219 protein-coding genes, 2 tRNA genes and 1 pseudogene (2 of these 222 running past the window's edge) are annotated in these 230,686 nt (G+C 36.6%); 111 read left to right on the top strand and 111 right to left on the bottom strand.

The annotated features are described in order from the left end of the window. The 11 genes from mraY to NOV28_RS08810 all read left to right on the top strand — a co-directional run. On the top strand, positions 1-759 hold the 3' portion of the coding sequence (mraY, locus tag NOV28_RS08860; RefSeq protein ID WP_255929885.1) for a phospho-N-acetylmuramoyl-pentapeptide-transferase. The gene continues 483 nt to the left of window position 1, outside the view; 759 of the gene's 1,242 nt are visible here — the last part of the coding sequence; its start codon lies off the left edge, out of view; its stop codon occupies positions 757-759. Positions 760-804: 45 nt separating this feature from the next. Beyond that, entirely contained in the window at positions 805-2,130 is a 1,326-nt protein-coding gene (gene murD / locus NOV28_RS08855) for a UDP-N-acetylmuramoyl-L-alanine--D-glutamate ligase (protein WP_255929883.1), read from the top strand. A gap of 23 nt (positions 2,131-2,153) precedes the next feature. Next, complete coding sequence (locus NOV28_RS08850) at positions 2,154-3,383, top strand: FtsW/RodA/SpoVE family cell cycle protein (protein WP_255929874.1); 1,230 nt, start codon at positions 2,154-2,156, stop codon at positions 3,381-3,383. 9 nt (positions 3,384-3,392) lie between these two features. Further along, positions 3,393-4,505, top strand: a complete 1,113-nt coding sequence (gene murG / locus NOV28_RS08845; RefSeq protein WP_255929872.1) for an undecaprenyldiphospho-muramoylpentapeptide beta-N-acetylglucosaminyltransferase — start codon at positions 3,393-3,395, stop codon at positions 4,503-4,505. A gap of 7 nt (positions 4,506-4,512) precedes the next feature. Continuing rightward, the gene (murC, locus tag NOV28_RS08840) at positions 4,513-5,871 is read left to right on the top strand and encodes a UDP-N-acetylmuramate--L-alanine ligase (RefSeq protein WP_255929870.1); all 1,359 of its coding nucleotides are present in this window, start codon (positions 4,513-4,515) and stop codon (positions 5,869-5,871) included. A gap of 3 nt (positions 5,872-5,874) precedes the next feature. Then, complete coding sequence (locus tag NOV28_RS08835; protein ID WP_255929868.1) at positions 5,875-6,837, top strand: cell division protein FtsQ/DivIB; 963 nt, start codon at positions 5,875-5,877, stop codon at positions 6,835-6,837. A gap of 59 nt (positions 6,838-6,896) precedes the next feature. Next, positions 6,897-8,264, top strand: a complete 1,368-nt coding sequence (gene ftsA / locus NOV28_RS08830) for a cell division protein FtsA (protein ID WP_255929866.1) — start codon at positions 6,897-6,899, stop codon at positions 8,262-8,264. Positions 8,265-8,281: 17 nt separating this feature from the next. Then, positions 8,282-10,120: a cell division protein FtsZ gene (gene ftsZ / locus NOV28_RS08825; protein ID WP_255929864.1), complete on the top strand. Its 1,839-nt coding sequence runs from the start codon at positions 8,282-8,284 to the stop codon at positions 10,118-10,120. A gap of 81 nt (positions 10,121-10,201) precedes the next feature. Beyond that, complete coding sequence (locus NOV28_RS08820; protein ID WP_255929862.1) at positions 10,202-10,648, top strand: GatB/YqeY domain-containing protein; 447 nt, start codon at positions 10,202-10,204, stop codon at positions 10,646-10,648. Between the two features lie 211 nt (positions 10,649-10,859). Beyond that, positions 10,860-11,270, top strand: coding sequence for a BrxA/BrxB family bacilliredoxin (locus NOV28_RS08815; RefSeq protein ID WP_255929860.1), 411 nt, complete (start codon positions 10,860-10,862; stop codon positions 11,268-11,270). Positions 11,271-11,373: 103 nt separating this feature from the next. Continuing rightward, positions 11,374-12,888, top strand: a complete 1,515-nt coding sequence (locus tag NOV28_RS08810) for a GH3 auxin-responsive promoter family protein (RefSeq protein ID WP_255929858.1) — start codon at positions 11,374-11,376, stop codon at positions 12,886-12,888. A gap of 35 nt (positions 12,889-12,923) precedes the next feature. Here NOV28_RS08810 and NOV28_RS08805 read toward each other — a convergent pair whose 3' ends face one another. The 6 genes from NOV28_RS08805 to NOV28_RS08780 form a co-directional block, all read right to left on the bottom strand. Further along, complete coding sequence (locus NOV28_RS08805) at positions 12,924-13,268, bottom strand: hypothetical protein (RefSeq protein ID WP_255929856.1); 345 nt, start codon at positions 13,266-13,268, stop codon at positions 12,924-12,926. Positions 13,269-13,305: 37 nt separating this feature from the next. Then, on the bottom strand, positions 13,306-13,671 hold the full coding sequence (locus NOV28_RS08800; protein ID WP_255929854.1) for a hypothetical protein: 366 nt from the start codon (positions 13,669-13,671) through the stop codon (positions 13,306-13,308). 3 nt (positions 13,672-13,674) lie between these two features. Continuing rightward, positions 13,675-14,655, bottom strand: coding sequence for an endonuclease/exonuclease/phosphatase family protein (locus tag NOV28_RS08795; RefSeq protein ID WP_255929852.1), 981 nt, complete (start codon positions 14,653-14,655; stop codon positions 13,675-13,677). A 2-nt stretch (positions 14,656-14,657) separates the two neighbouring features. Then, positions 14,658-15,389 carry a rhomboid family intramembrane serine protease gene (locus tag NOV28_RS08790; RefSeq protein ID WP_255929850.1) on the bottom strand — a complete coding sequence of 244 codons (732 nt, stop codon included), beginning with the start codon at positions 15,387-15,389 and terminating at the stop codon, positions 14,658-14,660. A gap of 6 nt (positions 15,390-15,395) precedes the next feature. Beyond that, entirely contained in the window at positions 15,396-17,159 is a 1,764-nt protein-coding gene (gene mutL / locus NOV28_RS08785) for a DNA mismatch repair endonuclease MutL (RefSeq protein WP_255929848.1), read from the bottom strand. Positions 17,160-17,262: 103 nt separating this feature from the next. After that, positions 17,263-19,377, bottom strand: a complete 2,115-nt coding sequence (locus NOV28_RS08780; RefSeq protein WP_255929846.1) for a prolyl oligopeptidase family serine peptidase — start codon at positions 19,375-19,377, stop codon at positions 17,263-17,265. Between the two features lie 137 nt (positions 19,378-19,514). On the opposite strand from NOV28_RS08780, the gene NOV28_RS08775 reads away from it, so the two are divergent. The 7 genes from NOV28_RS08775 (at position 19,515) to NOV28_RS08745 (ending at position 25,891) form a co-directional block, all read left to right on the top strand. Continuing rightward, positions 19,515-19,709 carry a hypothetical protein gene (locus NOV28_RS08775; RefSeq protein ID WP_255929844.1) on the top strand — a complete coding sequence of 65 codons (195 nt, stop codon included), beginning with the start codon at positions 19,515-19,517 and terminating at the stop codon, positions 19,707-19,709. 123 nt (positions 19,710-19,832) lie between these two features. Next, entirely contained in the window at positions 19,833-20,876 is a 1,044-nt protein-coding gene (locus NOV28_RS08770; RefSeq protein WP_255929842.1) for a PA0069 family radical SAM protein, read from the top strand. Between the two features lie 97 nt (positions 20,877-20,973). After that, on the top strand, positions 20,974-22,377 hold the full coding sequence (locus tag NOV28_RS08765) for a nucleoside recognition domain-containing protein (RefSeq protein ID WP_255929840.1): 1,404 nt from the start codon (positions 20,974-20,976) through the stop codon (positions 22,375-22,377). A 20-nt stretch (positions 22,378-22,397) separates the two neighbouring features. Further along, entirely contained in the window at positions 22,398-22,790 is a 393-nt protein-coding gene (locus NOV28_RS08760; protein ID WP_255929838.1) for a hypothetical protein, read from the top strand. A gap of 40 nt (positions 22,791-22,830) precedes the next feature. Then, positions 22,831-24,171: a TolC family protein gene (locus tag NOV28_RS08755; RefSeq protein WP_255929836.1), complete on the top strand. Its 1,341-nt coding sequence runs from the start codon at positions 22,831-22,833 to the stop codon at positions 24,169-24,171. Positions 24,172-24,215: 44 nt separating this feature from the next. After that, the gene (locus tag NOV28_RS08750; protein WP_255929834.1) at positions 24,216-24,806 is read left to right on the top strand and encodes a SprT-like domain-containing protein; all 591 of its coding nucleotides are present in this window, start codon (positions 24,216-24,218) and stop codon (positions 24,804-24,806) included. 2 nt (positions 24,807-24,808) lie between these two features. Then, positions 24,809-25,891: a mannose-1-phosphate guanylyltransferase gene (locus NOV28_RS08745; RefSeq protein WP_255929832.1), complete on the top strand. Its 1,083-nt coding sequence runs from the start codon at positions 24,809-24,811 to the stop codon at positions 25,889-25,891. A 56-nt stretch (positions 25,892-25,947) separates the two neighbouring features. On the opposite strand, the gene NOV28_RS08740 is transcribed toward NOV28_RS08745, so the two are convergent. Genes NOV28_RS08740 through NOV28_RS08725 form a run of 4 tightly spaced genes read right to left on the bottom strand, consistent with a single transcriptional unit; the run spans position 25,948 to position 28,694 of the window. After that, positions 25,948-26,910, bottom strand: coding sequence for a glycosyltransferase family 9 protein (locus NOV28_RS08740; RefSeq protein ID WP_255930392.1), 963 nt, complete (start codon positions 26,908-26,910; stop codon positions 25,948-25,950). Then, complete coding sequence (locus tag NOV28_RS08735; protein ID WP_255929830.1) at positions 26,910-27,329, bottom strand: SufE family protein; 420 nt, start codon at positions 27,327-27,329, stop codon at positions 26,910-26,912. The genes NOV28_RS08740 and NOV28_RS08735 overlap by 1 nt, the downstream gene beginning before the upstream one ends. 39 nt (positions 27,330-27,368) lie before the next feature. Next, positions 27,369-28,466 carry a glycosyltransferase gene (locus tag NOV28_RS08730; RefSeq protein ID WP_255929828.1) on the bottom strand — a complete coding sequence of 366 codons (1,098 nt, stop codon included), beginning with the start codon at positions 28,464-28,466 and terminating at the stop codon, positions 27,369-27,371. Between the two features lie 9 nt (positions 28,467-28,475). Beyond that, positions 28,476-28,694, bottom strand: coding sequence for a uroporphyrinogen decarboxylase (locus NOV28_RS08725; protein WP_255929826.1), 219 nt, complete (start codon positions 28,692-28,694; stop codon positions 28,476-28,478). Between the two features lie 157 nt (positions 28,695-28,851). Here NOV28_RS08725 and NOV28_RS08720 point away from each other — a divergent pair, with 157 nt between their 5' ends. Beyond that, positions 28,852-31,371: an ATP-dependent Clp protease ATP-binding subunit gene (locus tag NOV28_RS08720; RefSeq protein ID WP_255929825.1), complete on the top strand. Its 2,520-nt coding sequence runs from the start codon at positions 28,852-28,854 to the stop codon at positions 31,369-31,371. A 73-nt stretch (positions 31,372-31,444) separates the two neighbouring features. Here the strand turns inward: NOV28_RS08720 and NOV28_RS08715 are convergent, their stop codons facing one another. Both NOV28_RS08715 and NOV28_RS08710 read right to left on the bottom strand, forming a co-directional pair. After that, positions 31,445-31,876 (bottom strand): nucleoside deaminase, encoded by a 432-nt coding sequence (locus tag NOV28_RS08715; protein WP_255929823.1) that lies wholly within the window; start codon positions 31,874-31,876, stop codon positions 31,445-31,447. A gap of 34 nt (positions 31,877-31,910) precedes the next feature. Continuing rightward, on the bottom strand, positions 31,911-32,540 hold the full coding sequence (locus NOV28_RS08710) for a hypothetical protein (RefSeq protein WP_255929821.1): 630 nt from the start codon (positions 32,538-32,540) through the stop codon (positions 31,911-31,913). Between the two features lie 143 nt (positions 32,541-32,683). On the opposite strand from NOV28_RS08710, the gene NOV28_RS08705 reads away from it, so the two are divergent. Next, the gene (locus tag NOV28_RS08705) at positions 32,684-33,961 is read left to right on the top strand and encodes a Y-family DNA polymerase (protein WP_255929819.1); all 1,278 of its coding nucleotides are present in this window, start codon (positions 32,684-32,686) and stop codon (positions 33,959-33,961) included. A 69-nt stretch (positions 33,962-34,030) separates the two neighbouring features. Here NOV28_RS08705 and NOV28_RS08700 read toward each other — a convergent pair whose 3' ends face one another. From NOV28_RS08700 to NOV28_RS08685, 4 genes are all read right to left on the bottom strand, one after another. After that, positions 34,031-34,672, bottom strand: a complete 642-nt coding sequence (locus NOV28_RS08700; protein ID WP_255929817.1) for a 50S ribosomal protein L25/general stress protein Ctc — start codon at positions 34,670-34,672, stop codon at positions 34,031-34,033. A 47-nt stretch (positions 34,673-34,719) separates the two neighbouring features. Beyond that, positions 34,720-35,658 carry a ribose-phosphate pyrophosphokinase gene (locus NOV28_RS08695; protein WP_255929815.1) on the bottom strand — a complete coding sequence of 313 codons (939 nt, stop codon included), beginning with the start codon at positions 35,656-35,658 and terminating at the stop codon, positions 34,720-34,722. 91 nt (positions 35,659-35,749) lie between these two features. Then, positions 35,750-37,237: an SGNH/GDSL hydrolase family protein gene (locus NOV28_RS08690; protein WP_255929813.1), complete on the bottom strand. Its 1,488-nt coding sequence runs from the start codon at positions 37,235-37,237 to the stop codon at positions 35,750-35,752. Positions 37,238-37,251: 14 nt separating this feature from the next. Beyond that, a complete protein-coding gene (locus NOV28_RS08685; RefSeq protein WP_255929811.1) occupies positions 37,252-38,490 on the bottom strand; it encodes an OmpP1/FadL family transporter in 1,239 nt (412 codons plus the stop codon). A gap of 386 nt (positions 38,491-38,876) precedes the next feature. Here NOV28_RS08685 and NOV28_RS08680 point away from each other — a divergent pair, with 386 nt between their 5' ends. The 5 genes from NOV28_RS08680 to NOV28_RS08660 all read left to right on the top strand — a co-directional run bounded on the left by NOV28_RS08680 (position 38,877) and on the right by NOV28_RS08660 (position 45,957). After that, positions 38,877-40,187, top strand: a complete 1,311-nt coding sequence (locus NOV28_RS08680) for a PSP1 domain-containing protein (protein WP_255929809.1) — start codon at positions 38,877-38,879, stop codon at positions 40,185-40,187. Then, on the top strand, positions 40,174-40,644 hold the full coding sequence (locus NOV28_RS08675; RefSeq protein WP_255929807.1) for a gliding motility lipoprotein GldH: 471 nt from the start codon (positions 40,174-40,176) through the stop codon (positions 40,642-40,644). Before NOV28_RS08680 ends, NOV28_RS08675 begins: the two co-directional genes overlap by 14 nt. A gap of 8 nt (positions 40,645-40,652) precedes the next feature. Next, entirely contained in the window at positions 40,653-43,034 is a 2,382-nt protein-coding gene (locus NOV28_RS08670) for a penicillin-binding protein 1A (protein WP_255929805.1), read from the top strand. A 73-nt stretch (positions 43,035-43,107) separates the two neighbouring features. Further along, positions 43,108-44,652 carry a protein adenylyltransferase SelO gene (locus NOV28_RS08665; RefSeq protein WP_255929799.1) on the top strand — a complete coding sequence of 515 codons (1,545 nt, stop codon included), beginning with the start codon at positions 43,108-43,110 and terminating at the stop codon, positions 44,650-44,652. Positions 44,653-44,682: 30 nt separating this feature from the next. Further along, complete coding sequence (locus NOV28_RS08660) at positions 44,683-45,957, top strand: DUF6080 domain-containing protein (protein ID WP_255929798.1); 1,275 nt, start codon at positions 44,683-44,685, stop codon at positions 45,955-45,957. Between the two features lie 52 nt (positions 45,958-46,009). On the opposite strand, the gene NOV28_RS08655 is transcribed toward NOV28_RS08660, so the two are convergent. Next, complete coding sequence (locus NOV28_RS08655) at positions 46,010-46,513, bottom strand: superoxide dismutase family protein (protein WP_255929796.1); 504 nt, start codon at positions 46,511-46,513, stop codon at positions 46,010-46,012. 146 nt (positions 46,514-46,659) lie between these two features. Here NOV28_RS08655 and NOV28_RS08650 point away from each other — a divergent pair, with 146 nt between their 5' ends. From NOV28_RS08650 to mnmA, 3 genes are all read left to right on the top strand, one after another. Next, complete coding sequence (locus NOV28_RS08650; RefSeq protein WP_255929794.1) at positions 46,660-48,864, top strand: TonB-dependent receptor; 2,205 nt, start codon at positions 46,660-46,662, stop codon at positions 48,862-48,864. 116 nt (positions 48,865-48,980) lie between these two features. Beyond that, positions 48,981-49,622 (top strand): hypothetical protein, encoded by a 642-nt coding sequence (locus NOV28_RS08645; RefSeq protein WP_255929792.1) that lies wholly within the window; start codon positions 48,981-48,983, stop codon positions 49,620-49,622. Between the two features lie 179 nt (positions 49,623-49,801). Beyond that, the gene (gene mnmA, locus NOV28_RS08640) at positions 49,802-50,989 is read left to right on the top strand and encodes a tRNA 2-thiouridine(34) synthase MnmA (RefSeq protein ID WP_255929790.1); all 1,188 of its coding nucleotides are present in this window, start codon (positions 49,802-49,804) and stop codon (positions 50,987-50,989) included. Between the two features lies 1 nt (position 50,990). Here mnmA and NOV28_RS08635 read toward each other — a convergent pair whose 3' ends face one another. The 6 genes from NOV28_RS08635 to NOV28_RS08615 form a co-directional block, all read right to left on the bottom strand. After that, positions 50,991-51,731, bottom strand: coding sequence for a LytR/AlgR family response regulator transcription factor (locus NOV28_RS08635; RefSeq protein ID WP_255929788.1), 741 nt, complete (start codon positions 51,729-51,731; stop codon positions 50,991-50,993). Then, positions 51,728-52,045 (bottom strand): 2TM domain-containing protein, encoded by a 318-nt coding sequence (locus NOV28_RS08630; RefSeq protein ID WP_255929786.1) that lies wholly within the window; start codon positions 52,043-52,045, stop codon positions 51,728-51,730. The genes NOV28_RS08635 and NOV28_RS08630 overlap by 4 nt, the downstream gene beginning before the upstream one ends. Before the next feature lie 11 nt (positions 52,046-52,056). Further along, positions 52,057-52,347 (bottom strand): 2TM domain-containing protein, encoded by a 291-nt coding sequence (locus tag NOV28_RS08625; protein ID WP_255929784.1) that lies wholly within the window; start codon positions 52,345-52,347, stop codon positions 52,057-52,059. A 59-nt stretch (positions 52,348-52,406) separates the two neighbouring features. After that, complete coding sequence (locus NOV28_RS11265) at positions 52,407-52,673, bottom strand: 2TM domain-containing protein (protein WP_369413224.1); 267 nt, start codon at positions 52,671-52,673, stop codon at positions 52,407-52,409. A gap of 224 nt (positions 52,674-52,897) precedes the next feature. Beyond that, a complete protein-coding gene (locus NOV28_RS08620) occupies positions 52,898-54,226 on the bottom strand; it encodes a 2TM domain-containing protein (protein WP_255929782.1) in 1,329 nt (442 codons plus the stop codon). Between the two features lie 141 nt (positions 54,227-54,367). Beyond that, on the bottom strand, positions 54,368-56,488 hold the full coding sequence (locus NOV28_RS08615) for a carboxy terminal-processing peptidase (RefSeq protein WP_255929780.1): 2,121 nt from the start codon (positions 56,486-56,488) through the stop codon (positions 54,368-54,370). Between the two features lie 136 nt (positions 56,489-56,624). Here NOV28_RS08615 and surE point away from each other — a divergent pair, with 136 nt between their 5' ends. The 6 genes from surE to NOV28_RS08585 all read left to right on the top strand — a co-directional run bounded on the left by surE (position 56,625) and on the right by NOV28_RS08585 (position 64,011). Continuing rightward, positions 56,625-57,389, top strand: a complete 765-nt coding sequence (surE, locus tag NOV28_RS08610; RefSeq protein WP_255929778.1) for a 5'/3'-nucleotidase SurE — start codon at positions 56,625-56,627, stop codon at positions 57,387-57,389. Positions 57,390-57,909: 520 nt separating this feature from the next. Continuing rightward, on the top strand, positions 57,910-60,423 hold the full coding sequence (locus tag NOV28_RS08605) for an McrB family protein (protein ID WP_255929776.1): 2,514 nt from the start codon (positions 57,910-57,912) through the stop codon (positions 60,421-60,423). Between the two features lie 3 nt (positions 60,424-60,426). Beyond that, positions 60,427-61,641, top strand: coding sequence for an McrC family protein (locus tag NOV28_RS08600; RefSeq protein ID WP_255929774.1), 1,215 nt, complete (start codon positions 60,427-60,429; stop codon positions 61,639-61,641). A gap of 186 nt (positions 61,642-61,827) precedes the next feature. Then, positions 61,828-62,871 carry a GMP reductase gene (locus tag NOV28_RS08595; RefSeq protein ID WP_255929772.1) on the top strand — a complete coding sequence of 348 codons (1,044 nt, stop codon included), beginning with the start codon at positions 61,828-61,830 and terminating at the stop codon, positions 62,869-62,871. Between the two features lie 9 nt (positions 62,872-62,880). Then, a complete protein-coding gene (locus NOV28_RS08590; protein ID WP_255929770.1) occupies positions 62,881-63,537 on the top strand; it encodes a hypothetical protein in 657 nt (218 codons plus the stop codon). A 30-nt stretch (positions 63,538-63,567) separates the two neighbouring features. Next, positions 63,568-64,011 (top strand): GNAT family N-acetyltransferase, encoded by a 444-nt coding sequence (locus NOV28_RS08585; RefSeq protein WP_255929768.1) that lies wholly within the window; start codon positions 63,568-63,570, stop codon positions 64,009-64,011. Between the two features lie 44 nt (positions 64,012-64,055). On the opposite strand, the gene fabG is transcribed toward NOV28_RS08585, so the two are convergent. From fabG to NOV28_RS08565, 4 genes are read right to left on the bottom strand one after another with little or no spacing between them, the layout of a single operon-like run. Further along, entirely contained in the window at positions 64,056-64,799 is a 744-nt protein-coding gene (gene fabG / locus NOV28_RS08580) for a 3-oxoacyl-[acyl-carrier-protein] reductase (RefSeq protein ID WP_255929766.1), read from the bottom strand. A gap of 8 nt (positions 64,800-64,807) precedes the next feature. Next, entirely contained in the window at positions 64,808-65,542 is a 735-nt protein-coding gene (gene rsmI, locus NOV28_RS08575) for a 16S rRNA (cytidine(1402)-2'-O)-methyltransferase (RefSeq protein ID WP_255929764.1), read from the bottom strand. A gap of 48 nt (positions 65,543-65,590) precedes the next feature. Beyond that, complete coding sequence (locus tag NOV28_RS08570) at positions 65,591-66,967, bottom strand: UDP-N-acetylmuramate--L-alanine ligase (protein WP_255929762.1); 1,377 nt, start codon at positions 66,965-66,967, stop codon at positions 65,591-65,593. Positions 66,968-66,985: 18 nt separating this feature from the next. Continuing rightward, positions 66,986-67,963 (bottom strand): DUF8457 domain-containing protein, encoded by a 978-nt coding sequence (locus tag NOV28_RS08565; protein WP_255929760.1) that lies wholly within the window; start codon positions 67,961-67,963, stop codon positions 66,986-66,988. A 58-nt stretch (positions 67,964-68,021) separates the two neighbouring features. Here NOV28_RS08565 and NOV28_RS08560 point away from each other — a divergent pair, with 58 nt between their 5' ends. The 6 genes from NOV28_RS08560 (at position 68,022) to NOV28_RS08535 (ending at position 76,543) form a co-directional block, all read left to right on the top strand. After that, on the top strand, positions 68,022-68,618 hold the full coding sequence (locus tag NOV28_RS08560; RefSeq protein WP_255929758.1) for a thymidine kinase: 597 nt from the start codon (positions 68,022-68,024) through the stop codon (positions 68,616-68,618). Then, on the top strand, positions 68,608-71,052 hold the full coding sequence (locus NOV28_RS08555; protein ID WP_255929756.1) for a bifunctional UDP-N-acetylmuramoyl-tripeptide:D-alanyl-D-alanine ligase/alanine racemase: 2,445 nt from the start codon (positions 68,608-68,610) through the stop codon (positions 71,050-71,052). Before NOV28_RS08560 ends, NOV28_RS08555 begins: the two co-directional genes overlap by 11 nt. Beyond that, complete coding sequence (locus tag NOV28_RS08550; RefSeq protein WP_255929754.1) at positions 71,053-73,218, top strand: patatin-like phospholipase family protein; 2,166 nt, start codon at positions 71,053-71,055, stop codon at positions 73,216-73,218. It abuts the gene before it with no gap. Between the two features lie 3 nt (positions 73,219-73,221). Continuing rightward, positions 73,222-73,629 carry an rRNA maturation RNase YbeY gene (gene ybeY, locus NOV28_RS08545; RefSeq protein ID WP_255929752.1) on the top strand — a complete coding sequence of 136 codons (408 nt, stop codon included), beginning with the start codon at positions 73,222-73,224 and terminating at the stop codon, positions 73,627-73,629. A gap of 139 nt (positions 73,630-73,768) precedes the next feature. Beyond that, complete coding sequence (mnmG, locus tag NOV28_RS08540; protein WP_255929744.1) at positions 73,769-75,631, top strand: tRNA uridine-5-carboxymethylaminomethyl(34) synthesis enzyme MnmG; 1,863 nt, start codon at positions 73,769-73,771, stop codon at positions 75,629-75,631. A 93-nt stretch (positions 75,632-75,724) separates the two neighbouring features. Next, positions 75,725-76,543, top strand: coding sequence for a class I SAM-dependent methyltransferase (locus NOV28_RS08535; RefSeq protein WP_255929742.1), 819 nt, complete (start codon positions 75,725-75,727; stop codon positions 76,541-76,543). Between the two features lie 134 nt (positions 76,544-76,677). Here the strand turns inward: NOV28_RS08535 and NOV28_RS08530 are convergent, their stop codons facing one another. Next, positions 76,678-77,868, bottom strand: a complete 1,191-nt coding sequence (locus tag NOV28_RS08530; RefSeq protein WP_255929740.1) for a phosphoglycerate kinase — start codon at positions 77,866-77,868, stop codon at positions 76,678-76,680. Between the two features lie 639 nt (positions 77,869-78,507). Here NOV28_RS08530 and rpiB point away from each other — a divergent pair. From rpiB to tsaB, 7 genes are read left to right on the top strand one after another with little or no spacing between them, the layout of a single operon-like run. Further along, the gene (gene rpiB, locus NOV28_RS08525; RefSeq protein WP_255929738.1) at positions 78,508-78,939 is read left to right on the top strand and encodes a ribose 5-phosphate isomerase B; all 432 of its coding nucleotides are present in this window, start codon (positions 78,508-78,510) and stop codon (positions 78,937-78,939) included. A 25-nt stretch (positions 78,940-78,964) separates the two neighbouring features. Beyond that, entirely contained in the window at positions 78,965-81,121 is a 2,157-nt protein-coding gene (gene rnr / locus NOV28_RS08520) for a ribonuclease R (RefSeq protein ID WP_255929736.1), read from the top strand. 41 nt (positions 81,122-81,162) lie between these two features. Beyond that, positions 81,163-81,843 (top strand): LysE family translocator, encoded by a 681-nt coding sequence (locus NOV28_RS08515; protein ID WP_255929735.1) that lies wholly within the window; start codon positions 81,163-81,165, stop codon positions 81,841-81,843. Continuing rightward, positions 81,843-82,772, top strand: a complete 930-nt coding sequence (locus NOV28_RS08510; protein WP_255929733.1) for a S66 peptidase family protein — start codon at positions 81,843-81,845, stop codon at positions 82,770-82,772. Before NOV28_RS08515 ends, NOV28_RS08510 begins: the two co-directional genes overlap by 1 nt. 4 nt (positions 82,773-82,776) lie before the next feature. Beyond that, positions 82,777-83,148 (top strand): YraN family protein, encoded by a 372-nt coding sequence (locus NOV28_RS08505; RefSeq protein WP_255929731.1) that lies wholly within the window; start codon positions 82,777-82,779, stop codon positions 83,146-83,148. 24 nt (positions 83,149-83,172) lie between these two features. Continuing rightward, positions 83,173-83,925, top strand: coding sequence for an SDR family NAD(P)-dependent oxidoreductase (locus NOV28_RS08500; RefSeq protein WP_255929729.1), 753 nt, complete (start codon positions 83,173-83,175; stop codon positions 83,923-83,925). Positions 83,926-83,976: 51 nt separating this feature from the next. Beyond that, on the top strand, positions 83,977-84,654 hold the full coding sequence (tsaB, locus tag NOV28_RS08495) for a tRNA (adenosine(37)-N6)-threonylcarbamoyltransferase complex dimerization subunit type 1 TsaB (protein WP_255929722.1): 678 nt from the start codon (positions 83,977-83,979) through the stop codon (positions 84,652-84,654). Positions 84,655-84,697: 43 nt separating this feature from the next. Here the strand turns inward: tsaB and porW are convergent, their stop codons facing one another. The 4 genes from porW to NOV28_RS08475 all read right to left on the bottom strand — a co-directional run bounded on the left by porW (position 84,698) and on the right by NOV28_RS08475 (position 89,123). Further along, positions 84,698-87,205, bottom strand: coding sequence for a type IX secretion system periplasmic lipoprotein PorW/SprE (gene porW / locus NOV28_RS08490; protein ID WP_255929720.1), 2,508 nt, complete (start codon positions 87,203-87,205; stop codon positions 84,698-84,700). Positions 87,206-87,295: 90 nt separating this feature from the next. Further along, positions 87,296-87,853, bottom strand: a complete 558-nt coding sequence (locus NOV28_RS08485; RefSeq protein WP_255930390.1) for a Maf family protein — start codon at positions 87,851-87,853, stop codon at positions 87,296-87,298. Between the two features lie 9 nt (positions 87,854-87,862). Continuing rightward, positions 87,863-88,381 carry a KdsC family phosphatase gene (locus NOV28_RS08480; protein ID WP_255929718.1) on the bottom strand — a complete coding sequence of 173 codons (519 nt, stop codon included), beginning with the start codon at positions 88,379-88,381 and terminating at the stop codon, positions 87,863-87,865. Continuing rightward, positions 88,371-89,123: a Rossmann-like and DUF2520 domain-containing protein gene (locus NOV28_RS08475; protein ID WP_255929716.1), complete on the bottom strand. Its 753-nt coding sequence runs from the start codon at positions 89,121-89,123 to the stop codon at positions 88,371-88,373. Before NOV28_RS08475 ends, NOV28_RS08480 begins: the two co-directional genes overlap by 11 nt. A gap of 106 nt (positions 89,124-89,229) precedes the next feature. Here NOV28_RS08475 and NOV28_RS08470 point away from each other — a divergent pair, with 106 nt between their 5' ends. The 5 genes from NOV28_RS08470 (at position 89,230) to NOV28_RS08450 (ending at position 94,689) form a co-directional block, all read left to right on the top strand. Beyond that, complete coding sequence (locus tag NOV28_RS08470; RefSeq protein ID WP_255929714.1) at positions 89,230-89,781, top strand: RNA polymerase sigma factor; 552 nt, start codon at positions 89,230-89,232, stop codon at positions 89,779-89,781. Positions 89,782-89,817: 36 nt separating this feature from the next. Beyond that, a complete protein-coding gene (locus NOV28_RS08465; RefSeq protein WP_255929712.1) occupies positions 89,818-90,372 on the top strand; it encodes a hypothetical protein in 555 nt (184 codons plus the stop codon). A gap of 13 nt (positions 90,373-90,385) precedes the next feature. Continuing rightward, positions 90,386-90,901 carry a hypothetical protein gene (locus NOV28_RS08460; RefSeq protein WP_255929710.1) on the top strand — a complete coding sequence of 172 codons (516 nt, stop codon included), beginning with the start codon at positions 90,386-90,388 and terminating at the stop codon, positions 90,899-90,901. Between the two features lie 181 nt (positions 90,902-91,082). Next, positions 91,083-92,879, top strand: coding sequence for a translation elongation factor 4 (lepA, locus tag NOV28_RS08455; protein WP_255929708.1), 1,797 nt, complete (start codon positions 91,083-91,085; stop codon positions 92,877-92,879). 115 nt (positions 92,880-92,994) lie between these two features. Beyond that, positions 92,995-94,689 (top strand): M14 family zinc carboxypeptidase, encoded by a 1,695-nt coding sequence (locus tag NOV28_RS08450; RefSeq protein WP_255929700.1) that lies wholly within the window; start codon positions 92,995-92,997, stop codon positions 94,687-94,689. Positions 94,690-94,868: 179 nt separating this feature from the next. Here NOV28_RS08450 and NOV28_RS08445 read toward each other — a convergent pair whose 3' ends face one another. Continuing rightward, on the bottom strand, positions 94,869-95,750 hold the full coding sequence (locus NOV28_RS08445; protein ID WP_255929698.1) for a cupin-like domain-containing protein: 882 nt from the start codon (positions 95,748-95,750) through the stop codon (positions 94,869-94,871). Positions 95,751-95,918: 168 nt separating this feature from the next. Here NOV28_RS08445 and NOV28_RS08440 point away from each other — a divergent pair, with 168 nt between their 5' ends. Further along, the gene (locus tag NOV28_RS08440; protein WP_255929696.1) at positions 95,919-98,645 is read left to right on the top strand and encodes a carboxypeptidase regulatory-like domain-containing protein; all 2,727 of its coding nucleotides are present in this window, start codon (positions 95,919-95,921) and stop codon (positions 98,643-98,645) included. 3 nt (positions 98,646-98,648) lie between these two features. Next, on the top strand, positions 98,649-99,521 hold the full coding sequence (locus tag NOV28_RS08435) for a GLPGLI family protein (protein WP_255929694.1): 873 nt from the start codon (positions 98,649-98,651) through the stop codon (positions 99,519-99,521). Between the two features lie 61 nt (positions 99,522-99,582). Here the strand turns inward: NOV28_RS08435 and NOV28_RS08430 are convergent, their stop codons facing one another. Continuing rightward, positions 99,583-100,080, bottom strand: a complete 498-nt coding sequence (locus tag NOV28_RS08430) for a DinB family protein (RefSeq protein ID WP_255929692.1) — start codon at positions 100,078-100,080, stop codon at positions 99,583-99,585. Positions 100,081-100,207: 127 nt separating this feature from the next. Here NOV28_RS08430 and NOV28_RS08425 point away from each other — a divergent pair, with 127 nt between their 5' ends. The 3 genes from NOV28_RS08425 to feoB all read left to right on the top strand — a co-directional run bounded on the left by NOV28_RS08425 (position 100,208) and on the right by feoB (position 103,534). After that, positions 100,208-101,104, top strand: a complete 897-nt coding sequence (locus NOV28_RS08425) for a GLPGLI family protein (protein WP_255929691.1) — start codon at positions 100,208-100,210, stop codon at positions 101,102-101,104. 142 nt (positions 101,105-101,246) lie between these two features. After that, a complete protein-coding gene (locus NOV28_RS08420; RefSeq protein ID WP_255929689.1) occupies positions 101,247-101,498 on the top strand; it encodes a FeoA family protein in 252 nt (83 codons plus the stop codon). Next, positions 101,498-103,534 carry a ferrous iron transport protein B gene (gene feoB, locus NOV28_RS08415; protein ID WP_255929687.1) on the top strand — a complete coding sequence of 679 codons (2,037 nt, stop codon included), beginning with the start codon at positions 101,498-101,500 and terminating at the stop codon, positions 103,532-103,534. The genes NOV28_RS08420 and feoB overlap by 1 nt, the downstream gene beginning before the upstream one ends. 148 nt (positions 103,535-103,682) lie before the next feature. Here the strand turns inward: feoB and NOV28_RS08410 are convergent, their stop codons facing one another. After that, positions 103,683-104,732: a DUF389 domain-containing protein gene (locus NOV28_RS08410; RefSeq protein ID WP_255929685.1), complete on the bottom strand. Its 1,050-nt coding sequence runs from the start codon at positions 104,730-104,732 to the stop codon at positions 103,683-103,685. Between the two features lie 112 nt (positions 104,733-104,844). Here NOV28_RS08410 and glmM point away from each other — a divergent pair, with 112 nt between their 5' ends. Together glmM and NOV28_RS08400 are read left to right on the top strand one after the other, a co-directional pair. Beyond that, the gene (gene glmM, locus NOV28_RS08405; protein WP_255929683.1) at positions 104,845-106,227 is read left to right on the top strand and encodes a phosphoglucosamine mutase; all 1,383 of its coding nucleotides are present in this window, start codon (positions 104,845-104,847) and stop codon (positions 106,225-106,227) included. 99 nt (positions 106,228-106,326) lie between these two features. Beyond that, complete coding sequence (locus NOV28_RS08400) at positions 106,327-107,697, top strand: tetratricopeptide repeat protein (RefSeq protein WP_255929681.1); 1,371 nt, start codon at positions 106,327-106,329, stop codon at positions 107,695-107,697. A 66-nt stretch (positions 107,698-107,763) separates the two neighbouring features. Here NOV28_RS08400 and NOV28_RS08395 read toward each other — a convergent pair whose 3' ends face one another. From NOV28_RS08395 to NOV28_RS08385, 3 genes are all read right to left on the bottom strand, one after another. Next, positions 107,764-108,522, bottom strand: coding sequence for a type III pantothenate kinase (locus NOV28_RS08395; RefSeq protein ID WP_255929680.1), 759 nt, complete (start codon positions 108,520-108,522; stop codon positions 107,764-107,766). A 17-nt stretch (positions 108,523-108,539) separates the two neighbouring features. Beyond that, positions 108,540-110,384, bottom strand: coding sequence for a M1 family metallopeptidase (locus tag NOV28_RS08390; protein ID WP_255929678.1), 1,845 nt, complete (start codon positions 110,382-110,384; stop codon positions 108,540-108,542). 98 nt (positions 110,385-110,482) lie between these two features. Next, positions 110,483-112,168, bottom strand: a complete 1,686-nt coding sequence (locus tag NOV28_RS08385; protein ID WP_255929676.1) for a DUF6909 family protein — start codon at positions 112,166-112,168, stop codon at positions 110,483-110,485. A gap of 204 nt (positions 112,169-112,372) precedes the next feature. On the opposite strand from NOV28_RS08385, the gene NOV28_RS08380 reads away from it, so the two are divergent. Both NOV28_RS08380 and NOV28_RS08375 read left to right on the top strand, forming a co-directional pair. Next, complete coding sequence (locus NOV28_RS08380; protein WP_255929674.1) at positions 112,373-114,574, top strand: glutamine synthetase III family protein; 2,202 nt, start codon at positions 112,373-112,375, stop codon at positions 114,572-114,574. Between the two features lie 322 nt (positions 114,575-114,896). Continuing rightward, positions 114,897-115,583 carry a C40 family peptidase gene (locus NOV28_RS08375; protein ID WP_255929672.1) on the top strand — a complete coding sequence of 229 codons (687 nt, stop codon included), beginning with the start codon at positions 114,897-114,899 and terminating at the stop codon, positions 115,581-115,583. Between the two features lie 603 nt (positions 115,584-116,186). Here the strand turns inward: NOV28_RS08375 and rodA are convergent. The 5 genes from rodA to NOV28_RS08350 all read right to left on the bottom strand — a co-directional run bounded on the left by rodA (position 116,187) and on the right by NOV28_RS08350 (position 121,915). Next, positions 116,187-117,416 carry a rod shape-determining protein RodA gene (gene rodA, locus NOV28_RS08370; protein ID WP_255929670.1) on the bottom strand — a complete coding sequence of 410 codons (1,230 nt, stop codon included), beginning with the start codon at positions 117,414-117,416 and terminating at the stop codon, positions 116,187-116,189. After that, positions 117,413-119,428 carry a peptidoglycan D,D-transpeptidase FtsI family protein gene (locus tag NOV28_RS08365; protein ID WP_255929668.1) on the bottom strand — a complete coding sequence of 672 codons (2,016 nt, stop codon included), beginning with the start codon at positions 119,426-119,428 and terminating at the stop codon, positions 117,413-117,415. Before NOV28_RS08365 ends, rodA begins: the two co-directional genes overlap by 4 nt. Positions 119,429-119,506: 78 nt before the next feature. Then, positions 119,507-120,013 carry a rod shape-determining protein MreD gene (locus tag NOV28_RS08360; protein ID WP_255929666.1) on the bottom strand — a complete coding sequence of 169 codons (507 nt, stop codon included), beginning with the start codon at positions 120,011-120,013 and terminating at the stop codon, positions 119,507-119,509. Continuing rightward, the gene (gene mreC, locus NOV28_RS08355) at positions 120,010-120,861 is read right to left on the bottom strand and encodes a rod shape-determining protein MreC (protein WP_255929664.1); all 852 of its coding nucleotides are present in this window, start codon (positions 120,859-120,861) and stop codon (positions 120,010-120,012) included. The genes NOV28_RS08360 and mreC overlap by 4 nt, the downstream gene beginning before the upstream one ends. 28 nt (positions 120,862-120,889) lie before the next feature. Next, positions 120,890-121,915, bottom strand: coding sequence for a rod shape-determining protein (locus NOV28_RS08350; RefSeq protein ID WP_255929662.1), 1,026 nt, complete (start codon positions 121,913-121,915; stop codon positions 120,890-120,892). A 254-nt stretch (positions 121,916-122,169) separates the two neighbouring features. On the opposite strand from NOV28_RS08350, the gene hemA reads away from it, so the two are divergent. From hemA to hemE, 4 genes are read left to right on the top strand one after another with little or no spacing between them, the layout of a single operon-like run. Then, entirely contained in the window at positions 122,170-123,444 is a 1,275-nt protein-coding gene (gene hemA, locus NOV28_RS08345) for a glutamyl-tRNA reductase (protein ID WP_255929660.1), read from the top strand. Then, positions 123,431-124,345 (top strand): hydroxymethylbilane synthase, encoded by a 915-nt coding sequence (hemC, locus tag NOV28_RS08340; RefSeq protein WP_255929658.1) that lies wholly within the window; start codon positions 123,431-123,433, stop codon positions 124,343-124,345. Before hemA ends, hemC begins: the two co-directional genes overlap by 14 nt. 42 nt (positions 124,346-124,387) lie before the next feature. Beyond that, positions 124,388-125,095: a uroporphyrinogen-III synthase gene (locus tag NOV28_RS08335; protein WP_255929649.1), complete on the top strand. Its 708-nt coding sequence runs from the start codon at positions 124,388-124,390 to the stop codon at positions 125,093-125,095. After that, complete coding sequence (hemE, locus tag NOV28_RS08330) at positions 125,092-126,123, top strand: uroporphyrinogen decarboxylase (protein ID WP_255929648.1); 1,032 nt, start codon at positions 125,092-125,094, stop codon at positions 126,121-126,123. Before NOV28_RS08335 ends, hemE begins: the two co-directional genes overlap by 4 nt. 78 nt (positions 126,124-126,201) lie before the next feature. Here hemE and NOV28_RS08325 read toward each other — a convergent pair whose 3' ends face one another. Continuing rightward, the gene (locus NOV28_RS08325) at positions 126,202-126,729 is read right to left on the bottom strand and encodes a GNAT family N-acetyltransferase (protein ID WP_255929646.1); all 528 of its coding nucleotides are present in this window, start codon (positions 126,727-126,729) and stop codon (positions 126,202-126,204) included. Next, entirely contained in the window at positions 126,729-127,205 is a 477-nt protein-coding gene (locus tag NOV28_RS08320) for a YdeI/OmpD-associated family protein (protein ID WP_255929645.1), read from the bottom strand. Before NOV28_RS08320 ends, NOV28_RS08325 begins: the two co-directional genes overlap by 1 nt. A 120-nt stretch (positions 127,206-127,325) precedes the next feature. Here NOV28_RS08320 and NOV28_RS08315 point away from each other — a divergent pair, with 120 nt between their 5' ends. The 6 genes from NOV28_RS08315 to NOV28_RS08290 all read left to right on the top strand — a co-directional run bounded on the left by NOV28_RS08315 (position 127,326) and on the right by NOV28_RS08290 (position 131,447). Next, the gene (locus tag NOV28_RS08315) at positions 127,326-127,700 is read left to right on the top strand and encodes an META domain-containing protein (RefSeq protein WP_255929643.1); all 375 of its coding nucleotides are present in this window, start codon (positions 127,326-127,328) and stop codon (positions 127,698-127,700) included. 15 nt (positions 127,701-127,715) lie between these two features. Continuing rightward, positions 127,716-127,988 carry a SemiSWEET family sugar transporter gene (locus NOV28_RS08310; RefSeq protein ID WP_255929641.1) on the top strand — a complete coding sequence of 91 codons (273 nt, stop codon included), beginning with the start codon at positions 127,716-127,718 and terminating at the stop codon, positions 127,986-127,988. A 32-nt stretch (positions 127,989-128,020) separates the two neighbouring features. Next, complete coding sequence (hflX, locus tag NOV28_RS08305) at positions 128,021-129,238, top strand: GTPase HflX (RefSeq protein WP_255929630.1); 1,218 nt, start codon at positions 128,021-128,023, stop codon at positions 129,236-129,238. A gap of 2 nt (positions 129,239-129,240) precedes the next feature. After that, entirely contained in the window at positions 129,241-129,963 is a 723-nt protein-coding gene (locus NOV28_RS08300) for a DNA alkylation repair protein (RefSeq protein WP_255929628.1), read from the top strand. Beyond that, a complete protein-coding gene (locus tag NOV28_RS08295; protein WP_255929626.1) occupies positions 129,963-130,307 on the top strand; it encodes a DUF6122 family protein in 345 nt (114 codons plus the stop codon). Before NOV28_RS08300 ends, NOV28_RS08295 begins: the two co-directional genes overlap by 1 nt. Before the next feature lie 63 nt (positions 130,308-130,370). Beyond that, complete coding sequence (locus NOV28_RS08290) at positions 130,371-131,447, top strand: calcium:cation antiporter (protein ID WP_255929624.1); 1,077 nt, start codon at positions 130,371-130,373, stop codon at positions 131,445-131,447. A gap of 42 nt (positions 131,448-131,489) precedes the next feature. Here the strand turns inward: NOV28_RS08290 and NOV28_RS08285 are convergent, their stop codons facing one another. After that, positions 131,490-131,867: a group III truncated hemoglobin gene (locus NOV28_RS08285; protein WP_255929622.1), complete on the bottom strand. Its 378-nt coding sequence runs from the start codon at positions 131,865-131,867 to the stop codon at positions 131,490-131,492. A 207-nt stretch (positions 131,868-132,074) separates the two neighbouring features. Here NOV28_RS08285 and NOV28_RS08280 point away from each other — a divergent pair, with 207 nt between their 5' ends. Both NOV28_RS08280 and NOV28_RS08275 read left to right on the top strand, forming a co-directional pair. Beyond that, on the top strand, positions 132,075-132,566 hold the full coding sequence (locus NOV28_RS08280) for a YkgJ family cysteine cluster protein (protein ID WP_255929620.1): 492 nt from the start codon (positions 132,075-132,077) through the stop codon (positions 132,564-132,566). 111 nt (positions 132,567-132,677) lie between these two features. After that, positions 132,678-132,953 (top strand): hypothetical protein, encoded by a 276-nt coding sequence (locus tag NOV28_RS08275; protein WP_255929618.1) that lies wholly within the window; start codon positions 132,678-132,680, stop codon positions 132,951-132,953. 189 nt (positions 132,954-133,142) lie between these two features. Here NOV28_RS08275 and gdhA read toward each other — a convergent pair whose 3' ends face one another. The 3 genes from gdhA to NOV28_RS08260 form a co-directional block, all read right to left on the bottom strand. Beyond that, complete coding sequence (gene gdhA / locus NOV28_RS08270) at positions 133,143-134,501, bottom strand: NADP-specific glutamate dehydrogenase (protein WP_255929616.1); 1,359 nt, start codon at positions 134,499-134,501, stop codon at positions 133,143-133,145. Between the two features lie 185 nt (positions 134,502-134,686). After that, entirely contained in the window at positions 134,687-135,796 is a 1,110-nt protein-coding gene (gene dprA, locus NOV28_RS08265; protein WP_255929614.1) for a DNA-processing protein DprA, read from the bottom strand. Between the two features lie 27 nt (positions 135,797-135,823). Beyond that, positions 135,824-136,594: a rhomboid family intramembrane serine protease gene (locus NOV28_RS08260; protein WP_255929604.1), complete on the bottom strand. Its 771-nt coding sequence runs from the start codon at positions 136,592-136,594 to the stop codon at positions 135,824-135,826. A 150-nt stretch (positions 136,595-136,744) separates the two neighbouring features. On the opposite strand from NOV28_RS08260, the gene NOV28_RS08255 reads away from it, so the two are divergent. Then, on the top strand, positions 136,745-137,854 hold the full coding sequence (locus tag NOV28_RS08255; protein ID WP_255929602.1) for a DUF3078 domain-containing protein: 1,110 nt from the start codon (positions 136,745-136,747) through the stop codon (positions 137,852-137,854). 10 nt (positions 137,855-137,864) lie between these two features. Here NOV28_RS08255 and NOV28_RS08250 read toward each other — a convergent pair whose 3' ends face one another. The 4 genes from NOV28_RS08250 to NOV28_RS08235 all read right to left on the bottom strand — a co-directional run bounded on the left by NOV28_RS08250 (position 137,865) and on the right by NOV28_RS08235 (position 141,408). Beyond that, entirely contained in the window at positions 137,865-139,400 is a 1,536-nt protein-coding gene (locus NOV28_RS08250; protein ID WP_255929600.1) for a YifB family Mg chelatase-like AAA ATPase, read from the bottom strand. Positions 139,401-139,708: 308 nt separating this feature from the next. Then, complete coding sequence (locus NOV28_RS08245; RefSeq protein WP_255929598.1) at positions 139,709-140,146, bottom strand: JAB domain-containing protein; 438 nt, start codon at positions 140,144-140,146, stop codon at positions 139,709-139,711. A gap of 36 nt (positions 140,147-140,182) precedes the next feature. Next, the gene (locus NOV28_RS08240; RefSeq protein WP_255929596.1) at positions 140,183-140,671 is read right to left on the bottom strand and encodes a hypothetical protein; all 489 of its coding nucleotides are present in this window, start codon (positions 140,669-140,671) and stop codon (positions 140,183-140,185) included. 101 nt (positions 140,672-140,772) lie between these two features. After that, on the bottom strand, positions 140,773-141,408 hold the full coding sequence (locus tag NOV28_RS08235; protein ID WP_255929594.1) for a tetratricopeptide repeat protein: 636 nt from the start codon (positions 141,406-141,408) through the stop codon (positions 140,773-140,775). Between the two features lie 136 nt (positions 141,409-141,544). Between NOV28_RS08235 and NOV28_RS08230 the strand changes: the two genes are divergently transcribed. Beyond that, positions 141,545-141,787: a helix-turn-helix domain-containing protein gene (locus NOV28_RS08230; RefSeq protein ID WP_255929592.1), complete on the top strand. Its 243-nt coding sequence runs from the start codon at positions 141,545-141,547 to the stop codon at positions 141,785-141,787. Between the two features lie 281 nt (positions 141,788-142,068). On the opposite strand, the gene NOV28_RS08225 is transcribed toward NOV28_RS08230, so the two are convergent. From NOV28_RS08225 to NOV28_RS08210, 4 genes and pseudogenes are all read right to left on the bottom strand, one after another. Beyond that, the gene (locus tag NOV28_RS08225) at positions 142,069-142,407 is read right to left on the bottom strand and encodes a hypothetical protein (RefSeq protein WP_255929590.1); all 339 of its coding nucleotides are present in this window, start codon (positions 142,405-142,407) and stop codon (positions 142,069-142,071) included. A gap of 458 nt (positions 142,408-142,865) precedes the next feature. Beyond that, the gene (locus NOV28_RS08220) at positions 142,866-143,153 is read right to left on the bottom strand and encodes a KTSC domain-containing protein (RefSeq protein ID WP_255929588.1); all 288 of its coding nucleotides are present in this window, start codon (positions 143,151-143,153) and stop codon (positions 142,866-142,868) included. A 136-nt stretch (positions 143,154-143,289) separates the two neighbouring features. Next, positions 143,290-143,547, bottom strand: a pseudogene (locus NOV28_RS08215) (type I restriction-modification enzyme R subunit C-terminal domain-containing protein); the annotation flags it as partial. A gap of 247 nt (positions 143,548-143,794) precedes the next feature. Then, entirely contained in the window at positions 143,795-143,989 is a 195-nt protein-coding gene (locus tag NOV28_RS08210) for a hypothetical protein (RefSeq protein ID WP_255929586.1), read from the bottom strand. Between the two features lie 156 nt (positions 143,990-144,145). Here NOV28_RS08210 and NOV28_RS08205 point away from each other — a divergent pair, with 156 nt between their 5' ends. From NOV28_RS08205 to NOV28_RS08195, 3 genes are all read left to right on the top strand, one after another. Continuing rightward, positions 144,146-144,664: a hypothetical protein gene (locus NOV28_RS08205; protein ID WP_255929584.1), complete on the top strand. Its 519-nt coding sequence runs from the start codon at positions 144,146-144,148 to the stop codon at positions 144,662-144,664. 266 nt (positions 144,665-144,930) lie between these two features. Further along, a complete protein-coding gene (locus tag NOV28_RS08200; RefSeq protein ID WP_255929582.1) occupies positions 144,931-145,239 on the top strand; it encodes a hypothetical protein in 309 nt (102 codons plus the stop codon). 251 nt (positions 145,240-145,490) lie between these two features. Then, a complete protein-coding gene (locus tag NOV28_RS08195; protein WP_255929580.1) occupies positions 145,491-145,955 on the top strand; it encodes a DUF4265 domain-containing protein in 465 nt (154 codons plus the stop codon). 122 nt (positions 145,956-146,077) lie between these two features. Here the strand turns inward: NOV28_RS08195 and NOV28_RS08190 are convergent, their stop codons facing one another. After that, positions 146,078-147,142: a DUF3871 family protein gene (locus NOV28_RS08190; protein ID WP_255929578.1), complete on the bottom strand. Its 1,065-nt coding sequence runs from the start codon at positions 147,140-147,142 to the stop codon at positions 146,078-146,080. Further along, positions 147,126-148,022, bottom strand: coding sequence for an AAA family ATPase (locus NOV28_RS08185; protein ID WP_255929576.1), 897 nt, complete (start codon positions 148,020-148,022; stop codon positions 147,126-147,128). The genes NOV28_RS08190 and NOV28_RS08185 overlap by 17 nt, the downstream gene beginning before the upstream one ends. An 81-nt stretch (positions 148,023-148,103) precedes the next feature. Between NOV28_RS08185 and NOV28_RS08180 the strand changes: the two genes are divergently transcribed. Together NOV28_RS08180 and NOV28_RS08175 are read left to right on the top strand one after the other, a co-directional pair. Further along, positions 148,104-148,922: a hypothetical protein gene (locus tag NOV28_RS08180; RefSeq protein ID WP_255929574.1), complete on the top strand. Its 819-nt coding sequence runs from the start codon at positions 148,104-148,106 to the stop codon at positions 148,920-148,922. A 90-nt stretch (positions 148,923-149,012) separates the two neighbouring features. Beyond that, the gene (locus NOV28_RS08175; RefSeq protein WP_255929572.1) at positions 149,013-150,476 is read left to right on the top strand and encodes a hypothetical protein; all 1,464 of its coding nucleotides are present in this window, start codon (positions 149,013-149,015) and stop codon (positions 150,474-150,476) included. A gap of 92 nt (positions 150,477-150,568) precedes the next feature. Here NOV28_RS08175 and NOV28_RS08170 read toward each other — a convergent pair whose 3' ends face one another. The 7 genes from NOV28_RS08170 to NOV28_RS08140 all read right to left on the bottom strand — a co-directional run bounded on the left by NOV28_RS08170 (position 150,569) and on the right by NOV28_RS08140 (position 156,018). Continuing rightward, complete coding sequence (locus tag NOV28_RS08170; protein ID WP_255929571.1) at positions 150,569-151,768, bottom strand: site-specific integrase; 1,200 nt, start codon at positions 151,766-151,768, stop codon at positions 150,569-150,571. Between the two features lie 220 nt (positions 151,769-151,988). After that, positions 151,989-152,063: transfer RNA gene (locus NOV28_RS08165), tRNA-Val, on the bottom strand. A gap of 33 nt (positions 152,064-152,096) precedes the next feature. Next, on the bottom strand, positions 152,097-153,335 hold the full coding sequence (locus NOV28_RS08160; RefSeq protein WP_255929570.1) for a bifunctional folylpolyglutamate synthase/dihydrofolate synthase: 1,239 nt from the start codon (positions 153,333-153,335) through the stop codon (positions 152,097-152,099). A 74-nt stretch (positions 153,336-153,409) separates the two neighbouring features. Next, entirely contained in the window at positions 153,410-154,297 is an 888-nt protein-coding gene (locus NOV28_RS08155; protein WP_255929569.1) for a ferric siderophore ABC transporter substrate-binding protein, read from the bottom strand. Between the two features lie 9 nt (positions 154,298-154,306). Next, on the bottom strand, positions 154,307-154,705 hold the full coding sequence (locus tag NOV28_RS08150; RefSeq protein ID WP_255929568.1) for an ExbD/TolR family protein: 399 nt from the start codon (positions 154,703-154,705) through the stop codon (positions 154,307-154,309). 3 nt (positions 154,706-154,708) lie between these two features. Continuing rightward, positions 154,709-155,392: a MotA/TolQ/ExbB proton channel family protein gene (locus NOV28_RS08145; protein WP_255929567.1), complete on the bottom strand. Its 684-nt coding sequence runs from the start codon at positions 155,390-155,392 to the stop codon at positions 154,709-154,711. A gap of 167 nt (positions 155,393-155,559) precedes the next feature. After that, positions 155,560-156,018, bottom strand: a complete 459-nt coding sequence (locus NOV28_RS08140; protein WP_255929566.1) for a hypothetical protein — start codon at positions 156,016-156,018, stop codon at positions 155,560-155,562. 242 nt (positions 156,019-156,260) lie between these two features. Here NOV28_RS08140 and NOV28_RS08135 point away from each other — a divergent pair, with 242 nt between their 5' ends. Beyond that, a complete protein-coding gene (locus tag NOV28_RS08135; RefSeq protein WP_255929565.1) occupies positions 156,261-158,054 on the top strand; it encodes a DUF885 domain-containing protein in 1,794 nt (597 codons plus the stop codon). 241 nt (positions 158,055-158,295) lie between these two features. After that, positions 158,296-158,649 carry a response regulator gene (locus NOV28_RS08130; protein ID WP_255929564.1) on the top strand — a complete coding sequence of 118 codons (354 nt, stop codon included), beginning with the start codon at positions 158,296-158,298 and terminating at the stop codon, positions 158,647-158,649. 8 nt (positions 158,650-158,657) lie between these two features. Here NOV28_RS08130 and nth read toward each other — a convergent pair whose 3' ends face one another. Beyond that, complete coding sequence (gene nth / locus NOV28_RS08125; RefSeq protein WP_255929563.1) at positions 158,658-159,278, bottom strand: endonuclease III; 621 nt, start codon at positions 159,276-159,278, stop codon at positions 158,658-158,660. 32 nt (positions 159,279-159,310) lie between these two features. On the opposite strand from nth, the gene bcp reads away from it, so the two are divergent. Beyond that, a complete protein-coding gene (gene bcp, locus NOV28_RS08120; RefSeq protein WP_255929562.1) occupies positions 159,311-159,760 on the top strand; it encodes a thioredoxin-dependent thiol peroxidase in 450 nt (149 codons plus the stop codon). Between the two features lie 3 nt (positions 159,761-159,763). On the opposite strand, the gene NOV28_RS08115 is transcribed toward bcp, so the two are convergent. The 3 genes from NOV28_RS08115 to NOV28_RS08105 all read right to left on the bottom strand — a co-directional run bounded on the left by NOV28_RS08115 (position 159,764) and on the right by NOV28_RS08105 (position 163,800). Beyond that, positions 159,764-160,984, bottom strand: coding sequence for an aminotransferase class V-fold PLP-dependent enzyme (locus NOV28_RS08115; protein WP_255929561.1), 1,221 nt, complete (start codon positions 160,982-160,984; stop codon positions 159,764-159,766). Positions 160,985-161,039: 55 nt separating this feature from the next. After that, positions 161,040-162,179, bottom strand: a complete 1,140-nt coding sequence (locus NOV28_RS08110; protein ID WP_255929560.1) for a serine hydrolase domain-containing protein — start codon at positions 162,177-162,179, stop codon at positions 161,040-161,042. A 79-nt stretch (positions 162,180-162,258) separates the two neighbouring features. Continuing rightward, positions 162,259-163,800 (bottom strand): glycine--tRNA ligase, encoded by a 1,542-nt coding sequence (locus NOV28_RS08105; RefSeq protein ID WP_255929559.1) that lies wholly within the window; start codon positions 163,798-163,800, stop codon positions 162,259-162,261. A 187-nt stretch (positions 163,801-163,987) separates the two neighbouring features. Here NOV28_RS08105 and NOV28_RS08100 point away from each other — a divergent pair, with 187 nt between their 5' ends. Next, entirely contained in the window at positions 163,988-164,995 is a 1,008-nt protein-coding gene (locus tag NOV28_RS08100; protein ID WP_255929558.1) for a quinone-dependent dihydroorotate dehydrogenase, read from the top strand. A 4-nt stretch (positions 164,996-164,999) separates the two neighbouring features. Here NOV28_RS08100 and NOV28_RS08095 read toward each other — a convergent pair whose 3' ends face one another. Then, positions 165,000-166,244 (bottom strand): DUF445 domain-containing protein, encoded by a 1,245-nt coding sequence (locus NOV28_RS08095; protein ID WP_255929557.1) that lies wholly within the window; start codon positions 166,242-166,244, stop codon positions 165,000-165,002. Positions 166,245-166,320: 76 nt separating this feature from the next. On the opposite strand from NOV28_RS08095, the gene msrB reads away from it, so the two are divergent. After that, complete coding sequence (gene msrB, locus NOV28_RS08090) at positions 166,321-166,851, top strand: peptide-methionine (R)-S-oxide reductase MsrB (protein WP_255929556.1); 531 nt, start codon at positions 166,321-166,323, stop codon at positions 166,849-166,851. Positions 166,852-166,903: 52 nt separating this feature from the next. Here msrB and NOV28_RS08085 read toward each other — a convergent pair whose 3' ends face one another. Continuing rightward, a complete protein-coding gene (locus NOV28_RS08085) occupies positions 166,904-167,326 on the bottom strand; it encodes a hypothetical protein (protein ID WP_255929554.1) in 423 nt (140 codons plus the stop codon). 15 nt (positions 167,327-167,341) lie between these two features. Next, positions 167,342-170,011 (bottom strand): TonB-dependent receptor domain-containing protein, encoded by a 2,670-nt coding sequence (locus tag NOV28_RS08080; RefSeq protein ID WP_255929552.1) that lies wholly within the window; start codon positions 170,009-170,011, stop codon positions 167,342-167,344. A gap of 590 nt (positions 170,012-170,601) precedes the next feature. On the opposite strand from NOV28_RS08080, the gene NOV28_RS08075 reads away from it, so the two are divergent. Further along, a complete protein-coding gene (locus NOV28_RS08075) occupies positions 170,602-171,366 on the top strand; it encodes a murein L,D-transpeptidase catalytic domain family protein (RefSeq protein ID WP_255929550.1) in 765 nt (254 codons plus the stop codon). A gap of 36 nt (positions 171,367-171,402) precedes the next feature. Here NOV28_RS08075 and NOV28_RS08070 read toward each other — a convergent pair whose 3' ends face one another. Continuing rightward, a complete protein-coding gene (locus NOV28_RS08070; protein WP_255929548.1) occupies positions 171,403-172,227 on the bottom strand; it encodes a GLPGLI family protein in 825 nt (274 codons plus the stop codon). 150 nt (positions 172,228-172,377) lie between these two features. Here NOV28_RS08070 and NOV28_RS08065 point away from each other — a divergent pair, with 150 nt between their 5' ends. The 5 genes from NOV28_RS08065 (at position 172,378) to NOV28_RS08045 (ending at position 176,993) form a co-directional block, all read left to right on the top strand. After that, positions 172,378-172,707: a HesB/IscA family protein gene (locus NOV28_RS08065; RefSeq protein ID WP_255929546.1), complete on the top strand. Its 330-nt coding sequence runs from the start codon at positions 172,378-172,380 to the stop codon at positions 172,705-172,707. A 5-nt stretch (positions 172,708-172,712) separates the two neighbouring features. Further along, on the top strand, positions 172,713-174,161 hold the full coding sequence (sufB, locus tag NOV28_RS08060; protein ID WP_255929544.1) for a Fe-S cluster assembly protein SufB: 1,449 nt from the start codon (positions 172,713-172,715) through the stop codon (positions 174,159-174,161). 57 nt (positions 174,162-174,218) lie between these two features. Further along, on the top strand, positions 174,219-174,962 hold the full coding sequence (sufC, locus tag NOV28_RS08055) for a Fe-S cluster assembly ATPase SufC (protein ID WP_031501242.1): 744 nt from the start codon (positions 174,219-174,221) through the stop codon (positions 174,960-174,962). A 47-nt stretch (positions 174,963-175,009) separates the two neighbouring features. Continuing rightward, a complete protein-coding gene (gene sufD / locus NOV28_RS08050; protein WP_255929541.1) occupies positions 175,010-176,317 on the top strand; it encodes a Fe-S cluster assembly protein SufD in 1,308 nt (435 codons plus the stop codon). A 169-nt stretch (positions 176,318-176,486) separates the two neighbouring features. Then, positions 176,487-176,993, top strand: a complete 507-nt coding sequence (locus NOV28_RS08045) for a hypothetical protein (RefSeq protein WP_255929539.1) — start codon at positions 176,487-176,489, stop codon at positions 176,991-176,993. On the opposite strand, the gene scpA is transcribed toward NOV28_RS08045, so the two are convergent. From scpA to NOV28_RS08020, 5 genes are all read right to left on the bottom strand, one after another. Further along, on the bottom strand, positions 176,990-179,107 hold the full coding sequence (scpA, locus tag NOV28_RS08040) for a methylmalonyl-CoA mutase (RefSeq protein WP_255929537.1): 2,118 nt from the start codon (positions 179,105-179,107) through the stop codon (positions 176,990-176,992). The two genes, NOV28_RS08045 and scpA, sit on opposite strands and share 4 nt — an antisense overlap. 184 nt (positions 179,108-179,291) lie before the next feature. Then, the gene (gene prfA / locus NOV28_RS08035) at positions 179,292-180,377 is read right to left on the bottom strand and encodes a peptide chain release factor 1 (RefSeq protein WP_255929535.1); all 1,086 of its coding nucleotides are present in this window, start codon (positions 180,375-180,377) and stop codon (positions 179,292-179,294) included. Between the two features lie 176 nt (positions 180,378-180,553). Beyond that, positions 180,554-180,838, bottom strand: coding sequence for a hypothetical protein (locus tag NOV28_RS08030; protein WP_255929534.1), 285 nt, complete (start codon positions 180,836-180,838; stop codon positions 180,554-180,556). Between the two features lie 96 nt (positions 180,839-180,934). Beyond that, entirely contained in the window at positions 180,935-182,542 is a 1,608-nt protein-coding gene (locus tag NOV28_RS08025) for a fumarate hydratase (RefSeq protein ID WP_255929532.1), read from the bottom strand. Positions 182,543-182,704: 162 nt separating this feature from the next. Next, complete coding sequence (locus NOV28_RS08020; RefSeq protein ID WP_255929530.1) at positions 182,705-183,781, bottom strand: helix-turn-helix transcriptional regulator; 1,077 nt, start codon at positions 183,779-183,781, stop codon at positions 182,705-182,707. 113 nt (positions 183,782-183,894) lie between these two features. Between NOV28_RS08020 and fumC the strand changes: the two genes are divergently transcribed. Then, positions 183,895-185,277, top strand: a complete 1,383-nt coding sequence (gene fumC / locus NOV28_RS08015; protein WP_255929528.1) for a class II fumarate hydratase — start codon at positions 183,895-183,897, stop codon at positions 185,275-185,277. 113 nt (positions 185,278-185,390) lie between these two features. Here the strand turns inward: fumC and NOV28_RS08010 are convergent, their stop codons facing one another. The 6 genes from NOV28_RS08010 to NOV28_RS07985 all read right to left on the bottom strand — a co-directional run bounded on the left by NOV28_RS08010 (position 185,391) and on the right by NOV28_RS07985 (position 191,539). Then, the gene (locus NOV28_RS08010) at positions 185,391-187,040 is read right to left on the bottom strand and encodes a DNA repair protein RecN (protein WP_255929526.1); all 1,650 of its coding nucleotides are present in this window, start codon (positions 187,038-187,040) and stop codon (positions 185,391-185,393) included. A 121-nt stretch (positions 187,041-187,161) separates the two neighbouring features. Next, positions 187,162-188,067 carry a type IX secretion system protein PorD gene (gene porD, locus NOV28_RS08005; protein WP_255929524.1) on the bottom strand — a complete coding sequence of 302 codons (906 nt, stop codon included), beginning with the start codon at positions 188,065-188,067 and terminating at the stop codon, positions 187,162-187,164. Positions 188,068-188,103: 36 nt separating this feature from the next. Beyond that, positions 188,104-189,309: a bifunctional phosphopantothenoylcysteine decarboxylase/phosphopantothenate--cysteine ligase CoaBC gene (coaBC, locus tag NOV28_RS08000; RefSeq protein WP_255929522.1), complete on the bottom strand. Its 1,206-nt coding sequence runs from the start codon at positions 189,307-189,309 to the stop codon at positions 188,104-188,106. A gap of 120 nt (positions 189,310-189,429) precedes the next feature. After that, on the bottom strand, positions 189,430-189,753 hold the full coding sequence (locus NOV28_RS07995; RefSeq protein ID WP_255929520.1) for a DNA-directed RNA polymerase subunit omega: 324 nt from the start codon (positions 189,751-189,753) through the stop codon (positions 189,430-189,432). Between the two features lie 110 nt (positions 189,754-189,863). Then, positions 189,864-190,769 carry an outer membrane protein assembly factor BamD gene (locus tag NOV28_RS07990; protein ID WP_369413220.1) on the bottom strand — a complete coding sequence of 302 codons (906 nt, stop codon included), beginning with the start codon at positions 190,767-190,769 and terminating at the stop codon, positions 189,864-189,866. 143 nt (positions 190,770-190,912) lie between these two features. Continuing rightward, a complete protein-coding gene (locus NOV28_RS07985) occupies positions 190,913-191,539 on the bottom strand; it encodes a TetR/AcrR family transcriptional regulator (RefSeq protein ID WP_255929518.1) in 627 nt (208 codons plus the stop codon). 88 nt (positions 191,540-191,627) lie between these two features. Between NOV28_RS07985 and NOV28_RS07980 the strand changes: the two genes are divergently transcribed. The 4 genes from NOV28_RS07980 (at position 191,628) to NOV28_RS07965 (ending at position 194,103) form a co-directional block, all read left to right on the top strand. Further along, positions 191,628-192,260: a TatD family hydrolase gene (locus NOV28_RS07980; RefSeq protein WP_255929517.1), complete on the top strand. Its 633-nt coding sequence runs from the start codon at positions 191,628-191,630 to the stop codon at positions 192,258-192,260. A 1-nt stretch (position 192,261) separates the two neighbouring features. Further along, positions 192,262-192,990 (top strand): tRNA threonylcarbamoyladenosine dehydratase, encoded by a 729-nt coding sequence (locus NOV28_RS07975; protein WP_255929516.1) that lies wholly within the window; start codon positions 192,262-192,264, stop codon positions 192,988-192,990. Positions 192,991-193,014: 24 nt separating this feature from the next. Beyond that, positions 193,015-193,392, top strand: a complete 378-nt coding sequence (gene rnpA, locus NOV28_RS07970) for a ribonuclease P protein component (RefSeq protein ID WP_255929514.1) — start codon at positions 193,015-193,017, stop codon at positions 193,390-193,392. Positions 193,393-193,455: 63 nt separating this feature from the next. Continuing rightward, positions 193,456-194,103 (top strand): DUF4126 domain-containing protein, encoded by a 648-nt coding sequence (locus NOV28_RS07965; RefSeq protein ID WP_255929512.1) that lies wholly within the window; start codon positions 193,456-193,458, stop codon positions 194,101-194,103. A gap of 6 nt (positions 194,104-194,109) precedes the next feature. On the opposite strand, the gene NOV28_RS07960 is transcribed toward NOV28_RS07965, so the two are convergent. The 10 genes from NOV28_RS07960 to NOV28_RS07915 form a co-directional block, all read right to left on the bottom strand. Further along, a complete protein-coding gene (locus tag NOV28_RS07960) occupies positions 194,110-195,777 on the bottom strand; it encodes a DUF8458 domain-containing protein (RefSeq protein WP_255929511.1) in 1,668 nt (555 codons plus the stop codon). A gap of 1 nt (position 195,778) precedes the next feature. Next, complete coding sequence (locus NOV28_RS07955; RefSeq protein WP_255929508.1) at positions 195,779-196,330, bottom strand: LptE family protein; 552 nt, start codon at positions 196,328-196,330, stop codon at positions 195,779-195,781. Position 196,331: 1 nt separating this feature from the next. Beyond that, the gene (locus NOV28_RS07950; protein WP_255929506.1) at positions 196,332-197,615 is read right to left on the bottom strand and encodes a sigma-54 interaction domain-containing protein; all 1,284 of its coding nucleotides are present in this window, start codon (positions 197,613-197,615) and stop codon (positions 196,332-196,334) included. A gap of 52 nt (positions 197,616-197,667) precedes the next feature. Continuing rightward, positions 197,668-199,116 carry a tRNA (N6-isopentenyl adenosine(37)-C2)-methylthiotransferase MiaB gene (gene miaB / locus NOV28_RS07945; RefSeq protein ID WP_255929504.1) on the bottom strand — a complete coding sequence of 483 codons (1,449 nt, stop codon included), beginning with the start codon at positions 199,114-199,116 and terminating at the stop codon, positions 197,668-197,670. Positions 199,117-199,222: 106 nt separating this feature from the next. After that, positions 199,223-199,942, bottom strand: coding sequence for an energy transducer TonB (locus NOV28_RS07940; protein WP_255929496.1), 720 nt, complete (start codon positions 199,940-199,942; stop codon positions 199,223-199,225). A gap of 109 nt (positions 199,943-200,051) precedes the next feature. Beyond that, positions 200,052-200,579 (bottom strand): energy transducer TonB, encoded by a 528-nt coding sequence (locus tag NOV28_RS07935; RefSeq protein WP_255929494.1) that lies wholly within the window; start codon positions 200,577-200,579, stop codon positions 200,052-200,054. A gap of 24 nt (positions 200,580-200,603) precedes the next feature. Beyond that, the gene (locus NOV28_RS07930) at positions 200,604-201,008 is read right to left on the bottom strand and encodes a hypothetical protein (protein WP_255929492.1); all 405 of its coding nucleotides are present in this window, start codon (positions 201,006-201,008) and stop codon (positions 200,604-200,606) included. Positions 201,009-201,046: 38 nt separating this feature from the next. Continuing rightward, complete coding sequence (gene lysA, locus NOV28_RS07925; RefSeq protein WP_255929490.1) at positions 201,047-202,246, bottom strand: diaminopimelate decarboxylase; 1,200 nt, start codon at positions 202,244-202,246, stop codon at positions 201,047-201,049. 214 nt (positions 202,247-202,460) lie between these two features. Continuing rightward, positions 202,461-203,687, bottom strand: a complete 1,227-nt coding sequence (locus NOV28_RS07920; RefSeq protein WP_255929488.1) for a 3'-5' exonuclease — start codon at positions 203,685-203,687, stop codon at positions 202,461-202,463. A 35-nt stretch (positions 203,688-203,722) separates the two neighbouring features. Next, the gene (locus NOV28_RS07915) at positions 203,723-205,249 is read right to left on the bottom strand and encodes a helicase HerA-like domain-containing protein (RefSeq protein ID WP_255929486.1); all 1,527 of its coding nucleotides are present in this window, start codon (positions 205,247-205,249) and stop codon (positions 203,723-203,725) included. Positions 205,250-205,826: 577 nt separating this feature from the next. On the opposite strand from NOV28_RS07915, the gene NOV28_RS07910 reads away from it, so the two are divergent. The 6 genes from NOV28_RS07910 (at position 205,827) to NOV28_RS07885 (ending at position 211,371) form a co-directional block, all read left to right on the top strand. Next, positions 205,827-207,851 (top strand): TonB-dependent receptor domain-containing protein, encoded by a 2,025-nt coding sequence (locus NOV28_RS07910; RefSeq protein ID WP_255929484.1) that lies wholly within the window; start codon positions 205,827-205,829, stop codon positions 207,849-207,851. Positions 207,852-207,943: 92 nt separating this feature from the next. After that, the gene (locus NOV28_RS07905) at positions 207,944-208,387 is read left to right on the top strand and encodes a hypothetical protein (protein WP_255929482.1); all 444 of its coding nucleotides are present in this window, start codon (positions 207,944-207,946) and stop codon (positions 208,385-208,387) included. Between the two features lie 6 nt (positions 208,388-208,393). After that, on the top strand, positions 208,394-209,194 hold the full coding sequence (locus NOV28_RS07900) for a sulfite exporter TauE/SafE family protein (RefSeq protein ID WP_255929480.1): 801 nt from the start codon (positions 208,394-208,396) through the stop codon (positions 209,192-209,194). 76 nt (positions 209,195-209,270) lie between these two features. Next, the gene (locus tag NOV28_RS07895; RefSeq protein WP_255929478.1) at positions 209,271-210,677 is read left to right on the top strand and encodes an MBL fold metallo-hydrolase; all 1,407 of its coding nucleotides are present in this window, start codon (positions 209,271-209,273) and stop codon (positions 210,675-210,677) included. A 40-nt stretch (positions 210,678-210,717) separates the two neighbouring features. Next, the gene (locus NOV28_RS07890; protein WP_255929476.1) at positions 210,718-211,029 is read left to right on the top strand and encodes a rhodanese-like domain-containing protein; all 312 of its coding nucleotides are present in this window, start codon (positions 210,718-210,720) and stop codon (positions 211,027-211,029) included. A 30-nt stretch (positions 211,030-211,059) separates the two neighbouring features. Next, the gene (locus NOV28_RS07885; protein ID WP_255929474.1) at positions 211,060-211,371 is read left to right on the top strand and encodes a thioredoxin family protein; all 312 of its coding nucleotides are present in this window, start codon (positions 211,060-211,062) and stop codon (positions 211,369-211,371) included. Here NOV28_RS07885 and NOV28_RS07880 read toward each other — a convergent pair. After that, positions 211,368-212,126 (bottom strand): amidohydrolase, encoded by a 759-nt coding sequence (locus NOV28_RS07880; protein WP_255929472.1) that lies wholly within the window; start codon positions 212,124-212,126, stop codon positions 211,368-211,370. The two genes, NOV28_RS07885 and NOV28_RS07880, sit on opposite strands and share 4 nt — an antisense overlap. A gap of 123 nt (positions 212,127-212,249) precedes the next feature. Between NOV28_RS07880 and NOV28_RS07875 the strand changes: the two genes are divergently transcribed. The 3 genes from NOV28_RS07875 (at position 212,250) to NOV28_RS07865 (ending at position 214,295) form a co-directional block, all read left to right on the top strand. Continuing rightward, a complete protein-coding gene (locus NOV28_RS07875; RefSeq protein WP_255929470.1) occupies positions 212,250-212,693 on the top strand; it encodes a DUF6646 family protein in 444 nt (147 codons plus the stop codon). A 113-nt stretch (positions 212,694-212,806) separates the two neighbouring features. Further along, a complete protein-coding gene (gene rseP, locus NOV28_RS07870; protein WP_255929468.1) occupies positions 212,807-214,144 on the top strand; it encodes an RIP metalloprotease RseP in 1,338 nt (445 codons plus the stop codon). A 77-nt stretch (positions 214,145-214,221) separates the two neighbouring features. Beyond that, positions 214,222-214,295: transfer RNA gene (locus NOV28_RS07865), tRNA-Asn, on the top strand. A 142-nt stretch (positions 214,296-214,437) separates the two neighbouring features. Here the strand turns inward: NOV28_RS07865 and pepT are convergent. Further along, positions 214,438-215,697, bottom strand: a complete 1,260-nt coding sequence (pepT, locus tag NOV28_RS07860) for a peptidase T (protein ID WP_255929466.1) — start codon at positions 215,695-215,697, stop codon at positions 214,438-214,440. A gap of 151 nt (positions 215,698-215,848) precedes the next feature. On the opposite strand from pepT, the gene NOV28_RS07855 reads away from it, so the two are divergent. Continuing rightward, on the top strand, positions 215,849-216,697 hold the full coding sequence (locus NOV28_RS07855; protein WP_255929464.1) for a hydroxymethylglutaryl-CoA lyase: 849 nt from the start codon (positions 215,849-215,851) through the stop codon (positions 216,695-216,697). A 14-nt stretch (positions 216,698-216,711) separates the two neighbouring features. Then, entirely contained in the window at positions 216,712-217,116 is a 405-nt protein-coding gene (locus NOV28_RS07850) for an OsmC family protein (RefSeq protein WP_255929452.1), read from the top strand. An 8-nt stretch (positions 217,117-217,124) separates the two neighbouring features. On the opposite strand, the gene NOV28_RS07845 is transcribed toward NOV28_RS07850, so the two are convergent. From NOV28_RS07845 to NOV28_RS07830, 4 genes are all read right to left on the bottom strand, one after another. After that, the gene (locus tag NOV28_RS07845; RefSeq protein ID WP_055043332.1) at positions 217,125-217,451 is read right to left on the bottom strand and encodes an SUF system Fe-S cluster assembly protein; all 327 of its coding nucleotides are present in this window, start codon (positions 217,449-217,451) and stop codon (positions 217,125-217,127) included. 40 nt (positions 217,452-217,491) lie between these two features. Next, positions 217,492-218,190 (bottom strand): 3'-5' exonuclease, encoded by a 699-nt coding sequence (locus NOV28_RS07840; RefSeq protein ID WP_255929447.1) that lies wholly within the window; start codon positions 218,188-218,190, stop codon positions 217,492-217,494. Positions 218,191-218,251: 61 nt separating this feature from the next. Further along, positions 218,252-218,596 (bottom strand): tRNA-binding protein, encoded by a 345-nt coding sequence (locus NOV28_RS07835; RefSeq protein ID WP_255929437.1) that lies wholly within the window; start codon positions 218,594-218,596, stop codon positions 218,252-218,254. 4 nt (positions 218,597-218,600) lie between these two features. After that, the gene (locus tag NOV28_RS07830) at positions 218,601-218,918 is read right to left on the bottom strand and encodes a c-type cytochrome (RefSeq protein WP_255929435.1); all 318 of its coding nucleotides are present in this window, start codon (positions 218,916-218,918) and stop codon (positions 218,601-218,603) included. An 87-nt stretch (positions 218,919-219,005) separates the two neighbouring features. Here NOV28_RS07830 and NOV28_RS07825 point away from each other — a divergent pair, with 87 nt between their 5' ends. After that, complete coding sequence (locus NOV28_RS07825) at positions 219,006-220,001, top strand: enolase C-terminal domain-like protein (RefSeq protein WP_255929433.1); 996 nt, start codon at positions 219,006-219,008, stop codon at positions 219,999-220,001. A 21-nt stretch (positions 220,002-220,022) separates the two neighbouring features. Then, positions 220,023-221,006 carry a methylmalonyl Co-A mutase-associated GTPase MeaB gene (gene meaB / locus NOV28_RS07820; RefSeq protein WP_255929431.1) on the top strand — a complete coding sequence of 328 codons (984 nt, stop codon included), beginning with the start codon at positions 220,023-220,025 and terminating at the stop codon, positions 221,004-221,006. Positions 221,007-221,010: 4 nt separating this feature from the next. Here meaB and NOV28_RS07815 read toward each other — a convergent pair whose 3' ends face one another. Then, positions 221,011-221,535, bottom strand: coding sequence for a DUF4251 domain-containing protein (locus tag NOV28_RS07815; protein ID WP_255929429.1), 525 nt, complete (start codon positions 221,533-221,535; stop codon positions 221,011-221,013). A 119-nt stretch (positions 221,536-221,654) separates the two neighbouring features. On the opposite strand from NOV28_RS07815, the gene NOV28_RS07810 reads away from it, so the two are divergent. After that, entirely contained in the window at positions 221,655-222,461 is an 807-nt protein-coding gene (locus NOV28_RS07810) for a M48 family metallopeptidase (protein WP_255929427.1), read from the top strand. 75 nt (positions 222,462-222,536) lie between these two features. Then, positions 222,537-222,854: a LapA family protein gene (locus NOV28_RS07805; RefSeq protein ID WP_255929425.1), complete on the top strand. Its 318-nt coding sequence runs from the start codon at positions 222,537-222,539 to the stop codon at positions 222,852-222,854. A 32-nt stretch (positions 222,855-222,886) separates the two neighbouring features. Here the strand turns inward: NOV28_RS07805 and NOV28_RS07800 are convergent, their stop codons facing one another. The 9 genes from NOV28_RS07800 to lon all read right to left on the bottom strand — a co-directional run. Beyond that, positions 222,887-223,510, bottom strand: a complete 624-nt coding sequence (locus NOV28_RS07800) for an outer membrane beta-barrel protein (protein WP_255929423.1) — start codon at positions 223,508-223,510, stop codon at positions 222,887-222,889. Further along, positions 223,503-224,312, bottom strand: coding sequence for an ABC transporter ATP-binding protein (locus NOV28_RS07795; RefSeq protein ID WP_255929421.1), 810 nt, complete (start codon positions 224,310-224,312; stop codon positions 223,503-223,505). Before NOV28_RS07795 ends, NOV28_RS07800 begins: the two co-directional genes overlap by 8 nt. Continuing rightward, complete coding sequence (locus NOV28_RS07790; protein ID WP_255929419.1) at positions 224,312-225,064, bottom strand: MlaE family ABC transporter permease; 753 nt, start codon at positions 225,062-225,064, stop codon at positions 224,312-224,314. The genes NOV28_RS07795 and NOV28_RS07790 overlap by 1 nt, the downstream gene beginning before the upstream one ends. A 36-nt stretch (positions 225,065-225,100) precedes the next feature. Beyond that, the gene (locus NOV28_RS07785; protein WP_255929417.1) at positions 225,101-226,468 is read right to left on the bottom strand and encodes an exopolysaccharide biosynthesis polyprenyl glycosylphosphotransferase; all 1,368 of its coding nucleotides are present in this window, start codon (positions 226,466-226,468) and stop codon (positions 225,101-225,103) included. 34 nt (positions 226,469-226,502) lie between these two features. Continuing rightward, complete coding sequence (locus NOV28_RS07780) at positions 226,503-227,135, bottom strand: 7-carboxy-7-deazaguanine synthase QueE (protein ID WP_255929408.1); 633 nt, start codon at positions 227,133-227,135, stop codon at positions 226,503-226,505. After that, complete coding sequence (locus NOV28_RS07775) at positions 227,128-228,012, bottom strand: bifunctional 5,10-methylenetetrahydrofolate dehydrogenase/5,10-methenyltetrahydrofolate cyclohydrolase (protein WP_255929406.1); 885 nt, start codon at positions 228,010-228,012, stop codon at positions 227,128-227,130. The genes NOV28_RS07780 and NOV28_RS07775 overlap by 8 nt, the downstream gene beginning before the upstream one ends. A 28-nt stretch (positions 228,013-228,040) precedes the next feature. Next, entirely contained in the window at positions 228,041-229,681 is a 1,641-nt protein-coding gene (gene pgi / locus NOV28_RS07770; protein WP_255929404.1) for a glucose-6-phosphate isomerase, read from the bottom strand. A 105-nt stretch (positions 229,682-229,786) separates the two neighbouring features. Next, positions 229,787-230,167 carry a DoxX family membrane protein gene (locus NOV28_RS07765; protein ID WP_255929402.1) on the bottom strand — a complete coding sequence of 127 codons (381 nt, stop codon included), beginning with the start codon at positions 230,165-230,167 and terminating at the stop codon, positions 229,787-229,789. Positions 230,168-230,221: 54 nt separating this feature from the next. Next, positions 230,222-230,686, bottom strand: the final stretch of a protein-coding gene (gene lon, locus NOV28_RS07760; RefSeq protein ID WP_255929400.1) for an endopeptidase La. Its footprint extends 1,941 nt past the window's final position; the window shows 465 of its 2,406 coding nt (coding positions 1,942-2,406); the start codon falls outside the window, past its right edge — the gene reads right to left on this strand; it ends in the stop codon at positions 230,222-230,224.

Genomic DNA, 230,686 nt, shown 5'->3' with positions numbered 1-230,686 from the left:
AAATATGCAGACGCATCGGAAGTAAGCAGAAATAATGTTGAGAAAAACTTTATGCCTACCGAAAAAGCAACTGTTTCCACCGTTCCTTTCGTAAAAAACAATGAGTTTGACTACAGTGGAATTCTTTTCTGGATGTCGCCCGAAGAAGCTCACGAATGGGCTTGGATTGTTTTCATCCCAATCGTTATTTTCATCGTAACGGCAGTTTCTAATGGGGCAAATATCACCGATGGAATCGATGGGCTTGCCGCGGGAACCAGCGTCGTCATACTGCTGACACTTTCCTTTTTTGCCTACATTTCTGGGAACATTATTTTCGCAGATTACCTCAACATTATGTTTTTACCGAACATGGGTGAAACTACGATTTTTGCGCTCGCATTGGTGGGTGCTGTTATCGGATTTTTCTGGTACAATACTTATCCGGCGCAAGTTTTCATGGGAGATACCGGAAGTTTGATGTTGGGTGGAGTGATCGCGGTTTTGGCGATCATTTTAAGAAAAGAATTGATGATTCCTGTGCTTTGCGGAATTTTCTTGATCGAGAATGTTTCGGTAATGCTTCAGGTGGCAGTTTTTAAATATAGAAAAAGAAAATTCGGGTTAGAATATGCCCAAAACAATCGATTGTTCAAGATGTCTCCCCTTCATCATCATTATCAAAAAGAAGGATATCATGAAAGCAAAATCGTGAACCGAATGATTATTATGGGAGTATTATTTGCCATCATTTGTTTAATCACTTTGAAAGTTAGATAAAAAGAAAAATCAATGGTTTTTTCCATTGAAAATAAAAGTTCAAAAATGAAAATAGTTGTTTTAGGCGGCGGAGAAAGCGGATTTGGTGCAGCATATTTAGCTAAGAAAAAAGGGATGAATGTTTTTCTTTCAGACAAAGGTTTGATCAAAGAAGAATACAAATCGCTCTTGATCGATGCGGGTATTGAGTACGAAGAAGGAAACCACGATGAAGAGCGGATTCTGGCTGCAGACTGGATTATCAAATCGCCCGGAATTCCTAAAAAGGCAGACATCATTTTCAAAATCAATCAAAAAGGAATCAGATTGTCTTCGGAGATTGAATTTGCTGCTGAGTTTACTGATGCCAAGATCATCGCGATTACCGGAAGTAACGGAAAAACCACGACGACTTCGCTCATTTATCACATCCTGAAAAATGATGATTTGAAAGTTGGATTGGGAGGAAATATCGGAAAAAGTTTCGCAAAACAAGTTGCTGACGAAAATTTCGACTATTATGTTTTGGAGGTAAGTTCTTTCCAACTAGATGACATTCAGAACTTTAGACCTCATATTTCTTTGTTGTTGAACTTGAGCCAGGATCATTTGGATCAGTACAATTACAACTACGAAGAATATGCTTTAGCGAAATTCCGGATTACCGAAAACCAAGAAAATGATAATTTCTTTATCTACAACAAAGATGATGAAATGAGCATGAAACTCCTTGAAAAGCTGGAAATTAAAGCTAAAATAATTCCTTTTTCATTACAGGAGAAATTGAAAGAAGGTGGTTTTGTAATGGATGATAAAATGGTGGTGAAAATCGGCGATGAGTTTTCAATGAAAATCGAGGAACTTTCTCTTCTTGGGAACCACAATATCGCAAATAGTTTGGCCGCTTCCATTGCTGGTAAACTTTTGAACATCAAAAATGAAAGCATCAGAAACTCATTGATGACTTTTCAGGCGGTTGAACATCGATTGGAACAAGTTGCAGAAATTGGCGGGGTGAAATTCATCAACGACAGTAAAGCAACCAACGTAAACGCCACTTACTACGCCTTGGAAAGCATGAAACAACCAACCATCTGGATTGTTGGTGGAAAAGATAAAGGAAACGACTATACCGAAATTGAAGATTTGGTAAAGAGAAAAGTGAAAGCGATCGTATGCTTAGGAATTGATAACCAAAAGATTATTGATTTCTTTCAGGATAAAAAAGAACTCATTTACAGCACTTCAAGTATGGAAGAAGCAGTGAGCATCTCGAAATCATTAGCGCAATCGGGCGATGCGGTATTGCTCTCTCCATGTTGTGCAAGCTTCGATTTATTCGATAATTACGAAGATCGTGGCAATAAGTTTAAAAAAGAAGTTTTAAAATAAAAACCTACGCGGTTCTACAAAAAATGCAGGAAACAGAAAACAAATTCGAACTTTTAAAAGGCGACAAAGTCCTTTGGAGCGTAATCTTATTGATTTCGTTCTTCTCTGTATTCCCGGTATATTCCGCGAGTTCCAATTTGGAATTTATTGTTAATAATGGTACTACAACTACCCATTTGATGAAGCACATGTTTTTTGTATTCATGGGATTAGCCATTATGAGATCCGTGGGAATGGTAAAATATGAGCACATCGGCAAACTCAGCAGCATCCTTTTGGGAATACTCGTGATATTGTTGGCTCTCACATCATTTACCGGACAACAAATCGATGGAGCTTCCGCTTCACGATGGCTGAAAATTCCAGGAACCCCAATTTCTTTCCAGCCTTCTTCGTTTGCGTATTTATTTCTGATTATTTATCTCTGCCGATATCTTACCAAAACCATTAAAAGAGAGCGACTTCCATTAGAAAACATCTTGTATGTATTCGGGCCGGTTCTTCTGGTTTTCGTATTGGTAGCGAAAGATAATGGTTCCACAGCGTTGATGATTCTCATTGTTTCATTGGCGGTAATGCTGATTGGCCAGCTTCCAAAAACTTACATTTTCGGATTTATGGGTATATCTAGTATTGCAATTGGGATTTTTATGTTTGTTGCACTAAAAACCGATTTGATACAAAACAACCGTGTTCACACTTGGATGAGCCGTATCGAAACATTTTCCAATTCAAAGAAAACAACCGATGTTGAAGATGAAACTCTGAAAGCCAAAAATTATCAGGTAATGCAGGCAAAAGCTGCCATCGTACACGGTGGAATAACCGGAATGGGACCAGGAAAAAGCGCGTTGAAACAAATGCTTCCTCAATCTGCTTCCGATTTTATTTTCGCCATCATTGTGGAAGAATATGGTTTTTTTGGTGCGTTATTTTTAATTGCACTTTATCTAATCATGATCATCAGAATCGTGATGATTGCCAGTAAAATGCCCGCATTTTTCGGCAGTTTATTGGTGCTCAGTTTAGGAATAATGATTTTCGTGCAACTCTCGGTGAATATTGCCGTTGCAGTTAACCTGATTCCGGTTACAGGACAGCCGTTACCACTGATTAGTTATGGAGGAACATCGATGTTGGTCACTTATTTTCAATTAGGAATTATACTAAATATAAGCTCCAGAATACAAGTTTATGATGAAGAAGGAATGGGCAAAAAACAAAATATTGAAGAAATAAACGATATCGCATAACAAGAGATCATGAGCAAAAAATTAAAAATATTAATGAGCGGCGGCGGAACTGGTGGACACATCTTCCCGGCGATTGCTATTGCAGACGAAATCCGAAAAAGATTTCCGGATGCCGAATTTTTGTTCATTGGAGCCAACGGAAAAATGGAGATGGAAAAAGTTCCGCAAGCTGGTTACAATATTGTTGGTTTAAATATCGCGGGATTCGATCGTGGAAATCTATTGAAAAATCTTGGTTTGCCGTTCAAATTAGTTTCCAGCTGGGCAAAAGCTAGAAAAACTATTAAAGAATTCAAGCCCGATTTCGCAGTCGGTACCGGAGGTTTTGCGAGCGGACCAGCTTTGTTTGTCGCTTCAAATCTTGGCGTTCCCATTTTTGTGCAGGAACAAAACTCACTTCCTGGGAAAACCAATATTTTCTTATCGAAAAAAGCAAAAACCGTATTCACTGCTTATCCGAATATGGAAAAGTTTTTCAATGGCACAAAAACCTTGTTCCTTGGAAATCCAATTCGTGAAAATATTATAACAGATTTAATAGATCCTGCATCAGCAAAGAAACAGTTGGCTTTAGATCCCAATAAACTCACCGTTTTATCTGTCGGTGGTTCTTTAGGTTCCAGAACTTTAAATAATGCTTGGAAAGAAAATCTCGATCCGTTTTTGGCAAAAGATTATCAACTGATTTGGCAAACCGGAAAAACCGATTATAAAAATATATTAACAGAAACTGAAGATCAAAAAAGCAGAAATCTACAAATTGTAGAATTCATCAAAAACATGGTGGTGGCTTATTCAGCAGCAGATGTAATCGTTTCCAGAGCAGGTGCTATCGCAATTTCAGAGTTGGCTGTTGCGCAAAAACCAGTTTTACTGGTTCCGTTTCCGTTTGCGGCAGAAGATCATCAAACCAAAAACGCATTGACTTTGGTAGAAAAAAACGCCGCCAGAATGGTGAAAGACACCGAAATGAGAGACAAATTCTGGAATACTTTAATGGAAATTTGCGAAAATGAAGTGGTGAGAAAAGAAATGAGTGAAAACCTCAACTTCTTCGCAAAACCCAATGCTGCAGAAGAAATTGTAAACGAAATATTATCCGCGGTAAACATCAAATCATAAACAAAAAATGAAACCATTATCAACCTATCAAAACTTCTACTTCGTAGGAATCGGCGGCATCGGAATGAGTGCTTTGGCGCGCTATTTCCATGCTTCGGGCAAAAATGTTTTGGGTTATGATAAAACCGAAACCAAACTTACCACCGCTTTGAAATCGGAGGGAATTGATATTGTTTTTGAAGATGTTTTAGACGATAAAATACTCAATTTAAGTTCAGAAAATACTTTGGTAATTTTCACTCCTGCAATCAAAAAATTGGAGATTTTAAATCATTTTAATGATGAAAAATTCACGGTGCTAAAAAGAGCAAAAGTTCTCGGAATGATCACCGAAAACACCGCATGCATCGCCATTGCAGGAACTCATGGAAAGACGACAACCTCATCTTTGGTGGCCCATCTTTCGAAAGAAGCAAATCTTCCGTTTTCAGCTTTTTTAGGTGGAATTGCTGAGAATTTCAAATCGAATTTCCTTTTCAACGGAAGCGAAATTTCGGTAGTAGAAGCCGATGAATACGACAGAAGTTTCCTCAACCTTTCTCCGGATTGGGCAGCAATTACTTCTATCGATGCGGATCATCTTGATATTTACGGAGACAAAGCGACCATCGAACAAAGTTTCAGAGATTTTGCCAATTTGGTTCCGTCGGATCAGCAACTTTTTGTGCGAAAAGGTATCAACATTGGTCGTCCTGCAAAAACTTATGCGGTAAACGAAGAAGCAGATTATTATTCGGACAATATTCGGGAAATCGGCGACAAAATTTCTTTCGATTTTCACACTCCAAAAGAAGAAATCAGCGATTTTGTTTGGGAAATTCCGGGAATTCACAATGTGGAAAATGCTACAGTTGCTATCGCAATCCTCAACAATTTAGGAGTTGATTTTGAAACTTTAAAACGTGGAATTGCCAATTTTAAAGGCATTAAAAGAAGATATACCAAACATCAATTCGAGAATGGGAAAATTTATATCGACGATTACGCGCATCATCCGACAGAATTGAATGCCGTAATGGGATCCATCAAAACGTTCTATCCGAACAAAAAACTGTTGGTCGTTTTCCAGCCACATTTGTTTAGCAGAACGCGTGATTTTGCTGATGGTTTCGCGGAAAGTTTAAACAATGCCGACGAACTGATTTTGCTCGATATCTATCCGGCTCGCGAATTACAAGAAAATTTCGAAGGCGTAACTTCAAAATGGCTTTCAGAAAAAATTAAATTAGAAAATAAAGAAGTTTCAACCTTAGATGAAGCTTTTCATAAAATAAAAGAAAAAGATTTCGATGTGTTGCTAACAGTTGGTGCAGGAAATATCGATACGTTATACGACCCAATCTTAGCTTGGCTTTCAGAAAAATAAAGAATGAAAAACAAATTCAGAATATTAAAAATTTTAATCACAGTAATCATCTTCGGGTTTCTGCTGAGTTTTTCATTGAAAAGATTCAACAATAAACCGATGGAAAAAGTTTCGGTAAATATGACCCAAACGAAACATCCTGTCTATTTTATTGATGAAAAAGATGTGAAAAATATTGTGAAAAAAGCCAATCCCACCAAAAAAGTAGGAGACATCAATATTCCTGATTTGGAGAAAAAACTCAATAGTCTTCCGGCGGTTGACAGCGCAAATGTTTATTTGAATTTAAATGGAAACCTTAATCTCGACATCAAACAGCGCGTTCCGGCTTTCCGCTTGAATACGGGCGATAGAGATTTTTATGTGGACGAAAAAGGGACTGAATTTCCTATTTCTGCCAATTATTCGTTTCCGTGTATGTTGGTGACGGGCGATGTGAAACCTTCGGATTATGAAAAACTTGCCGAACTGGTCGATAAAATTGATAAAGACAGCTTCAGCAAAAAATATTTTATAGGAATTGCTAAGGAAAAAGGAGGTTATAATTTATTGACAAGTCAAGGAAATTATAAAGTAGAAATAGGTGATTTGGATAAAATAGACTTAAAAGTAAAGGGTTTTAAAACTTTTGTTGAAAAATATCTGATTTATCAGCAGCCGGAAAAATATCGCAAAATATCGGTGAAGTATGACAACCAGATTGTAACCACCCTGAATCCATATTTTAAAGAAAACGATAGTCTTCTTAATTTAGGAAATAAGGAAATGGCAAAAGCCCCAAACCTTGCTCAGAAAAAGACAGAAACGAAACCAGTCGTGAAGTCAGAGAAAAAGGAAACCCCAAAACCTACAGCAAAGAAAGCAGAAAGCAAACCTAAACCGAAAGAAAAGGTTTCTTCGACCAAAAAAAGCACAGATAAATCGAAAACGGACAAAAAACCAAAAGCTAAAGTGAAAATAGAATAAAAGGCAAAATATTCAATATCATTTTAAAAAATTAGTAAAAAATCAAATCGACATACACAATGGAAAATCACGAGTATTCAGTAGGGCTCGACATCGGAACCACAAAGATTGTGGCGATCGTCGGTAGAAGAAATGCCCACGGCAAAATTGAAATTCTCGGCGTTGGAAAGGCAAAAAGCCTGGGAGTTCACAAAGGTATTGTGAACAACATTTCCCAGACCATCCAATCCATCAAAGCCGCAGTAGCAGAAGCACAAAGCAGTGCGGGAGTTCCTATCCACAAGGTTACGGTAGGAATTGCAGGTAAACACATCCGCTCTCTTCAGCATTCCGATTATATCATGAGAGATAATCCGGATCAATACATCACTGAAGATGACATCGAGAAACTGAAAGAACAAGTAAAAAAATTAGTAATGTTACCCGGCGAAGAAATCATCCACGTTCTTCCGCAGGAATATAAAGTAGATTCCGAAGGCGAAATTCAGGAACCTATCGGAATGCACGGGAAAAGATTAGAAGCTAATTTCCACGTTGTAGTAGGACAAATGGGAAGCATCAGAAACATCGCAAGATGCGTACGTGAAGCTGGTTTGGAAATGGAAGCTTTAACCTTGGAACCTCTCGCTTCTTCCGAATCGGTATTAACAAAAGAAGAAAAAGAAGCCGGTGTAGCAATCGTTGACATCGGTGGCGGAACTACCGATATTGCGATTTTTAAAGACAATATCATTCGTCACACTTGCGTCATTCCTTACGGTGGCGGAATCATTACAGACGATATCAAAGAAGGCTGCTCTATCATCGAAAAACACGCAGAACAACTGAAAGTAAAATTTGGATCAGCCGTTCCTGAACTCGAAAAAGATAGCACATTTGTTACCATTCCAGGTTTACATGGAAGACCTGATAAAGAAATTTCCTTAAAAACTTTGGCACAAGTGGTTAATGCAAGAGTTGAAGAAATCCTGGAAATGGTCAATACTGAATTGAAAGCATACGGTGCGTTCGAGCAAAAGAAAAAATTGATCGCAGGAATTGTATTAACCGGAGGAGGTTCTAATCTTCGACACCTTCGTCAACTGGCAAATTATACTACCGGTTTCGACAGCAGAATCGGATTCGCCAACGAATATGTTGCCAATGATAAAAACCAATTTTTAAAAGGACCAGAATTCGCAACTTCCATCGGATTATTAATGGAAAGTTTAAAAATTAGGGATAAGAAAAATACTCCAAACCCTGTAGAAGAAACCATTGCTTCAGCTGTTCCGGAAAACAAAGAAACTGAGACTGCAGAAGAAACTCCAGAATTTAGAACAGAAGAAATAATCTTAGCAAATACCCAAGAAGGAAGACGTAGCAAGCTTACCATCGGACAGAAAATCATGGAAAGCGTGAAAAAATTCTTTGAAGAAGTTGAATAATAAAAAAAATACATACTATGGAAAATATGAACACACAAGGATTTTCATTTGATTTGCCAAAAGGAAATTCATCAATTATAAAAGTGATCGGTGTAGGTGGCGGCGGAAACAACGCACTAAAACACATGTACGAAAGAGGAATCCACGGAGTAGATTTCGTTATCTGTAATACCGATGCACAAACGTTAGATAATAATCCTGTTTCCAACAAAGTACAACTAGGCGTTACCATTACTGAAGGTTTAGGTGCGGGTGCGGATCCTGAAGTAGGTGAAAAAGCTGCAATCGAAAGCATCGAAGATATCAAAGCTGCAATGGGGCAAAATACCAAAATGGTCTTCATCACTGCAGGAATGGGCGGCGGAACCGGAACTGGAGCAGCTCCCGTTATCGCAAAAGTAGCCAAAGATATGGGAATTCTTACCGTAGGTATCGTTACTGTGCCTTTCAGTTTTGAAGGAAAAAGAAGATTGGAACAAGCCGACCTCGGTCTCGATAAATTGAGAAATAATGTTGACTCTTTAATCGTTATTAATAATGACAAACTGCGTCAGCAATACGGAAACCTAGGTTTCAAATCTGGTTTTTCAAAAGCGGATGAAGTGTTAACTAATGCTGCAAAAGGAATGGCAGAAGTAATCACAGGTTATTTTGATGTCAACATCGATTTCCGTGATGCGAAATCTGTTTTAGCTAATTCCGGAACAGCATTGATGTCCAACGGTATTGCTTCAGGCGAAAATAAAGCCGAAGAAGCTGTGAAAAAAGCATTGGATTCCCCATTATTAAATGACAACAAAATCACCGGTGCTAAAAATGTTCTTCTCCTTATCAGAAGTGGTTCTGAAGAAGTAACAATGGATGAAATCGGAGTGATTATGGATCATATCCAAAAAGAAGCCGGTAACACTGCAGATATTATTTTCGGGGTTGGAACCGATGAAGAATTGGGTGATGCAGTAAGCGTTTTGGTTATCGCAACGGGCTTTGCCAAAGATCATCAAAAACATTCCGGAACTACTGAAAAAGTGAGATTCACTTTAAATGATAGTTTAGCAACTCCTGCAAAACCAGAATCTCCATTTAAACAAAAATCTGAAAGAGAAGACATCACCAAAGAAGATTTTTCCACAAAAAGTCTTTTCGTTTTAGATGATGAAGAAGATTTGCCAACTCCAGAGTTCAAAGTAAAAACCGTAGAACGAAAAGTAGTTGTTGAAAAAGAAGCTCCAGTAGAAATTAAGTTTTTTGATTTAGATGACGAAGAAACTCCTGAACAAAAATTCCGTGAAAACGAACCTCAGGAAATCGATCTTTTCTCTTTTGAAGACCTACAATATGAAGCTCCGGAATCTCAATCTTTCAAATTTGAAGTAGAAGAAAAAAACGAGAAAAAACCAGTAGAATCAAAAACCACTTTCTCGGAAGAAAAACCATTGGAATTCAGTTTTTTCGTAAACGAACCGATTGATGAGCCGACCGTTGAGACACCACAACCCAAAGCTGAGATCAAACCTGAACCGGTTCAAATCATCGAACAAAAGGTGCAAAACGAAACTGTAGAAACGCCTGAGGTTGCCGAAAAATTTGTTATTGAAGACGATTTCACTTTCATCAGCAAACCTACTTCCAGCGATAAAGTAATGGAACGAAGAAACAAGTTGAAAGAATTCAATTCAAGATATCAAACAACAGATTTCGAGAGCGAATTTGAAACCGTTCCAGCTTTCAGAAGAAAAAACATCAGCATCGACGGTAGCAACGCTTCTGAAAATACCATCAATAGTTTTTTAGCTGATCAAAACGGGAGAATGCAGATTCGCGAAAACAGATTCTTGAACAAAGATGTAGATTAATATTAGTGCGACGATGTATTAAAATGATAATACTCAATCAATTATCAAATTAGCGCATCATCAAATTATCAAATTAAAAAAATGAGTTTAGAAAATACTATCAGCGACGCGATAAAAACCGCTATGAGAGAGAAAGATAAAGTAGCTCTCGATGCTTTGCGCGCTGTAAAATCACAAATTCTTCTTTTGAAAACAGAAGCCAAAGGAGCTGAAGTTTCTCCTGAACAAGAAATCGCCATTTTGCAAAGAATGATCAAACAAAGAAAAGATTCTTATGATCAATTCACCGCTCAAAATCGCAGCGATTTGGCAGAAGTAGAAAGCGCTCAGATGAAAGTAATTGAAAAATTCTTACCTGCACAGCTTTCAGCAGAAGAATTAGAAACGGAAATGAAGAAAATCATTGTCGAAACAGGTGCCGAAAGCGCCAAAGATTTAGGAAAAGTAATGGGAATTGCCAGCAAAGCTCTCGCCGGAAAAAGCGATGGCAAAAGCATTTCTGAAATGGCGAAAAAACTACTTTCCTAATGTTTTAATACGGATATTCAACCTTTGCATATCGATTTGATTGAAACCCGGAACATTTGATGTTTCGGGTTTTTTCTGCCAAAAAGACCATTATAGAAATTTGGAATGATTTTGATTACTAATTTGGATGAGCTTAATCTTCCAAAAAAAATTAAATTTGCACTAATTAAGTTTCAAAACTCGAATTTTTTTAAACCTAAATAATATAAATATGTATCCAGAAGAATTAGTAATGCCGATGAAGGCAGAACTTACCGATAAAGGTTTCCAAGACCTAAGAACTCCAGAAGAAGTAGCCAACGCATTAAAAAAAGAAGGAACTACCCTATTAATGGTAAATTCCGTTTGTGGATGTGCAGCAGGAGCAGCAAGACCGGGTGTGATTTTTTCTTTAACAGGTGACAAAAAACCTGACAACTTAACCACTGTCTTTGCTGGCTTTGATACCGATGCTGTAGCAGAAGCTCGTAGATTTTTAGCGCCATTTCCGCCAAGTTCTCCTTGTGTAGCACTTTTCAAAGATGGTGAATTGGTTCACATGCTCGAAAGACATCATATCGAAGGAAATCCTGCAGGAGCTATCGCAGCAAACCTACAGGCTGCTTACGACGAATATTGCTAAACGAAAATTTTAGTTTGAATTAAAATTCCGCTCTTTTCAGAGCGGAATTTTTTGTTTTCTAAAGCATATCGGACTTTGGCTGAAATATATTATATTTGTCCTAATGGCAACAAAAGCGCTTTTCAATACGGTCGTCAATTGGTTTATCCGGCAAAGGATTGATCAGATTCAGAATTTCATGAATCATCCTTCTGAAACGCAACACGGCGTTTTGTTTTCCCAGCTTTATCATGCGGAAAATACCGACTACGGAAAAATCCACGGCTTTAGTTCTATTTCAAGCTATGAAGATTTTCAAAGAAATGTTCCCATCGTCACTTATGAAGATTTCGAACCGTTTATTGAAAAAGCTAGACAAGGAAATCCTGATGTTTTCTGGCCCGGTTATATTCGAAAATTTGCAAAATCATCCGGAACAACCAATGCCAAAAGCAAATTCATCCCTATTTCCGAAGAATGTTTGGAAGATTGTCATTTCAAAGCTGGAAAGGATTTGCTTTCGATCTACGCCAACAATCATCCTGAAAACAATCTTTTCTCTAATAAAAATTTAAGACTGGGCGGAAGTTCAGAATTATATGAAGATTTCAACACCAAATTCGGCGATTTATCCGCCATTATGATTGAAAATCTTCCGTTTTGGGTAGAAATTACCACAACTCCGAGCAAAAAAGTTTCGCTGATGTCGGAATGGGAAAGCAAACTGAAAGCAATTGTTTCGGAAGTAAAAAATGAAGATGTAGGCAGCATAACCGGCGTTCCGAGCTGGATGATGGTTTTGTTGCAGAGAACTTTAACCGAAACCGGAAAAGAAAATATTGCTGAACTTTGGCCGAATATTGAAGTGTTTTTTCATGGTGGAATTAGCTTTAAACCTTACAAAGAGCAATACCATAAAATCATCGGAAAAGAGATTAATTACTACGAAATTTACAATGCTTCTGAAGGGTTTTTCGCCATTCAGGATCAGCACGGTAGCGATGAAATGCTGCTGATGTTGGATTACGGTATTTTCTATGAATTCATTCCGATGGACCAATTTGACCCAAAAAATTTGCAGGCAATTCCTTTGGAAGAAGTGGAAATCGGGAAAAACTACGCGATGGTAATTACCACCAACAGTGGATTGTGGCGTTATTTAATCGGTGATACGGTGAAATTTACTTCACTTCATCCTTATCGAATTAAAATTTCCGGAAGAACTAAACATTACATCAATGCATTTGGCGAAGAACTGATGATTGATAATGTGGAAACTGCGCTGACAAAGGCTTGCGAAGCAACAGATTCTGCAATTACAGATTTCACCGGTGCTCCAGTTTTTATGAAAGATGGCGAAAGCGGCGCACATGAATGGATTTTTGAATTTACTAAAGAACCCGAAGATTTAGAACGATTTACAGAAGTTTTTGATAACAATCTAAAATCCGTAAACTCCGACTACGAAGCAAAACGCTACAATAATATGACTCTGAAAAAGCCAATTGTACATGTGGCAAAACCTCAACTATTCTATCAATGGATGTCGGAACGCGGGAAACTCGGCGGACAAAATAAAGTTCCGCGTTTGAGCAACGACCGTGAATACATCGATCCGTTGCTGAAATTAAACGAATAAAAAAACTCCGCTGGAAATTTTCAGCGGAGTTTTTTTTATTTTTCTTTTAAATCTTCTTTTACTTTTTCGGCTCCTTTTTCAACTTTTTCGGCACCTTTTGCTGCTACATCTTTCAAATCCTCACCAGCTTTTTTCAACTCGTGGCCGGCTTTATCCGTAGCATCGTCTATTTTTTCTCCGGCTGAATTTAATCTTTCTTTAGCTTCTTCCACGGTTTCGTTAATTCTCGCAGAATCCAGTGAAGTTGTTTTTTCTGTTTCGATGGTTGTGGTGGTTACGCTTCCGTCGGGATTTTCTACGGTTTCGGTCTTTTTTTCAGCTTTCTTGCAGCTCATTAAACTTAAAGAAACTGCAGCAGCGATAATGATATAATTTTTCATATTGTTGAATTTTTGTGTTATTCAAATATATAAAAAATTAAGGATTTGTAGTGCTTTCTGGAGCAGGAACTTCAGCAGGTTTTTTCTTGGTTTCTTCCGCTTTTTTATTCTCTTCAGTTATTTTTTTATCGGCTTTCTCTTTTTCTTCGTTCATTTTATTGAGCAATTTCTCTTCTTCCAATTTTTGCTGAACTTTCTTTAAAGAATCCTGATATTGCAAGGAAGAAATTCTAATCTGACGTGCCACATCCATCGAAGTCGCTCCAGCTGAAAAAGAATCCACCGCAACCGTATCATAAGGTGGAACCGCTGAAACAACGGGATCAGAATGCTGATTTTTTTGATTCTCTTTGCTGCAAGAAATCATTGAAATCAAGAAAGATAAAGCAATCAGTTTTTTCATTTTTTAATCGATATAAAATTCGGTAATCACCGGAAAATGGTCGGATAATTTTTCACTTCGGTCAACTCTGTAAGCGACAGGTTGAATACTTTCTGAACAAAAAACATGATCAATCCTGATCGGAAATTTGTAATCATGAAAACTCGTTGCACTTCCTCGACCTACCTCTACGAAAGCATCTTTTAGATTTTTAATTAAGTGATAATACTCATAAGAATTCGGAACTGCATTAAAATCTCCCGCCAAAATCACCGGATATGGCGACGCGGAAACTGCATTTTGCAACTCCTGAACTTCCGTTTGATGGTTTTTGAAAGTAGGGACCAATTTTCCCAGAATATATCTCAGTTTGTATTCGTTTTGGTCTAAATCTTCGCTGGGTTTTACTTTTTGTTTTTCAAAGGAAAAAGGACTTAAATAAAGGTTGATAAAGCGAATTCTTTTGCCATTAATTTCGATATCGGCAAAGAAAGAATTTCCGTTTCCGCTGGTTGCAATTTTACCTTGATCAAGAATTTTCGTTTTAGAATTCAAAGCGACAATCTCGTATTTTCCGACACTATAATCATATCCTGAAACTTGGTACTCAGAACCATATTCTTGAAGCAGAATCACATCTGCACCACTATTTTTCAGATAATTAAATACTTTTTCCTTACCACCAACTCTTCCTCCTTTGATGTTGAAAGTAATCATTTTAAGGTTGGGTTTTATGGATTTTTTCTCTCTATAATTAATCCATCTTGAAGTAGGAACAATTAAAAATAAAGAAAAAGCGAAAAAGAAAATCGCTCTTTTTTTCCATAAAATGGTCCAAAAAAGACAGAACAACACATTTAAAATCATCAAAATGGGAAATAAAAGCGAAATCATATTCAGCCACGGAAAAACTCTTGGTGGAACATAGGCATTCAGCGCTGTTCCCAAAAGTAGCATTAAAATACCTAAATGAAATATCGTTAAGAGCAAACGGAATAATTTCATTTTTAATTAATTCTGAATCGGTTTTTCTTCCAATACCAAGCCAATAAACCTCCTACAAGAGCGCCTCCAACGTGCGCCAAATGGGCAATTCCTCCAACATTTCCAGTAACACCAAGTATCACCGAACCGATTACTACTACCGGAAGTACATATTTCACTTTCACCGGAACCGGGATAAACATGATCATAATTTCAGCATCTGGAAAAAGTACTGCAAAAGCAGCAATAACGCCAAAAATTGCTCCCGACGCACCAACCATCGGAACTGAAATAATTGATTGTAACTCACTTACCAATGTTTTTTGCTCCAAAACTGCTTGCGCATTCCCTTTAAATGCAACACTTTCTCCTGACATATAACCATTCAAATCGAAACTAAAGCCTTGAAGACTTGTTTTAATCTGTTCAACCTCAACAAAATTCCATAAATTAAATAGGAAAAAAGCTCCCAAACCGCTCACAAAATAAAGAATCAAATATTTTCGATCGCCCAAAATTCTTTCCAATATTGGCCCGAAACTGTACAAAGTGAGCATATTGAACAAAATATGCATAAAACTCCCATGCATAAACATGTGCGTGAGGATTTGCCATGAATGGAAAAAGGGTGAAAAGGGATAAAATGCCGCTAAATATTGGTACATCATCTCGCTATTCAGCAAGTAAGTGAGGATAAAAACCACAACATTAATGATGATGATATTGCGCGTTATGGGTGGGATTTGGTTGATCATTTGGTTCTAAAATTTATTTTTTAATTCATCAAGCGGAATTTCAATGAAACATCTTTTTCCGGAAGGCAAAAAATCCGGGAAACCGAGCTCTGTGAAATCTCTGATGACTTGTTCAGCATCTATTTTATAAAGAAAATCGAAGCGTGATTTGCTTTGGATTTTGTTCCATTGATTATGGTAAAACTCCAGAAATTCTTCTTCAGATTTATACTCCAAAATTTCAAAAAGATTCTCCATGAATTTCATCACTTGGGTTTCTTTTAAACCTTCCGGAACGGCATCAATCCTCAAAACATTATCATTTGCGATCACCATTTCAAAACCCAATTCAGGCAAATATTTTTTGATGGATCGAAATTTATTTTTCTCGGTTTCGTTCATGTGATATTCCAGTGAAAACAGCAAAGTATGCTTGTCGCTCGTGCGTTTTTTCTTAGCATTTCTTTCACTTACAACCAAGCGGTGCATTCTGCCCAAATCGAGCATTAAAGTTTTTCCATTTTTGTTGAAAAGCCAATAACCGTTGGGCAAACGCATTAAATCCTCATCAAAATCTTCATCTTCAAAAAGGTTGATTTTCGAAGGTTCAGCGGGAATATTCTGCTGATACATTTCCGTAATCGCTCTGGTTTCACCGGCAGAAACTCGCTCTTCCAGAAAAGGATTATAATCGCGGTCTACTGTAATTTCGGGAGCTCTAAAACTTCCGTTGCTATTTGTTTTTTGATGAACAAATGCATCAATACTCGTATCTCGATCAAAATCTAAACTTGGCGCCACATTATAAATTCCCAAAGATTTCTTGATCGTGGAGCGCACTAAAGCGAAAATTAAATTCTCATCTTCGAATTTTACTTCCGTTTTTTGAGGATGAATATTGACATCTACTTTTTCCGGATCGAGTTCTAAAAACAAGAAAAATGTAGGAATATATCCCGGTAAAAGCAACCCTTCGAAAGCTTCCTGAACCGCTTTGTTGAAATAAGCACTTCGGAAATATCTGCCATTAACAAAGAAAAATTGCTCGCCACGAACTTTTTTGGCGCCTTCCGGTTTTGCGACAAATCCGTTCAGTTTGATCCAGCCCAAATCTTCTTTAATCGGAACCAAAAGCTGATGCAATTTTCTACCGAAAATTTCCACAATTCTTTGCAGTAAACTCGATTTTCTTAAACGGAAAACAACATCATCATTATGAAAAAGCTCAAAATCAATATTTTCATGAGCCAACGCAACACGTTGAAATTCATCAATAATATGGCGAAATTCAACATTATTATTTTTAAGAAATTTTCGTCTCGCCGGAACATTATAAAACAGATTTTTCACTAAGAAATTAGAACCTTCAGCTGTTTGAATCGGCTCTTGAAACTGAAAACCGCCACCTTCAATATAAATATTGGTTCCTGCTTTTGCATCTTTGGTTTTGGTACGCAACTCGACTTGAGCCACCGCAGCAATCGACGCCAAAGCTTCTCCACGAAAACCTTTGGTAGAAATTTTAAAAATATCTTCCGTTGTGCTGATTTTGGAAGTTGCATGTCTTTCGAAAGCCAATCGCGCGTCGGTATCGCTCATTCCGCTACCATTATCAACAACTTGAATTAGATTTTTCCCTGCATCTCGAATGATGAGTTCCACTTTCGTAGCGCCTGCATCAATCGCGTTTTCCATAAGTTCTTTTACGATAGAAGCAGGTCTTTGTACCACTTCGCCGGCAGCGATTTGGTTGGCAACATGATCCGGTAAAAGTTTTATAATATCTGACATTTCCTATAATAATCGTGCAAAAATACTGATTTTATTTGTTCTTTTTAAATAAAGAAACTCCCAGTAAACGACCGGAAGTTTCTTCTTTTTGATTATTTTTCTCTTACTTTTTCAAAGTTTTGAATCCCATTTCATACAATGCAAAACTCAGTAAATCAGCATTTTCTCCAATAACTTGATCGGTACTTCTACCCGCTCCATGCCCTGCATTGGTTTCAATTCTTACCAAGACCGGATTATTACAAGATTGCTTTTCCTGCAATTCAGCTCCGAATTTGAAAGAGTGAGCCGGAACCACGCGATCGTCGTGATCACTCGTAATAATCATGGTTGAAGGATAGCAAGTTCCTTTTTTTACGTTGTGTACCGGCGAATAAGATTTTAAGTATTCAAACATTTCTTTATTGTCTTCCGCAGTTCCGTAATCGTAGCTCCAACCTGCTCCTGCAGTGAATTTATTGTATCTCAACATATCCAAAACTCCAACTCCCGGGAAAGCCACTTTTGCCAAATCCGGACGCATCGTCATCGTTGCTCCAACTAAAAGTCCACCGTTTGATCGTCCAGAAAGCGCCATAAATTCCTTGGAAGTGTAGCCTTTACTTTGTAAATATTCTCCGGCCGCGATGAAATCTTCAAACACATTTTTCTTTTGCATTTTGGTTCCAGCATCGTGCCATTTTTTCCCATATTCGCCACCACCACGGATGTTTGGAACGGCATAAATTCCGCCATTTTCCATCCAAATTGCATTCACTACAGAAAACGCAGGCTGCAAACTGATGTTGAAACCACCGTAAGAATAAAGAATCGTAGGGTTTTTACCATCGAGTTTAGTTCCTTTTTTATAATTAATCATCATCGGAATTTTGGTTCCGTCTTTTGAGGTGTAGAAAACCTGCTCGGAAACATAATCTTCTGGGTTAAATTTCACATTCGGTTTCTGGTAAACTTCTGATTTTCCTGTTTCTACATTAAATTTATATGTTGTTCCCGGCGTGATATAATTGGTGAATGAAAAATAAAGATCTTTCTCTTTTTCCTTTCCTCCGAATCCGGAAGCAGTTCCAATTCCTGGCAATCCGATGGTTCGGATGAGTTTTCCGTCATAATCGAATTGTTTCACCGAAGTTACCGCATCTTTCATGTATTTTGCGAAAATATAGCCACCTCCCGTTGAAACGCTCAACACATTTTCGGTTTCCGGAATCACATCGATCCAAACATCCGGCTGATTGATATTAAATTTCACCAAACGCATATTGGGAGCGTCTTTATCCGTTAAAGCATAAATAAAATCACCTTTAGAATCCACAAAATCCGTGTTGAAATCATAACCTTTCTGAACTGGAATAAAATCGTATTTTTTCTTTAAATCTTTGATATAAAGTTCATTTCCGCTGGTTGCGTCGGAAGCGCTTAATATTTCGAAACGTTCATCATCAGAAACTCCGACTCCCATATATCTTCGCTTGAAATTTTCGCCACCTATGATCAATTTGTCTTCAGATTGCTTCGTTCCCAATTTGTGAAAATATACTTTATGCGTATCGGTTTTTGCAGAAAGTTCGCTTCCTTTCGGCTTGTCGTAACTTGAGTAGAAAAAACCTTCATCGCCTAACCAAGAAGCTCCGGAAAACTTCACATCAATAATAGTTTCATCAATTTTTTCTTTGGTATTGGCGTTCAGAATGATGATTTTATTCCAGTCGCTACCACCTTCGGAAATTGAATAAGCTACCAAATTTCCTTTTTTATTGAAAGAAACTCCAGCCAAAGAAGTAGTTCCTTTTTCCGAAAATTTATTTGGATCAAGAAAAACTTCAGTTTTCCCAGATTTATCGGTTCTGTATAGTACAGTTTGTGCTTGGAGACCATCGTTTTTATAGAAATAAGTATAATCTCCTTCTTTGAAAGGCGCACCAATTTTTTCGTAATTCCATATGTCTTTCAATTGATTACGAATTTCTTCCCGAAAAGGGATTTGTGCCAAATAATTATTGGTAAATGCCACTTCTCGTTGCACCCAATCTTTGGTATCATCCGCACGGTCATCTTCAAGCCAGCGGTAAGGGTCTGGAAGTTTATTGCCGAAATATTCATCGGTGTGGGAAATCTTTTTGGTTTCGGGATATTTCAAATTAGAATTGAGGTTTTGGGCATTCATCATATTCACTGCTAAGACAGCAACAGAAGCTGTAAGAATCGTTATTTTCATTAATTTTTCAGTTTTACCAAATTTATAAATTTTATCTTATTTTAAAGTTAGTGAAAGAAACATTAACAAACTTTACGATAATTTAATATTTGAAAGGTATGCAATTTGCTTAATTTTATGCTCATAACAAAAGTAATATGAAAAAAGAAACAGGAATTTTATTGGCAGGAAGTGTGGGAGTAATCCTTGGCTTGGGAATCTTCGGGATAAAGAAATTTTTTTCTAGAAAACACCAAGAATACTATGATTATTATTCAGATTTTCATCGCCATTTCGAGAAAAAGAAAAAAGACGAAGGAAACCATGGCGTAGAATATTTGGCCATGCTTTAAAAGATTATTATAAACGATGATAAATCCTGATTTCCACGAATTCAGGATTTTTTTGTGGAGAAATGTCGTCTTAAAACTCATTATTTTTCTCCCAGAAACCTATAAATTTACCCCATTATTCTCATGAAAAACGAAAACTTCATCAAAGGTCAAGGCGCGCAACGAAACGAAAACAACCGTTTCGATCGCTATACTTTTGAACCGGAAGAAGAAGATTTTCAACAAATAAAAACCAATTTCACCGAAGTTTACCCAAAAACAATTGTAAACGCTGTGAAAAGTCCGGATTTGCGGATGGAATACTCGATGAATCCTTACCAAGGTTGCGAACACGGCTGTTCTTATTGTTTTGCGCGACCAACTCATGAATATTGGGGATTTTCCGCCGGCGTCGATTTTGAGAGAAAAATTATGGTCAAGAAAAACGCGCCCGAACTATTGGAGCAATTTTTCCAAAAGAGAAATTATATCCCGAAAACCATCATGCTTTCAGGAAACACCGATTGTTATCAACCTGCGGAAAGAACTTTTGAAATCACGCGAAAACTCCTCCAACTTTGTTTGGAATATCGACATCCGATTTCTATTTTAACTAAAAACACTTTGGTTTTAAGAGACTTGGATATTCTGAAACCTCTAGCAGAACAGAATTTGGTTTCCGTTTCGCTAAGCATTCCGACGATGAACGAAGAAATCCGTCGAAAAATGGAACCGCGAACATCTTCCACCAAAAACAAGCTCAAAGCCATTGAAATCCTCAGTGAAAACGGAATTCCGACCGGAGTGATGGTCGCACCGGTAATTCCGGGATTAACGAGCGATGAAAGTTTGAACATTCTAAAAACCGTTTCCGAAGCCGGCGCACAAACTTTTGGTTACGTTTTGGTTCGTTTGAATGATACGGTGGAACCAGTTTTTGTCAATTGGATTCAAGCAAATTTTCCCGACAGAGCACAAAAAGTTCTGAATTTAATTCGTTCGATGCGTGGCGGAAAACTCGGTGAGAAACGCTACCATGAAAGATATCAAGGCGAAGGAAACATCGCTGAAATGATTCACCACACTTTTGCTTTAGGAAAAAGAAAATATTTTGCCGACAAAGCATTTCCAAAACTTTCAACCGATAATTTTACCGGAAGCAAAACGCAACAACTCAAACTTTTTTAGTTCAAATTTTTCCAGAAATGTTCAAAAAACCATAAAAATTATCTCAAAAAAGACATTAGTTGAAGTTTTTGGTTAATTTTATCAAAATTTTCAGGAAATGGTTTTAAGCAGAATTTGGAGCGCATTTATCATTATTGCAATTGTTGTCGCGAGTGCAAAATATTTATTTTCAGATCATTACAAAGCGATTTACAACGACATGGTTGTCGGAAAAAGCGGCGACACCGTACAAATTGCAACCAAAAATATCAACGAATTATCGCCCGATTTGAAAGTAGCATTGCTTTCGAAACCCGAATTTGATGAAAATCGAATTCATTACAAAGCCGATTCTACAAAAACAAATGTTGCGGTTTATCGTGTTCAGGAAACCGACGGTGTGATCGGAACTTCAGAAACCGCGGTGAAAATTTGTCTGGGTTTGGTGGGAATTATGACACTTTTTATGGGTTTTATGAGCATCGCCGAAAAAGCCGGCGGAATCAATTTGTTATCCAGATTAATTCAACCATTTTTCTCCAAATTATTTCCCGAAATCCCGAAAAACCACCCTTCTTTTGGGCACATGTTACTTAATTTTTCGGCCAATTTATTAGGCTTAGATAATGCTGCTACTCCTTTTGGACTAAAAGCGATGGAAAGTTTGCAAACCTTAAACCCTGATAAAGAAAAAGCCAGCAATTCGCAGATTATGTTTCTTTGTCTTCACGCGGGAGGTTTAACGCTAATTCCTGTTTCCATTATCGCAATTCGTGCGTCGATGGGTTCGCAAACGCCGACCGATATTTTTCTTCCGTGCATGATCGCCACTTTTTCTGCCACAATGGCGGCAATGATTGTGGTTTCACTTTATCAGAAAATCAATTTACTTCAACCCATAGTAATTGCTTACGTCGGAGGAATCTCCGCAATTATCGGATTATTAGTTGTTTATCTATTAAATTTAACTAAAGAAGGACTCGATAATTTCAGTATGTTATTGAGCAACGGAATTATTTTGCTCATCTTTTTTGCGATTGTTTTGGGAGGAGTTTACAAAAAAATCAATGTTTTCGATGCGTTTATTGATGGAGCAAAAGAAGGTTTCTGGACTTGCGTAAAAATTATTCCTTACTTGGTGGGAATGCTCATCGCCATTTCACTTCTCCGAACTTCCGGCGTTTTCGATGTATTAATCGATGGAATGAAATGGGTTGCAGCGGTAGTTGGCTTTGACACTCGATTTGTAGATGGTTTACCTACTGCATTGATCAAACCACTTTCCGGTTCCGGAGCTCGAGGAATGATGGTCGATACGATGCAAACCTTTGGTGCAGACAGTTTTCAAGGAAGACTTGCGGCGGTTTTGCAGGGAAGTTCTGACACGACTTTCTATGTAATTGCGGTTTATTTCGGAGCAGTTGGAATCAAAAATACGCGCTATACCGTTACTGCAATGCTTTTGGCAGATTTGGTCGGCATCATCACTTCAGTGATTTTGGCATATCTTTTCTTTGCTTAAAATTTTTAAAAAAACTTGAAATGATACACGATAAAGATTACATTATCAGAATTGTAAAGCAATTTTCAGAATTTCTTTCAAAAATGATTTTGGGAAGCAAAAATGAAGGCGAACTTTCAGAATGGGAAAGAATTTTCGATACCAATATGAATGATACTTTCAAGATGAGTTTTGAAGCACTTGCTTCTAAATCTTCAGATGAAATTATTAATTTAATTAATGAAAAAGACAAAGCGCACCACATTCCGTATTTTGAGCTTTTAGGGCATTTATTTTACTTTAAAAATAGAGAAAATCCAAACGTCGATTTTGCCGAAAAAGCCAAAACCTTTTATGAAATGTATTTGCAGCAAAGCGGAATATTTTCCATGCCAGTCGTTTCAAGAATTAATGAATTGAAAGCTCAGCTGTAACATTTAAGCAAAAATTTCGTCTTATTCTGTAAAATTCCCCATGAAAAAAATTGCAGTTCTTTTGATGAGTTTTGTAAGCATTTATTCCTTTTCTCAGAAAAAGTGGTCGCTACAGGAATGCGTAAATTATGCTTTGGAAAACAACCTGCAAGTTCTTCAAAACCAATTAAATACAAAAACACAAGATAATTCCTTGCAAATTGCAAAAAGACAGTATTTGCCATCGGTTTCAGGAAATATCAATAATACAGCCTCTTTCGGACAAGGAAGAGATGTTTTCGGAACCACAAATAGAAACGACAACTTCAGCAATAGTGCGAATGTAGGAGCTGATATTTTGGTCTATAATAACGGAAGATTAGAAAAAAACATCCGAAAAACTCAATTTGAAGTTGAAGCCAGCAAATTTGATCTGGAAAGAATTAAAAATGACATTTCGCTGCAAATTGCACAACAATATTTATCCGTTCTGCTCAATCGGGAAATTACTAAAATATCCGAAAGCGCCCTCGAAAACGCTGATAAACTCTACAAAAGAGCGAAAATTACTACTGAAGTAGGAACAACACCTCAAACTATTTTAGCTGAAGCCGAAGCCGCGCTCGCAAGAGAAAAACAAAATGTAAAAACTGCGGAAATCAATACCAACAGAAGTTTGTTTGCTTTGGCGATGCTTCTTCAACTTTCTGATTATAAAAATTTTGATATTCAAGAAGTTACGATTGAAAACATGTTAGACGCACCGCTTTTTTCTGAGGAAAATATCATCGATAAAGCCTACGAAAACCAACCTCAGATAAAAGCAGCAGAAAGTCGCATCAAATCATCGGAAGCACAAACCGAAGTGGCGGAAACTGCTTTCTGGCCGACGGTAACCGCGAATGCAGGATTGGGAACTTCTTATTTTTATTCGATGAACGCCGGAAAAGATATTAATGGAAATAAAATTCAACAGACTGGCTTTTTCAAACAATATAAAGACAATTTCGGGCAGCAATTAGGTTTATCTGCCAACATTCCTATTTTCAATAAAGGAATTACCAAACTTCAGGTAGAACAATCAAAAATCAATGAAGATATTGCCAAAAACTCTTTGCTACAACAAAAGCAAGAGGTTTTGCAGAATGTTCAGAAAGCACAATTTGATGCAGAAAGCAACTATGAAAATTATCTCGCTGCCGTGGAAGCCGAGAGAAGTTCGAAACTTGCGGTAGATTTCGCAGAAAGAAGTTTTGCAGCTGGAAAAACCACAATTTATGATTTGAATATTGCCAGAAATAATTATGCAAATGCGCAAGGAGCCGTTGCACAGGCAAAATATAATTATCTTTTCAGCATGAAACTTCTGAATTTCTATGCGGGAATTCCTTTGAGTCTTTAAATTTTTAAAAGGAATTCTGTTTATTCATTTCCGATTTCATTAAAATGTCCATTAAAAATTTAGAGAAATATTTACCTGAGAACACACTTCCGCATCTGAAACAATGGTTTGGTGATCATTATATCCACATTAAAATTACGCGTGGTAGAAAATCAAAATTAGGAGATTACCGAAAATTGCCGGATAAATCTCATGAAATTAGCATTAATTCTACGCTTCAACCCCAACTTTTTTTCTTTGTTCTCACGCACGAATTGGCTCATTTAATTGCTTTTGAGAAATATGGCGGTCGAATTTCCCCGCATGGAGCTGAATGGAAAAACACTTTCCGGTTGATGCTTTTGGAAAGCATTTCGGTATATTCGGAAGATTTAAAACCGATTATTCTTCAGTTTTCAAAATCTCCGAAAGCCAATTTTATGTCGAGTCCGGATTTGGTAAAATACTTTCATATCGAAAATTATGAGGATGAAAGTTCTTATGTTGAAGACTTAAATATAGGCGACCGATTTATTTACCGTCAACAAACTTATATCATTGAAGAGCTCCGTAAAAAAAACTATCTTTGTAGCAATCTCAGCAATGGGAAAAAGTATATTTTCAAACCCTTAGCAAGAGTAAAAAAAACAAGTTAAACATGTCACAATCAAATAATTACTGCGTCATAATGGCAGGAGGAATCGGTAGCAGATTCTGGCCAATGAGCACTCAAAAATATCCAAAACAATTTCAAGATATTCTGGGAACTGGCAGAACGATGATTCAACAAACCTACGACCGAATCAGCCAAATTGTTCCAAAAGAAAACATCTATGTAATTACCAATAAAGAATACGTTTCCCTCACCGAGCAACAATTGCCCGAACTACAACCAGAAAACATTGTTGGAGAACCGATGATGAAGAATACAGCAGCTTGCAACCTTTATATGGCAAAAAAAATTGCTGATAAAAACGCGGAAGCCAATATGATTGTTTTGCCTGCGGATCATTTGATTTTAAAGGAAACTGTTTTTCTAAAAAAAGTTGAATTGGCTTTTGAACTAGCTTCCAAAAATGATTATCTAATCACATTAGGAATCACTCCGACACGTCCAGATACCGGATATGGCTATATTCAATTTGAAGAAAATAAAAATTCTGACTATTATAAAGTAAAAACATTCACCGAAAAGCCCAATTTAGAAATTGCAAAAACCTTCCTCGAAAGTGGAGATTTTCTGTGGAATGCGGGGATTTTCATCTGGAACGTAAAATCAATTTTGACGGCTTTTGACCAACATCTTGAGGAAATGTCCCAACAGTTTCTCAGCTGCGAATACAACAGCAATGCCGAGGAACAGTGCATCGAACTGATTTACCCAAAAGTGAACAAAATTTCGATCGACAATGGCATTTTAGAAAAAGCAAAAAATGTCTATGTAATTCCCGCTGATTTGGGCTGGAGCGACCTTGGAACTTGGACATCTGTGTATGAAAATGCACAAAAAGACGAGAACAAAAATGCCATCAAATCCAAACATATTCTTACTTACAATTCTAATGGGAATATCATTCGACTTAAAAACAACAATAAAGCTGCAATTATCGATGGCTTGAACGACTATATTATCGTCGATACCGATAAAGCGCTTCTCATTTGCCCAAGAGACAACGACCACCTCATCAAAGAGTACATTCAGGATTTAAAAACTGAAAAGAAAGGCGAAAAATTTCTTTAAAAAGAAATAAAAGATTCATAAAAAAATCCCGGAAGCAATTTCGGGATTTTTTATTTTTAAATTTTATCGTTAATTATTTGAATATCAATTTCTTGCAAGCACGCCCAATCGCCACGATAACACGGTTTATCTCCAAAAACAGAACAAGGTCGGCATGTTAAATCTTTCACTTCCACAACATCATCGACGCTTTGTCCGTAACCTAAAAATCCGGCGAAATGATGCGTTGACCCCCAAACCGAAACACATCGCGTTCCCACCAAACTCGCCAAATGCATATTGGCAGAATCCATGGAAATCATGGTTTTTAGTTGTGAAATTCTTTGAAGCTCTTCGCTCATGGAAAGTTTTCCGGCAAGATTTTCAGTATTGGGAATTTGATTTACCCATTGTTCAAGGATTTCAGTTTCTTTTTTTCCTCCACCAAAAAAATAAAGTTTATCTTTTTTGGCGATGAGTTTTGCCAATTCAAAAGATTTCTCAAGCGGCAACATTTTTCCTTGATGTTGTGCAAATGGGGCAAATCCAATTCCTGATTTTTCAGAAGAAATCGTACGATATTGATGAGATAGATTCACCGAAAAACCCATTGCCCGGAAAACATCAGCATACCGCTCTGTTGTTTGTTTTAATGGAAATTTATCGAGATTTTGGATGTCAGTAAGTTTTTCTTTTTCTTCTTTTCCTTTGTCGAGGATAAAAACTTTATATCCTTTTATTTTGAAAAAAATATTAAGCATTTTGGTTCGGATAACATCATGTAAATCAGCAATGTAATCGGGAACAAACTCTTTTCTCAGTTCCTTTGCCAATTTATTGATTCCAAAAATTCCGTTGTAATCATCAATATTAATTCCCTTGAACATAAGATTCGGAATTCCTTCAAATAAATCCTTGAAATTGTTTCGGGAAACCATCACCACTTCCACTCCCGGATTTTGCTCGAGGAATTCGGTGATCACGGGAACAGTCATCGCTACATCACCAAAAGCTGAAAACCGATAAGCTAAAATTCTGATCACTTTTTCAATTGGTATGCGACTGCGTAAAACTTAATTTGTTTGGTCATCGCCATCAATCCATTGGCTCGTGAAGGTGAAAGAAACTCCTGCAACCCAATATCGCTGATAAATTGGAAATCGGAATCTAAAATTTCCTGAGTGGAATGTCCGCTGTAAATGGAAACCAAAAGCGAAACGATTCCTTTTGGCAAAATACCATCGGAATCGGCATTGAAAAACAATTTTCCATCAGAAAACTCAGCGTCAATCCAAACTTTTGATTGGCAACCTTTAATTAAATTGGAATCCGTTTTTTTTTCATCGGGAAGTCCTTTCAATTCTTTACCCAAATCAATTATATATTCGTATTTCTGTTCCCAATCGTCAAGAAAGGCAAATTCTTCGACTATTTCCTGCTGTTTTTCTTTGATGGTCATTTCTCAAAATCTATTTGTGCAAAGATAAGGAAATGTGATTTAGAAATTTTCATTTACCACTTTTTTGAAAAGATGGATGATTTTGGGCTCTTCTTTTTCCCAACAAAGTTCGTTTGATGCTTTATTTAAAGAACTTTCATAGTAAGATTTCCCATTTTCAAGAACTATTTTTACTTTTTCAGCCAGTTCATTATAATTACAAATCTTTTCGCCTGCATGAAAATAATCAACCACTTTTCGCATTTCGGGAAAATCTGAAACCACTACCGGAATTCGTGCTTGAATATAATCTGAAACTTTATTCGGCATCGAAAAATAGTAGCTCAAGCCGTTATTTTCTTCGATACTGAGGCCTAAATCTGCTTTTCTGGTGATTTCCCGAAGCTTTTCCGGAAGCAATTTTCCGATAAATTTCACTTTATTTTCAAGTTTTAAATCTTTAGTTAAAGCTAAATATTCTGCTTTTTTCGGTCCATCTCCGGCAATCCAAAGTTCTGCATTTTCGATGGATTTCATTGCGGGAATTATTTTATCCAAACCTCGTGAAGGATTGATGACACCTTGGTAAAGAATAATTTTTGGAGAATTATTTTGGGAATAATCTTGTGGATTTGTAGTTTTTCTTGGGAAATTTTGCACCACAACTGGCCTTTCGATTTCGTAGGTTTTCGCAAACCAATCTGCATAACTTTCGCTCGCCGTCATCATGTATTGGATTTTCGGCACGATAAAACGCTCCAACGAACGCCAAATCTTCTGGGTGAATCTTCCGTTTATTGCCGGCATTTCGGTGAAAATTTCATGACTATCAAATACTAATGGAATATTTAATTTTTTTGAAATCAAATAATTCGGCAAAAGCGTATCGAGATCATTGGAAAGGAGAATCGTGTTTTTATCGGCTTTTCGGAGCAGTTCTTGATAAAGTTTTCTTTGAAATTCAACATAAGCAAACCGGAGAACTTTGGATTTCAGTTCAATTCTAGAGAAAGAATAATCTCTTTCCATTTCGGGCAATCCGCCCCAATTGTTGCCAATAAGTTCAGGTTGAAAACCATTTTCAGATAGCGATCTGCAAACCTTTTCTACGCGTTGGTCTGTAAATAAATTATTGAAAACGCTTACCAGAACTTTCATTTCGGCAAATTAGTCCTTTTTTACCAGATGATAAAGCTGAATGAAGCAAAGAATGGCATTCGGAATGATAATCGGCCAAAGATAATCACTGAAAACCCCATAGATTACGAACAAAATGCATCCAAGCAAATTGACAATCCTAATTTTTTTGATGTCTTTCAGGATAAAACTTAGCACAACGAAAAAAGATGCGCCATAGCCAATAAAGTTAGTAATTTCAGGGTTCATAGTAAATTTTTAGGGAAACAAACCTAATCATTTTCAATGAAATGAGAAAGTTTTTTCTGCCATAAAGTCATTATTTACATTTGGTAAAGTATTTGTAACTTTGATAGAGCAATTAAAAACTCAGGAATGTTTTTAATGATAATATTGAACAAATACTATGGATTATAAATTTTCAAATGGTTTGGATCAGGTTTTCCAACACAGCAAAAACGAAGCGAGACGTTTGCAAAGCGAGTTTCTCAACACCGAACATTTCCTTCTGGGAATTATGAAAACTGAAAACTCAGCTAAAGAAATCTTGCAGAATCTAGGAGCAGATCTCACACAGATCAGAAGAAAAATCGAAACCCTTTCAACAACTGGGCTTCATAACTTTTCGAGCGACAACGACAGAATCTCATTTACAAAAATGGCTGATCAGGCGGTAAAACGTTCTGAATTGGAATGTCGTCAATATCAAAGCTCAGAAATCAATACGGTGCATTTGCTTTTAGGAATTTTGTATAAATCAGATGATCCCACGACGAACATCTTGGGCTCTTATGATATAGATTATGAAAGAGTGACCAAAGAATACAGAACGATTCTTAAAAATTCCGGGCAAAACCCGAAGATGAGCGCATACGATGACGATGAAGAAAGAGAAGAATATAGCCAAATGCGCAAACCTACAGGAAACATCGGAACCGGAAAAAGCAAAACGCCAACTTTAGATAACTTCGGAAGAGATTTAACTTCGCTCGCAAAAGACGGAAAACTCGATCCCGTAATCGGCCGTGAAAAAGAAATCGAAAGAGTTTCGCAAATTTTATCGAGAAGAAAGAAAAACAATCCGCTTTTGATTGGTGAACCTGGAGTGGGTAAATCTGCCATTGCGGAAGGTTTGGCATTAAGAATTCAACAGAAAAAAGTTTCCCGCGTACTTTTCGGAAAACGTGTGATCACTTTGGATCTTGCGAGTTTAGTTGCCGGAACCAAATACCGTGGTCAATTCGAAGAACGAATGAAAGCCATCATGACCGAACTCGAGAAAAACCGCGACGTGATTCTCTTTATTGATGAACTTCACACCATCGTCGGAGCCGGAAGTTCTACCGGAAGTTTGGATGCTTCAAACATGTTTAAACCTGCTTTGGCGAGAGGTGAAATTCAATGCATCGGAGCTACAACCCTCGATGAATACCGCCAATACATCGAAAAAGACGGTGCGTTGGAAAGACGTTTCCAAAAAGTAATGGTGGAGCCTACATCTGTAGAAGAAACCGTACAGATTTTAAATCAAATTAAAGACAAATATGAAGATCATCACAATGTAACTTACACCGATGAAGCCATTCTCGCTTGTGTGAATTTGACTTCAAGATACATTACCGATCGTTTCTTGCCGGATAAAGCTATTGATGCGATGGATGAAGCGGGCTCTCGCGTTTACATTAAAAACATGAAAGTTCCCAATGAAATCATCGATCATGAGAAAAAAATTGAGGAAATAAAAGACCAAAAACAACAAGCCGTAAAAAGACAAGATTATCTAGAAGCTCGAAAGCTAAAAGATGAAGAAGAAAGATTACAAATCGAGCTGAACATTGCTCAAGAAACTTGGGACAAAAATGTGAAAGAAAAGAAAGAACTTGTTACTGAAGAAAGCGTAGCAGAAGTTGTTTCAATGATGAGCGGAATTCCGGTAACCAAAGTCGGCAAAAACGAGCTCGATAAACTTTCGCAAATGGATGCAATGCTGAACGGAAAAGTAATCGGCCAGGAAGACGCGGTGAAAAAAGTGGTGAAAGCCATCCAAAGAAACCGTGCAGGGTTGAAAGATCCTAACCGACCAATCGGGACCTTTATTTTCCTCGGAACCACTGGTGTTGGTAAAACCGAACTTGCAAAGGTAATGGCCCGTGAACTCTTCGATTCTGATGAAGCGTTGATCCGTATCGACATGAGCGAATACATGGAAAAATTCGCAGTTTCTCGACTAGTAGGAGCGCCTCCGGGATACGTTGGTTACGAAGAAGGTGGTCAATTAACTGAAGCTGTAAGAAGAAAACCTTATGCGGTAGTACTTTTAGACGAAATCGAAAAAGCGCATCCGGATGTATTCAATATCTTGCTTCAGATTTTGGACGAAGGTTTCGTTACCGATTCTTTAGGAAGAAAAATTGATTTTAGAAATACCATCATCATCCTCACTTCCAATATCGGAACGCGTGATCTTAAAGATTTCGGCGACGGCGTAGGATTCGGAACTTCAGCTAAAAAATCAAATACTGATGCAAGAGCAAGAAGTACGATTGAAAATGCACTTAAAAAAGCATTTGCACCAGAATTCCTCAATAGAATCGACGATATCGTAATCTTCAACTCATTAGCGAAAGAAGACATCACAAAAATCATCGATTTGGAATTAGGCAAACTTTACCAACGTCTTGAAAAACTGAATTATCACGTTGAGCTTACCCAAGAAGCGAAAGAATTTATCGCTGAAAAAGGTTGGGACAAAGATTTCGGAGCAAGACCACTGAAGAGAGCCATCCAAAAATACATCGAAGATTTATTGGCGGAAATGCTCGTAAACAAGCAGCTTGCGGAGGGAGAAACCATTGTTTTAAACATTAACGAAGCAAAAGACGGACTCACCAAAGAAGCCGTAAAAAAGAAACAAAACGCAAAATAATTTTGCCAACTTGAACCATAAAAAAACCTTGTCAATTCATTTTGACAAGGTTTTTGTTTTTATAAAAAAGTGGCTACCTTTTTCTTTTAAAGAAATTTCTCACCAAATCCGAACATTCATTTTCCATCACGCCGGTTACCAATTCGGTTTTCGGATGAAGCGATAAATTTTTATTAATAAAACCTCGTTGTTCATCTCTTGCGCCGATAACCACCTTGGAAATTTGCGACCAACTCAGCGCGCCACAACACATTACACACGGTTCGAGGGTAACATAAAGTGTACAATTTTGTAGATATTTTCCTCCCAAATAATTCGCTGCAGAAGTAATTGCCTGCATTTCCGCATGTGCTGTAACATCATTTAAAGCTTCGGTAAGGTTATGCGCTTTTGCAATCACCCGATTGTTGGAAACAACGACGCAACCGATCGGAACCTCATCTTTTTCGAAAGCAATTTGGGCTTCCTGAAGCGCCATTTTCATATAATATTCGTCTGTAAACATTCCTTATTGATGATTTTAATTAAAAATAAAACCTTTACTCAAAATTCATAGCTAAAGGCAAACGAAATCGGTAGCGAACCGCAGTTCCGTTCATCATCGCTGGAGAAAATTTTTCGGGCAAAAGATACAATGCGATTTCCGCCTGTCGGTTGAAGGTAAAATTCTCACCTTCCGCATGCACACTGCTGATGCTTCCGTCTTTTTCAACCACAAAAACGACGTTGGTTTTCATCAATTTTTGGTCAGGTAAAACCGAGTCAGCATAAAACAAATGCGCGACTTGTTTTCTCAATGTTTCAAAACCTCCGGGATAGGTTGCTTCTTCATTCAGCGTTTGCTTTTCCGGGTTTTCAGCATGATCAATCATTGTTCTTTTGGAAGTTATTCTTTCCAAATCTTCTCGGTTTTTCACTTTAATTAAAGTGGCAATAAAGGCGGTATTTTGTATGCTGTCGAGCTTTACCATAAACTCCGAAAAATTTTCTTTGATGTTTCTTTTTTCTTCCCAACTGCTTTCGGCATCAAACTTTTTCTTAAATTCACTATTCAACATAAAACGTTGATAATCAAAATAATCTTTGGTAATTTTAAACTCTTGATTTTGCTGTGCATGTGAAAAAAACAAGCTCAACAAGAAAATCAGATAAAGTAATTTTTTGGTCACTGGTGTTAATATATTGATGTAAAAATAGTTAAAAATTCCGACAAAATGATGTGCATAAGTTTTGCTTTATTTCATGAAATTAATGTCTAATTTTGAACTAAGTTTTCACGAAAAAATTCCTCTTCAATCCAAAATTTAAGAAAATGTACGCGCTGGTCGATTGCAACAACTTCTTTGTTTCCTGCGAAAGAACTCTTGACAAAAGTCTTGAGAATAAACCAGTTGTGGTACTTTCAAACAACGATGGTTGCGTAATTTCAAGAAGTAATGAGGCCAAAGCATTGGGAATTCCGATGGGCGCACCGGCGTTTAAATACAAAGATCTTTTTGCTGAAAATAATGTACAGGTGTTCTCGGCAAAATTTGAACTATACAACTATTTAAGTCAACAGATTTCTGCGATTGCCAAAAACTACGCTCCGGAATATGAAATTTATAGTATTGATGAGCTTTTCCTGGATTTTCATGGTTTTAAATATTTCAATCTGCAAACTTATTGCGAGGAACTTCGAAAACGAATTATCGATGAGCAAAAAATTCCCGTAAGCATCGGAATTGCACCGACCAAAACGCTGTGCAAAGTCGCGAATCGAATTGTAAAAAAATATCCGGATCAATTTGCAACAGGCGTTTATATTATGGATACTCCGGAAAAAATCGAAAAAGCGCTGAAATGGCTTCCGATTGAAGATGTTTGGGGAATCGGGCGTCGCCTTTCTGCAAAAATGCATGAAAATGGCGTATACAAAGCTTGGGATTTGCTCCAGAAACCTGAAATTTGGGTAAGAAAAATCATGGGAATCCACGGAACCCGAATGATAAATGAACTCAAAGGAATTCCGCAACTAGTTTTGGAAGAGCCATCCAGAAAGAAAACAATTTGCGTAAGCCGCAGCTTTATGGAAATGATTACGGAAAAAGAAGAACTTCGGGAGCGTGTTGAAACTTTTGCCATGTATTGTGCTGAAAAACTTCGCAAACAGAATTCATGCTGCAAAGTAATCACTGTATTTATTTATACCAACCGTTTCCGAAAAGATTTGGGCGAGTATAAGAACGGTTTTTCGATGATTTTGCCCAATCCCAGCAGCTCCTCTATTGTACTTGCCAAAATGGCCAATAAAATCTTTGAAGCCATCTATATAGAAGGATTTCATTATAAAAAAGCGGGCGTTATCGTTTCAGAATTTGTGCCTGATAACGAGCGACTCACCAGTCTATTTGAAAAAGATGTGGATGCGAAACATATTCCGGTGATGAAAGCGATGGATTTTTTGAACAGAAAATACGGTAAAGACAAGATTCGCCTCGGAAGCATGAGTGGAAAAAACACTTTCGGTCGGAAAATTATCTCCGATGACTATGAAAAGCTTTTGAAAAACAATACTTTACCGGAAGCCAATTACCGATTCTTTAGTTAAAATTAGTTTTTTAAGACAAAAAAATCCCGCCAAATAATTGACGGGATTTATTAATGTATTACGAGAATATTATTCTGCGCTTGTTGCTTCAGTTGCAGGAGCTTCTCCTTCTGGTGCTTCAGTTTCTTCTTCATCATCATCTTCTACTACTGCGCCACCTTTCATTGCAGTTCTAGACATCTTCACAGCAACTACTACTGCGTTATCAGGATGCATGAATGTGTAATTATTAGTTTTGATGTCTCCAACATAAAGTTTGTTACCAATTCTAAGTGGAGTAACATCTACCACGATTTCGTCCGGTAAGTTAGCAGGAAGTGCTTTCAACTTCAATTTTCTGAAAGACTGACGAAGTGCACCACCGGAAACAACCCCTTTTGCACGACCGGTAAGTCTTACAGGAACTTCCATCACTACTGGTTTGTCATCAGATAATTGATAGAAATCTGCGTGAAGAATTTTGTCGGTGATTGGGTGGAATTGAATGTCCTGAAGTACTGCAGGAATAGTTTGTCCGTCAACCTCAATAGATACCGTGTGTGCGTCGGGAGTATAAACCAAACCTTTGAAAGATCTTTCTTCAGCAGAAAAATTTAAAGTTTCGGCTCCTCCGTAAACAACACAAGGAACTAATTCAGCATCACGTAAAGCTTTAGTAGACTTTTTGCCCACGCTTTCTCTTTTTGTACCTTGAATTGTAATTGATTTCATTATAATGTATTAAAAAATTTTAAGGGTGCAAAGATAAAGATTATTTTTTAAATAATAAATTTATCACTGATAGATTTGTGTTCGTGTACCATTTTCATTACATCAGCGAAAAGCTCTGCGCAAGAAAGTACTTTTATTTTAGAGGAAACCTCTTCTTTTACAGGAATCGTATCGGTTACGATAACTTCGGAAATCTTAGATTTTTCAATATTTCCATAAGCTTTTCCGGAAAGCACTCCATGGGTTGCCATTGCTCTTACGCTTTTTGCTCCTTTTTCGATGAGGATATCTGCAGCTTTACAAAGAGTTCCTGCGGTATCAATCATATCATCGATAAGGATAACGTTTTTCCCATCCACATCTCCAATAAGGAACATTTCTTCCACTACATTGGCCTTTTTTCTCTCTTTGTAACAAATTACTACTTCTGCTCCTAAGTGTCCTGCGTAGTTTTTAGCTCTTTTTGCACCTCCCATGTCCGGTGAAGCAATGGTAAGATTATCTAAATTCAATTGCTGGATATAATCGATGAAAATCGTAGAAGCGTAAAGATGGTCTACAGGAATTTCAAAGAAACCTTGAATTTGGTCCGCATGAAGATCCATGGTCATGATTCTTGTAGCGCCTGCTGCTGTGAGAAGGTTTGCAACGAGTTTTGCTCCGATTGGCGCACGAGGCTTGTCTTTTCTGTCTTGTCTTGCCAATCCGTAGTAAGGTAGCACTACGGTAATGCTTTTTGCAGATGCTCTCTTTGCGGCATCTATCATCAGCAAAAGTTCTAGGAGATTGTCTGCGGGAGGAAATGTGGAGCCTATTAAGAAAACCCTTCCTCCTCTGACAGATTGATCCAAAACCGGTTCAAATTCTCCGTCGCTAAATTCCTGGAAATTGATTTTTCCCATTTCTTGCCCATAGTGTTGAGCAATTTTTTCCGCCAAGACTTTGCTGGTTCTTGTGGAAAAAAGATAACTTGCCTGATCAGCCATTTTTACTTTTTTAGATGTGCAAATTTAAAAAAAATAAAACCACTGGAAAGAATTCCGGTGGTTTTAAAGTGTATCCTATTATAATTATCTTTTATGGGAAGGTAACGCCTGAGTAGCTATTTACATTCACCATAGGTAATGTAGAATGGTATTTCTTATTAATTGCCTTTAAAAATTCATTCGCAATCAACGCATAACCTCTTCCTGTAAGGTGAACTCCATCCAAAGAGAAAGTACCTCCGGTAACGAATGTTGCGGTGTATTTCACCCCATCAAACTGGATTCCTGAAGTTCTTGCTAGCTCGAGCATTTTAGCATTTGCATCTACAAAAGCAAGACCTTTAGCCGTTGCTGCAGCTTGAATCACATTATTGAAAGTAGCAGTCGCTGCCAACACTTCGTTTTTCTCGGTGCTGGTAAGTACATGTTTATCATCCAATGGGAAAGTTACTCCATATTTATTGAACGGTGCAACTGCGTAAGGTGAAGTTGGAGCCGTACCAATTACTGAACTTGTTGTTAATGGCACCAAATCAGCAGAAGTTGCATGTCTAGCCTGTCCAAATATTGCTCCCATTAAACCAGCCTGTTGAGCAGGTATATTATTAGCTATTAAAGCTGCGGTAATTTGAGCAGAAAGATTAGTTAATGATTCGTCTTTTAACAAAACAGGGTTTTGCGTAGCTTTCATTAAATTAATACGATCACCTTGTCCATAAGCAGTAAGAATTTGCTTCAAAGGACCGAAAACCTGTTGGTTAAGCGCAGTAACCGAAGCTGCATCCAATGGAACCGGGTTGTAAGGAACCGTCGTAAAGAACGGAATTGCCGTTACATTCGGGATATTAGCAACTACACCTTTTGCTCCACCAGAAGTAAGGGTAGCAATCAATCCGTTATAAGCTTGAGTAAATAACGCTTCAGAAGTGATTGGGTTAGAACCGTCTCCTCCAGAAGTTGCATATCCTAAAACATCGTTATTTCCAATCCATAGTGAGAAGAAAGTAGGATTTTGAGCCATCGCATCTGCAACAACAGTTGTAGTAGCAGAAGAAGCAAATCTCACGAAATAAGGATTCGCTGTTCCAGCTTGTAACCCTGCTGCACTACCATATCCTGGAGCTAGCAAATGATAAGATTTAGCTCCCGGAACTCCCATGTTTTGATAAGGTCCAGCAGAAAAAATACTCGCAATGGTATTGGTTGCAGTTCCTGACGCAACAACTGGTCCTAAAGCACCAGTAGTAGGATTTACTGCCAAAACTAATTTATTTCCTATTCCGACAGCAGGGATTCCTCCCAAATTATCAGACATTAAAGGTTGCTTAAATGCTCCTCCACCTGCTAATTGCATTTTTTCAGCAATCATACTTGGGTAAGATTCGTTTTGCCCATCGAGATATAAAGCATTATCACGGTAACCAGAGGTAAGTGAGTTTCCTAAAGCTACATATCTGGTAAAATCTGCATCGCCTTTGGAAACAACAACGTCGTTTACATCCTGGTCGAAATTGGTGTCACAGCTTACATTAAATAGTAAAGCGGAAACAGCTATTGTTGAAATTAATATTCTTTTCATAATTAAAATAATTCTTAAAATGCGTTATAAGATAGACCTAAACCGAAATAGTAAGCTTTCGCTTTTGCCTGTCCGTAGAAATTGTTATAAGCGTTGTTCACATTTCTACTTTTCGGTAGTGCAAGCCCACCCGCTATATCAACTCCAAAACTTTTAGCAAACTTAAATCCTAAACCTGCAGTAATAACATTGGAGTCAAAAGATGGTGTTTCAGCTTGGAAATTTTCATCACTATAAGGCGATTGATCGTAATAGTAACCAGCACGAGCTGCAATCATATCATTAATTTGATATTGGGTACCTACTCTCCAAGTCTGGGTAGATTTAAAGTTCTTTGGACTTACCAAAACAGTTGGATCACTTGGTTGATTCCCAATAGGTGCATTGGCGAAATCTAAAGTCAATTGATTGTATTGATCCCATCCGCTATAATTAAAATCTCCAGAAATTAACCATTTCGGAGTCACCTTATAAGTAACACCAATGGTATATTCATCAACCAAAGGTAAAGTTGCTTTAAAAGAATCTTGACCAGATGCATCCAAACCTAGCGCAGGATACAGTGCTGAAGAAACATCAAAACTTACTACTCCATTTTTTGCTTCCATGTCAATTGGGGAACGGTAAGCGACACTTACATCCAATTTGTCAGTGGGTTGAAAATAAAATCCAATCCCAAATCCGCTTCCTGATGCTTTATCATCTTTTAGATTAAGCGATCCGCCTAATTGTGTTACAGCTTTATCCCAGTTTACACTTCCTTTTGCGTAGATATAGCTACCTCCCACAGATGCCCAAGGTGCCAATTTAAATGAAACCATTGGTTGGAAATAATAAGCTTTCAGTTCCAAACGCTGCACGATTTCTCTTCCAGCCCAATCAGAAGGCCACTCAATAGTGCTTCCAAATGGTGTAGAAAAATTAAATCCTACTGAAACATTATCTAATACCTTATATGCTACAGCGGCATATACCGGAGTTCCAATTGGACTATTTGTTTCATAAGAATCTAGTGTAGACAAATTTTGGTAGGTTACAGTAGATTTTGCACCGAACCCTCCTGCTGCTACACTTAATTTAGCTGGAATAAAAGACATTCCTGCAGGATTGAAGAAAGTAACACTCGCATCTTCTGCATGAGCGCTGGTATGAGCCATTGCCAATTGCTTAACCCCTTGTAAAGAAACTCTAAAGCCTCCAGCGTGAGCAAGAATACCGGCTAACAATGCTGTTGTTAAAATTATTTTTTTCATAAAATCATTATTAATGTTCCAAATATAAAATTATTTTTTAAACAAATGTTAACAAATCATAAATATTTTTAAACAAATGGCAACTTTGATCTATTGTTTAATAAAAATGAAGTAGTTATAACTCAAAAAACACATTATTTAAAGGCATTTACAAAGAACAGAAAAAAAATTTATTTCTTTTATTTAAATTAAATAATTGAATGAAAACCATAACAATTTTAATATTTCAAATTGTATGATTTACATAATAATAACGATATTTATGAATTATCTTTAATAATATTGAAAGAATCATGAAAATTAAAAATCTTTAGATGAAAATGAAACGCATTGATATCTGCAAAATAAATTTATACTAAATTTGCAAGAGATAATTATATATAAATATGAGTTGTGGATGCAAAACATCCGGCGATTCGTCCCATTCATGCGGAACAAAATCCGCGAATGGCTGTGAAAATGTAAATACCTGTGGAAACAGCTATAAATTAAGTGTTTTCGATTGGCTTTCGAATGTCAGCAATCCTTCAAAATCTGCAACCGATTTTGTAGAAGTGAGATTCAAGAATGATCGTAAATCTTTTTATAAAAATACCAACAATTTACCGCTTCATATAGGAAGCGTTGTCACAGTAGAATCCAGCCCGGGTCACGATATAGGTGTAGTAAGCCTTACAGGGGAATTGGTAAAAATTCAGATGAAAAAGAAAAATTTTCCTGAAGAAAACCCTCTAAAAATCTACCGATTAGCCAACCAAAAAGATATTGAAGTTTGGCAAGAAGTACGCACCAAAGAAGAATCTGTGAAAATTCAGGCAAGGAAAATTTCTTATGCCTTGAATCTTGACATGAAGATTACCGATGTTGAATACCAAGGAGACGGCGCGAAAGTCACCTTCTATTACACTGCTGATAACCGTGTGGATTTCAGACAATTAATTAAAGAATTCGCCTCTGCATTTCGCACCAAAATCGACATGAAACAAATCGGTTTCCGACAGGAAGCTGCGAAAGTTGGAGGAATTGGTTCTTGTGGAAGAGAGTTGTGTTGTTCCACTTGGCTTACCGATTTCCGGTCGGTGAATACCAATGCGGCGCGTTACCAGCAACTTTCCATCAATCCTCAAAAACTTGCCGGACAATGTGGAAAACTTAAATGTTGTCTCAACTATGAACTCGACAGCTATTTGGATGCGTTGAGCGATTTCCCATCCTCTTCAACAACGATTGATACGGTAAATGGAAAAGCGTTTTGTATTAAAATTGATGTTTTCAAAAAACAAATGTGGTTTGCGTACGCAGATCGTTCAATGGCTTGGTATGATTTGGATGTTCAAGAGGTGAAAAAACTTATCGCTCAAAACAAAAAAGGAGAAAAAACTCCACCGTTGGAAGAACTGAAAACAAACGATATCCCAGTAAAATCGGTTGATTTGATTCAGGAAAACAATATGGATCGTTTTGAAAGAAAAAACCGAAATTCCGGCAAAAATCAAAACAGAAAAAAGCCGAACAACGGACAAAAACCCAATAATCCAAATTCTCCGAAGCCAAAAACTGAAAATAAAGTTGCTGCTAAACCGAACGAGAAACGCACAAATGCTGTTGAAAGCCAGCCTCAAAATGCGAAATCACCAAACCAGCAACCGAAAAAATTTAAAAAGAAATTTCCTCCAAAACGTGATGATAAAGCATAAAATACTGGGCATTTTTTCCATTTTAATTGTGCTAATGGGCTGCAACAGTTCTTCGGAAAACGTTGATATAAGATCCATTAACGGAAATTGGAACAAAAAAACCGAACAAAAATTCGGCTTTAAGGTACACGATGCGCAACATCCAAAAAATATTATATTTGTTGTAAGAAACAATAATGATTATCCTTACAGCAACATCCGCTTCATTGTGAATTTTGGTGAAACAAAATCAAGCAAAAAAATGACCGATACTTTAAATTACGTATTGGCAAAACCCAACGGAGAATGGATAGGCAAAGGATTTGGAGATACGAAAGAAACCTTGTTTCAGTATAAACTCAACTATAAATTCCCTAAAAACGGAGATTATTCGATTGGAATCATCCAAGCTATGAGAACCGATAATCTAAAGGGAATTGAAGATATAGGCGTAAAAATAGAATCTGTAAAACCGTAATATCATTTATGGAAAACAAACCAAATATGGGAAGCAAACCAAAACAGACGTTTCCGCTCCCTCCTAAAAAACAAAAAAACACTGGCTGGAAAAAGTGGGTAAAATTCGTTTGGATGGCGCTCATTGCTGTAGTTCTTGGTATTTCAGCTGTATTTTTTGCTGTTTCACAAGGTTTCTTAGGCAGCATGCCCGATGTGAAAGAATTGGAAAATCCTGATATTTATGTCGCTTCGGAAATCTATTCTTCCGACGGAAAACTTCTTGGAAAATTCGAAAAAGAGAAAACACAGCCGGTAACTTATAAAGAATTGCCACCTTACTTGATTTACGCGCTTCAGGCTAAAGAAGATGAGCGTTTCAAAGAACACTCAGGTATTGATTTACAATCAGTTGCAAGAGCGGTTGTCTATGGGGGAAGCCGTGGTGGTGGTTCTACGATTACCCAACAATTGGCGAAACTTTTGTTTACCGACAACGTTTCCCAAAATAAAATTCAAAGAGCTTTTCAAAAGCTTAAAGAATGGGTTGTGGCAGTAAGTTTAGAGAAAAGATACACCAAAGAAGAAATTATTACGCTTTATTTCAACAAGTTCGATTTCCTTTACAACGCGAACGGAATTGAAATGGCTTCCCGAATTTATTTTGACAAAACAACTTCACAATTGACGCTTCCCGAAGCTGCAATGTTTGTTGCAATGCTCGAAAATCCGGTGAAGAACAACCCGATGCGAAACGAAACCCGAGCAAGAACTAGAAGAGATGTTGTTTTAGATCAAATGTTGAAAACCGGTTATCTCGATCAGCAAACCTATCAAAAAGCAGTAGAAACACCGATTGTTTTGGATTATCATCCCGTGAAATCGATTGATGAAGGTTATTCGGCTTACTATAAATTCTATTTAAGAAAAGAAATTGAAGGTTATCTGAAAGATTACGAAAAGCAAACCGGCAAAACTTTAAACCTTTTCAAAGACGGTCTTAAAATTTATGTAACCCTAGATTCCAAAATGCAAAATTATGCCGAGGAAGCTATAAGAGAACACTTAACAGATCTGCAAAAACGTTTCGATGCAGAACAAAGAGGAAGAAAACAAAGACCTTTCTATCTCATTAATGACAAAGAAATCAATTCGATTATGATGAGCGCGGTGAAAAGAACCGGAAGATATAAACAGCTGAAAAATGCAGGCGTATCGGAAGATTCCATCATGCTTGATTTCAAAAAACCTGTAAAAACTTCTCGATTCACTTGGAATGGTGAAGAAGAAGTAGAAATGTCTCCATGGGATTCAATTCGTTATCATAAACAAATTGCTCAAGCCGGCTTGATGTCGATGGTTCCAGGAACTGGAGAAATTAAAGCTTGGGTTGGAGGTATCAACTGGCAACATTTCCAATATGACCACATTAAACAAGGAAAAAGACAAGTAGGATCTACCTTTAAACCTTTTGTTTATGCCACTGCTATTATGAAACTAGGAATGACTCCTTGTTCAACCGTATCCAATGCAACTTATAGAAAAGGAACTTGGACGGTAGAAGGATCTGGCGGAAATCTTACTTTAAAAGAAGCTCTTGCTCATTCGAAAAACCCTGTTGCAGTACGTTTGATCGAAATGACTACTCCAAAAAGTGTAATTCAAACCGCTCGTGATCTTGGGGTAACTGAAGAAATCCCTAATGAATACGCAGTAGCTCTAGGTTCTTCAGATATTACCATTTATGAAATGTTGGGAGCCTATAGTACTTTTGCCAATTACGGAAATTACATAAAACCTGAAATGATTTGGCGTATCGAAGATGCCAACGGAAGAGTTATTAAAGAAGTAAAACCATTACTGAAAGAAGTGATGAACGAACTTTATGCTTACACAATGATTGATCTGATGAAAGGTGTTGCAGAATTCGGTACAGCTTCTGGCGAACTCAGCAGAAGAGGTGTTGACAAAGGCATAGAAATCGCTGCTAAAACAGGTACTACACAGAACAATTCCGACGGTTGGTTTATGGGAATTACTCCAAATCTTGCCACCGGAGTTTGGGTAGGTTGGGAAGACCGGGCGACTCACTTCTGGGGAACCGGCGAAGGACAAGGAGCAAAAATGGCACTCCCAATATGGGCTATTTTCATGAAAAAAGTTTGGGCTGATAAAACGCTTGGCGTTCTGCCTGAAGATAAGTTTATAAAACCTTCCAACTGGACAGGAAGTTGCTCCGATCTTCAGGGACTTGGCGGTTATGGCGACGAAGGTGGCCTGCAAACCATCGATGAGCTAAAAGCTCCGAAAGTAGAAGAAAATCCAAATCCTACACCACGATCTTCCGATAAAAAAGAAGAAAATGTCAATGAAACTATTAACACCGGTGAAGAAATCGATTTCAATAAATAATTCCCGGTAATATCCATAGAAAATATCCTTTCAAAAATTCTTGAAAGGATATTTTTTTCTCGAACTTTGAATCATGAATTTAGATCAAATCTCCCAACCCTTTCTCAGTTTGTTTCCCGGCGATTTCTCCGGAAATCCCATGCAGCGACAAACTCCGCGATTCCTTTTTGCGACCGTCGATTTGGCCGAATTTAAAAATCCTGAGCTTCTTATTTTTAATGAAAAACTTTCAAAAGAAATCGGTTTGGGGATTATTGAAAATGAAAAAGATTTGCAATTTCTCAATGCATCTTCAGTTCCAGAATCAGTGAAAACTTACGCTACTGCTTATGCAGGACATCAATTCGGGAATTGGGTCGGGCAACTCGGTGACGGAAGAGCAATTCTCGCAGGAGAAATCACAAATTCTCAAGGAAAAAAACACGAAATCCAATGGAAAGGAGCCGGTGCCACTCCTTATTCCCGCCATGCAGATGGTAGAGCGGTGCTTCGTTCTTCGGTGAGAGAATATCTCATGAGCGAAGCAATGCATCATTTGGGAATTCCTACGACTAGAGCGCTTTCGCTTTCTTTAACTGGTGAAAACGTTCTAAGAGACGTGATGTACGACGGAAATCCCGAATATGAAAAAGGCGCCGTAATGGTAAGAATTGCCGAAAGTTTTCTCCGTTTTGGACATTTTGAGCTGATTTCTGCACAAAATGACACTGAAAATTTAAAAAAACTGGCAGATTTTGCCATTGAAAATTACTTCCCGGAAATCAATCCTGAAAGTCCGGAAAAATATGCTGAGTTTTTCGAAAATATCGCTTTCCGAACTGCCGAATTGATGGTGGAATGGTATCGCGTAGGTTTTGTTCATGGCGTGATGAATACCGATAACATGTCAGTTTTGGGACTGACTATCGATTACGGGCCGTATTCTTTTTTGGATGAATACGATCTCAGTTTTACCCCAAATACTACCGATCTTCCCGGCAGAAGATACGCTTTCGGAAGCCAAGCAAAAATGGCTCAGTGGAATCTTTGGCAACTCGCGAATGCCTTATTTCCGTTAATTAAAGATGAAAAAAGACTCGAAAAAATCCTCAATGATTTCAGTGAAACTTTCTGGAAAAAACACGATGAAATGATGGCAAGAAAGTTCGGTTTCAATGGAGTTCTAGAAGGTGACGATCAATTTTTTTCCGATTTTCAACAAGTGATGCAAGATGCGAAAGCGGATTACACGATCTTGTTCAATCAACTAGAAAAACTTCAGCAAGATTCTGATATTCAGGAACATTTCAAAGATATTTTTTATGTTCCGTTATCTGAAAACCATTTATTTTCCTTTGAAAATTTCATCAAAAACTACCAAATTCGTCTTACTAAAAATACGATTTCTAGAGAAGAATCTTTGGCGTTGATGCAAGCTAATAATCCGAAGTTTATCCTCAGAAATTACCTTCTTTTTGAATGCATTAAAGAAATAAACGAAGGCAAAAAAGAGCTGCTGAACCAACTGATTTCCGCACTTGAAAATCCATACGAAGAACGCTATCCGAAATTTTCCAAAAAACGCCCTCCTATTTATGATGGACAAACCGGAAGTTCTACGCTCTCCTGCAGTTCGTAATTTTTCATACTTTTGCCGAAAATTTTCACCTTGGTTTATCAACAAAAATTCAAAGATTTTCTGAAAACAGTTTTCCCGTCTACCCAATTCGAGGTACTGTTATTCATTATTTTCATCACTGTTTATGGTGCTTTAGGAAGTTTTATTGCCCTAAATTACCGAATTATTTTTGATGATAGAATTCCGTGGGACGCTTATTTCAGTTTTGATAATCGTGCGATTGTGATGACCGGAGGCGGTTTCGAAAGACATCCGCTTGCGAATTATTATTTCGATTGGATTAGGGAATTTGCCTATCTCTTTTCTGATGGTAAAAAAAATGAGACTTTCCGACTTGTTTTGGCGTGGTGCAGCAACTTTGCGATAAGTTTGAGCTTGATTCAAATCTATAAATATTTGAAAAACATTATCCGATTGCCCAAGAAAATTTCTTTGCTTATCCTCACATTTTTCGCGTTCTTTTCAACGAATATTCTGCTTTCCTTCACTCCGGAAACTTATACTTACACGCTTTTTTTCTTGGCTTTATTTAATTATTACGCTGCTTTGAAAATGCGGAAGGATGAGAAAATTCCGGCTCCTGCGCTTATTTTAGCAGGTGTTTCGGTGGGCGGATTAACGGTGACGAATATTGTGAAAGTATATATTCCTTTACTTTTTGAGAAAAATATTTTCACGCAATGGAAAAAATTCGGGAATGGTGTACTGCGAATTTTGGCTTCTGTTGCGGTGTTTTTATTGCTTTTTCTTTACCGTTTAGACTTTAAATTTCTGAATTTCCTCAATAAAACTGAAGAACAATATGAGAAATTTTCAACGCCTAAATTCACGCCGATTTGGGACATGATCGCCTCGTGGTTTTTTGGTGGGAATATGCTATTTTCAGGGTTTGAAGTTCGGGATTATCACAACAAAAAAGGATTCGAGTACAAGGCCCTTTTCATGGAGGTTTATACTTCATGGATTCCTTATATTTTTGTGGCAGCAGTGCTTATTTTGGTGTTCTGGAGTTACATTAAGAACTTCAAAAACAAATTTGTTCAGGTGTTGATGATTTCATTTTTCGTAGATATTATCATTCATTGTATCCTAAAATTTGGGCTTCACACTTCTTATATTTATGGTGGCCATTTTATTTTCGTGGTTCCGTTGCTTATCGGATGTCTTTTTTATACTTATCAAAATTCACCAAAGATTCTTTCTTTTCTTTATTCGACCGTTTGGATTTTATTCATTTATCTGGTTTTGAATAATCTTTTCAGGATGGAAGAATTCTTTGTTTTTCTGGATAAGTTTTATCAATAAAAAAAGGCAACTCAGTGCGAGTTGCCTTTCTATTTTATGAAGTTGATCTTTTTTATTTAATTTCCACACAACCTACTCTACCACCTGCATTTCCGGTTGGTTGGGTATGAAAATCGTCTTTACCGGCATGGATAACTAAGGATTTTCCTACGATATTTTTAGATTCGTCTTTGCAGCCGATGCACCATTTATCAGTTTCAAAATTTAAACGGGCGGTTCCATCTTTATCGGCCGTCAAATTTCCAATGTCACCCATGTGGAAATGCTCTGCTCCCCATTTTCCGTGATCGTTTTTCGAAGGATTCCAATGTCCACCAGCAGAACTTGCGTCTGTTGCTGAGCAATCTCCTTTTTCGTGAATGTGAACCGCATGAATTCCCGGAGTAAGTTTATAAACATTCAAATCCATAGTCACTTTTTTTCCGGTTTGGGTAAACTTGGCAGTTCCTTGAGTTTCGGTTCCGCTTTTTGGATAAACGACTAAATCTTTGGTAACGGTACATGAAACCGCAAGCGCTGCACCACCGATTAGCATTGAAAGTACTTTGATTTTCATAATGATTTATTTTATTGTTTTTCGAAGTTTAAAGTTAAGGAAATTCCGGAGAACACAATTCAGTCGTCATTTTCTTCCATTCAGTCAAAAATATTTTCAGCAAAAGCCATTCCGCAATAGCTTTGGCACATAAAAAAATTAAAACCATGCCGACATTTATTTTATCAAAAGTTTTAACATTCATTCTCCTCGTTGTCGCTTTTTTCACGAACGCACAAATTACCATCTCGGGGAAAGTAAATTTCAAAAACAAAGGAGTGAAAGACGTTTCCGTAACTTTAAAAAACACTTATGACGGTGCAACGACCGATGAAAACGGAAACTACACTTTTCAAACTTCTGAAAAAGGAAACCAGATTCTCGTATTTTCAAATCCGAAATTTGTTGAAATAGAAAAAACTATTCTTCTCGAAAACGAAAATTTAACGGTAAATGCAGACTTAAAAGAGCAGATTTCCGAAATTGATGCAGTAGTTATTTCAGCCGGATCTATAGAAGCAAGCGATAAAAAACGCGCAACAGCACTTCTCACTCCGCGTGATATTTATACTACAGCCGGTGCAGATGGACAAATATCTTCGGCTTTAACTTTCCTTCCTGGTGTGCAAAAAGTAGGCGAAAATGAAGGTCTTTTTGTACGAGGCGGAACTGGCGCCGAAACCAAAATCTTTATGGACGGAAGTTTAATTAACAATTATTTCACCAATTCGGTTCCGGGAATTGCGGGCAGAGACCGTTTCAACACATCACTTTTCAAAGGAAACATATTTTCCAGCGGAGGTTATTCTGCTGTTTACGGACAGGCGCTTTCGGGAGCTTTAATTTTAGAAAGTGTGGATTTGCCCGATACCTCCTCCTTCGATTTTGGGATTTCTCCGATCTTTTTAAGTGGAAGTTTCCAAAAGCTTTCAGAGGATAAAACCTATTCTTTTGGGACCAGTTTGTCTTATTTTAATTTAGCTTTAATGCAGAAACTCATGAATTATAACACCGATTTCTCGAAACCGGCGCAAGGTTTCGGTGGCGATGCGAATTTCAGAATCCGTACAAAATCGGGTGGAATGTTTAAATATTACGGAAGTTTCGATACCAATTCTTTGGCGGTAAAAAGTGAAAGTTTGGAGTCGGAATATGATGAAAATAAAGTCGATTTAAAATCCTCAAACACTTATCACAACTTGTCTTTCCGACAAAAATTTGGGAAATATCTTTTGAATGCCGGAAGTTCATATTCTTACAACGCTACAGATTTGAAATTTTCTACATTAAGAAATAATCTGGAAACGCCAGAATTTAATTTTGATAATATTGGCAATTATTTCAATTTTAAAACAGTTTTAGAAAGAAAAATTAATAAAATCAGTGCGGTTCGTGGTGGTTTTGAATTCAACAATGCCAAAGAAAACAATAATTTCGGGAAGAATTATAAAGATTTAATTTCGTCAGCATTTGTGGAAACAGATTTGGGTTTCAGCAATAATTTCTCCACAAAAATCGGATTTCGAGGAGAACATTCTTCTTATCTGAACAAAACCAATTTCGCTCCAAGGCTGGCTTTGGCTTACCGGCTTTCAAAGGAATGGACGTCTTCTTTAGCCTACGGAATTTTCTACCAAAACCCAGAAAGCAAGTATTTGAATGACAATACTCCATTGAATTTTCAAAGAGCAGAACATTATATTTTCCAATTGATAAGATCGTCCGAAGGTAGAAGTTTGCGCTTCGAAGCATTTTACAAAGATTATAAAAAGCTGATAAAAACATTCGGCGAAACCAATTATCAAACAGCAGCAAACAACGATGGGAAAGGCTATGCAAAAGGACTGGAAGTTTTCTGGCGCGATAAAAAATCTTTAAAAAATATCGATTACTGGATTTCTTACTCTTACCTGGATTCTAAAAGAGATTTTATGAATTATCCGATAAGTTTGGCACCAAGTTTCGCAGCGGAACATACGCTTTCTGCAATTGCCAAAAAATTTGTTGTGAAATGGAAAACGGGCTTTAATCTCTCATACACTTATGCTTCTGGAAGGCCTTATTATGACATCGTTTCAGAAAATCAGCAAAATATAATTCGGCATGAAGGCAAACTAAAAGATTATAAAGGGTTAAATTTCAGTGTGAATTACCTCCCGAATTTAGGCAAAAAAGATTCAGAAGCATTTACCGTTTTGGTGTTAAGCATCTCCAATATTTTAGGAAGCAAAAATGTTTATGGTTACAATTTCTCGAATGACGGATTAAGAAGTTCCGCAGTGGTTCCGCCGGTTAACACTTTCGTATTCATCGGCGCATTCATCAGTTTTGGTATTGATAAAACAAATGATGCCATTAATAATAATCTGTAAAACTGCACAACGGATTTATTGACTGTTCGGAAAGCAAAATCAACCTTTCAGATAAAAATAATTTCAACCTTATCCTTTTCAAAATACCTTTGATTCAACAATTAAAAATAACAGAAATGAAAAACGTATTCTTCATGCTTTTCTTATTCGTAGGATTCACAGCATTCTCTCAAACCGCTTATGAAAAAGCAATGACCGAAAAAATAGCAACCGTTCAACAACACAAAACTCCGGATGAGTTCACTGCTTTAACCAATGATTTCAAAAGAATTGGAGACAAAGAAAAAACCCAATGGCTTCCGTATTATTACGCTGCTTTTGCCTCCATTCAAAAAGGAAGATTGGCGATGCGTGAAGGTAAAAAAGAAGAACTGGATCCCATTGCTGATGAAGCGCAGAAATATTTAGATTTAGCGATGGAATTAAATAAAGACTCTGCAGAAAATCTGGTTCTACAGAAGATGATTCACAGCCTTAAAATGATGGTTAATCCTCAACAAAGGTTTATGAGCGAAGGAATGTTGGCTGCAGACGCCTTATCAAAAGCCGAAAAAATAGATGCCGAAAACCCACGAATTACTTTGATGAAAGCAGAAGATACCTATTATACTCCAGAACAATTCGGAGGAAGCAAAACCAAAGGTTTGGAATTGTTTCAAAAAGCGCTGGATCAGTTTAAAGTGTACCAACCAAAATCTTCTTTAGATCCAAATTGGGGAAAAGCTGAAGCGGAATATTTCTTAGCAAACAAACCTTAAAACATTAATTATCAATTTCATACAAAGCTTTCAGAAAGGGAAGCGTTTTTATTTTACGTTCCATAACTTTTTCTCAATCATTCAGATTTATAGCATTTATATTGAGTTTGAGATAATTTAGTTTATTGTTGTAAATTTGCACCCGTAAAACTTTCCCTTAACGAAAGCGTAACAATAATATGAAAATAGTAGTAGGTTTATCCGGTGGTGTAGATTCGAGTGTAGCAGCGTATTTGTTGCAAAAACAAGGGCATGAAGTGGTGGCACTTTTCATGAGAAACTGGAACGATGCTTCCGTTACTTTGGAAGACGAATGTCCTTGGATCGAAGACAGTAATGATGCATTAATGGTTGCCCAAAAGTTAGGAATCCCGTATCAGGTAATCGATATGAGCGAACTTTATAAAGAAAAGATCGTGGATTATATGTTTGCTGAATACGAAAAAGGAAGAACCCCAAACCCCGATGTTCTCTGTAATCGCGAGGTGAAATTCGATGTTTTTATGAAAACCGCATTGTCTTTGGGAGCCGATAAAGTAGCAACCGGACATTACGCTCGTTTGGAATCCACTTTTGATGAAAACGGAAAAGAAATCTATCATCTTCTTGCCGGAAAAGACAATAATAAAGATCAATCCTATTTCTTGTGTCAGCTCAATCAGGATCAGCTTTCCAAAGCATTATTTCCGATTGGTGAATTGACCAAACCTGAAGTGCGAGAAATCGCGAAAGAAATCGGTTTGGTGACTGCTGATAAGAAAGATTCTCAAGGTTTATGTTTCATTGGGAAAGTAAGTTTGCCTACTTTCCTTCAACAACAATTGAAACCAAAAGAAGGCGAAATTGTTGAAATATTTAATGATTTTGAAGGTTTTCGCACTGAAAAACCTGAATTTTCATCAAAATTGGAAGAATTAGAGTTTCTTTCCAGAAAAATAAAATACCAAAAAACCGACGGAAAAGTCATCGGAAAACACCAAGGTGCGCACTATTTCACGATCGGACAAAGCAAAGGTTTAGGAATTGGTGGACACAAAGAATCTTGTTTCATCATCTCTAGAGACATGGAAACCAACACCATTTTTGTGGGTGAAGGAAGAAACTTCCCTGGACTTTTCCGTTCCGCATTGAAAATAGAACCATCAGAAATTCATTGGGTTCGTGAAGATTTGCGTTTGAAAAATGGTGAATCGAAGAAAGTTCAGGCGAGAATTCGTTATCGTCAAGCTTTGGAAAATGCTACTTTATATCAGTTTGAAGAAGGTCTTTTCATCGAGTTTGAAAATCCACAATCCGCGATTGCTGAAGGGCAATTTGCAGCGTGGTATCTCGATGAAGAATTGATCGGAAGCGGCGTGATTTCTTAAATTATTTACTCAACCAATCTTTAAAATCCTTTACTCTGTCGCGGCTCACTGTGATTTCATCTGAAGGTTGAAACTCTATTTCCACTTTGTAATAAGGCGAAGTGTGGATGTTTTTGATATAATTTGAATTGATGATAAACTGCCGATTCACGCGGAAAAAGCATTTCTCATCGAGAACTTCTTGCAATTCATCCAAGGTAAAATCGGTAGGGAAAACCCTCTCTTTGGTTTGAAGATAAACGATTTTGTTTTCACTGTAAAAACAAGAAACCTCATCGGTTTGAACAATTTTCAAGTTGTATCCGATTTTAACCAATATTCTTGAAAGTTTTTGTTTCTCCTCTTTAATTAAAGATTTGATTTCGTGAATATTACGAACACCTTCGGAAGGCAAGAAACTCTTGAATTTATCAATCGCTTTTTGCAAATCTTCTTCCATAATCGGTTTCAAAAGATAATCGATGGAATTGAGTTTAAAAGCCTTCAAAGTATATTGATCAAAGGCGGTGGTGTAAATGATGAAACTTTTGGTCGGAATTTTTTCAAAGATGTCAAAAGACAAACCATCGCCCAAAACAATGTCGGAAAATATCAAATCCGGATGTGGATTATCAGAAAACCACTGTATTCCTTCTTCCACAGAATTTATCGTTGCAACTAATTCTAAATCAGGAAATAAACTCAATAACCGAGTTAATTTTCTTGCTGCTGGTTTTTCGTCTTCGATAATTACTACATTCATATTTTCAAATTTCTGTTTCTTTCCATCAATTCACGGATTTTCTTTTCTTCCCAGTTCTTTCCAAAGATAAAATTAGGTAGGAATACAGACAATCCATGTGCTAATAAACCAACTCCCCAAAGAATTATGGTAAGGAATTGACTTATTTTTATCTGCGGTTCTCCAACAACATGTTCCCCGTAAATAACTTTCATTATTATCAATAATATATTTACCAAAACAAAAAACAAAGCATGAATATAGAACCCTTTGATTTCTTTCATTCTTTTTCTAGCTCGTTCGTACTTAATATTTTTATTGTTTATAGGTTCCATTTTTTATATTTTTATCTATACTTATCCATTAATTCTTTGGTTTTTCTTTCTTCCCAATCTTTACCAAGAAAAAGGTTCGGCAAAAAGATGCTTGAAGCATGTCCCAAAAGTCCGATTCCCCAGAACAATGCCGTCCAGTAATTATCCAAACTCAAAATAGATTCGCCTTGCTGAACATTTCTTGCGATGAGAAACAAATTCACCAACACATAAACTGTCGCATGAATATAAAACCCTTTGAGTTTCTTCACTCTTTTCTGAGCTTCTAAATACTTGATATTGTTTTCGTTAAAGTTTTCCATGGTTATTTAAGTTTTATTTTTCTAAACTCTTATTTCTTGATTGTTCAAGGCTTCTTTTTTTAATTATTTTGCTTGTATTTCTCCATCAGTTCCTTGGTCTTTCTTTGTTCCCAATTTTTAAGAGGATTTAAAACTACTATTCCGTGTAACAAAATTATAGCAAACCAGAATAAGAAACTTGAATAATCTTCAAAAATGTCCTTATTATAAACGGTTCTGTTTAGGTCAATTAACAACTTCATTATGAAGAATATTATGAAATGTGAGACGTGTGAAAAGAAAAAGATTTCCTTTTTTTCTAAAGTGAAGTTTTTGTTAGAATTCATAAAGAAACTTATCAACACATATTTCAAAATATGATAAGCCAAATACATTGCTGAAAAAAATAAGAAATATAAGCTTACATGATTCATCATTTCTCCTTTTCTAAAATATAAGAAACAAGAATATGATATGTTGAAAATAATTACAATTGCCAGCTTTAAGTAGAATTTTTTTAAAAAATTCCATTTATTGAGCGCTCTTTTATATAAGTTGATATTTTCCATAATTATTTTAATTTTTTTGCGTTTTCTTCTTCTCTTTCCATGTATTTTTTGATTTGGCGTTCTTCCCAATCTGTACCGATACCAAAAGTCTTAATTCCGTGAGAAATCAAACCAATTCCCCAACCTAACATCGGCCACCAAAACCAATAATATTGAGGCGAAGTGTGGAAATTGATAAAAATTAAAAATGGAATAAAAATACAGTAAGAAATTAAGTTTCCGTAGAAACCTTTGAGTTCTTCTACGCGTTTTGAGGCTTTTTCGTAAGCCATTTGTTCGTGTGAAAGTTGTGTAGTCATGGCTGTAATTTTCTGAGTAAGAATAGGGATTTTCACGCGGAAGAAATCCTTTGATTTTTCTATGAAAACATTTTGCTTGGTTAATAACGAATACCGCTGAACGATGTTGGAAAGTCCAATTCCTGCGCTTTCTTTTACTTGTTCTCTCGCCATTAAATTATTTTCAATTAACAGGAATCCGTCTTCCGAATAGATTTTAATGTTCAACGGTTTTTGTGAAGTTGCGAAATTATGTTTTATGCAATTTTCCAATAACAATTGTAAGGAAAGTGGTACTACAAAAGATTTTTTCACATTTTCATCCACTTGGAATTCGAAATTTACACTGTCTTCGAAACGGGTTTTCAGGAGGTCACAATATGTTTTCGCAAAATCCAGTTCCTCCTCCACGGTGACCAATTCTTTATCTTTTTGCTCGAGAACATAGCGGTAAATCTTCGACATCGATGCCGTAAAACGTTGCGCCTGATCAGGATTTTCATCAATTAATGCACTTAAAACATTTAAAGAATTAAAAAGAAAATGCGGATCGAGTTGGTTTTTCAGACTTTCAAATTGTGCGTTGGCGGATTTGGCGATGAGTTTCTGTTCTACGACTTCCTTTCTTGTTGATTTTTTCCATTCTTCCATGAAGCTTTTGGCGTGGAGAATTGCGGAGATCAAAAGTGCAATATTAATCGTAAACCAATTGTTGAAACCCATATTTCCTTCGAAAAATCCCGAAAAATCTTGCTTTTGGAAGATGATGAAGTTCACATAATTGCAGAAGAATACCAAAACTACATTCACCAAAACCGTAGCGATAATGCCAAAAATAACGCGTTTTCTGGTTTCTTCTACCCAAGAAAATCTTTTCGAAAGCGTATCATTCACCCAACCGTTTCCCAAGGAAAGCACGAAAGTGTAAAGCCCAGCGATGAAAATATTGAGAAAGAACATTTCCGGTGTTTTCTCTTTGCTAAAAAACACGAAGATGAAAATCCCTATAAAAAGGGTAATCCAGGAGATCGTGATAAGGCTTTTTCTGTTCATGGCTAAAATTCTTGTACAAAAGTATCCGAATCTAAAGATAATTAAAAGTTTTTCTTACCGAATGCCCATTTTCCTGTTCCGAACGGTAAAAAACAAAACCACCGGAAATCCGATGGTTTTGAGAGGCGTTTATTTTGTTGGTTATTTTATTTCTCCGATTACCGAAACGGCTTCCTGAAGATAAAGGTCCTTTTGCAAGTTTTTCACCCAATTCTCGGACTTTTTAGCGAAGGCTTCATCTTTCTTTTCTCTGATGACCTCATCAGGATTTAAGGCGAATTTAAGACCGTTGCTGAACTTATCCAAAGCTTTGAACTTTTCAATCTGGGCTTTTCGGGTTTTCATCACTTCATTGAACTTGGTTTGGTTCAAGGAAATGGTTTCTTCTTTATCGAGATTTTCTTTCCATTGAGCAGATTCCTGCACCAATTGATAGGTTTTGTTATTGAGCAATCGGTTTTCAATTCCTTTTTGCAACGCAGCTACTGAGAAATAATTTACGGGTTGATAAGCCGCTGCAGGAATTTTGTCCCAAGCCAAAGCATAATCGTCGTAACGCTCACCAATCTCTGCGTAAGTGAAGAAATCTTTCATTTTAATGTCGGATTCAATTCCTTTTCTTTGGGTAGATTCTCCGGTAATTCTGTAGAATTTCTGAATTGTCAGTTTCAAAGAACCGAAATCATCATTGGTATTCAAAAATCTGTTTAAATCCACAAAAGTTTGTACCGTACCTTTCCCGAAAGACTGTGGAGAACCGATCACCACGGCTCTTCCGTAATCCTGCATTGCTCCTGCCAAAATTTCGGATGCTGATGCGGAAAGTTCGTTTTGCATAATCACTAGCGGACCTGTCCAAAGTGGCGCGTTGGTTTTATTTTTCAAGGTTTGAATTTTACCGTTTCCGTCTTTTACTTGAACATAAGGACCAGCGTTCATGAACAATCCCATGATATCGCCCACTTCAGTTAAACTTCCACCACCGTTATTTCTAAGATCGAGGATGATTCCTTGAACGTTTTGAGCTTTCAGTTTGATCAATTCATTTTTAATGTCATCGGAAGCGTTTCTGCCTTTTGCATCTTCGAAATCGGCATTAAAGCTCGGTAAATTGATGAATCCGTATTTTTTTCCATCCGGAGAATTCACGATGATGCTTCGGGCAAAAGTGTCTTCGATCGCAACTTCCTCACGAATCATCGTCACTTCCTTGATGCTCTTGTCTTTTTTCTCAACGGTTAAGGTGACTTTCGTTCCTTTTTCCCCACGAATCAGTCGTACGGCTTCATCAGAAAGCATTCCTACAACGTTTACTGGATCTTGATCTGGTTTCGAGCGTACTTTCAAGATTTTATCACCTTCAGATAGCTGTTTCGATTTCCATGCAGGAGCTCCGATCGTAAGTGCACCCAAGTACAAATAACCTTTTTTCTCCTGAATAATCGCGCCAATTCCAATCACTTTTCCGGTAAATTGGGTGTCAAAATCTTCTTTATTTTTCGGAGAATAATAGTTCGTGTGCGGATCGAAAACCTCGGTATAAGCATTCATATAAACTGTAAACCAATCCATTTTATTTCTCTTTTTGAATCTTCGGAAAGTATCGGTCACCAAATCTTTCACTTCTGCAGTTGCTTTAATCCTTTTTTGCTCTGGCGTGAGGATTTCGAGTTTGATCGTATCTTTCAAATTGAATTTCTGTACAGAATCTTTCTTCTCTTTCTGCATTTCCTCTTTCGCAGTAAGCGATTCCATTTCCTGAAGGATGTTGTACTTGATGTATTTTTTCCATTCAGCGGAAAGTTCCTTTGCGTTCGCCGGATATTTCTTCAGTTTAGGTTCCAAAACCAAAGTTTCGTCTTCATCTAAATTAATCGGTTTGCTAAGAATATCCTGAGTGATTTTATCGATTTCATCAACTCTTTGGTAAAGTCGATCCACCGTGAGTTTATAGAAAGTAAGATCGCCTTGATTCAAGTAATCGTCTAATTTCGTTCTGTGTTTTCCAAATTCATCCATATCCGATTGCAGGAAATATCTTTTGGAAGCATCCACGGTTTCGAAATAGTGCTTAAATACTTCCTCGGAATAGGCGTCATTAATAGGTTTTGGCGAATAATGCAAATAGCTGAGCGTGTTCTTCACACTCACCATAATGGTCGACATCTTTTCGTCATCATTTTTAGGAGAATTAAAGCAGAACACCAAGCTGGTAAGCGGGATGAAAAGCAATAAAGTATTGAGTTTTAATTTCTTGAACATAGAATTGATATAAATAACTTAATTTGTTAAGGATTTTAGGGTTTTGTTACAGGGTTTTACAAAGTATCAAAATTAATACCTTATTATTATTTGAACACTATTTTTTTAAGTAAATTTGTTGAAACCCTATAATTATATGCAAAGACCTTTGATATTAGTGACCAATGACGATGGAATCACCGCGCCGGGAATCCGAAACCTGGTGGAATTTATGAATGAAATTGGCGAAGTAGTGGTGGTAGCACCCAACTCGCCACAAAGCGGAAAAGGCCACGCGATTACGATCAATTCTACCCTAACCTTCGAAGAAATCAACTTGGAAGGACCACAAAAAGATTATTCACTGAGCGGAACTCCCGTTGACTGTGTGAAATTCGCCCTCGATAAAATCCTCACCAGAAAGCCCGATCTTGTAGTTTCAGGAATCAACCATGGAGCTAATTCCTCCATCAATGTGATTTATTCCGGAACGATGAGTGCTGCGGTGGAAGCCGGTGTAGAAGGACTTCAGGCGATTGGTTTCTCTCTTTTAGATTTCTCTTGGGATGCCGATTTCAAGGAAGCAAAAGCTCATATTCAGGATATTGTAAAGAAAGTTTTGGCCAATCCGCTTCCAAAAGGAATTGTACTGAATGTGAATATTCCGAAATTAAAATCATCCGAGATTAAAGGAATCCGCGTTTGCAAACAAGCCAATGCAAAATGGGAAGAAAGTTTCGACGAACGCATCAACCCACACGGGAAAAAATACTATTGGCTTTCCGGCTATTTCAACAATATGGACACGAGCGAAAATGCGGATGAAGTAGCACTATCAGAAGGATACGTATCAGTAGTTCCCGTAAAATTCGATTTAACCGCTTACGAATACCTCGATCATTTAAAAGGAATTATGGAATAAACAACTTTGGTTTTCTCTGTGAAGCCAAAGGATTTTAAATCTCTTTACAAAATATCATAAAACCTCCTGTTTTCCATAAAAAATACAGGAGGTTTTTGTATATTGCTATTCCATTTTTCACTTCTATCGCACTTCCTAATCATTCCCTTCCGCACCGAAAATAAAAGCAGCATCACAAAGGTTCTGTAACGCTTAATATCGAATCAAGTAGGAATTAAGTTCGGAGTATCCGTAATAAAAGACATTATAACTCCATTTTTTCTCCAATATTTTATTAGACTTACATTGGATTTACTATGGACTTAGTATGGACTTACCTCGAAGTATCCTAGGAGAACACTGGGAGAAAACCTGGAGATGACTCGTCCTAAAATAACTATACAAGTTAAGCTTAGATTTTCTACAGTATTTGTCCTGCGACGCTTTATTTAAAGGTGTTTTTATGTTTCTGAAAAGATATGTATATTTGATAGATGCAAGCTTTTTAGAGTGAAGTGTAATAAATCGAATTAAAAAACAAATGACAGAAAACCTAAAAAATGTAACTCCTCAACTCATTGAAAAGTATCTCGGAATTTTAGAAGAACGTGGAGATCCCAACGAAGCGTACAAATATTTAGCAATAAACACTTTTCAAAAACATTGGAATATCGAGGTAGCTGATTTTCATCAAATGTTTCGGGATTCTTTCAGCAAGGTAGCTAATTTACTATACCAAAACTCTTGGGGATTTATCATAAAATCTGCGGAACTTTTTCCCGATGAAGTCCGAGAGATGTTTCGAAATCTCTTTGACGAATCGGTTGATATTTCCCAAAGAATTAAAAATTTTCAGACCGAATCGGAGCAATTATTGCCCAAAGTTAGACAAGCATTAAACCGAACCAACATTAATGCTCAGCAGGACGAAAGAACAATCTCTGTTTATTTGGCTTTCCGTTTTCCTGGAAAATACATGTTGTACAAAGCTGATTATTATAAAAAGTTCTGTGACTTACTCCACATTAAAACCAAAAAAGCTGGCGAACGATTTTTACATTTACAAGAATTAGCCCATCACATCATTCAGGAAGGATTGTTGGATGATGGTAATTTCATCAACACCTATCGAAAATTTTATTCAGCACCTGATTGGGAAGATCAATATCTGATGATTCAGAATATCTTGTATGTAGTTTTCCGAGAGGATTCACAAGAAACTGATTTAGTCAAGTTATTAAAAGATTTTAACAAAAGAGATTTAGAAGAATATTATGAGTTTTTAGATCAAATCATCGAGTATTTCAATTTGCAGGCGAATGACCAAAGGCTGGTTTTTAATTTTCGTGATAAATGGATTGTCTTCACTATAGGACAGAGATATATTTGGAGAATAACCAATAACAAAAGTAGTGAGTTAAGGTTCGGTGTGATTTCCGATGAAAAAATCTCCAATAACTTCTCTTATTTCGAAGGCCTTCCTTCCGCATATTGGAATGTAACCAATAATTCAAAAGAATTAAATAAGAGCAAACAATCCGTTTTAAATGCCATTGAAAAAGAACTCGATCGCACACAAATCTCAAGTTATTCCAAATTTAATAAGAAAGAACTGGAGCAAATGGCTTTTGACATTGATTTCCGAAATGAAATATTGAGCCAATTGGAATATCAACCCATTACAGAAAAACCCATGGAAAGTATAAATACCAATAAGAAAATGCCTTTAAATCAAATATTGTTTGGTGCGCCGGGAACAGGGAAAACGTATAATACCAAAAGAATTGCGGTGGAAATCATCAATGGGCAAAAGGTAAGATCTCGAGAAGAAATCAATGCGGAATATGAAAATCTAGTAAATGCAAAACAAATTGTATTTACAACTTTTCATCAAAGTTTAAGTTACGAGGATTTTATTGAGGGAATAAAGCCGGAAACAGAAGACGGAAATGTTACATATGAAGTAAGAAATGGTATTTTCAAACAGTTATGTAAAAGTGCACAAACTAATCATAATACAATAAAAAACACAAAAGAAATATATGATTTTGACAGCGCATGGAATGATTTAATCGAAAATATTAATGAGTCTATTCAAAATGAAAAGACATTTGAATTACCAATCTTAACAACCAACATGGGTTTGAATGTTACAGAAGTCACTAATCAAGGGAATATAAAATTAAAGCCTAAAAGTAGTGATATAGCATTAGAATACACTGTTTCTTATAATAGGGCAAAAAAACTGCAAGATGCTTTTCCTGTATTATCAATTGTAAAAAATATTGATAAAGAGTTTCGATCTGTAATAGGTGGTTCAAACTCTACAGCGTATTGGGCGGTGCTTAATTACATTAATAATAAAATAGATTCCCATAAAAAAAATAAAACCATTGAATCTCTGCTTCCTCCAAATAATTATGTTCTCATCATCGATGAAATCAACCGCGGAAATGTTTCGTCTATTTTTGGAGAACTCATTACACTTTTGGAAGATGACAAAAGAAAAGGTAATAAAGAACAAACGGAAGTAACGCTTCCCTATTCCAATGATAAATTTTCTGTTCCTAACAATGTTTACCTTATCGGAACAATGAACACCGCCGACCGAAGTGTAGAAGCTTTGGATACGGCTCTGAGAAGACGTTTTTCTTTTATTGAAATGCAACCTGACCCAGAAATTTTATCAAATGCCGAATATCAGGATGTAGATTTGAAACAACTATTAGAAACCATTAACCAACGAATCGAGGTTTTGATTGACAAAGACCACCAAATTGGCCATTCTTACTTTATTGGAATCAAAAATTTGGACGACTTAAAATTGGTTTTCAAAGACAAAATAATTCCACTTTTGGAAGAATATTTTTACGGCGATTTCGGGAAAATTGGTTTGGTTTTAGGCGGAAGTTTTATCTATCAGGAAGAAAACTCAGCTAAATTTCCTAAAAACTTTATGTATGAGAACGACTTTTTAGAAGATAAAAAAGTATATCGATTTACACCGTTTGAAAATTGGAATGAAAGCTCTTTTATTTCGGTTTATGAAGATTAGGAGATGAATAAGAAAAAATTCATACAGGTTTTCGAATATCAAAAATTGCGTTACGATGATTCCGGAGATTTCCGGAATCATCACTTTGATGCGATGGTGAAATTCAACGAACTGCACCAAAACAAATACTTTACGATTATTCATAAAGGAATACAGTTTGGCAGTTATGTTGGGGTAATCCAAATTGGTGGTTTAACCATTGAAATTCTCCCAAAAGCTGACAACAACGAAAATGCAGACAAAAACTTGTGGCAAAATGTGTTGCTAAATATGTTGAAAGTCTGCAAACACATTCAAGTAGAATCCATTTCTGAAACTCAGCTCAAGAAAAGATACCATTCGATTCTAGATGTTTATTTTGAAATGTATTTAATCGAAATCGAAAGGTTAGTAAAGAAAGGTTTAATAAAGAAATACCGAAAAAACCAATCCAATCAGAATGCCTTAAAAGGGAAATTGCTTTTTGCTCAAAACATTCAGCAGAATTTGATACATAAAGAGCGTTTTTATTGTGAACATCAGGTTTACGATAAAAATTATTTACTCCATCAGATTTTATTTAAAGGGTTATTGATTTTGAAAAGTTTTATAAATGATTCTTTAAAAGATAAATTAAATCGTTTGCTTTTTGAGTTTCAGGAGTTTGAAAATATCAATATTCAGAAAATCCATTTCGATAAAATTATTCTGGACTGTAAAAATCAGGATTACCAAAAAGCTTTAGAAATTGCCAAAATCATTATCCTGAACTATTCGCCAAGTCTCAATTACGGAGACGAAAATTTACTCACGCTTTTATTTGATATGAATACTTTGTGGGAAGAATATATTTTCCGTGTTCTTCAAAAACACAAAACAGAAGAAGTAGAAGTATCGTTTCAAAATTCCGACAAATTTTGGGAAAATAAGCGCATTCGACCAGACATTGTTTTGAAAACAAAAGATGAAACATTCGTCATTGACACGAAATGGAAAATAGTTAAAGCCAACAATCCTGCAGACGATGATTTGAAACAGATGTTTGTATATAATCTACATTGGAAAGCTGAAAAAACACTATTGCTTTACCCTAAAACCAATCAAGCAGACAGTGATTTTGGAACATTTCATTTTGATGATTTAGGTAAGAAATGTAAACTTGGTTTTGTGGACATTACCAATGAATTCATGATTAAAAACAGTGGAATGGTAGCTAAAGAAATATTCTCTAAACTATAAGTCAATCTTAGAATTACACTTTCCTAATTTAACCATCTTTGTTTTTGGCAAGACAGAAAAGATAAAACCTCAATATTTTGATTAAATTTCATCATTGAAATTCTATTTTTTTTTTCACAGCGATTCTAAGATCTTCGAAAACACAATTATTTCCCTTAACTTCGTTTTGTAAAAAAAATAAGCAAAATGCGTATAGAAAACGAAATAAAACTGGGTTTTAAGGATGTAATGATCCGCCCAAAAAGATCGACCTTGAAAAGCCGATCACAAGTAAGTTTAGAAAGAAATTTCACCTTTGTGAATTCCAAGAAAAAATGGAGCGGCGTACCGATTATCGCTGCGAATATGGATACGGTAGGAACTTTTGAAATGGCAGAAGCGCTTGCCAAAGATCAAATCATGACTGCTGTTCACAAACATTACAGTCCGGAAGAATGGGCAGAATTTCTCAACAATCAACCCGATTCTATTTACGAATATATTGCCTTAAGCACCGGAACCGGAAAAGCAGACGAAGAGAAAATAAAAAAAATTATCGATCAACATCCGAAAATTCAGTTCCTCTGTATTGACGTTGCCAACGGATATTCCGAACATTTCGTGGAGTTTGTGAAAACCGCAAGAAAGAACTTTCCCGCGCAAACGATTATTGCCGGAAATGTAGTCACCGGAGAAATGGTAGAAGAGCTGATTCTTGCCGGAGCCGACATTATCAAAGTAGGAATTGGTCCTGGTTCGGTTTGTACAACAAGAATAAAAACCGGTGTCGGTTACCCGCAACTTTCCGCGATTATCGAATGTGCTGATGCTGCGCACGGATTGGGCGGCCATATTATTTCCGATGGAGGGTGCAAAATTCCGGGTGATGTAGCGAAAGCATTTGGTGGCGGTGCTGATTTTGTGATGCTCGGCGGAATGTTTGCCGGACACGACGAAAGCGGTGGCGAAATCATCGAAGAAAATGGAAAGAAATTCAGACTTTTCTACGGAATGAGCTCTCAAACCGCGATGGACAAACATTCCGGAGGTGTTGCAGAATATCGCGCTTCCGAAGGAAAAACCGTGAAAGTGCCTTACAAAGGTCCAGTTGCCGAAACCGTTAAGGATATTTTGGGCGGCGTCCGTTCTACTTGCACTTATGTTGGTGCAGCCGAATTGCGAGAACTGACGAAAAGAACCACTTTCATCCGCGTTCAGGAGCAACACAACGAAGTTTTTGGAAATTCATAAATATTTAAGATGAAAAAATACGCATTGCTCCTGCTCTTTTTCTGTGGAATTTTGAGTTTTTCACAAGAGAAAACCCAGACAGACCGCATGATTGAAGAAATTCAACAAGTCAAGCAAAACCAAACCGACATGAAACTGGTTTGGTGGATTCCAACGGAGTATTGGGAAGTTGCTTTGCAAGAAAACGGAAGTATTACCCAAAAACAACTGGATTATTTGAAGGAACTTTTGAATGATTACACCATCGTTGCAGCGGGTGATTACGACTTAGATTCCAAAAGCGGAGCGATTAATTTCACTGTGAATGATTCGAGCAAAAAGGTGATTTTTTACGGACTTCAAGGTCAAAAAGTAACGCCTTTGAAAGAATCGGAAATCGATGATAAAGTGCTCATTATCGTGAACCAAACCCTGAAACCGCTCTTTGCTCAAATGCTCGGAAAAATGGGCTCTGGCGTTAATTTTTTCATTTATAACAATGTAGAAAATGGAAAAAGGATTATCGATCCTACCCAACCCGGAAGTTTTAAAATTGATCTCAACGGAGAAATCTTTCAATGGAAATTGCCTTTGGTTTCTTTAATGGATGAAAAAACCTGTCCTGTCGATCAACAAAAGATGAGCGGCAATTGGAATTTCTGTCCTTTTCATGGAAATAAATTGTAAAAAATTGACCTTTAAAGTTTAAAAACAATCATGAAACTCCTCAAAACCACTTCGGAAAACCCGGATTTCATACAATTGGTGAAAATGTTGGATGAATATCTTGCTTTTATGGATGGCGAAGATCACGCTTTCTATGATCAATTCAATAAAATTGACTTGCTGAATCACTGTGTTGTGCTCTACGAGGCAGAAAATCCGGTTGGTTGCGGTGCGATAAAAGCTTATGATGAGGAATCTGCAGAACTGAAAAGAATGTTTGTCATTCCGGAATTTCGGGGAAAAGGTTATGCTTCGAAAATCATGGAAACCCTTGAATCTTGGGCAAAAGATTTAGGTTTTGAAAGCCTAATTCTGGAAACCGGCATCCAACAAACCGATGCCATTAAATTGTATCAAAAAACCTATCAACCCATCGAAAACTACGGCCCATACAAAGGTATAGCAACTTCGGTTTGCTTTAAAAAAGTTTTATAAAAATAAAAAACCTTCAAGGAAATTAATCCCTGAAGGTTTTTTTATTAAGTTAACATTCCTCCATCAACATTCAGAACCTGTCCGGTGATGTACGCTGACATTTCGCTACCGAGGAAAACGCAGGCATTTGCCACATCTTCAGGCTGTCCACCGCGTTTCAAAGGAATACCTTCTCTCCAACCTTGTACTGTTTTTTCATCCAAAGCTGCAGTCATTTCAGTTTCGATAAAACCAGGAGCAATCGCATTGCAACGGATATTTCGGGAACCTAATTCCAAAGCAATTGATTTTGAAAAACCAATCACTCCCGCTTTTGAAGCCGCATAATTGGCTTGTCCGGCATTTCCTTTCACTCCAACTACGGAAGTCATGTTGATAATAGAACCGCTTTTCGCCTTCATCATCGGTTTAATCACCGCTTTGGTAAGGTTGAATACCGAATCTAAATTCACTTTAATGATGGTATCCCAATCGTCTTTCGACATTCTGAGCATCAAATTATCGCGGGTAATTCCGGCATTATTGACCAAAATATCAATTTTCCCGAATTCTGCCATCACATCATCAACCAATTTCTGAGCAGCGTCATAATCGGAAGCATCTGATTGATATCCTTTTGTCGTTGTAATTTTTGAAAGTTCATCTTCCAAAACTTTAGCTTTATCTACTGAACCGGCGTAAGTGAACGCTACTTTCGCACCTTCTTTGGCGAAAACTTCAGCAATTCCCTTTCCGATTCCGCGTGTTGCGCCTGTAATAAGGGCAACTTTTCCTTCTAATAATCCCATATTTTAGTTTAATTAGTTAAATTTTTATACTTGTTTTTAGATGCAGGTTTCTCGGTTTCCTGCTCTTCTTTTTCAGAATTGTTGATGACGAGTACGATTTCTCCTTTTAAAGTTTTGCTTTTAGAGAATTCAATTAACTCATTGATTGTTCCGCGTTTGGTTTCTTCAAACTTTTTAGAAATTTCGCGGCTTAAACTCACTTTGGTTTCTTCTCCAAAAAACTCTTTGATCTGTTCCAAAGTCGTATTGATTTTGTGTGGACTTTCATAAAGAATAATGGTTTTCTTCTCTTCAGCGAGTTGTTTCAGTTTCGTTTGTCTTCCTTTTTTTTGAGGTAAAAATCCAGCAAAATAAAAATCGTGATTCGGTAATCCGGAAACCACCAAAGCCGGAACAAATGCGGTCGCGCCGGGTAAACATTGCATATCGAGGTTTTGATCAACAACGGCTTTTGCCAAAAGATAACCAGGATCCGAAATTCCCGGAGTTCCTGCGTCGGTAATAATCGCAATATTTTGTCCGATTTTCAGGTCTTCAATTACCTTTTGCGTCGATTGATGTTCGTTGTGTAAATGATACGCTTTCAGTGGTTTAGCTATTTCATAATGCTTTAAAAGCACCCCAGAAGTTCGGGTATCTTCGCACAAAATATAGTCCACTTCTTTCAGCACTCTTATCGCTCTGAAAGTCATATCTTCAAGATTTCCAATCGGTGTTGGAACAAAATATAGAATCCCCGACATTTTTTTAAAGTTAATCCTTCATGATTTTTAAAATCTTGAAGGATTGAATTATAATTTTTCAAATAAATCTTTGCAAAACTCCTCCAAACTTGGATCTCTCGCGCCCATCAAAAGAAGAACGGTTCCTTCTTTCAATTCGGGTTTTAAAGCTTCCAACAAATTGTTTCTATCTTCCACAAAATGGGCATTTTTGCCTTTCGCTTTGATGTCTTCAATTAAATCGTTCGCCGAAATATCTTTCACGGCAGTTCCACCTGCGTAGAAAATTTCACTCATCCAGATTTCATCTTGTGGTCGCAAAGCATCAGAAATTTCTTCCACAAAATCTTTTCTCAAAAACCGTGTTGGTCCGTAACCGTGAGGTTGAAACCACGCAATTACTTTATCCGCCAAAGGTTGACAAGCTTTGATACTCGCTGCACATTTCGCTGGATTGTGCGCATAATCGTCAATGACCCAAACTCCGTTTTTCTGTCCGAGAATTTGGTGACGGCGATAAATTCCTTCATATTTTGACAAACTTTCCGCACAAATTTTCAGATCTACACCAATTTGGTGCGCCACAGCGATGGCTGCAGTTGAGTTTTCCGCGGAATGTCTTCCGATGGAATTCATTTCAAATTTTTGGTTTAAGACTTCGAAACTTAAATGAAATCCATTTTGTTGAAAGTTTTCAGCAGAATATCCAGCATTTTCGTTTTCAAATCCGAAATCGTTTTTAGGATTTGCAGACAAAGATTTCGCCAATGTATTCGATTGATTTACAACAAATAAACTCTTTGTATTGTTTTTAAAAATGGTGAATAATTCAATCAATTCATCAATTTCCTGATGGTCTTTATCGATATTTAAAAGCAAACCGATTTCCGGCTCATATTGAACCACCGAACCATCACTTTCATCGGCTTCGATAATCAACCAATCGCCTTTTCCAACTGCTGCATTTCCGATTTTCCCTTGCTTGATAATTGAAGTTAAACCCGCTCCGGAAATAATACTTGGTTCCAATTGAGCATCCAACAAAATTTGGAATAACATCGCGGAAGTAGTTGATTTTCCGGAAGTTCCGGCAACAGCAATTGTTTTTTTGCTTTTGGCGATAATGGACAAAAGTTCACTTCTTTTAATAATCGGAATTCCGAGTTCTTTGGCTTTTTGAACTTCGAAAACCGTATCTTCAATGGCGGTGGAAACCACTACCAAATCTGTATTTTCGGTAATTCCGCTTCCATCCTGAAGAAAACAATGAATTCCTTCGTTTTCTAATTGAGATTTTGTTTTGTTGTAAGTTTCGGGTAAAAAATAGCGATCGCTTCCCGAAACATTTTTCCCGATTCCTTTCAGATATTGTGCAATTGCACTCATTCCAACGCCTGCAACTCCGATGAAGAATACATTCTGGAAATCGTTAATATTTTTAATCATTCGTTGATTTTCAGTAAGTTATATAAATTTATTTTCAACAAGACCCCAAAGTCTTTGCGCATATTCATCTACTTTAGTCCAGTTTTTGGAGTAATAAACATCGCTTAAATATTGTTTTGCATCTTCCAGATTATTGTAAGAATTCAGCTGGTCAATTGTTTTTTTCAGTTCATCGGGATCACCGTTGAAGAGGTATTTGGTGAAAGCTACTCTATCGTTCAAATCGAGTCGGAATTCAGGTTTTCTTTTTTCCGCCTCCATAAAATCAGTCGGAATATTGCTTTTCGCGATGCTCCCAGAAACGATATTTTCCGGTTTATGCTCTGCAGATTTTTCCTCTAAATCTTCCAAAGGATCTTGATCGAAAAGATTTTGAACGGCTTTTAATCCTTTGATATGAGCAAGTTTGAATTTTTTTTCCTGTGAATGCTGCTCCATTTTTACTTCTTGATGGACCTCTGTAACAGGATTTTTTAAATCTTCTTTATTGAAATCCACAATTTTTCTTCTGCGTTCTTCCATTTCGAGGAATTCTTTTTCTTTTTCAGCTACTCTTTCCTCGTAATTTGTTGGTTCTTCTGGTTGCTGAATTTCTTCAGTGATTTCTGCATGAATGGGCGGCGTTTCCTCTTCTGGAACTACCTCTTCCGGTTGTTCGATGCTTTCAATTTCATTAAGTTCGTTGGTAAAAATCACTTCTTCTTCGATGGTATCTTCTTCAAATAAAGCAGCATCGACATCGATTTCTTGATGCAAAGCGGCGCGATCAGAAGTGATTTCCATTTCCTGATGTTGAATTTCCGGAGCTGGAGAAGGCTGAATTAATAACTCTTTATTTTTCTCCAAAATCCTCAAAAAGGCAATACGGTCGGTAATTTCAGCAAACAAATCCTGCTTTGCGAGCAGTTCTTCTTTGGAATTTATTTTGGAAAGCGTTTCGAGAATGCTTTTGGATTCAAAAAAAATTTTTTCCTGTATATCTTGAAGGTTTTGCATAGTTAAGCTATTAAATTTCCTTAATTTTGGTCTTTAAATATTACGGCTAAATTAACAAATGTTTTTAGAAAATACAATTAATCACGCAAAACAAAGCGGATGGATGGAAGTTATCTGTGGATCGATGTTTTCGGGGAAAACCGAAGAGCTGATTCGCAGGCTTCGTCGAGCAGAAATGGCAGGACAAAATGTGGAAATTTTCAAACCCAAACTCGATACTCGATATGCCGAGGAAGAGGTAGTTTCCCACAATCAAAACAAGATCAGAAGTACTCCGGTAGAAAGTCCGAACGAGATTTTACTTCTCGGATCGACCTGCGATGTGGTAGGAATTGACGAAGCTCAATTTTTCGATGAAAGCATTGTAGAGGTAGCCAATAAATTGGCCAATAATGGAATACGAGTGGTAATTGCCGGATTGGATATGGATTTTATGGGTCGTCCATTTGGTCCAATGCCCAACCTGATGGCGACTGCTGAATACGTTACCAAAGTCCATGCAATTTGCAAGAGAACGGGAAATTTGGCCAACCATTCGATGCGGATCTCGACCAGCCAAGACTTGGTACAACTCGGAGAAACCGAAAGTTACGAAGCGGTAAGCCGCAAAGTTTTCAACGAAGAATATCTGAACAGAACTAAAAATGAATTATAGCACCCAACAACTTGCTGAAATTACAGGTTCCAAACTTATTGGTGATGGTGAACTTTTGGTAAAAAATATCGATTTTGATAGTCGAAATATTTATTCCCCTGCGAATACGGCTTTCCTTGCGATTAATACTTCTAAGAATTCGGGTGAAAAATACATTCATTCCGCGATTGAGAAGGGAATAAAAATCATTATCTCTGAACATCAAGTTCCTGAAATAGAAAATATTACATGGATTTTGGTGGAAAATTCAGTGCAATTTATTCAGAAACTGGCAAAATATCATTTGTCCCAATATTCTTTAAAAACGGTTGGAATTACCGGTAGCAATGGGAAAACCATCGTCAAAGAATGGCTTTATCAAAGTCTTTTTAATGATTACAAAACGGTAAAGAGTCCGAAAAGTTTTAATTCGCAAATTGGACTTCCTCTTTCTTTATTGCAGATCGGAAAGTGTGACGAAATCGGGATTTTTGAAGTTGGTATTTCCAAGCCTGGAGAAATGGCAACGATGGAAGACATTTTCTCTCCTGAAATCGGCGTTTTGACACATATCGGAGCGGCTCATGCTTCGAATTTTGTGGATGAGGAACAACTTATCGAAGAAAAACTAAAGCTGTTTAAAAACGCTAAAATCATTATTTTTAATGGAGATAACGAACTCGTTTACCGAAAAATAAATGAAGTTTATTCAAGCAAAAGATTAATTTCTTACGGTCTTCAAGATCACAACTCTTTATTCATTAAAAATGATTGGACAGATCGCAGTTCTTCATTAGAAATACAATATTTTGAAGAAGAATTTTTGCTAACTGCACATCAAAGAGATGAAGCGACGCTCAGCAATGCACTTTGCATTATTGCAATTTTGAAAGAATTCAATTTTGAAACCCCACAAATTATCGACAAAATCAACACTTTAAAAGCCATTGAAATGCGGCTCGAAAGTGTAAATGGTGTGCGTAATAATTTGATTATCAACGATTCTTATAATCTGGATTTGGATTCACTAAAAATCGCTTATCAGTTTATCAAAGAATACAATAAACCTAAAAAAACACTGATACTGACGGATTTTGTGGAAGGAAAAGATTCAGAACAGCTTTATCACGAAGTTGCGGAGCTTACCAATCAGCAGCATTTTAGTAAAATATTCCTGATTGGTGAAGAAATTGCTCAATACGAGAAACTTTTCACTGCAGAAACTTATACTTTTGATAACACTAATAAACTTACTGAAAGTCAACAACTTAATCAAATAGAAAACGAACTGATTCTTTTAAAAGGAGCCAGAAAATTCGAAATTGAGAAAGTAAAAAACCATCTTGAACTTCAGAAACACGATACGGTTTTGGAGGTGAATTTAAATGCAATACTCCACAACATCAATATCCATAAAGGTTTGCTAAAGCCTGAAACCAAAATGATGGCGATGGTAAAAGCCTATTCTTACGGTTTGGGTGGATACGAAATTGCGGAATTTCTTCAACATCATCATATCGATTATCTCGGAGTTGCCTACGCAGATGAAGGGGTAGATTTAAGGAAAAACGGGATTACGACGCCGATTATGGTGATGAATCCTGAACAACACAGCTACAATATCATTATCGATTATAATCTAGAACCGGAAATTTATAGCTTCCGAGTTCTCGAACTGTTTAATCAACAGCTTATTCAAAAAGGAATTCAAAAAAAGTATCCTATCCACATCAAACTGGAAACCGGAATGCATCGTCTTGGTTTTAAGAAAGATGAGTTGGATGATCTTATTGAAAAGTTGAAGACGATGAATGTGAAAGTGGAGTCCGTTTTCAGTCATTTATCGTCATCCGATGTTCCGGATGGAGAAGATTATACCTTAGAACAAATTGAAATATTCACGAAAAACTCAGAATATTTGATCAAAGGTCTCCAATATCAGCCGATTCGGCATATCCTCAATACCTCTGGGATTGTGAGTTATGCAGACTATCAATTTGATATGGTAAGAATCGGGATTGGAATGGTAGGAATCTCTTCTAATCCTGCGATAAAACGACAATTGAAAAATGCGGTAACTTTTAAAACCGTTATTTCCCAGATTTCCCATGTGAAAAAAGGCGAATCTGTAGGTTATAACCGCAAATATCAGCCAGAAAAAGATACACAGATTGCTACAATTCCTGTAGGTTATGCCGATGGAATTCCAAGATTGATCGGGAATAAAGTCGGAAATATTGGGATTCATAAAAGATTATTTCCCATTGTAGGAAATGTTTGTATGGATATGATGATGGTCGATATTGAAGATACCCCTGCAAAAGAGGGCGATGAAGTGATTATTTTTAATTCTAATCCTAGTTTAGAAGAATTTGCATATTATTGTCATACAATTCCTTACGAAGTTCTCACTTCGATTTCGAGAAGGGTAAAAAGAATTTATATAAAAGATTAAATGAAAAAGCTCCTCCTACTGATCCTTGCACTGGTTTTTTCGATTCCTTTTAATGCACAAGTAAAGGAAGGATTTACAGTTCCTCCCAATCCTAAGATCGGATTATCATTATCCGGTGGTGGCGCCAAAGGTTTTGCACATATTGGTGTTTTAAAAATTCTGGATTCATTGGGCGTGAAAGTAGATTATATCTCCGGAACCAGCATGGGAGCGATTGTAGGTGGGCTTTACGCATCCGGATATACGGGTAAAGAGATTGAAAAGATCGTTCTCGATACTGATTTTTATAATATTATCGCCAACGAGAAAAACAGAAAGGAAACCACTTTCTTTAATAAATCTGTCGATAAATACATCTTGAATTTGCCCGTAAAGAACGGAAAAATCAATGTAGTTCCTAAAGCGATATCAACGGGTCAGAAAAATATTTATCTGCTCAAAGAACTCTTTAAAAACGTTTCTACTATTGATGATTTCTCCAAATTGCCAATTCCTTTTATGTGCGTTGGAACCAATCTGGAAAGTGGAAAGATGGAAATCTTTGAAAAAGGAGATTTAGTAAGTTCTATTATGGCGAGTTCGGCATTTCCATCGTTGATGGATCCCGTAAAAATAGGAGATTCGCTGTACATTGATGGCGCGATGACGGTGAATTATCCCTCCAAACCTTTAAAAGATAAGGGAATTGATATCGTCATTGGAGTAGATTTAAGTCAAGGGCTTACCAACAGAGAAAAATTACAATCTGCTATCGATATTTTAAATCAGGTTATTGATTTTGGAATTCAGAAAGAAACCAAAAACCAATATCAATATACTGACATTAATATTCATCCTAATTTGGAGGGAATGAGTGCTACGAGTTATGATGCAAAAAAGGCGATTCTGGACTCAGGATATGTAGAAGCGAAGAAATACATTCAACCGCTTTCTTTGCTCCCTAAAAAAGAAGAAATATTGCTTCGTGCGCCTTTAAACTCCGTTTATTCCAACGTTTATAAAATCGATAGTTTAATCCTTGAAAACAATCATATTTTTAAGAAGAATTATGTTCAGGGAAAAATGAATCTACGTGTACCTTCCCTACAGACTTATGGAGGTATCAATAAAATGATTGATAAGTTGTATGCGACCAATAACTATACGCTTATTAATTATGATATTTTGCAAAAAGGAGATTATAATTCTTTAAAATTAACAGTAACAGAAGATGACACCCGGTTTTTCTTAAAATTTGGTTTGCATTATGATGAAGTATTCAAAACCGGATTATTGCTTAATGCTACCGCAAAGCGACTTTTATTCCGAAACTCTATTATTTCATTAGATGTAGTGGTGGGCGATAAACCTCGATATTATTTTAATTATTTCATCGATAATGGATATATCCCGGGATTTGGCGCTTATGCTTCTGGGATGACTCTCGATCTTAATGATATCAATTCCAACGTGTATGAGAAATGGAATTGGCTGCGAAATGAAGTATTTATACAGTCCATTTGGCGCGACAAATATGCAGTAGGTGGTGGAATAAGTCATGATTATTATGAATCCAAAATCCCTGGGGATACCTCTTATACCAATTCTCACAATTTTATCAATGCTTATGTTTTTATTAAAACAGATACCCAAGATGATAAAAGTTTTCCTACCAAAGGATTATTGCTCAATGCTGAAGGAAAAGCCTTGGATTTATTGAATAAAGATCAGGAAGGACGTACCCTACAGATGAAGATTACTTCACAACTCAATTTCCCTCTCTCATCATGGCTTACTTACCGATTAGGTTTGTTTGGAGGAATTACATTAGGAGATCATCTCTCCCCTTATTATCATTATAGAGTGGGTGGAATTTTCGAACAAAACTTGGGGAATTTCGTAAGACTACAAGGATATGAATTCGGTCAAATGGATTCACAAAATATGTTCGTTGCTTCGAATAGCTTACAATTTAATGTATATAAAAACTATTATCTGACTGCTAATTTCAGTATGGCAAATCTGTTTAATGACATCAAAGTAGATGATATTGTACATATTTCTGAATCTTCAGCCGGACTCACTGCTGGTTATAAATCGCCATTCGGACAGATAAAATTCAATTATAGTCATTCATTCACCAATAAAAATAATGTGTTCAGTGTGATACTTGGGCATTGGTTTTAAATTATGATACAATTCTTTTTTGAAAATATTGATACCATTCCACTTTCAGATGCAACAAAAAATTGGCTGATTAATCTTATCACCAATGAACAAAAGAAAGCCGGAGAAATCAACTATGTTTTTTGCGATGATGAATATCTGCTGAAAGTGAACCAAGACTTTCTTCAACACGATTATTATACCGACATCATCACATTCGACTACGTAAAGGGGAAAACGATAGCAGGAGATATTTTCGTATCTTTGCCCCGCATTTCTGAAAATGCTGAATCCCATTCAAAAGATTTTAATTTAGAATTACATCGGGTCTTGGCACATGGAATCCTCCATCTTTGCGGTTATAAAGACAAAACCGAAGAAGAGATTAAAGAAATGCGCAATAAAGAAGACTATTATTTAAATATTCTGTAGGATATTTCAAGTTAAAAAGGCTCTTTTTTTCGTTAAATTTAAAATGATAAAAAGCCTATTAACAATCAATAATTCTACAAAATTTAGGTAATGTTTCACGTGAAACAATCAAAACAAATCACTTCTTATCAAAGATAAAATGATCAACGAAATATACGACGTAATAGTTGTTGGTGCGGGACACGCCGGTTGTGAAGCCGCAGCCGCAGCTGCTAATATGGGCTCGAAAACGCTGCTTGTAACCATGAATATGCAAACCATCGGACAAATGTCTTGTAACCCAGCAATGGGAGGTATTGCAAAAGGACAAATTGTAAGAGAAATCGATGCAATGGGTGGTTATTCCGGAATTGTAGCGGATAAATCTGCTATTCAATTTAAGATGCTCAACCTCTCCAAAGGTCCAGCAATGTGGTCTCCGAGAACCCAAAATGATAGAATGCAATTCGCTGAAGAATGGCGTTTAGCTTTAGAAAACACCCCAAATCTTGACTTTTTCCAAGATATGGTGAAAAGCCTTATTATTGAGAATAACAAGGTTGTAGGGGTAGTCACTTCACTTGGAATTTCAATTAAAGGAAGATCAGTTGTTCTAACAAACGGTACTTTCCTTAATGGACTAATCCATGTTGGTGATAAACAACTCGGAGGCGGTAGAATGGGCGAACCTAGAGCTTTTGGCATCACTGAGCAGTTGGTTTCTTTAGGTTTCGAAGCAGGAAGAATGAAGACAGGAACACCACCAAGAGTAGATGGAAGAAGTTTAGATTATTCTAAAATGGAAGAGCAAAAGGGAGATGAAAATCCGCAGAAATTCTCTTACACAGATACTCCAAAACTTACCAAACAACTCAGTTGTCACATCGTATATACTAACGAAACCGTACATGATATTTTAAGAGAAGGATTCGACAGAAGCCCTATGTTTAACGGTACCATTCAAAGTATCGGTCCGAGATATTGCCCAAGTATTGAAGATAAAATCAACCGTTTTGCAGAAAGAAACCGTCATCAATTGTTTGTAGAACCAGAAGGTTGGAGAACTGTAGAAATCTATGTTAATGGTTTCAGCTCCTCTTTGCCTGAAGATATCCAGATAAAAGCGATGAGACATATTCCAGGATTTGAAAATGTAAAAGTTTTCCGTCCAGGTTATGCGATTGAATATGATTACTTCCCTCCTACTCAACTCTACCATACCTTGGAAACTAAATTGATTGAAAACCTTTATTTTGCGGGGCAAATCAATGGTACAACCGGTTATGAAGAAGCTGCAGGACAAGGTTTAATTGCAGGGATTAACGCTCATAATAAAGTTCACGATAAAGGTGAATTCATCCTCAACAGAGACGAAGCTTATATCGGTGTTTTGATCGATGATTTAATCACCAAAGGAACCGAAGAACCTTACCGAATGTTCACATCCAGAGCTGAATATCGCTTGCTTTTAAGACAAGATAACGCAGATATTCGTTTGACAGAAAAAGCTTACGATTTAGGTTTAGCAAAAGAAGATCGACTTAAAAAAGTTCATGAAAAAGTAGAAAAAAGTAATGAATTAGAACACTTTTTAAAGGAAACTTCGCTAAAACCAGGAATAATCAATCCCATTTTAGCTTCTATAGAATCCTCCCCTGTTGATCAGGCTTATCGTGCTGCGCAAATCCTTACTCGTCCTAATATGACCCTTCATAAATTAGAAGAAATTGACTTTATTAAAGAAGTTTCTGAACAATATGAAGAAGAAATCAAGGAACAAGCAGAAATCAATATCAAATACAAAGGATATATTGAAAAGGAGAAAGAAAACGTAGCAAAACTCAATCGTTTGGAAACCATTAAAATTCCTGAAGATTTTGATTTTACTAAAATAAGTTCTCTTTCTTCTGAAGCCAAACAAAAACTAACAAAAGTACAGCCAAAAACCATTGCTCAAGCAGGAAGAATCAGTGGCGTTTCTCCCGCAGATATCAATGTTTTATTGGTTTATTTAGGTAGATAATTAATCCATTTCAGATAAATGTTTCACGTGAAACCAATCTTTAAAAACTTCAATATTCAACTATTGAAGTTTTCATTTTAAATAGGTTATTTTATGAAAATCAAAGATCATTTCTTGTCTCAGGAAACTTTCGAAATAAAAGAAACTTCAATAAAAGGAGTTTTCAAAACCCACCCTATTCCCGAAAATATAGCTTCCTATTACGAGAGTGAAAATTATATTTCCCATCATCAAGATTCGGGAAGTTTAAAAGAAAAACTATATAAATTTCTACAGAGATTTAATTTAAATTATAAAAGAAATATTCTTGCAAAAGAACTCTATCGAAATGCAAATGTATTGGATTATGGTTGCGGTGCCGGAGAATTTCTGAAATTTATAGAAGAAGATTTCACCACTTTCGGATTCGAACCCAGTGAAGCAGCAAGAAATTTTGCACAGAAAAAACTTCAAAAAACAAAACTTTTGACCGAGATCGATTCATTAGAAAATGGAAGTTTGGATGCCATTACATTATGGCATGTTTTCGAACACATCGAAGATCAGGAAAATATACTGAAGAAATTTCATGATAAATTGAAAGATCATGGTTTATTAATTATCGCCGTTCCGAATCCGAGTTCTTATGATGCAAAAAAATATAAAGAATTCTGGGCAGCTTATGATGTGCCGAGACATATATTTCATTTCACAAAATCGGGAATGGAAAATTTAATGAACAATGAAAATTGGAAAATTAAAAAAATTAAACCACTCCTACTCGATTCATTTTATATCTCGATGTTGAGTGAAAAATATAAAAAATCACCCCTATTTTGGATTAAAGGAATGATTTACGGATCGATTTCTAATTTTAAAGGGTTAAAAAACTACGAATTTTCGAGTTTGATATATGTTATCGAAAAAAAATAGTTTTTCGATTTTTGATAGGTTTCTGAAGGTCAATTTTTAGCCAAATTCGATGTTTTTTTAGAATTTTGGGCTAATGTTTAAAAAAAAAGTTTCCAATGATTTTGGAAACTTTTTTTTTATAATTAAAAATAAATTTAATTGTTGATTGCTTTCACTCCTGGAAGTTCAAGACCTTCCAAACTTTCAAGCATCGCACCTCCACCTGTGGAAACGTAGCTTACTTTATCTGCATAATCGAACTGTTTCACAAATGCAACACTATCTCCTCCTCCAACAAGAGAAAAAGCACCTAACTTGGTAGATTCTGCAATGCTATCTCCTAATGCAACTGTACCTTCAGAGAAATTAGGCATTTCGAAAACTCCGATTGGTCCGTTCCATAAAATGGTTCTGGAATTCATTAAAACATCATGGAATAAATCTCTGGTTTTTGGACCTGCATCCATTCCCATCCATCCATCAGGAATATCATAGATATCGACTACTTTTCTTTCAGCATCATTGTTAAATTCGTCTGCAATCATTGTATCTACAGGTAAACATACTTTTACTTTCAAAGCTTTTGCTTTTTCTAAGATTTCCAACGCAAGACCCATTCTATCTTCTTCAAGCAAAGAATTTCCAATATTTCCACCTAAAGCTTTAATAAAAGTAAAAGCCATACCACCCCCAATAATTAAATTGTTTACAGCAGGTAAAATATTTTCTATAATGGTAATTTTAGTTGAAACTTTAGAACCTCCAAGTATTGCTGTTACGGGTTTTTCACCACTTCCTAAAACTTTATCAATTGCTTCAAGTTCTTTAGCCATCAGTAAACCGAAAAATTTAGTTGAAGGAAAGAATTGAGCAATAACAGCTGTTGAAGCATGTTCTCTGTGGGCAGTTCCAAAAGCATCGTTTACATAAGCATCTGCATATTTGGAAAGCTTTTCAGCAAAGTCTTTGTCACCTGCTTCTTCCTGATCGTAGAATCTAAGGTTTTCCAAAAGTAGAATTTCTCCTGGTTGAAGATCAGCAGTCATATTTTCAGCTTCCTCTCCAATGCAATCTTTACAGAATTTTACAGTTTTTCCTAAAACTTCTTCTATTTCTGGAACGATATTTTTTAAAGAAAACTGTTCAGAAAACTTTCCTTTTGGTCTCCCAAGATGCGTCATCAAAATCACGGATCCTCCATCATTTAATATTTTTTCAATGGTAGGCTTCACTGCTTGAATTCGGGTATTGTCTGTAACTTTCAAGTCGGCACTTTGTGGAACATTAAAATCCACCCTTACCAAGGCTTTTTTATCTTTGAAATTGAAATCATTAATTGTTTTCATAAAAATCTCTGTTTTTTAAGTTTTACAAATTTAAGATTAATTCGCACGATTTAAAATTTAATTTGAGATAAAATTCCACAAACCCCGAAGACTCATTTTATCTACACTATCTTCTTTTTTTAAAAAATAATAAATGAATAGTGTTGTTGTAGTGGACGACTTTGGGGAAAAATAAAATCAATTATTTCACCACATTAATTTCTTCATGAATTCATATATAATTCACATTGCAAGTCATTGATTTTTAACTTAATTTAACATTTACCAACAATTGTGAATAAGTGTCTCACAAAGGTTTTCTTTAAAACACAGTATGGAAAACGACTCTGATTTCTCCCCAAAACTTTCTTTAACATTTTTTAAGAAAGTTGAATTGAATGTTGCAATATGAATTTAATATGAATTAAAAAAGGAATATTTTTAGATACTTATCCACACGAATTGGGAGTTATCCTCACAAGGAATGGGGATTACTTTATTAGCGACTCAAAGAATGTTGTTTAGTTGTTCTGCACTATTATCATTTCATTTCATCCAATTTTTGTGTTTGTTGTATCGAATTTTAAGAAGAATTGAAACCCTATTAATATTAATAATCTTAAATTTGTATAATTTGAAAGTCTGATCAAAAAGAAAAAAATGAAAAAAATAGCTATTGCTTGCGACCACGCAGGTTTCGATTACAAAGAAATCATCAAAAAGCACTTGGAAAATCAATACGAAATTGAAGATTTTGGCACCTATTCCAAAGATTCTGTGGATTATCCGGATTTCGTACATCCAGCAGCAAGTTCCGTAGAAAGCGGAAAAAACGATCTTGGAATTCTCATCTGTGGCAGCGGACAAGGCGTTTCGATTACCGCCAATAAGCATCAGCAAATCCGTTGTGCGCTTTGTTGGGATACTGAATTGGCAGCTTTAGCAAAACAACATAATAATGCTAATATGGTGGCCATTCCGGCAAGATTTATTTCCAGCGAACTAGCGATCAGCATTGTGGAAACTTTCCTTACTACAGAATTTGAGGGAGGAAGACACCAAAACAGAGTGGATAAAATAGCATTTTGCTAATCCATTAAACTTAAAAAATAAATAAATGGCAAAAAAAAGCAAATTTATATCTCATAAAAACAATCATAAACTCCAGGAAATTGGGCGTTTAATTTTGTCTTTTATGAATAAAAACTCCACCAAAATCTACAATTATAAGCAGATTTCTGATGGAATTGATTATAAGAATCCACGGCAACGTGAGCAAGTGATTCAGTCTTTGCACAAACTTATTTCCGATGAAAGAATTAAGGAAGTAGAAAAAGGGAAATACATCATTAACCTGAAAATTGAAGGTACTTTAACAGGAATCATCGACTTCAACCAAGCCGGAAATGCTTATGTAAGAGTGGATGGAATTGATGATGATGTGTTCATTCATTCCAAAAATGTGAAAGATGCGTTGCAAGGTGATAAAGTATTGATTGTAACCTATCATTTCAAAGGCAGAAAACTAGAAGGCTCGGTGTTGGAAGTAATTGAAAGAACCCGCAGCGAATTTGTTGGAACTTTTCAACTGATTAAACATAAAGATTTCGGTTTTGTAGTTTGCGATAAAAAAACGATTAACACTGATATTTTCGTACCAAAAGGTAAAATTGGCGGTGCTGAAGACGGCGATAAAGTCGTTGTAAAAATGACCGATTGGCGACCAGGAGAGAAAAATCCGGAAGGTGAAATCATCAAAGTTTTGGGTGCGCCCGGTGAACATGAAACTGAAATTCACTCTATTCTAGCGGAATATGGGCTACCCTTCACTTTCCCTGAAGAAGTGGAAAAAGAAGCCGACGAAATCGATCGTAGAATTCTGGATTCTGAAGTAGCAAAACGCCGTGATATGCGAAGTATTTGCACTTTTACCATCGATCCAAAAGATGCGAAAGACTTTGATGACGCACTTTCCATCCAGAAATTAGACAATGGAAATTGGGAGATCGGGGTTCATATCGCTGATGTTTCTCATTATGTAATTCCAGGAACTTTATTGGATGATGAAGCCTATGACAGAGCCACTTCCGTTTATTTGGTCGATCGCGTGGTTCCGATGTTGCCCGAAGTTTTGAGTAATGATGTTTGCTCGCTTCGTCCTAATGAAGATAAATATACTTTTTCCGCAGTTTTTGAACTTGATGATCAAGCAAAAGTGGTCAAAGAATGGTTTGGAAGAACCGTTATTCATTCCGATAGAAGATTCAGTTATGAAGAAGCTCAGGAACGAATAGAAACCCAAAGCGGAGATTTGGCGGAAGAAATTCTTACTTTAGATCGATTGGCTAAAATTCTTAGAAAAAAGAGAATTGATAATGGTGCAATCACTTTCGACCGAAGCGAAGTGCGTTTCAACCTTGATGAAAACAGTGAACCAATCGGGGTTTATTTTAAAATCAGCAAAGATTCCAATCATTTAATTGAAGAATTTATGCTTTTGGCGAACCGAAAGGTTTCGGAATTTATTTCCCTGAACCAAAGAGGCGAACCAACCGGAAATACCTTTATTTATCGTATTCACGACGATCCGGATCCTGCAAAATTAGAAGCTTTAAGAGAATTTGTTTCCACTTTTGGGTACAAAATGGATTTGGCAAATACCAAGAAAGTCGCTGAATCTTTAAATAAATTATTGTACGATGTAAAAGGAAAAGGCGAAGAAAATATGATCGAAACATTGGCGATGCGCTCGATGAGCAAGGCCATCTACTCTACCAATCCAATTGGACATTACGGTTTAGGATTCGATTATTATTCGCATTTTACCTCTCCTATCCGCCGATATCCGGATCTTATTGCGCACCGTTTGTTGCAGCATTATCTCGATGGCGGAAAATCTCCAAACAAAGAAGAATACGAAGAAAAAAGCAAGCATTGCAGCTCTATGGAAAGACTTGCAGCCGATGCGGAAAGAGATTCCATTAAATTCATGCAGGTTAAATTCATGGAGAAACATTTGGGCGAAGAATTTACCGGAGTTATTTCAGGCGTTGCCGATTTTGGTTTCTGGGTTCAAATCCCTGAAAACGGCGCTGAAGGATTGATTAAACTTCGTGATTTGATGGACGATTCTTACCAATATGATGCAAAATCTCATGCGGTAATCGGTTCCAGAACCGGCAACCAATATCAGTTGGGCGATGAAGTGAAAATCAAAGTGATGAAAGCCAATTTGATACAGAAACAATTGGACTTTAAAATTATTAATGAATAGGATCATCCATTCAAAACCAATTCATTAATATCTTATCAATTATGATTGAACTTATTTTATCCGCAATTGGCTTAGGAATAATGCTTAGTTTGGTCTTTATCGGGCCCATTTTTTTCCTGCTCATCGAAACCAGTTTTTCGCGCGGTCCGAAACATGCGCTTGCTTTGGATTTAGGCGTGATTACTGCAGATATTGTTTGTATTGTGGCGGCTTTTTTTGCCAGTGCGGATTTGGTGCAACTTATCGATAAACATCCCGGTTTCTATAGAATTACGGCGTTTATTATCCTCATTTACGCGATTTATATGGTGGTTTCCAAAACCAAAATGCATATCGCTGGAGAAGAAAAAATGATCAACCAGAATTATGTTAAAACATTTCTCAATGGCTTTTTCTTTAATATTCTGAATATCGGAGTCGTGTTGTTTTGGTTGGTGACGGTTATTTCCGTGAGAAACGCTTACCCAAAACTCGATGAATTTCTTTTGTACATGAGTTTGGTTGTAGGAACTTACCTTTCCATTGATTTTTTTAAAATCTATCTTGCTAAGCAATTTCACGACAAACTCACTGAAAAACTGGCCAATCAAATCCGAAGAGGTGTAGGTTTTATCTTGGTTGGTTTCAGTATTTTTATTTTTCTTCAAAGCTTTAAAAAGTTCAATCAATTTGATAGAAAACTAGAAGAAGCAGAAAAAACAGAACAAAAAATGAGCAATTAATGAAGCATATCATTTTCCCTAAAAGCTTAAAAAAAGGTGATAAAATCGCCATCATTTCTCCAGCAGGATCTGTGGAAGAATCTCAGTTGGAAAATGGGTTAAAACTCATTCAATCAAAAGGTTATGAACCTATTTTAGGAAAACACCTTTATTCCCAATATTCAAATGGCTATTCTTATGCCGGAACCGAAAAAGAAAGAATTTCCGATATGAATTGGGCTTTCAATGATGATGAAATTTCCGCAATTTGGGCATCCAGAGGAGGTTATGGTTGTCAACATTTGTTGAGGAATTTAAGGCTTTCAAAATTCAGAAAAAATCCGAAATGGTATATTGGTTATTCCGATAATACCGTGATCCAGAGTTATTTACTTAAAAATGGATTTGCTTCTATTCATGGACAAACCATTAAAACTTCAAGTTTCGGAGTTACCGAAGAAAGTTATGATCTGACTTTCGATATTTTACAAGGTAAATTGCCCAAATATTGGATCGAAAAAAGTCCATTTAACAAAGATGGAAATGCGGAAGGCGAATTGGTTGGAGGAAATTTAGCGTTAATCTATGCGTTGCTTGGAACACCCTATTCTTTCAATTTTAAAGATAAAATCCTCTTCATCGAAGACATCGGCGAGAATTATTATGCACTCGACCGAATGATGATTTCCCTTGATTTGGCGGGAGTTTTCAGACAAATTAAAGGTTTAATCGTTGGTGGAATGACCAATATAGGCAACGAAAAAGACAACAAAAATTACGAAGAAAGTTTCGATGAATTTGCCTATCAACTTATTTCCGAAAGGATAAAAAAATACGATTTCCCAGTGATTTTCGGGTTTCCAAATGGACACATTTATGATAATCGTCCGCTGATTATTGGAGGAAAAGCTTCTTTCAAATCCGATAAAAAAGTGGAAATCAATTTCTAATAAAATGGCAGATCACAACGATTTCGGGAAGTTGGCAGAAGATTTGGCCGCAGAATTTTTAGTTAAAAAAGGCTATAAAATTCTCGCAAGAAATTTTCATTTCCAGAAATTGGAGATCGATATCGTTGCCGAATTTCATGAAATGATCATCGTCGCTGAAGTGAAAGCGCGCAGTTATACCACGGTGATTGAACCACAAGAAGCCGTCACCAAAGGGAAAATAAAATCAATCGTTTCGTGCGCCGATTTTTTCATGAGAGAAAGAAACATCGACAAAGAAGTCCGTTTCGATATCATCACGATTGTTCCCGATTCGGACGGTGTGATGCAAATTACCCATATTGAAGACGCTTTTCAGAGCTTTGATGCTCAATAAATAATACAATTTTCTTTTTAAGATATGAAAACAGCACTTATCACCGGAGCTACTTCCGGAATCGGAAAAGCAACCTCAAAATTGCTTGCTAATCAAGGTTTTAAACTTATTATTTGCGGACGACGAACCGAAGTATTAGAAGAATTAAAAGCCGAACTTTCTCAGTTGACCGAAGTTTATACTTTAAGTTTCGACCAAAGAATTTTCAGCGAAGTAGAAAAAGCAATTCTTTCCCTTCCTGAAAGTTTCAAAAACATCGATATTCTCATTAATAATGCCGGAAATGCGCATGGTTTAGAGCCACTTTCTGAAGGAAATATCGAAGATTGGGATGCGATGATGGATGGAAATGTGAAAGGACTTTTGTATGTTTCTAAACTCATTATTCCCGGAATGAAAGCCCAAAATTCAGGGCATATTGTGAATATTTCTTCCGTTGCGGCCAGACAAACTTATGCGAACGGCGTGGTTTATTGCGCTTCGAAAAAAGCTGTGGATGTGATTTCCGACGGAATGCGCCTGGAACTCACCGAATTTGGAATAAAAGTCACCAATATTCAACCCGGTTTGGTGGAAACCGATTTTTCAAAAGTTCGTTTCAAAGGCGATGAAGAGCGTGCAAATACCGTCTATCAAGGTTATAAAGCTTTGGAAGCGAAAGATATAGCCGATGCAATTTCCTATTGTATTAATGCTCCGAAACATGTTGCCATTTCAGATTTAACGATTTATCCAAGTGCGCAAAGTGAACCGAGAACGGTTTATAAAAATTTGTAAAAAAACATTTCATCAATGATTTGATCGTTTTTGAATTCCTAAATTTGCAGAATGAAAATCCTCCACATCGAAACCTCGTCGAAAAACTGTTCCGTTGCCATTTCTGATGGCGAAGAATTGCTTTGTTTGTGCGAAGAAGTTTCAGAAAATTACAAACAATCCGAAAGTCTTCACACCTTTGTGGAATGGGCTTTGGAAGGCGCTGAAATTTCGCTTCATGATTTAAATGCCGTTTCTTTGGGAATGGGACCGGGTTCCTACACCGGTTTGCGCATTGGTTCATCTGCCGCAAAAGGGTTTTGCTACGGACTGAAAATTCCTTTGATTGCCGTAAATTCTATGGAGACGATGATAGAGCCGTTTTTAAACCGCGAATTCGATTTTGTGATTCCATTGCTCGATGCAAGAAGAATGGAGGTTTATACTGCCGTTTTCAACGGGAAAACAGGAGAAATGCTCTCTGAAACCGAAGCGAAAATCTTAGATGAAACCTCTTTTCAGGAGTTTAAGAATAAAAAAGTAGTTTTCGTGGGCGATGGTGCTGCAAAAGCGAAAGAAATTTTGCAACTTCCAAATGCTGAATTTCATGCGAACATCTACCCTTCCGCGAAATTTTTAATTAAGAAATCGGTGGAGAAATTCAATCATCAAGATTTTGAAGATGTCGCTTATTTCGAACCTTTTTATCTGAAAGAATTTCAAGGCGTAAAGAAGAAAAGCAAACCATAAGAGTTAAAAAACGAAAAAAGCGAAGAAAAAACTTCGCTTTTTTTTATTGTTTTTGAGTTGGGTTTCCCACTTGCAAACCTTTTCCAGGTCTTCTTTGTGGTGGTGTAGCATCGTTGTTTGGACTTTGTGGCGGCGTCGAAAGGTTGATGGTTTCGTCCTGAACCCGTGTCGGCGAAGGAGCCGCGTCGTCGTCCTGAATTTGTGGTTTTCCCGGTCCGGAAGATGGGTTTTTATTGCCATTTTCGTCGGTTATTTCCATTACCAAATCACTTTTCAGGTATTTCAGCATTTCTTTGGCTTTTTCCCCTTCTAGCGTTCTGGAATAGTTCAGCGCAATTTGTTCAAGTTGCAAAATCATGATCTCCTTTCCTGCTATTTTTCCGGAATTAAAGGCATTTAATAAAGCGAATTTCGGAACGAGCGCATCTTTCGGATATTTCTCTAAAGCACTTTCGATCAAAGCTTTACTTTCGGCATATTTTTCTTTGCTGTACAAATCGAAAGCTTCGGTGTAAGTTTTTTCCACTTCTTCAGATGATTTGTTGAAAGCATTATTTTTAGGATTTTTCACAAATTCGGCATACGAAGTGTAAGGAAATTCGGTGAGAATCATCTGTTTAGCTCTTTCGCCGGCTGCTGGATTTTCTTCATAATTAAAGGCAAAAATACTGTACAAAGCTTGCAATTTGGTTTCCTCTTCAGGATTCGTATCGACGAGATCGTACAACGTTTTGGTGGCAAGCGGCGTATCGGAAAAGAAGTTTTCATACATTCTTCCGAGTCCTAAACTTGCGGTATCGCGGGCTTTTTTCAGCGCCAGAATTTCTTCGGTTTTGGTAGGAATTTTTTCAATATAGAAACTTGGTTCCAATCTACGCGGATCGGGCGCAGAGGTGATTCCCATCGCTTCATTTTTCAAATCTTCAATGGAATTGCTTCGCGCGGAAGTACGCCAATTGTCGCTTAAACTTCGGTTTCCCCAGATTTGTTTGAAGCTGGCTTCACCTTTGGCAACTGTGCTCAAATTAGCAAAATAGAAACCTCCTTTCGTAGATCCTAATTCCTGAAAACCACTTTCGTTATTGGCAAAAATCGAGTTGGAAGAATAATCTCCGGTATCGAAACCTTTGTTTCTTTCGTTTCTTTTTCGCTCGAGTTCTTCCTTCGCTTCTTTTGCTTTTATGGCTTCAATATGTTTGGTGAAATAGGTGATTTTTTCCGCTTCCGGCATTTTCGTTAATGCCAAAATACTGTCATTTTTCTTGATTAAATAATAATTGGCAGAAACCTGTTTGATGTTGGCTGATTTCTCTTCCAAAAGAATTTTTGAGGGTTGATAAGTCATCACCGCCAATGCGGAATCGTAGTAAGCACCGGCCGAAAGGTAATCGCTTTCTTCGAAAAAATCCTTTCCAATTTCGTAATAATCAAGTCCACGAATTTGCGGATCCGACATTTTTTCCTTCAATGATTGGACATAAAATGCTTTGGCTTCGTCTTTTTTACCGGCTTTATCAGCCATTAAACCCAATGCGTAGTAGAATTCATTTTTTCGGGAAGTGTAAGTTCCTTTTTTGCTGATTTTTTCGATGTATTCTTTTGCACCTTCGTAATCGTCTTTTCCATTGAAGGTTTTGGCGATTTCGATTTGCGATTTTACTTCAAATTCGAAATTATTGGCGTTTTTGTAAGCCGAAACAAAGCTTTCTCTCGCTTCTTCATTTTTTCCCAAATTGGCTAGAATTTGACCTCTTAAAAAAGCAATTCTGCTTCTTAGTTTTCTGTTTTTATTCAGTGCATACGCATCTTCGAGTTCAGTAATTGCTGCTTCCTTTTTTCCTGATTTCAAAAGCATTTCAGAGTAATAAAGACTGAGCAATTTCTGATAATCTTTCTTAACTTTATCTTTTTTTACTTCAGCGAAAACCTCTTCTGCTCTTGGGAAATCTACCATTTTTGAGTAAGCCAAACCTTGATAAATTTTAGCCAATGGAAGTCGTTTATCTTTTTTCATGTTCGAAAAAATATAATTTAATCCGTCCAAAGCTTCCAAAGGTTTGTTGTTATAAATTCTAGCTTGCGCGAGCAAAATATGGGCATCGAAAATCTTTTTGTTTTTTTCGTCGCCACCTTTCATTACCGAATATTTTGAGATGGCTTTCAATGCTTTAGCCTCAGAAATTTCAAGAATCGAAGCACCTGCTTTTACGCCGGCATCGGAATTATTTCTTCCTGGAGCACCCGGAACACCTGGACCATTCGAACCTTGGTTTCCCGGAACTGGATCGTCACCAAACATTCCGCTCGATTGCAAATCGGTTCCCAAAGGTTGCTCATCATAAGTTAAAAGCTGAATATAAGGCGCATAAAAATTGTCTTGATGCGCTTGATCGCGGTTTTTCAGCTCGGTTTGCAGGGCATCTTTGCTGTTGAAAAGCGTGTTATAATAGGAGAAAAATCCTTTCATAAAGGTAGAATCGTTGTTCTTTTTCCTTGTAGAACAGGAGTTGAAAACGGTGATTGCTAAAAGAAAGTAGATGGTTTTTTTCATTATTTGATAATAACTTGTAAATCGGCATTTTAGTATAAAATTGCTGATTAATTTTTGTAAAAATAAAGAATTTTTAGTTTCACCCTTTATTTATTGAAAATCTTTTAACAGCGCATAAACCAAATGGGTAGGAAGTCCCATAATCGTATAAAAACTCCCGTTTATTTTCTTGATTTTTGCCATTCCGAACCATTCCTGAACGCCGTAGCTTCCGGCTTTATCGAAAGGTTTGCAACGGTTGATATAGTCGCTGATTTCTTCTTCCGTCAAAATATCGGTTTCTACTTGCGCAATATCGGTCACGGAAACAGTTTTTTTCGTGCTTCGAAGCGTGATTCCTGTGAGAACTTGATGCGTTTTTCCCGAAAGTTTGCGAAGCATTTCTTTGGCGTCGTTTTCGTCTTTTGGTTTTCCGAGAATTTCGTTTTCTATCGCAACAATCGTATCTGCGGTGATTAGGATTTCGTTTTCTGCCAGATTTTGATAGGCATTCGATTTCAGTTCAGAAAGGTATTCCGCGATTTTTTCTACTTCTAAATCTTCAGGATAAATTTCATCACAATCGACTTTTACCGTTTCAAATTCAAGGTTTAAGCTGGTTAAAAGTTCTTTTCTTCTTGGTGAATTGGAGGCTAGTAATATTTTCATCATTAAATTTTAAGTGCTTCTGGTGTCATCTTCCAGCCATTTTCCTTGAACTTTCATTACTTGTTCGATGACGTCGCGAACGGCACCTTTTCCACCTTCGATTGGGGAAATATATGCTGAAATGGCTTTCACTTCCGGAACGGAATTTTTCGGACAAGTTGAAATTCCGGAAGCTTTCATCATTTTGATGTCCGGTAAATCGTCGCCCATCGTCAAAATTTCATCATCAAGAAGTCCATATTTTTGTTTGAATTCTTCGTATTTCACCATTTTATCTGAGATTTTGGCGTGATATTCCGTAATTCCAAGATAATTGATTCGGTTTCTGACCGCAGGATCGTCGCCACCGGTGATCACGCAGATTTTGTAATCATTTTTCACGGCTTTTACCACGGCGTAACCGTCCAAAACATTCATCACGCGGCACATGCTTTTGTCCGGCATTAGATAAACGCTTCCGTCGGTGAAAACCCCGTCTACATCGAATACAAAGGCTTTTATGTTTTTTAATTTTAATTTATAGCTCATACATTTTCTTTATCGATTCGTTGATGGTTTTGTAAATTTTCAGATGTTCTTCATCTTTAATTAAAACTTCATGAAGCGCCAAAACTCTTTGGTCATTTCTCACCGCCGGACCAGTTTGGGCAGATTTTGGTTCAATTTCATGGATTTTTTGAACGGTTTCATCAATTAATGGCAAGAAATACTCAAAAGGAATATTCTGGGAATCCGAAATTTCTTTAGCTCTCGCAAAAAGATGATTAACAAAATTGCAGGCAAAAACTGCGGTGAGGTGAATGTATTTTCTTTTTTCATAATCGGAAACTGTTACTTTTTTCGAAATTTGAAACGCAAGATTTCTCAGCACTTCTAAATCTTCCGCATTTTCAGCTTCTACAAAAAACGGAATTTCTTCGTACTGAAGTTCCTTCGATTTGGAGAAAGTTTGCAGCGGGTAAAAACTTGCTTTTCGGTAATTTCCTTGAAGAATTTCTTTGGGCAAAGAGCCGGAAGTGTGTGCTACCAAAGCGTTTTCATTAAGAATTTTAGCAGAAATAGTTTCTACTGAATCATCATTTACCGAGATCAGATACAAATCCGCTTGGGCAATTTCTGATGTGGAAAAAGGAATTTTAAATTCTTCTGAAATTTCTTTCAAAGCCCTTTCGTTGCGACCAAAAACTTGAGAAATTGGGATTTCTTTCTGTGTAAAAGCTTTTGCCAAATGATAAGCCACGTTGCCGGACCCGATGATTACAATCTTCATTGAAATTTAATTATTAACAAAGATAATTATTTTGCTTTGGACTAAAAATTGAAATACCTATTTAACTTTTAAGTAAATTTACCATCAAAATCCCGAAAGCATCTCAATGAAGATCCAGGAAAGCGAAATTATCGAGCTGATGTCTAGCGAAAAAACCCGTGAAAAGGGAGTTCGCCAGATGATGGATGCTTACCAGAGCAGGTTGTATTGGCATATCAGAAGAATTGTGGTAGACCATGAATTGGCGCAGGATACGTTGCAGGATTCTTTCATTAAAGCGTACCAGAATTTTCATCAGTTTAAGCAAGACAGTCAATTGTACACTTGGCTTTACCGAATCGCAACCAATGAAGCTTTGCAACAGCTGAAAAAGGCGAAAAGAATGCAAAAATCGGATGAAGAAACCGATCATCACTTGCAAAATCTGGTTGCGGATAATGTTTCTGCAGAGGCAGAAGAAATACAGGTTTTGTTGCAAAAGGCGATTCATTCGTTGCCGGAAAAGCAGAAATTGGTTTTTAGCATGAGATATTACGATGATTTGCCTTACGAAGAAATCTCGAAAATTCTCGATATGTCGGTGGGAACATTGAAAACCAATTACCACTACGCGAAACAAAAAGTTGAAGATTACATCAAAGCAAATTATACCGAATAAGATTTATTTGATAAAATTTGAAAACCACATTTTAAGATGAAAAATTTAGATATAGAAAATTTAGAACGTAAAAATATTTACAAAGTTCCCGACGAAAGTTTCTTTGCGGAAATGCAGGCGAAAGTTTTGCAAGAAACCGCGCCAAAAAAAGAAACAAAAGTGGTGAAATTGAATTGGGTATATGCCGCTGCTGCCGCTGTTGCGATGGTTTTCGGAATCACATTTGTCATGAATCAAAATGAAACGACCGCAAACCAGAATTTGATGACTACTCAAGTTTCGAATGAAAAAGCTGATGCTGTAAGCGTTTCAGAATCAATCGATAAACCTGAAAATGAAGCAACAATTGCTTATCAAACTTTGCAGAATGATTTAACTTCTACAGAGGAAATTCATCCAAAAGAAGACGAAGCTCAAGTGAAAGTTGTTGATCATCAAGAAACAAAAGCCGTTGCAGCTAAGAATGTGAAAACAGCAGTTCAAACTCCGGAAGTTCAGGTAGATCAAATTCTCTCGAGTTTTACATCGGCTGAATTGGCAGATTTAGGAAATAATGCGGAACAGGACATTTATTTGGATCTGTATAACTAAAACGAAAGCAGAAATGAAAAAGATTTTATTTTTAGTATTCACTCTTTTATTGGCATCTCAGAACAGTTTTGCACAAGAGCAGAAGTACGATTGGAAGAAAATGAAGCCGGAGCAAAGAAAAGAACTCATCCAGAATATGAGTCCCGATGATCGAATGAAGTTGCTGAAACAGTTCCGAGAAAATATGATGGTTGAAGAACTGGAAGTTTCGGAAGAGGAACAAAATGAGTTTAAAAATCTTTTTGCTGAATATCAGGAAAAGCAAAATGAGATTAAAAGCAGATTCAAACCCAGCGAAGATTATGATAATATGAGCGATGATGAGGCAAAACGAAGACTCAATGAAAGCTTCGAAATTGGGCAACAGCTTTTGGATAACAGAAAATTATATTCGCAAAAATTCATGAGGGTCATCAAACCACAACAAGTGTTGCAGATGTACCAAACCGAAGGAAAAATGCGAAACAAAATATTAGACAAAAAACAAGACGGATCCGGGAAAACCAATCCGCAGCGCAGGCGACCATAATAGTTTATTTTTTTAATGTTTGAGCGACCTCTGTAATTTTTTTGCAGAGGTCGTTCTATTTTTGTCCCAAAACAAACAGTTTTAGCCAATTTCTGATGAATGATTTTTGAAATCAAAGCAATTTTAAACATTCAACACAATCCACCAAAAAATACTAAATTTGCAACCTATCAAGAATTGAATGAAAAACATACGAAACTTTTGCATCATTGCACATATCGACCACGGGAAATCTACTTTGGCAGACCGACTTTTGGAATATACTAATACCGTTACCCAAAGAGAATTGCAGTCGCAAACCTTGGATGACATGGATTTGGAAAAAGAGCGCGGAATTACCATAAAATCTCACGCGATACAAATGGATTATGAGCTGGATGGAGAAAAATATGTTCTCAACCTGATCGACACTCCAGGACACGTGGATTTCTCCTACGAAGTATCCCGTTCTATCGCTGCTTGCGAAGGTGCGCTTCTGATTGTAGATGCTGCACAAAGCATTCAGGCACAAACGATTAGTAATTTATATTTGGCATTGGAAAATGATTTAACGATTATTCCGATTCTCAATAAAATCGATTTGCCATCTGCAAATCCGGAAGAAGTTACGGATGAGATTATGAATCTTATCGGTTGCGATTACGAAGATGTTCTTCGTGTTTCCGGGAAAACTGGCGAAGGGGTGCATGAACTTTTGGAGCAAATTGTAAAAAGAATTCCGGCTCCGGTTGGGAATGAAGATGGGCCGCTTCAAGCGCTGATTTTTGATTCTGTTTATAATCCTTTCCGAGGAATTGAAGCTTATTTTAAAGTGGTGAATGGAAGCATCAAAAAAGGTCAACGCATTAAATTTATGGCGACCAACAAGATGTATGAAGCCGATGAAGTGGGAACTTTAAAACTAAAACAAGCACCAAAAAAAGAAATTAAAACAGGAGACGTAGGTTATATTATTTCCGGGATTAAAGACGCTCGAGAAGTAAAAGTTGGTGACACGATTACGACTTTCGAGAACGGTGCTGAAGCTCCAATCGAAGGTTTTGAAGAGGTGAAACCCATGGTTTTTGCCGGGATTTATCCGATAGAATCTGAAGATTTTGAAGAATTGAGATTTTCTTTGGAAAAATTAAGATTAAATGACGCATCACTTGTTTTCGAACCGGAAAGTTCTGCAGCATTAGGATTCGGTTTCCGTTGCGGATTCCTTGGAATGCTTCACATGGAAATCGTTCAGGAAAGACTCGACAGAGAGTTCAATATGGACGTGATTACCACCGTTCCAAACGTTTCTTACCATGGATATACCAAAAAAGAACCCGAAAAAGCGATCCTCATCAATAACCCTTCAGAAATGATGGATCCGACGACGATGGATCGGGTAGAAGAACCATTTATTAAAGCAACCATCATCACCAAATCCGAATTTGTAGGTCCGGTAATGACTTTATGTATCGAAAAAAGAGGCGAAATCGTCAACCAAAGTTATCTGACTTCGGAAAGGGTAGAGCTGGTTTTCAATATGCCATTGGCGGAAGTTGTTTTTGATTTTTATGACCGATTGAAATCGATTTCAAAAGGTTATGCGTCATTCGATTACCATCCGATCGGTTTCAAACCATCCAAGCTTGTTAAAATGGATATTTTGATCAATGGCGATATGGTGGATGCGCTTTCATCATTAATTCACGACAGCAACGCGTATTATATCGGAAAAAGGATGTGCGAAAAACTCCGCGAATTGATTCCGAGACAACAATTTGATATTGCCGTTCAGGCCGCTTTAGGAACCAAAGTAATCGCCAGAGAAACCATCAAGGCATTAAGAAAAGACGTTACCGCAAAATGTTACGGTGGTGATATTTCCAGAAAGCGTAAACTCTTAGAAAAGCAGAAAGAAGGAAAGAAAAAAATGAAGCAGATTGGTAGGGTAGAGGTTCCGCAATCTGCATTTATGGCGGTTTTGAAGTTGAATGATTAAATCAATAGATTCAAGATTTCAAGATTTCAGATCCAAGAATCAAGATAAATAAAATCCGCAGAAATTGTTTCTGTGGATTTTTTATTAATATCTTCGTTTTAAAATTTCCTTTTCAATGAAAAAACTAACTCTACTTTTTATCGTTCAAACCGTATTTTCTTTTGCTCAAGATTTTAAAACTCCCTACGAAAATGGCAACGGCAACCAAACCGTAACCTATGAAGAAATGGTGAAATATTATGATAATCTCGATCAAAATTTCGAAAGTATTTCCATTGAAAATTTCGGGAAAGATGATAACGGAGAACCGATCAAAGTTGTAGTTTTCACGCCTTCAAAAAGTAAAAATAATGCTACAATTCTCATTAATAACGGCATTCACCCCGGTGAACCCGACGGAATTGATGCCACTATGATGTTGATGCGGGATTTGGCTACAGGGAAAATTTCAAATAAAAATCTGAAAATTGCAGCCATCGAATCCTATAATATTTCCGGAATGTTGCGACGTGGAAAATTCAGCCGAGCCAACCAAAACGGTCCGGAAGAATACGGTTTTCGAGGAAATGCCAGAAATTTTGATCTGAACCGCGATTTCATCAAAAACGATTCGGAAAATGCCAAAAGTTTCCAACAGATTTTTCAACATTTCAAACCGATTTATTTTATTGATAATCATGTAAGTAACGGAGCGGATTACCAATATTTGTTCACCTATATTTCTACGAATAAAGAACGATTAGGAACGGTTTTAGGGAACTATTTTAATGAAAAAATGCAACCGGAAATTCTCAGTCATTTGGAGAAAAAAGGAATGCTCACCACGCCTTATGTCAATATCCACGGCGATTCTCCGGATGAAGGTTTTCCAGCGTTTATGGATTCTCCGCGTTATGCGACCGGTTACACCACGCTTTTCAACACTTTGGGAACCGTCGCCGAAACGCACATGTTGAAACCTTACAAAGACCGTATTGCTGCGACTTACGAGTATATGTTGAGTTCCATTCGTTTTGTGGAGAAAAATATTGGGGAAATCCGCAAGAAGATGGATGAAAACACCGCCAATTTGCAACCTGGAAATCAATATTCTTTGCAATGGAAATTGAATGAAAAGCAATTTCAACTGATTGATTTTAAAGGATATGAAGCCGGAATGAAAACCAGCGAAGTTTCCGGAAAACCGAGATTGTTTTACGACAGAACGAAACCTTTTACCCGAAAAGTGAAGTTTTTCGATGAATATACTTCCACCAAAAAAATCGCAATTCCGCGCTATTATGTGATTCCAAAATCGGAATATAAAGTGATTGAACATCTGAAAAGAAACAACATCAGCATGAAGGAAATTTCCAATGATTCTGTGATTTTCGTTGAACAATACCGAATTATTGACTTCAAAACAGTGAAAAATCCTTACGAAGGTCATTATCTTCATTATGAAACTCAAGTAAAATCTGATATTAAAAACAGAGCTTTCAGAAAAGGAGATTTTATAGTTTCTACCAAGCAATTTGGCGTGAAATATTTGCTCGAAACTTTGGAACCGGAAGCCACGGATTCCTTTTTCAATTGGAATTTCTTTGATGGAATTTTAGGACAAAAGGAATATTTTTCAGATTATGTTTTTGAAGATACCGCTGCAGAATTGCTCAAAAAAAATCAGGTTTTAAGAACCGCATTTGAAATGGAGAAAATTGCAAATCCAGCATTTGCAAAAGACGGAAAAGCCCAACTAGAGTGGATTTACAAGAATTCAGAATATTACGAAGGTTCGGTCAATCTTTATCCGATTTTCAGAATTCCTTAGTTGGAGTTTTTTTTAAACCGCAAAAGAAACAAAAGCTTTGTGTTTTAAAGTTTTTCAAAAATTGGAAAAATTGAGTTTTAGAGTTTTTGCAGTCTTTTGAAATGCTAATTTCCAATGATTTCTTTTGCCACTTTTGCGGTAAAAAAAACAGCAAACTTAAAATTTGCTGTTGAGTAAAATTATTTTGGAATGCCTTTTTTCAAAGCATAATTGGCTCTTTCAATGGCTTTTTTCTCTTTCCAGTCCATGTATTTTTTCTTGAATCTGGCTTTCATGAAATTATCAAAATTACGCTGAACGGTAAGATTCCAAAGCGAATGTGCTTTTACCGCCCAAGATTTATCCCAAGCTCGAAGTGAAATTGAAAAACTTCCGTCGAGATATTTCATCCAATGCCACCAACCGGTCGGCATAAACAATGTGTCGCCGTGTTCCAAGAAACATTCAACACCTTCCACTCCGTCTAAAGCCGGGAATTTTTCGAAATCGGGATTGGCGATATCAAAGTCTTCCAAAGCATAAGTCGCATAAGGAATTTTATAAAGTCGGTCTTTCCATTTATAATCAAAAAGCAAAATATGTTTTCTGCCATTGAAATGCGTGTGGAAAATATGCGCCATATCGATATCATAATGAAGAAAAGTCACCGAACCTTTCCCACCGAAAAACATATTCGGGAATTTATCGAGAAAACCACCCATCAGTTTTTTGGGTGAAATGTAATCTTCGAGAAGTTTCGGAGCAGACTTGATCGGGTCAAAAAGGAAAATTCGAAGATCGGTAGGTTCCCTTTGAATCAGGTCGATATAATCGGCGAATTTCATTTTAGCAGCCGAAGCATTGATCGGAGCGGCCGGATCTGCTTTAGAAGAATCATAAAGCGGTACTTCTACATCACCCACCACTTCTTTCATGTACTCCATCGTCCATTTTTGGTAAGCGGGCCAGTTTTTGGCCATATTCCGGATGACAACCGGCTTTCGGGGAAGTAAATATTTTTCCCGGAATTCTTCTTTGCTAATGTCTTCTACTACATCAATCGGCGTTAAATGAAGTCCCATATTAATTCAATGTTAAGCCGCAAAATTAGGAAAAAAGAATTTTTAACAACTCAAAACATTATAGTTTTTATCGAAAACAAAAGTAGATTTAATACGGAACCTTTTTGTTTATCATCTTCTTAGTGTAACAAAACCAAGGCAATACCTACTAATTTCAAAAAAATATTCATGAAATCGTTCTCTACTTTTTTCTCCATTTTCTTATTTTCAATGATGGCTTATGCGCAAACCACCGTTTCCGGAAAAATAACGGATGCAGACGGGCAACCAATTCCTAGCGCAAGTGTAACCATTGAAGAACAGGGCAAAGATGCTATTATGGCATACTCGATTACCAATTCTAAAGGTGAGTATAAAGTGACTTTCACTTCCGCTGAGCAAAATGTAGAATTGAAAGCCAAAGCTTTTAACCAAAAATCTCTTTTAAAAACCATTAAAAATCAGAATCAAAACCTCAATTTCACAATGGATTCTGATGCAACGGAAATTAAAGAGGTAAAACTGAAAACCAAACTTATTACCAAAAAAGGAGATACGATTTCTTATGATTTGAAAGCGTTTGAAAGCAAAGCAGACCGTACTTTGGCGGATGTTTTAAAGAAAATCCCCGGAATTGAAGTCAATGGTGATGGCTCGGTGCTTTATCAAGGAGAGCCGATCAATAAATTTTATGTGAACGGAAAAGATTTAATGGAAGGGGGTTACGGTACCGTGAATAATTCATTACCGAAAGATGCCGTTCAGAAAGTAGAAGTGATGGAAAATCACCAACCTGTGAAAATCCTTCAGGACAAAGTTCCTTCGGAAAACGCAGCGCTGAACGTAGTTTTAAAGAAAACCGTGACGATGACCGGAAGGGGAGAAGTTGGCGTAGGAATGGATCCGCTGCTTTGGAATGTGAAACTCACGCCGATGTTTTTCGGACAAAAAAACCAATGGGTGGTGAATTATAAAGCCAATAACAACGGTGAAAGTGTGGAAAAAGAAGGTAATCTTTTAGGTTTCGGAAGTCGCTGGGAAGGAAGAAGAAGCCAAGCTTCTCAAAAAAGTTGGACCAACCTCGAAACCGCCGATGTACCGAATGTTCCGGAGAAAAGATATTTGCAAAACAATGTTCATTATTTCTCAGCCAATCTATTGACCAATCCTTTCAAAAATAAAGAATGGGAACTGAAAGCCAACGCAAGTTATACCAACAACAGCATCGAAAGAAGCGACAACAAAGTTGAAATCTTTCAGGAAGGTTCGCCGAGATTGTCCACTGGTGGAGAATTGACGTCTTTTACTACCAATAATTTCTACACGAATGCTGCAAAAGGAGAATTGATTTTTACTAAAAACGCAAAAAAAGGCTTCTTTAAAAACACCACAACCTGGAATGGTTTCTGGAATGAAAGCGACGCGATGACCCAAAGAAATACCATTAAAGAGGATGTTTTGGGGAATACTTATGCTGAAAATCATTCTTCGGCTCAAGGTTTAAATTCTCCTTCAGGGATGATTCAGAACTCGTTGAGCGCGATTTTGCCTTGGAAAGAAAAGCTTTTCAATGTGATGAGTTATTTCAGTTATCAAACTGATAAACAAACGTTGACCATCAATCCTTCTTCTTACTTAAATATGGAAGGAAATTTTGCGGAAGCCGATCAATTCAATGTTTCCCAACAGTTTGCGAAATCAAATACTTTGATTGCGAATCACTCCGCTTCGGTTGGTTTTACCTATAAAAAATTCACTTTCACACCGGAAATCGGTCTCAATATGAGTTTCAATAATTTGGAATCGGTTTTATTGGGCGGAAACAGTGGATTTACAAGTTACGGATTTGACTATGAGAACGATATGAAATGGAATGAAGTGCAGCCCTACACCCAAGTCGGAATCAATTATAAATCGAATAATTTCAATTTAAGCCTCAATTTACCATTGAATTTTTATGGAATTACCTATAAAGACAACTTAAGAAATCAGTATTTAGACAACAACAAAACGGTTTTCGAGCCGAGCGTTTTTGCTTCTTATGATTTTGCTTCGTTTTTCAAATGGTGGGTTTTTGCCAATCAATCCTATGATTTCGGGAATTTCGGATTTTTATACGGTGGAAAAATGCTCACTTCACCTTTGGGACTTACGATGAGGTACGACGCTCAAAATCCTTTGATGCCGGAATATCTTTCCAGAAATTTAGGAACTCGATTGGAATACCGAAACCCGCTGAATAACGTCTTTTTCAATGTGAGATTTGGCTACAACACCAACGAAAGAAACATTATTGAAAAATTCACCGGACAAGGTTTTAGCTCGCAATTGTCTTTGGCAGCGATTGATAATACGGTGATTTCGAGAACTCAAAGTGCAGAAATTGGTAAATATTTCCCGAAATTCAAAACCAATGCTTCCCTTAATTTTTCGAACAGCAATTCCAATGGATTTACTTTTTATAATGATTTGCAAAGAACGAAATCGAACCGCCAAAATGTAGGATTTAAGTTTAATAACACTTATTTTTCTTGGTTAAGTGTCGATTACAACATCTCTTTGAACTGGACAGAAAACATCAACGAATCTTTCAATATTTCACAGAAAAATTCCGGTTGGAGCCACAATCTTGCCGCTTATGTTTATCCAATGGAGAACCACACGATTGGTTTCTTCTGGGACGATCTGAACACAAAATCAGGCAACGAAAGCTACCAAAACTCTTTCTATGACCTTTCTTATCAATATACTTGGTCTAAAAAGAAAATCGATTTCGAGATTAAATGGTTGAATATCGGCAACAAAAAAGCCTTCGAAGATATTTCCTACAGCCCGGAATTTTTGTTAACCACGAAACGAACCATGTACATTCGTCCAAGTCAAGTAATGTTCACTGTGAAATTTAATTTTAAATAAACCATGAAAAAGATTTCAGCATTATTTCTGTTATTGGGTTTGATTATTTCTGCACAGAATAATCGGGTGATTTATGAATATAAATTCGCGCCGGATTCTACCAAAATTGATAGCTTGAAAACCGAATGGATGTATCTCGATATCAATAAAAATGGCTCGAAATATTACAGCAAAAGCTCTTTTGAAAGCGATTCTATCGTCAATGAAAGTATAAAAAAACAAATGGCGGCAGGAATGAAAAGCATTTCGGTTTCCCGACAAAGCAATGGTGGTGAAATCAATTATGAAGTAGAAAAAACGTATCCGGATTACAAAACCTTTTTGGTTTCAAGCATCGGAAATGATTCCTATAAAGTTGCGGAAGACCGAAAACCCGACTGGAAAATCTTGCAGGAAAAAAAGAAAATCGGCGAATTCCAAGTCCAAAAAGCTACCACCAATTTTGCCGGAAGAAACTGGACCGCTTGGTTCACCATAGAAGTTCCGATTCAGGATGGGCCGTATAAATTCTCCGGACTTCCGGGACTGATTGTACAAATTGAAGATCAAACCGGAACCCATAAAATGGAATTGAAAGGCTTGAAAAAAATTCCCGAAACGAAAACTGAGGAGCTCAATACTCAAGGAAAAGATATTCCGTTTACCAGAAAAAAACCGTTGGAAGTGAATCGCTCGCAATATGTGAAACAGCTGAAACAATATCAAAATGATCCGGTACAAGGGATGCGCGAAATCTTGAACCGCCCAAATTCGAAAGTGATGATTAATGTGAATGGCAAAGAAATTTCGGATCCAAAAGATATTCTTCGTGAGCTGGAAAAAAATGCCAAAGAAGAAATGCAAAGCAACAACAATACCATAGAACTCATTCCATAAAAAATCCCGCTTTACCTTGGTAGAGCGGGATTCATCATTTATTTAACTTCTTTAAAACTAACTAAAAGCCTTGTTCATCGGCACTCGGTCCGTAACTTCCCGGAACGGGAATGTCGTTCAATCTATAATAAACACCCAACTGTGCTCTGTGGTGGGTAAGTTGGTTTAGAGCGTGGCGAATCGCGCTGTATTTCGTGTAATCAGCCAATACTTTTTCGCCCATATTCATGCTCCATTTTCCCTCCAAATCTTCCTCGGAAATCGCGTCTAAAGCGGCTTTGCTTTTGGCGTAATCTTCCTCGAATTTTTGTTGAAGTTCAGCTTTATTTGCCAAATGAGTCGGTTGGTAATCTCCTGCGGCAAAATCTAATTTATCAGTTTTCAAGATCATTTCCGGCCAACCCAAAATTTCTACAACGTGTGTTGCCAAAGGCATCAATTTCATGCTTTTTTCGTGTGGTGCGTATTCATTTTTCCCTTCGGGGAAGTTTTGGATGAATTTTGCGGTGGTTTGGTATTCTTGTTGGAGTTCTTCTTTCAGGTTATTTAAGGTATTCATTGTCAAAATTTTATGGAATAAAGTTATTTCGTTTTCCGGAAATCATCATCATAAAAAATGATAAAATTTTCTTAAAAATTTGTAACAAATTGATTTCTTTGTTTACTAATCTTTAAAATTATTGAAAATGAAAAAATTATTGTCTTTTGTTCTTCTCACCGCATTTTTTGTGAGCAATGCGCAGGAAACCGCAAACCGGTTTTTCTACGAACTTACCTTTAAACCAAAAAAAGAAGCTGAAACTACCGAAAAAGTAATGACGGTTTTAGATATCACCAAAGATAAATCCATCTACAGAGATTACACACTTTTGGCGCAAGATTCCATCTTGAAAGTTCAGGTTGAAGCGATGCAGAAATCGGGCGTTTTCAAAGATTTATCGAAATCGATCACTCAACCGAAATTCGCTTTTAAAGTGAGAAAAGCTTATCCTTCGATGAAATATACCTATAGCGAAACCATTTCAAGTGGATTTACTCCAATAGAAATAGGATATTCTCAGGATGCTAAAATTGTTTGGAAAATTGATGCTTCTGCGAAACAAACCATTGGTGCTTACAAAGCTCAAAAAGCTACGGCAGATTTCGGTGGTCGCCAATGGACAGCTTGGTTTACCAATGATATTCCTTTTCAGGATGGACCGTATAAATTCAGTGGTTTGCCGGGACTTATCGTGAAAATTGAAGATTCGGGAAAAAATTATTCTTGGGAATTAAAAGGAAATAAGAAAATAGAAAACTACAACGAAGTTCCTTACATTGAAACCGTTTCTTTCGGCGGAGGTGTAAAATTGACCGAAGTGTCTAAAGAAAAATTCGAGAAAACATACAACGATTACAAGAAAGATCCTTTCGCAACTGCAAGACCGATGCTGAAACCGGAAATGCTATCTCAAAAAATGCCAGGAAGCGATGTAACCATCGGGGAAATGGTTAAAGAACAAGAGAAAAAGCTGAAGGAATTTTACGAAGCAAACAATAATCCTATTGAAATCGAAACCGCTCCAGCGAAATCCGGCAAATAGAATTCATATCCACTAATATTATATTTTGACCCGAAGGCGTAAAGTTTTCGGGTTTTTTATATGAAGAATGTCAGTTTAAGGTAATTCCTTATTTAGATTTAATTTAAATAACTTATCTTTGCTTCTCAAAATAATTTGAATCTTGAAAAGAGATATTTCCAATAAATTATGCTGCTTTCCGAAAGAGAAAACCGGAAAAATTTTAGGTTACGAAAACGATGACCTGAAAATGCCCAACAAGATTATCGAGATGGGACTTCTTCCGGAAACTGTTTTCAGAATCCTTTATCAGGCGCCATTTAAAGGTCCGCTTTATATTGAGTTTGGCGACGAGAAAAGCAGAATTGCTCTTCGTGAAGAGGAAGCAAGATTTATTATTGTAGAATCGGTGTGATGCAAAAATCTTCCCAAAACAAGCAAATTCTTTTGGTCGGAAATCCCAACGTAGGGAAATCGACCGTTTTTAATCTGCTTTGCAACAAAAATCAAAAAACCGGAAATTACGCCGGAGTAACTGTAGCAAGCCATTCGGGAAACTACGAATACAACGGTGAAAATGTAGAAGTAATCGATTTGCCCGGTTCGTACAGTGTTTATCCAACTTCTGAGGATGAAGCTATTTTTTCTAAATTTTTAATTGAAGAACAACAGAATTATTCAGGTGTTGTTTATATTTTGGAAGCATTGAGCATCAAGCGAGGTTTGCTTCTTTTCCAACAAATTCAGGATTTGGGAATCCCGGGTTTATTGGTGGTGAACCAAATTGATCAGACTGAAAGACGAGGTATCAACATCAACCTTGATGAACTTTCAAAAGAATTGGGAGTGAAAGTTTTGCAAACCAACGCGAAACAAAATTTAGGAATTGATGAGTTGCGAGAAGCTATTTTTAATAATAATTTCACCAAATCGGAAACGGTTTCTTTCGAAATTCCTTTGGAACAGAAAGGATTGGTTTTCAAAATTTTATCTGAAACCAAAGAAGAAAATCAATACAAAATCTGGACGCTTCTTTCATCCGATACCTACATCGGAAAGCTTGAAACGGTAAAAGATCAGATGAATGATGATGAGGTTAAATGCCTGGTTCCGAAAAGATTACAGACTCAGGAAACAATCAGACGTTATCAAAGTATTGATAAAATTATCGCAAAAGTAATTTCTAAAAAGCCCCAATTCAAGGAACTTTTAACAGAAAAATTAGATAAAATCCTCGTTCACAAGTTCTGGGGATATGTGATTTTTGCTGCGATTTTGCTTTTCATCTTCCAAATGGTTTTCTTCATCGCCGCCTATCCGATGGATTGGATTGATAGCGCGACCAGCTGGATCGCAAGTTTTGCTGCTGAACATTTACCCGAAGGACCAATTAATTCGTTAATTTCCAACGGAATCATTCCAGGAGTTGGAGGAATTGTAATTTTTGCGCCACAAATCGGGATTTTGTTGTATTTCCTTTATTTGCTGGAAGATTCGGGTTATATGGCAAGAGTCATCTTCCTGATGGACCGTTTTCTGCGACCTTTCGGACTCAACGGGAAAAGTATTGTACCATTGGTTTCCGGAACGGCTTGTGCAATTCCGGCAATCATGTCGACCAGAAATATAGAGAATGTCAAGGAAAGACTGATTACCATCTTGGTAACGCCTTTTATGACGTGTTCTGCGCGGCTTCCTGTTTACAGCATTATCATCGGATTAATTATCCCCGACAAATATTTTGTGGGAATAAGCTATAAAGCTTTGGCTTTAATGGCCATGTACTTTTTGGGCTTTTTTACTTCATTGATGGCCTCTTTAATTCTTAAAAAAATCATTAAAAGCAAAGGGAAATCTTTCCTTGTGATGGATTTACCGACATATAAAATGCCTCTTTTCGGGTATGATTTTAAACTTACTTTGGGAAAGGTTTGGGAATTCATCACCGGCGCCGGTAAAATCATTTTTATCGTAAGTATTTTGATTTGGTTTTTCAGTTATTTCGGGCCGAAACAAAAGCCGAATGAGTTGGTGGCGACCGATGTGCATTTGGATCATTCTTATTTGGCAATAATGGGGAAATCCATCGAACCAGCGATTGCTCCTTTAGGTTATGACTGGAAAATGGGCGTTGGAATTTTGACCAGTTTCGTGGCGAGAGAAGTTTTTGTTGGAACCATGTCCACCCTTTATTCATTGGATGATGACGCTCCGGAAGGAAAAGTAATCGATAAAATGCGCAACGATGTGAAACCAAATGGTGAGAAAGTCTTCAGTTTTGCCACGGGAATTTCCATTTTGTTTTTCTATGCTTTTGCGATGCAGTGTGTATCTACTTTGGCCGTAGTTTATCGCGAAACAAAATCTCTGAAATGGACGATGGTTCAACTTTTCGGAATGTCTGGTTTGGCTTATATTGCGTCATTCATCGTATATCAAATCTTTAAATAATGGATACTTCTTTGATTTTACAATACGTAATAATCGCAGCAATTGTTTTGTTTGCAGGATATTCTTTGTTTAAAAACATCAGAAAGAATTTCACTTCCAAAAAATTCAAAAAAGGAAAACCGGGATGTGACTCGGATTGTGGTTGTTCCTAATTTCTAGTTTTTTGGGCTTCCATTTGTTTTTTCAGTTCGTTGATTTGTAATTGAAGCTTAACGATTTCCGAAGCATCCGTTTTGTCTGGCGCGTAATGCCATCGAAGATGAATATCATTGTTGAGTAAATTCGCTTTTTCAAGATTTCGCTCCGTAACAAAATTTTTAGTATTCAGAACGGTAATGTCGATCATTTTCTTTCCGTTTTCAATGGTTTCTTTATGGCTAACTATCGTCAGTTTTGGAAATTTTTTCTGAACTTCTTCGATATACAACGACGATTCATTTTTAAATTTTTCGGCATTCCATTTTCTTACCGTCAATAAGATACTTGGAATTAAAATAAGAATAGAAAGCATTGAAATGACCAGAATAATCTTCTTGTTATGCCGAAGTCCTCTTTCAAGATAAAACTTTTGATAGCCGAGAATCACACTCAAAATCCATGTTCCAACCCCGATGAAAAAACAATTGATGAGGTAAAAATACATCCCGCCAAAGAAATATTCCCAATTCCATGTCGCTAAACCGTATCCTGCTGTACAAAGTGGCGGAATACAAGCTGTGGAAACCGCAACTCCCGCAATCACCTTAATCGCTTCTTTTCGGATAATGCCTAAAAACCAAGCAAATCCGCCGAAAAGCGCTAAAAGACAGTCGAAAATGGTTGCTTCTTTGAAACTGGAAAGTTGGGAAGTTTCCGAATGAAAAGGAGAAATCAGAAAATAAACAGTAGAAGCCAGCAAACTGGTTCCGATCATAATTGCCCAGTTGTAAAGACTCAGATTTACGAGTTTTTTGTTGCCGATTGAAAGTCCGAAAGAAAGTCCGACAATCGGGCCCATCAATGGAGAAATCAGCATCGCTCCAATAACTGCCGCGGCGGAATTGATGTTCAAACCAATACATGCAATTCCCATCGAAATTACCAAAAGCCATAAATTATGCCCCCGAAAATAAACCCCTTCCTCTATTTCTGCAAAAGTGAATTCTTCATCTTCTTCTTTTGGGAGTCTTATTGTTTTGAGGATATTCGAAAAAGCCATTATAATTGTTTAGGACAAATTTAATTTTTTTAACAATATGAAAGGCGCTCCTCCAATCATTTATTCGTATTTTTGCACCAATTTAAACCTCTAATTTAAAATCAATTAGGCAATGTCTTTAATCAAAAGTATTTCAGGAATCCGCGGAACAATTGGTGGAAAAGTTGACGAAAATCTAACGCCACTGGATGTGGTAAAATTTACTTCCGCTTTCGGAACCTGGCTTCAAAATAATAAAAATAAAAAAGATTTAACCCTTGTGGTTGGCCGCGACGCCAGAATTTCCGGCTCGATGGTGAATTCGTTGGTGACTGCAACTTTGCAAGGATTAGGAATTAATGTTGTTGATTTAGGACTTTCTACCACGCCAACTGTTGAGGTGATGGTTCCTGAATTAAATGCAGATGGCGGAATTATCCTCACTGCATCTCACAACCCAAAACAATGGAACGCTTTGAAATTATTGAACGAAAAAGGCGAATTCATCAACGGCGAAAACGGAGCCGATGTTTTGGCTTTGGCTGAAAGTGAACATTTCAATTATGCAGAAGTTGATGATTTAGGAAAATATGAAACCCGCGATGATGCTTTTGATATTCACATCAAAAAAATCCTCGATTTACCGATGGTTGATGCAGAAGCCATCAAAGCTAAAAAATTCAAAGTGGTGGTTGATGCCGTGAATTCTACCGGTGGAATTGCCATTCCGCAACTTTTGGAAGAACTCGGGTGTGAAGTGGTAAAATTGTATTGCGAACCGAACGGACAGTTTCCACACAATCCGGAACCGTTGAAGGAACATTTGGGAGATATCTGTGAATTGGTGAAGAAAGAAAAAGCAGATTTAGGAATCGTTGTAGATCCCGATGTCGATCGTTTGGCTTTGGTCGATGAAAACGGCGAACTTTTCGGTGAAGAATACACTTTGGTAGCCGTTGCTGATTATCTTTTGAAGAATAAAAAAGGGTCAGCGATTTCCAATTTAAGTTCTAGCCGTGCGTTGAGAGATGTTGCGAGAAATTTAGGATCAGAATATTTCGCAAGTGCAGTAGGAGAGGTGAATGTAGTAACTTTAATGAAAGAGAAAAGCGCAGTGATCGGTGGCGAAGGAAACGGCGGAATTATCTATCCGGATCTTCATTACGGAAGAGATTCTTTGGTAGGGGTGGCTTTATTTTTGACCCATTTAGCAAAAGAAAACAAAACAGTTTCCGAATTGAGAGCGACTTACCCAAGTTATTTTATGGGGAAAAAGAAAATAGAGCTCACTCCAGATATCGATGTGGATGTGCTTTTAACTAAAATGGAAAAAGAATATCAAAACGAAGAGATTTCTACCGTTGATGGAGTGAAAATCGATTTCGAAAAGAATTGGGTTCATTTAAGAAAATCCAATACAGAACCGATTATCAGGATTTACACCGAAGCATTTTCTCAGGAAGAGGCTGATCAATTGGGAGATCAAATGATTGAAAAAATAAAAAGTTTGATTTAATATTAGATTTTTTATTAATTTTAATAAAGTATAAATAAAAAAGTTTTTTCAAAGTTTAGAAGCAAATTTTAAGCATTGAAATGACGATGAGATAACACATTGGAAGAATTTTTTGAAAACGAACTGGCAAAAAAGTTCGAAGAAATGATAGAGAATAACGATGAATGGTACTTCGAAACCGAAGAGTACGAGGACATTATTATTCATTATCTAGAGTTGGGCGACATTTATTTTGCAGAAATGGCGACCAATTATGCACTAAAACTTCACCCGAATTCCTTGGAGTTGAAGATAAAGCAATTTGAAGTTCTTCTGGAGCTAGAAAACTTTTCACAAGCAAAAGAACTGATGCAAGAATTGCAGGAATCCTCGATGGAAAGTACTGATTTTCTTGTTTGCTGTGCGAAATACTATTCTAACCTCGGGAATCCGAGAAGAGCGATTGAGTTTTGTAAAAAAGCGCTCAAACTGGAAGAAGAAGAAAACTTCATCCATAATTTCATTGCAGATGAATACGTGAATCTGGAAGATCCTTTCAATGCACTGAAACATTATCAGCTTGCTTTGAAGTTTGATATGATGGATGAATATGCGCTTGAAAACGTAATGTTTTGCTACAATCAGCTGAAAAGAAGTGACGAGGCGATCGAGTTTATCAATTCTTATTTGGATCAGCTTCCGTTTTCCGAAACAGCTTGGAATGAGTACGCTCAGTTTTACTTCAACAAAAAAAATTACGAAGAGGCCATTAAAGGTTTCGATTATATTTTATCGATAAACCCAAAAGCGGTCGGAGTTTATGCCAATAAAGCGACTTGCTATGAGGCGATGGAAGAATGGTCGAAAGCAATCTCGGTATATGAAGAAATGCTAGAGTTGGAATATACCAAATCTTATACTTACTACAGAATAGGACTTTGTTATAAATCAAACAAACAGCTTGTACCGGCACTGAATGCTTTTCAAAAATCTTTAAGAGATGATCCTCAGTTTTATCTTGCAATGATGGAACTTTCTTATATTTATGAAGATATGGGAAGCATGAAGGAATCTCTTCATTTCGCTGAAGAAGCAGTTTCGATGAACGAAAACAGCCTTCCTTATCAAAAAAGGCTTGCTTATCTGTATATTGATGCCGGCAAATTTGAAGAAAGCATGCAATGCCTGAAGAAAATTGTAGATATGGAACCTTTCACCTTTTACAATTGGTATGCGTATGCGGAAGTGCTGATGATTCTTGGCGAATATCAAGAAACAACTTCCGTATTGAAACACGCTTTGGAAATGCATCCTAGAGCAGAACTTTATTATCAATTGAGCAATTGCTATTTTCACATGAATGATCAGAAGGAAGGTCGCAATATGTTAGCGAAGGCTTTGGAACTGGATCCCGAACTTCTGGAAGATATGAAGCAGAAATACCCATTCATCAAGGATGAGACAGAAAGAGAGAAAATGAAGAAAAAATAAATAATTGACGAATATTTAAAATAAAAAAACGCACTCATAAAGTGCGTTTTTTGTTTTAGCAGGCTTTTACAAATCTTTTCCTAAAAAGTATAAACCTTTCAGCGTATGAAGCCGATCAGCAATATGGATTTTTTCGGTTAAAGGTTTATAAACATGAGAAACTCCACCGGTTGCGATTACGAAGCAATCTTCATTCACTTCCTCATTTATTCTGCTGATAAATCCTTCTACCATCCCGAGAAAACCGTAAACCATTCCACTTTGCATGCAAGAAACGGTATCAAGGCCAAGAACTTTAGTCGGTTTTATCAATTCGATTTCGGGTAATTGGGCAGTATCATGAATCAGTGAATTCAAGGAAGTGATAATTCCAGGAGCGATGATTACGCCGATGGTTTCGCCTTTTGCATCGATGCAACTTGCGGTAAGAGCAGTGCCAAAATCGAAGATGATTTTTTTGCCTTCTGGATAAAGGTGATGCGCTGCAACCAGGTTTGCGTAGATATCGGTTCCCATTTGTTTCGATTTTGGTTCTACTCCCGAAGGCGTATTTCGATCGACGATGATGGGTTTTTTACCATGTATTTTTTCAATCGCTCGCGTGATATCGTAGGTAAGTTGTGGAACTACCGATCCGATGATGACTTTGTCAATGTTTTCAGCATCAATTTTATGAGTTTGATACATCATCATAAACTGCATCTGCAGCTCATCGCTCGTTCGGTACGGTTTGGTGTTGATAATCCACGAAATATCGCAGTTGTCATCATCAAAAAGCCCGAATCGGATGTTGGTATTTCCTATGTTGATTACAATTGAATTCATTTGATTAAAGCTTGAGATTACTTTACTTCTACCAGGTTATCCTCCATGTTCACATCGGCCAATCTTCCGGAAAAATCAATTCCCAAAGCGGAAATTTGCGATTTACTGAAAGGAATTGTGAAAGTGTATTCTTTCTGTGTCCATGGCCAGTAATTTAAGGTTTCAAAATTGCCATAAATATCTTTCGTTTTCCAAACGTGAGTCATATTGAGTGGGATTTGATAATTAACCACTTTTTTATCTTTCGTTAAAACAGAAAAATCAATCGGCATCGGAATGGTTCCTTTATTTTCTAAGGTAATCGTAGTCGAATTGGCTTCATATTTCACATTTTTCACGCTATAATCGATTGTTTTGGTGGTATTGATCCAATAATTTTGGAACCATTTCAAATCCATTCCCGATACTTTTTGCGCAATATGCATTAAATCTCTATCAGTAGGGTGTTTTAATTTCCAAGTTTGATAGAACTCTTTCATGATGGTAGATAAATTTTGCTCTCCCATGATGTATCCCAATTGTACCAAGAAAAGTTCACCTTTCACATAAGAAGCAAAAGAATACGCAGAACCGTTGTCATGATGATCTCCCAACCAAACAGCAGGCTCTTCGATTCCTCTTTTCACGAAGTTTCTATAGGAATTCAAACTTCCTGCAAACGGATTGGCTATAGGTTTTTCTGGTGGGAAAAGTTGGTGCATTACATAACTTTCGTAATAACTCGTGAAGCCTTCATCCATCCATGGTCTCACGCTTTCATTATAAGCCATAATTTGCTGATTCCATGAGTGGCCACCTTCGTGAACCATCAATCCAACCAATCCTTCCAAAGACGTTGCGTTGCCCAATATCATCGTACACATGCCATATTCCATTCCGCCGTCGCCACCTTGGATGAAAGTGTAAGTCGGGTAAGTATATCTTCCATACGCTGCATTCATCAATTGGAAAAATTTGATGATATAAGGTTTAGATTCTTCCCAAAGTTTTGTTTTTTCAGATTTTTGATACACATAAAAAACTTTTGGTCCATCAAGAACGGTAAAGTTTTCCACGGTGTAATCTCTATCTGCAGCCCAAGCAAAATCGAGAATGTTTTTAGCAGTCCATTTCCATGTTGCTTTGTTTTTATCATCTGTTTTTATGGCTGAATTGGCTTCATAACCTTTCACTTCCATTGGGTTTTCCAGGTTTCCGCCGGCGCCGATGACGTAGTCTTTATCTATTTTAATATTCACTTCATAATCTGAAAAAGGAGCGTGGAATTCCCGACCAACATAATCAAAAGTTGCCCAACCATCGTAGTCGTATTCTGCGATTTTCGGATACCATTGCGTCATTGTCATGTCGATTCCTTCGCGGTTATTTCTTCCTGAACGTCTGATTTGCTGTGGAATATTCGCGTCCCACTCCATAGTGAAAGTGGTAGAAGAATTGGGTTTTATCGGGGTGTTCAGTTCCACTTTCATGATGGATTCCTGAATTTCAAATCTCAAATCCTTTCCATTTTGTTTAACGAAATGAATATTTTGGGCGCCTTCTTCCTCTTTCGGAATCGAAGCCAACCTTGAAACTCCGTTGATCTGTAATCTGGAATCTCCGTTTTTTCCCTGGTTTGCAACTCTTTGATCCATTATAGAACCCGGTTTGAAAGCGTTCCAATACAAATGAAAGTAAACCACTTTCAATTCCTCGGGCGAATTATTGGTGTAAGTTAAAGTTTGTTTTCCTTGGTAAGTAAAATTCTGCGCATCGACATCAATATCCATTTTGTATTTGGCATATTGCTGATAATAAGGACTTTGTTGAGCAGAAAAGAGAGAAAAGAAAAGGGAGAAAAGAAAAAAGAATCGCATTTTCATTTTTAAAAATTTTTTTGAAACGGAAAGATAAGAATTTTTAATAAAAAACCCCTTCATCGCGTGATAGGATGAAAGGGTTGTATGATTTTAGAATTGTTTTATTTTTTAGCTTCGGTTTTAGCGCTTGCCAAAATTTTCTCTAAAATTCTAAAAGTAATTAAATATGTTGGCTTCACTCCGGTTAATCCTAATCCTCCTGAAGAAAGGGTAGATCCGGTTTCCAAAGGATTATCGGATGCGTAATAAGCGTACATTACAAACAAATCTTCCGAAATATGATGACGGATTTTCGAGGCAACTTGTATAGCTTTTTGATAGTGTGCGCCTTCCATTTCCAGTCCGATGGCTTTCCAGGAAGTATCCATGAAATAGCGTAAAATATCTTTGTTCTGAAGCGAAGTTCCGAGTACGGTTACCATTCCTCCTTCGAATGCTTGCAATTCATCATCTTCAAAATCTGAAAGTTTCAATGCATTTTCAAACGGATAATTATCGGCAGTTCCTTCGAAAACGTGGGAAGTTGGGATCATGATATCGCCTTTTCCACCTTTCAAAATTCCGGCTTTACCCATAATGGAGATGGATTTCACCTTCATCGTATAAATTTCGCCATTGTAATCGTAAGGGCGAAGAAGCTCGTCCATCACTTCGAAAGCTTGTTCACCGAATGCATAATCGAAAACCATTACCACATCATCTCCTGCGAATTTGATGCCTGCAAAAGGAGTGTTTTTCAGGTCGGTTTTTGATAAATCGATAATTTGAACATCGATATTGCTTCCGCTTTGGTCGTCAATGTAAATTAAACCTGCTTTTTGAGAATGTTCAAGAACTTTTTCTTGCAATACTTTTTTATTGGAAATCTCTTCGTAAAGCTTAAAATCGACCTCTTTTGTAGGTTTTTTTCCTACAGCATCGTTGGCGTAAAGCATGTTCTTCACCGAATGCATATTGGCAGAGATGATGTGAAGCGGACGCATTTGAAGGTTGTTTTCAGCAAGTACTTCTTTCACTTTGTTGGCCCATTTTTCACCGAAAAAGTGGTGACCAACTCTTTCACGAAGGATTGCTGAGAAATGAACTTCGCGTTCTCTTATTTTTTTATAATCATTAAAACTTTCGTTTCCTAAATGATAAATGATTTTGAAAAGTCTATCCGGATTGTTGTCATCCCCGAAGTTATTGTAAGCATTTAAAGTTTCGTCGAAAGTTCTTCCTAAAAGTGAAGAAAGATGAATTAACGCTACTTCTTTTTCTTTTCTGCTGAATTTTTTCTCCCCTTTTGCTACTTCTTCGATGATTTTCCAAGCGCGTGTCGGCTTGTCGTTTTCGTCGGAAATGAAAGCGAGGTTTTTAATTTTGTCGGCTTCTATATACAAGAATGTAAGGTGAGTAAGGATATCGTAGATTTCAGATCGTCCCAAAAGCACCTCAATATTCATTTGATGCTGGTCGATTCTGTAACAGTTTCTTCGTCTTTTCTTAGGAACAATGACCTCAAAGCTTCCTTTTTCGAATCCTTCGTCGGAAGTAAGGTGAATGAATGAACACTCTTCGATGCCTTCTGGAAGACGATCGAGTACGTACAAAAGTCCGTCCAGTTCAATTTTATTGGGAACGCCCATTGTTCCGTAAATTTCAGGGTTGATGGTCATTAGTAGAGACCGAAGACTTTCACCGGAGATCCCGGAAGGTTTGAAAAAACCGCGATAGAATAAGTGTCGCATTGAAACATAGAGTCGCTCAATTGCTTCTGTAGTTTCCCTAGCTCGTGAATTTACCATAGGTGTATCTTTTGGCAAATATAATACATATCTCTCAAATTTCCATATTCTCTAATTATAGATAGTGTTAATTGGAAATGAAATTTTGTTAATGCAAATCCTATATAAATTGCAAAATTTTCTCAACACCCCTAAAATTTTCAAGGGTTTGTGTTTTGTTTTTGATTTTTTTGTAATTTTGCCCCATAAAAAATTCACCAAAATATGTCATCATTAAGATTTAAGGCTTTAGAAATGTTGTCTTTCAAAGACTATAGAAAGGATAATGCGGTTACAGTACCGGCAAAACTGTCGGAATTGTTCTGTCAAAATGTGTTCTCGGAAGAAACTATGAGAGAATATTTAACCAAAGAAGCATTTACATCCATCCAAAGTGCAATAAAAAGAGGAACCAAAATCCAACGTGATGTTGCTGATCAAATTGCTGTAGCAATGAAAGATTGGGCACTAAGCAAAGGAGTGACTCACTACACGCATTGGTTTCAGCCATTGACAGGTTCTACTGCGGAAAAGCACGATTCTTTTTTCACTCCATTCGAAAGCGACCGAGCAATTGAAAGATTCTCCGGTGGAATGCTTATTCAACAAGAGCCAGATGCTTCCTCATTCCCTAATGGTGGAATTCGAAATACCTTCGAAGCTAGAGGATATACCGCTTGGGATCCTACTTCGCCGGCTTTTATCGTGGGAACTACTTTGTGTATTCCTTCTATTTTTATTTCATATACAGGAGAAACTTTAGATTATAAAGCGCCGCTTTTAAGAGCTTTACACGCAGTAGATGAAGCTGCAACAGATGTTTGCAAATCTTATTTTGATAAAAATGTAACCAAAGTAATTCCAACATTAGGTTGGGAACAAGAATACTTTTTGGTTGACTCTGCATTGTACCAATCTCGTCCTGATTTGGTGATTACTGGGAAAACCCTTCTTGGACATTCACCAGCAAAAGGACAACAGCTTGATGATCATTATTTCGGATCAATTCCAACAAGAGTAATGAACTTCATGAAAGAATTGGAAATTGAGTGTATGAAACTGGGAATTCCAGTGACCACCCGTCACAATGAAGTAGCTCCAAACCAATTCGAACTTGCTCCGATGTTTGAAGAAGCTAACGTTGCCGTAGATCATAATTCATTATTAATGGATATTATGGCGAGAGTTGCTCACAAACACCACTTCCATATTTTGTTCCACGAAAAACCTTTTGCAGGTGTGAACGGAAGCGGAAAACACAACAACTGGAGTTTGGCAACCGATACTGGTGAGAATTTGTTGAGTCCAGGTAAAAATCCTAAAAAGAACCTTCAGTTCCTTACATTCTTTGTGAATACTTTGAAAGCCGTTCACGATTATGCGGACCTTTTAAGAGTAAGTATTGCTTCGGCAAGCAACGATCACCGTTTGGGAGCCAACGAAGCGCCACCGGCAATTATTTCTGCGTTTATCGGAAGCCAATTGTTCAATGTTTTGGAAGAATTGGAAAAAGTAACTGACGGAAAATTATCTCCAGAAGAGAAAACCGAGCTTAAATTAAACGTTGTTGGTAAAATTCCTGAAATCTTGTTGGATAATACCGATCGAAACAGAACTTCGCCTTTCGCTTTCACCGGAAACAAATTCGAGATCAGAGCGGTAGGTTCATCTGCCAATTGTGCAGAAGTAATGACTGTAATGAACGCCATTGTTGCTAAGCAATTGCAAAACTTCAAAAAAGAAGTGGATGCGCTTATCGAATCTAAAAACCTTAAAAAGGATGAGGCGATCTTTAATGTTTTAAGAGAATACATCAAAGAATCTAAAAACATCATGTTTGAAGGAGATGGATATTCTGAAGATTGGGCGAAAGAGGCTAAGAAAAGAGGTTTGAACAACTTGAAAACCACTCCGGAAGCTCTGAAAAAGGAGCTTGACAAGAAATTTGTTGCGCTTTACGAAGAACTCGGAATTTATACGCACCGCGAACTTGAAGCGAGAAATGAAATTAAATTAGAAAAATATTCTACGGTAATTTCCATCGAAGCAACGGTTTTAGCGGATATTGCCAGAAACCACATCATCCCTTGTGCACTGAATTATCAAAACAGACTTATCGAAAATGTGAAAGGTTTAAAAGAAATTTTCGGAGAAAAAGAATTTAAAAATCTTGCGAAAGAACAAATGAACATGATCTCTGAAATTTCCGGCTATGTTTCCGTAATCAAAGTGGAAGCAGATAAGTTATTAGAAGCCATTGCAACCGCGAAAAAAGCTGCAAACTCTCAGAAAGTAGCAGAGGCATTTTGCAATGACGTAAAACCATTATTTGATAAGATCCGTGAAGCATCTGATGCTTTGGAAATGGTGGTTGATGACGAACTTTGGCCAATGACCAAATACCGCGAATTATTATTTACAAGATAATATTTACCCAAAAATCATTATTAAGAACCCTGAATTTCTTTCAGGGTTTTTTTGTTTTTTTTTCATCAATTATAGAGCGAAGTTATAATGAGAATAGATGACATATATAAATGTTAACAAATCTTAATAAAAATAAAACCACAACCTCCTAAATAGGGGGATTGTGGTTTGTTTTGCTTTAACATAAGCAATAAAAATGTTAAAATGTGTTAAAGTGGCTTTTAGAAAAAGGTGTTTTCACCCTCTTTAAAACTCGAATACCTATTTTTGCTTTGCTTTTAAAAAGAAATATTACAACTTTAACACAGATAATCAAATATATATGAAGAAAAGAGTTCTGTTTTATCTAGTTGCTGTAACTGCTACATTTTCAATGCAGTCTTGTGTAAGCAACTACGTTGTTTCATCACCCGCAACACAAATTAATGCTTACAAATCAGATGCCAAACTTGCATCAATCGATAATAAAAAATTAGAAACTGCAAAAGCACAATTACTTAGAAATTTTAAAGATGAGAATCTAGCAGCTGCAAAGGCTTTAGAAGCTACTTTAAGAAACGAAGAAATTGCAAAGACAGTAAAATTCACCAAAAAAATTGACGATCTATTAGCAGAAGCACAAACTTATCTTGGAACTCCTTACCGATTCGGAGGAATGACCAGAAGAGGGATTGATTGCTCAGCTTTCGTTTTATCCGTTTTCGGAGCAGCAACTGGAGTTAACTTGCCACGTGTGGCAGCTTCTCAAGCTCAAGAAGGTGAAAAAATTGAGAAAGACCAACTTCAGAAAGGTGATTTGGTATTCTTTTCTCACCAAGGTGGGGGTAGAATTTCTCATGTAGGAATTGTAGAAGAAGTTTCCGCTGATGGAGAAGTAAGGTTTATTCATGCCGCAACTTCCAAAGGAGTGATGATTTCTTCACTTAATGATTCTTATTGGGGTCCCAAATTCAGATTTGCGAAACGAATTATTTCAATGGAATCTTTCAATAACTTCGCAAATAACTAAAAATAAATAATTGATTTAAAAAAGCTGCCTCATCAAAAGGCAGCTTTTTTTATTTGAAACCTCTGGAAAAAGTGAAGAGAGTTCAGTTTCCAAGCTAAGAAAAGAAAGTAAGAATACTTAATTCTAAAACTGGTAACCTTTGCAAGTCAATCCTTATTTTAGTAAGAGTCAAGTAAAGTAAATTAAGGATATCTCCATTGATTATTCATAGTAAGTCCATATAAAGTCCATATAAAGTCTATATTTTATATTCTTAACTATGTATTTAAAATTAATTTTCATTGTATTATACTGGGATTTAACCTTAAGGAAAGATATGGTTTCTATGAAGCTAAAGTGGGTATTAATTCAGTGGGATTTAAGAGGAATCACAAAAAAATCCCAACTAATTAGAACTGACTTCGAGTTCTACACTTAGAAAAAAGTAATGTTTCTTAGTTGCAATGAATGATTATAAAGGTGCTACTGAATCCTTCAATGTAAATATCAAAAGTTTCAGATGAGAAGAGCGCATTGTGTGGGACAAACCATTATTTCTTTTCCGATGATCAAATCGTTTTGTTAGGTTCCCAAGTTTAGGTGTTGATCCAGGATTAGATTTTTTTATACCAAGCTATTTCTGTCGGTATAATTCAGTTTAAAGAAAATGAAAGTCATGATGGAGAATGCCAAAAGCGAACTTCCTCCATAACTGAAGAATGGCAAAGGAATCCCCACGGTAGGAAATAAGCCCATTACCATTCCTAGATTAATCGCAAAGTGCATGAGCAGAATGGATGCAAAAGAATACCCAAAAACTCGGTTAAATGCCGATTTCTGCTTTTCAGAGAGGTAGTAAATCCGGCCAATAAATACTGCGTAGAAAATGATGAGCATGGATGCTCCGAAAAAGCCCCATTCTTCGCCAACGGTACAGAAAATATAATCGGTTTCTTGTTCTGGAACAAATTTTCCTTGGGTTACAGAGCCTTCTTTGTAGCCTTTTCCGAAAAATCCGCCGGAACCAATGGCTGTTTTAGAGTATAAAAGATTATAACCGGAAGTGTCGCGGAAAGCCTTTTCTCCCTTGTAAAGAACTTCAATTCTTTCACGCTGGTGTTTTGGCATTTTTTCTAAAATTTTTGGGGTTCCAAATGCAATTCCACAAAGAAAAAAGAATGACGCAACGAAGCCTGAAATTGATATTACATTCCAATGGATTCTATGGTTATTAAGCAAAATAACTAATCCGTAAATTACCGCGATTCCGATAATTACGTAAAGAGGATCTACCGCCAAAGCGACCAAGAAAACTGCCGCTAAAATTCCTCCTACACCGAATACCCAACCGCTAAGTCCTTCGCGGAAAAGCGCGATAAAAAAAGCTGTAAATACCAACAACGAACCCACATCCGGAATGGCAAGTACAACGATTCCAGGAACGCCGATAATGGCAAGTGTGGTGAGCAGCGATTTGCGATTTTTTAAGTTAAAATCTGGCCCGGAAACATAATTGGCAAGCATTAGCGCAACACCGATTTTGGCAAATTCCACCGGTTGCATGGTAACGCCTCCGAATTTGTACCAGTTTCTTTGTCCTAAAATTTCAGTTCCAAATGGGAAAAGCCCTATAAGCAGAAGCACCCCGACAACATATATAATGCTTGCGAAGTTTTCGAAAAACTTGGTTCTCATCATGAAAATGATGAATCCAACGAAAATAGAGATGCAGAGGAAAATAAGTTGTTTTTTCCCTAAACCCTCATCCACACTATAGATATTTGCTACTGCAAAAAAAGAAATAGCGAGATAAAGAAATATACTGGTTTTGTCTATGCCTTCGGTCCACTTCATTTTTTAGGAGTTTGGGTTTTTAGTTTCAATCGCAACGAGTCTCTTTTATAAATGAGTTTTGCGCGCAAGGTTTCGTTTTTGGTAAATTTCAAACTGTCTTCAATGGACAGGATTCTAAGTGAATCTTTGTTGGGTTCTTTGTAAAGACCTTTTCGTTTCAATTCGGCATCCCATTGTCTTCGGTATTCAGGCATGAAACTCGCGTTAGTCAGTTTTTTATAGAGATGTTCTCTTTTCAAATCGCCGGTTAGATATTTTTCGGCAATTACCACAGCTGCAGGTCCGGCCCAAGTTGCTCCAAATCCAGCGTGTTCCATTACCGCAGCGATGACGATTTTAGGATTATCTGCCGGTGCAGCCAATACAAAGATGGAGTTGTCTTTTCCTTGTGGAACCTGTGCAGTACCGGTTTTTGCCAACATTGTAAAGTCGTTGGATTTAAGCCCTCTTGCTGTACCATTAAGCACTACAGCTTCCATTCCTTTAATGATGGGTTCGAAATGTTTAGGATTTACGAGGGTTTTGTGTTTCACTTTAAATCTTGGATCAGGATTTGGCTTTCCGTCAATCGATTTCACGATGTGAGGGGTGTAATACCAACCTTTGTTTACGATAGCGGCGGTAGCATTGGCCATTTGCAACGGGGTAAGCAATACATCGCCTTGTCCCATTCCGTTGAAAATAGATCCGTTCATCGTGTAGGCAGAACTCCAGTCTTTTTTTCCGCTTCTTTTTTCGTAAAAAGCTCCGGATGGAATTCTTCCTTTGGAACCTACCGCTAAATCATTATTTAGAAATTCACCAACACCGAAGCTGCTCATGATTTTCTTCCATTCATCCACTCCTTTTGATGGATTTCCGGGATATTTATTCATAATAGCAATAAACGCATAGGAAAAATAGCAGTTACTCGAAACTTGAATTGCCGGAATCAGCGGATCTGCGCCACCATGTCCTTTTACCCTTAATCCTTTATAATTAAATCCTCCACCACAAGGAAAGATGGTGTTTTCATCCATTACGCCCATTTGCATGGCTGCTGCTGCTGTGAGAAGTTTGAAGGTAGAACCCGGCGGATAAGCAGCTTGCAGAGAACGATCGAAAGTTGGACGATTGTTATAAATCGTGTCCATTTGCAAACGATACAGATTTTTGGTTTTTTCTGGACCTACAAATAGGTTGGGATCAATATCCGGACCTGTTGCAAGAACAAGAATTTCACCGTTTTTAGGGTCTATTGCAACGATTGCACCTTGTTTGTTAACCAACATTTCTTCGGCCATTTTTTGCAAATCGTAATCAATAGTAAGGGTAATATCTTTCCCGGTGATTACTTCTTTGTCTAAAGTTCCGTTTTTGTAAGGACCGATGTTTCTTAGGCGGATATCTTTTTGGATGTATTGTACCCCTTTTTCACCGCGGAGTTGCTTTTCATAAGATTTTTCAATACCGGTTTTCCCGATGAAATCTCCTGGAAGATAATAAACCGAATCTTTTTTGATTTCCCGATCATTAACCTCATTGGTGTAACCCAACAAGTTTCCGGAAGTTGAAACTTCATACTGTCGTTGTGGTCTGGAAACAATGTTGAATGCGGGATATTTAAAGATAATTTCTTGTATTCTTGCGATTTCTTCTCTGCTCAAATTCTTCATGAACGTCATCGGAGTGAGCTTCGAATAGTATTTTTCTTTTTTGATGAGGTTGATTCTTTTAATGAAATCTTGCTTGGTAATTTTCATTAAGTTACAGAATCCCAAAGTATCAAAATCTGGTTTTATCAAAGCTTCCGTAAAAGAAATTTCGTAAGAAGGCTGGTTTCCTACCATTATTTTCCCATTTCTGTCGAAAATTACGCCGCGTTGCGGAATAATGTATTCCGTTTTAATGGAAGTATTGGCCGCGTTCAGTGCATATCGGTCAGTAAATAACTGCAAATAAGCAAGTCTTGCAATAAAAATGAGTACAAGTAGGGATAATATGATGGTGATTTTGAGATACTGAGATTTCATGAGGTTCTTTTAAACATTTCATTAAAGGATGGACGATCTTTGAAGTTTAGAAATATTAATTCTAAAAAAAGTAAATGTCTAAATCTTTTGTTTTACTTTAAATGCCAAAGCATACATCAGTATAAATATAAAGGAAATAGCACTTGTTGCCAACACATTTAAGAATATTTCAAAGAATCTACTGAATTTAAAAAACTCAAGATATTGTACCAAAAGCTGGTGTAAAAAAATACTCGATAAGATGAAAAATAGATATTGAGACCACTGCAAGGATTGAAACGAAAAGAAATCCGTAGAAGTATCTGTTGAAGTTCGGAAAATTAAAGTTCGGAAATAGGCAATTACTGTTGTTGCAAAAGCGTTGATTCCCCAAGTGTACAAAAATGCATCAATTCCTAATCCCAAGATGAAACTGAGCGCCAAAAACTGAAAACGATTCCTAAAAAAAGGATAAAACATCACAAAAACCGGATACAGCACCGGTGTGTATTTTCCGAAAAGCGTAATGCGATTCAGCACGAAAATTTGTAATGCAACCAGCAAAACAATAATCAGGATATCGGTAAATAGGGTTCTGCTTATCATTTCTCTTTATTTATTGTTGCTTGTAGCGTATCCTGTATTTTTTGAACTTCGGCTTTTTTTAGGTTTTTCACCACATAAATTTTGCTCAGGTTGCCCATTTTTTCGCTCAATTCTACGGAAATATCCCAGAAACCGGTTTTGCTATCGACTTCATAGCCGGAAACTTTACCAATCATAATTCCTTGAGGAAAAATGGCTGATTTACCGTCGGTTACGATGGTGTCGCCAATTTGTAGTGGAACATATTTTGGAACATCCGAAAGGTGCATAATTCGAGAGTCATCGCCTTTCCAAGTTAAAGTTCCGAAATATCCAGATTTTTTTAAAGAAGCGTTGATTTTAATTTTATTTAAACTCAAAACGGATTGCACCAAAGCATAAGAATTCGTAGAATTGATCACGATTCCGGCGATTCCTTTTGGAGCCATTACGCCCATTTGTGGTAAAACACCATCTCTTCTTCCGCGGTTGATGGTGAAGTAATTATCTTTCCGGTTGATGCTGTTGAAAACGATTTCGCCGTCTACGAAAGTAAAAATTTGTCCGCCACCGATGGTATCGTGAACTTTTCTGAAATTAGGAATACCAGAAGTATTTTTTCCGTAAACCTGCTCCATCAGAACTTTATTTTGGGCAACAAGCTGCTCGTTGATTTGCTTCAGTTTAAGGTAAGAGGCACCTTCATCGATATATCCGGAAACCCATGAGTTGAGTGCTGCAGTTTGCCCTGAAATCCACGATTGTTGCATTGAGTTTCTGCTGAAAATCAATGCCAAAGCGGTGAGCTGCAGAAATAGGAAGAAAACGAACAAACCGTTCTTCGAAAATAATCGCAGCAAAAATCCCATCAGTTAATGTCGTAAAAAAGTTAAAAAATTATTTAATCAGGAAGTTGAATTTATCCATGTTTTTCAAAGCGATACCGGTTCCGCGAACCACCGCTCTCAACGGATCTTCTGCTACAAAAACCGGAAGACCTGTCTTCTTGTGAAGTCTGTCTGCAAGTCCTCTAAGCAATGCACCACCACCGGCAAGATAAATACCTGTTTTGTAGATGTCTGCAGCCAATTCAGGTGGAGTTAATGAAAGGGTTTCCATTACTGCATCTTCAATTCTGATGATCGATTTGTCTAATGCACGAGCGATTTCCTTGTAGTTCACCATAATTTCTTTTGGTTTACCAGTAATCAAATCACGTCCTTGAACTGGAATGTCCTCAATATCCACATCGAGTTCTTCCACGGCAGATCCTACTTCGATTTTTACTCTCTCAGCAGTTCTTTCACCGATATATAAATTGTGATGAGTTCTCAGGTAATATGCAATATCATTGGTGAAAACATCACCAGCGATTTTTACAGATTTGTCACAAACAATACCTCCTAAAGCCACTACAGCGATTTCGGTAGTACCACCACCTATGTCGATAATCATGTTACCTTCAGGTTTTTGTACATCAATTCCTACCCCGATTGCGGCAGCCATTGGTTCATAAATCAAACGAACTTCTTTAGCGTTTACTTTTTGTGCAGAATCTCTTACCGCTCTTTTTTCAACTTCGGTAATACCAGAAGGAATACAGATGACGATTTTTAAAGTAGGTTGAAAAAGTTTTCCTTTAATACCCGGAATTTGTTTGATGAACTCTTTAATCATGTGTTCAGAAGCATGAAAATCAGCAATTACCCCATCTTTCAAAGGACGGATGGTTTTGATGTCTTCATGGGTTTTCCCTTGCATGTGTTTCGCCTTTTCGCCTACTGCTATTGGTTTTCCAGTAGAACGCTCGATGGCTACAATCGATGGTTGATCGATAACGATCTTATTATTATGTATAATTAGTGTGTTCGCAGTTCCTAAGTCAATCGCAATATCTTGCGTGAACATATCAAATAACCCCATTTTTTCGTGATTTTTTTTAAGTGTACAAAGATATAAATTTAGAACCGTTCTAAAAATTACATTCTTACTAAATTTGGTTAAAATTTTATTAAAAATTGGAACCCCTTTCCTAATAACAATTTTGTGAAGCAATTATTTCATTTTTAATTAAAAAAGGTGAAATAACGACCGGGTTATTATAGATTTTAATGATAATTTTCATTTTGCGTAATCTTCACTAATTCAATTTAAAGTCTTAAATTTGCCGTTGCTTTATGAATCAGGATACCAACATTCACAAAACCGCCAATTTCGCTGTTCTCAGCGTCAGTTTCGAGAAAGCTGATGCCGAAACCAGAGGGAAATTCGCCTTTTTTGATGAGAACGTAAAAAATTTCGTCAATGCAATACATGACCAAAATATGGGTGATGCATTTGTGGTTTCTACTTGCAACCGCACCGAAATTTATACCACTACGCAGAATTATCTGTTGATTGCCGAACTTTATTGCAAAACTATCGGGGTGAGTCTTACGGAATTCATGCAGTACGTGAATATCTTGAAACACGAAGAAGCATTGAATCACCTTTTCAGAGTGGCGGCAGGTTTGGAAAGCCAGATCATTGGAGATTTTGAAATTATTGGGCAGATCAAAAATGCTTACCACCGTTTCAAAAAAGAGAAGAAAAATTCCAATCCATTTTTGGAAAGAGCGATCAATTCCGCAATTCAAATTTCAAAAAGAATTAAGAATGAAACCGGGATTTCCAATGGAGCAGCTTCGGTTTCTTATGCAGCGGTTCATTATATTTTAAAAAATCAAACTCAGATTTCCGACAAGAATATTTTGCTTTTAGGAGTTGGGGAAATTGGCCAGAATACGGTAGAAAATTTGGTAAAACACGTTTATAAACCGAAAGTAAAAGTAGCCAACAGAACTTCTGAGAAAGCCGAAAAAATTGCGGAAAAGTATAATATTCCACAAATTCCTTTCGATAATTTACACGAAGAACTCGCTGAAACCGATATTCTCATTGTGGCAACAGGAGCGCAACATCCGATTATTAATAAAACCCATTTTCCGAACGGAAAAGAAACATTGGTTATCGATCTTTCGATCCCGAATAATGTGGAGAAAAATGTTACTGAAAACGGCAATGTAAGTTTGGTAGATGTCGATCAACTTTCGCTTCACATCAGCGAAACGATGATGCAAAGACAAAAAGAAATTCCCAAAGCAGAAGGCATTATCAAAGAAATGACCAAGGATTTTGTGGAATGGGAAAAGAAAAGAAAACTGGCCCCCAATATTCATCATTTCAAAGCGGTATTGAAAAATATGGAACGCAACGAAATGCACAATATTCACAAAAAACATAAGTATGTTGATGTGAACGACATGCAACTTTCGGATAAACTGATCCAGAAAATCACCAACAGATTTGCGAAATATATTATCGATAATCCTCTGAAAGCGGAAGAAATCAGTAAATTGATGCACGAAATTTTAGTTGAACAGCCTAATAACGAATTCAATGAGAAGCATTAAAATTGGAACCAGAAATTCGCCGCTCGCATTGTGGCAAGCACGGGAAGTAGCAAGAAATCTGCAAAACAGAAATTTCATTACCGACATTACTCCGATTGTTTCCACAGGGGACAAAAATCTCACTCAACCTCTTTATTCATTGGGGATTACAGGCGTTTTCACGAAAGATCTCGATATTGCTTTGCTCAATAAAGAAGTGGATATCGCGGTACATTCTCTGAAAGATATTCCTACCGAATTGCCTGAAAACATTGAGATTATTGCAGTTTTAGAGAGAGATTATCCACAAGATGTTTTGGTGAGAAAAAAAGAATCGATTTCTCTGGATTTGAAGGACTTGAAAATCGCAACCAGCAGTTTGAGAAGACGTGCTTTTTGGCAAAAAGAATTTCCGGGAACGGAAATTTCAGATATCCGAGGAAACGTGCAAACACGTTTGAAAAAACTCGAAGAAAATGATTTTGACGCAACGCTCTTTTCGCTTGCGGCGATCAAAAGGATGGATTTAAACATTGATTATGAGCAACTTCCGATGATGATTTCGGCTCCTGCACAAGGTGTTGTTGCAATTTGTGGACGAGCTGATGATGCTGAAATCAAAGAAATATTTAAAGAAATCAACCATAGAAAAACACAAATTTGCATTGATATTGAAAGAAATTTCCTCAATACTTTAGAAGGAGGATGTACCGCACCAATCGGAGCTTTTGCTGAAATGAATGATCAAAATGAGATTCGTTTTCAAGCAAGATTATGTTCTTTGGACGGAAAAAACTGCATCGAAACGGACGAAATTTTCCAGTGGAACGAAACGGAGAACTTCGGGAAAATTTTGGCCGAAAAAGTATTGAATAATGGAGGTAGAGAACTAATGATGGAGATTAAAAATCAATTAAAATAGCAGAAAAACACTTCGTTTTCTTCTATTTTCAAAATTTGTTTCATGAAAATTCTTTTTACAAAAAAAATCAATCCATTAATGATTTCCAAGAAATTAGGAGGTCATTTTTCTTATGATTTTGTAGAAGTGATTAAAATAAATCCTTTGGAAGTTGAATCTTTTGATTTGAAAGATAAATCGTTGATTTTCACCAGTGTAAATGCGGTGAATTCGTTCTTTGATAATGATTTTCAACCCAATGAAAATTTCGTCGACCGCAATTTCAATAAGATTTATGCAGTAGGTGCGATGACTAAAAAACAACTTCGTAAGTTTGGTTTCGGAACCTTTAAAGTGACAAAAAACGCTAAAGAACTTGCAGAGTTTATCATTGAAAACAGTCCGAAAGAAAAGTTTCTGCATTTCTGTGGAAATCTTGCCTTAAATGTATTGAATAAAGCTTTGCCGTTGCAAAACATTTCCTACAAAAAAATCCCTGTTTACGAAACTGAGTTGCTTTTTCCGACAATTTCTACGAAATACGATGCGGTTTGTTTCTTTAGTCCGAGTGGTGTGCGTAGTTTTGCAAAGTTTAATTCTTTAGAAGATATTCAGGTGTTTTCAATTGGTCAAACTACCACGAAAGAGTTAGAAAAACTGACCCAAAAGCCCATAATAACAAGCTCTGAAAGCAATATCGATGATTTGCTGAATTTAATTTCTTCCCACTACAGCCCAGAAGTGGAGACAGAACAAAATAAACAATTATGATTAAAAACGACCTTTACTTAAAGGCATTACGAGGTGAAACCGTTGAAAGACCACCGGTTTGGATGATGAGACAGGCCGGAAGATTTTTGCCGGAATTCCGTGCGCTTCGTGATCAATACGATTTTTTCACAAGATGCCAAACTCCGGAACTCGCTGCGGAAATTACCATGATGCCGATCCGAAGATATCCTTTAGATGCAGCCATTCTTTTCTCTGATATTTTGGTAATTCCACAAGCGATGGGATTAGATTTTAAGATGAAAGAAAATGTAGGACCATGGCTTGACGAACCGATCCGAACTTTAGAACAAGTACAAAATATCCAAGTTCCTGATGTAAACGATACTTTAGGCTATGTATTTGATGCGATAGAAATTACCCTTCAAAAATTGGATCATGAAATTCCGTTAATCGGGTTTGCCGGTTCACCTTGGACGATTTTGTGCTACTGTGTGGAAGGAAAAGGTTCTAAAGCGTTTGAAATTGCCAAAACTTTCTGTTTTCAAAATTCGGAAGCGGCTCATCTTTTACTTCAAAAAATTACCGATACTACGATTGCTTACTTGAAAAGAAAAGTGGAAAAAGGCGTTTCTGCCGTTCAGATTTTCGATTCTTGGGGCGGAATGCTTTCTCCGGACGATTACGAGGAATTTTCTTGGAGATACATCAACCAAATTGTTGAAGCATTGAGTCCACTTACTCACGTAGTAGTTTTCGGGAAAGGTTGCTGGTTTGCTTTGGAAGAAATGACGATGTCTAAAGCTTCCGCACTTGGTGTCGATTGGACCATCAAACCTGAGTTTGCAAGAGTTCTAACAAATCATTCGATGACTTTACAAGGAAATTTTGATCCTGCAAGATTGCATTCTACACCAGAAACCATCAAAAAAATGGTGAACGAAATGATCAACCGATTCGGAAAAGATCGATATATCGTAAATCTCGGACACGGAATTTTACCGAATATTCCTTTGGAAAACGCCGAAGCTTTTATTAAAGCAGTGGTCGATTGGAAACCGAATTATTAGAAGCGCGAGCGAAGCGAGCGCCAAAAAGTTGAATCTAAAACAAATTAAAACGTGCTTCAAAGCACGTTTTTTTTATGCTTAAATATTTTCTGTTGAAGTTTCATAGTATAGCAATTCCACATCATCATCGGGAAGTGTTACCATTTTTTGGAATTTCAAACCTAATTTTTCAATCAGTTTTTGGGATGAAATATTTTCTTTGCTCGTAATTGCAGAAATTTTCTTTAAACTAAATTCTTCAACAGCCGTTGATAAAAGTTTTGAAGCAGATTCAAAACCATATCCATTTCCTTCAAATTCAGGAAGAAATGAAAATCCGATATCGTGTACATCCAATCCTTCTCTTTCAAAAATCCCCACAGAACCGATTTTTTTATTGTCTGTTTTTCGAACGATCAAATAATTCCCAAAACCTAGTTTTTCATACTGAGGAAGAAATTTTTGGGTGATATAATTGGCCGCATCTTCAGTGGTTTTTATGTTTCTATCTCCGATAAACTCAATGAATTTTGGAGAATTATAAAGTTCCAGAATAAATTCCGCGTCTTCCACAGACATTGGACACATGGTTAATCTTTCGGTTTCTAAATGGCTAAGTTTCTTCATTATATTCCTTTTTTTCCTGCGAGAATCATTTCGATCATTTTCACTTTTCTGTTTTCGCGGGTTTCGGGTTTTTTGGCTTCCACAATCCATCGAATGTACTCTTTTCGGTGAGTATAGCTCATTTTGTCGAAAAGTTCCTTGGCTTTTAGATTTTCATTAAAGACAATTTTTACATCATCGGGAATTTCTACAATGCGTTCTTCTTTATCTTCCCAGAGTTTTACAGATACTTCATCCCCAAAAGTTTTATCCAATTTTTCTCTGATTTCTTGGGTCAATCCGAGCATGTGGAAATTGCTTTTCATTTTGGCTAAACTTCCACGATATTCTACATGATCATCGAAAATTGCTTTGATTTTCACTTGTCCTTTTTTCCCGAAAAGTTCTTCTGTAGAAAAAGGAAATTCAACATATGCTGCATTTATTTTGCCATGTTGAGTGATTTTTCCTTTAAATGAAATGTGATCTTGTGTCATTTTAATCTAAACTGAATTCAAATTTAATTAAAATCACGGCATAAAAATGGAATGCTGTTCAAAAAAATTATAATGAAAAATATTTTAAAGAGTCTGGCTTTTGTTTTTGGATTATTAATAATGTTAAACTGCTCCTCGAGAAATCAAGTTTCAGAGCAAATCAACAGAAAATGGATGCTGATTGAATTTCAGGATTACACGAAAGATTTTTTGATGAAAAAAGGTGCGAATTTGGATTTAAGTACTAGAGATCAGTACGGTGCCAACATGGGTTGCAACAGAATATTTATGAAAGCAGATTTTAAGGGAGATGGAACAGTTGCTTTCTCGGGAATAGGAAGCACAATGATGTATTGTCAAGATGCCATGAAACTAGAAGAGGCTTTTGGAAAAGCTTTCCCTACAATGGTTCATTATAAAATCGAAGGACATTTTTTAACCCTCAAATCGAAAGACGGAAGTTCAATGAAATTTGTAGCTGCCGACTGGGATTAATCTTTTAACAGGTGAATGATGAATATCAACTCTGAAATTATAGGATTTGTGGCAGGAGGGTTGTCTTCAGCGCTTTTTGTTCCTCAAATTATTAAAATTCTAAAAGAAAAATCGGCCGAAGAAATTTCTATAATTACTTGTATTATAGGAGTTTTGAGTAGCGGTTTATGGTTGTGGTTTGGAATAGGGAAAAATCATATTTCAATGATTGTCACCAACAGTATTTCGGTGGTTGCTACGATGATTTTGATCGTGCTAAAGCTCATTTATAACAAAGAAAAAAACTAATTTTGTGAAATACAGATTAGAGAGAAAAATATATGTTAGATAATAAAGAACATTTGTACGAAAAAGCCGTACTCGTGGGTGTAATTACCCAAAACCAAGACGAAGATAAGGTCATAGAATACATGGATGAACTCGAGTTTCTTGCTTTAACTGCAGGAGCTACCGTGGTGAAGAGATTTACCCAAAAACTTACTCAGCCAGATTCTAAAACCTTCATCGGAAGTGGAAAAGCTCAAGAAATTAGAGAGTATGTGAAAGAAAATCACATCAATACCATCATTTTTGATGATGAACTTTCGCCTTCACAGCTTAAAAATCTTGAAAAAGAAATTGAAGTAAAAATCCTCGATAGAACCAACTTGATTCTCGATATTTTCGCGCAAAGAGCGCAAACTTCTTACGCAAGAACTCAGGTGGAATTAGCTCAATATCAGTATCTTTTGCCGAGGTTGACCAGAATGTGGACTCACCTCGAAAGACAAAAAGGGGGAATCGGGATGAGAGGTCCGGGTGAAACCGAAATTGAAACCGACCGACGAATTATCCGCGATAGAATTTCATTATTGAAAGAAAAACTGAAAACCATCGACAAGCAAATGTCAACACAGCGCCAAAACCGTGGAAAAGTGGTGCGTGCAGCGCTTGTAGGCTACACCAACGTTGGAAAATCAACTTTGATGAATGCCATTTCCAAATCGGAAGTTTTTGCGGAAAACAAACTTTTTGCAACACTTGACACTACGGTAAGAAAGGTAGTGATCGGGAATTTGCCGTTTTTGCTAACCGATACGGTTGGTTTCATCCGAAAGCTTCCCACTCAGCTTGTTGAAAGTTTCAAATCGACTTTGGATGAAGTTCGTGAAGCAGATTTGCTGATTCATGTAGTGGATATTTCGCATGAAAGTTTCGAAGATCACATCAATTCTGTCAACCAGATTTTAATGGAAATCAATGCGCATCAGAAACCGATGATTATGGTTTTCAATAAGATAGACGATTTCACTTACGAAAAAAAGGATGAAGATGATTTAACACCAGAAACTCGCAAAAATATTTCGCTCGAAGAATGGAAGAAAACCTGGATGTCGAAATCGAAGTATCCGACGGTTTTCATTTCGGCTTTGACCAAAGAAAATTTCTCGGAGATGAAAAAAATTATTTACGATGAGGTTTTGAAAATTCACATTTCACGATTTCCTTACAACGATTTCTTGTTTGAATATTACGACGACGAAGAAGCTGGAGAATAAAAATGAAAAGCAAAATATCTTTTGAGATCAAAGAAGCTTTAAAAGTGTTGGCACTTCCCGAAAAAGCTGAATTTTTTCCACGTTTTTTTAAAACAGGAAAGGGCGAATATGCAGAAGGCGACCAATTCATCGGGGTTACTGTACCGGATCAAAGGAAAATTGCAAAGGAATATTTTGCGAGCATTTCGTTGGAAGAGTTAAGTGAACTTCTAACTTCAAAAATCCATGAACATCGCCATTGTGCGCTGTTGATGTTGGTTTCCAAATTCGAAAAATCGAAATCTGCGGAAGAAAAATCGGAATTTGTTGAGTTTTATTTAAGACAAAAAAAATACGTCAACAATTGGGATTTGGTAGATAATTCTTGCTATAAAATTTTAGGAAGATTTTGTTTTGAAAACAATGATAATCGTGTGTTGAAAGCACTTTCGGAAGAAGAAAGTTTATGGAGCAAAAGAATGGCGGTGGTTGCAACGATGCATCATGTGAAGAAAGGAGAATTTGATTTGATGAAAGAATTGGTTCTAAAAAATCTACAACATCCCCACGATTTGATGCAAAAAGCGAATGGTTGGCTGCTTCGAGAAATGGGTGGAAAAAATGAAGAAGAATTGCTCAGTTTTCTTAATGAACATTACCAGAAAATGCCTCGAACTTCCCTTCGTTATGCGATTGAGAAGTTAGATGAAGGTCTTAGACAAGATTATTTAAAAGGTAGAATTTAATGGAAAACCTCTTCTACATCCGCGAGTTTGTTCATTACTTTTTTCATTTTGTATTTCCTTTGTTGGTGGCTAAAGTTTTCTTCCAAAATAATTGGCAAAAAGCTTATTTACTGATGCTTGCAACAATGCTGGTCGATTTGGATCATCTTTTTGCTCACCCGATTTTCGATCCTGATAGAAGTAGCGTTGGTTTTCATCCTTTGCATTCCTATCCAATAGTTGCGCTTTATTTCTTAGGGTTTATTTTTCTGAAAGGAAATTATAGAATTATTGCCTTAGGATTGGTTATTCATATGATTACCGATTTTCAGGATTTCTACCTTTGGAAATTAATTTATCGATAAGTTTTATCTAAAACGTTTTGATTTTCAATAGATTTTTTGTATAATTGTAAAAATCGAAAATTTATGAAAATAAAAAATATGTTAAGCTGGACGGTCGTTTTCCCGGTTTTAGCGTCGGTATTTTATCTTGGAGGATTTCTTACTGACACTATTTTCGCTAATATCACTGGCGCTCTCTTGTTATTTGCAACCGTTTTAGCAGCGGTACACCACGCCGAGGTGGTCGCTCATAAAGTGGGTGAACCTTACGGAACAATTATTCTCGCAATTTGTATCACGATATTGGAGGTAGGTTTGATTATTTCTTTTATGCTTTCCGGTGGAGAAGGCGCCATGACCTACGCTCGCGATACCGTTTTTGCTGCTGTAATGCTTATTCTCAATGGAATTTTGGGAATTTGTATCTGGATTGGAAGTTGGAAATATAAGGAACAACTTTTCATGCGCAGTTCTGCGACTACTTATTTGGTGAGTTTGGTAGCCATTCTCGTTCTTACATTGATTTTACCCAATTTTACCTCCAGTGCGCGCGGACCTTTCTATACCAATTCTCAACTTATTTTTGTTTCGCTGGCTTGTTTGGTAGTGTATGGATCTTTTCTAATGCTGCAAACCGTACGTCACAGAAATTACTTTATCGTTGAAGAACCTGATCATACGACTCATGAAGCCGATCCGCCAAGCAATGCGAAAACTATTATCAGTTTATTTTTGCTAATCGTTTGCCTTGCCGTGGTAATTTTTATGGCAAAAGGACTTTCACCAGTGATTGAAGATTTCGTAGAAAATATTGGTGCTCCGAGAGCTTTGGTGGGTGTAATTATTGCTTCCGTTGTATTATTACCCGAAGGTTTAGCTGCGATTCGAGCAGCGCGAAATAATCAAATTCAGTCTTCTATTAATTTGGGATTAGGTTCTGCGTTGGCAAGTGTTGGTTTAACAATTCCTGCAGTTTCGGTAGTTTGCGTGGTTTTCGATATCCCTTTTGTTCTGGGATTGGATATGAAATCGATTATTTTGCTTGCATTATCCGTATTTACAGTCATGCTTTCGCTCAGTAGAGGAAAAACCAATCACCTTTACGGGACGGTGCTTCTCGTCAATTTAGCGGCGTATATTTTTACGGTAATCGTTCCTTAAAATAAAATGGGCGGTTTTCTCAATGAAAAGGGAATCGCCCGTTTATCTTCTTGCCATTTGCATCTTATGTGCCATCAAATTGGCGATATTGGTGGCTTTGTAAATCGCGGTTTCTGCCATTTCACCTACAAAATTTTCTTCCACAGTTTCCGTCCACAGTTTTACCCAATGGGCAAAATGTTCTTTCTCCATCGCTACTTTTTCATTAATCGGAAAATGCATCGCCATAGGATTACCTTTATAAGAAATTTGTCCGAAAAGCAGTGTTTCCCAAAATGAATACATCTTCGGCAAATGCTTTTCCCAATTCACTTTTGCTACGTCATTGAAAAAAAAGCCAATCGTTTCATCATCAGCAACTTTATCATAAAACCGATTGACGAGCAACTCAATATCTTCTCTTGTTTCCAGCTTTTTCATACATCAAATTTAAGATTTTTCACGAAGAGATTCGCATGATTTCTTTATTAAATATTTTGGGCGGACAATTCGCGCTATCCGCTACTACTCCTCAGTCGGCGGCTCCACTTCGTTCCGCCGCCTCCTTGCGGGGTAACCGCTACTATCGCGGCCGCGGTTCGGAATTTATCGACCATTTATTTTCCAAAATAAACTTACTTTTGCATCATGAATTTAGAATTCTATAAAAATCAGGCGCTTCTCAAACAGAAAGAACATAAAAAGTTTCTCGATAACCTGAAAAAACGCCCCCCGAAAAATCTCGATTATATCGTTCAGGATACTCACGATGAGGTTTTCAGTAAAATTGATTGTTTGCAATGCGCCAATTGTTGCAAAACGACGGGTCCGCTTTTTACCGAAAAAGATATCGAGAGAATCGCCAAACATCTTCGCATGAAATCGGCAGATTTTGAACAGAAATATTTAAGAACAGACGAAGAAAACGACAAAGTTTTGCAAGATTTACCTTGCTGGTTTCTGAATACAGATAATACTTGTTCCATTTACGAAGTCCGTCCGAAAGCTTGCCGTGAATTTCCACATACCGATCGGAAGAAGATTTACCAGATCAATCATCTCACCATCAAAAACACGGTAATTTGTCCTGCAGCCTTCGAATTTGTAGAAAAAATCCAGAGGAATCTGGAGAAGAAATGAATCTAAATAAATCATAAACTCTTTTAAATTCAGTTAAAGTTGAGCTCTTGATATAATTCTGCTCCAAAAACGACGTTTTAAAATCATTACTAACCAAAAATAAAAAGTATTATGAAAAAGTCGTTGTTAGCAGTCGTTTTTTTAGCTGCAGGAGTAAGTTTAGCAAATGCACAAAGTACCGAAGTAGCTAAAGAAGCAAAAACAGACAAAGCGGTAAAAACAGAAGTAAAAGTTGAAGAAAACGCAGAAGCAACTGCACAAGCGCCAACTTTTAAAAAAGAAAGTGTAGCAGTGAAAAAAGAAGAAGAAACCGCAGCTCTAAAAACAGAAACTTCTGCGGAACTCAAACAAGAAGTTTCTGCAACAAAAACCGAGGAGAAAAAGTAAGAATATTTCCCAAAAGTAAAAATGAAAGAAAATCCTGCAGTAACGCAGGATTTTTTGTGGATGATAAGCAAAAATAAAAAGCATTGAAAATCAATGCTTTTTATCCTTTCATTTTACTTTTTACCCATTTTCCCGGGACAGGAATATCAATGAAAAAAGTCTGGGGAAATTTCCTCAGACCTTTTTGTTTTATACCACTCCTTGAGCCAGCATTGCTTCAGCAACTTTCACGAAACCAGCGATGTTTGCACCTTTCACATAGTTTACGTAGCCGTTTTCTTCTTTACCGTAATCTCTACAAGCTTTGTGGATTCCGATCATAATTTCTTTTAATCTTGCATCCACTTCTTCGGAAGACCAGTTCAAACGGATGGAGTTTTGTGTCATTTCCAAACCTGAAGTAGCTACACCACCTGCATTGGACGCTTTTCCGGGAGAGAAAAGTACTTTATTATCCAAGAAATAATTGATGGCATCCAAAGTTGAAGGCATGTTCGCTGCTTCTGTAACGCAGATTACGCCGTTTGAAACGAGGTTTTTAGCATCTTCTAAGTGAAGTTCGTTTTGTGTTGCGGCAGGAATTGCGACATCACATTTCACTTCCCAAGGACGTTTTCCAGCGTGGAATTCGGCAGAAGGGAATTTCTTCGCATAATCTTCAGCACGGTTGTTTCCGGAAGCTCTTAATTCTAATAGATAATCGATTTTTTCACCGGTGATACCGTCTTTATCATAAATATAGCCATCAGGACCAGAGATGGTAACCGCTTTTCCGCCTAATTCTTCTACCTTTTTAATTACACCCCACGCAACATTTCCAAAACCGGAAACCGTAACTGTTTTCCCTTTGAAATCTTGTCCAATAGTTTTCAGCATTTGCTCAGCGAAATAAACAACGCCGTAGCCAGTTGCTTCCGGACGAATCAATGAACCACCGTAAGCAAGACCTTTTCCGGTAAGAACTCCGGTAAATTCGTTTCTGATTTTTTTATATTGACCGAATAAATATCCGATTTCTCTCGCTCCAACTCCGATATCTCCTGCAGGAACATCCGTTTCTGGGCCAATATGTTTGCACATTTCCGTCATGAAAGCTTGGCAAAAACGCATCACTTCCATATCCGATTTTCCTTGTGGATCGAAATCTGAACCTCCTTTTCCACCGCCCATTGGCAAAGTAGTAAGAGAGTTTTTGAAAGTTTGTTCGAATGCTAAAAATTTAAGAACGGATAAATTTACAGTAGGATGGAAACGGATTCCGCCTTTGTAAGGTCCAATTGCAGAGTTCATTTGGATTCTGAATCCTCTGTTCACTTGGATTTCTCCTTTGTCATCAACCCAAGGAACTCGGAAGATGATGGTTCTTTCGGGCTCTGCCATTCTTTCCAAAAGCTTCATTCCTGTATATTCTTTTCTGGTAGCGATAAAAGGAATTACCGTTACCGCAACTTCTTTTACTGCCTGAAGGAATTCTGGCTCATTAGGGTTTTTTGCCTCTATTTTGGCGATAAACTCCTGAATTTTTTGCTCTACATTATAGTGTTCCATAAAGGTTGAATATTATTGTCAACAAATTTAATTTTTTTTTCAAAACTTGCAAGATAAATTTTAATAATTACTAAAATATTAATAATTTAACGCTTTATTTTTGTTAAATTGATAATATTTACATTAATAATATAGATAATTGAATGTTATGCAAATATTAATAAATTTTTAAAAATCGCCTATTTTTAAAGTGCAAGATATTGTCTTCCCGAAAGTGCTTTGATGAATCCGGAAATTTCCATTTGAAGCAAATCGGGCAAAATTTTATAGCTTGGAATGTCGAGTTTTTCCGAAATTTCATCAAGCGAAGAGGGCGTATTTTTATCCAAAATTTCCCAAATAGCCAACTGGTTTTCTGGAAGATGAATTTTGATTTCTGAAGTTGGAAATAGTTCACCTATTTTTGAGTTATCATTTTGAAAACCAAGTTGTTCGGATAAGGATTGAATGGTAGAAATTGCAGCTGCTTTGTTCTGGAAAATCAATTGATTACAGCCTTGGCTGAATTTATCGGATATTTTTCCAGGCAATGCATAAACTTCCCGATTGTAATTGTTGGCAAATGTAGCGGTGCTGATTGAGCCGCCTCCAAATGCAGTTTCCACAACGATTGTCGCGGGCGATAATCCTGCGATAATCCGATTTCTTTGGATGAAATTCTCGCGGTCGGGTTTTTGTGAACTGTTGAATTCGGTGAAAAGAACGCCGTTTTCTTCCAGTATTTTTTCCGAAAGTTTTTTGTTTTTGGAAGGATAAAGCGTGTGGAAACCATGAGCTAATATCGCAATCGTTGGGATATTATTTTTCAAAGAAGATTCGTGGACTTCGGTATCAACTCCTAAAGCCAACCCACTTATCGTCACGATATTTTTGGTTTTATTGTGTTCCAAAAAATCGTGAACGAAATGTTTTCCGTAAGAGGTAATATTTCTGGTTCCGACCAAACTAATGGGTTTCAGTGAAGAATTAAAGTTCCCTTTTTGGTACAGAATTGCGGGTGCATCATCGCATTCGTTCAGCAATTGCGGCAAATCTCCGAGGTGGCGTAAGTTGATTTTGATCTGATTATTTTCACAGAATTTCAGTTCATTTTCTGCGAATTTTAAATGTTCGGGATTGCCAATTTCTCGGGAAATTTTTTGTCCAATTCCGTAGATGTTGTTCAACCCGGTTTTGGTCAGTTCCCATACTTCTTTTGCGGAACCAGCCTCATTTACAAGCTTTCGGAAGATCGAATCTCCGATAAGAGGGCAGTGCCGAAGTGCAATAGAATAGAGTGTTTCTTCGGAAAACATTTCATATTTTTTTCAAATTTATGAAAATTATCCATTTTTTCTGATCTCATCTAAATGATCCCATAAATCTTCTTTTTTGCGGTAAGGAAGTTCCATAAAATCTTCCGGATGGTTTTCTTTGTATTCTTGCCAAAGCTTATCATCTTTTTCGCTATAATAATTGGGGAATTGCCAAATGAATTTTTTGGTTTTCTCACCAGTTTTCCTAAAAACAAAGGCAAGGATAATTCCTACAACAGCACCGGAAAGATGAGATTGCCAAGAAATTCTGCTCGGTTCTGGAAGGTTTGAGAAAAGTTCCTCGGGCATTACGCCCCAAATTAAACTTCCATAATATAATGCAACTACCAAAGAGACGGTCAAAAGTTTCATATTCCAACGGAAAACGCCACTAAAAAATAGGAAAAACGCTAAAACATAAACAATTCCGCTGGCTCCGATGATGCAGACGTGGTTGTAAGCCCCAGTGAAGATATCTATCGGGGGTAAAAGCCATACTAAAAATGCAGAAACGAGCCATCCGAGAAAGAAAATCTTGGTAGCAATAGGACGATAAAATTGGAATAATAAAAAAATGAGTACAAATATCGGTACCGAATTTCCGAAAAGATGATCGATATTACCATGAAGAAAAGGAGAGAAGAAAATTCCCTTCAAACCCGAAGGATTGAGTGGAATAATGGCTCCGCTGCATCCTTCAAATAAGCCGAGATATTGCAGCAAAAAACCCAACCACATCGCTGAAACCATGATGGTGGCATATATTACCGCTTTGTAATTGAGAGTTTCTTTTAACATCAATCTCTTTTTGTCAAAATTGTAGCCAATATAATAATTAAGTAAATATGGCTAAAGTTTTCATTAAAATAAATAAAAATCAGACAAAAAGTAATAAAACATTCGTAATGAATTTTATAGAATTATTAGTTTGGCTTAAATTTGCATCATATGAGAAAGTTTATTGCCATTATTCTATTGTTTTTTGCAGTTTTTGTTTTCGCGCAGCGAGACCGAGAAATTCTTAAAGAAATCGATTCAATTTCGCAGAGAAGATGGGATTCTGTTTCGCTGGATTTGGATAGTTTGTCGAACCCGAAACTCATCAATTTCGACCGACATTTCAAAGATACCATCGTGATTCGCGATAAAGTGGTGATGTCGAATCTTACTCAAGAATTGCCGATTACTCCTTATAATATGCTCAAGTTGAAAGATCCGATCAAATGGTTTTATTATGGCAGTAATAATCTGGTTTTCAACCAATCTTCATTTTCAAATTGGAATTCCGGAGGAAATAATAATATCGGCATTATTGGAAAAATTAATTATAATTTAAGTTATAAAAACAACAAACATTTCCTAGATAATACTTTGCAGATGGGCTATGGTTTTGTTGCTTCACAAGGAGAATCGTCTCGGAAGACAGAAGATTATATGAACCTCATGACCAATTACGGCTACGATATTGGTAAAGATTTTTATCTTTCTACAGGTTTTCAGTTCCTTTCGCAATTTTCACCAGGATTTAATTATACAGATACCCCAGATCCTGAATTTAAAGATCGTGTTTCCCGCTTCATGTCACCTGGATATTTGAATGCCGGTTTGGGTATTTCCTACAATCCTAATGAAGATTTTCAGGTAATTTTTCGTCCGGTCAATGGGAAATTTACTTTCATTACCGATCCGCTGTTGCAAAAAGCAGGGAAATATGGTTTGGAAAAAGACGGGCAAAGCGTGAGATCGGAGCTTGGAGCCTTGGTGAATGTATTGTATCGACTAAAAATTTATAAAGACATCAATTTGGTGAATCAGATCAATTTCTTCAGCAACTATATTTTTCATCCGGAAAGAGTTGATATTGCTTATAACGGAACGCTAAATATTAGATTTAATAAATTTATTTCTACGGTGGTGAGTTTAGATTTGCTGTATGACCATGATCAATTGCAAAAATTACAGATGAAACAGACTTTGGGAGTAGGTTTTTCCTATAATTTAGGGTTTGAAAACAAAGAGAAAAATAAAAAATTGATTAAGCCTTTTGTGGCTGATTGATAATAGTGCTTTAAACATTCCAAAACTCCCGATCAAGACTTCGATATTGAATGGCTTCGGAAATATGGGCAGAATTGAGGTTTTCTTGAAGTTCCAAATCAGCGATTGTTCGGGCTACTTTTAGAATCCTGTCGTACGCTCTTGCTGAAAGATTGAGTTTTTCCATGGCGGTTTTTATTAAACCTTGTGAAACTTCGTCTAGTTCACAGTGTTTTTCGATTTCTTTCGGGCCCATTTGTGCGTTATAATGAATTTCGGAATCCTGATATCTTTTAGATTGAATTTCCCTTGCTTTCAGTACACGTGCACGGATTTCTTCGCTTTTTTCGCCTTTTCGTTTGTCGGTAAGCTGGTTAAATTCTACCTTTTGCACTTCAATATGAATGTCAATTCGATCCAAAAGTGGCCCGGAAAGTTTGTTCATATATCGTTGCATTTCTAATTGAGAAGAAGTATTGTTGGGATCATCCGGGAAATAACCGCTCGGACTCGGGTTCATGCTTGCCACCAACATAAAACTCGCCGGATAATTCACTGTGAATTTTGCCCTTGAAATCGTTACTTCCCGATCTTCCAGCGGTTGTCTCATTACTTCCAGAACGGTTCTTTTAAATTCCGGCATTTCATCCAAAAATAAAACGCCATTATGAGCTAGCGAAATTTCTCCAGGTTGAGGATAACTTCCGCCTCCAACTAGTGCTACGTCCGAAATCGTGTGGTGAGGGCTGCGAAACGGGCGAACCGTCATCAGTGAAGTTTCTGTCCCGATTTTTCCAGCGACAGAATGAATTTTGGTGGTTTCTAAAGCTTCTTTTAAAGTTAAAGGAGGAAGAATACTCGGAACTCTTTTTGCGAGCATGGTTTTTCCGCTTCCAGGTGGACCTATTAAAATAATATTGTGTCCGCCGGCTGCAGCTACTTCCATGGCTCTTTTTGCGGTTTCTTGGCCTTTTACCTCTGAAAAATCTGTAGAAAAGAAATTGATTTTTTCATGGAATTCTTTGCGGGTATCGATGGTGGTTCTTTCTAATGGAACTCCAGCATTAAAAAAATCGATAACTTCTTTGATGTTTTCGATTCCATAAACCTCGAGTTGGTTTACAATTGCGGCTTCACGGATATTTTGTTTAGGAAGAATAATTCCTTTGAAACCTTCTTCACGCGCTTTGATAGCAATGGGCAAAACACCTTTGATGGGAAGCAATCCACCATCGAGAGAAAGTTCACCCATAATGATGTAGTCACCAATGTTTTCTGCAACGATTTGCTCGGAAGCGGCTAGAATTCCCAAAGCAATACTGAGGTCGTAGGCGGATCCTTCCTTTCGTAAATCGGCAGGAGCCATGTTGATGGTGATTTTTTTACCGGGAATTTTGTATCCTACATTTTTCAATGCAGCTGAAATCCGGTAGCTACTTTCTTTGATGGCATTATCAGGAAGACCTACCAAATGATAGCCGACTCCCGAAGTATCTACATTGACCTCGATGGTAATCGTCTGGGCAGAAACCCCATGAATGGCACTTCCGTAAACTTTTACTAACATATCCGTGTTTTAAAATAAAATTAGTAAAAATATTTGAAATGATGGAATTTAGTAAAAAAGAAGTATTTGAAATAAAAAAAGCCTCACATTTCTGTGAAGCTTTTTACAAGTGTGGGTCCTGAGGGATTCGAACCCCCGACTTCCAGGATATAATCCTGTAACTCTAACCAACTGAGCCTCTATACATTATTTAATCGATTTAAATTTACTTTAAAACTTGTATGCCGAAAAGTATGCCTTTTCCAATTCTGCTAACATAATGGTATAGTGAAAATAAAAAAATTTAAATTTACTTTAATAATAGAAAATTATAAAAGTCCCTCATCTGCAAAACTATAATAATTTTCCTTTGTAATAATTAAATGATCTATTAAAGCAATTTGAACCATCTTGCAAGCTTCTTTTAAATTTTTGGTTATTTCTTTATCACTTTGGCTTGGCTGTAGATTTCCACTTGGGTGGTTATGGACTAAAATGATGGAGGTTGATAAGGATTTCAGGGCAACTGCTAAAATGATCCTTATATCTACTGTGCATTGAGAAATTCCGCCTTTAGCAAGGTTGTAAATTCCTATTACGATATTATTTCTGTTGAGGAAAATTAACTTTACCTCTTCAAGCATTTCTATCTCTTTCCAATTCCATTGCGACAGCATTAATTCGTAGGTTTTACTGCTGTCTGAAATCTGATACTCCACTATTCTCTGAGGATTGTAGGAAACTTCTATTTCTGATATTACATTCATGTTGATTTTAATTTTGAAAGCCGATTAGTAAAAGGCTTAGGTTGAATTTTGTAGTAAGATTTTGTTTTGGTACAGTAGCAAGGTTAAATCGCCGTCTTGTACATAATTTATCAGGATATTAAGATTAGTGGGAAGCATAATATTAAGATTATTAAGCTCACTGACTAAAACTTTAGTTAAATCTCCTCTGTAATAGACTTCCACCCTCATGAGAATATCAGCGTTGTAATAAAGAATAATCTTAGAAGATTTGATTCCTAATAATTCGCTGATTTCCCCAAAGTATTCGTATGGCTCTAATGAGAGTTTATTCTCCAAAATTACATAAGGCGCAATGGGGATAATTTCCCATTCTCTTTCATAGGATTCTTCGCCTATTTTAAATTTTAGGTAACTGTATATTTCATTTTTCATTTGAATTTGGGCATAAAAAAACCATCTTAAGTAGATGGTTTTAACGTGTAAATTTTGAGTAATCTTAATATCGTATAAATTATATATACCATTCGGCACATAGATAATCATCGTTCCTATAGAATTAACTTTATGGCAATTAGTATTTTTTTTAGAGCTTCAGCACTATCAATTTTTTAAATACGAACACTTAGCAGAATATTGGTATTTCCTTATTCGCTTGATGTTGAATTTTCATTCATCTCTTTAATAGTGGCATCTATTGCATAATTAATTCCTTCCATGCACCTCATTCTTGCACATTTTCGAAACCAAACCAATGCATCTTGATATTGTTTTGCCTTTCTCAAAATTTGGCCTTTCAGCACAATAAATTCACCATCCTCAGGAGCTCTACTTAAACCGTGGTTGGTAAGGTTATAAGCTTCTTGGAGTTTGCCATCTTCCATCAATTGTACTATTTGAGGTTTCATATTCCTAATTTGTAATGCATTTGCAATTTGAAGATCCAACAAACTGCTTGAAGGTTGATAGATGGGTTTTTGGAGATGTTCCACTTTTTCGGCACGGTATCGTTGTCGATCATTTGAAGCTGTTCCTTCATTCGTTTTTTCTGCCCTGCTTTTACCCAATACAAATCCGCGATTATATCCGTCTTTATACAAGGCAGAGCTTTCGCCAACCGTTGGTAGTGGTGCAATAGGGACCATAGGGCTTATGCAGCCAATTGGTTTACCATAACAATAGCCCTCACTAAATCCTTTGTTGAACCCTAAATCAAAGTTTGTTTGGGCTGAAACAGTGATTGTAAACAATGCAAAAAAGCTCGAGAATAGTTTCTCTTTCATGATATTATTTTTTTTTAAAGTGATTATTTTACTAGAGTCCACGCTTATTAAAGCTGTTATTTATTAAAACTGCCCTTACAAATATAATAAAAGTTATCAATATTGATAACCATATAATTATCAATAATGACCACTTTTGAAAACTTTAGGTTTAAAGGTGGATAAAAAGGAACTACAGATTGCAGTTGGTAAGCGTATAAGACAGATCCGTGAGAGTAAGAATATGTCTCAGGTTGACCTTGCTTCTGCCTGTAATTTTGAAAAGTCTAATATGTCCAGGATTGAAAGCGGAAATACTTCACCAAATATCTTTACGCTTTACATCATCTCAAAAAATCTCAATGTCAATCTCTCTGAACTTTTTCAGTTTGAAAATTAATTCAAAAGGCTATTAATTATATCTTGGGGTTTATTACCAAGTCTGTTTTGGTGGAAATTATGTGATATTTAAGCAGGACAGTGAATAACCTTAAACAATAAAATTAGATAGATAAATCCCTTATTACAATATCGAGAATTTGGGAATATTAGGATTAAATATAATTTTATCTAAGGAGATTAGAGATTCTGGCATAATATCAGGAAAAATAAAAAAGTATCCAAATTTCACTGCCATCTCTTATACTGGAAAGCAGGAAATCAGGATACTCTTAATATTTATTAGTCTGCAAATGCGTGGCTTCTGCTTTCTACCGCTGCCTCAGTTTCTTCCGGAACATAGGTGTTTCTGTGGTGGAGGACAAGAATTTCTCCGGTCTCCTGCAAGGTATATTCGTAAGGCTCACATTCTACCTTTTCGATTTTACCCGGCATATCCATACCTATGAGGGAAATACAGGTTTCCTCGTCAAATGTAGAGGTGACCGTTGCCTTCTTGGTGGTGGCATAATACATACCTGTAGTTTTGGATTTTACCATTTCTATTCCACCTGATACTTCTAATACGAAGAATTCACCGTCTGCTGATTCTCTTCTTTTGTAATTGATAATTCTTACCATAATTTTTGGTTTTTGAGAGTTAGTTAATGGTTTCAGTTTAAAGCCTTCACATTCGAGATCACAACTATCACCTTGGATCTGGACTTGATTAAAGATTCTTACTGAAACAGAAATGACTATTCATTTCCAAAAATTGGTGAGGGTTTTTCGTTTGGGTTTCCAACAATTTTAAAATCAATCACAGGAACTGTGACAGGATTGCCAAACGATTAAAAGTATAATGATATTCTATAATTTTCCTGATATTTTGCAGACAGAATGATGCATGATTAAAGTCTAACCACATAGTGATAGACAGTCTTTAGTGTTTTAGGCAGTGAATAAAATTTCTGCTGGCAAAGGAATTACTTTATTTCTAGAATGGGGAGGGGCTTGCCTTCCCAACATTGGCGGGGGCGGTATAGTTTTGGGGGTTTACGCGAAAATAAACAGGGTTGTGAAAATTTTTTTTGAAAAAATTATTTTTCAGAGATCATCTGATAATTATTCTTAATGTTGGCATTATAAAACTTACCGAAGGAATCAGCATTTTTAAAGTCTTCCCATACACTTACCGGCAGATTTTCATGGATATATTCATGGTCATCTGTCGAAATTATAAGATAACCACTTTCTCCATCGCAACTATAGAAATCAGCACTCCTGATCCAGGAACTTTTGGAAGTGTCGGCTTCATCCTCAATTTTAAAATCTACAGATTCAACAGAGCTTATAGCATCGTTATAACTGCTGAAACTAGGAGGCAAATCACTACAGTTTCCTGATTTTGAATTACAGGAAAATAGTGAAATAAGGATAAGTATAAAAATAGTTTTTTTCATAAGTTGGTCCATATAATAGATCAGTACACATAGGCAATGTGAAGAGCAAAAACCAATTTATTTAGGCTGTTATACAGTTATTATTAATTTCCATTACTGTATCTCTTATTTTAAGGGTTGTGTCAGCTCCAAAGAGTTCTACAATACCACCTGAATGTATATCAGAGAATGGTGATTTAGTCAGCATTTTAAGATCAATAACACCATTGACAGAGAAGTAGTCTATAAGTAGGTTCATGAATTCCATTTGCTTTAAATTAAAGCTGGCTTCATTAGTGATTTTTGCAAAAGCATTTTTAGCTTCTACCTTATCTAAGCCTACTGTATGTCTTCAAACAAACTCGGACAAATATTATTAATTTCTTAAGGAGGATTTGGGTTATAAACTTAGTAATTTTTGTTGATTAAACAATTGTCTTCTTTTTCTCAGTAAATAACAGGTGCTTGATATTAGTGTAAGTCTCCCCGAACGTTGGACAGAATTAAACCCTCACTTTTTGTAAATGTATAAAATATTTCATTGTGTTGGTGTTGGTGTTGGAAGGATTTGTTGAAAAGGAGAAAACTCAGTACTGGAATCCGATTTGGTAGAATTTTCCTTTTTCAATAAATACTGCATTGGAGAAAGGTAACTTTCTATAGAATCTGTTGATAAAATCGCCAAACTTTTCGGGATGACTATCGACCAAATTGTAAACTACGAAGGCGATATCCCAACCGAAGTAACTGATGAAAAAAATTAACAATACTTGTCGATACATCAATTAAGTCACCAATTGTAAAAGCGAAAGGAAAAATATACAAAATACGCTACGTTTGTAAATGTTTGAAAGCAAATAAAAACCAGATTATCAATTAGTTAAATTATTTTAACATTCATAGCCAATTGCGTATATTTGTGTGTTGTACGACATTCTATGAAAACTACCGCAACAATTTTGAAAGCTTTAATAATTGTAATATTTTCAATAATAATTGCAAGTGTTTTTGGTGCAATCCATAATCAACTTTCATATTTTGTCTCAAATGAATTTTTTGAGAACTTTCTGTTTGGAAATTTTGGAACTACTGAATGGAATTTAAATAATAGAAGAATTGAAGCCTCAGTTGTTGGAATTTTAGGCTCATATTGGGTTGGATTTATATTAGGTGTTATTTACGCTATAATTTTCCTATTTATAAATACTGAAAATAACTTTAAGTACATATTTAAGGCAATTTCAATAAATATTCTTTTCGCTCTAATCGGAAGTATTATTGGATATATTATCGGATTGATAATTCCTTGGGAAAATTCAGGAATTTGGATGGAATTCGGAACGCAAAATCCACAAAAATATGTTCAAGCTAATTTTATGCATTCTGGAAGTTATTATGGTGGAATTGCAGGCTTAATTTTCGGAATAATCTATCTTTTTAAAAAAAACAAAAAATAAAAGAACGTCGTACAACAGTGTATTGGCAAAATGCGGGGATTAAGGATAAATTGAACTACTCTACTTTTTTAGCCGCCAATATTTTCCAATTCCACATTTTTTATTAATTTAGTTCCATTGAAAAAATATTGGCTACGATTGGTCTGAACTTGAACTTTCGTTCAAATTAAGCCCGCACTTCGCCAATACTTTTTCCGTTACCAGCAATGCCAGATGAAACGTTGTTAAAAAAAATGATAGAATAACATTAATTATAATACTTTGAAATGCTTTTACCTTTAATTGGATTTATCGTTTTTTCTGTTTTAATTTCAGCATTCGGAATTTTATTTTTGCTTTTCAATCCAAATTATAAATTAAATATTCAAAATATTTTAGCCTTCGATTTTGGCGCGGTAATTTTTGTGGTAGCATCATCTATTAGTTACGGTAAAATAGTTGCAAATGATGGAACTTTGGAATCAACCTTCGCAGTAATTGCATATTTAGCAATCATATTGGTTATGATATTTATTGGAGGAATTGTAGGAGTTAACTTATTAAAAAAAATTGGAAGTAAACTGAAAAGGATTTAAGATTATATTTAAAAAATTACTATGAGATTATTCACGTTTGGAATTAAAAAACCTTAAAACAAAGTATAAAAGGCACTTCTGGTAACAGCGGTTTTGCAATAGTGCGGGTTTTTCGCAAGTTTAAAGATTTTAGATATTCCGAAATGTAGTTCATAATAGAAAGATTTGTCATATTAATCCGCACCATCGCAAAGCCGCAAAACGTTATCTGCAAGTTTATCCAAAATTGCGCAAAATCGAAAATTTAAAAAGTGAGCGAAAATTCCGAAAAAATTTTAGTCCGATATTTTAGCAACGTTCTTGACGAAATTGTCGTAGAAACACTTTGGACGAAAATTATTGATGTTGAAAAAGGACTTTACAAAATTGATAATATTCCATTTTATGGTCCTGAATTTTCTTCAGATGATGTTGTATTTGCAGAATTCGACAATGACGAAGAAAGAATTACTTACAGAAATGTTGTCGAACATTCGGGAAATTCAACAATTCAAATTATTGTACTTGACAAAAATCTAAACGTCGAAAACTTGAGAAATGAATTTAAAAAATTAGGATGCGAAACTGAAGGAACTGGAAATAATTATTTTGTAATGGAAATACTTTATGAACAAAACTATTCTCCGATTTTTAAAAAATTGACTGAACTTGAAATTACTGAAAAAATCACTTTTGCAGAACCTAATATTTCACAAAAACATATAGCCGAAAAATAAAAACCTGCAGATAACATAGGTTTTGCAAAAGCGGGGTGAAGATCTCAAAACCACTTTCACTAGCTAATTACAAATTAGAATACTAAAAAAAAATAACAGTCCCCAATAAGGGGACTGTCTGGTTAACTCAAAAACCAATGATAATCTGAATTACCATTGAGAGTTTTCTGAAGTCCTTTGGTAAAATCAAAGGCATTCAGATTTCTGTCTAAGAAAGAATCAATATAGGATGATTTATTAGCCTGTGTAAAGAGGTTGTAAACATCCCATAAATTAATCCGTCCTTCTTCATTCCTGCTGAAATTCTCGTCTTCATAATACCCTTTAGCCATTAGATTTATATGGCTGTCATTAAACAAGAGTTCAGGAATTTTGGCTTTTTCCTGCTTTGGCAGATGCTGATAAAGACGGCATTTGCCTGTCAACTGAGCAAACTGGTGTTCTGATAAAGAATCATAAGTGAGCTCTTTCATTTCCATTAAGTGAAGTTCAGCGTTGTATTCCTGCATCGTTTGGGTAATACGCTTCTCCATTTCTAAAACTGAGGAAACCCTTAAATCGGAAATAAAACCATCTGACCAAACACACATATTGGAACAAACCTTATTTTGGAATCCTATAAAAAACTTAAAGCGCTCCATAGTCTTTTTGCTGTAAAGGTTTTCCAAATTATAACTTCTGACACCACCAAAACTTAAGGTGAGTTCATTACCGCTAATAGTATCCTTTATAGAAGTAATATTACCTGCAAACATCATCCTTTCATAATATATGGTTTTGTGATGTTCCTGTAATTCTTTTACATTAAGGTGTAAAGCATCAGGAGTTCTGCCTTTAATCTGATGGCTAACTCTGATGTCTGGCGGTGAGATAACCTCATGAGGAAAAACACGGTTAACACAATGCATTACTGTCTCTATAAACTGCTGATGAGCAATGGTTAATTCATTGTCTTTCGAAAATACCGGAATGGTGCAATCATTACTAAGATGCTGTAAATCAACTTCAATTGTATTAGCTTCTATAAATGGTTTTTTAGGGGAAATTTCACTTTCTATAATCTCTACGTTTTCTGTATTATTAATTTTAATATTTCTATTTCTCTCAGTAATCTCCATTATGTTAGCAGAATTGACTGGTTTGATTTCAAAAGCTTCCTCCGGTGTGGCTCTATACATGGTGTCCATTTTTTGAAAAGGTATTTGGGTTAGGTTTGTTTAATAATTTTCTCTTCTGTTCTTCATACTTAGACTTTAAGTCTTCCTGATGTTCGGGATACTGTTTATAGAGGGCAAGTAATATAGCTATGCTATCTGCTTGAGAAATTTTGGCGGAAAGTTCTTCTATTTCTAAATCTTCTGAAGATAATGTGTTTTTAGGCGTTGGGATTCCTGAATTAGCCCAGTGCATCAATTCTTTGCCGGTTTCTTGTGTAATTATAAACTCAGGGCGATTCATCCAGAGTCCAGTGCGGTCTTTACTTACTTTACAGAGATGGTTATCATTAATGAGTTCAAAATTCACTGTCAGTTCATATTCATAGCCCTCGCGGGTAATTTCCTTCATTCCATGCTTTACTACTTTGGTTTTGCCATTGCTCCCCACATCTAAAGAGTAATCTGTTTTCCGCCTTGCTGTGGTAATGATGTGGCAGGTGGCGTTCAAAATCTTATCTATAAAAGCCTGGTGTCTTGGTGTCACAACTGCCCAGTCCTGAAATCTACCTCCTAATTTTTCATGAATCTCAAGGCATCCACCTGTTCCGGACCACTCCATTGATATTGAATCAATTATGCAAACTTCCATTCCAGACTTTTCACACAGTTCTATTGCCTGTATAAATCTTTCCGGTGAATATGGTGCATTTAATTCGAGAACATTAAACTCGCCGAGATCACTGTAACAACTGCTGGAGGACTGCTCAGAATCTATGACGGCAATCTTGCTCCAATCTTCTGTAATTCCATGTGCTAAAAGTAAAGCGGACTTGGTTTTTCCAAATCCGCTTGCTCCGCTAATGCCAATGCGCAGTTTTAATTGCTTGCGCGAACTTTTTTTTAATTCCATTTTTAAAATTTTAGGGTTAATAAGTTATATTTGAAAACTTTAAGTAAAATTGTTAATTGTTTCATTTTTTTTCTGAATGCTATGATCACCGATAAAACCTCTTTTGAATTTTTTGATTGGCTGTTGACCCATGATAGAAGTGATGAGCTCAAACAACCATATTCGGAATATTTTCTAAAGTTTAATACTCCTGAAATGCATAATTCAGAGACTGGTGAACTTCAGGATTGGGATAGCGCTTTTGGTTATTCAAACTATTTGCAAACTCTTTGTACTCAAAATGCAAAAAGAATAAGAGCAGAAATTGCTTCTCATTGGCAGGATCCAACTACGACGTCTGATGACAAAACCAACTACTTGCAAACCAGAAAAAAGAAGGCGGAAATTTTACAGGTAGCTGCAAAGAACTTTTACAAGAATTTTCCTTTCGTAGAAGAATCTCTGAACAGGATTGTAAAATATATTGACGAAATTAATTTTTTACCTCCAACAGCATCCTCTGGCTTATCTCATCTCTCTTTTAAATGGATAGCAACCTCTGAGCAATTATCCCAACTATTTGAACTCTTAACAGCGCCTCCTGCAATTATTAACTGTAGTCGTCAGGAATTTGAGAATGCTTTTCAAGGAAAGGAAGTCTTAGAAGGAATTAAATGGGTTAAAACCACAAATCTGAATGAGCCTCTAAAAAGCCTATTGATTTATTTTATTACTCAACTCCAAGATTTAGAATTAATTGAAAAGTTTGAACCCAGAAGTTTAGCATCTCGCATAACTTACATATTTAAAGATAGTAATAACAATGGGATAAAAAATTTAAAGCAATCAATAAGTAGCTTTACCGGCTTCCCTAAAGACCAAGAATTAATTGATGAAATTATAGATGAAATTATAAAGTAAAGCCAGGTAAAGCCATAGTAAAGCTACGGTAAATATAGGTAAAGACCCTTCTGAATGACCTTTGTTCCCTAATCAACAACATTTAAAATTATGGAACAACAAATTCCTAAGTCTTTGACGATGTATATTCCGTCAAACCTTAACATTGAGAAACTTTTAGAGGAAAATCCACCGCAGTTTAAGTATCACCCAGATCATTTTATCTATCTTGTTCATTTAATAACCTACCTGCCGACAGTAAATGGTGAGAGAGATGACCATTTTGTATCTTTTTACAGCCCTCTTTTACAAAGAACAAACCGCAAGTATCGCGATTATCTTGATTATCTGATTGCAAACGGTGTGCTTGTTGAAAACAGGCATTATGTTCCAGGAGTATTATCAAGAGGTTTTGCATATACAAAGAAATATGAAACTGAAATAACTACTACAAAAATCACGTATTATTGCCTGATAAAGAATATCTTAAATTTTAAAGATGTTACTAAGGTAACAAAGGAAGATGCTACCGTGACTTCTATTGAAATGTATGATAGATTGCAACAGGTTGAGCACCTGACTAAATGGTTTAATGGAAAATTAACTGTTGATTATTCTGAGGCTAAAGCCCACCTTGTAACTCTTCGACAGAGAGAAGAATCAGAATGGTTGAAAAAATCATTGTTTCAATCACCTCCGGCTGACATTCCCAAGAGTAAAAAAAGAAAGAAAAAGGAGAAAAATCCGGCTACGCCTATGCAGAAATACAACCGTAGGATTTTGGTACTGAAGAAAATACATTCACTACAGTTTCTTCCAAATGTTGACCAGGTTGCAGGCAGATTACATACTGTTTTAACCCAAGTAATCAGTAGCCTGAGACCTTTCATCAAATATGATGGAATGGAGTTGGTGGCTGTAGATGTAACAAATTCTCAACCATATCTCGCAATAAGTTTGTTAAATTATGCAACTTTTGAAAGAATGCAATTGAAGGAGGAACTTATGCGATTAAATCCACATTATACTTCAGAAGCAGTGAACCACAAAAAATTGAGGGAAGATTTGATTTATGCTATACAAAAATGCAACAACAGTGAAAATGCCCGGCTTTATAAATCCTTAGTTGTGAGCGGTAAATTTTATGAACAATTTGCCAAAATTCTTGAAAAAGATCCACATTACAACGAAACCGAAGTGACAAGAGGTATGGCGAAGGAAGTCGTTTTTTCAGCCATTTTCAGTCGAAATAATGCTATTGGATACAACCAAGCCGTCGTATTGTTTCAAAAGCATTTTCCAGATGTGTATAAGGTTTTCTCATTACTTAAAAAAAATAAACACAATACGTTGGCGTGTTTATTACAAACCGTAGAATCCAAATTAGTGCTACAAAAAGCGTGTCGGATCATTTCAGAAGAGAGACCTGATTTGCCAATTTTTACACTTCATGACTCCATTGTTACTACTAAAGGTGACGAAGCTTATGTACATGAAATTTTAAATACTGTTCTCTTGGAGGAAATCGGTGAAAAACCTACTCTTAAATATGAACCGTGGTCTTTAGTAGGATAAAAATCTGAAAAATTATAATGGCTATTTCTCTGTTGAAGTAGCCATTATGTTAAAAATACAAATCACAATACCATTATGTTAGTAGAATGAGTCTAAAGTTTCTTCTGCAATCTTTCCATCTGCTCACTCACTTTCTTTTTTACCACTTTTGCATAACTATTAGAGGTTAAAGTAATCTCAGAATGCCCTAAAAGTTCAGATACTATTTCCATTGGTACATCATTATAAAGTAAGATGGTAGAAGCAAAGGTCTTTCTTGCAATGTGATGAGTAAGGTTCTTCTGAATTTCTACTATTTCAGCGATTTCTTTTAAGTAGGCATTAAACCGTTGGTTAGAAATCTTTGGCAGCAGTTTTACCTGTCCGGAATATTTCTGCAAAATAATTTCAGCCTTCTTCAGCAAGGGGATTTCATACTTCCTATTAGTCTTTTGCCTAAACATGCTTATCCATTTATTTCTATCAAATCCCGTTATGATATGCTTCTGCTCAAGATTTGTCATCTCCGTGAATGCTAATCCTGTATAGCAGCAAAATATAAACATGTCTGCTACTTGCTGTAATCTGGTAGAAGCAAAATTATGCTCTTCAATACTTTTCAGTTCTTCAAGGGTTAAGAAAACCACCTGTTTTTTAGGTTTTTTATTTTTATGGAGCAGAAAAGGATCTTTGTCCAAGAAATCAAGCCCTACAGCAAGTTTTACCATCTGTCTGAACCTTTGCAAGGTCTTGTGGATGGTATTCTGTTCAAACTTCTTTTCTGCTTTTAGGTAATATTCGAACTCTGTAATAAAAGACATTTTCATATCTTTCAAAAGGTAGTCCAGCTTTCTGAATTTCCAAAAGATGTAATTTTTCACATGAGCCTTGGTTTGGTAAAATTTCCTTACAGATACTTTAGTCGTTGATATTCCAATGAGTCTTTCCTGCTTGGAAATATGAAGATTAAATATTTCTAATATTGATTTTTCATCCTTGATATTTTCACCTTTGTATTGCCTGTAAATATCCTCCACATCAAAATTCTTTTCCTGAAATTGAAGAAATAAAAAAGCCTGATTAATTTCTTGTTTAATCAGGCTTAGTTGGGTATTGATTTGCGTGTTGTCTGTATTGGGTGGAAATGCTTTTTGTTTAGCAGCATTCCAATTATCAGGAGCTACGAAAAGTCCTGTGGCAAATTCTTGCCTTTTTTGTTCATAGGTTATTCTACATCTAACAGAACATTTTCCATTAGAATTTATTCTACTTTTAGCAATTAAAAATAGAATGCTGATTTTATTAATGTTCATAATTTTAAATGTTAGGAATGTGATAAACAGGGGATTTAGAATGCACACCTTTTTGAAGAGTTGCACACCTTTTTCTACACCTAAAGAGGCATACAATTGGCAGAATAATGAAATACAACAGAAATTGTAATAAAAAGTAGAAACCTCTATAAACCCTTTTGAAACGGGAATAATTACACACAAAAAAAGCCTCACATTTCTGTGAAGCTTTTTACAAGTGTGGGTCCTGAGGGATTCGAACCCCCGACCCTCTGGGTGTAAACCAGATGCTCTGAACCAACTGAGCTAAGAACCCTTGTTTTTGGTGTTGCAAATATACAACGTTTTTTTATTTCTGCAAATTTTTTTCTAAAAATTCTCCCACTACGAAGTTACTTCCGCCGATAAAAATCATTTCTCTGTTTTTAATATTCTGTTTTGCAGAAAGATATGCGGAATTTACATCATCAAAAATTTTATAAAAAATTTTCGAATTTTTTAGTAAATCTTCATAATCTTTCGGGTGTCTGCCGCGATTGACGTAAGGTTTGGCAAAATAATAGGTGGAATTTTGAGGTAAAATCTTCAGAACTTCATCGATTTTTTTATCATTTACAAATCCGAGAATAATATGTTTATGTTCTTGCAATGCATTGAGCTGCGCAAAAACCTCTTCCAAACCCGCCTGATTGTGACCTGTATCGCAAATCGTCAATGGGTTTTTTGAAAATTCATACCATCTTCCCAAAAAATTGGTGTTTTTTTGAACATTTAAAAGTCCGGATTCGATGTTTTTCTCAGAAATTTGAACTCCGAGGGTTTGTAATTCATGAATTAAAGCCAAAACCACTTTGATGTTTTTCTTTTGATAATTTCCCTTTAAATCAGATTCAAGATCTGAATTAATCGTTGTAGCATCTATGAATTCAGCGTTCTCTTCTTTGGCTTTTTTTCTAATAATCGCTTTTACTGCATTATTTTCATCACCGGAAATTACCGGCGTATTTTTTTTGATGATTCCTGCTTTTTCGGTGGCGATTTCTTCAACCGAGTTTCCTAGAATATTTTGATGGTCCAAAGCAACATTGGTGATGGCCGAAACCAGAGGATTAATGATGTTGGTAGAATCTAATCTACCGCCTAAACCAACTTCGATGATGGCGAAATCTACCTTCTGCTGCGCAAAATATTCGAAAGCCATAATGGTGGTAAATTCAAAAAAAGAAGGTCGAATATCCGAAGGAAGATTTTTGAGTTTTTGGATAAAATGATAGACAAATTCTTTATCACAGTTTTTCCCGTTCACTTTGATTCTTTCAGTGAAATCGATCAGATGCGGAGAATTGTATAAACCAATTTTATAGCCAGACTCCTGCAAAACGGAAGCGAGCATATTGCTGGTAGAACCTTTTCCGTTGGTTCCGCCGATGTGAATCGTTTTGATTTTTTCTTGTGGATTTCCGAAGAAACTACATAGCTTGGTGATGTTTTGAAGCCCTGGTTTATAGGCCTTTTTACCATCAATTTGGTAGTTCGGAGCTTGTACAAAAAGCCATTCTACCGCTTCCTGATATTCGTGATTTGTCATTTCACAAAATTCACAAAAGTTTTTGGTTTTGGGAAATTATTTTCATTAAGTTTTAATGAAATTCAAACAAAATTTTAGAAAGTGATTTTATACGTTCCTGTGGATGAGGTGGAAGCTTTTTCGGCTTTCACGTATTTTTTCACCCAAGAAACCGATGTTGATGCAACGCAAGGATCGGAAATCCCACCAGATCTTCTAGCAGAAATTACGTTTCCGGCTTTATCTACGGTGTAAGAAATTGTAATGCTTCCGCTGGCTGTGCAATTGTGGGTAGGTTGTGCGCCGCCACGTCCCATGGTTCCGGGGATGTAGCCGACTAACTTTCTGTCGATCCCGATTTTGCTATCGCCGTTTCCGTCGCCACCCAAAGGGTCGCCTTGGTTTCCAATGCCTGTTCCTGTGCCTTGAGAACCGGCTTTTGTACCACGTCCTTTAATTAAATTTCCAATTGCAGCTGTTCCTTTTCCATCGCCCGATCCGGTTTTGGAATTGGCGGTTGTCGATTTTGAGCTTGATGTTTTTGTTGAAGATTTTGATGGAGTAGTTGCGGAAGACTTCGTGTTTTTTTCTGATTTTTCAGAAGTTTTCACTGTATTTTTAGAACTTGTTCCGGTAATTACTTTGTCTTTAGCAGACTCTTTTTTAGTGACTTCCACCGCGTTAGAAGGTTCTGTAATTTTCGTTTCAGCTTTAGATTCAGCTGGAGTTTCTATCGTATTTGGATTGCTGGTGGATGCTAAACTTCCGTCTTGTTCAGCAGGTTCTTCGATTCCGTTGCCGTTTCTGTTATCACCGAAATTGATGAGCATACTGGTTACGACCTCATTTTTTTCGGGAATCTTGGTGGTAAATTTATAAAGAGAAACAAACAGCAGGAGAGCGGACCAGATAATTGCAGTGATGATGCCGCTTTTGATCTTGTCTTTGTTTTCTTCCTGTTTATTGATGCTGTATTGGTTCATTTTTCTGGCTTATTCTTCTTTCGTTGTGGCAATTGCGATGCTGTATTTATGCTTTTCGGCAATTTCCATCGCGAAAACTACATCTTTATGAAACGAATTTTTATCTGCTCTAATGGTAAAGGATGGATTTTTAATATTCTTAAGTTTTGCAACAATTACCGATTCCAAAGCTTCTTTTTTTACAGCAACATCATCTACAAAATAAGAGCCATCTTCTTTTATGCTTACTGTAACTTCATTCGGGATGCTCGGATTTTCAAGCTCGCCTTTCGGAAGTTCAACGTCGATCGCGCTTTGGTTGGCCGCTGCGGAAGTCACCATAAAAAAGATGAGGAGCAACAAAATCACATCCACCATTGCAGCAAGGCTGAACTCGGGGTTTGCTTTATTTCTGCGTTTAAGTTTCATGATTTATGATGGTTTGTTGATGATATCTAAAAAGTCGGTTGAAAGATGTTGAACTTTTAGCACAAATTTATCAATTCTCGTTAGGAGTAAGTTGTAGAAAAAGTTGGAAGGAATCGCCACAGCCAAACCCATTGCGGTCTGTCCGAGAGCAGTATAAATTCCTTCTGAAAGCGTTTTCGGAGAGAAAGCACCTTCAGCATTCGACATGCTGAAAAACGCCATGATTAAACCGATTACCGTTCCTAAAAGTCCTAACATCGGTGCTAAACTTGGTACGGAAGCCAAAAGATTCAGGTTTTTTTCCAATTTAGAAACTTCTATTTGTGCCTGACTTTCCATCGCGCTTACGATATCGGAAATTGGTCTTCCGATTCGCGTAATTCCTTTTTCAAGAATTCTGGCTTCGGGAGTGTTTTGTCTTTCACAATAATCTATCGCAGCATCTACACGGCCTTGGTTTAGCAAATCACCAATGTTATTCATTAAATTGGTGTCGTTAATCTTCAACATTCGATTGATATAAAAAAGCCGTTCGAGAAAGATGTAAAGCGAGAAAACACCCAATGCAAGTACGGTGCACATTACAATATTGGCGAAAAGGTTTCCGTGGAACATTATTTTCCAGAAAGAGAAAACTTGCTCCTGAGCTTCTGGTGTTACGGCTTGAACTGCTGTTTGTAAAAACATTTAATATAAATTTATAATTAAAAACTGAACGATAAAAATAGGTTAATATTGTTGAAAAACCTTACTGCTAATCATTTTTACATAATAAAAACCTCCAAAAACAATCTCTATTTTCTCATTTAGAAGTGATTGTTTGGAATAAAAAAAAAATGAAAGAAAAACGGAAATTATTCGTCTATTTCAATCTCATCTTGCCTGAAATTACATTTCAGTTTAAAAGGAATTGTTTCATCGGAACCGGTATAAAAATCGGTGATTTCTCCTTTCCAGAACAGTTCGAGATCTCCATTTTCGTTGTTGACAAATGACAGTTCGTTTTGGTAAAGGAAAGCGTCTTCATCATCGAAAAGATCGACTTCGGTAAAGGTGTCATCATCGGAATCGTTAATCTCAAAAGTCTTTCCTTCAACTTGATCATCTTCAATCGGAAATTCATAAACATTCATCGAAAGTTGCGGAAAACGATACTGTAACGAGTCGTCATCTACGTGATCCAAAGAATCGTCGGTGATGATTTCAACTTCCAGAAAATGCTTTTGATTGCTGTAAACCGCCTTAGAGTAAGTACTTTTGATGTGGTATTTAAGGGTTTCTTCAGGGTGATAGATTTTTAAAATCCCTTTCATTTCGGTAAGAAAAAATATGTTAATTAATTGATTGTGAATCTGCTTCAACAAAGATAAAAAATTGATTCGTAGTGCAAAATTTTTTGTTCTTTTTTTAGAAATAAAGCGGGTTTTGGCTCTTCATCTGTACGTTTTGGATTGGTTTTAAAGAAGATTTAAATTTTTTCGATTGATTTTTCAATAAAAATGGAGCGATAATATTAAAACTATTAATTTAGCGTTTCCAAAATAAATCATCAATAATGAAGAATATCTTTTATAAAGCACTTTGCGGAGTGGGAATCATTGTTTCTCTGGTTTCCTGCAAAAAAAATGATTCGCCTCTTACCAAAGTTACACCGGCAGATTTGGATTCTATTGCCGCGAATTATTACGAGCAATATCTGAAACTTCATCCGCTGGAAGCTACTTCACAAGGTGATTACCGATACAATGATCAATTGCCGATTACCATTGATAAAGATTTTATTTCAGGCGAAATTTCTTTTTTCAATTCTGTACAAGAACAACTGAATAAAGTGGATTATAAAAACCTGAACGATGAAGGCAAAACCGTTTACGACGTACTCGATTATACCTTAAAAGATAAAATCGAGAACTATGCTTATCATCCGGAATACATTCCGTTTACCCAGTTCGACGGGCTTCCGTTGCAGTTTCCGCTTTTGGGAAGTGGTAGTGGTTTTCAACCTTTTAAAACTGAAAAAGATTATCAAGATTGGTTGAGCAGAGCAGAAAAATTCCCCAAATGGATGGATGCGGCAATTGAAAACTTCCGTGAAGGGATGAAAAATAATTATGTTTTGCCAAAGAAATTGGTGGTGAAAATGATTCCTCAAATGTCTGCTGAAGAAATTATAAGCCCAGATTTTGAGAAAAATATTTTTTATGGTCCTGTGAAAAACTTCCCGAAAAGCTTTTCTGAAGCTCAAAAAGAAAAATTCACAGCGGAATATAAAAACCTGGTTCTTCAGAAAATCATTCCTGCTTATATTAAAATGGGAAATTTTTTAGCCAAAGAATATTTGCCGAAAGCCAGAACTACTGATGGAATTAACGCCTTACCGAAAGGAAACGAAATTTATGCTTTTTATGTGAAAAGCCAAACCACCACGAGCAAAACTCCTGAAGAAATCAATAAAATTGGATTGGAACAAGTGGCTATGCTTCGCGCAGAAATGGAAAAAGTAAAGCAACAAGTTGGTTTCACCGGAACATTGGAAGAATTTATCACTTTTGTAAAAGCGGATCCAAAAGCGATGCCTTATAAAACTGATAAAGAGGTAATTGGTGCTTTCAACGGAATTTTGGCAAAAATAACTCCGAAATTGAAAAACATGTTCGGCGTTACTCCAAAAACAAAATTCGAGATTCGACAAACTGAAAAATTCCGTGAAGCAACAGCGAGTGCTGAATATTTTCCTGGAACTCCCGATGGAAAAAAACCAGGGATTTTCTACATTCCGCTTCCTGATCCTTCGAAGTTTAACGTGACTTCTGGGATGGAATCTCTCTTCCTTCATGAGGCAATTCCTGGTCATCATTATCAAGTTTCGCTTCAGCAAGAGAACACTTCTTTACCAAAATTTATGAGGTTTGGCTGGTTCGGAGCTTACGGCGAAGGATGGGCGCATTATTGTGAAACTTTAGGTCCTGAATTTGGTTTGTACACCGATCCTTATCAAAAAATGGGTTATCTGAGCGATCAAATGTTGCGTGCAGTACGTTTGGTGGTTGATACCGGTTTACACACCGGAACGATGAATCGGGAAGAAGCCATAAAGTATTTTTTGAGCAATATTTCTTATGATGAAGCTTCTGCCACTGCAGAAATTGAGCGTTATATGGCATTGCCGGGACAAGCTTTAGGTTATAAAATTGGAGCGCTTCGTATTCGTGAACTTCGAGATAAATATCAGAAAGAATTAGGCGCAAAATTCAGTTTAGCCAAATTTCATGATGAAATTTTAAATCAAGGTTGTCTTCCACTTGCTGTTTTAGATCGAAAAATGGAAAACTGGGCAAAAAAACAATAATTAATTACGTAAATAATTAAACTAAATCCGCTGAAATCCTCAGTGGATTTTTCGTTTGTTTGTCAGAAATTAATTTAATTGATTGTGTTTTGGATTTTATATAAAAATTATAATTTATGAATATCAAATTTGCTTAAAAAATCTCATTATTTAATAAATGACATTAAAAAAAATAATTAATTTTGCTTTTTCAATATCAGAAATTATTTTGATATTCAACAAAAAAAACGCGAATAAGAATATGGAAATTTTGGTGGTGGATGATAACAAGGAGATTTGTACATTGCTCGAAAGCATTTTAATTGCTGAAGGTTTCGATGCGGTGTCTTGTACTAATCCTATGGATTTTAAAAAAATTATCGAGAAAAATCATCCAAAACTTATCATCACCGATTTATTGATGTCGGGTTTTGATGGACAAACTTTAACTAAAAAAATTAAAGAAAATCCTAAAACTCAACATATCAAAATAATGATGATGTCGGCTCATCCCGATGCTGCTAAAATCAGCAAATCTATTGAGGTAGATGACTTTCTCACTAAACCTTTTGAGATTGACGAGTTGGTGAATAAGGTTGAAGTGCTTTTGAAATAAAACAGAATTTACTTTTCAAAAAGCATTCTCGTCAAGAAATCTTTTTCTTTATTGCCTCTCGCTGGCGAATATTCTCTGCCGTAGAAAATAATTTGAAGATGAAGCTTGTTCCAACTTTCTTTCGGGAAGAGTTTTTTTGCATCTTTTTCCGTTTCTACAACGTTTTTTCCTGAGGTTAATTGCCATTGAACCATCAATCGGTGAATGTGCGTATCGACCGGAAAAGCAGGTTCTCCAAAAGCCTGAATCATCACCACGGAAGCTGTTTTGTGCCCAACTCCAGGAAGCGCTTCCAACTCTTCGAATGTTTGCGGAACCTCGCCGTTGTGTCTTTCTACTAAGAGTTCGGCCATTCTTTTTAGGTTTTTGGCCTTTGTATTTGCAAGTCCGATTTCTTTAATTAAATATTTAATCTCGTCAACCTCTAGTTCCTTCATTTTAAAAGGATTTCCGGCAACTTCGAACAATTTCGGAGTAATTTGGTTCACCTTTTTATCGGTAGTTTGCGCGGAAAGAGCCACTGCAACCAAGAGCGTGTATGGATCGCTGTGATCTAGAGGAATTGGAACTTCCGGATATAGTTTCTCCAATTCTCGCATTACGGTTTCGGCTCTTTGTTTTTTTGTCATTTTAGCTTTAAATTTGAGCAAAATTAAACATTATGTTGAAAGTAGGTGATCAATTACCTGAATTTGTAAGTGTAAATCAAGATGGAGAATCTGTAAATTCACAGCAATTTTTAGGAAAAAAACTCATCGTTTTCTTTTATCCAAAGGCAAATACGCCGGGTTGCACCGCTGAAGCTTGTAATTTAAATGATCATTTTTCGAAACTTAAAAAAGAAGGCTTTCAATTATTAGGAGTTTCGGCTGATCCGGTGAAAACTCAGAAAAAATTCCATGAAAAATTTGGATTTCAATATCCACTTTTGGCAGATGAAACAAAAGAGGTTATCGAAAAATTCGGAGTTTGGCAGCTCAAAAAATTCATGGGTAGAGAATTCATGGGAATTGTTCGTACCACTTTTATTTTCGATGAAAACGGAATATGCGTTCGCGTCATTGAAAAAGTAAAAACAAAAGAAGCGGCAAAACAAATCTTGGAAAACTAAGATTTAACCCAACATTTTTTGCGCTTTTTTTACTCCTTCAAAAAGAATGTCAATCTCTTCAAACGTGTTGTAGACCGCAAAACTAGCTCGAACAGTTCCTGCGATATTGAAGAAATTCATAATCGGTTGCGTACAATGATGGCCGGTTCTCACAGCGATTCCCAACTTGTCCAGAATCATTCCAACATCCGAAGAAATGCCAATTCCTTCTAGATTGAAAGAAACAACGCCGGTTCGGTGGGCATTTTCACCGTAGATTTTTAAACCTTCAATTTGAAGCAATTGTTTTTGCGCGTAATCCAACAAAGCATTTTCGTGATTTTGTAAATGCTCATGACTAATGTTTTCGATGAAATCAACCGCGGCTCCCAAAGCGATATTTCCGCCTACATTCGGAGTTCCGGCTTCAAATTTGAAAGGCAAATCGGCATAAGTTGTTTTTTCGAAAGTACAAGTTGCTATCATCTCACCACCGCCGTGGAAAGGCTGAATTTTTCTCAGAATTTCTTCTTTTCCGTACAAAATTCCGGTTGCCATTGGTGCGTACATTTTGTGGCCTGAAAAAACGAAAAAGTCGCAGTCTATTTTCTGAACATCGATTTTGAAATGTGGTGCAGATTGTGCTCCATCAATTACGATCATCGCATTGGAATTCGCACGGGTTTTTGCAATGATTTCATCAATTGGATTTACAATTCCTAATGCGTTGGAAACCTGATTAACAGAGACTATTTTGGTTTTTTCGCTTAAATTTTTATCTAAAAAATCGAGTTGTAAAATTCCGTTTTCATCGATTGGAATTACCTTCAGTTTTGCGCCAGTTCTTTCGCAAAGCATTTGCCAAGGAACGATATTCGAGTGATGTTCTAAATAAGAAATGATGATTTCGTCGTTTTCTTTAATCAAATTCGTCAAAGAATAGGCGATAAGGTTGATTCCTTCCGTAGTTCCTTTGGTGAAAATGACTTCAAAATCGTTTTTTGCATTGATGAATTTCTGGATTTTTCTCCTAGAAAGTTCCATTTCTTCAGTCGCTAACTGACTCAAGGTGTGGATTCCACGGTGAACATTCGCATTGATCTCGCTGTAATATTTTTCCCAAGAATTCATTACCGATAACGGTTTCTGCGAAGTTGCAGCATTGTCGAAATAAACCAAAGGTTTTCCGTTAACTTGCTGATTGAGAATAGGAAACTGGTTGCGAATATGTTGTAAATCGAGCATTTGTTTTATTTAGAATGGTTCAAATTTAAGGATTTTATTTTTGACGATTCCTAAATCACTTCATCATTTTTGCAACTTCATTCACTAAAAATACAACTTGTTTTGGTCTCCCTTTTTCGTCAACGGGTTGGTCTTCGTACATTCCGGTTCTTACGATAACGATATTTTTTTCAGGAACGATGATGATGTATTGTCCATGTAATCCCCAAAAATAGTAATGTTTTACGGCAGCATCATTATTGATCCAAAGTCCCATTCCGTAAGCTTCCTTGGAAAGTTTGGTCGGAGTTTTCATTTCATTTAAAAACTGCGAACTGATGATTTGTTGATTTCCAACTTTTCCTTCATTCAGAAATAATTGTCCGAGTTTTGCAAAATCGCGAGCATTGGAATGGATGCAGCAAAATGTTTTTTCCATCCCGAAATCATCGGTGCTCCAATTTGCGTTTTGTTCCATTCCAAGAGGTTTCCAGAGTTTTTCTGAGGTGTATTCGGCGACGGTTTTGTTCATGGATTTTCTTAAAGCAAAACCAAGAAGTTGTGTTGCACCACTTTGATATTCGAATTTTGTTCCCGGATTTTCTTTAAAACCACGAAGTAAAACCGCTTCTTCCAGAGATTTCCCATAATACGCTTTTGCATTTTGCAGAAAAGGATTTTTATAGTTTTCATTCCAGTTTAGGCCGGCTTCCATTCTTGCTAAATCTCCGATGGTGAGCTTATTTCCAAACTCTACATTTTTATAATTTTCAAAAAAATCGGAATAACGTTGGTTGAGGTTTGTAATCTTTTTTTCTTCAATTGCTTTTCCCAAAAGCAATACGGTGACCGCTTTTGCCATCGAAAAAGAATTGGTTTCAGCGTTTTTAGTATAGCCGTTCCAATATTCTTCGTGCAACAATTTTCCGTTTTTAATGATCAAAAAAGAAGCAGAATTGGTAGTTTTTAAGTCTTGAACTAAACTTTTAGGCAAAGCTTGTTTGTTGTATAGAGAATCCATTTCCCATGGAATAGGTTTTCCTATTGCAATAGGATGATTGTTGAAATATTCCCCATCATCGATTGTCGAACCGGTAACTCCACGAAAATAAGTTTCCCGAATTCCTTTGAATAAATAATCGTATCCAAAAGCGTACGTTAAAGCAATAATCAATGCGATAGCGATAAGAATAGGTTGAAGGATTTTCTTGATCATTTGATTCATTTTGTAATGATTAAATATAAAAAAAAGCTCCGGATTTCTCCGAAACTTTTTAGAAAGTATTTTTTAGAAATTAAATCTTAGAAAGCAGATTTCTGAAATTTGTTTTCTCATCGATAATTCTTCGCAAATCGGCTACCGGAACACGTTCTTGTTTCATTGTGTCGCGGTCACGCAAAGTTACGGTGTTGTCTGTTAAAGAATCGTGGTCAACCGTGATACAGAAAGGCGTACCAATCGCATCTTGACGACGATAACGTTTTCCGATGCTGTCTTTGTCTTCATAAATCACGTTGAAATCGTATTTCAAATCGTTGAAGATTTTTTCACCATATTCGCCAAGTCCGTCTTTTTTCATCAAAGGAAGAATTGCAGCTTTTACTGGTGCTAAAGCTGGCGGAAGCGTAAGAACCGTTCTTTCGGAGCCGTCTTCCAATACTTCATCTTTCAATGAATTGGAGAAAATCGCAAGGAAAAGACGATCCAATCCAACCGAAGTTTCCACCACATACGGAACGTAATTTTCGTTTCTTTCCGGATCGAAATATTGTAATTTTCTTCCTGAGAATTTCTCGTGTGCACTCAAATCAAAATCCGTTCTGGAGTGAATTCCTTCCAATTCTTTGAAACCGAATGGGAATTTAAACTCAATATCTGCAGCTGCGTTGGCGTAATGAGCCAGTTTTTCGTGGTCGTGGAATTTATAATTTTCAGCACCTAAACCTAAGGCCAAATGCCAGTTCAGACGTTTTTGTTTCCATTCTTCATAAAAACTAAGTTCTGTTCCAGGTGGAACGAAAAATTGCATTTCCATCTGTTCGAATTCGCGCATTCTGAAGATAAATTGTCTCGCAACAATCTCATTTCTAAAGGCTTTTCCGATTTGTGCAATCCCGAAAGGTAATTTGTGACGAGAAGTTTTCTGAACATTCAAAAAGTTGACGAAAATTCCTTGAGCAGTTTCCGGACGAAGATAAAGATCGGTTGCATTTTCGGAAGCTGCACCTAGTTTTGTTCCGAACATCAAATTGAATTGACGCACGTCGGTCCAGTTTTTCGAACCGGTATCTGGATCAGCAATTTCGAGTTCTTCGATTAATGCTTTTACGTCTGCTAAATCATTGTTTTCCAGAGATTTTGCCATTCTCGAAAGAATGGTTTTCTGTTTTTCGCGATATTCTAAAACTCTTGGATTGGTGGTTTCAAATTCGTTTTTATCGAAAGCATCACCAAATCTTTTTGCCGCTTTATCGATTTCTTTCTGAGCTTTTTCTTCGAGTTTTGCGCAGTAATCTTCCAATAAAACATCGGCTCTGAAACGTTTTTTAGAATCTTTATTATCGATCAAAGGATCATTAAAAGCATCGACATGGCCTGAAGCTTTCCAAATTGTTGGATGCATGAAAATCGCAGAATCAATTCCTACAATATTTTCATTCAGCTGAACCATCGCTTTCCACCAATATTGTTTGATGTTGTTTTTCAGTTCCGCACCGTTTTGTCCGTAATCATAAATCGCTGAAAGTCCGTCGTAGATCTCACTTGAAGGAAAAATAAAACCATATTCTTTCGCATGAGAAATCAGTTTTTTGAAAATATCTTCTTGTTTAGCCATTTTAGTTGAATTTGTGCAAAAATAGGGAATTTTATTCTAATTTTAAGGAGCCGGGAACCTGCTCTCCGCTATATCTTTTGCTCCACTTCGTGTCGCAAAAGGATGCCGCTGCGATCAGGGCTAGTTACCGGCAGATTTCATTAGAAAGTTTAGTTGTAAATCATTAAATTTGCTAAACTTTTCTTCCATGTACAAATCCTTTATCCGCCCGATTCTTTTCAAATTCGATCCTGAAGAAGTTCATTATTTTACTTTTTCATTATTAAAAAATTTCCCTTTTCTTGCTAAAATATTTATGCCAAAACCTATTGAAGATCCGCGTTTAGAACGTGAAGTCTTCGGGTTAAAATTTAAAAATCCCGTTGGTTTGGCTGCTGGTTTTGATAAAGATGCGAAAATGTTTAGTGAACTTTCGGATCTCGGTTTTGGCTTTGTAGAAATCGGAACTTTAACTCCTAAACCGCAAGACGGAAACCCGAAAAAAAGATTGTTCAGATTAAAAGAAGATTCGGCAATCATCAACCGAATGGGTTTTAATAACGGTGGAGTAGATGCCGCAGTGGAAAGATTAAAAACAAATAAAAAAGTATTGATTGGCGGAAATATTGGAAAAAATAAAATCACGCCCAACGAAGAAGCAGTTAACGATTATATCATTTGTTTTCAAAAATTATTTCCTGTTGTCGATTATTTCGTGGTCAATGTGAGTTCGCCCAACACGCCGAATCTTCGGGAGCTTCAGGATAAAGAGCCTTTAACAAAATTGCTCGGAACTTTGCAGCAACTCAATGCCCAAAAAGAAAAACCAAAACCTATTTTACTGAAAATTGCTCCGGATTTGAACAACGATCAGCTTTTAGATATTATTGATATTGTAAAAGAAACCAAAATTGCAGGTGTAATTGCTACCAACACAACGCTTTCTAGAGAAAATCTTATTTCAGAAAATAGAACTGAAACCGGCGGGCTTTCAGGAAAGCCTTTGACGAAAAGGTCTACGGAAGTCATCCGATTTCTCTCTGAAAAAAGCGGAAAGGCTTTCCCAATCATCGGTGTGGGCGGAATTCATTCTGCAGAAGAAGCACTCGAAAAACTGGAAGCCGGCGCAAGTTTAATACAACTTTACACCGGATTTATCTACGAAGGCCCTGAATTGATTCGTGATATTAATAAGAAGCTTTTGGAAAAAAATTAAAAAATCAAATGAAAAAATTTGAAATCGTATAGATTATTAATCCGACCAAACCGCCTACCAAAGTTCCGTTCACGCGGATGAACTGCAAATCTTTTCCCACTTCGAGTTCCAGTTTTTTGCTGAGCTCTTTTCCTTGCCAATTTCCCACGGTTGAACTGATTAAATCTCCAAATTGATGGGTGTTTCGAAGGATATATTTGTAAGCGGTTACCCGAACCCAATGGTCAATTTTATACTGAAGTTTTTCGTCGGATTTTAAATTTTCGGCAAGTTCTGTCAGGTTTTTTTGCAAATATTTTTTCAGCGCCGAATCTTCATCTTCCAGTTCTTTCGACAAAGATTTTTTGATGGATTCCCAAATGTCTTTCGAATATTGGTTGATTTTTTCCTCTTTTAAAAAGTCATTTTTAATGCCGCGAAATTCCTCTGCCCATTTTTCTTCAGTTTGAATTTCATGGGAAAATGCGTACAATTTTTGGGTAATTTCGTTTCGCAGAGAATGATGCTGATCTTTTTCCACTTCCTCAAAAAACGAGGAAAGTCCGGTGGTGATTTTTTCGGCAATCGTATCGTCCACAAATTTCGGAATCAGGAAGAAACTTTCCTTTTTTACACGGTTTTTTACGATTTCCTGATGCTGAAGAACGTAATCTTTGATTTGTTTTGAAAGGCTGGTAATCATCCTTTGATGATCGTTTTTATCGAGAACATATTCAATTCCACTGCCTAAAATTTGGTTGATTTCCAAATCATCCGACATTTCTTTAGCCTTATTTCCGATAAATTTCACCACCGCAGAATTATCCAATTTATTTAAAATATCCAAAACAATATTCGACATTTCTTTCACCAAATTCTGTTGGTTTCGTTCTTTGGAAAGCCACTCGCCCACAAAATGAGAGATTTTCAGTTTTTGAATGTATGGACGAATATTAGAAGGCGAAAGAAAATTAGAAACCACGAAATTCCCAAGATTATCACCGATTCGGTCTTTGCTGTTTTCAATAAGATTTGTGTGCGGAATTTTCAAGCCTAAAGGATAATTGAAAAGTGCCGTCACTGCAAACCAATCTGCCAAAGCACCGACCATCGCCGCTTCGGAAAAAGCTCGGATGTAGCCAATCCAATGTGCAGGATGTCTTTTCTCTAAAATGGTTGTCACAACGAAGATCACAACCATTAAAACGAAAAGTCCGGTTGCAAATAATTTGTATTTTCTGAGCTGTATTTTTTTTTCTGCGTCGTTCATTAGGTTCAAATTTACTACTTTTGAAGTGCAAAATTCATTCTAAATACGATTTATCTTAAAAATCTGTTTTTAAAAGATGAAAACAATCCTAATAATTCTGATAAGCATTTCCCTGCAAATGTGTTCTCAGGTTAATAAACCCGAAAAAGTACAAGCTATGGAAAATTCCACTACAAAAAATAACCCATATTACTCAAGAACAGACCGTTCCAAATTGAGCGTTAGTAACGAAGAATGGAAAAAAATTCTTTCGCCGGATCTTTATGCCATCGCCAGAGAAGCTAATACTGAAAGACCTTTTACAGGAAAATACAACCAGTTTGATGAACTTGGAGAATACTATTGCGCGGTTTGTGGCAACCATCTTTTCCGGTCAGATTCCAAGTTTTCTTCCACTTGTGGATGGCCGAGTTTTTTTGAAGCCGATAAAGAAGGCGTGGCTTACAACAGAGATTCTTCCCACGGAATGGAAAGAATTGAGGTAGTTTGCAAACGTTGCGATTCTCATCTCGGACATGTTTTCAATGATGGTCCGGCGCCGACTGGGATGCGATATTGCATGAATTCAGTTTCGCTGGAATTTGTAGGAGATTCAGAAAAGAAATAAAAAAATTGCGGAACTAAAATTCCGCAATTTATATTTTAAGTAAAAAACTTTATTAAGTTAAAGGTGCTCCAACCTGCAAATCGCATCGGTGATGAGGTTCACCATGAGGTGGATTCAATGCCGGTTTCGGACCGATCGCTGCTCTCGAAGAAACTGATGGAGCCGCTGATGGTGAAATAGGATTGGTGTTAAATCCTGCATTTGGTGCACTTTGCGGAATTGCTTGCGGAGCCGCATTTTGTACCGGAGCCGGACTGTCAATTGGCGCTCCCACCGCAATATCGCAACGGTGATAAGGTTGCCCATGTGCCGGGTTCAGCGCAGGCTTATCATTACTTGCGACAGCGTTGCTTTCCTGAGAAGGAGTTTCAGTATTAGCTTTTTGGGTGGTTGATGCGCTATTTTCGCTGGCTTTTTTTGTGCAGGAAACCGTGAGCGCTGCAGCTGCGAAAATGATTAACGGAATTTTTTTCATATCTAATGTTTTTATTTAATTAAATGAGAAATCTACCCCCATATAAAAATTTGCAGGCATAATTGGCGCGTACACCATTCCGCCGTCAAAATAATTTCCAAATGGGTTTTTAGCATCGATGATTGGCTGGTTTTGGGTGTAACTTGTCAGGTTTTCTCCTCCCAAATATACGCGAATATTTTTATTAAAGTTTCTGGAAATCTGAGCATTCAAGGTTGCGAAAGAATCGGAATATTCCGGAAGTCTAAATTCAGTTGGATTGGAATTTAGATTGGGAAGTTTTTGTTTTCCAACAAGTTGTAACGTGGTGTCAAAATTCCAGAAACCTCCTTTTGAGTTTTTGTCGGTGGAATAAGCAACATTGAGAAAGCCTCTGTTTTTCGCCATAAACGGAATTGCTCTTTTTCCGCCTGCGAAATCTGCCTGAACGTCATAATATTTGTAAGCAAGTCGCAATTCCAAATTTTTTGCAGGAACAAAATCGAGCTGCGTTTGAAAACTATTGGCAAAAGATTTTCCGTCAAGGTTATAAAAAACAATTTTATTTGGTGAAATATCCAAATCTGCCAAAACCTGATCTTGGAAATCGGTTCGGAAGAAATCAGCTACCAAAGTCGCTTTTCTGTTGAAAATTTTGAATTCCTGCTGAAGACTTGCTCCATAATTCCATGCGATTTCAGGTTTTAAATCATATATTTTTCCGCCATTTCCAATAATTTCAATCTGTCGGTTTGATGCAAAATATTGTTGATTTTCCGCAAAAATATTAGCAGTTCTGAACCCTTTTCCTGCAGAAAGTCTCAAAATAGTTTTCGGAGTCACATCATATTTAAAGTTGAGTCGTGGAGTAAACTGCGTTCCGGCTAAATTATGAAAATCAGTTCTTGCGCCTGCAACTAAAGTATATTTCAAGCCAGTCAAAGTATATTCAAAGAACAATCCGGGAACAGTTTCGGTTCTTTTGTAGTTTTGGGTTAAATAATCTTCATCAAAATCATCATACAAAAAACTCGCTCCGGCTTTGTATTTATGGTTGGTATTTCCGATGATGCTTTCAAAAATCAAATTAGAATAAAAGGTTTTTTCTTTACCCAAATAATTTCTGTTTCCAAAAAAACTGTCTTGTTGATGATAAGTAAACTGGTTCATCCAGCCGATACTTTGATAAGGTTTTCCCTTAAAAACGTAGCCGGTTTTATTCCAAATATCGAATTTAGAAATATCAATTCCAACTCCGTAAAGGCTTTGTTGAGCTTGTGAAATGTTTTTATCGAAATCTTTTTGTCCGCCAAATCGTTCATCTTTTACAAAACTAATTCCAAAATGTGTACCCAATCCGGAGTGTTCTAAATCATTATAATTCAATAAATAAGATGCATTTATTTGGTTTCCGGTCGGTTGATCGAGAAATCCGTCATCATTGGTGTCCATTTTGGCTAAAGTTGCGTTTCCGTGAAGCAAAATCGATTGGTTCCAATGTTCAGAAATTGCGCTGGTGGAAGTGATATTGGTTTCAAACCTTCCATTTAAATCACCAAAAAAATTCAAAGCAGTTTCGGGTTTTTCATTGAATTTTAAAAGTTCAGTATTAATTTGACCCGTGATGCTTTCGTATCCGTTGGTTACGGTGCTTCCGCCTTTTGTCAGTTGAATCCCGCCGATCCAACGACCTGGAATCAAATTCATTCCGTAAGGTGATGCCAAACCGCGAATTGAGGGAAGAAGTTCTTTGGTTAAAGAAGTATATTTTTGATCTAAGCCTAACATTTTCAGTTGTTTAGTTCCGGTTACTGCATTGCTGAATGCTACATCAACAGTTGCGTTGGTTTCGAAACTTTCAGAGAGATTACAACAAGCTGCTTTCAACAATTCTTTGGAGCTGATGTTGAAGGTCAGCCCGGTTTCTTTTTTGTTCAAAGTGGTCGCTTCACCGAGTTTGATGAGTTTTATTTCATCAATATTTTTATCGACATGATCTGCGTGTTGGGTAAAATCTTTTTTTGGGGCCGCCGATTCATCATGATGAACTAGGTCGCTTTTTTCGCCAAAAGGAAGACTTCTATCGTAAAGACAGCAATCGGGAAGATTTTTGTAGACATTATCAGAAGCTTTGTATTTTTCATTGTCATGGCCCACATTGGCAATCATTTTTAAAATTGCATCTGCAGAGATTTTCGCGGGATCAAAATCTAAGGTTACAATTTGTGTTTCAGCATTCCAATCTGCGGAGTTTGCACCGGCGGTTTTTGCAGCTTTTTCAATTCTGGCTTTGCAAGAACTGCAATTTCCTCTTACAAAAAACTGATTTTCAGCTTTTGTTTTGGTTGTATTTTCAGCAGATTTCAAGAAAGATGGTTCTCTTTCATAATGACAACAACTGGGCAAAGCGTTATAAACTTCGTTCGACGCAGTGAATTTCTCATTGTCGTGACCAACTTCCGCTATTTTTTTTAGCAATTCGTCTGGATTCGTTTTGGCAACGTCGTATTCCACTGTGAGTTGTTGGGTTTCCGCGGACCAGAGAGCAGAGTTAGCTCCAGTTTTTATAGCGGTAGTTTCGATGCGTTCTTTGCACATTCCACAATTGCCTTTCACCTTGAAAGTTGCTTTGGTAATGGTTTGTGCCAATAAAATATTGGAGAATAGGAGTGAAAAAGCCACGAGGCTTTTTAGAAAAGTTTTCATTTCTTTAAATAATTTAATTTAATAAAAGTTGAGCCAAAAGAACGTACTGTTGGCTGTCAATCAATAAATTAAGCTATTTTGGGCGGTTGCCAAATGTTATGAAAACTGGATGAAAAAAATGAAATTTCGTATTTGAAATTCATTTTTTTATGGAATAATTTTTTTGAAGAATTCGCGAAAACCTCCGGAGAAATGGAGTGAAATACGATGCTTACGGAGCAAGTATGACAACTTGCACAATCGTTTCCGCAATTTTTCTGTTCAGATTTTTTCGAAGGAGTTTCTTGGTGACAAGGTTTTTTTTCTTCGTTTTTGCAGCAATTTTCCTTTACAGAATTCAATTTGCAGCATTTTTCAACAGATTGGGCAAAAGTCATTTGATTTGGAAGTATAAAAACTGCCAATCCCAATATCATTAAAAATATTTTAAACGATTTCGCCATGCTTTTGCAAAGATAAATAATTTAAAATAAAACTAGATATTTGAGTTAAAGTTTCTTAAAAAATAGTTAAAAATATTTTGTTCAATGAGTTGATAATTAATTATTTGTAGTTTTGCCAACCTATTTCAACTTAACATAATATAATTCATGAATAGATTTTTTTTAGCATTACTTTTCATTTTCATTGTGGCAACTTCATTCTACAAAAAAGATACTTCCTTAGATTCGAAAACTACTAGTAATTTCAGCTCCTTATCTACAAATACAATACTCAAAACAAATACGGTTACTGTAAAATCAACTGCAGAAGATGTTTTTTCTTCTCTAAGTTTTGAGGGGATTAATCGTCTTAACCCTGAAGTTTTTTCCAAAGCTTTTTTAGGATTTAATCAACTAAAAAAAGCTGGTAAATTACCGAAAAACTCCCATCTGATCACCATTTGCGATTTCTCATTATCTTCCACACAAAAGAGATTATGGGTCATTGATCTTGAAAATAAAAAAGTTCTTTTTAATTCATTAGTTGCTCACGGCAAAAATACGGGCGAGGAATTCGCAACTACTTTCTCAAATAAAGAAAGTTCGTACCAAAGCAGCATTGGTTTTTATGTAACTGAAACCACTTATAACGGTAGTAACGGTTATTCGCTGAAGCTTTTGGGAATGGATCAGGGTTACAATGACGCTGCTTTGCAACGGGCAATTGTAATGCACGGAGCAGATTATGTGAGTGAAGATTTCATAAAATCTCAAAAGAGAATCGGAAGAAGTTGGGGTTGTCCGGCGGTTCCAAGAGCTTTAGCAGAACCGATTATCAATACGATAAAAGGCGAAAATTGTTTGTTTATTTATTATCCTGATCAGCAATATTTATCCGAATCAAAATGGTTAAAAGCTGAAGAAATTAGTTAAAAAAAGCCGGTTAGAAATTGCTAACCGGCTTTTTTATTATTTCAATTCGATAGGATTGTTTTTGGTTTTTAGTTCATCTTTCATCCGTTGTTCGAATTCTTTTCGTTGTGTAGGATTTGTTTGCACACGCATTCCGCCGGAATTTCCGCTCATCGACATTGGTGGCGATGGAGGTGAGAAAGAAGTGGGGTCTTTTTGGAATTTCTCTAACTGCTGATTGAAAACGGTTCTTTTAACCTTGATGATGTTGCCTCGTTGCTCGAACACGGTTGGTGAAGAAATTTTTTTCGTTTCTTTCAGGTCGAAGGAATAATCCCCTTTAGCATCTTCAATTTTTACAATGAGGCCTGGCAAACCTGCGAATTTATACGGTCCATCTTGAATAGGAATATCGGTTGCAAACCAAGCGTACCAAGTTCTTCCTGCAAATTGCGTTTCAGCTTTTTGGGTTTTGTAATCTCCTATTTTTGCGGTTTCAGAAAGAATTTTCCAATCCATCGGGCGATCTTCATCGTAGGAATATTGGTCGCGTCCAATTCTGGAACTGTAGGTTTTCGTACCGGTTTTGAAATCTTTTTCTATCGTAAAATCAATATCAGAACGCAGGTTTTGCATTTGAGATCTATCAAAAGAGCCACCTCGCGTTTCTCTCATTTTGGCAATAAGGGAATCGCGCTGAAGTCGTTTCTCACCATAAAATACCGATTTTTCCGGCGTGGCGTCCAAATAGGCCATTTCTGTTTTGATGTTATTTTGATCCGTAGAATCCTGTTTCATTGTTAATTGATAAATGAAGCGGGTGGTTTGCGCAAAAGCAATTTGGGAAATAAAAGCGAGCGCAATGATGGTGATTTTTTTCATATGTAATTTTTAATGATTTTTTGATGCATTAAAGCCGAAAAAGTTAAACAATTTCGTCTATTTAATGCATAGACAAATATACCGTCACAAATTTGATTTTCATTATATTATTAGTAATTTTGCAATCTAAAATCAGTCTAAATAAAAACAATGATAAAAGTAAGCGATCATGCGAAAGAAAAAGCCATCCAGTTGATGACTGAAGATGGTTTTAAGCCTTTTGAAGATTTCATAAGAGTCGGCGTGAAAAGCGGTGGATGCTCAGGTTTAGAGTACGTTTTGAAATTCGATAACGAGAGATCAGATGCCGATCAAATTTTCGAAGACAACGGAATTAAAATAATTATAGATAAAAAATCGATTCTTTATTTAGCCGGAACCACTTTGGAATATTCCGGTGGATTGAACGGAAAAGGCTTTGTTTTTAACAATCCCAACGCGAGTAGAACTTGTGGTTGTGGGGAATCTTTTAGTTTATAAAAATTATGTCAAAATATACTGAAGACGATTTAAGAGTCGATCTTGAAAACCAAAAATACGAATTCGGTTTCGAAACAGATATCGAGTATGAAGATTTTCCTACCGGTCTGAACGAAGAAATCGTGAAAATGATTTCAGCCAAGAAAAATGAACCTGAATGGATGACCGAGTGGAGACTCGAAGCTTTCCGAATCTGGCAGAAAATGAACGAGCCAAATTGGGCAAATGTAAAATATGAAAAACCTGATTTTCAGGCAATTAAATATTACGCAGCGCCTAAGAAAAAACCGGAATTGGCGAGTTTAGATGAAGTGGATCCGGAGCTTTTGAAAACTTTTGAAAAGTTAGGAATCAACATCGAAGAGCAGAAAAGACTTTCCGGTGTTGCTGTAGATATCGTGATGGATTCCGTTTCGGTGAAAACTACTTTCCAAGATACTTTGATGGAGAAAGGAATTATCTTCTGTGCAATTTCCGAAGCCATCCAAAATCATCCAGATTTAGTGAAAAAATACATCGGAAAAGTGGTTCCAAGAGGCGATAATTTCTATGCAGCACTCAATTCTGCGGTATTTTCCGATGGTAGTTTTTGCTACATCCCAAAAGGAGTGAAATGTCCGATGGAGCTTTCAACCTATTTCCGAATCAACCAATCCGGAAGCGGACAATTTGAAAGAACACTTTTGATCGCCGACGAAGGCAGTTATGTATCTTATTTGGAAGGTTGTACCGCGCCGTCAAGAGACGAAAACCAATTGCACGCTGCTGTTGTGGAATTGATTGCTTTGGATGATGCGGAAATTAAATATTCAACCGTTCAAAACTGGTATCCGGGAAATGAAGAAGGAAAAGGTGGCGTTTTCAATTTTGTAACAAAAAGAGGAATTTGTGAGAAAAATGCAAAAATCTCTTGGACTCAAGTGGAAACTGGTTCCGCAGTTACTTGGAAATATCCTTCATGCATTTTGAAAGGCGACAATTCGATTGGAGAGTTTTATTCAATCGCAGTGACCAATAATCATCAGTACGCCGATACAGGAACTAAAATGATTCATATTGGTAAAAACACCAAATCTACCATTATTTCTAAAGGAATTTCTGCTGGAAAATCGAATAATTCTTACCGAGGATTGGTGAAAGTAATGCCTTCTGCGAAAGGAGCAAGAAATTTCTCACAATGTGATTCGCTATTGATGGGAAATGAATGTGGAGCACACACTTTCCCTTACATCGAAATCAAAGATCCTACCGCGCAATTGGAACATGAAGCTACAACTTCCAAAATCGGGGAAGATCAAATTTTCTATTGCAACCAAAGAGGAATCAGTACCGAAAAAGCCATAGCATTGATTGTGAATGGTTTCGGAAAAGAAGTTCTGAATAAATTACCGATGGAATTTGCCATTGAAGCTCAGAAATTGCTGGAAATTTCCCTCGAAGGATCAGTTGGATAAAAACAGTTTAATCAAAGTCATTATTTTCATTAAACAACATTCAAGAAAAAAAACATTATGCTAAATATCAATAATTTACACGCGAAAATTGAAGACGGTGTAGAAATTTTAAAAGGAATCAATTTACAAATCAATCCGGGCGAAGTTCACGCGATTATGGGACCCAACGGAGCCGGAAAATCTACACTTTCCTCGGTAATTGCCGGAAAAGAAGATTACGAAGTAACCGAAGGAGAAATCCTTTTCGAAGGTGAAAACATTAGTGAAGATGCGCCTGAAGAACGCGCTCACAAAGGAATTTTCCTTTCTTTCCAATATCCGGTAGAAATTCCAGGAGTTTCGGTAACCAACTTCATCAAAGCGGCGTTAAATGAAACCAGAAAAGCAAACGGTTTGGAAGAAATGCCTGCAAAAGAAATGTTGGCTTTAATCCGTGAAAACTCCGAAAAATTGGGTATTAAAAGAGATTTCCTTTCAAGATCTTTGAACGAAGGTTTCTCCGGAGGTGAGAAAAAAAGAAACGAAATCTTCCAAATGATGATGCTCAACCCGAAATTGGCAATTCTTGATGAAACCGATTCTGGTTTGGATATCGACGCACTCAGAATTGTTGCGGATGGAGTAAATTCTTTCAGAAATGAAGGCAACGCAGTTTTGCTTATCACACACTACCAAAGACTTTTAGATTATATTCAGCCCGATTTTGTGCATGTTTTGGCAGACGGAAAAATCATTAAGACCGGTGACAAAAACTTAGCACTCGAACTCGAAGAAAAAGGCTACGACTGGCTTTTAAACTAAATTATTTCGATTTTTTTCAACGCCTTTGCGTTTAAAACAAGTACAAAATGGCTTTATTAGAAAATATACAAAATAACCACACGGCTTTTTTAGAAACCCTGAAACACCGTTTCCTCGATGATCAGCGCAAATCAGCGCTGAATAAATTCTTCGAACTAGGAATTCCAACCAAAAAAGACGAGGAATACAAATACACTAATTTGCGCGAAATTTCGGAGAAAAACTATAACCTTTTCCCAAAAGAAGCGCACACCATTACCAAAGAGCAGATCGATCAGCTTCATTTAGGTGAAGAAAACTTCGACTGGATTGTCTTTATTAATGGGCAATTGCACAAAGAATATTCCAAAATTTCTATTGAAAATGTAGAATTTCTTTCCTTCAATTTTGCTTTGAATGACGAAAAACACAAAGAGGTTTTCGATAATTATTTCAACACGATTGCAGCAAAAGATTTGGCTTTCACCAATTTAAATGAAGCGTATTGCAAACAAGGTTTTTTCTTGAAAGTTCCGAAAAACATGGTGATTGAAAAACCGATTCATGTTTTTTATATCTCTCAAAATCAGGAAGAAAACACTTTTTACAACACCCGAAATTTGCTCATCGCAGAAGCTGGTTCCAAAGTGGAAATCATCGAAAGTCATCATAATTTTGACGAAAATTTTGTATTTACGAATTCTGTAACCGAAATTTTCACTTACCAAAACGCAAAAGCAGATTGGCATAAAGTACAAAATGACAGCGATACTTCTTACCTCGTGGATCACACTTTCGCCAAACAAGAACGCGATAGTTTAACCTCCGTAAACACCTTTACTTTCGGCGGAAAACTCGTGAGAAACAACCTAAGTTTCATTCATAATGGCGAAAATATCAACTCGTTTATGAACGGAATCACGATTATCGGAGGCGAACAAACCGTCGATCATCACACCGCAGTTCACCATAAAACTCCGAATTGCGAGAGTTACCAGAACTACAAAGGAATTTACAAAGACAAATCACACGGCGTTTTCAACGGGAAAGTTTTCGTAGATAAAATTGCGCAAAAAACCAATGCTTATCAACAAAATAACAACGTTTTGCTTAGCGAAGGCGCATCAATCGACACCAAACCCCAACTCGAAATTTTCGCCGATGATGTGAAATGTTCGCACGGCTGTACTGTTGGTCAACTCAATGAAGATGCACTTTTCTACCTTCGTGCCCGCGGAATTTCCAAGAAAGAAGCGCAAGCGTTATTGCTCTACGCTTTCGCAAACGATGCGATGGAAAACATCGATATCGAACCGCTAAAAGTGAAAATTTCTAAATTACTCGCCGAAAAACTCGAAGTAGAATTAGAATTTTAGAAAACAGAAAACGTGCTTAGGCACGTTTTTTTTATTACTTTTGGGCGGACAATTCGCGCTATCCGCTACTACTCCTCAATCGGCGGCTCCACTTCGTTCCGCCGCCTCCTTGTGGGGTAACCGCTACTTTCGCGGCCGCACATTCGTCATCAAAACAAAACCTCGAACAATGAATTTAGAGAACATCAACGATCACCTCGAAGCCTATAAAAACCACGATCAAATCATCGACGCAGCAGAATTTATCATCAGTACTTTTGGTCTGGAACATGAGAATTTCGCAGGATTTGGTTTTCGACCGGAATTGGAACCCGACAGAATGCTTCTCACCGCAGAAGGGGAAATCGGAGGTCGACAAATGGTGATGATTCCCAAAAACCTTTTCGATTTTGATCTCAATTTAGTCGTGAATATGTTGGCTCACGAAATGTTGCACGTTCGCCAAAAAGCTCCCGAAAATATCGTGGAAGATAAAAATGAAAGAGAATTTCAAGCGTATTACGAAATGCTTTTTCACAAAGTTTTCCCGCAAGTTCCCGAAGTTTCGGATTTTCACAAGAAATTCTTCGGAGGAAAAGCCCTTGAATACTACAAAAGAATGAGCGAAGGTTCCGAATTACAAACCAAATACGCCGAACAAAAATTGGAAGTGGAGAATTTAATTAATTCACTTTAACCCAACATTTTCTCCAAAATTTCACACGCTGATTTCGGTAAATTGGTTCCGGGTCCGAAAATATGATCGGCTCCGTTTTGGAAAAGGAAATCGTAATCCTGCTGCGGAATTACACCACCAACAACGATGGTAATGTCGTCTGCACCGAGTTTTTTCAATTCTTCCACCACTTGAGGAACCAAAGTTTTGTGACCGGCCGCAAGCGAAGAAACGCCCAAAATGTGAATGTCGTTTTCCACCGCCTGTTTCGCAACTTCCGCCGGAGTTTGGAAAAGAGGAGCAACGTCCACATCAAATCCCATATCGGCAAAGGCGGTTGCTACTACTTTTGCACCACGATCATGGCCGTCTTGGCCCATTTTTGCCACCATAATTCTTGGTCGGCGACCTTCCTGATCTTCAAATTTTTGTGTCAAAGCAACTGCTTTTTCGAAGTATTCGTTTTTACCTGCATTCATCGCATAAACTCCTTGTATGGTTCTGATATTGGCTTTGTAGCGCCCGAAACTTTCTTCCATCGCATCGCTCATTTCGCCCAAAGTTACTCTTCTTCGAGCAGCTTCGATGCAGATTTCCAACAGGTTTCCGACTCCGGTTTTCGCAGATTCTTTTATTTTTTCAATAATTTCAGCCACTTTTTCGGTATTTCTTTCCGATTTTATTTGATTGAGTCTTTCGATTTGTTTTCTGCGAACTTCGGAATTATCAATATCTAAAATCTCCAATTCCATTTGTTTTAAATTGGATTTAAAAGAATTAACCCCGATGATAAATTCCTCGCCACTGTCAATTTTTGCTTGCTTTTTCGCGGCGGCTTCCTCGATTCTCATTTTTGGAATTCCGGCTTCGATGGCTTTGGTCATTCCGCCTTCTTTTTCCACTTCATCGATGTATTTCATCGCTTCATCAATCATTTGCTGAGTCAAACTTTCCACCAAATGGCTACCACCCATCGGATCTACCACATCGCAAATTCCGCTTTCTTGTTGCAGAATAATTTGCGTATTTCTGGCAATTTTCGCGGAATAATCTGTCGGTAAAGCAATCGCTTCGTCGAGCGCGTTGGTGTGTAAAGATTGAGTTCCGCCCAAAGCTGCAGAAAGCGCTTCAATCGCGGTTCTGGTGATATTATTGAAAGGTTCTTGCTCGGTTAAACTCCAACCTGAAGTTTGGGAATGGGTTCTTAAAGCTAAAGATTTTTGGTTTTTAGGATTGAATTGAGTTAATAAATTCGCCCAAATAAAACGAGCCGCGCGCATTTTGGCAATTTCCATGAAATGATTCATCCCGATTGCCCAGAAAAACGATAATCTCGGTGCGAAATCGTCGATTTTCATGCCTGCTTTAATTCCTGTTCTTACGTATTCTAAACCGTCGGCCAAAGTATAAGCCATTTCCAAAACCGGCGTTGCACCGGCTTCTTGCATGTGATAACCGGAAATTGAAATGGAATTAAATTTCGGGATGTTTTTAGAAGTATATTCAAAAATATCAGCGATGATTTTCATCGATGGAGTAGGCGGATAAATGTAGGTATTTCTCACCATAAACTCTTTCAAAATATCATTCTGAATGGTTCCGGAAAGTTGATCCTGAGAAACGCCTTGTTCTTCTGCAGCAACTATATAAAACGCCAAAACCGGCAACACAGCGCCATTCATTGTCATCGAAACGGAAATTTCATCCAATGGAATTTCATTAAATAAAATCTTCATGTCTTCCACGGAATCGATGGCTACACCGGCTTTTCCGACGTCACCTACCACTCTTGGATGGTCGGAATCATAACCTCTGTGCGTCGCCAAATCGAATGCAACCGACAAACCTTTTTGCCCTGCCGCAAGATTTCTTCTGTAAAAAGCATTGGATTCTTCCGCAGTAGAAAATCCAGCATATTGTCGAATCGTCCACGGTTTTTGCACATACATCGTAGAGTATGGTCCGCGCAAATACGGAGCAATTCCCGCCGAATATTTCTTTTCGGTTAAAGATTTTGAGTCGGCTTCGGTGTAAGAAGATTTCATTTCCAAACCATCTTTTTCGAAAAAATAAGGAAGTTGATCTTTGGAATCAACTGAAAAATCTGGGTTTTGGGTTTGTATTTTTTGGCGCATTATTATTGGCTTTGTAAAAAGTAAAGTTACGCATTTTCACGAAAATTTCAGGATGGGAAATTCTTTTGAAAAGAAGTTTCTTTTTTGCATCTATCAAAAAGCTATTTACAATTCAAAATATTTTTTTGAAATAAAAAAAACTCCCATTTTTTGATGAGAGTTTTGTATTTTTTTAAGTTTAGGATTAATAATTATCTTCTTCGCCTTTCATTTTTTCGGCATTTTCCGCCATGATTACAGCGTCGATCATTTCCTGGATATCGCCGTTCATGTAGGCATCCAAATTATAAATTGATTTGTTCACGCGGTGATCGGTCACCCTTCCTTGCGGATAATTATAGGTTTTGATTTTCGCCGATCGGTCACCGGTTGAAACCATGGTTTTTCTTTGTGCGGCAATATCTCCCTGAACTTTTTGAAGCTCAATATCGTATAATTTTGTTCTAAGCATTTCCATCGCCAACTCGCGGTTAGCCAACTGAGAACGCGCTTGCTGGCAAACCACCACCAAACCAGAAGGTTTGTGCGTGAGTTGAACTTTGGTTTCTACCTTGTTTACGTTTTGTCCACCTGCACCTCCGGAACGCGAAGTTTGCATTTCAATATCGGCAGGATTCAGTTCGAAATCTACTTCTTCCGCTTCCGGTAAAACTGCAACGGTGATCGCGGAAGTGTGAACCCTTCCTTGAGATTCGGTTTCAGGAACACGCTGCACACGGTGAACGCCAGATTCGAATTTCATAATTCCGTAAACGCCTTCTCCTTCTACCTTCATGATCAATTCTTTGTAGCCTTTGGAGGCTTCGTTGGCATCGGTGATTTCGTGTTTCCAACCTTTTGTTTTAAAATACATGGAATAGCAGCGGTACACATCTTCAACAAAAATCGCAGCTTCGTCTCCACCAGTTCCTGCGCGAAGTTCTACGATTACGTTTTTGTCGTCGGCCGGATCTTTCGGGATCAAAAGAACTTTCAATTCGTCTTCTAAACCGGGAATTTTCTCGATGGCTTCGTTTTTCTCAATTTTTGCCATTTCCACAAATTCTTTATCAGAACCATCTGCGATGATTTCATCGGATTCTTCAATGGTATTCAAAGCTTGTTTATATTGATCGAAAACCGCAACGATTTTTCCCAGATCGCTGTATTCTTTATTTAATGAAGAATATTTTTTTTGATCTGAAATAACATCGGGCTGAATGATAAGGTCTGCAACTTCGTTGTAGCGTTGTTTTATGGCTTCGAGTTTTGGGATAAGAGACTTTGACATTTGTAGAAATTTGTGGGTGCAAAGATAGGAAAAAAGCGCAAAAGAAAAGAAGCGGATCAAAAGCGCAAATTGGTCAACAAAAAATCAGTTCCTAAAAATAGAAACTGATTCGGTATATATTGTTTTGCTTTGTGATTGCTTTTCCCGGGATTAATGTGGGAAAGCAATGACATCAACTAGTGATGACCGTGGCTGTCGTGGCTGTGCAAAAATGGGCCGTGTCCTTTCGGATTGCTGTAAGCCAATTCTACGCCTTCTTGCTCCGTAAGGGTTTTTCTTCTGATGTCTTCAGGATCGAAAGGTTTGGTTTTACCGAAATATTCCATTAAACCGGAAGTTAACCAAATAGGGATTACATATCCGAAGAACATGAAAATACACCAAAATCCAACAAGGAACATACATACGAAATATACTGTCCAAAGGAATTGGTAGAAAGGATAAAATGCTGATAACATCATTGTTGTAATAGATTTTAGGCAAAAGTAGGATATTTTTTGTTTTCAGGCAAAAGATTTCTACTGATTTTTGTGTTGAAATGCTGTTTTTAAATATAATTAATGTGCAATCGATGAAAAGAAATCGTTTCCTTTATCATCAGAAATAATGAATGCTGGGAAATTTTCGATCTCAATTTTTCTTACTGCTTCCATTCCGAGCTCTTCAAAATCAACAATTTCCACTGATTTGATGTTCTCTTTTGCTAAGATAGCCGCCGGTCCACCGATAGATCCAAGGTAAAAACCGCCATATTTTGCACAAGCATCAGTTACTTCTTTGCTGCGATTTCCTTTGGCAAGCATAATCATGCTTCCGCCTAAACTTTGGAATTCATCAACATACACATCCATTCTTCCCGCGGTAGTAGGACCAAAACTTCCAGAAGGCATTCCATCAGGCGTTTTTGCTGGACCTGCATAATAAATTGGATGGTTTTTGAAATATTCAGGCATAGGTTTTCCGCTGTCAATCAACTCTTTGATCTTTGCATGAGCGATATCGCGGGCTACGATTAAAGTTCCATTAAGACTTAAACGAGTTTTAATAGGATATTGAGAAAGTTCTGCTAAAATTTCTGGCATCGGTTTGTTGAGGTCAATAGAAACTGCTTTTTCCAAATGAGGTGGAGTTTCTGGCAAAAATCGCTTCGGATTGGTTTCTAATTGCTCTAGGAAAATTCCATCGCGAGTAATTTTTCCTTTGATATTTCGATCTGCGGAACAAGAGACACCCATTCCAACTGGGCAAGAAGCAGCATGTCGCGGCAAACGAATTACACGAACATCATGGGTTAAATATTTTCCGCCAAACTGAGCTCCGATCGAAGATTCTTGGCAAATTTGCTGAACTCTTTTTTCCCATTCCAAATCACGGAACGCTTGTCCGCCCATGTTTCCTTCGGTTGGAAGATGATCGTAATATCCAGCACTGGCTTTTTTCACTGCTGCTAAATTGGCTTCTGCAGAAGTTCCCCCAATCACCAACGCTAAGTGATACGGTGGGCAAGCCGCTGTTCCCAAATCCATGATTCTCTCGCGGACAAATGCTTCTAAAGATGCATCGTTCAATAAAGATTTTGTTTTCTGGTAAAGAAATGTTTTGTTGGCCGAACCTCCACCTTTTGCCAAGAAAAGGAATTTGTATTCTTCGCCTTTTGTGGCATAAATATCAATTTGAGCCGGAAGATTTGAGCCTGAATTTTTCTCATCAAACATCGTCAAAGGAACGACTTGCGAATATCTTAAATTTCTGTTTTGGTAAGTGTTGAAAATTCCTCGGGAAATCCATTCGCCGTCTAAAGCTCCGGTGTACACATTTTCCCCTTTTTGGGCTACACAAATTGCAGTTCCGGTATCTTGACAGCTTGGTAACGCGCCTTCAACGGCTACTGCGGCATTTTGTAATAAATTATAGGCAACAAATCGGTCGTTATCCGTCGCTTCTGGATCGTCGATGATGTTGCGAAGTTTCTGTAAATGCGAAGATCTCAACATGAAAGAAACGTCTGCCAAAGCTTGTTCAGCGAGAAGTTCCAATGCTCTTGGATCTACGGTAAGAATTTCTCTTCCGCCGAGGTATTCTATTTTTAAATATTCTGAACTGAGTTTTTTGTATTGGGTATCGTCTTTAAGAATAGGAAAAGGTTCCTGGTATTGAAATTCCATTTTTTATTAAACTTTTTTAAGAGTGTAAAATTAACTAATTTCAAGAGGATAATAAAAAGATTCCTACACTTTCTCCAATAAAAAAGGCACAGAAAATATTTTCTGTGCCTTCTTCTTTCTCATCATGTGTGTTTGGTAATGCAAATGTAATACTTTTGTTTGTCAAATTCTGTCAACCAACTCATTGGGAAGAAAAGAATTGTTGGAAACAATCGGATCATCGGTTTTATATGATTCTATAATATCGTGGTGTTTTTTGACGACGAGTTCTTTTAATGTGTTTGGTTTCAATACTTTAGCGTTGCTCATCCATTGAAAAACCCAGCCAACCAATTCACGATTAATTCCGCAACGAAGTTTCATAATATAGTTGCCATTTTCCTGCTGAGTGATGTTTTGCGAGTGATGCCAAAAGTGATGTTTAATGAATTCGCCTGTATATTCCGAAAATTCGATTTCGATATCGTAGATTTCATTATTCATATTTCCGGTAATTCCAAAGCGGGATTGCATCTCGTTTTCTAGTTTTTCGAGCAATTTCTTGTTGTCGAACATAATGTTGGTGAGATGATATTCTTTAATTTGGTTCAACGCAATAATCATCAAATTGCCACTTTCTTTCATATAGCCGGAAAGATGGATCACACCGCGGTGATAGAGGATGTGCAAAGGCAAAAACACCAATGGATAATGAATGGATTTCGGGATAGAAGTATAATCATATTCCACATCCAAAAGCTCGATTTCTCTTTTATTTTGAATGCACCAGATCGCATCGTTCAATGTTTTCTGATAATCATCCATCGAGAGAAGTTCGTAGAAATATGTATTGGAAATTTGTTGTTCCGCAAAAATGGAGAAGTCTTCGAAATTACTTTTGCTGTAGTTTTTATAAAAAAGATTTTCAATTCTATCAAAAGTCGCTTCGCGAGATTTCACCAAAGGCAGCGGCATTAGGTTTTTAAAAAGCAAATAACTGTGAAGGTCAAATTCATTGAGCTTTGTGGTACTTTCGTCATATTCAATTTTCCAGGTTTTTTTGTTTTTTTCGCCTTCCGTGACGATGAGTTTTTCATCAGGCAATTCTATGTTTTCAAGATCGTGCAAGTATCGGTAAATTGTTCTTTCAGATATGGAAAGTCCGTTAGTTTTGATCCATTTTTTTAAGATTTCGATGTTCACAGGTCCACGTTTAAGGCGGCTGTAAACTTTTAAAAGGTTTTCAGATTTCTTAGGCATAATTTTTTTTTCTCACTCAAATCTAATTAATATTTTTATTCAATACAATCTAATTTATTTTTCATTTCTCATCAAAAATGAAAATCGTAACTTTAGTTGATAAATTTTGAAAGATGAATTACAGAACAGAACACGATACAATGGGCGATGTACAAGTGCCTTCGGATAAATTTTGGGGAGCACAAACCGAACGTTCACGAAATAATTTTAAAATAGGCCCCGAAAGTTCGATGCCACATGAAATTATTGAAGCATTTGTCATCCTGAAAAAAGCAGCAGCTTTTGCAAATTGTGAATTGGGCGTTCTTTCCGAAGAAAAAAGAAATATGATTGCGAAAGTTTGCGATGAAGTTTTGGATGGAAAACTTAACGATCAATTTCCATTGGTAATTTGGCAAACCGGTTCTGGAACCCAATCGAACATGAATGTGAATGAAGTGATTTCCAATAAAGCACATGTGAATAATGGCGGAATTTTAGGTGAAAAATCTGAAATCCATCCCAATGATGACGTGAATAAATCCCAAAGTTCCAACGATACTTTCCCGACTGCGATGCACATTGCTGCTTACAAAAAAGTGGTCGAACATACCCTGCCCGCAGTTGAAAAACTAAGAAATACGTTGAACGCGAAATCTGAAAATTTCCAAAATATTGTAAAAATTGGAAGAACGCATTTAATGGATGCAACGCCTCTAACTTTAGGTCAGGAATTTTCCGGTTATGTCGCTCAACTCGATTATGCGATGAAAGCCATCACCAATACGCTCGATCATTTACAGGAAATTGCACTTGGTGGCACCGCCGTTGGAACCGGACTCAACACACCAAAAAATTATGATGTTACCGTTGCAAAATATATATCAGAATTTACAGATTTGCCTTTTGTGACCGCCCCAAATAAGTTTGAAGCGCTCGCTGCTCACGATGCGATGGTGGAATCTCACGGCGCCTTGAAGCAACTCGCGGTTTCGTTATACAAAATTGCGCAGGATATTCGTTTGCTCGCTTCCGGACCGAGAAGTGGAATTGGCGAAATTTTGATTCCCGAAAACGAACCCGGCTCTTCGATTATGCCTGGAAAAGTAAATCCTACACAAAATGAAGCGATGACGATGGTTTGCGCGCAAGTTTTAGGAAATGATACCACGATTTCTTTTGCCGGAACTCAAGGAAATTATGAGTTAAATGTTTTCAAACCGGTGATGGCGTACAATTTCTTGCAATCTGCTCAACTTTTGGGCGATGCGTGTCTTTCATTTAATGATCATTGCGCGGTTGGAATTGAACCGAATTTGCCAAGAATTAAAGAATTAGTGAATAATTCATTGATGTTGGTAACCGCTTTAAACACACATATCGGCTACGAAAATGCTGCAAAAATCGCAAAAACCGCTCATAAAAACGGAACGACTTTGAAACAAGAAGCCGTGAATCTCGGTTTACTTACCGCTGAACAGTTTGATGAATGGGTGAAACCTGAAGATATGGTTTAATTTAAGGAAATTTTTAGGATTTTTAAATAAAATAAATCACCGCGGCGTTTAAAAAAAATAATCGTGGCATTAGGAAAAATACCGCGGTGATTTCAAATTTTTGATGAGAAAAATTATTTCATTAATTCCTTCGCTTGAGAAATCGCAGCTTCTGTAATCTTGCTTCCAGAAAGCAATTGCGCAATTTCTTGTAGTTTTTCTTCGTTGTTTAATGGCAAAATCGTCGATTGCGTTTTTCCGGAAACATCAGCTTTCATTACTTTGTAATTGTTGTTGCCTTTTGCAGCGACTTGAGCAAGATGCGTAATCACAATTAATTGCATATTTTCCGACATTTCTCGCATCACATTTCCCATTTCTTCCGCAACTTTTCCAGAAACTCCGGTATCGATTTCATCTAAAATCAAAGTTGGAAGTTCGGCATTTTCTGCTATAATTTTTTTCACAGAAAGCATTACACGAGATCGCTCTCCGCCGGAAATTGCTGTCTGAATCGGCTTAAGCGGAAATCCAGAATTGGCCTGAAACATCAACTGAATTTGTTCTTTCCCGAATGGATTGAAATTTTGGCTGTCTTTCAATTCAACTTCGATTTTTGCTTTTTCTAAACCAAGTTGTTTCAATAATGCTTCGATTTTTTTTACAAAATCAGGCGTGGATTTTTTTCGGTTTGCAGATAATTCTTTGGCCAATTTTTCCAATTGTTCCGCTGAAACAGAAATTTTCTTTTCAATCTCTGAAATTCGGAATTCTAATTCCACGAAAGAACCTTGTTCATTGGAAATTTCGTCGCGAATTGCTTTTAATTCTTCTACCGAATTCACATTGTGTTTCAGCAACAAAAGATTAATTGTGTTTAATTTTTGGTTCAATTCGGCAAGAATTTCAGGGCTGGTTTCCATTTTTTCGGCTTCGTCCTGCAATTCAAAAAGAATGTCTTTAAATTCCAGAAAATTCTCTTGAAATCTTTGGTTCAGCAACGTAAATTCATGGGAAAGATCCGCAACTTTCGAAAGTTTTCCCTTCACATCATTTAAAGAATCCAAAATTCCTATTTCTTCCGCATCGAGTTTGATGAAGATTTGAGAAAGATTTTCGGTGATGGTTTCAGCGTTTTCGTGGCGTTTTACTTGGCTTTGAAGTTCTTCTAAATCGATCAGATCCAAATTGGCTTCTAACAATTCATTCAATAAAAATGCTTTATAATCGCTTTCTTTATTGCCTTCGGAAAGTTGTTTTTTCAGATTTTCGAGTTCGTTCACCAACTTTTTATGTTCAGAAAATTCTTTTTGGTAAACGGAAATCAAAGCTTTATTCTTCGAAAGTCCGTCGATAATTCGAAATTGGTATTCTTCATCAAACAAATTGGAAGTTTCAAACTGCGAATGAATATCGATCAGTTTTGAAGAAAGCAATTTCAGCGTTTCCAAAGTTACCGGGACATCATTGATGAAAGCACGAGATTTCCCGTTTGGTAAAAGTTCGCGGCGAATAACGGTTTGGTGCTCGAAATCGAGATCGTTTTCATCAAAAAAAGTTTTGAAATTTTCATTGATGGAAAATTCGGCTTCAACAATGCTTTTCGCTTCAGAATTTTGCAAAGATTTAGTGTCGGCTCTTTCTCCCAAAATCAGGCGCAAAGCTCCGAGAATAATTGATTTTCCGGCACCGGTTTCTCCTGTAATTACCTGTAAACCTTTGTTTAATGTAATTTCAAGGGAATCGATTAGCGCAAAATTTTGAATGAAAATTCTTGAAAGCATGTTGATAAAAGCCGTTTACGAAATTATATTTACGAACTTGAAGCTGTAAATTTAAGGATTTTAAAGGGGATTAAAAAAAGAAGAGCAGAAATAGCGAAATGAAATTTCAGGAAAGGTTGATTTATTTCCACTTATTCCATTTGCTGTCGATTTCGCGTGGAGCCATCGTTACGAAAAGCGCTTTCAGTTCGGTCATTTTTACGGTGGCGTTGTTTCCGTTGCTGAAAATATCGAAAATTTCCTGTTTTTTGGTGTCGATGAAAAGATTCACCGGATAATTCATCTGGAAATTATTTTCATAAGTTTTCAGTTGCATCAACGCATCAGCAATAATTTTTTTCGCAGATGCTTGATCTTGTTTCCCGAGATTGTCCAAACCAGCGCGGTGATAAGTGTAAAACAAGTTTCTGAGCGTGTTTTGTTCAGGTTTTAGGATATTGTCGATGAGTGCAGCTCTGGTTTTATTGCCTTCGATGAGCGACCATCCTGCGAAATTTTGATTTTGTGAATTGTTGGAAATTTTCTGCGCTTTTTCGAACCATTCTTGTCCTCCGCGAACTTTGTAGCTGTCGCCGTCGTAGCCTAGAATTGTGTAAACATAAAAACTAATGGCGTCGATGAGGTTTTTCCCAGAAAATTGTCTTTCGTTGAAAACCAAATTCTCGTTTTCGGTATATTCAAAACCGAAATTAGTATCATTAATATTCAACAACGGACTTTCATAAGTTGTGTTGAAAACCGGACGAACCGCTTGAACAATGATACTTCCTCTGAAATTGCTGCTCCCCGTTCTTTCGGTGATTACAATGGCAAAATTGCATTTGATTTTCTCGAAATTCTGTAATTTTTTTCCTGTCCAACTTGTATTGTTGATGAAATCTCGAAGGTTTTTTTCTAAAGTTCTGTAAACTTGAGTGTTGCTTCCGCCTAATTGCTGAGCATTCACCTGAACAGTTGCTAAAAGTTCTTGGGAAAAACTTAGATTAAAAGAAAAAATAAGGATAAATATTGTAAAAAATTTCTTCATGTTGGAGTAAAATTAAAGAACGGAAATTTAGCAATATTATTTCAGAATTTGTTCTTCAATATAATTTAAAATGTCCGTAGCTACTTCATTTTTTGATTTCAGAGCGAATTCTTTCATTTCTGTTTTGGTGAAAATCTTGATTTTGTTGGTGTCGTTTTTGAAGCCTGCACCTTCGTCCCGTAAAGAATTGAGCACAATCATATCGAGATTTTTTTTCTGGAGTTTTCCTTTTGCATTTTCTTCTTCATTTTGAGTTTCCAATGCAAAACCAACTAGAAATTGTTTGTTTTTTTTCTCGCCCATTGTTCTCAAAATATCCGGATTTTTCACCAATTCAATCGTCAGAGAATCATCGTTTTTCTTGATTTTTTCTTTGGCAATTTCTTTCGGAGCGTAATCTGCAACGGCAGCGCTTGCAATCGCGATATCTACTTTTTCATAAAAATTAAAAACCTGCTCGAACATTTCTTTAGCGGAAGTAACTCGATGAATTTCAATATTTTGATGTTGAATTTTCTGAGAACTCGGCCCTGAAATCAGAATCACTTTTGCGCCACGATTTGCTGCTTCTTCAGCAATTGAAAATCCCATTTTTCCTGATGAATGATTTCCGATAAAGCGAACAGGATCAATCGCTTCATACGTTGGTCCGGCGGTGATGAGTACCGTTTTTCCAGCTAAATTTTTTGATTTTTGACTGGAATTAAAAAAGGATTCAATAGTATTTGAAATGGTTTCAGGTTCGGCCATTCTTCCTTGTCCGACCAATCCACTCGCCAATTCGCCATTTTCTGCAGGAATAATAATATGTCCGAAATCTTCAGCAAGCTCCAAATTTTGCTTCGTGGAAGGATGTTGATACATGTCCAAATCCATCGCTGGAGCAATAAGAACAGGACATTTCGCCGACATATAAGTTGCAATAACCAAATTGTCGCAAATGCCATGAACCATTTTTCCCAAAGTATTCGCTGTACACGGCGCGATAAGCATTATATCTGCCCAAAGCGCAAATTCAACATGATTATTCCAGGTGCCGTCATGAGAATAAAAATCAGAGAAAACCGGTTTTTTTGAAAGGGTAGAAAGGGTAAGTTTTGAAACAAAATTTTCCGCTGAAGGAGTCATCAAAACCTGAACTTCAGCGCCTTTTTTAATCAAGTCGCGGATGAGGTAATTGATTTTGTAAGCGGCAATTCCGCCAGTAATGGCAATGAGAATTTTTTTACCTTCTAGGATCATTAGATTAAGATTTAGCTTGCACGAATTTAGTTAAAAATTTAGAAAGGCAAACGAATAAAAAAAATCGCAAAAGTAAATACTTCTGCGATCCTTATTTTCTTGAGTGAAAAAAACTTAAGTTTAGTTTTTCTCGTCAGTGTTTCTGAAGTAAATTTCTCCGTCAAGCCATTCCTGAATTGCGATAGAGGTAGGTTTTGGTAATTTTTCGTAATGTTTGGAGATTTCAATTTGCTCTCTATTTTCGAAAACTTCTTCCAAAGTAGAGTTGTGTACCGCAAATTCGTCTAATTTATTATGAAGTTCAGAGCGGATTTCGGCATTGATCTGTTCTGCTCTTTTGCCCATAATTACGATGGCTTCATAGATAGAACCTACATTTTCTTCGATTTTATCTTTGTCGTAAGTTATTGTACTTAGTTCTGCTTTAGAATCTTTTGCGCTCATTTTCAGTGGATTATTATATTAAAAGTTTGCAAATATACAGTTTATTTTTGGATTTGGAAAGTGGCAGCAGGTGCAGGTGTAGAAAGTGCAGCGCTGTCTCTTTTAATCTCTTAAGCTTTTTTTTCAGCTTCTTTTTGGTCTTTCTCCAAATTTTGCTTTAGCTCTTCAGCTCTTTGCTTGTCTTGGATTTCTTTTTTTCTGGTTTCTACCTTTTTCTCAAGTTCTGCAAAGTTTTCTTTTTCCTTCAAAAGCTTATTTCTGAGTTCAACAGCTGTTTTTGCATTGTCGGTATTAGGCATTTCTCTTTCTACTTGTTTGGTGAAAGCCAAAGCGTTTTCAATACGGTCTTTTTTCAGGTCGTAGACAGAGTTTACAGCAAGTTCGTATTTGGATTTCAAAATATAAGCATAGATTTTATCAGCCAGTTTGGTGCTCGGAAAATCGCTCAACACGTTTTCGAAAGCAACGTTTGCGGCTTTATAATCTGCCATTTTATAATATTGTCTTGCGTTTTCATACGCTTTGAATTCAAGTTTATAACTCAATTCGTCGATTAACTCATTAATGTTTTTAGACTTTTCAGAATTCGGATAGTTGTTCAAGAAATTTTGAAGTTCATTGATGGCGAGTTCTGTGCTTGTTTGATCCAAATTATAGTCCATTGAACCTTCGTAATAACACAATGCAGACATATAGGAAGCATCTTCAGCTCGTTTATCTTGAGGAAAAGTTACCGCAAAATTCTTGAATTGATGACCTGCGAGTTTATAATTTTTGTCGTAATAATTGGCGTAAGCTGAGTTGTATACCACGTTTGGAGCATCATCCGTACCTGCTACGAGATTCGAAAGTCTTTCGTATAGTGCCAATGCATCAGTCCATTTTTTATTTTCGAATTTTTCGTTCGCAACTTTTAGGATATAATCTTTATCTGCGCTTTTCATTGCAAGTTCTTGCTGTTTGTTACAAGCCGACAAGCTGAAAATTGCGAGGAGTACTATCAAATATTTTTTCATAAATCTTTTATAGCAGAAAGAATTAGAAGTTTTCTGCGGTTCAGTTTGCAAAAATATAATTTTTTTATCAATAGATTTTTTTTTATGATAATTTAACTAATAAAATACGAAGAAATTACATTTTCAAGGCAATTTGCTTAAAATCAGGAGGCGTGATAACCCACCAAAGAAAAAACAGTGACCAAAAGATTTGCTAAAATTTTTCTTTCTGCATCCTGAAGATAATTTTCTTCTTTGCCTGAAACATACAATTCATAGAAATTCTTATTGCGAATCACGAACAGAGACGAACCAACAATAAGCGTCAAGATATCCTCTGGTTTTGGAGCATTACTGAAAACGCCAGACGCAAGTCCTTTTTTAATAACATCATCAATTTTTGAAGTAAAAGTAGTGTAGAATTCTAATAAATCATCTTTAAGATGCTCTGTATGTCGAAGTTCCTGAGTGACAAAACCATGAAAGTAATTGAATTTAAATAATTGATTTACAACATATTTAACCAGTTCTTTTAATTGCATTTCCGGTTTTCCATCTTTGATGATTTCAGCAAATTCCGCAAAACTTTCCCGGGTTTTCTGCACTCGGTAACGGTACAAGTAAGACATCATCTTTTCCTTGGAACCAAAGTAATAGGAAATCATCGCCACATTAATATTCGCAGTAGTGGAAATATCGCGGATCGAGGTGCCTTCAAATCCTTTTTTAGCGATTAACTTTTCTGCAATATCCAATATATGAATCTGTTTTTCCGAGAATTTCTTCTTCATTTTGAATTAATTTGAGTAAAGTTAAGGAATTTCTTCTTCATTTTAAAACAAATGTTTAATTTATTTTACCTGAATTTTATTACATTTGATGATGGATTTTTTTGATTTTCACCATCATGATTTTAGCAAAAAGTTTGGGATTTATAACTTGAAATTAAGAGAAGTTCCGCCTGCTAATTTTTTTTCTGCAGGAATTCATCCACAAGATATTTCTGCCAGTTTTGAAGAAGATTTTTTGTGGTTGAAAGCGATTTCAAAATCGGAAAACTGTGTGTCAATCGGCGAATGCGGTTTGGATGGTTTGATCGGGATTGATGAAAGTCTACAGAATGAAGTCTTTCAAAAACAAATTGAACTTGCCAATGATATCCAAAAACCAATTATCATTCATTGTGTTAAAAGATTTTCTCAGCTCATTCATTTCAAAAAAAAATCGAAAGTTCCGATGATTATTCACGGGTTCAATAAAAGAAAAACCATAGGAGACGAACTATTAAAAAATCAGTTTTGTTTAAGTTTTGGAAAGTCAGCTTTGTATAACGTAAATTTGCAAGATTTTCTGAAACAAATTCCCATCGATCAACTTTTTTTAGAAACAGATTCTGCAGAGTTTGATATTGAAGATTTATACCAGAAAATTGCAGTACTGAAAAATCATCAAATCGGCGATTTTCAACAAAAAATCAAAGAAAATCTCGAAAATTTACAAATTTTTATATAAAATGGAGAAGAATTGGCTAGAAAGAACCGAATTGCTCATAAAGGAAAATGGAATTGAAAAACTACAAAATGCAAATGTTTTGGTGGTTGGTTTAGGCGGTGTTGGTTCGTTCGCAGCTGAATTTCTTGCAAGAGCAGGAATTGGGAAAATTACCATCGTGGACGGCGATGTTGTTGATATTACCAATGTTAACAGACAACTTCCTGCGCTTCATTCAACTATTGGAAAACCGAAAGTTGAAATTGTTGGTGATAGAATGATGGATATCAATCCGAAATTAGAATTGACGAGAATTAATGAATTTCTTGTTCCCGAAAGTATCGAAAAAGTAATTGATTCACAATGCTTTAGCTATGTTTTAGATTGTATTGATAGCGTTACTCCAAAAATCACTTTAATTAAAATAGCAAAACGAAAAAAAATAAAAGTGGTAAGTTGTATGGGAGCTGGAGGAAAAACTGATCCGTCTAAAGTAATGGTGCGCGACATCAGTAAAACCTATAATTGCTATCTTGCTAAAAATGTAAGAAAACGTCTTAAAAAAGAAAAAATTAATAAAGGAATTCGCTGCGTCTTTTCAAATGAAATTCAGGACGAAACCAGTCTAAAAATGACAGATGGAACAAATTTCAAACGATCTTTCTATGGAACGATCAGTTTTATGCCTGCAATTTTCGGATTGTATGCTGCGGCTGAAGTTATTAATTATTTAACAAAAGAGGTTAAATAAAATCAATTAATCAAATTATTTACTTTGAATCAAAAATATCCTACCAAGGAAAAACTTAAACAAAAGAAAGAAATCGATTTGCTTTTTGGAAAAGGTAAATGGTTGACTTGTGGGAATTTACGTTTGATTTCAATTAATCTAGACAAAAAGCCACAAGAAGGATTAGTTGTTGAAAATCAAAAGATTGGAGTTTCTGTTTCAAAGCGTTATTTTAAAACAGCAGTTCACAGAAATCGAATCAAACGGCAACTTCGAGAGGTTTATCGATTGAACAAATCAGTTTTTACAGAAGTTTTCGGTACACATTCGTTAACTATGATTTTTTGGGTAAGCCCAGAATTGCCGAAAGATTTTAAATCTTTGGAGGAGAATTTCATAAATCTCTGTAAATCAAAAAAATAATTTTATACGCATTAGCATAGTTTTTGTAAATTTGATTGAATAAAACGATAAAATTTAAAGAAAATGCTTGATAATATTCCCTTTTTACCATACGCCATCAGTGCGTTTATCGGAATTGGACTTGCTGCAGCAACTGGTTTCAGGGTTTTTCTGCCAATGTTTGCTGTAAGTTTGGCTTCTTACATGGGCTGGATTCCGATGAACGAAAGTTTTCAATGGCTTGCCGGATTACCAACGCTCATCACCACAGGAATAGCGACGGTTGTTGAGATTTTGGCTTATTACATTCCTTATATTGATCATCTTTTGGATACATTATCAGTTCCGTTGGCAACTGTCGCCGGATCGGTGATGTTTGCAAGTCAATTTGCTGATATTGGTACGTTTCCGCAATGGGCTTTGGCGTTGATTGCTGGAGGTGGAACCGCAGCAGCGATAAGTTCGGGATTTGCCGGAACTCGTGCTGCGTCTACCGCTACGACAGGCGGTTTAGGGAATTCCGTCGTAGCGACTACCGAAACTGCAGGAGCTGGAATTATGTCGGTTTTAGCAATGACAGTGCCGTTTATTGCCTTCCTCGCAGCAATAATTTTAATTATTGTTGTAATCGTTATGGGAAGAAAATTATGGCGGAAATTCCGAAGTTTTAATTCTTCTGATAGTGCTAAAGTAATCGATGTAGAAGCCGTCGAAACGAAAAATATAGAATAAAAAGAATTATTTATTCTGGCGTAATTCCTTGACTTGATCTATTTTATCAGCGAAATGTTCTTTTTTGTCCGGATGTTTATCGATAAGAATTTCGAATGCTTTAATCGCTTTGGAATATAATCTTTGTTCAATATATAGATTTGCCAAAGTTTCGGTCATCAAGTGAGAAATATTGTCGCTTTTTTCTTTCACAACAAAATCGGAATCTTCTTTTAATTTAGAAATTTTCGGTTCTTTTACAATGAATTCCTCAATCAGTTTTTCTTTAGAAATTGTAGGATTTTCGTTTGTTTCTTCCTTATTTTGACCGATTTTGAGCCAATTTTGCCAAGTATTGATGAAATTTGGAATATTGCTTTCAGAGTTTACTGAAGTATCGGAAGTGTTTTCTTTTGAAGTGCTTTCTGATATTTCCGGTTTCTGATTTTCTTGAATTGAAGAGACATTTTGAGAGAAAAATGAAACATTGAAAACAGGTCTTTCTTCATTTTTTTCAACCGGAATTATAGGAGTTTCATCAATAATTTTATTTGCAGGAGTTTCAATATCTTCCTTTTTTTCTTCGGATTTTTTATCAATTAATGAATCAGGGGTGTTGCTTGAAAAACTCATGGGTTTCCATGGTTTTTTGTCTGAAATGTTATCGTTTTTAGTGATTTCTGCTTCGTTATGAGTAGTTTCTCTTGGTTTTTGAATGTTTTTAGGAACGTCAATGCTTTCAGAAATCACTTCTTTTTCTTCGATTTTTTTATCAATAATTTTATTTTCAGAAATTTCTTCTTTAATTTCAGTTGGCATAAAATCTTGAGTTTCAGCAAAGTTTACTTCTGCATTTGAAATAGCCGTTTCTTCAGTTTTTACCTTTTCTTTTTTCGAATTCTTCATTTTTGCTTCGACTTCGGCGATAAGTTTTTGCATTTCTTCTTCGTGTTTGCTCAAAGTTGGTCTAGGAACTTGATAAACAACTGGATCTGGATTTTTGCTTTCGATTTTTACATTAGGTAAAAATTCTTCCATTCCATGAAAACTAACCTCAGCATTGTTTTCATCTTGGTTTTCAGCTGGTAAAATTTCAGTTTTTTCAGCAAGAATTTCTTCGGGAGCACTTTCTTCTTTTAATGGAATTTCCTCTTCTATTTTCGGTGCTCCAATTTCAATTTTCGTTTCGTTTGGAACCGGTTGAGTGACAATAGTACCGGATTCTAGAGTTGATTCGAGGTCGATCGATACGGATTCGGTTTCAAGGAAATTTTCTTCTCCTTCAAATAGAATTCTGTTCAAAACTCCATCTACATAAACTGGTTTTGGAGTTTCAACCTGAGTTGGCGAAATAGTATGTATAGAATCAGAAGCAACCGGAATTGTTGGAATTTCTTCTATCGGTGCTTGGATCTGGCTATCTTCTTGAGTTTTAATTAAAGAAACTTCTGCTTTTTCTGAAAGTTCTTTTTTATTAATAAATTGATATAGTATTTTCTTGTCCGTAGTGTAAGCCGCAGTTGTTGAGAGTTCTTTAGGGTAATTTTCAGGCTGATGTGTGTAGACTCCGTACAGATATAAGGCTCTGATATTCTGTATATAAGGGTGTTTTTTTATTTCAGAATTTAAGATTTCTAAATCTTGATTTTGAAATAATTCCGGATTCTTTATTAATTCTAAAACTCTTGGATTCATCTTACCAGTTGGCTACAATATCGTTAAAAATTTTATTGATGATTCTCTCGTTTACCACTTTTACTTGGGAAGTTTCGATGGCATTGATATCCAAATCACTGCTGAAAACAGCTTCATCGGAATAGGTTCTGTCGAAACTTTTATCCGGCTCAATTCTGTTTTCGTAATGCACTTTTACGGTAATGGTAAGCTTGTTTTGAGCTGCTTGAATATTCCCTCCTGGAGCATTTACTGCACTGGAAATGGTCGTTGGCGTAATTGAGTAATCGATGATTTCGCCTTCAATCAAAATATCCGGATTCTCGGAAGCACCTTTCAGGGTGGTTCTTTGAAGAAATCTATTTTGTATGTCCGTCGAAAATTGCTGTGCAAGATTCGCATTCATTAACGCTGCATTATTCGGAAATTCTTTAATTTGAATAGTTTTTGTTTCAGGGCTTAGCGATGAGAGTGTGAACGAATAACAGCTCTGAAGAAAAAACAGATAAATACAAAGAAAAAATACTTTTCCCAAACCGAAATTCTGGATGTTAAATTTTGAATTTTGAATCATTTTAGTCTTCTAGATTATATTGTTTTATCTTTCTATAAAGCGTTCTTTGCGAAATTCCGAGTTCATCTGCAGCTTTATTTCTTCTACCTTTATGTTTTTCAAGGGCTTTTACGATTAGTTCTCTTTCATTATTTTGCAACGAAAGCGAATCGGGCTTGGTTTCTTCGATTTCAACGTCTTCTGCTTCGTCAAAACTTTCATGTCCATCGGAAATAATCGTGGAATTAGGGAACTGATTTGCATTGGAGTTCTCAAAATACAACAGCGAATTCGTGTTCTGAACTTGCGTTTCAGGAGTGAAAACTCTATTGATAAGATTCTTCTCTTGATTGCTAAAGTCGCTGTTTCCGCGGTTTTTTATAAGTTCCGAAGTTAAGGATTTTAAATCATTTAAATCATTGCGCATATCAAACAGAATCTTGTACATAATTTCCCGTTCCGAATTGAATTCCGAGTTGGAAACGGCATTTCCCGTTTTATGAACTAGCGCCGGCAAATTCGCCTGCATCGGAATATATTCTGCTAATTTTACGGAATTGATGGTTCTATTTTGCTCCACCACGGTCATTTGTTCCACCAAATTTCGAAGCTGACGCACATTACCAGGAAAAGGGTAATTTTCAAGATAATTTACTGCATCATCCGTTAAAACCAATTCCGGCATTCTGTATTTTTCGGCAAAATCAATCGCAAATTTTCGGTAAAGTAAGTGAATATCACCTTTTCTTTCTCTTAAAGGTGGCATGTCGATTTGCACGGTATTCAAACGATAATATAAATCCTCCCGAAATCTTCCGTCGCCAATGGCGTTCAGCATATTCACGTTGGTTGCTGCAACAATTCTTACGTTGGTTTTTTGAATTTGTGAAGATCCAACTTTCATGAATTCGCCACTTTCTAAAACTCTTAGCAAGCGAACCTGCGTCTGAAGCGGCAATTCGCCAACTTCATCGAGGAAAATGGTGCCACCATCTGCTACTTCAAAATATCCTTTTCGTGTGGAAGTTGCTCCCGTAAAAGCGCCTTTTTCATGGCCGAAAAGTTCGGAATCTATCGTTCCTTCAGGGATTGCACCGCAGTTTACGACGATATAAGGTTGATGTTTTCTGCGAGATTCAGAATGAATAATTTTCGGGATAAATTCTTTCCCAACTCCAGATTCTCCCATGACCAATACGGAAATATCGGTTGGAGCAACCTGAATGGATTTTTCTAAAGCCCGATTAAGAGCCGGAAAATTCCCGATGATGCCGAAACGTGTTTTTATGGATTGTAAATCTGTCATTTTTAATTTTAAATGAGTTAAAGTAAAAAAGCAGCGATTTCCTTATGATTTTTTATACAGAAACCCCGGTTACGGTTTTCCCCAAAAGTGTTCCTTGGGTATTTCCGTGAACAAAAACAGACACAATGTCGCCTAATTTTTGACCTTCCAGCTTATCGAAAACACAAACTGCGTTTTGGGAATTTCTGCCTTTCCATTGATTTTCGTTCTTTTTAGAAGTTCCTTCGATCAGGATTTCGTGTACTTTTCCTACATAACTCGCCATTCTTTTTCGGGAAAGTTCGCCTTGTAACGCGATTACTTCAGCTAAACGTCTTTGTTTTACCTCCGCCGGAACATCATCTTCCATCTTCTTGTGAGCGGGAGTTCCCGGCCTTTCGGAATATGCGAACATGTAGCCATAATCGTATTCCACTTCTTTCATTAAAGATAAAGTCAGTTGATGATCTTCTTCAGTTTCACCGCAAAATCCGATAATCATATCTTGTGAAAAAGAAATATCGGGAACAATTTCTTTTCCTTTTTTAATTAAATCCAAATATTCCTGACGCGTGTGTTGGCGGTTCATTTTTGCTAAAATTCTATCGCTTCCGCTTTGTACAGGAAGGTGAACATATTTACAAATATTGTCGTGTTTTGCAATGACTTTGAAGACTTCTTCCGTCATTTCATGTGGATTGGAAGTGGAAAATCTGATTCGCATTTTAGGAGCCGCAACTGCAACCATATCAAGAAGTTGCGCAAAGTTGATTGCAGTTAGTTTTTGCATTTCGGTCGCGTTTTTGAAGTCTTTTTTTGCTCCACCGCCATACCAAAGATAAGAGTCTACGTTTTGGCCCAAAAGGGTGATTTCTTTATAGCCATTTTCCCATAAATCTTTACATTCTTGGATGATAGAATGTGGATCGCGGCTTCTTTCGCGGCCTCTGGTAAAAGGAACTACGCAAAAAGTACACATATTATCGCAACCTCTGGTGATGGTTACGAACGCGGTAACGCCATTTCCACCGAAACGAACCGGATTGATGTCGGCGTAAGTTTCTTCTTTAGAAAGAATTACGTTAATCGCATCTCTTCCGTCTTCCGTTTCTTTCAAAAGATTGGGCAAATCTCTGTAAGCATCGGGTCCTACGACCAAATCCACTAATTGTTCTTCGTCCAGAAATTTGGTTTTCAAACGTTCAGCCATACAGCCCAAAACTCCAACTGTAAGATTTGGTTTTTCCTTTTTTAAATTTTTAAATTGAGAAAGGCGCATTCTCACCGTTTGCTCCGCTTTTTCACGAATTGAACAAGTGTTGAGCAAAATTAAATCTGCTTCTTCTTGCTTCAAAGTCGTATTGTAACCTTGTTCGTTAAGGATAGATGCTACAATTTCCGAGTCGGAAAAATTCATTTGGCAGCCGTAGCTTTCCAAAAAGAGTTTTTTGGTATTTTGAGGCTTTTCGGCAATTGCGAAAGCTTCACCTTGTTTGGTTTCGTCGATATATTTTTCTTGCACTTTCTTAGAAATTAGATATTAAAAGAACGTTTTTCTGCGCACTTTTAATGTAGATTTTAATTTGCAAAGATAAAGAATTTTTGTGACAGAATGTCAGAAGTTTTTTTTAATCCATCGAGAAGGCTAAAGGCAATTTAAAACGAGATCTTATCGGAATTCCGCTGATGGAAGCAGGAGTCCATTTATTTTTAATACTCGCAATTCCACTGATCACCATATCGTCGAAATCTTTTGATCCAGTAGATTCTACCAATTTTATATTGCTCATTTTTCCGTCTTTCTCGATAACAAAAGTTACAAGAAGTTTAAATTTTCCGTGAAATGTAAATCGTTTTAAATCCATACTTTGAAATACTTTTTTTCTGAATTTGTCAATTCCGCCTTCATAATTTGCTATTTCCATTTCATTTACGGGATCGTAATCCTCTTTTAATTTCTGAAAAAGATCTCGCGGAATAATCCAGAAACTGGTCACTGCAGCCACTTTTTTGCCATCGACAACGGCTGGATTCCAACCGGTTAAGTTTTTTGCAACTTCTTTAAAAAGATCAAATGCACATTTATTTTCTTCCCAATTGCTGTCTTCATTTTTCACATATTTTATTTTGTGGTCGGGATAAATGACGATTCTGAAGTTGATGTTTTCATTTTTGTTTTCGCAAGGCTGAAGATTTTTTTCGAGAATTACCTTTCGGAAATCTTTATAAAACTGAATGTTTCCTCCGATGTAATCGGTTTGTCCTTCCGGATATTTTTCATAAATATCTTGTGAAAAATAAAGCGTCGAGAAAAAGAATGCAAAAAGGAGAATGATTTTAGATTTCATGGTTGAATAAAAGCAGATTTTCTTATAGTTTCAAAATGAACAGAAACTTCAAATATTTTTTTGTTTAAATATAAAAAAAAACTTTGCAGTTGCCTACAAAGTTTTTCGTTTAGAGATCAAAACTATCTGTTCTGAAATTTATTTTCTGCCTCAACTTCGATTCCACGGGAACTCCGTTGCAAGTTGCGGGTTTGAATTTTGGATTCATCCTTCTCAATGCTATTTCCACATCGCGGTAAAGCAAATTGCTGTTCAAAACTTCTGGTAAAAGCTTAAAACTTTGCAAATTACCGGATTTATTGATGTTTAAATGCAATTCAAAAGTCCCATTGACCGAATAAAGTCCGGAATTCAAATCATTCTGAATATTTTTCGAAAGTGCTTGTTTGAAAGAGTTTTCACCTCCTGAAAATTGTGCGTACAACGGATTTTCGCATTTTAAACGGTAAAATTCCAACGGATTATTTAGATCCAAAGCAATGGATTGTTTCACCATTTCTCTTGAATTTTCAGTAATATCATTATCTTCAATAAGATACTGCGACTTCGCAAGAAAACTTCCCATGAAAAGAAGAATCAGGATTAAATTTTTCATTGCATAAAAATAAAAAAACTTCACGGTTTCGTGAAGTTTCATTGTATATTTTTTTGGCTTTATTATCTATCTGCCACTGTTCGCAATTACAGAACGGAAGGGATCGCCTGCGCTTAAGTTTGTTCTTCCGTCAACTTCTTTAACCGATTGTGAAAAAGCAACTTTCATCGCCACATCATCACTTCCTTCATGTTTTTTTACGCTTCTACCAACCGCTCTCTTCAGTTCAACTTCAAAGTTTTTATCTGTTTTTGGAAATACTTCAAAATTGTAAAGCTGGTTGTCATTCACAGAGAATTTCACCAAAAACTCTCCGTTAGCTTGAAAGTTCCTACCCACTGTATTCAAATTAGCCTTTAAACTCTTTACCATTTTATTCTGAGAATCAGTGGCGTTCACCAATTTAACTTCTGTCTGAGCAAAAGCAAATGCACAGACAGACAATGCTGCAAAAGTCAGTAATTTTTTCATGTTGTTGATTTTCAATAAAATTAAACAAAATTTTTGAATTATAAAATTTCAATCTGGTTTTTCAATAAATCCTCGAATTCATCACGCTTTCTTATTAAATGTGCTTTTCCGTCCAACCACAGAACTTCTGCAGGCTTCAGTCTGGAGTTGAAGTTGGAGCTCATTTCGAAACCGTAAGCGCCGGCGTTCCGGAAAACCAATATATCACCCTCGCGCACTTCATGAAGTTTTCTGTCCCATGCAAAAGTGTCGGTTTCGCAAATATTTCCAACAACGGTGTAAATTCTTTCCGCACCTTTTGGATTCGAAAGATTTTCGATAATGTGGTAAGAATCATAAAACATCGGACGAATCAAGTGATTGAAACCGGAATTAATTCCCGCAAAAACCGTTGCTGTAGTTTGTTTGATGACATTAGTTTTTACAATTAAATGGCCGCTTTTACTCACCAAATATTTCCCTGGTTCGAACCAAAGTTCAAATTTTTTCCCAGAGTTTTTAGAGAATTCCGCCAAAGCTTTTTCTACTTTTTTGCCCAATTCTTTCACGTCGGTTTCCATATCGCCGTCTTGGTAAGGAACTTTGAAGCCACTTCCCATGTCTAAATATTTCAAATTCGGGAAATGTTCCGCCAATTCAAACATAATTTCCAAACCTTGAAGGAAAACATCAGGATCTTTTATTTCACTTCCGGTATGCATGTGAAGTCCTTCTACATTGAGATCGGTGGTTTTCATTACTCTTTCGATATGACGAAGTTGGTGAATGGAAATTCCGAATTTGGAATCGATGTGACCGGTAGAAATTTTGTAGTTTCCACCAGCAAAAATATGCGGATTGATTCTAATGAAAATAGGGTAGGAACCACCGTATTTGTTGCCAAATTGCTCAAGAATTGAAATATTATCAATATTAATATGAACTTTTAATGACATTGCTTCCTCGATTTCTGCTAAATCCACACAATTCGGCGTAAAAAGGATTTTCTTTGCCTCGAAACCAGCTTTCAAACCGAGTTTTACTTCATTTATAGAAACGCAATCGAGATTTCCACCAAGATTTTTTACATATTTTAAGATGTTGATGTTGGAAAGCGCTTTGCAAGCATAGAAAAACCGGGTGCTTTTGTGAAAAGAAGTGGTAAGTTTTTCATATTGAATTTTGATGGATTCCGCGTCGTAAACATAGGTTGGAGTGCCATATTGTTCGGCAATTTTCAGTAAATCTTTATTAGTCATTTTTTATTAATTTAAAATCAAAAAAAGCAAGCCCAGAAAGAGCTTGCTTGATTATTTAGCGATCAACAAAACAGCTCTCAATCCACAATATTTGCCTTAGTGGAAAGCTTTTTCCCCTTAGAAGCAAATTTCTTTATTGATTTCTTAGCTGCCATTTGATCTGTTCTGTAAATTTTTTTCAAAATTAATTTTTTTTATTTAATTCTGCACTATTTTATTTTGAAGGAATGGGAATTATTTCGAAATCCTCTTTTAGAATTGCCAATTGCAGGTCGTTTTTTAAATAGTTGCTGGTTGATTCTACAGGAATTTTCAACGCATCAATTTTTTTCAAGGTGCTGATTTGTGTATGCAGCTCATAGAATCCGTAAGCTTTTAAATGACCTTTTTCAAAAATCAGGAATGATTTTTCGCCCAAAGTTCTTCCGGCGGAAATCCACATTTCGGTTCTGTTTTTCAAGCTTATTTTTTGTTCTAAAACCGCGGGATCTGCGTATTGGTCTTGCTTTTTTAGGAAGCTTACCGCTTTCAAACCTTGTGTAAATGATTTGAATTTAAGCAAAGGTTTTGCCTCTTTTTGCAAAGAAATTTTCTCTACAAAATATTTGTTGTTTTTATGAAAAAGTCCAAACGGAAGTGTTTCTCTTTTTTGTAAACCTTTGGTTTTCGTCATCAGTTTGGCGAGAATATCATTTCCAGTTAAATCGTAATGAATTTGTTCAACTTCTTCCTGAATTTTCATCAATTTTTTTGATTTGGAATGAAAAAGAACTTTAGCAAACTTGCTAAGATCGTCGGTGAAATCGAAGAAAATGATTTTCCCATCTGCATTTTGAAAATAAATAATTCCTCTTTCTGAAGGTAAATCTTGGGTGAGATTTCTTACTTTATTTAAATAGGTTTTAGCATTCGATTCTTCATGATGTTGTTGAATAATTTCGGAATCTTTATCTTTGATTATCAGTAATTTAAACAAGTCTAAAGTTGCTTTCGCATCACCTGAAGCTCTGTGCTGATCGACCAATGGAATTCCTAATGATTTCACCAGTTTTCCCAATGAATAACTTTGCGCTTCTGGAATGAGTTTTTTAGCTAATGGAATTGTGTCTAAAGTATTGATTTTAAAGGTGTAACCGAGTCGTTTGAACTCTTGGCGAAGCATTCGATAATCGAAATCGATATTATGACCAACCAAAGTGGTGTTTTCGGTGATTTCTACCACTCTTTTGGCGATTTCATGAAATTTTGGAGCAGTTTTCACCATTTTTGGTGAAATTTTGGTGAGTTTTTGCACAAACGGAGTAATCTCGCTTTCGGGATTTACCAAAGAGATGAATTGATCTACGATTTCGTGCCCATCATATTTATAAATTGCAATTTCAATGATGCTTTCTTTTCGGAATGCGGCTCCGTTACTTTCTATATCGATTACTGAATACATTTTTCTTTACTGCTTCTGATTTGCTTTTGGGCAAATTATCTTTTTCTACCTCCTAAACCCAACATTCCCAATACAAATTTCGCTCCTTCTCTTGCTAAAGTGGTTGTGAAAGTTCTTCCTGCTCGAGATTTCATTACGCTTTCGAAAACGCCAGGTTCTTCTTTTACTGGTCGTGATTTTAAAGTAGGTTCTGCATTTTGAACTGCCTGTTCCATGCGGCTTGCGAGCATTTCGTAGGCAGAATCTTTGTTCACGGTTTGTTCGTATTTGGCCACCAAAGCGGAACGCGAAGTGAGATCGGAAACTTCTGCGTCATTCAAGACATCCATTCTTGATTCTGGTGAAATTAAATAAGTATGAACCAAAGGTGTTGGAATTCCTTTTTCATCCAAAGCGGTAATAAATGCTTCACCAATTCCTAAATTTTGGATCAATTCATCGGCTTTGTAATATTCTGTAATTGGATAATTTTCAACAGCTTTGGAGATCTCTTTGCGGTCTTTTGCGGTGAATCCTCTTAAAGCATGTTGTATTTTTAAACCTAATTGTGAAAGCACATTTTCCGGGACATCACCAGGAATTTGAGTGATAAAATAAATCCCAACTCCTTTGGAACGGATCAATTTTACCATAGTTTCAATTTGAGCCAGCAAAGTTTTAGACGCTTCATTGAAAATTAAATGCGCTTCATCAATAAACAAAACCAATTTTGGTTTGCCGGAATCGCCTTCTTCAGGGAAATTCATATAAATTTCAGCAAAAAGAGACAACATAAATGTCGAAAACAATTGCGGCTTACTTTGGATATTACCAACGCGAAGAATATTCACTACACCTTTTCCGTCTCTTTGTTGCAAAAGATCCTCAACATCAAAGCTCGGTTCACCGAAAAACTGCGCTGCACCTTGCTGTTCCAAAGCGACGATGGACCGCAGAATTGCACCTAAAGAAGCAGGAGCTATTGATCCGTAATTATTGGATAAATCGGCCTTTCCTTGCGGATTATCAGTAACATATTGCAATACTTTTTTCAAATCGTCTAAATCGATAAGCGGCAAACCTTTGTCGTCGCAATATTTGAATACGATTGAAATAATACTTTGTTGAGTATCATTAAGTTCAAGAATTTTCGAAAGTAAAAGTGGGCCGAATTCGCTAACTGTAGCTCTTAATTTCACCCCTTTTTCGCCTGAAATTGTCATCAATTCGACAGGAAAAGCCTGTGGTTGATAGGGCAATTGGGTTTTGGCGTAGCGTTCAGTAATGATTGAGTTTTCAGAACCAGGTTCTGCAATTCCAGAGAAATCCCCTTTGATGTCTAACACCAAAGAAGGAACTCCCGCATGCGAAAGCTGCTCTGCAAAAACTTGCAATGTTTTGGTTTTTCCCGTTCCTGTCGCACCTGCGATAAGGCCATGTCTGTTGATGGTTTTTAAAGGTATTTTCACCTCCACTTCGGTTACCACATCACCGTCGAGCATTCCTTTTCCTAAAGTAATCGATTCTCCTTTTGTCGTATATCTCGTAGAAAGCTCCTGAATGAATTTCGCTTTATCTGCCATTTTTATATGTGTTTGAAAGCATAAAGATAAAAAATATTGTTTATTATATTTTGATTGAGTAAAATAATTCCTTTTTAAAGGATGACGAATGTCATTTTAATAAAGACGATAAAAGGCGTAATTTTGTAAGGTCAATGCGATTCCTTTATTCTTTAATATTATCCTTTATAGTTTTTACTGCGAGTTTTCAACATTCGTTGATGATATTTGATTATCAGATCAATAAAAATTTTTACGAAATTCATTGTATTAATAAATCAAAACCGGAGTTGGAATGTCATGGGAAATGTCAAATAAAAAAGGAGTCCGAAAAAACAGCCAGTCTTGTTAATTTGGTTAAATATTCATTTGAATTTAATATTTTGCCATTAAAAGAGGTGTCTTTTAGTGTATATCCGATTGAAAAATCCGATTTTCAAAAAGTGAATTTTTTATTCCTTACCTCAATATTTCCATTAGGTTTCTATTCGGTTGATCCTCATCCACCACAAATTTGATTTTTGTTTTTCTCAAAATTACTTTGTCTTTTTTTAAGATAAAGCAACTATTCCTTTTTCAAAAATCAAATTTTAAACGCATGAAAAATTTAAAAACAATTATTTTTAAGCAGGAAAAATATGCTTTTGCAGCACTATGCCTGTTGATTTCGAACCTCCTTTTTTCTCAGGAAAAAACAGATTCTCTTTATCAAAATATAGAAGTGGTAAGGATTACGAAACTTTTACCAAAAAATAAAGAAAAAATAGAAACCCAGAATTCCGATTTGCTAAGCCACGATGCCGGAAAATTTCTTCAACAGATCCCGGAGATTTCAGGGATTAAAAAAGCTGGGAATTATGCAACTGATCCTGTTTTACGGGGATTCAAATATGAACAACTGAACATCGTTATTGATGGAGCTTCAAACGCTATAAATGCTTGTCCGAGCAGAATGGATCCTGCTGTGAGTCAGGTGAATATGAATATGGTGAAAGAGGTTGAAGTTTACAAAGGACCTTATCATTTTCGACACGGGAATGCTTTAGGAGGTACGATAAATTTTATAACAATTCCTCCAATTTTTTCTGATAAAACGGAAGTGAACGGAAGAATTTCTCTTGGCTACGAAAGCAATGGGAATATTCTTAGAAACGAAGGATTTGCCGAACTTTCATCAAAAAGAATTGTGTGGGATGTTTTTGGTTCTTACCAAAAAGGCGATCGCTATAAGGACGGAAATGGTAATGAAGTACGGTCCTCATTTCTAAGATATAACGTTGGAACAAAAGCCAATTTTAAGTGGAATGAGAATAACACGACGGATATTCAAATCAATTCAAATCAGGGACGAGATGTAGAATTTGCTGCACTGAAAATGGATTTGCTTTTTGATAAAACCTGGATGTTCCAGTTAGGGCATTTGGCGGAGTTTAAGAATTCTCTGCTGAAGCATATTCATTTCAATTCCTATATGTCAGTTGTAGAGCATTCGATGGGAACTCCGGATTTATCAATGGTTTCCGACGTTAGAACCAGAACTTATGGAGCTAGGGCTGAAACAAAATTCGCTAAGAACAAAAATGTATTTTTCACAGGCCTCGATTTTAAACACGAAGAAGCAGTAAATCTAAGTTCAAAAATGTCGATGGGAATGCCGATGATGGCGGATGGAACTTCATGGCAGGATTCACATATCAATCAATTTGGTTGGTTTAATGAATATCAGTATTTCTTTAGAAATTCAAAATTCACAGCATCTTTGAGGTTGGATTATAATGAAGCCAATTCAGAAAACCCTTCTCAACTATTTACAAATCTTTATGGAAAAATGAATACTGAAGATTTTAATCACAGTTTGAGTTTGGGCTACAGTTACGGCATTACCAAAAATTCTCAACTTGCAGTATGGATGGGAAGAGCACAGCGAAGCGCAAGTTTAACCGAACGTTTTATCAACCGATTTCCTGTGGGCTCAAATGATTATCAGTATGTAGGAAATCCGAATTTAAAACCCGAGACCAATAACCAAGCAGATCTGATTTTTACCTTCAAAAAAGAGAAAGTTTATTTCCAGATTGATGGATTTTACTCACTGATGCAGGATTATATTACCGGTGTTGTTCGGCCGGATATAAAGCCAAACTCAATGATGGTTCCTGGAACTCGGCAGTTTCAGAATATCGAAAGAGCGTTAAGGGCAGGTTTTGAAGCCAATTTCAACTGGAAATTTTTACCAAAATACAGAACGGAAATAGCTGTTGCTTATACCTATGGTGAAGATCTTGAAACTAAAAATCCACTGGCCGAAATCGCACCACTAGATTTCCGATGGAGAATGGAAGCTGATTTTTCTCCTGTGGTTTTAGGCTTTCAGTACCGTTTTGTAGGAAATCAGGAGCGCATCAATCCGGAGTTTGGGGAATTAATGACCAAAGATTTTTCTATTTTAGATTTTAATGCAAAATATAATGTATTTAACAATGCGTTTCTAAGTTTTGAAGTGATGAATATTTTTAATCGATCATATTCAGAGCATTTAACTCGAACCCTTTCAAGCAATAATAATGAGAGGATTTTGGAGCGTGGTAGAAGTTTTAATTGCGCATTTACTTATCGGTTTTAATAAGTAGTAATTGGTGTTTCTTCTTTAATGTTTGATGAAACACCAAACTGCGCTTTTTTTAGTAAATTTGTTTTCTATCAATTTTTAAAGTGATGAAAAGAAAAGACATTCTGCAACAAATTATAAAAATGCAGACAGAAACGATAGAAAATCTGAAACGCTCTGTTGAAGATTACCGAACAGCAGCGGATTTGGATGAAGAAAGCACTCATGATCCGGAAGATTTCTCCCACCAAAATGAAGCAAAAGATATGCAATTGCGTTTTGAAAAAAGCATGAATTCGGCTATTCAAAATCTTCAATTTTTAGAAGAAGAAATAGAAAAAACTCATGATGAGGTTGAAAACGGATCGCTCATTGAAACAGATAAAAATTATTTGTTTATAGGAGTTTCGACGCCTGTTTTCCAAATTGATGGTAAAGAAGTGGTTTCCTTTTCGGATGATGCTCCCGTTTTCGAAAATATCAAAGGAAAAAACATTGGTGACCAAGTTGTAATTGGCGATCAGAAACTTACGATACTATCCATTAGCTAATTATTTATGGAAATTATCGGATATCTTTCTGCAATTATCATCGGTTTGGTAATGGGGCTTATCGGCGGTGGCGGAAGCATACTGAGTGTTCCGATTTTTGTGTACGTTTTTGGCTTTGATGCGATTACAGCTACAGCACTTTCGCTTTTTGTAGTAGGAGTTACAAGTTTAGTAGGTTCAGCAGGATTTATCAAACAAGGACAAGTCGATTTCAAAACAGCATTTACATTTGGTATTCCATCGATTTTGGGAGTTTTATTTTCCCGAAGACTCGTTTTGCCTCATTTGCCTCATTATATTATTCACCGTTGGGGAATTACTCTTACGAAAGAGATGTTTTTGTTGCTCCTTTTTGCCATTTTAATGCTTATTGCATCGTTTAAAATGATCAGGAAAACTGAACGATTAAGGCTCAGAAAAGATGACGAAACCAATTATACCATTCTTATTTCACAAGGACTTTTAGTAGGAATTGTCACTGGGTTAATTGGAGCGGGAGGCGGTTTTTTAATTGTTCCGGCTTTGGTAATGCTTTTGGGAATTAATATGAAAAAAGCAGTTGCCACCTCTCTTTTTATCATTTCAATGAATTCAATACTCGGATTCCTAAGCACCATGTCGATGGTGAAACACGACTGGACTTTCCTCCTTACTTTCACCGCTTTATCCGTCATCGGAATTTTTATTGGTCTTGGAATTGCAAAGAGAATGGATGGGAAAAAATTAAAACCCATTTTTGGTTGGACGGTTTTAGCAATGGGAATTTTCATCATCATCAAAGAAATATTTTTAAAACAGCAATTTTGATGATAGATTAATCCATTCACAAAAAAAATGTTTTAAGAAAATTATTGCAGAAATTTGAACTTTATATTAATTAATAATGAAAATCGAACAAATATACACAGGCTGTTTAGCACAAGGAGCTTATTACATCGTTTCTGGAAAAGAAGCGGCAATTATTGATCCTCTGCGCGAAACAAAGCCTTATATCGAAAGACTTGAAAAGGATCATGTAAAATTGAAATATATTTTTGAAACTCATTTTCATGCAGATTTTGTCTCCGGACACTTAGATCTTTCTAAAAAAACAGGCGCTCCAATTGTTTATGGCCCAACTGCGGAACCCGATTTTGAAGCGATTATTGCGGAAGATAACCAGGTTTTCGAAATAGGAAATATCAAAATTAAAGTTCTTCACACGCCCGGTCACACGATGGAAAGTTCTACCTTTTTATTGATTGACGAAAACGGCAAAGAAACAACAATTTTCTCAGGTGATACCTTGTTTTTAGGAGATGTTGGAAGACCAGATTTGGCCCAGAAATCCGCGCACATGACTCAAGAAGAGCTTGCTGGTTTGTTATATGAAAGTTTGCAAACGAAGATCATGCCGCTTTCCGATGATATTACGGTTTATCCCGCTCACGGAGCAGGCTCAGCTTGTGGGAAAAATATGCAAAAAGAAACGGTTGATACTTTGGGAAATCAGAAAAAAACAAATTATGCTTTGAACCAGCCGAACAAAGAGTCTTTTGTAAAAGAGGTTCTGGATGGACTTTCTGCTCCACCTAAATATTTCGGTATGAATGTAGCGCTCAATAAAACGGGCTATGAAACTTTTGAAAATGTATTATATAAATCCAATAAACCAATTCCCGCAGAAGATTTTGAAGCGGTTGCTGAAGATTCCGGTGCTTTGGTTTTAGATACCAGAAATGCTGTGGATTTTCACCAAGGTTTTGTTCCGAATTCAATTAATATTGGATTAAAAGGAGATTTTGCACCGTGGGTTGGAGCGATGATTGTAGATGTTCATCAACCAATTTTACTTGTTACAGAACCCGGAACAGAAGAAGAGGTAATTACAAGACTATCCAGAGTTGGTTTTGACCATGTTTTGGGATATTTGGAAGGCGGTTTCGATGCTTGGAAAAATTCCGGAAAAGAAATTGATGCCATTCACCGAATTTCTGCCGATGAATTTGCAACAAAATTTTCAGAAGATTCCAAAGTTATTGATGTAAGAAAAGAAACCGAGTACGAAGCAGAACATGTGGAAGATGCTTACCGTAGACCTTTAGCTGATATTAATGAATGGGCAAATACATTGAACAATGACGAGCATTTTTTCATTCATTGTGCAGGTGGTTACCGTAGTATGATTGCTGCAAGTATTTTAAATTCGAGAGGAATTAGAAATTTCACCGAAATTGAAGGTGGTTTTAATAAAATAAAAGAAACCGCAGTTCCGAAAAGTAATTTTGTTTGTCAAAGCAAAACTTTGTAAGCAAAAACAGACCTTTTTAGCAACATAAAAAACAGTAGAAATGTTTGATTTTATCAAGAAATTATTCGGTAAAAACAAGGTTGATTATAAAGCTCTCATAGAAAATGGTGCGCAAATTATTGATGTGAGAACTCCCGCAGAATTCAGCAACGGAAGTATTCGAAATTCTAGAAATATTCCGTTGCAAGAATTGGCTGCTGAAATGAAAAAACTCGATCTCAAGAAGCCTATTGTCACTTGTTGCGCAAGCGGTATGAGAAGTGCGTCGGCAAAAATCATTTTCGAGCAAAACGGTTTCGAAGCGTACAACGGTGGAAACTGGAAAGCGCTTGAAAATAAATTGAATAAATAATTTCGTTTAACGGTTTTAATTTTAAAAAAAATGTCTCAGAAATTTCAGGAACTTATCAATTCCGAAAGACCGGTTTTAATTGATTTTTTTGCTACTTGGTGCGGACCGTGCAAAGTGCAATCTTCAGTTCTCAATACCGTAAAGGAAAATGTGGGAGAATTGGCCAGAATTGTGAAAATCGATGTAGATCAATTTCCGGCAATTGCTGCGCAATACGGCGTTCGCGGGGTTCCTACTTTGGCGGTTTTCCAAAATGGAAATCTCCTTTGGAAAGAAAGCGGAGTTCATGATGTGAATACGCTCACGAATTTGTTGCAAAATGTTGCAAACCAAAGTAATTAAAATACTTCAAAAGAATCGCGATCGTTCAAAAACCGAAATTTTTCTCTGAATTTCAAGAGTTTTTCTGCGTCAAATTCTGCAGATACAATATTGTTTTCCGTGGTTGAAACCAAACTTCCGTCTGCTGCGTAACAATAAGAGCTTTCCGGATAATGTAAATCATTTCCATCGGTTCCTATTCTGTTTAAACCAAAAACATAAGATAAATTCTCGATTGCTCGGGCTTTCAAAAGGCTTTTCCATGCTTCGATTCTTGGTTCCGGCCAATTGGCAACATATAAAATTGCATCATAATCATCATTATTTCTCGCAAAAACAGGAAATCGAAGGTCGTAACAAACCTGCAACAAAATTCGCCAACCTTTGTAGTTTACAATTACTTTTTCTTTCCCTGGCGAATAGGTTTTGTCTTCCCCCGAAAATGAAAATAAGTGTCGTTTGTCATATTGATGGTAGTTTCCGTTAGGTTCTACGAAATAAAAACGATTGTAAAATTTGCCATTTTCATAAACCGCAGCGCTTCCACAAACTGCTGTATTGGTAGTTTGTGCAAAGTTTTTCATCCAATTTAGGGTTTCTTCATTTCGATCGGCGGTTTCTTCAGCATTCATATAAAAACCGGTAGAAAACATTTCCGGAAGTAAAAAAACATCTGAAGATTCATTGGAAAGTAAGTTGCTGATTTTATGAAAATTACTTGCTTTATCTTTCCATGTAATATCTAAATTTAAACCTGAAACCTTTAAATTTTCCATTATAAATTATTGTAAAATGTGATTAAATATACAAAAAAAACGCTACGAAATTTAAAATTTGTATTTTTTGGTCTTATATTTGATAGCTTTCTTTCATACATTAAAACTATAAATTAATACATTATGAAAAAGTTATTATTAGTATGCTCAATGTTCTTTTTAGGACAAATGGCATTTGCGCAAGCTTGGAACGGTAAAGGAGATCAAAAACTTCAAGTTGGTTTCAACGGGTGGGGCTATGGTACCGGAATTACAGCAACCTACGATTATGGTTTAGGAAATATTGTATCATTAGGAGCGGGAGCTAACTTCTTCTTTGATCACAATAATGATAAATACGCAGATGATGATTTCGGGGTATTCGGGAGAGTGAATTTTCACCTTCAAGAGCCATTAAGCCTTCCTGAACAATGGGACATTTATCCAGGTGTTGATTTAGGACTTTTGGGCAAAAGCGGAACTTATTTCGGTGCTCACCTTGGTGTAAGATATTTCTTCAACAACAATGTTGGTATCTACGGTGAATTTGGTAACAATGGTAGTTTAGGGGTATCATTCAATTTCTAAAAAACACTATCTTTCATATATAGGAGGTTCTCAAATTTTGGGAGCCTTTTTTGTTTGGCATGCTTTTGATAATTTGTATCTTCGCAAATCTTTAAAATTTTTAATTCAACTAAATGACACTAATACAATTATTTCAATTCATACTAAGTATTTCTATTTTGGTAATCCTTCATGAATTAGGGCATTTCATCCCAGCAAAACTCTTCAAAACAAAAGTTGAAAAATTCTATCTCTTCTTCGATCCATGGTTTTCTTTAGTAAAGAAAAAAATTGGCGGAACCGAATATGGTATTGGTTGGCTTCCCTTTGGTGGCTATGTGAAAATCGCCGGAATGGTAGATGAAAGCATGGATACCGAACAACTCAAAAAACCGGCTGAACCGTGGGAATTTAGAAGCAAACCGGCTTGGCAAAGACTCATCATAATGATGGGTGGAGTTACCGTAAACTTCTTTTTAGCTTGGTTGATCTATTCTTGTTTAACTTATTTCAAAGGAGAAACCTTCCACGATAATGCAAAATTTGAAAACGGAATTGCGGTTTCTGAAGCCGGAAAAAAAATGGGATTGCAAACCGGCGACAAAATCCTAAAAATTGATGGAAAACCAGCCGAAAGAATGGAAACTTCCACGATCAACATGCTTTTTGCAGATAATGCGACCGTTTTAAGAAACGGAAAAGAAGTAACTTTTCCAATTAATGAAAATGGTGTTGCCGCAGTTTTGTCTGAAAATGAAGCGAAAGCTTACTTCAGCCCGCGATATCCTGTGGTGATTGATAGTCTTTTTCCCAACGGAAACGCAAAATTGGCCGGATTGGTAAAAGGTGATAAAATTGTTGGAATTAATGGGAAACCAATTGGTTTTTTTGATGAATTCGGTGGTGAACTTTCAAAATACAAAAACCAAAATATCAATTTAACAGTTGAAAGAAATAATGCACGACAAGACATTAATACAAAAGTTGATGCAAACGGGAAACTGGGCTTTTCACAAGATTTAAATGTAGCTCAAACCGAATTCGATAAGTCGAAAGTAACCAAAGAATACAGCTTTTTGGCAGCAATTCCGAGAGGTTTGGAAAGAACAATCGACGTTTTGACGATGCAAATAAAGCAGTTTAAAATCGTTTTCAACAGTACAACTCAAGGTTACAAAAAAGTTTCCGGACCAATCGGGATTATCAAACAAATGCCAGAAACCATCAATTGGGAATTCTTTTGGAGCTTTACAGCAATGTTCTCAGTATGGTTGGCTTTCCTTAATTTAATTCCAATTCCAGGTTTAGATGGAGGACATGTGGTGTTTACCCTATGGGAAATGATCACCGGAAAGCCTGTTCCGCAGAAAGTTTTAGAAAATGCACAAATGATTGGTGTAATTTTCTTGTTAGGTTTAATGGTCTTAATCTTTGGAAACGACATAGTTAAGTGGATTACCGGAAAATTTTAGTAAAAATTTTACAAAAATATTTTGGAGAAATTAAAAAAGTTTTTATATTTGCACACGCTTAAAGCAAAGGAAAACACTCCTCTTTAGCTCAGTTGGTTAGAGCATCTGACTGTTAATCAGAGGGTCGCTGGTTCGAGCCCAGCAAGAGGAGCAAAGACTTACAGAAATGTAAGTCTTTTTTTTGTTTTAATACTTTGAGAATCTTAGTTTTAAAATTATTTTTTAATAGAGTTTTCCCAAAAATAAAGCCCCATCCGATGAAAGATGGGGCTTATTCATTGATGAGGTTTCCTCTATTTTTTCTTAATCGCTTTCGCAATGTTGATGATTACCTTCACCGCTTTTTCCATTGATTCTAGAGCCACATATTCATAAGGCCCGTGGAAATTGATTCCGCCCGCGAAAATGTTAGGACACGGAAGTCCCATGTATGAAAGTTGTGCGCCATCGGTTCCACCGCGAATTGCCTTGATTTTTGGTTCGATATTCGCGTCTTTCATCGCTTGTTCGGCAATATCCACGATGTGCATTTTGCCTTCAAATTGCTGCTTCATGTTTCGGTATTGCTCTTTGATTTCAACTTCAGCGGTTCCTTCACCGAATTTTTTGTTGAATTCAGCAACTTTTTCCTCCATGATTTTTTTTCTTGCCTCAAATTTTGTTTCATCGTGATCACGAATGATGTATTGCAATTTCGCTTCAGAAACGTCAGCTTTTACTTCCATTAAATGATAAAAACCTTCGAAACCTCTCGTAGTAGAAGGTGTTTCGTTTTCCGGAAGCATTTTGATGAATTCTGCAGCTAAAAGTGAAGCATTTACCATTTTCCCGAAAGCGTAACCAGGATGCACACTCAAACCGTGAATTTTCACCACCGCTCCGGCTGCGTTGAAGTTTTCGTATTCCAATTCTCCTACTTCGCCGCCATCCATTGTATAAGCCCATTCTGCACCAAATTTAGCAACATCAAATTTATGTGCGCCTCTTCCGATTTCTTCATCAGGCGTAAACCCTATGGCGATTTTTCCGTGTTTGATTTCAGGGTGAGCCAAAAGGTATTCTGCAGCAGTTACGATTTCAGCAATTCCAGCTTTGTCATCTGCGCCAAGAAGTGTGGTTCCATCGGTTGTAATCAATGTTTTTCCTATATAATCCTTTAAACTTTCAAATTTTGATGGTGAAAGTGTAAATCCGGTTTCTTTATTTAAAATTAAATCTTTTCCATCGTAATCGTCCCAAAATTGTGGGTTTACATTTTCTCCGCTAAAATCTGGCGAAGTATCATAGTGAGAAATAAAGCCAACTACAGGCTCGTCATCATTTTCTAAGTTGGAAGGTACGTAAGCGTAGATGTATCCGTTGTCATCCAAAGAAACATCGCTTAAACCTAAAGTTTTTAATTCCTCAAAAATATATTTTGCAATATCCCATTGTCTTTCGGTAGAAGGCGTAGTTTCGCTTTCTGCATCGCTGGTTGAGAAGATTTTTACGTAATTGATAAAACGGTTTTGAAGTTTGAGTTTCCACTCAAGATTGAATTCTATCGTATTCATTTCGATTAAATTAAATTTTAACAAAGGTAAGGATTTTGCAACTCGGAAATGGCTATTTAAGGCGATTTTTAAACCAAATTTTGATGGAAATTCTTTAGAAAGACTTGCTTTGAAAAAAATTATTATCTTTGAGAAAACCTAAAAATCACGCATGTTTTTAACTGAATGTCCACGAGATGCTATGCAAGGATGGGGCGAATTTATCCCAACAACCCAAAAAATCGACTATATCAATATCTTGATGGATGTGGGTTTCGATGTGTTGGATTGTGGAAGTTTTGTTTCCCCGAAATCAATTCCGCAAATGGCAGATTCCGGAACGGTAATCGATGAAATTGATAAGTCGATTTCTAATACCAAACTTTCGGTGATTGTTGCGAATTATCGAGGTGCTGAAAAAGCTTTGGAACATCAGCAAGTCGATATTTTGGGTTTCCCTTTTTCTATTTCCGAGACATTTCAATACCGAAACACCAACAAAAATCAGGAAGAAGCTTTTAATGATATTTTAAAAATCACAGAACTGCTGAAAACAGATGGGAGAACGTTGAATATCTATTTTTCGATGGCGTTTGGAAATCCTTATGGAGAGATGTGGAAATGGGAAGATGTTGATTTTTGGGCTCATCGTTTTCATGAAATTGGGATTAAAAACATCTTGCTCTCCGATACCACCGGAACTGGAAATGTCGAACAAATTGATCTTCTTTTCGATAAAATTCCAGCGAAATATCCTGAAATTGATTTCGGTGCGCATTTTCATAACCGATACGAAGATTCTTACAAAAAACTGAAAGCAGCTTACGATAAAGGTTGCCGAAGATTCGATTCAGCAATTAAAGGAATTGGCGGCTGTCCGATGGCCAAAGACGATTTGGTAGGAAATATGCCGACCGAACAAGTAATTAATTTCATGGCTTCCGAAAAAATCGATCATTCTTTGAATTTATTAAACTTCGAAAGCGCTTGGAATAAAGCGAAAGATATTTTTCATTTTTAACAAAAAATTTCAAAATGACTTCAATTGTAAAATATATTGGCGATTTGCGATGCGAATCAGAGCATCTTCAATCTGGAAGTATCATCAAAACTGATCCGCCCACAGACAACAATGGGAAGGGAGAAATGTTCTCTCCAACTGATCTCTGTGCTACTTCTTTAGCTCAATGCATGCTCACTACAATTGCGATTTTAGGGAGAGACCGAAACCTGAATATCGACGGATCCTACGCAGAGGTAACCAAAATTATGATTCCAAAACCTAGAAAAATCGGGGAAATTATTTGTGAACTTTATTTCAAAGGAGAATTTTCTGACGATGAAAAATCATTCATCAAAGAAACCGCATTGAACTGTCCTGTCGCACTTTCACTTCACCCAGAGCTGAAGAAAACGGTGCATTTTAATTACGATAAATAACGGGTTTTTTAAAACATTCCCAACTCGAAACGCGCTTCCTCGCTCATCATGTCTTTGTTCCATGATGGTTCGAAAGTTAGTTCAAGATCGACTTCTTTTACGCCTTCTACTTCAGAAGTTTTTTCGCGAACTTCCGCCGGAAGCGATTCCGCAACGGGGCAATTTGGTGTAGTAAGCGTCATGATGATTTTCACGGCTCCTTCATCAGAAATCTGTACATCGTACACCAATCCTAATTCGTAGATGTCGACAGGAATTTCTGGGTCGTAAACAGTTTTTAAAGCTTTGATGATATTTTCGCCGATATCGGCAATTTGGTCGTCGGTATATTTCATTTCAATGATAGCTGTATTGTTTTTAAGACTTTTCAGCAAATTATTTTTCTAATTTTTCAAGTAAATCTTCCTGTCGCATGCGCCGGAAAATATTTGCCAAAGTTAAGACATCTTTTTCACAATATTGAACTATTCTAAATAAGTCTTTCTCTATATAATAAATTGATGCAACCATTGAGCCGTCGATATCGTCTTTAGGCGTGGGAATTCCGAACACATGTGCCAATAATTCAAGGGAAACATAAGATTTATAATCGCCGAATTTCCAAAGTTCCATCGTGTCGAGATGCGGGATTTCCCAAGGTTTTTTTCCAAACATTTGAAAGGGTTTCGGCGGTTGCATTCCGTTAATTAAAAATCTTCTTGCAATCCATGGAAAATCGAATTCTTTCCCGTTATGAGCACAAAGAACTGCATCGCGAAGTTTCGGATGGTTGAAAATGGAGCCAAATTCTTCCAACAATTTTTTTTCATCATCACCGTAGAAACTTTTGATCATCAATTTTTCGTTTTTCTCTAAAATTCCTACCGAAATACAGATGATTTTTCCAAATTCTGCCATGATTCCGCCTCTTTCTGTGTAGAATTCTTCTGCCGAAAATTCTTCTTTCCGCTGCATTTTGGTTTTCTTGTCCCAAAGTTTTTGAGTAGATTCATCCAAATCTTCCCAATTTCCATACTCTGGAACTGTTTCTATATCGAGGAAAAGTATTTTTTCTAAAGGGATATTTTGAATCATGGTTTGTGTTTTTAATGAATATTTAATTGGAAAAAGAATTGGATTTTCTTGATTTTAAAAATCAACCAACTTGAAATCCGTTTTTTACAGGAAGTGAAGTCGAAAGCAATATAACTTCTTTATTTTCACCATAAACGCCCAAAATCAAACATTCGCTGAAGAAATTAGCAATTTGTTTTTTAGGGAAATTGACGACCGCGAGAATTTGTTTTCCGATTAAATCTTCTTTTTTGTACAAATCGGTAATTTGCGCTGAAGATTTCCGAATTCCCAACTCACCAAAATCAATTTCCAGTTGGTAAGAAGGATTTTTGGCTTTCGGAAAATCAGAAACGGTGACAATTGTACCACTTCTGATGTCAATTTTTTCGAAATCTTCCCAGGATATTTCAGGTTTTATTGGCATTTTTTTATTTTACTGAAACGATATAATCGTAAACTAAAGCGTTTTGCTCGTCATTAAGCTTAGCTTTCGGCGCCATACTGTTCATAATTCCCACCCAATCTTGCGCAGAATGAGCGGTAGGATCTGGCAAATCATGACATCTGCCACATGAATTTTCATATATAGTTTTTCCGGCAGCCAATTTTTCGGTGTTGCTGGTTTTAGTTCCTTCTACCACCGCTGGTTTTGGTGTACAAGAAGCAAGAAATCCTGTGGCAGTAACAGCGATTAAAAGGGTTTTCAAAGTATTTTCAAAACTTTTGGAGGAATGTTGGTTTTTCATAAATTAATATTTGTTTTACCCAAAAATAAACAATTTTCAATTAAATTTGTTTCAGTTCGTAATATTTCGCGCAAAATTTTCCTTTCGATGAAACTTAATTGGATTACCAAAAAACTCAACTTAAAAGAAACTTTTTCCATTTCTTATGGAAATTATGATTTCCGGGATTCGCTTTTGGTAAAGCTTTCTTATGGGAATTGTAGCGGCTTTGGCGAATGTGTTGCGATCAATTATTACGGAATTAACTTGGATGAGTTTATTTTAAGATTAAAATACATTCAAGCCCAAATTGAGCGTCAGAAAATAGTGCATCCGAAGGAATTTTATCGATTTCTGTTGACTCTGGATCTTCATTCTTTTCTGATTTCTGCGTTAGATTGTGCGTATTGGGATTTATTTGGAAAGTTAGAAAATAAAACTTTTTCTAAAATTAATGATTTGAAAATCAATCAATTACCGGATTCATCTTACACGATAAGTATCGCTTCTATTGATGAACAAATTAAGAAAATTGAAAATTCAGATTGGAAAAGATTTAAAGTAAAATGTAACGGTTTGGATCGCGAACATATTTTTGAACTTCTCGAAACCGGAAAAAAAATCGCTTTAGATTCGAATACCAGTTTTTCGGACGATGATTGTAATTTTCTGCAAAACAACGAATTAGCTTCTCGATTTTCTTATTTGGAACAACCTCGACCGATTGGCGAATATCAAATTTTAAATAAAAATCTTCACGCAAATTGGATGGCGGATGAAGATTGTCAGAACATTTCTTATCTAGAAAAACTCCGTTCGCATTACTCTGCAATCAATATTAAATTAATGAAATGTGGCGGAATTTCACCGGCTTTAGAGCTGATTTCGGAAGCTAGAAAATTCAATTATCAAGTGATGATCGGTTGTATGACGGAATCTTCTGTTGGGATTTCAGCCGGAATTGCTGTGGCATCTTTATGTGATTTTGCGGATTTGGATGGCGCCAATTTAATTTCAAATGATTTTGCAAAAGGCAGTTTCGTGGATTCTGGAAAGCTTATTTTATCCGAAAAACCAGGACTAGGAATTGAAGTGATTTCATAAAAGAATCGTATTTTTGAGTTTATGAAAAAATTTTCTACCGAAGAATTGATTAAAGGCATAAAATCCGGCGAAAAACGCATCCTCGGGAAAGCCATCACTTTGGTTGAAAGTAAAAAACGCGAACATCGAGAACAAGCCGAACTAATTTTAAAAGAAATTTTGCCATTCACCGGAAAAAGCGTGAGGATCGGAATTACCGGAGTTCCGGGTGCAGGAAAATCAACATTTATTGAAAATTTTGGAAGATTGGCCATCGAAAAGGGGAGAAAAGTAGCGGTTTTGGCCATCGATCCGAGCTCTTCGTTGAATAAAGGTTCTATTTTGGGTGATAAAACCCGAATGGAAGAGCTTTCAAAAGAGGAAAATGCATTTATTCGTCCTTCACCAAGTTCCGGATTTTTAGGTGGAGTTGCCAATACTACTTTCGAAACTATGCTGATTTGTGAAGCTGCGGGCTATGATTGTATACTGATAGAAACCGTCGGAGTAGGGCAAAGCGAAGTTCTGGTGGCGGATATTACTGATGTTTTTCTTTTCCTGAAAATTATCGGTGGCGGTGATGAGTTGCAGGGAATTAAGCGTGGAATTATGGAAATGGTTGATTTGATTTTCATTAATAAAGTGGAAGAAGATAATCTTCAGAAAGCAAAAACAACCAAGACGGAATTGGCACGTGCACTGCATTTTTTGCAACCTAAAGAAAAAGGTTGGAAAGTTCCCGTTTTGCTTGGTTCTGCTCTGCAAAATAAAGGTTTGGAAGATGTTTACAATTCCATCTCCGAGTTCGTAAATTTAAAGATAAAGAACGTAAATTTTGTAGAAACGAGAAAAAAGCAGGCCGAAAAACGCTTTGATTATTGGGTTCAGGAATATATTTTACAGAAAACTAAGGAATCGGGTTCTTCAGAAAATCAATATTTAGAACATAAGAAAAAAGCCTCCGAAATGAAATCTAATCCAAGTTCGGAAGCCAAGATTTTTGTAGAAAATTTGCTAAATAAATAAACCTTTATTTAGAATTTTCTTTGATATAACCATCGTAAGAAATGGGTTGTCTGTCGGAAGAATCGATGCTGAGATATGCTTTTCCATTTGCAAAAACCTCTAAAATCATTCTTCGGATATTTTGCTGATCTTTGGCATTGATGGTATAAATTGTACTGCCCTTTTTTCCGGAACTTTCAGAAATATTGAAATCTTTTGAAGTAAATCGATAGGAGTTTTTAGTATTGTCGTAATTTGAAGAAAACATCCTTCCGAAATAAGGCAATTCTGCAACTAGTTCATCTTTAGTGATTTTTAAAGAATACCCATAATCTAAATTTAATACTTGAGAAGACGAAGAATTAGGGAACGAATTAAGAACATTTACTACATCGGAACTTGTTGGGTTTGCTCTTTGTGCCATGAAAGTAAATTCGCCATCCTTCAGTAACTTTGTAATATTAGCATTGGAAACAGAATTTGTAGAGCTACAAGCATTTAAAACGAAGATTAAAATGCCAAATATTAATGTTTGAAATAAATTTTTCATTGTGATATTTTTATTTTTGGAATGCAAAAATTATGCAACTAAAATGATAGAATAAAATTATGGAATAAAAATTGTTAATAGAAACATATTTACTTACAGATTTGAAAAATATTTAAGCTATGAAAAATATGAATAAACTATTAGGAATGGGAGCATTGTCGCTAATGATGATGGCTTGTACAACCAATCCAATTACAGGTAGAAAAACGCTACAACTGGCAAATGAACAGGAAATTTCTGCAGCAGCATTGCAGCAATATCGTGAAACGCTTTCGAAATCTAAAATAATAAGCGGTACCACCGCTGCGAAAAGCGTACAAAATGTAGGTGCAAGAATAAAAAATGCTGCAAACAATTACTATCGTTCCATCGGTCGTGAAGGAGATCTCACCAATTACCAATGGGAATTCAATTTGCTAGATGATAAACAGGTGAATGCTTGGTGTATGCCGGGCGGAAAAGTTGCCGTTTATACCGGAATTTTACCAATTTCTAAAACTGATGCAGGATTAGCAGTAGTTTTAGGTCACGAAATCTCACACGCGTTGGCTGGCCACGGAAACGAGAGAATTTCTCAAGCGATGGTTGCCCAATATGGTGGAGCAATTCTAGGAAGTACCACAAGCGGACAAATGGCGAGTATTTTCCAGCAAGTTTATCCAATTGGAGCGCAAGTTGCTCTTTTGAAATATGGTAGAAGCCAAGAGTTGGAAGCCGATGAAATGGGACTTTATTTAATGTCAATGGCGGGTTACGATCCACGTGAAGCACAACCTTTCTGGCAAAGAATGGAAGCTGCATCAACCAACAGCGGAACTCCAGAGTTTCTTTCAACCCACCCAAGTCCTGAAAATAGGAGAGCGGATTTAGATAAACACATGCCGAAAGCATTGGAATATTATAAAACTGCAGGTGGAAAAATTTAAAAAAGAATAAAAATATTTATCACAAACCTTTCCGAAAAATTCTTATTTTTGGAAAGGTTTTTTAATATCACGACTATGAAAAATTTAACTTTTATTGGTTTCTTGTTATTGGCAGTAGCATTTTTGCTTTATTATCTATTGCCGGAATTTTCAATCGTCAAACTATTTGAACCAATCAGCTTAATGGGAATATTAGCCGGAATCGGAATTGGATTAATTATCGGCGGAATTGTTGGTTATGTAAGCAAAGGAAGTGCGTTGAAAGAAGAACAGAAACGCAGAGAATTGAAACAATTGAGAAAAGAAAAAGAAGATCTGGAAAAACAAGCTGCAGAATTGGCAAAACAGCAAGCAGTGCAAAATACTACAAACGAAAATCCTCAGAGCTATTAATTCTGAGGATTTTTTTATTTTGAAATTATCTGTTAAAACTGATAACCAATTCCTACCATAAATAAACTCGGACGGCTGTCATAGCGAATCCTTTCATTAGTCCCGGCATTGTTATTGATGAAATCCCTTTGGTCTTTTGTGAAGGCACCTTCGTATCTGGCGTTCAAGATTAATTTCTGGATTTGAGCTTGCGCACCAAATTGGTATCCTACCGTGAAATTATTAAGAGCATTTTCCTTGAAATCATTGTACTGATTATCTGTAGAAAGATTGTAGGAAGCAACAGGACCTAGGAAAATCCCTAAATTATCACCTAAAAGACGATAACCTAAAAGTACAGGAACATCTACACGATTGCTTTTTACCTCGATTGTCGTATTGTTTTCGGGTACTTCAAATTCAGTTTTAAAAGTGGTGTAATAAATTTCAGGCATAAGAAACAAGGAAACCGGTAAATTAATTTTAGCTGATAAACCCACATTGAAACCAACATTGTTTTTTCCTGAATTGTTATATGCTGTCACTGCAGTTCCTTGGATGTTTTCCCATGTTGGCTTATCGGTTTTGAAAAGTAAATTTGCTTTTCCTGATAAGGAAACTTGTGCCGAAGCGAACACCGATGCGGAAAGTAATGCGATACTAAGAATTTTATTCATTGTCTTGAGATTTTGTAATAATATTGTCAATTGAAGTTTTATTGGTTTCTAGGAAATATTCCCGAAGTTCTTTGAATAGTTCTGATGAATAAACGAAATCAATCAGATTTTTATTGCCAGCATTGATTAAGATGTCTTTATTACCTTCCCATTCTTTAATTCCTAAACGTAGATATACAATTTTCTCGCCAATGGTCATTACCGAGTTCATATCATGGGTATTAATGATCGTTGTCGTGTTATATTCTTTAGTAATTTCTAAAAGCAAATCATCAATAACATTGGAAGTGTACGGATCCAAACCAGAATTAGGCTCGTCGCAGAAAAGATATTTGGGATAATTCACAATTGCTCTGGCAATCGCAACTCTTTTCTGCATACCACCAGAAATTTCTGAAGGATATTTTCGATTGGCTTTTTCCAAGTGAACTCTTCCAATCACTTCGTAAACCCTTCTTTTCTTTTCTCGGAATGTCATGTTGGTAAACATATCTAATGGGAAAGTGATATTTTCTTCCACCGTCATCGAGTCGAAAAGTGCACTTCCTTGGAATACAGTGCCTATTTCGGAACGGAGAATTTGTTTCTCATCACGGGACATTTTATTGATGTCTCTACCGTCAAAAAGAATTCCACCCGAGCTTGGTTGATATACATTCAGAAGGCTTTTCAAAAACACAGTTTTTCCTGAGCCACTTTGCCCAATGATGAGGTTTACTTTGCCTGTATCGAAAGTGGTGGTAATTCCTTTCAAAACTTCCACTTCCTCGAACTTTTTCTTTAAATCTTTTACTTCAATCATCAGCTGAGGAACATTTGAGTTAATATTAAATTGGTGATAATGATGGAAACGATGGTCCATACAACGGCCTGTGTACTGGCGCGGCCAACTTCCAGCGAACCTCCTTTTACGTTATAGCCAAAATATGCAGGTATCGTCGCAATTAAAAATGCAAAAACAGCAGTTTTAAATAATGCATACCAAATAAAATGTTGAGGCATATACATTTGAATTCCAGTGATATAATCGGCCTCGCTCCAGTTTCCGGTCGCAATTCCTGCTAAATATCCACCCCATATACCGAATACAATACTGATGGCTATCAGTAATGGATTAAAAATTACGCTTGCTAAAATTTTGGGCAAAATTAGGAAATTAGGAGAATTTACCCCCATAATATCCAAAGCATCGATTTGTTCTGTAACCCTCATGGTTCCTATGCTCGAAGCAATATAAGAACCAACTTTCCCGGCAAGAATTACCGAAATAATGGTAGGAGCAAATTCTAAAATTAAAACTACTTTGGTGGCATACCCAATGAATGAGTTTGGAATTGGGAATGTTGAGGCACTAAAATTATTGTACATCTGAATTGCTACTACCGCACCCACAAAAATGGAGGTAAAAAGCACCAACCCAAAAGAATTGACTCCCAAATCATGTATTTCGCGCATGAAAAGTTTACCAAAAACCGATGATTTTTGGGGTCTTTTAATCGTTTTTGATAGCAGGAGAAAATAAGCTCCTACTTGACTCAACAGGTTTTTTAACATTCTGCTAAATTAATGTTTTATTTTTTTCTAAATTTTTTAATTCGCATTTTTATCACCACAAATCACCAAAAAGATTGTTTTGAAAATGATAACAAAATCCAAACTGAGACTCCAGTTTTTCACGTAAAACGCATCAGCCAAGATTCTTTTTTGCATCTTAACGTCCATGTCCCCAATGTTTCCCCGCAATCCATTCACTTGTGCAAGTCCGGTAATTCCGGGTTTTACAAGGCTTCTCACGGAATATCTTCCTATTTTTAGTTTATAGAAATCATCTACCAACAACATATGAGGTCTTGGTCCAACTACAGACATTTCCCCTCGCAAAACATTTAGGAATTGTGGCATTTCATCCAAACTTGTTTTTCTCAAAAATTGCCCAATTTTGGTAATTCTTCTATCATTTTCCTGTGTCGTTTTCATGGTTGATACATTGTTTACATACATCGTACGGAACTTAATACATTGGAAAACTTCATCATGAAACCCATATCTTTTTTGAATAAAAAATACAGGTCCTTTGCTGTCGATCAAAATTAGAATTGCAATTAGAGGGAAAAGCCATGTGCAAATCAAAACTAAGACCATTATTGCAAAAAGGATATCTATGGTTCTTTTTAAAATAATATTGGTAAGGTAATCTAAAGGAAACTTAGATCGGACAAGGATCGGCTGCATTTCTATGTAATCCAAATCATATTGAAAAAAAATATTTTTCATAATGCTTGGAATGAGTGAGATACGAACTTTATAGCGTTCTGCCAAGCGAAAAATTTCCTGCTCCTGATAGCGGGTGAACCCTTCCGAGGAGAGATACAAAGTGTGTATTTCTTTCTCTTTCCAAAACTCTTTTATTTTTTCGTAATTAAAACGGTCTTCTTTAGGAAATTCAAAAATTTTAAAACCATAATCTTTTCTTTCATAGAGAATATTTTTAAGAATTTCCGTGGAAGCATCATCATTCAGGAACATAATATTTCTATAGTTTTTACCTAAAATTCTTAAATATTTTAAAGTAAAAAACACCAAAGATTTAATGATGAATAGAAGGAAAAATAAATATATGGCAATATAGAAACGATCCATCTTCAAGAAGCTGTTATTGCTTACTTTCGCCAACAATATTACTCCGAAAATGAATATAAAAATGTGCGTTACAAGCCTTTCCAAGTAAATGGTATAGGTAAGATTCCTGGCAACAGAGTACAGTTTGGTTCTTCCGCTTAATAAGATCCAAAAAAGAGTGAGCAAAAGAATCAAGAGAATATTCTGTTCCCAAATCTTCTGCACAAAATGATAATCGTTATTTCTCAGAAAAAAGAACATAAATACTCCCGTAGTTACCAGTACGTCGAGTAAAATGAAAAAAGCCTTAAAATACCGAGAATATCGAATTTTTTGCATAAACCCCTTATATAAAAAGTAAATTTAGTATTATTTACGGAATATTTAAATATTTATGGGTTTGTACGGAAGCTTGCCATTTCGGATTTGCAAGGATAAAATCGATAATTTTAGGATACATTTCATTCCTTTTGCTCCATTCGCTTTGCAGATATAATTTGCAGTTATCTGATACTTTTGCAGCCTGCCCTTCTGCGAATTTAAAATCATTGTTGTTGAAAATAATGACCTTCAATTCGCTGGCTTTTTGGTAAATTTCTTCTTTTGGAAGACCTGTTTTTTTTGGTGAAAGCGTAATCCAATCCAAAATTCCGCTCATTTCATACGCGCCGGAAGTTTCGATGTGAATGGTACAGCCTAATTCCTTCAATCGGGTAGTGAGCGGAACGAGATTCCACATCAGTGGTTCTCCGCCGGTTAAAACGATGGTTTTACAGTATTTCGCCGCAGTTTGTGCAATTTCTTCTGTGTCCATTAATGGATGAAGATTCGGATCCCAACTTTCCTTTACATCACACCAATGACAACCTACGTCACAACCGCCAAGGCGAATGAAATAGGCAGCCTTTCCGGTGTGGGAACCTTCTCCTTGTAAAGTGTAAAAATGCTCCATTACCGGGAGCATTTTTCCTTCATTGAGTAATATATTTTCTTCTTCTTTAATCATAATAAACTGAGGTTTTATAAGCTAATATGGTATTTTTCATCAGCATCGCTCTGGTCATCGGACCTACACCGCCGGGAACGGGTGTAATCCATGAAGCTTTGGTTTTGCAGCTTTCGAAATCTACGTCTCCTGCGAGATGATATCCTTTCTCCGAATCGTCATCAACTCGGGTAATTCCAACGTCGATGATTACGGTTCCTTCTTTGATCATTTCAGCTTTAAGGAAATTTGGATCGCCCAATGCAGTGATCACAATATCAGCGTTTTGGGTGAATTTTTCAATATGTGGAGTGTAAGAATGCGTGAGGGTTACCGTTGAATTTCCTGGAAAATCTTTACGTCCCATCAAGATGCTCATCGGTTTTCCAACGATACGGCTTCTTCCGATAATAACACAATGTTTTCCTTTGGTTTCGATTCCGTAACGTTCTAACAATGTGAGAATTCCATACGGAGTTGCGGGTAGGAAAGTGTCCATTTCCAAAGCCATTTTTCCGAAATTTTCTGGGTGAAAACCATCCACATCTTTTCGGGGATCAATCGCCATGATGATTTTCTCCTGATCGATTTGTTTAGGCAAAGGCAATTGCACGATAAATCCATCTACATCTTTCGATTTGTTGAGTTCATCAATTTTTTCTAAAAGTTCAGATTCCGAAACGGTACTCGGAAATTTCACCAAAGAAGATTTAAAACCAACTTCCTTGCAATCCTTTATTTTATTGTTTACATAAGCGATGCTCGCGCCGTTGTTTCCGACTAAAATTGCCACCAAATGTGGAGCTCGTCTTTTGCTCGCGATGATTTTTTCTACATCTGCGCGGATTTCCTGTTTTATTTCTTTCGAAACTTTTAGACCGTCGAGGATTTGTGCCATTTTATTTTTACTTTTTATTGATTTCAGATTATTTATTTTCCTTAAAATAATTCATCAAACCATTGGTAGAAGAATCGTGGGATGTTACAACTGCTTCATTTTCAAGCTCTGAAAGTACTTTTCCTGCTAAAACTTTTCCTAATTCTACTCCAAATTGATCAAAACTGAAAACATTCCAAATTACACCTTGAACAAAGATTTTATGTTCATAAAGTGCAATTAATTGACCTAATGAAAATGGAGTTAATTCGTTGAATAACAGTGAATTTGTTGGAGTGTTTCCGTGGAAGACTTTATAATTTACCAAATGGTTATATTCTTCTTCTTTTTTGCCTTGATTTTCAAATTCTGCAACAACTTCTTCCTCGGTTTTTCCAAATGCTAAAGCTTCAGTTTGTGCAAAAAAGTTCGCCAAAAGTTTTTCCTGATGATCAGAAACCGGATTGCAAGATTTCACATAAGCAATAAAATCTGCCGGAATCAGCTCAGTTCCTTGGTGAATCAGTTGATAAAATGCGTGTTGACCATTAGTTCCCGGTTCTCCCCAAATAATTGGACCGGTTTCGTAATCCACAAATTCGCCGTTTCTGTCCACACATTTTCCATTACTTTCCATATCGCCTTGTTGAAGATAGGCCGGAAAACGATCTAAATATTGTGAATATGGCAAAATTGCATACGTTGCAGAATTAAAGAAATTTCGATACCAAACTCCCAAAAGCGCCATCAATACAGGAATATTTTCCTTGAAATCCGCAGTTTGAAAATGAACATCAGTGTCGTGTGCGCCTTTCAGTAATTGCTCGAAATTTTCGTAACCTACGGCTAGAGAGATGCTTAAACCGATCGCGCTCCAAAGCGAATATCTTCCGCCAACCCAATCCCAAAATTCGAAAATGTTTTCTTCTGCGATTCCGAAGCTTTTAACTGATTGAATATTAGTTGATAAAGCCACAAAATGTTTTGCGACATCTTCTTGTTTTCCGGATTTTAGAAACCAATTTTTTGCTGTTTCTGCATTGGTCATCGTTTCTTGAGTGGTAAAAGTTTTCGAAGCGATGATGAAAAGGGTAGTTTCCGGATTGAGGTTTTTCACAACTTCTGCGATGTGATTTCCATCGACATTTGATACGAAATGCACATTTAATCGGGTTTTGAAGTGTTTCAAAGCCGAGCAAACCATCACCGGACCAAGATCAGATCCACCGATTCCGATATTGACAACATCGGTGATTTCCTTGCCTGAAAATCCTTTGTGTTCTCCCGAAATTATTTTTTCAGAAAAGGTTTTCATTTGGTTCAGAACTTTTTCAATTCCTGGTTTTATGTTTTTGCCATCAATCAAAATTTCTTTGCCTGAAAAATCTCTTAAAGCTGTATGTAGAACTGCTCTTCCTTCGGTTTCATTGATTTTATCTCCAGAAAACATTTTGTCGATTGAAGATTTCAGTTCGCATTCTTCTGCTAATTTTATTAATAATTCAAAAGTTTCGTCATTAATAAGGTTTTTAGAAAAATCGAATAAATAATTCGGGCGTACTCTTGAAAATTGATGAAAACGCTCCGGGTTGTTTTGGAAAAGGGAACGAAGATCAAAATCGGTGTCAGCAAAATGTTGGTTTAAAGCTTTCCACGCGGAAGTTTGGGTAGGATTTATTTTTGGTAACATATGTTTTTAATGAAAAATGAGAATTAAAACGCCACAAATTTACGGAAAAATAAAAACCTCCGGAAAATCCGAAGGTGAAGTTTGTTGTTTATCTTAAATTTAATATTAACTGAAAATGGCTTTTAGCTTTTCTTTGTTATCAAAAAGTAACCAAATATTGATGACAAGCATTACTAAACCCACTCCGATACCACTTCCGGAAGGCGCAACGGTGAAGTTGTGCGTGATAATACCGACCATCACCGGTAAAAGAACGATGGCGCCCAAAGTTCTTGTTTTGGGGTAAAGTACTAAAATACCGCCGATTATTTCGGTAATCCCTATTAATGGCATTAACCAAGGAATCTGCATGAATGCTGTTCCTACTTTCTGCATTTCTTCAGGCATGTTTTCCGGCATCGGCATATAGTGGAAAAATTTGTCGAGTCCAGCATTGATGAACATTAACGCGAAAAGCGAGAATAAAATGAGTTTTACAATTTTCATAATAAAGTTTTTAATTGAAAATAAAATTACTTATTTTATTTGTTCCTTTTAAAATTATTTTTCAATCGCCAGCTCAATTACTTCGCTCATTCGGTTTACGTAATTGATTTTCAAGGTTTTTAAATAATCTTTTTTAATTTCTTCCACGTCTTTTCTGTTGGCTTCACACAAGATGATTTCAGTGATTCCTGCTCTTGCTGCAGCCAATAATTTTTCTTTAATTCCGCCTACTGGAAGTACTTTCCCGCGAAGGGTGATTTCGCCGGTCATCGCAAGGTGAGATTTTACCTTTTTGTTTTTAAAACTTGAAACAATCGAAGTAAGCATCGCGATTCCTGCAGATGGACCGTCTTTTGGCGTCGCGCCTTCCGGAACGTGAACGTGAATGTTTTTTTTCTGAATATCTTCTGAAGAAATTCCCAATTCATCGTGCTTAGCTTTGATGTATTCCAATGCGATGGTTGCGGATTCTTTCATTACCGTTCCCAGATTTCCCGTCATCGAAAGATTTCCTTTCCC

Origin of the sequence: Kaistella montana (assembly GCF_024436175.1) — a bacterium.
GTDB lineage: Bacteria > Bacteroidota > Bacteroidia > Flavobacteriales > Weeksellaceae > Kaistella > Kaistella montana.
This window is presented reverse-complemented; position numbering and strand designations above follow the sequence as displayed.

What these genes read in the sequence shown, in the direction of transcription:
- NOV28_RS07920 (WP_255929488.1), bottom strand. Translation starts at nt 203,687, where the DNA reads ATGTATTCAGTAATCGATATAGAAAGTAACGGAGCCGCATTCCGAAAA.
- NOV28_RS07790 (WP_255929419.1), bottom strand. Translation starts at nt 225,064, where the DNA reads ATGTTAAAAAACCTGTTGAGTCAAGTAGGAGCTTATTTTCTCCTGCTA.
- pgi (WP_255929404.1), bottom strand. Translation starts at nt 229,681, where the DNA reads ATGTTACCAAAAATAAATCCTACCCAAACTTCCGCGTGGAAAGCTTTA.
- NOV28_RS07975 (WP_255929516.1), top strand. Translation starts at nt 192,262, where the DNA reads ATGGAGAAGAATTGGCTAGAAAGAACCGAATTGCTCATAAAGGAAAAT.
- NOV28_RS07830 (WP_255929435.1), bottom strand. Translation starts at nt 218,918, where the DNA reads ATGAAAAACCAACATTCCTCCAAAAGTTTTGAAAATACTTTGAAAACC.
- NOV28_RS08765 (WP_255929840.1), top strand. Translation starts at nt 20,974, where the DNA reads ATGGTTTTAAGCAGAATTTGGAGCGCATTTATCATTATTGCAATTGTT.
- NOV28_RS07780 (WP_255929408.1), bottom strand. Translation starts at nt 227,135, where the DNA reads ATGATTAAAGAAGAAGAAAATATATTACTCAATGAAGGAAAAATGCTC.
- murG (WP_255929872.1), top strand. Translation starts at nt 3,393, where the DNA reads ATGAGCAAAAAATTAAAAATATTAATGAGCGGCGGCGGAACTGGTGGA.
- NOV28_RS08290 (WP_255929624.1), top strand. Translation starts at nt 130,371, where the DNA reads ATGAAAATAAAAAATATGTTAAGCTGGACGGTCGTTTTCCCGGTTTTA.
- NOV28_RS08500 (WP_255929729.1), top strand. Translation starts at nt 83,173, where the DNA reads ATGAAAACAGCACTTATCACCGGAGCTACTTCCGGAATCGGAAAAGCA.
- NOV28_RS08235 (WP_255929594.1), bottom strand. Translation starts at nt 141,408, where the DNA reads ATGAAAGAGAAACTATTCTCGAGCTTTTTTGCATTGTTTACAATCACT.
- NOV28_RS08675 (WP_255929807.1), top strand. Translation starts at nt 40,174, where the DNA reads ATGATAAAGCATAAAATACTGGGCATTTTTTCCATTTTAATTGTGCTA.
- prfA (WP_255929535.1), bottom strand. Translation starts at nt 180,377, where the DNA reads ATGTCAAAGTCTCTTATCCCAAAACTCGAAGCCATAAAACAACGCTAC.
- NOV28_RS08535 (WP_255929742.1), top strand. Translation starts at nt 75,725, where the DNA reads ATGAAAATCAAAGATCATTTCTTGTCTCAGGAAACTTTCGAAATAAAA.
- coaBC (WP_255929522.1), bottom strand. Translation starts at nt 189,309, where the DNA reads ATGATCCTAGAAGGTAAAAAAATTCTCATTGCCATTACTGGCGGAATT.
- NOV28_RS08650 (WP_255929794.1), top strand. Translation starts at nt 46,660, where the DNA reads ATGCCGACATTTATTTTATCAAAAGTTTTAACATTCATTCTCCTCGTT.
- NOV28_RS08465 (WP_255929712.1), top strand. Translation starts at nt 89,818, where the DNA reads ATGAAAAATTTAGATATAGAAAATTTAGAACGTAAAAATATTTACAAA.
- hemC (WP_255929658.1), top strand. Translation starts at nt 123,431, where the DNA reads ATGAGAAGCATTAAAATTGGAACCAGAAATTCGCCGCTCGCATTGTGG.
- NOV28_RS08160 (WP_255929570.1), bottom strand. Translation starts at nt 153,335, where the DNA reads ATGACAAATCACGAATATCAGGAAGCGGTAGAATGGCTTTTTGTACAA.
- NOV28_RS07765 (WP_255929402.1), bottom strand. Translation starts at nt 230,167, where the DNA reads ATGAAAATTGTAAAACTCATTTTATTCTCGCTTTTCGCGTTAATGTTC.
- NOV28_RS07965 (WP_255929512.1), top strand. Translation starts at nt 193,456, where the DNA reads ATGCTTGATAATATTCCCTTTTTACCATACGCCATCAGTGCGTTTATC.
- mutL (WP_255929848.1), bottom strand. Translation starts at nt 17,159, where the DNA reads ATGTCAGATATTATAAAACTTTTACCGGATCATGTTGCCAACCAAATC.
- NOV28_RS07895 (WP_255929478.1), top strand. Translation starts at nt 209,271, where the DNA reads ATGAAAATCGAACAAATATACACAGGCTGTTTAGCACAAGGAGCTTAT.
- NOV28_RS07880 (WP_255929472.1), bottom strand. Translation starts at nt 212,126, where the DNA reads ATGGAAAATTTAAAGGTTTCAGGTTTAAATTTAGATATTACATGGAAA.
- msrB (WP_255929556.1), top strand. Translation starts at nt 166,321, where the DNA reads ATGAAAACAATCCTAATAATTCTGATAAGCATTTCCCTGCAAATGTGT.
- NOV28_RS08730 (WP_255929828.1), bottom strand. Translation starts at nt 28,466, where the DNA reads ATGAAAGTTCTGGTAAGCGTTTTCAATAATTTATTTACAGACCAACGC.
- ftsA (WP_255929866.1), top strand. Translation starts at nt 6,897, where the DNA reads ATGGAAAATCACGAGTATTCAGTAGGGCTCGACATCGGAACCACAAAG.
- NOV28_RS08395 (WP_255929680.1), bottom strand. Translation starts at nt 108,522, where the DNA reads ATGAATTCAATTGTAATCAACATAGGAAATACCAACATCCGATTCGGG.
- NOV28_RS07905 (WP_255929482.1), top strand. Translation starts at nt 207,944, where the DNA reads ATGAAAAGAAAAGACATTCTGCAACAAATTATAAAAATGCAGACAGAA.
- NOV28_RS07985 (WP_255929518.1), bottom strand. Translation starts at nt 191,539, where the DNA reads ATGAAGAAGAAATTCTCGGAAAAACAGATTCATATATTGGATATTGCA.
- hflX (WP_255929630.1), top strand. Translation starts at nt 128,021, where the DNA reads ATGTTAGATAATAAAGAACATTTGTACGAAAAAGCCGTACTCGTGGGT.
- NOV28_RS08790 (WP_255929850.1), bottom strand. Translation starts at nt 15,389, where the DNA reads ATGATCAACCAAATCCCACCCATAACGCGCAATATCATCATCATTAAT.
- NOV28_RS08210 (WP_255929586.1), bottom strand. Translation starts at nt 143,989, where the DNA reads ATGTATCGACAAGTATTGTTAATTTTTTTCATCAGTTACTTCGGTTGG.
- fabG (WP_255929766.1), bottom strand. Translation starts at nt 64,799, where the DNA reads ATGGGATTATTAGAAGGAAAAGTTGCCCTTATTACAGGCGCAACACGC.
- NOV28_RS07775 (WP_255929406.1), bottom strand. Translation starts at nt 228,012, where the DNA reads ATGGCACAAATCCTCGACGGTCTAAAAGTTTCGAAAGAAATAAAACAG.
- NOV28_RS08585 (WP_255929768.1), top strand. Translation starts at nt 63,568, where the DNA reads ATGAAACTCCTCAAAACCACTTCGGAAAACCCGGATTTCATACAATTG.
- NOV28_RS08390 (WP_255929678.1), bottom strand. Translation starts at nt 110,384, where the DNA reads ATGAAAATGCGATTCTTTTTTCTTTTCTCCCTTTTCTTTTCTCTCTTT.
- NOV28_RS08020 (WP_255929530.1), bottom strand. Translation starts at nt 183,781, where the DNA reads ATGCCTAAGAAATCTGAAAACCTTTTAAAAGTTTACAGCCGCCTTAAA.
- NOV28_RS07855 (WP_255929464.1), top strand. Translation starts at nt 215,849, where the DNA reads ATGTTTTTAACTGAATGTCCACGAGATGCTATGCAAGGATGGGGCGAA.
- NOV28_RS07980 (WP_255929517.1), top strand. Translation starts at nt 191,628, where the DNA reads ATGATGGATTTTTTTGATTTTCACCATCATGATTTTAGCAAAAAGTTT.
- NOV28_RS08075 (WP_255929550.1), top strand. Translation starts at nt 170,602, where the DNA reads ATGAATAGATTTTTTTTAGCATTACTTTTCATTTTCATTGTGGCAACT.
- NOV28_RS08655 (WP_255929796.1), bottom strand. Translation starts at nt 46,513, where the DNA reads ATGAAAATCAAAGTACTTTCAATGCTAATCGGTGGTGCAGCGCTTGCG.
- NOV28_RS07995 (WP_255929520.1), bottom strand. Translation starts at nt 189,753, where the DNA reads ATGAGCGCAAAAGATTCTAAAGCAGAACTAAGTACAATAACTTACGAC.
- ybeY (WP_255929752.1), top strand. Translation starts at nt 73,222, where the DNA reads ATGATACAATTCTTTTTTGAAAATATTGATACCATTCCACTTTCAGAT.
- NOV28_RS08185 (WP_255929576.1), bottom strand. Translation starts at nt 148,022, where the DNA reads ATGGAATTAAAAAAAAGTTCGCGCAAGCAATTAAAACTGCGCATTGGC.
- NOV28_RS08695 (WP_255929815.1), bottom strand. Translation starts at nt 35,658, where the DNA reads ATGGCTGATCAGGCAAGTTATCTTTTTTCCACAAGAACCAGCAAAGTC.
- NOV28_RS08515 (WP_255929735.1), top strand. Translation starts at nt 81,163, where the DNA reads ATGATTGAACTTATTTTATCCGCAATTGGCTTAGGAATAATGCTTAGT.
- NOV28_RS08475 (WP_255929716.1), bottom strand. Translation starts at nt 89,123, where the DNA reads ATGAAGATTGTAATCATCGGGTCCGGCAACGTGGCTTATCATTTGGCA.
- NOV28_RS08680 (WP_255929809.1), top strand. Translation starts at nt 38,877, where the DNA reads ATGAGTTGTGGATGCAAAACATCCGGCGATTCGTCCCATTCATGCGGA.
- surE (WP_255929778.1), top strand. Translation starts at nt 56,625, where the DNA reads ATGCAAAGACCTTTGATATTAGTGACCAATGACGATGGAATCACCGCG.
- NOV28_RS08550 (WP_255929754.1), top strand. Translation starts at nt 71,053, where the DNA reads ATGAAAAAGCTCCTCCTACTGATCCTTGCACTGGTTTTTTCGATTCCT.
- NOV28_RS08745 (WP_255929832.1), top strand. Translation starts at nt 24,809, where the DNA reads ATGTCACAATCAAATAATTACTGCGTCATAATGGCAGGAGGAATCGGT.
- NOV28_RS08380 (WP_255929674.1), top strand. Translation starts at nt 112,373, where the DNA reads ATGTCATCATTAAGATTTAAGGCTTTAGAAATGTTGTCTTTCAAAGAC.
- NOV28_RS08590 (WP_255929770.1), top strand. Translation starts at nt 62,881, where the DNA reads ATGAAAAAATACGCATTGCTCCTGCTCTTTTTCTGTGGAATTTTGAGT.
- NOV28_RS08820 (WP_255929862.1), top strand. Translation starts at nt 10,202, where the DNA reads ATGAGTTTAGAAAATACTATCAGCGACGCGATAAAAACCGCTATGAGA.
- fumC (WP_255929528.1), top strand. Translation starts at nt 183,895, where the DNA reads ATGAATTACAGAACAGAACACGATACAATGGGCGATGTACAAGTGCCT.
- NOV28_RS08025 (WP_255929532.1), bottom strand. Translation starts at nt 182,542, where the DNA reads ATGGAATTTCAATACCAGGAACCTTTTCCTATTCTTAAAGACGATACC.
- NOV28_RS07955 (WP_255929508.1), bottom strand. Translation starts at nt 196,330, where the DNA reads ATGATTCAAAATTCAAAATTTAACATCCAGAATTTCGGTTTGGGAAAA.
- hemA (WP_255929660.1), top strand. Translation starts at nt 122,170, where the DNA reads ATGAATCAGGATACCAACATTCACAAAACCGCCAATTTCGCTGTTCTC.
- NOV28_RS08135 (WP_255929565.1), top strand. Translation starts at nt 156,261, where the DNA reads ATGAAGAATATCTTTTATAAAGCACTTTGCGGAGTGGGAATCATTGTT.
- NOV28_RS08480 (WP_255929718.1), bottom strand. Translation starts at nt 88,381, where the DNA reads ATGAGCTATAAATTAAAATTAAAAAACATAAAAGCCTTTGTATTCGAT.
- gdhA (WP_255929616.1), bottom strand. Translation starts at nt 134,501, where the DNA reads ATGGAACACTATAATGTAGAGCAAAAAATTCAGGAGTTTATCGCCAAA.
- mnmG (WP_255929744.1), top strand. Translation starts at nt 73,769, where the DNA reads ATGATCAACGAAATATACGACGTAATAGTTGTTGGTGCGGGACACGCC.
- bcp (WP_255929562.1), top strand. Translation starts at nt 159,311, where the DNA reads ATGTTGAAAGTAGGTGATCAATTACCTGAATTTGTAAGTGTAAATCAA.
- scpA (WP_255929537.1), bottom strand. Translation starts at nt 179,107, where the DNA reads ATGCGCCAAAAAATACAAACCCAAAACCCAGATTTTTCAGTTGATTCC.
- NOV28_RS07795 (WP_255929421.1), bottom strand. Translation starts at nt 224,312, where the DNA reads ATGATTGAAGTAAAAGATTTAAAGAAAAAGTTCGAGGAAGTGGAAGTT.
- NOV28_RS08600 (WP_255929774.1), top strand. Translation starts at nt 60,427, where the DNA reads ATGAATAAGAAAAAATTCATACAGGTTTTCGAATATCAAAAATTGCGT.
- NOV28_RS08410 (WP_255929685.1), bottom strand. Translation starts at nt 104,732, where the DNA reads ATGGCTTTTTCGAATATCCTCAAAACAATAAGACTCCCAAAAGAAGAA.
- porW (WP_255929720.1), bottom strand. Translation starts at nt 87,205, where the DNA reads ATGAAAAAAACCATCTACTTTCTTTTAGCAATCACCGTTTTCAACTCC.
- NOV28_RS08085 (WP_255929554.1), bottom strand. Translation starts at nt 167,326, where the DNA reads ATGAAAAAAATTCCGTTAATCATTTTCGCAGCTGCAGCGCTCACGGTT.
- NOV28_RS08225 (WP_255929590.1), bottom strand. Translation starts at nt 142,407, where the DNA reads ATGGTAAGAATTATCAATTACAAAAGAAGAGAATCAGCAGACGGTGAA.
- NOV28_RS08175 (WP_255929572.1), top strand. Translation starts at nt 149,013, where the DNA reads ATGGAACAACAAATTCCTAAGTCTTTGACGATGTATATTCCGTCAAAC.
- rnr (WP_255929736.1), top strand. Translation starts at nt 78,965, where the DNA reads ATGGCAAAAAAAAGCAAATTTATATCTCATAAAAACAATCATAAACTC.
- NOV28_RS07835 (WP_255929437.1), bottom strand. Translation starts at nt 218,596, where the DNA reads ATGCCAATAAAACCTGAAATATCCTGGGAAGATTTCGAAAAAATTGAC.
- NOV28_RS08245 (WP_255929598.1), bottom strand. Translation starts at nt 140,146, where the DNA reads ATGAATGTAATATCAGAAATAGAAGTTTCCTACAATCCTCAGAGAATA.
- mreC (WP_255929664.1), bottom strand. Translation starts at nt 120,861, where the DNA reads ATGGGATTTTTGCTGCGATTATTTTCGAAGAACGGTTTGTTCGTTTTC.
- rodA (WP_255929670.1), bottom strand. Translation starts at nt 117,416, where the DNA reads ATGAAGTGGACCGAAGGCATAGACAAAACCAGTATATTTCTTTATCTC.
- NOV28_RS08310 (WP_255929641.1), top strand. Translation starts at nt 127,716, where the DNA reads ATGATGAATATCAACTCTGAAATTATAGGATTTGTGGCAGGAGGGTTG.
- NOV28_RS08835 (WP_255929868.1), top strand. Translation starts at nt 5,875, where the DNA reads ATGAAAAACAAATTCAGAATATTAAAAATTTTAATCACAGTAATCATC.
- mnmA (WP_255929790.1), top strand. Translation starts at nt 49,802, where the DNA reads ATGAAAATAGTAGTAGGTTTATCCGGTGGTGTAGATTCGAGTGTAGCA.
- NOV28_RS08170 (WP_255929571.1), bottom strand. Translation starts at nt 151,768, where the DNA reads ATGAACATTAATAAAATCAGCATTCTATTTTTAATTGCTAAAAGTAGA.
- NOV28_RS08690 (WP_255929813.1), bottom strand. Translation starts at nt 37,237, where the DNA reads ATGAAAAGAATATTAATTTCAACAATAGCTGTTTCCGCTTTACTATTT.
- NOV28_RS08200 (WP_255929582.1), top strand. Translation starts at nt 144,931, where the DNA reads ATGCTTTTACCTTTAATTGGATTTATCGTTTTTTCTGTTTTAATTTCA.
- NOV28_RS08375 (WP_255929672.1), top strand. Translation starts at nt 114,897, where the DNA reads ATGAAGAAAAGAGTTCTGTTTTATCTAGTTGCTGTAACTGCTACATTT.
- murC (WP_255929870.1), top strand. Translation starts at nt 4,513, where the DNA reads ATGAAACCATTATCAACCTATCAAAACTTCTACTTCGTAGGAATCGGC.
- NOV28_RS08260 (WP_255929604.1), bottom strand. Translation starts at nt 136,594, where the DNA reads ATGTTAAAAGAAACTCTCAATTACAAAGCGGTAATATATGCCACCATC.
- meaB (WP_255929431.1), top strand. Translation starts at nt 220,023, where the DNA reads ATGAAAAAATTTTCTACCGAAGAATTGATTAAAGGCATAAAATCCGGC.
- rseP (WP_255929468.1), top strand. Translation starts at nt 212,807, where the DNA reads ATGACACTAATACAATTATTTCAATTCATACTAAGTATTTCTATTTTG.
- NOV28_RS08470 (WP_255929714.1), top strand. Translation starts at nt 89,230, where the DNA reads ATGAAGATCCAGGAAAGCGAAATTATCGAGCTGATGTCTAGCGAAAAA.
- NOV28_RS08700 (WP_255929817.1), bottom strand. Translation starts at nt 34,672, where the DNA reads ATGAAATCAATTACAATTCAAGGTACAAAAAGAGAAAGCGTGGGCAAA.
- porD (WP_255929524.1), bottom strand. Translation starts at nt 188,067, where the DNA reads ATGAAGAAATTTTTTACAATATTTATCCTTATTTTTTCTTTTAATCTA.
- NOV28_RS08625 (WP_255929784.1), bottom strand. Translation starts at nt 52,347, where the DNA reads ATGGAAAACTTTAACGAAAACAATATCAAGTATTTAGAAGCTCAGAAA.
- NOV28_RS08430 (WP_255929692.1), bottom strand. Translation starts at nt 100,080, where the DNA reads ATGAATACCTTAAATAACCTGAAAGAAGAACTCCAACAAGAATACCAA.
- NOV28_RS08775 (WP_255929844.1), top strand. Translation starts at nt 19,515, where the DNA reads ATGAAAAAAGAAACAGGAATTTTATTGGCAGGAAGTGTGGGAGTAATC.
- NOV28_RS08530 (WP_255929740.1), bottom strand. Translation starts at nt 77,868, where the DNA reads ATGAAAACAATTAATGATTTCAATTTCAAAGATAAAAAAGCCTTGGTA.
- NOV28_RS07900 (WP_255929480.1), top strand. Translation starts at nt 208,394, where the DNA reads ATGGAAATTATCGGATATCTTTCTGCAATTATCATCGGTTTGGTAATG.
- NOV28_RS08460 (WP_255929710.1), top strand. Translation starts at nt 90,386, where the DNA reads ATGAAAAAGATTTTATTTTTAGTATTCACTCTTTTATTGGCATCTCAG.
- NOV28_RS08365 (WP_255929668.1), bottom strand. Translation starts at nt 119,428, where the DNA reads ATGAAATCTCAGTATCTCAAAATCACCATCATATTATCCCTACTTGTA.
- NOV28_RS08155 (WP_255929569.1), bottom strand. Translation starts at nt 154,297, where the DNA reads ATGAACCAATACAGCATCAATAAACAGGAAGAAAACAAAGACAAGATC.
- NOV28_RS08615 (WP_255929780.1), bottom strand. Translation starts at nt 56,488, where the DNA reads ATGTTCAAGAAATTAAAACTCAATACTTTATTGCTTTTCATCCCGCTT.
- NOV28_RS08385 (WP_255929676.1), bottom strand. Translation starts at nt 112,168, where the DNA reads ATGGTAAATTCACGAGCTAGGGAAACTACAGAAGCAATTGAGCGACTC.
- NOV28_RS08435 (WP_255929694.1), top strand. Translation starts at nt 98,649, where the DNA reads ATGAAAAAGATTTCAGCATTATTTCTGTTATTGGGTTTGATTATTTCT.
- NOV28_RS07875 (WP_255929470.1), top strand. Translation starts at nt 212,250, where the DNA reads ATGAAAAAGTTATTATTAGTATGCTCAATGTTCTTTTTAGGACAAATG.
- NOV28_RS08510 (WP_255929733.1), top strand. Translation starts at nt 81,843, where the DNA reads ATGAAGCATATCATTTTCCCTAAAAGCTTAAAAAAAGGTGATAAAATC.
- NOV28_RS08670 (WP_255929805.1), top strand. Translation starts at nt 40,653, where the DNA reads ATGGAAAACAAACCAAATATGGGAAGCAAACCAAAACAGACGTTTCCG.
- NOV28_RS07850 (WP_255929452.1), top strand. Translation starts at nt 216,712, where the DNA reads ATGACTTCAATTGTAAAATATATTGGCGATTTGCGATGCGAATCAGAG.
- NOV28_RS08285 (WP_255929622.1), bottom strand. Translation starts at nt 131,867, where the DNA reads ATGAAAAAGCTGGAAACAAGAGAAGATATTGAGTTGCTCGTCAATCGG.
- NOV28_RS08850 (WP_255929874.1), top strand. Translation starts at nt 2,154, where the DNA reads ATGCAGGAAACAGAAAACAAATTCGAACTTTTAAAAGGCGACAAAGTC.
- NOV28_RS08250 (WP_255929600.1), bottom strand. Translation starts at nt 139,400, where the DNA reads ATGTTAGTAAAAGTTTACGGAAGTGCCATTCATGGGGTTTCTGCCCAG.
- NOV28_RS08605 (WP_255929776.1), top strand. Translation starts at nt 57,910, where the DNA reads ATGACAGAAAACCTAAAAAATGTAACTCCTCAACTCATTGAAAAGTAT.
- sufD (WP_255929541.1), top strand. Translation starts at nt 175,010, where the DNA reads ATGGCTTTATTAGAAAATATACAAAATAACCACACGGCTTTTTTAGAA.
- NOV28_RS08555 (WP_255929756.1), top strand. Translation starts at nt 68,608, where the DNA reads ATGAATTATAGCACCCAACAACTTGCTGAAATTACAGGTTCCAAACTT.
- NOV28_RS07825 (WP_255929433.1), top strand. Translation starts at nt 219,006, where the DNA reads ATGAAACTTAATTGGATTACCAAAAAACTCAACTTAAAAGAAACTTTT.
- NOV28_RS07940 (WP_255929496.1), bottom strand. Translation starts at nt 199,942, where the DNA reads ATGAAATCTAAAATCATTCTCCTTTTTGCATTCTTTTTCTCGACGCTT.
- feoB (WP_255929687.1), top strand. Translation starts at nt 101,498, where the DNA reads ATGCAAAAATCTTCCCAAAACAAGCAAATTCTTTTGGTCGGAAATCCC.
- NOV28_RS08560 (WP_255929758.1), top strand. Translation starts at nt 68,022, where the DNA reads ATGTTTTTAGAAAATACAATTAATCACGCAAAACAAAGCGGATGGATG.
- NOV28_RS08440 (WP_255929696.1), top strand. Translation starts at nt 95,919, where the DNA reads ATGAAATCGTTCTCTACTTTTTTCTCCATTTTCTTATTTTCAATGATG.
- NOV28_RS08105 (WP_255929559.1), bottom strand. Translation starts at nt 163,800, where the DNA reads ATGGCTAAACAAGAAGATATTTTCAAAAAACTGATTTCTCATGCGAAA.
- NOV28_RS07785 (WP_255929417.1), bottom strand. Translation starts at nt 226,468, where the DNA reads ATGCAAAAAATTCGATATTCTCGGTATTTTAAGGCTTTTTTCATTTTA.
- NOV28_RS08760 (WP_255929838.1), top strand. Translation starts at nt 22,398, where the DNA reads ATGATACACGATAAAGATTACATTATCAGAATTGTAAAGCAATTTTCA.
- NOV28_RS08110 (WP_255929560.1), bottom strand. Translation starts at nt 162,179, where the DNA reads ATGATCAAGAAAATCCTTCAACCTATTCTTATCGCTATCGCATTGATT.
- NOV28_RS07960 (WP_255929511.1), bottom strand. Translation starts at nt 195,777, where the DNA reads ATGAATCCAAGAGTTTTAGAATTAATAAAGAATCCGGAATTATTTCAA.
- NOV28_RS07930 (WP_255929492.1), bottom strand. Translation starts at nt 201,008, where the DNA reads ATGAAAAAATTACTGACTTTTGCAGCATTGTCTGTCTGTGCATTTGCT.
- NOV28_RS08645 (WP_255929792.1), top strand. Translation starts at nt 48,981, where the DNA reads ATGAAAAACGTATTCTTCATGCTTTTCTTATTCGTAGGATTCACAGCA.
- NOV28_RS07990 (WP_369413220.1), bottom strand. Translation starts at nt 190,769, where the DNA reads ATGAAAAAATATTTGATAGTACTCCTCGCAATTTTCAGCTTGTCGGCT.
- NOV28_RS07935 (WP_255929494.1), bottom strand. Translation starts at nt 200,579, where the DNA reads ATGAAACTTCACGAAACCGTGAAGTTTTTTTATTTTTATGCAATGAAA.
- NOV28_RS08325 (WP_255929646.1), bottom strand. Translation starts at nt 126,729, where the DNA reads ATGAAGAAACTTAGCCATTTAGAAACCGAAAGATTAACCATGTGTCCA.
- sufB (WP_255929544.1), top strand. Translation starts at nt 172,713, where the DNA reads ATGTCAAAATATACTGAAGACGATTTAAGAGTCGATCTTGAAAACCAA.
- NOV28_RS08725 (WP_255929826.1), bottom strand. Translation starts at nt 28,694, where the DNA reads ATGAACCCTGAAATTACTAACTTTATTGGCTATGGCGCATCTTTTTTC.
- hemE (WP_255929648.1), top strand. Translation starts at nt 125,092, where the DNA reads ATGATTAAAAACGACCTTTACTTAAAGGCATTACGAGGTGAAACCGTT.
- NOV28_RS08275 (WP_255929618.1), top strand. Translation starts at nt 132,678, where the DNA reads ATGAAAAAGTCGTTGTTAGCAGTCGTTTTTTTAGCTGCAGGAGTAAGT.
- NOV28_RS08630 (WP_255929786.1), bottom strand. Translation starts at nt 52,045, where the DNA reads ATGGAACCTATAAACAATAAAAATATTAAGTACGAACGAGCTAGAAAA.
- NOV28_RS08810 (WP_255929858.1), top strand. Translation starts at nt 11,374, where the DNA reads ATGGCAACAAAAGCGCTTTTCAATACGGTCGTCAATTGGTTTATCCGG.
- NOV28_RS08255 (WP_255929602.1), top strand. Translation starts at nt 136,745, where the DNA reads ATGAGAAAGTTTATTGCCATTATTCTATTGTTTTTTGCAGTTTTTGTT.
- nth (WP_255929563.1), bottom strand. Translation starts at nt 159,278, where the DNA reads ATGACAAAAAAACAAAGAGCCGAAACCGTAATGCGAGAATTGGAGAAA.
- NOV28_RS07810 (WP_255929427.1), top strand. Translation starts at nt 221,655, where the DNA reads ATGAAAAATATGAATAAACTATTAGGAATGGGAGCATTGTCGCTAATG.
- NOV28_RS08800 (WP_255929854.1), bottom strand. Translation starts at nt 13,671, where the DNA reads ATGAAAAAACTGATTGCTTTATCTTTCTTGATTTCAATGATTTCTTGC.
- NOV28_RS07910 (WP_255929484.1), top strand. Translation starts at nt 205,827, where the DNA reads ATGAAAAATTTAAAAACAATTATTTTTAAGCAGGAAAAATATGCTTTT.
- NOV28_RS08685 (WP_255929811.1), bottom strand. Translation starts at nt 38,490, where the DNA reads ATGAAAAAAATAATTTTAACAACAGCATTGTTAGCCGGTATTCTTGCT.
- NOV28_RS08720 (WP_255929825.1), top strand. Translation starts at nt 28,852, where the DNA reads ATGGATTATAAATTTTCAAATGGTTTGGATCAGGTTTTCCAACACAGC.
- sufC (WP_031501242.1), top strand. Translation starts at nt 174,219, where the DNA reads ATGCTAAATATCAATAATTTACACGCGAAAATTGAAGACGGTGTAGAA.
- ftsZ (WP_255929864.1), top strand. Translation starts at nt 8,282, where the DNA reads ATGGAAAATATGAACACACAAGGATTTTCATTTGATTTGCCAAAAGGA.
- glmM (WP_255929683.1), top strand. Translation starts at nt 104,845, where the DNA reads ATGTCTTTAATCAAAAGTATTTCAGGAATCCGCGGAACAATTGGTGGA.
- NOV28_RS08070 (WP_255929548.1), bottom strand. Translation starts at nt 172,227, where the DNA reads ATGAAAAAAATCACCATCATTGCGCTCGCTTTTATTTCCCAAATTGCT.
- NOV28_RS08665 (WP_255929799.1), top strand. Translation starts at nt 43,108, where the DNA reads ATGAATTTAGATCAAATCTCCCAACCCTTTCTCAGTTTGTTTCCCGGC.
- NOV28_RS08815 (WP_255929860.1), top strand. Translation starts at nt 10,860, where the DNA reads ATGTATCCAGAAGAATTAGTAATGCCGATGAAGGCAGAACTTACCGAT.
- NOV28_RS08140 (WP_255929566.1), bottom strand. Translation starts at nt 156,018, where the DNA reads ATGAAAGGGATTTTAAAAATCTATCACCCTGAAGAAACCCTTAAATAC.
- NOV28_RS08065 (WP_255929546.1), top strand. Translation starts at nt 172,378, where the DNA reads ATGATAAAAGTAAGCGATCATGCGAAAGAAAAAGCCATCCAGTTGATG.
- NOV28_RS08095 (WP_255929557.1), bottom strand. Translation starts at nt 166,244, where the DNA reads ATGAACGACGCAGAAAAAAAAATACAGCTCAGAAAATACAAATTATTT.
- NOV28_RS08450 (WP_255929700.1), top strand. Translation starts at nt 92,995, where the DNA reads ATGAAAAAACTAACTCTACTTTTTATCGTTCAAACCGTATTTTCTTTT.
- NOV28_RS07885 (WP_255929474.1), top strand. Translation starts at nt 211,060, where the DNA reads ATGTCTCAGAAATTTCAGGAACTTATCAATTCCGAAAGACCGGTTTTA.
- NOV28_RS08115 (WP_255929561.1), bottom strand. Translation starts at nt 160,984, where the DNA reads ATGCTCGATTTACAACATATTCGCAACCAGTTTCCTATTCTCAATCAG.
- NOV28_RS07805 (WP_255929425.1), top strand. Translation starts at nt 222,537, where the DNA reads ATGAAAAATTTAACTTTTATTGGTTTCTTGTTATTGGCAGTAGCATTT.
- NOV28_RS08315 (WP_255929643.1), top strand. Translation starts at nt 127,326, where the DNA reads ATGTTAAACTGCTCCTCGAGAAATCAAGTTTCAGAGCAAATCAACAGA.
- NOV28_RS07890 (WP_255929476.1), top strand. Translation starts at nt 210,718, where the DNA reads ATGTTTGATTTTATCAAGAAATTATTCGGTAAAAACAAGGTTGATTAT.
- NOV28_RS08150 (WP_255929568.1), bottom strand. Translation starts at nt 154,705, where the DNA reads ATGAAACTTAAACGCAGAAATAAAGCAAACCCCGAGTTCAGCCTTGCT.
- NOV28_RS08565 (WP_255929760.1), bottom strand. Translation starts at nt 67,963, where the DNA reads ATGCAAAACCTTCAAGATATACAGGAAAAAATTTTTTTTGAATCCAAA.
- lepA (WP_255929708.1), top strand. Translation starts at nt 91,083, where the DNA reads ATGAAAAACATACGAAACTTTTGCATCATTGCACATATCGACCACGGG.
- NOV28_RS08205 (WP_255929584.1), top strand. Translation starts at nt 144,146, where the DNA reads ATGAAAACTACCGCAACAATTTTGAAAGCTTTAATAATTGTAATATTT.
- NOV28_RS08350 (WP_255929662.1), bottom strand. Translation starts at nt 121,915, where the DNA reads ATGGGGTTATTTGATATGTTCACGCAAGATATTGCGATTGACTTAGGA.
- NOV28_RS08505 (WP_255929731.1), top strand. Translation starts at nt 82,777, where the DNA reads ATGGCAGATCACAACGATTTCGGGAAGTTGGCAGAAGATTTGGCCGCA.
- rpiB (WP_255929738.1), top strand. Translation starts at nt 78,508, where the DNA reads ATGAAAAAAATAGCTATTGCTTGCGACCACGCAGGTTTCGATTACAAA.
- NOV28_RS08485 (WP_255930390.1), bottom strand. Translation starts at nt 87,853, where the DNA reads ATGAAAATATTACTAGCCTCCAATTCACCAAGAAGAAAAGAACTTTTA.
- rsmI (WP_255929764.1), bottom strand. Translation starts at nt 65,542, where the DNA reads ATGTCGGGGATTCTATATTTTGTTCCAACACCGATTGGAAATCTTGAA.
- NOV28_RS08795 (WP_255929852.1), bottom strand. Translation starts at nt 14,655, where the DNA reads ATGAAATTATTCCGTTTGCTCTTAACGATATTTCATTTAGGTATTTTA.
- NOV28_RS08145 (WP_255929567.1), bottom strand. Translation starts at nt 155,392, where the DNA reads ATGTTTTTACAAACAGCAGTTCAAGCCGTAACACCAGAAGCTCAGGAG.
- NOV28_RS08100 (WP_255929558.1), top strand. Translation starts at nt 163,988, where the DNA reads ATGTACAAATCCTTTATCCGCCCGATTCTTTTCAAATTCGATCCTGAA.
- NOV28_RS07815 (WP_255929429.1), bottom strand. Translation starts at nt 221,535, where the DNA reads ATGAAAAATTTATTTCAAACATTAATATTTGGCATTTTAATCTTCGTT.
- NOV28_RS11265 (WP_369413224.1), bottom strand. Translation starts at nt 52,673, where the DNA reads ATGAATTCTAACAAAAACTTCACTTTAGAAAAAAAGGAAATCTTTTTC.
- lysA (WP_255929490.1), bottom strand. Translation starts at nt 202,246, where the DNA reads ATGACTAATAAAGATTTACTGAAAATTGCCGAACAATATGGCACTCCA.
- NOV28_RS07915 (WP_255929486.1), bottom strand. Translation starts at nt 205,249, where the DNA reads ATGGCAGATAAAGCGAAATTCATTCAGGAGCTTTCTACGAGATATACG.
- NOV28_RS08320 (WP_255929645.1), bottom strand. Translation starts at nt 127,205, where the DNA reads ATGACACAAGATCACATTTCATTTAAAGGAAAAATCACTCAACATGGC.
- NOV28_RS08335 (WP_255929649.1), top strand. Translation starts at nt 124,388, where the DNA reads ATGAAAATTCTTTTTACAAAAAAAATCAATCCATTAATGATTTCCAAG.
- NOV28_RS08280 (WP_255929620.1), top strand. Translation starts at nt 132,075, where the DNA reads ATGAATTTAGAATTCTATAAAAATCAGGCGCTTCTCAAACAGAAAGAA.
- NOV28_RS08635 (WP_255929788.1), bottom strand. Translation starts at nt 51,731, where the DNA reads ATGAATGTAGTAATTATCGAAGACGAAAAACCAGCAGCAAGAAAATTA.
- NOV28_RS08190 (WP_255929578.1), bottom strand. Translation starts at nt 147,142, where the DNA reads ATGGACACCATGTATAGAGCCACACCGGAGGAAGCTTTTGAAATCAAA.
- NOV28_RS08750 (WP_255929834.1), top strand. Translation starts at nt 24,216, where the DNA reads ATGTCCATTAAAAATTTAGAGAAATATTTACCTGAGAACACACTTCCG.
- pepT (WP_255929466.1), bottom strand. Translation starts at nt 215,697, where the DNA reads ATGAATACGATAGAATTCAATCTTGAGTGGAAACTCAAACTTCAAAAC.
- NOV28_RS08360 (WP_255929666.1), bottom strand. Translation starts at nt 120,013, where the DNA reads ATGATAAGCAGAACCCTATTTACCGATATCCTGATTATTGTTTTGCTG.
- NOV28_RS08770 (WP_255929842.1), top strand. Translation starts at nt 19,833, where the DNA reads ATGAAAAACGAAAACTTCATCAAAGGTCAAGGCGCGCAACGAAACGAA.
- NOV28_RS08780 (WP_255929846.1), bottom strand. Translation starts at nt 19,377, where the DNA reads ATGAAAATAACGATTCTTACAGCTTCTGTTGCTGTCTTAGCAGTGAAT.
- NOV28_RS08425 (WP_255929691.1), top strand. Translation starts at nt 100,208, where the DNA reads ATGAAAAAATTATTGTCTTTTGTTCTTCTCACCGCATTTTTTGTGAGC.
- NOV28_RS08030 (WP_255929534.1), bottom strand. Translation starts at nt 180,838, where the DNA reads ATGATGTTATCAGCATTTTATCCTTTCTACCAATTCCTTTGGACAGTA.
- tsaB (WP_255929722.1), top strand. Translation starts at nt 83,977, where the DNA reads ATGAAAATCCTCCACATCGAAACCTCGTCGAAAAACTGTTCCGTTGCC.
- NOV28_RS08570 (WP_255929762.1), bottom strand. Translation starts at nt 66,967, where the DNA reads ATGATTAAAAATATTAACGATTTCCAGAATGTATTCTTCATCGGAGTT.
- murD (WP_255929883.1), top strand. Translation starts at nt 805, where the DNA reads ATGAAAATAGTTGTTTTAGGCGGCGGAGAAAGCGGATTTGGTGCAGCA.
- NOV28_RS08755 (WP_255929836.1), top strand. Translation starts at nt 22,831, where the DNA reads ATGAAAAAAATTGCAGTTCTTTTGATGAGTTTTGTAAGCATTTATTCC.
- dprA (WP_255929614.1), bottom strand. Translation starts at nt 135,796, where the DNA reads ATGTTTTCCGAAGAAACACTCTATTCTATTGCACTTCGGCACTGCCCT.
- NOV28_RS08705 (WP_255929819.1), top strand. Translation starts at nt 32,684, where the DNA reads ATGTACGCGCTGGTCGATTGCAACAACTTCTTTGTTTCCTGCGAAAGA.
- NOV28_RS08300 (WP_255929628.1), top strand. Translation starts at nt 129,241, where the DNA reads ATGAAAAGCAAAATATCTTTTGAGATCAAAGAAGCTTTAAAAGTGTTG.
- NOV28_RS08010 (WP_255929526.1), bottom strand. Translation starts at nt 187,040, where the DNA reads ATGCTTTCAAGAATTTTCATTCAAAATTTTGCGCTAATCGATTCCCTT.
- NOV28_RS08805 (WP_255929856.1), bottom strand. Translation starts at nt 13,268, where the DNA reads ATGAAAAATTATATCATTATCGCTGCTGCAGTTTCTTTAAGTTTAATG.
- NOV28_RS08735 (WP_255929830.1), bottom strand. Translation starts at nt 27,329, where the DNA reads ATGACCATCAAAGAAAAACAGCAGGAAATAGTCGAAGAATTTGCCTTT.
- NOV28_RS08620 (WP_255929782.1), bottom strand. Translation starts at nt 54,226, where the DNA reads ATGAACAGAAAAAGCCTTATCACGATCTCCTGGATTACCCTTTTTATA.
- NOV28_RS08595 (WP_255929772.1), top strand. Translation starts at nt 61,828, where the DNA reads ATGCGTATAGAAAACGAAATAAAACTGGGTTTTAAGGATGTAATGATC.
- NOV28_RS07845 (WP_055043332.1), bottom strand. Translation starts at nt 217,451, where the DNA reads ATGAAATATACCGACGACCAAATTGCCGATATCGGCGAAAATATCATC.
- NOV28_RS08180 (WP_255929574.1), top strand. Translation starts at nt 148,104, where the DNA reads ATGATCACCGATAAAACCTCTTTTGAATTTTTTGATTGGCTGTTGACC.
- NOV28_RS07840 (WP_255929447.1), bottom strand. Translation starts at nt 218,190, where the DNA reads ATGATTCAAAATATCCCTTTAGAAAAAATACTTTTCCTCGATATAGAA.
- NOV28_RS08295 (WP_255929626.1), top strand. Translation starts at nt 129,963, where the DNA reads ATGGAAAACCTCTTCTACATCCGCGAGTTTGTTCATTACTTTTTTCAT.
- NOV28_RS08715 (WP_255929823.1), bottom strand. Translation starts at nt 31,876, where the DNA reads ATGTTTACAGACGAATATTATATGAAAATGGCGCTTCAGGAAGCCCAA.
- NOV28_RS08130 (WP_255929564.1), top strand. Translation starts at nt 158,296, where the DNA reads ATGGAAATTTTGGTGGTGGATGATAACAAGGAGATTTGTACATTGCTC.
- NOV28_RS07950 (WP_255929506.1), bottom strand. Translation starts at nt 197,615, where the DNA reads ATGACAGATTTACAATCCATAAAAACACGTTTCGGCATCATCGGGAAT.
- NOV28_RS08045 (WP_255929539.1), top strand. Translation starts at nt 176,487, where the DNA reads ATGAATTTAGAGAACATCAACGATCACCTCGAAGCCTATAAAAACCAC.
- NOV28_RS08240 (WP_255929596.1), bottom strand. Translation starts at nt 140,671, where the DNA reads ATGATTATCTATGTGCCGAATGGTATATATAATTTATACGATATTAAG.
- NOV28_RS08080 (WP_255929552.1), bottom strand. Translation starts at nt 170,011, where the DNA reads ATGAAAACTTTTCTAAAAAGCCTCGTGGCTTTTTCACTCCTATTCTCC.
- NOV28_RS08445 (WP_255929698.1), bottom strand. Translation starts at nt 95,750, where the DNA reads ATGGGACTTCATTTAACGCCGATTGATGTAGTAGAAGACATTAGCAAA.
- NOV28_RS07800 (WP_255929423.1), bottom strand. Translation starts at nt 223,510, where the DNA reads ATGAATAAAATTCTTAGTATCGCATTACTTTCCGCATCGGTGTTCGCT.